The 229,114-nt window shown below is 58.2% G+C and carries 214 protein-coding genes and 13 pseudogenes (1 of these 227 only partly in view); 109 read left to right on the top strand and 118 right to left on the bottom strand.

The features are described from left to right. Positions 1–296 precede the first annotated feature (296 nt). Complete coding sequence (dinB, locus tag ACODR6_RS12195; RefSeq protein WP_203431483.1) at positions 297–1,382, top strand: DNA polymerase IV; 1,086 nt, start codon at positions 297–299, stop codon at positions 1,380–1,382. 39 nt (positions 1,383–1,421) lie between these two features. On the opposite strand, the pseudogene ACODR6_RS12190 reads toward dinB, so the two are convergent. Next, positions 1,422–1,927 (bottom strand): annotated as a pseudogene (locus tag ACODR6_RS12190) (lipocalin family protein). A gap of 821 nt (positions 1,928–2,748) precedes the next feature. Between ACODR6_RS12190 and ACODR6_RS12185 the strand changes: the two are divergent. From ACODR6_RS12185 to ACODR6_RS12175, 3 genes are all read left to right on the top strand, one after another. Further along, positions 2,749–2,925 (top strand): hypothetical protein, encoded by a 177-nt coding sequence (locus tag ACODR6_RS12185; protein ID WP_203431482.1) that lies wholly within the window; start codon positions 2,749–2,751, stop codon positions 2,923–2,925. Positions 2,926–3,113: 188 nt separating this feature from the next. Then, positions 3,114–4,382, top strand: coding sequence for a GGDEF domain-containing protein (locus ACODR6_RS12180; RefSeq protein WP_489022581.1), 1,269 nt, complete (start codon positions 3,114–3,116; stop codon positions 4,380–4,382). A 205-nt stretch (positions 4,383–4,587) separates the two neighbouring features. Beyond that, a complete protein-coding gene (locus tag ACODR6_RS12175; RefSeq protein ID WP_203431480.1) occupies positions 4,588–4,836 on the top strand; it encodes a DUF3253 domain-containing protein in 249 nt (82 codons plus the stop codon). Between the two features lie 1,287 nt (positions 4,837–6,123). On the opposite strand, the gene ACODR6_RS12170 is transcribed toward ACODR6_RS12175, so the two are convergent. Further along, a complete protein-coding gene (locus ACODR6_RS12170) occupies positions 6,124–6,369 on the bottom strand; it encodes a DUF982 domain-containing protein (protein WP_203431479.1) in 246 nt (81 codons plus the stop codon). Between the two features lie 123 nt (positions 6,370–6,492). Here ACODR6_RS12170 and ACODR6_RS12165 point away from each other — a divergent pair. The 3 genes and pseudogenes from ACODR6_RS12165 to ACODR6_RS12155 all read left to right on the top strand — a co-directional run bounded on the left by ACODR6_RS12165 (position 6,493) and on the right by ACODR6_RS12155 (position 9,051). Further along, positions 6,493–7,681, top strand: a pseudogene (locus ACODR6_RS12165) (IS256 family transposase). Between the two features lie 423 nt (positions 7,682–8,104). Next, entirely contained in the window at positions 8,105–8,422 is a 318-nt protein-coding gene (locus tag ACODR6_RS12160) for a PepSY domain-containing protein (RefSeq protein ID WP_203431478.1), read from the top strand. A gap of 29 nt (positions 8,423–8,451) precedes the next feature. Further along, positions 8,452–9,051, top strand: coding sequence for a general stress protein (locus ACODR6_RS12155; protein WP_489022561.1), 600 nt, complete (start codon positions 8,452–8,454; stop codon positions 9,049–9,051). Between the two features lie 573 nt (positions 9,052–9,624). On the opposite strand, the gene ctaD is transcribed toward ACODR6_RS12155, so the two are convergent. Together ctaD and ACODR6_RS12145 are read right to left on the bottom strand one after the other, a co-directional pair. Continuing rightward, the gene (gene ctaD, locus ACODR6_RS12150) at positions 9,625–11,289 is read right to left on the bottom strand and encodes a cytochrome c oxidase subunit I (protein WP_203431477.1); all 1,665 of its coding nucleotides are present in this window, start codon (positions 11,287–11,289) and stop codon (positions 9,625–9,627) included. A 353-nt stretch (positions 11,290–11,642) separates the two neighbouring features. Further along, on the bottom strand, positions 11,643–11,897 hold the full coding sequence (locus ACODR6_RS12145) for a helix-turn-helix domain-containing protein (protein ID WP_246777723.1): 255 nt from the start codon (positions 11,895–11,897) through the stop codon (positions 11,643–11,645). Positions 11,898–12,112: 215 nt separating this feature from the next. Between ACODR6_RS12145 and ACODR6_RS12140 the strand changes: the two genes are divergently transcribed. Further along, entirely contained in the window at positions 12,113–12,805 is a 693-nt protein-coding gene (locus ACODR6_RS12140) for a CBS domain-containing protein (protein ID WP_203431476.1), read from the top strand. 215 nt (positions 12,806–13,020) lie between these two features. On the opposite strand, the gene ACODR6_RS12135 is transcribed toward ACODR6_RS12140, so the two are convergent. Beyond that, entirely contained in the window at positions 13,021–13,326 is a 306-nt protein-coding gene (locus ACODR6_RS12135; protein WP_203431475.1) for a DUF6522 family protein, read from the bottom strand. Positions 13,327–13,658: 332 nt separating this feature from the next. Between ACODR6_RS12135 and ACODR6_RS12130 the strand changes: the two genes are divergently transcribed. Together ACODR6_RS12130 and ACODR6_RS12125 are read left to right on the top strand one after the other, a co-directional pair. Continuing rightward, positions 13,659–14,321 carry a 5-formyltetrahydrofolate cyclo-ligase gene (locus tag ACODR6_RS12130; RefSeq protein ID WP_489022580.1) on the top strand — a complete coding sequence of 221 codons (663 nt, stop codon included), beginning with the start codon at positions 13,659–13,661 and terminating at the stop codon, positions 14,319–14,321. After that, positions 14,318–14,659, top strand: a complete 342-nt coding sequence (locus ACODR6_RS12125; protein WP_203431474.1) for a hypothetical protein — start codon at positions 14,318–14,320, stop codon at positions 14,657–14,659. Before ACODR6_RS12130 ends, ACODR6_RS12125 begins: the two co-directional genes overlap by 4 nt. A gap of 14 nt (positions 14,660–14,673) precedes the next feature. Here ACODR6_RS12125 and ACODR6_RS12120 read toward each other — a convergent pair whose 3' ends face one another. Next, complete coding sequence (locus tag ACODR6_RS12120) at positions 14,674–15,300, bottom strand: Tim44/TimA family putative adaptor protein (protein ID WP_203431473.1); 627 nt, start codon at positions 15,298–15,300, stop codon at positions 14,674–14,676. Between the two features lie 190 nt (positions 15,301–15,490). Here ACODR6_RS12120 and ACODR6_RS12115 point away from each other — a divergent pair, with 190 nt between their 5' ends. From ACODR6_RS12115 to metB, 4 genes are all read left to right on the top strand, one after another. After that, positions 15,491–16,345, top strand: coding sequence for a LysR family transcriptional regulator (locus ACODR6_RS12115; protein WP_203431472.1), 855 nt, complete (start codon positions 15,491–15,493; stop codon positions 16,343–16,345). 110 nt (positions 16,346–16,455) lie between these two features. Further along, positions 16,456–17,757 carry an SAM-dependent methyltransferase gene (locus ACODR6_RS12110; RefSeq protein WP_203431471.1) on the top strand — a complete coding sequence of 434 codons (1,302 nt, stop codon included), beginning with the start codon at positions 16,456–16,458 and terminating at the stop codon, positions 17,755–17,757. Positions 17,758–17,759: 2 nt separating this feature from the next. Further along, positions 17,760–18,386, top strand: a complete 627-nt coding sequence (locus ACODR6_RS12105) for a peroxiredoxin (protein ID WP_203431470.1) — start codon at positions 17,760–17,762, stop codon at positions 18,384–18,386. 29 nt (positions 18,387–18,415) lie between these two features. Beyond that, complete coding sequence (gene metB / locus ACODR6_RS12100; RefSeq protein WP_203431469.1) at positions 18,416–19,570, top strand: cystathionine gamma-synthase; 1,155 nt, start codon at positions 18,416–18,418, stop codon at positions 19,568–19,570. 10 nt (positions 19,571–19,580) lie between these two features. Here the strand turns inward: metB and ACODR6_RS12095 are convergent, their stop codons facing one another. Beyond that, positions 19,581–20,003, bottom strand: coding sequence for a MarR family winged helix-turn-helix transcriptional regulator (locus ACODR6_RS12095; protein ID WP_203431468.1), 423 nt, complete (start codon positions 20,001–20,003; stop codon positions 19,581–19,583). A gap of 38 nt (positions 20,004–20,041) precedes the next feature. Further along, complete coding sequence (locus ACODR6_RS12090) at positions 20,042–20,497, bottom strand: MarR family winged helix-turn-helix transcriptional regulator (protein ID WP_203431467.1); 456 nt, start codon at positions 20,495–20,497, stop codon at positions 20,042–20,044. A gap of 93 nt (positions 20,498–20,590) precedes the next feature. Here ACODR6_RS12090 and ACODR6_RS12085 point away from each other — a divergent pair, with 93 nt between their 5' ends. Together ACODR6_RS12085 and ACODR6_RS12080 are read left to right on the top strand one after the other, a co-directional pair. Then, positions 20,591–22,402, top strand: coding sequence for a chloride channel protein (locus ACODR6_RS12085; RefSeq protein WP_489022579.1), 1,812 nt, complete (start codon positions 20,591–20,593; stop codon positions 22,400–22,402). A 52-nt stretch (positions 22,403–22,454) separates the two neighbouring features. Then, a complete protein-coding gene (locus ACODR6_RS12080; RefSeq protein WP_203431608.1) occupies positions 22,455–23,072 on the top strand; it encodes a carbonic anhydrase in 618 nt (205 codons plus the stop codon). A gap of 22 nt (positions 23,073–23,094) precedes the next feature. Here ACODR6_RS12080 and ACODR6_RS12075 read toward each other — a convergent pair whose 3' ends face one another. The 4 genes and pseudogenes from ACODR6_RS12075 to ACODR6_RS12060 form a co-directional block, all read right to left on the bottom strand. After that, entirely contained in the window at positions 23,095–24,219 is a 1,125-nt protein-coding gene (locus ACODR6_RS12075) for an HPP family protein (protein ID WP_203431466.1), read from the bottom strand. 18 nt (positions 24,220–24,237) lie between these two features. Next, positions 24,238–25,134, bottom strand: a complete 897-nt coding sequence (locus ACODR6_RS12070) for a LysR family transcriptional regulator (protein ID WP_203431465.1) — start codon at positions 25,132–25,134, stop codon at positions 24,238–24,240. A 540-nt stretch (positions 25,135–25,674) separates the two neighbouring features. Beyond that, positions 25,675–26,073, bottom strand: coding sequence for a nucleoside diphosphate kinase regulator (rnk, locus tag ACODR6_RS12065; protein WP_203431464.1), 399 nt, complete (start codon positions 26,071–26,073; stop codon positions 25,675–25,677). 596 nt (positions 26,074–26,669) lie between these two features. Further along, a pseudogene (locus ACODR6_RS12060) lies at positions 26,670–27,685 on the bottom strand (YeiH family protein). A gap of 95 nt (positions 27,686–27,780) precedes the next feature. On the opposite strand from ACODR6_RS12060, the gene ACODR6_RS12055 reads away from it, so the two are divergent. Continuing rightward, positions 27,781–28,662 carry a LysR substrate-binding domain-containing protein gene (locus ACODR6_RS12055; RefSeq protein WP_203431463.1) on the top strand — a complete coding sequence of 294 codons (882 nt, stop codon included), beginning with the start codon at positions 27,781–27,783 and terminating at the stop codon, positions 28,660–28,662. A 169-nt stretch (positions 28,663–28,831) separates the two neighbouring features. Here the strand turns inward: ACODR6_RS12055 and ACODR6_RS12050 are convergent, their stop codons facing one another. Next, entirely contained in the window at positions 28,832–31,033 is a 2,202-nt protein-coding gene (locus tag ACODR6_RS12050; protein ID WP_246777721.1) for a methyl-accepting chemotaxis protein, read from the bottom strand. A gap of 267 nt (positions 31,034–31,300) precedes the next feature. Between ACODR6_RS12050 and ACODR6_RS12045 the strand changes: the two genes are divergently transcribed. Then, positions 31,301–33,400, top strand: a complete 2,100-nt coding sequence (locus ACODR6_RS12045) for an ATP-binding protein (protein ID WP_203431462.1) — start codon at positions 31,301–31,303, stop codon at positions 33,398–33,400. Positions 33,401–33,453: 53 nt separating this feature from the next. Here ACODR6_RS12045 and ACODR6_RS12040 read toward each other — a convergent pair whose 3' ends face one another. Further along, on the bottom strand, positions 33,454–33,867 hold the full coding sequence (locus ACODR6_RS12040; protein WP_203431461.1) for a helix-turn-helix domain-containing protein: 414 nt from the start codon (positions 33,865–33,867) through the stop codon (positions 33,454–33,456). Positions 33,868–34,221: 354 nt separating this feature from the next. Between ACODR6_RS12040 and ACODR6_RS12035 the strand changes: the two genes are divergently transcribed. Continuing rightward, positions 34,222–34,797, top strand: a complete 576-nt coding sequence (locus ACODR6_RS12035; RefSeq protein WP_203431460.1) for a DUF488 domain-containing protein — start codon at positions 34,222–34,224, stop codon at positions 34,795–34,797. Positions 34,798–34,942: 145 nt separating this feature from the next. Further along, positions 34,943–35,698: a ZIP family metal transporter gene (locus ACODR6_RS12030; RefSeq protein ID WP_203431459.1), complete on the top strand. Its 756-nt coding sequence runs from the start codon at positions 34,943–34,945 to the stop codon at positions 35,696–35,698. A gap of 29 nt (positions 35,699–35,727) precedes the next feature. On the opposite strand, the gene ACODR6_RS12025 is transcribed toward ACODR6_RS12030, so the two are convergent. From ACODR6_RS12025 to ACODR6_RS12015, 3 genes are all read right to left on the bottom strand, one after another. Then, positions 35,728–37,569, bottom strand: coding sequence for a glycoside hydrolase family 15 protein (locus ACODR6_RS12025; protein WP_203431458.1), 1,842 nt, complete (start codon positions 37,567–37,569; stop codon positions 35,728–35,730). A 3-nt stretch (positions 37,570–37,572) separates the two neighbouring features. Continuing rightward, complete coding sequence (locus tag ACODR6_RS12020) at positions 37,573–38,355, bottom strand: glucose 1-dehydrogenase (protein ID WP_203431457.1); 783 nt, start codon at positions 38,353–38,355, stop codon at positions 37,573–37,575. Positions 38,356–38,941: 586 nt separating this feature from the next. Next, entirely contained in the window at positions 38,942–39,460 is a 519-nt protein-coding gene (locus ACODR6_RS12015) for a nuclear transport factor 2 family protein (protein ID WP_203431456.1), read from the bottom strand. 166 nt (positions 39,461–39,626) lie between these two features. Between ACODR6_RS12015 and ACODR6_RS12010 the strand changes: the two genes are divergently transcribed. Together ACODR6_RS12010 and ACODR6_RS12005 are read left to right on the top strand one after the other, a co-directional pair. Then, complete coding sequence (locus ACODR6_RS12010; protein ID WP_203431455.1) at positions 39,627–40,541, top strand: LysR family transcriptional regulator; 915 nt, start codon at positions 39,627–39,629, stop codon at positions 40,539–40,541. 358 nt (positions 40,542–40,899) lie between these two features. Next, positions 40,900–41,105: pseudogene (locus ACODR6_RS12005) on the top strand (IS3-like element IS426 family transposase); the annotation flags it as partial. On the opposite strand, the gene ACODR6_RS12000 reads toward ACODR6_RS12005, so the two are convergent. The 3 genes from ACODR6_RS12000 to ACODR6_RS11990 form a co-directional block, all read right to left on the bottom strand. Beyond that, entirely contained in the window at positions 41,071–41,937 is an 867-nt protein-coding gene (locus ACODR6_RS12000; protein ID WP_203431454.1) for an NmrA family NAD(P)-binding protein, read from the bottom strand. The pseudogene ACODR6_RS12005 and the gene ACODR6_RS12000 sit on opposite strands and share 35 nt — an antisense overlap. Before the next feature lie 13 nt (positions 41,938–41,950). Then, positions 41,951–42,499 (bottom strand): O-methyltransferase, encoded by a 549-nt coding sequence (locus ACODR6_RS11995; RefSeq protein WP_203431453.1) that lies wholly within the window; start codon positions 42,497–42,499, stop codon positions 41,951–41,953. Between the two features lie 447 nt (positions 42,500–42,946). After that, positions 42,947–44,026 carry an alpha/beta hydrolase gene (locus tag ACODR6_RS11990; protein ID WP_489022560.1) on the bottom strand — a complete coding sequence of 360 codons (1,080 nt, stop codon included), beginning with the start codon at positions 44,024–44,026 and terminating at the stop codon, positions 42,947–42,949. A gap of 86 nt (positions 44,027–44,112) precedes the next feature. On the opposite strand from ACODR6_RS11990, the gene ACODR6_RS11985 reads away from it, so the two are divergent. Then, positions 44,113–45,033: a LysR family transcriptional regulator gene (locus ACODR6_RS11985; RefSeq protein WP_203431450.1), complete on the top strand. Its 921-nt coding sequence runs from the start codon at positions 44,113–44,115 to the stop codon at positions 45,031–45,033. Between the two features lie 833 nt (positions 45,034–45,866). On the opposite strand, the pseudogene ACODR6_RS11980 reads toward ACODR6_RS11985, so the two are convergent. Then, positions 45,867–46,124 (bottom strand): annotated as a pseudogene (locus ACODR6_RS11980) (integrase core domain-containing protein); the annotation flags it as partial. Positions 46,125–46,825: 701 nt separating this feature from the next. On the opposite strand from ACODR6_RS11980, the gene ACODR6_RS11975 reads away from it, so the two are divergent. The 5 genes from ACODR6_RS11975 to ACODR6_RS11955 all read left to right on the top strand — a co-directional run bounded on the left by ACODR6_RS11975 (position 46,826) and on the right by ACODR6_RS11955 (position 51,480). Further along, entirely contained in the window at positions 46,826–48,598 is a 1,773-nt protein-coding gene (locus tag ACODR6_RS11975; protein ID WP_203431449.1) for a methyl-accepting chemotaxis protein, read from the top strand. Between the two features lie 66 nt (positions 48,599–48,664). Beyond that, positions 48,665–48,919, top strand: a complete 255-nt coding sequence (locus ACODR6_RS11970) for a diguanylate cyclase domain-containing protein (RefSeq protein ID WP_489022559.1) — start codon at positions 48,665–48,667, stop codon at positions 48,917–48,919. A gap of 158 nt (positions 48,920–49,077) precedes the next feature. After that, positions 49,078–49,344 carry a hypothetical protein gene (locus ACODR6_RS11965; RefSeq protein ID WP_203431448.1) on the top strand — a complete coding sequence of 89 codons (267 nt, stop codon included), beginning with the start codon at positions 49,078–49,080 and terminating at the stop codon, positions 49,342–49,344. Between the two features lie 41 nt (positions 49,345–49,385). Continuing rightward, entirely contained in the window at positions 49,386–50,402 is a 1,017-nt protein-coding gene (locus ACODR6_RS11960; RefSeq protein ID WP_203431447.1) for a J domain-containing protein, read from the top strand. Continuing rightward, positions 50,395–51,480 (top strand): hypothetical protein, encoded by a 1,086-nt coding sequence (locus ACODR6_RS11955; RefSeq protein WP_203431446.1) that lies wholly within the window; start codon positions 50,395–50,397, stop codon positions 51,478–51,480. The genes ACODR6_RS11960 and ACODR6_RS11955 overlap by 8 nt, the downstream gene beginning before the upstream one ends. An 87-nt stretch (positions 51,481–51,567) precedes the next feature. Here the strand turns inward: ACODR6_RS11955 and ACODR6_RS11950 are convergent, their stop codons facing one another. Both ACODR6_RS11950 and ACODR6_RS11945 read right to left on the bottom strand, forming a co-directional pair. Beyond that, positions 51,568–52,155, bottom strand: coding sequence for a hypothetical protein (locus ACODR6_RS11950; protein WP_203431445.1), 588 nt, complete (start codon positions 52,153–52,155; stop codon positions 51,568–51,570). A gap of 10 nt (positions 52,156–52,165) precedes the next feature. Then, positions 52,166–52,504, bottom strand: coding sequence for a hypothetical protein (locus tag ACODR6_RS11945; RefSeq protein WP_203431444.1), 339 nt, complete (start codon positions 52,502–52,504; stop codon positions 52,166–52,168). A 395-nt stretch (positions 52,505–52,899) separates the two neighbouring features. On the opposite strand from ACODR6_RS11945, the gene ACODR6_RS11940 reads away from it, so the two are divergent. Continuing rightward, the gene (locus ACODR6_RS11940; RefSeq protein WP_246777720.1) at positions 52,900–55,431 is read left to right on the top strand and encodes an NB-ARC domain-containing protein; all 2,532 of its coding nucleotides are present in this window, start codon (positions 52,900–52,902) and stop codon (positions 55,429–55,431) included. Between the two features lie 58 nt (positions 55,432–55,489). Here ACODR6_RS11940 and ACODR6_RS11935 read toward each other — a convergent pair whose 3' ends face one another. The 4 genes from ACODR6_RS11935 to ACODR6_RS11920 are packed head-to-tail and all read right to left on the bottom strand — an operon-like array spanning position 55,490 to position 62,026. Further along, on the bottom strand, positions 55,490–56,230 hold the full coding sequence (locus tag ACODR6_RS11935; protein ID WP_203431443.1) for a M48 family metallopeptidase: 741 nt from the start codon (positions 56,228–56,230) through the stop codon (positions 55,490–55,492). A 1-nt stretch (position 56,231) separates the two neighbouring features. Further along, positions 56,232–59,246 (bottom strand): type I restriction endonuclease subunit R, encoded by a 3,015-nt coding sequence (locus ACODR6_RS11930; protein ID WP_203431442.1) that lies wholly within the window; start codon positions 59,244–59,246, stop codon positions 56,232–56,234. Between the two features lie 7 nt (positions 59,247–59,253). Then, on the bottom strand, positions 59,254–60,546 hold the full coding sequence (locus ACODR6_RS11925; RefSeq protein WP_203431441.1) for a restriction endonuclease subunit S: 1,293 nt from the start codon (positions 60,544–60,546) through the stop codon (positions 59,254–59,256). Next, positions 60,536–62,026: a type I restriction-modification system subunit M gene (locus ACODR6_RS11920; protein WP_203431440.1), complete on the bottom strand. Its 1,491-nt coding sequence runs from the start codon at positions 62,024–62,026 to the stop codon at positions 60,536–60,538. Before ACODR6_RS11920 ends, ACODR6_RS11925 begins: the two co-directional genes overlap by 11 nt. A 128-nt stretch (positions 62,027–62,154) precedes the next feature. On the opposite strand from ACODR6_RS11920, the gene ACODR6_RS11915 reads away from it, so the two are divergent. Beyond that, positions 62,155–63,114: a DUF5655 domain-containing protein gene (locus tag ACODR6_RS11915; protein WP_203431439.1), complete on the top strand. Its 960-nt coding sequence runs from the start codon at positions 62,155–62,157 to the stop codon at positions 63,112–63,114. Between the two features lie 1,127 nt (positions 63,115–64,241). On the opposite strand, the gene htpG is transcribed toward ACODR6_RS11915, so the two are convergent. The 9 genes from htpG to ACODR6_RS11870 form a co-directional block, all read right to left on the bottom strand. Beyond that, on the bottom strand, positions 64,242–66,128 hold the full coding sequence (htpG, locus tag ACODR6_RS11910; protein ID WP_203431605.1) for a molecular chaperone HtpG: 1,887 nt from the start codon (positions 66,126–66,128) through the stop codon (positions 64,242–64,244). A 369-nt stretch (positions 66,129–66,497) separates the two neighbouring features. Then, complete coding sequence (locus ACODR6_RS11905; RefSeq protein ID WP_203431438.1) at positions 66,498–68,204, bottom strand: dihydroxyacetone kinase family protein; 1,707 nt, start codon at positions 68,202–68,204, stop codon at positions 66,498–66,500. Positions 68,205–68,227: 23 nt separating this feature from the next. After that, positions 68,228–68,956 carry an amino acid ABC transporter permease gene (locus tag ACODR6_RS11900; protein ID WP_246777719.1) on the bottom strand — a complete coding sequence of 243 codons (729 nt, stop codon included), beginning with the start codon at positions 68,954–68,956 and terminating at the stop codon, positions 68,228–68,230. Next, complete coding sequence (locus ACODR6_RS11895) at positions 68,956–69,606, bottom strand: amino acid ABC transporter permease (RefSeq protein ID WP_203431436.1); 651 nt, start codon at positions 69,604–69,606, stop codon at positions 68,956–68,958. Before ACODR6_RS11895 ends, ACODR6_RS11900 begins: the two co-directional genes overlap by 1 nt. Beyond that, positions 69,599–70,378, bottom strand: coding sequence for an amino acid ABC transporter ATP-binding protein (locus ACODR6_RS11890; RefSeq protein ID WP_203431435.1), 780 nt, complete (start codon positions 70,376–70,378; stop codon positions 69,599–69,601). The genes ACODR6_RS11895 and ACODR6_RS11890 overlap by 8 nt, the downstream gene beginning before the upstream one ends. Positions 70,379–70,431: 53 nt before the next feature. Further along, positions 70,432–71,313: a substrate-binding periplasmic protein gene (locus ACODR6_RS11885; RefSeq protein WP_203431434.1), complete on the bottom strand. Its 882-nt coding sequence runs from the start codon at positions 71,311–71,313 to the stop codon at positions 70,432–70,434. 36 nt (positions 71,314–71,349) lie between these two features. Next, positions 71,350–72,480 carry an NAD(P)/FAD-dependent oxidoreductase gene (locus ACODR6_RS11880; RefSeq protein ID WP_203431433.1) on the bottom strand — a complete coding sequence of 377 codons (1,131 nt, stop codon included), beginning with the start codon at positions 72,478–72,480 and terminating at the stop codon, positions 71,350–71,352. Next, complete coding sequence (locus ACODR6_RS11875) at positions 72,477–73,847, bottom strand: FAD/NAD(P)-dependent oxidoreductase (protein ID WP_203431432.1); 1,371 nt, start codon at positions 73,845–73,847, stop codon at positions 72,477–72,479. Before ACODR6_RS11875 ends, ACODR6_RS11880 begins: the two co-directional genes overlap by 4 nt. Next, positions 73,847–74,152 (bottom strand): (2Fe-2S)-binding protein, encoded by a 306-nt coding sequence (locus tag ACODR6_RS11870; protein WP_203431431.1) that lies wholly within the window; start codon positions 74,150–74,152, stop codon positions 73,847–73,849. The genes ACODR6_RS11875 and ACODR6_RS11870 overlap by 1 nt, the downstream gene beginning before the upstream one ends. A 106-nt stretch (positions 74,153–74,258) precedes the next feature. Here ACODR6_RS11870 and ACODR6_RS11865 point away from each other — a divergent pair, with 106 nt between their 5' ends. Continuing rightward, positions 74,259–75,626, top strand: coding sequence for an MmgE/PrpD family protein (locus ACODR6_RS11865; protein WP_489022558.1), 1,368 nt, complete (start codon positions 74,259–74,261; stop codon positions 75,624–75,626). A 61-nt stretch (positions 75,627–75,687) separates the two neighbouring features. Further along, positions 75,688–76,506: an IclR family transcriptional regulator gene (locus tag ACODR6_RS11860; RefSeq protein ID WP_203431430.1), complete on the top strand. Its 819-nt coding sequence runs from the start codon at positions 75,688–75,690 to the stop codon at positions 76,504–76,506. Here ACODR6_RS11860 and ACODR6_RS11855 read toward each other — a convergent pair. From ACODR6_RS11855 to alr, 3 genes are read right to left on the bottom strand one after another with little or no spacing between them, the layout of a single operon-like run. Further along, the gene (locus ACODR6_RS11855; RefSeq protein WP_203431429.1) at positions 76,462–77,340 is read right to left on the bottom strand and encodes a TIGR01459 family HAD-type hydrolase; all 879 of its coding nucleotides are present in this window, start codon (positions 77,338–77,340) and stop codon (positions 76,462–76,464) included. The genes ACODR6_RS11860 and ACODR6_RS11855 overlap by 45 nt on opposite strands. Next, positions 77,318–78,199, bottom strand: coding sequence for a DMT family transporter (locus tag ACODR6_RS11850; RefSeq protein ID WP_203431428.1), 882 nt, complete (start codon positions 78,197–78,199; stop codon positions 77,318–77,320). The genes ACODR6_RS11855 and ACODR6_RS11850 overlap by 23 nt, the downstream gene beginning before the upstream one ends. Then, positions 78,196–79,278, bottom strand: a complete 1,083-nt coding sequence (gene alr, locus ACODR6_RS11845; protein ID WP_203431427.1) for an alanine racemase — start codon at positions 79,276–79,278, stop codon at positions 78,196–78,198. The genes ACODR6_RS11850 and alr overlap by 4 nt, the downstream gene beginning before the upstream one ends. A gap of 128 nt (positions 79,279–79,406) precedes the next feature. Between alr and ACODR6_RS11840 the strand changes: the two genes are divergently transcribed. Continuing rightward, entirely contained in the window at positions 79,407–80,570 is a 1,164-nt protein-coding gene (locus tag ACODR6_RS11840) for a hypothetical protein (protein ID WP_489022557.1), read from the top strand. Between the two features lie 6 nt (positions 80,571–80,576). Here ACODR6_RS11840 and ACODR6_RS11835 read toward each other — a convergent pair whose 3' ends face one another. Next, positions 80,577–81,608, bottom strand: a complete 1,032-nt coding sequence (locus ACODR6_RS11835; protein ID WP_203431426.1) for a C45 family autoproteolytic acyltransferase/hydrolase — start codon at positions 81,606–81,608, stop codon at positions 80,577–80,579. 172 nt (positions 81,609–81,780) lie between these two features. Between ACODR6_RS11835 and ACODR6_RS11830 the strand changes: the two genes are divergently transcribed. The 5 genes from ACODR6_RS11830 (at position 81,781) to ACODR6_RS11810 (ending at position 86,418) form a co-directional block, all read left to right on the top strand. Next, positions 81,781–82,671, top strand: a complete 891-nt coding sequence (locus ACODR6_RS11830) for a HEPN domain-containing protein (protein ID WP_489022556.1) — start codon at positions 81,781–81,783, stop codon at positions 82,669–82,671. Positions 82,672–82,793: 122 nt separating this feature from the next. After that, positions 82,794–83,522 (top strand): helix-turn-helix transcriptional regulator, encoded by a 729-nt coding sequence (locus ACODR6_RS11825; RefSeq protein WP_489022555.1) that lies wholly within the window; start codon positions 82,794–82,796, stop codon positions 83,520–83,522. A gap of 78 nt (positions 83,523–83,600) precedes the next feature. Then, positions 83,601–84,230 carry an acyl-homoserine-lactone synthase gene (locus tag ACODR6_RS11820; protein WP_489022554.1) on the top strand — a complete coding sequence of 210 codons (630 nt, stop codon included), beginning with the start codon at positions 83,601–83,603 and terminating at the stop codon, positions 84,228–84,230. A gap of 518 nt (positions 84,231–84,748) precedes the next feature. Next, a complete protein-coding gene (locus tag ACODR6_RS11815) occupies positions 84,749–85,195 on the top strand; it encodes a helix-turn-helix domain-containing protein (RefSeq protein ID WP_489022553.1) in 447 nt (148 codons plus the stop codon). Between the two features lie 641 nt (positions 85,196–85,836). After that, entirely contained in the window at positions 85,837–86,418 is a 582-nt protein-coding gene (locus ACODR6_RS11810; protein WP_203431423.1) for a hypothetical protein, read from the top strand. Positions 86,419–86,442: 24 nt separating this feature from the next. On the opposite strand, the gene ACODR6_RS11805 is transcribed toward ACODR6_RS11810, so the two are convergent. The 5 genes from ACODR6_RS11805 to ACODR6_RS11785 all read right to left on the bottom strand — a co-directional run bounded on the left by ACODR6_RS11805 (position 86,443) and on the right by ACODR6_RS11785 (position 90,488). Then, positions 86,443–88,458: a relaxase/mobilization nuclease domain-containing protein gene (locus ACODR6_RS11805; protein ID WP_203431603.1), complete on the bottom strand. Its 2,016-nt coding sequence runs from the start codon at positions 88,456–88,458 to the stop codon at positions 86,443–86,445. Further along, complete coding sequence (locus ACODR6_RS11800; RefSeq protein ID WP_203431422.1) at positions 88,424–88,816, bottom strand: hypothetical protein; 393 nt, start codon at positions 88,814–88,816, stop codon at positions 88,424–88,426. The genes ACODR6_RS11805 and ACODR6_RS11800 overlap by 35 nt, the downstream gene beginning before the upstream one ends. A gap of 4 nt (positions 88,817–88,820) precedes the next feature. Continuing rightward, the gene (locus ACODR6_RS11795; RefSeq protein ID WP_203431421.1) at positions 88,821–89,219 is read right to left on the bottom strand and encodes a hypothetical protein; all 399 of its coding nucleotides are present in this window, start codon (positions 89,217–89,219) and stop codon (positions 88,821–88,823) included. Positions 89,220–89,222: 3 nt separating this feature from the next. Continuing rightward, positions 89,223–89,972: a ParA family protein gene (locus ACODR6_RS11790; RefSeq protein ID WP_281438230.1), complete on the bottom strand. Its 750-nt coding sequence runs from the start codon at positions 89,970–89,972 to the stop codon at positions 89,223–89,225. Between the two features lie 117 nt (positions 89,973–90,089). Continuing rightward, positions 90,090–90,488: a hypothetical protein gene (locus tag ACODR6_RS11785; RefSeq protein ID WP_203431420.1), complete on the bottom strand. Its 399-nt coding sequence runs from the start codon at positions 90,486–90,488 to the stop codon at positions 90,090–90,092. A 113-nt stretch (positions 90,489–90,601) separates the two neighbouring features. On the opposite strand from ACODR6_RS11785, the gene ACODR6_RS11780 reads away from it, so the two are divergent. From ACODR6_RS11780 to ACODR6_RS11760, 5 genes are read left to right on the top strand one after another with little or no spacing between them, the layout of a single operon-like run. Next, positions 90,602–91,297, top strand: a complete 696-nt coding sequence (locus ACODR6_RS11780) for a nuclease (RefSeq protein WP_246777714.1) — start codon at positions 90,602–90,604, stop codon at positions 91,295–91,297. A gap of 17 nt (positions 91,298–91,314) precedes the next feature. Beyond that, positions 91,315–91,947 (top strand): thermonuclease family protein, encoded by a 633-nt coding sequence (locus ACODR6_RS11775; RefSeq protein ID WP_203431419.1) that lies wholly within the window; start codon positions 91,315–91,317, stop codon positions 91,945–91,947. Then, complete coding sequence (locus tag ACODR6_RS11770) at positions 91,944–92,567, top strand: thermonuclease family protein (protein ID WP_203431418.1); 624 nt, start codon at positions 91,944–91,946, stop codon at positions 92,565–92,567. Before ACODR6_RS11775 ends, ACODR6_RS11770 begins: the two co-directional genes overlap by 4 nt. Continuing rightward, positions 92,568–92,879: a hypothetical protein gene (locus ACODR6_RS11765; protein WP_203431417.1), complete on the top strand. Its 312-nt coding sequence runs from the start codon at positions 92,568–92,570 to the stop codon at positions 92,877–92,879. 2 nt (positions 92,880–92,881) lie between these two features. Beyond that, positions 92,882–93,499 carry a hypothetical protein gene (locus ACODR6_RS11760; protein WP_203431416.1) on the top strand — a complete coding sequence of 206 codons (618 nt, stop codon included), beginning with the start codon at positions 92,882–92,884 and terminating at the stop codon, positions 93,497–93,499. A 355-nt stretch (positions 93,500–93,854) separates the two neighbouring features. On the opposite strand, the gene ACODR6_RS11755 is transcribed toward ACODR6_RS11760, so the two are convergent. Beyond that, entirely contained in the window at positions 93,855–94,196 is a 342-nt protein-coding gene (locus tag ACODR6_RS11755) for a helix-turn-helix domain-containing protein (RefSeq protein WP_203431415.1), read from the bottom strand. Positions 94,197–94,533: 337 nt separating this feature from the next. Between ACODR6_RS11755 and ACODR6_RS11750 the strand changes: the two genes are divergently transcribed. Continuing rightward, on the top strand, positions 94,534–94,827 hold the full coding sequence (locus ACODR6_RS11750; protein ID WP_148195461.1) for a hypothetical protein: 294 nt from the start codon (positions 94,534–94,536) through the stop codon (positions 94,825–94,827). 9 nt (positions 94,828–94,836) lie between these two features. Further along, positions 94,837–96,183: a DUF8535 domain-containing protein gene (locus ACODR6_RS11745; RefSeq protein ID WP_203431414.1), complete on the top strand. Its 1,347-nt coding sequence runs from the start codon at positions 94,837–94,839 to the stop codon at positions 96,181–96,183. A gap of 72 nt (positions 96,184–96,255) precedes the next feature. On the opposite strand, the gene ACODR6_RS11740 is transcribed toward ACODR6_RS11745, so the two are convergent. From ACODR6_RS11740 to ACODR6_RS11660, 17 genes and pseudogenes are all read right to left on the bottom strand, one after another. Continuing rightward, positions 96,256–96,597, bottom strand: a complete 342-nt coding sequence (locus tag ACODR6_RS11740) for a hypothetical protein (RefSeq protein ID WP_203431413.1) — start codon at positions 96,595–96,597, stop codon at positions 96,256–96,258. Between the two features lie 93 nt (positions 96,598–96,690). Further along, complete coding sequence (locus ACODR6_RS11735) at positions 96,691–99,489, bottom strand: type IV secretory system conjugative DNA transfer family protein (RefSeq protein ID WP_203431412.1); 2,799 nt, start codon at positions 99,487–99,489, stop codon at positions 96,691–96,693. Beyond that, the gene (gene virB11 / locus ACODR6_RS11730; protein WP_203431411.1) at positions 99,458–100,507 is read right to left on the bottom strand and encodes a P-type DNA transfer ATPase VirB11; all 1,050 of its coding nucleotides are present in this window, start codon (positions 100,505–100,507) and stop codon (positions 99,458–99,460) included. The genes ACODR6_RS11735 and virB11 overlap by 32 nt, the downstream gene beginning before the upstream one ends. Next, complete coding sequence (virB10, locus tag ACODR6_RS11725) at positions 100,504–101,841, bottom strand: type IV secretion system protein VirB10 (RefSeq protein ID WP_489022552.1); 1,338 nt, start codon at positions 101,839–101,841, stop codon at positions 100,504–100,506. The genes virB11 and virB10 overlap by 4 nt, the downstream gene beginning before the upstream one ends. Before the next feature lie 9 nt (positions 101,842–101,850). Then, entirely contained in the window at positions 101,851–102,660 is an 810-nt protein-coding gene (locus ACODR6_RS11720; protein ID WP_203431410.1) for a TrbG/VirB9 family P-type conjugative transfer protein, read from the bottom strand. A 20-nt stretch (positions 102,661–102,680) separates the two neighbouring features. After that, on the bottom strand, positions 102,681–103,415 hold the full coding sequence (locus ACODR6_RS11715) for a VirB8 family type IV secretion system protein (RefSeq protein WP_203431409.1): 735 nt from the start codon (positions 103,413–103,415) through the stop codon (positions 102,681–102,683). 55 nt (positions 103,416–103,470) lie between these two features. After that, positions 103,471–104,544, bottom strand: a complete 1,074-nt coding sequence (locus ACODR6_RS11710; protein WP_203431408.1) for a TrbL/VirB6 family protein — start codon at positions 104,542–104,544, stop codon at positions 103,471–103,473. Beyond that, entirely contained in the window at positions 104,520–104,762 is a 243-nt protein-coding gene (locus tag ACODR6_RS11705) for a hypothetical protein (RefSeq protein ID WP_203431407.1), read from the bottom strand. The genes ACODR6_RS11710 and ACODR6_RS11705 overlap by 25 nt, the downstream gene beginning before the upstream one ends. Then, entirely contained in the window at positions 104,759–105,550 is a 792-nt protein-coding gene (locus ACODR6_RS11700; RefSeq protein ID WP_203431406.1) for a conjugal transfer protein, read from the bottom strand. Before ACODR6_RS11700 ends, ACODR6_RS11705 begins: the two co-directional genes overlap by 4 nt. A 20-nt stretch (positions 105,551–105,570) precedes the next feature. Then, positions 105,571–106,743, bottom strand: coding sequence for a lytic transglycosylase domain-containing protein (locus tag ACODR6_RS11695; protein WP_203431405.1), 1,173 nt, complete (start codon positions 106,741–106,743; stop codon positions 105,571–105,573). Beyond that, the gene (locus ACODR6_RS11690; RefSeq protein ID WP_203431404.1) at positions 106,721–109,240 is read right to left on the bottom strand and encodes a VirB4 family type IV secretion/conjugal transfer ATPase; all 2,520 of its coding nucleotides are present in this window, start codon (positions 109,238–109,240) and stop codon (positions 106,721–106,723) included. Before ACODR6_RS11690 ends, ACODR6_RS11695 begins: the two co-directional genes overlap by 23 nt. Positions 109,241–109,243: 3 nt before the next feature. Then, entirely contained in the window at positions 109,244–109,564 is a 321-nt protein-coding gene (locus ACODR6_RS11685; RefSeq protein ID WP_203431403.1) for a VirB3 family type IV secretion system protein, read from the bottom strand. A 2-nt stretch (positions 109,565–109,566) separates the two neighbouring features. Further along, a complete protein-coding gene (locus ACODR6_RS11680) occupies positions 109,567–109,938 on the bottom strand; it encodes a TrbC/VirB2 family protein (protein ID WP_203431402.1) in 372 nt (123 codons plus the stop codon). After that, on the bottom strand, positions 109,935–111,014 hold the full coding sequence (locus tag ACODR6_RS11675) for a lytic transglycosylase domain-containing protein (protein ID WP_246777710.1): 1,080 nt from the start codon (positions 111,012–111,014) through the stop codon (positions 109,935–109,937). The genes ACODR6_RS11680 and ACODR6_RS11675 overlap by 4 nt, the downstream gene beginning before the upstream one ends. 194 nt (positions 111,015–111,208) lie before the next feature. Next, positions 111,209–111,625: a hypothetical protein gene (locus ACODR6_RS11670; protein ID WP_203431400.1), complete on the bottom strand. Its 417-nt coding sequence runs from the start codon at positions 111,623–111,625 to the stop codon at positions 111,209–111,211. A gap of 50 nt (positions 111,626–111,675) precedes the next feature. Continuing rightward, complete coding sequence (locus tag ACODR6_RS11665; RefSeq protein WP_246777709.1) at positions 111,676–112,299, bottom strand: hypothetical protein; 624 nt, start codon at positions 112,297–112,299, stop codon at positions 111,676–111,678. Between the two features lie 1,446 nt (positions 112,300–113,745). Continuing rightward, positions 113,746–114,232: pseudogene (locus ACODR6_RS11660) on the bottom strand (hypothetical protein). A gap of 398 nt (positions 114,233–114,630) precedes the next feature. On the opposite strand from ACODR6_RS11660, the gene ACODR6_RS11655 reads away from it, so the two are divergent. After that, positions 114,631–114,909, top strand: a complete 279-nt coding sequence (locus ACODR6_RS11655; protein WP_203431399.1) for an HU family DNA-binding protein — start codon at positions 114,631–114,633, stop codon at positions 114,907–114,909. A 92-nt stretch (positions 114,910–115,001) separates the two neighbouring features. Here ACODR6_RS11655 and ACODR6_RS11650 read toward each other — a convergent pair whose 3' ends face one another. Both ACODR6_RS11650 and ACODR6_RS11645 read right to left on the bottom strand, forming a co-directional pair. Next, entirely contained in the window at positions 115,002–115,304 is a 303-nt protein-coding gene (locus ACODR6_RS11650; RefSeq protein ID WP_029867688.1) for a hypothetical protein, read from the bottom strand. A gap of 56 nt (positions 115,305–115,360) precedes the next feature. Continuing rightward, entirely contained in the window at positions 115,361–115,684 is a 324-nt protein-coding gene (locus tag ACODR6_RS11645) for a DUF736 domain-containing protein (RefSeq protein WP_037115718.1), read from the bottom strand. A gap of 404 nt (positions 115,685–116,088) precedes the next feature. Here ACODR6_RS11645 and parS point away from each other — a divergent pair, with 404 nt between their 5' ends. Both parS and ACODR6_RS11635 read left to right on the top strand, forming a co-directional pair. Then, entirely contained in the window at positions 116,089–116,574 is a 486-nt protein-coding gene (gene parS / locus ACODR6_RS11640; protein WP_025555388.1) for an Xre family toxin-antitoxin system antitoxin, read from the top strand. Beyond that, positions 116,571–117,077, top strand: a complete 507-nt coding sequence (locus ACODR6_RS11635; protein ID WP_203431398.1) for an RES family NAD+ phosphorylase — start codon at positions 116,571–116,573, stop codon at positions 117,075–117,077. Before parS ends, ACODR6_RS11635 begins: the two co-directional genes overlap by 4 nt. Before the next feature lie 51 nt (positions 117,078–117,128). On the opposite strand, the gene ACODR6_RS11630 is transcribed toward ACODR6_RS11635, so the two are convergent. The 6 genes and pseudogenes from ACODR6_RS11630 to ACODR6_RS11605 all read right to left on the bottom strand — a co-directional run. Next, complete coding sequence (locus ACODR6_RS11630) at positions 117,129–117,302, bottom strand: hypothetical protein (RefSeq protein WP_246777708.1); 174 nt, start codon at positions 117,300–117,302, stop codon at positions 117,129–117,131. Next, positions 117,292–117,551: pseudogene (locus ACODR6_RS11625) on the bottom strand (type II toxin-antitoxin system prevent-host-death family antitoxin). Before ACODR6_RS11625 ends, ACODR6_RS11630 begins: the two are co-directional and overlap by 11 nt. 80 nt (positions 117,552–117,631) lie before the next feature. Continuing rightward, complete coding sequence (locus tag ACODR6_RS11620; protein WP_203431397.1) at positions 117,632–118,573, bottom strand: DUF2493 domain-containing protein; 942 nt, start codon at positions 118,571–118,573, stop codon at positions 117,632–117,634. A 330-nt stretch (positions 118,574–118,903) separates the two neighbouring features. Then, on the bottom strand, positions 118,904–119,938 hold the full coding sequence (locus tag ACODR6_RS11615; RefSeq protein WP_203431396.1) for a DUF7146 domain-containing protein: 1,035 nt from the start codon (positions 119,936–119,938) through the stop codon (positions 118,904–118,906). A 705-nt stretch (positions 119,939–120,643) separates the two neighbouring features. Next, the gene (locus tag ACODR6_RS11610) at positions 120,644–121,834 is read right to left on the bottom strand and encodes a DUF932 domain-containing protein (protein ID WP_203431395.1); all 1,191 of its coding nucleotides are present in this window, start codon (positions 121,832–121,834) and stop codon (positions 120,644–120,646) included. A 343-nt stretch (positions 121,835–122,177) separates the two neighbouring features. Beyond that, positions 122,178–122,627 (bottom strand): annotated as a pseudogene (locus ACODR6_RS11605) (ParB/RepB/Spo0J family partition protein); the annotation flags it as partial. Between the two features lie 802 nt (positions 122,628–123,429). On the opposite strand from ACODR6_RS11605, the gene ACODR6_RS11600 reads away from it, so the two are divergent. Further along, positions 123,430–123,726 (top strand): hypothetical protein, encoded by a 297-nt coding sequence (locus ACODR6_RS11600; RefSeq protein ID WP_203431394.1) that lies wholly within the window; start codon positions 123,430–123,432, stop codon positions 123,724–123,726. Positions 123,727–124,199: 473 nt separating this feature from the next. On the opposite strand, the gene ACODR6_RS11595 is transcribed toward ACODR6_RS11600, so the two are convergent. Continuing rightward, positions 124,200–125,102, bottom strand: a complete 903-nt coding sequence (locus ACODR6_RS11595) for a LysR family transcriptional regulator (RefSeq protein WP_203431393.1) — start codon at positions 125,100–125,102, stop codon at positions 124,200–124,202. Positions 125,103–125,191: 89 nt separating this feature from the next. Between ACODR6_RS11595 and ACODR6_RS11590 the strand changes: the two genes are divergently transcribed. The 3 genes from ACODR6_RS11590 to ACODR6_RS11580 all read left to right on the top strand — a co-directional run bounded on the left by ACODR6_RS11590 (position 125,192) and on the right by ACODR6_RS11580 (position 127,417). Further along, positions 125,192–126,205 carry an NADP-dependent oxidoreductase gene (locus tag ACODR6_RS11590; RefSeq protein ID WP_203431598.1) on the top strand — a complete coding sequence of 338 codons (1,014 nt, stop codon included), beginning with the start codon at positions 125,192–125,194 and terminating at the stop codon, positions 126,203–126,205. A 68-nt stretch (positions 126,206–126,273) separates the two neighbouring features. After that, complete coding sequence (locus ACODR6_RS11585; protein ID WP_203431392.1) at positions 126,274–126,576, top strand: putative quinol monooxygenase; 303 nt, start codon at positions 126,274–126,276, stop codon at positions 126,574–126,576. Between the two features lie 574 nt (positions 126,577–127,150). After that, positions 127,151–127,417, top strand: coding sequence for a hypothetical protein (locus ACODR6_RS11580; RefSeq protein ID WP_203431391.1), 267 nt, complete (start codon positions 127,151–127,153; stop codon positions 127,415–127,417). Positions 127,418–127,897: 480 nt separating this feature from the next. Here the strand turns inward: ACODR6_RS11580 and ACODR6_RS11575 are convergent, their stop codons facing one another. Further along, the gene (locus ACODR6_RS11575) at positions 127,898–128,266 is read right to left on the bottom strand and encodes a response regulator (RefSeq protein WP_203431390.1); all 369 of its coding nucleotides are present in this window, start codon (positions 128,264–128,266) and stop codon (positions 127,898–127,900) included. Then, positions 128,259–131,051, bottom strand: a complete 2,793-nt coding sequence (locus ACODR6_RS11570; protein ID WP_203431389.1) for a PAS domain-containing protein — start codon at positions 131,049–131,051, stop codon at positions 128,259–128,261. Before ACODR6_RS11570 ends, ACODR6_RS11575 begins: the two co-directional genes overlap by 8 nt. Positions 131,052–132,301: 1,250 nt before the next feature. On the opposite strand from ACODR6_RS11570, the gene ACODR6_RS11565 reads away from it, so the two are divergent. The 3 genes from ACODR6_RS11565 (at position 132,302) to ACODR6_RS11555 (ending at position 133,232) form a co-directional block, all read left to right on the top strand. Further along, positions 132,302–132,526: a hypothetical protein gene (locus ACODR6_RS11565; RefSeq protein WP_203431388.1), complete on the top strand. Its 225-nt coding sequence runs from the start codon at positions 132,302–132,304 to the stop codon at positions 132,524–132,526. A 74-nt stretch (positions 132,527–132,600) separates the two neighbouring features. Continuing rightward, positions 132,601–132,861: a DUF2188 domain-containing protein gene (locus ACODR6_RS11560; protein WP_112717245.1), complete on the top strand. Its 261-nt coding sequence runs from the start codon at positions 132,601–132,603 to the stop codon at positions 132,859–132,861. After that, positions 132,858–133,232, top strand: a complete 375-nt coding sequence (locus ACODR6_RS11555; RefSeq protein WP_203431387.1) for a GFA family protein — start codon at positions 132,858–132,860, stop codon at positions 133,230–133,232. The genes ACODR6_RS11560 and ACODR6_RS11555 overlap by 4 nt, the downstream gene beginning before the upstream one ends. Positions 133,233–133,289: 57 nt before the next feature. Here ACODR6_RS11555 and ACODR6_RS11550 read toward each other — a convergent pair whose 3' ends face one another. The 8 genes and pseudogenes from ACODR6_RS11550 to ACODR6_RS11515 all read right to left on the bottom strand — a co-directional run. Then, positions 133,290–133,544 carry a DUF2934 domain-containing protein gene (locus ACODR6_RS11550; protein ID WP_203431386.1) on the bottom strand — a complete coding sequence of 85 codons (255 nt, stop codon included), beginning with the start codon at positions 133,542–133,544 and terminating at the stop codon, positions 133,290–133,292. A gap of 704 nt (positions 133,545–134,248) precedes the next feature. Beyond that, positions 134,249–135,466, bottom strand: coding sequence for a plasmid replication protein RepC (gene repC, locus ACODR6_RS11545; protein WP_203431385.1), 1,218 nt, complete (start codon positions 135,464–135,466; stop codon positions 134,249–134,251). Positions 135,467–135,620: 154 nt separating this feature from the next. Next, positions 135,621–136,622: a plasmid partitioning protein RepB gene (gene repB / locus ACODR6_RS11540; protein ID WP_203431384.1), complete on the bottom strand. Its 1,002-nt coding sequence runs from the start codon at positions 136,620–136,622 to the stop codon at positions 135,621–135,623. A gap of 4 nt (positions 136,623–136,626) precedes the next feature. Beyond that, on the bottom strand, positions 136,627–137,820 hold the full coding sequence (gene repA, locus ACODR6_RS11535; protein WP_112717235.1) for a plasmid partitioning protein RepA: 1,194 nt from the start codon (positions 137,818–137,820) through the stop codon (positions 136,627–136,629). 2,794 nt (positions 137,821–140,614) lie between these two features. Beyond that, complete coding sequence (treZ, locus tag ACODR6_RS11530) at positions 140,615–142,516, bottom strand: malto-oligosyltrehalose trehalohydrolase (protein ID WP_203431383.1); 1,902 nt, start codon at positions 142,514–142,516, stop codon at positions 140,615–140,617. 90 nt (positions 142,517–142,606) lie between these two features. Continuing rightward, positions 142,607–144,265: a glycoside hydrolase family 13 protein gene (locus ACODR6_RS11525; protein ID WP_203431382.1), complete on the bottom strand. Its 1,659-nt coding sequence runs from the start codon at positions 144,263–144,265 to the stop codon at positions 142,607–142,609. A gap of 187 nt (positions 144,266–144,452) precedes the next feature. Then, positions 144,453–144,959, bottom strand: a complete 507-nt coding sequence (locus tag ACODR6_RS11520; RefSeq protein WP_203431381.1) for a helix-turn-helix domain-containing protein — start codon at positions 144,957–144,959, stop codon at positions 144,453–144,455. Next, positions 144,956–145,174: pseudogene (locus ACODR6_RS11515) on the bottom strand (DUF6894 family protein); the annotation flags it as partial. The gene ACODR6_RS11520 and the pseudogene ACODR6_RS11515, both read right to left, overlap by 4 nt. Before the next feature lie 532 nt (positions 145,175–145,706). On the opposite strand from ACODR6_RS11515, the gene ACODR6_RS11510 reads away from it, so the two are divergent. Beyond that, entirely contained in the window at positions 145,707–146,030 is a 324-nt protein-coding gene (locus tag ACODR6_RS11510; protein ID WP_203431380.1) for a type 2 periplasmic-binding domain-containing protein, read from the top strand. A 248-nt stretch (positions 146,031–146,278) separates the two neighbouring features. After that, positions 146,279–148,558, top strand: coding sequence for a cation:proton antiporter domain-containing protein (locus ACODR6_RS11505; RefSeq protein WP_489022551.1), 2,280 nt, complete (start codon positions 146,279–146,281; stop codon positions 148,556–148,558). Positions 148,559–149,323: 765 nt separating this feature from the next. On the opposite strand, the gene ACODR6_RS11500 is transcribed toward ACODR6_RS11505, so the two are convergent. Continuing rightward, positions 149,324–149,488, bottom strand: coding sequence for a hypothetical protein (locus ACODR6_RS11500; protein ID WP_489022550.1), 165 nt, complete (start codon positions 149,486–149,488; stop codon positions 149,324–149,326). Positions 149,489–150,255: 767 nt separating this feature from the next. On the opposite strand from ACODR6_RS11500, the gene ACODR6_RS11495 reads away from it, so the two are divergent. Further along, complete coding sequence (locus tag ACODR6_RS11495; RefSeq protein WP_112717222.1) at positions 150,256–150,741, top strand: invasion associated locus B family protein; 486 nt, start codon at positions 150,256–150,258, stop codon at positions 150,739–150,741. A 321-nt stretch (positions 150,742–151,062) separates the two neighbouring features. On the opposite strand, the gene ACODR6_RS11490 is transcribed toward ACODR6_RS11495, so the two are convergent. Continuing rightward, a complete protein-coding gene (locus ACODR6_RS11490) occupies positions 151,063–151,479 on the bottom strand; it encodes a hypothetical protein (protein WP_112717220.1) in 417 nt (138 codons plus the stop codon). 88 nt (positions 151,480–151,567) lie between these two features. Continuing rightward, positions 151,568–152,008, bottom strand: coding sequence for a MarR family winged helix-turn-helix transcriptional regulator (locus ACODR6_RS11485; protein ID WP_130279790.1), 441 nt, complete (start codon positions 152,006–152,008; stop codon positions 151,568–151,570). Between the two features lie 86 nt (positions 152,009–152,094). On the opposite strand from ACODR6_RS11485, the gene ACODR6_RS11480 reads away from it, so the two are divergent. From ACODR6_RS11480 to ACODR6_RS11470, 3 genes are all read left to right on the top strand, one after another. Then, entirely contained in the window at positions 152,095–152,415 is a 321-nt protein-coding gene (locus ACODR6_RS11480) for a hypothetical protein (RefSeq protein WP_246777705.1), read from the top strand. Positions 152,416–152,513: 98 nt separating this feature from the next. Beyond that, positions 152,514–153,806 carry a DUF2254 domain-containing protein gene (locus tag ACODR6_RS11475; protein WP_203431379.1) on the top strand — a complete coding sequence of 431 codons (1,293 nt, stop codon included), beginning with the start codon at positions 152,514–152,516 and terminating at the stop codon, positions 153,804–153,806. A 201-nt stretch (positions 153,807–154,007) separates the two neighbouring features. Beyond that, positions 154,008–154,493 (top strand): hypothetical protein, encoded by a 486-nt coding sequence (locus tag ACODR6_RS11470; RefSeq protein WP_203431378.1) that lies wholly within the window; start codon positions 154,008–154,010, stop codon positions 154,491–154,493. 244 nt (positions 154,494–154,737) lie between these two features. Here ACODR6_RS11470 and ACODR6_RS11465 read toward each other — a convergent pair whose 3' ends face one another. Genes ACODR6_RS11465 through ACODR6_RS11455 form a run of 3 tightly spaced genes read right to left on the bottom strand, consistent with a single transcriptional unit; the run spans position 154,738 to position 156,619 of the window. Beyond that, positions 154,738–155,013, bottom strand: coding sequence for a GFA family protein (locus tag ACODR6_RS11465; protein WP_449099166.1), 276 nt, complete (start codon positions 155,011–155,013; stop codon positions 154,738–154,740). A gap of 34 nt (positions 155,014–155,047) precedes the next feature. Further along, the gene (locus ACODR6_RS11460; protein WP_203431377.1) at positions 155,048–155,245 is read right to left on the bottom strand and encodes a hypothetical protein; all 198 of its coding nucleotides are present in this window, start codon (positions 155,243–155,245) and stop codon (positions 155,048–155,050) included. A gap of 18 nt (positions 155,246–155,263) precedes the next feature. Next, positions 155,264–156,619: a chloride channel protein gene (locus tag ACODR6_RS11455; protein WP_203431376.1), complete on the bottom strand. Its 1,356-nt coding sequence runs from the start codon at positions 156,617–156,619 to the stop codon at positions 155,264–155,266. Positions 156,620–156,802: 183 nt separating this feature from the next. Between ACODR6_RS11455 and ACODR6_RS11450 the strand changes: the two genes are divergently transcribed. Beyond that, positions 156,803–156,955 carry a hypothetical protein gene (locus tag ACODR6_RS11450; protein ID WP_246777704.1) on the top strand — a complete coding sequence of 51 codons (153 nt, stop codon included), beginning with the start codon at positions 156,803–156,805 and terminating at the stop codon, positions 156,953–156,955. 30 nt (positions 156,956–156,985) lie between these two features. On the opposite strand, the gene nhaA is transcribed toward ACODR6_RS11450, so the two are convergent. The 6 genes from nhaA to ACODR6_RS11420 all read right to left on the bottom strand — a co-directional run bounded on the left by nhaA (position 156,986) and on the right by ACODR6_RS11420 (position 161,989). After that, on the bottom strand, positions 156,986–158,173 hold the full coding sequence (gene nhaA, locus ACODR6_RS11445) for a Na+/H+ antiporter NhaA (RefSeq protein WP_203431375.1): 1,188 nt from the start codon (positions 158,171–158,173) through the stop codon (positions 156,986–156,988). Positions 158,174–158,773: 600 nt separating this feature from the next. After that, a complete protein-coding gene (locus ACODR6_RS11440) occupies positions 158,774–160,054 on the bottom strand; it encodes a cation:proton antiporter (RefSeq protein WP_246777703.1) in 1,281 nt (426 codons plus the stop codon). A gap of 25 nt (positions 160,055–160,079) precedes the next feature. After that, positions 160,080–160,205, bottom strand: coding sequence for a hypothetical protein (locus ACODR6_RS11435; RefSeq protein WP_281438229.1), 126 nt, complete (start codon positions 160,203–160,205; stop codon positions 160,080–160,082). A gap of 249 nt (positions 160,206–160,454) precedes the next feature. Further along, entirely contained in the window at positions 160,455–160,694 is a 240-nt protein-coding gene (locus tag ACODR6_RS11430) for a hypothetical protein (RefSeq protein ID WP_130279783.1), read from the bottom strand. Beyond that, positions 160,691–161,443 (bottom strand): MauE/DoxX family redox-associated membrane protein, encoded by a 753-nt coding sequence (locus ACODR6_RS11425; protein WP_207225169.1) that lies wholly within the window; start codon positions 161,441–161,443, stop codon positions 160,691–160,693. The genes ACODR6_RS11430 and ACODR6_RS11425 overlap by 4 nt, the downstream gene beginning before the upstream one ends. Before the next feature lie 417 nt (positions 161,444–161,860). After that, positions 161,861–161,989, bottom strand: a complete 129-nt coding sequence (locus ACODR6_RS11420) for a hypothetical protein (protein ID WP_281438228.1) — start codon at positions 161,987–161,989, stop codon at positions 161,861–161,863. Positions 161,990–162,052: 63 nt separating this feature from the next. On the opposite strand from ACODR6_RS11420, the gene ACODR6_RS11415 reads away from it, so the two are divergent. Together ACODR6_RS11415 and ACODR6_RS11410 are read left to right on the top strand one after the other, a co-directional pair. Continuing rightward, a complete protein-coding gene (locus tag ACODR6_RS11415; protein ID WP_449099205.1) occupies positions 162,053–162,487 on the top strand; it encodes a response regulator in 435 nt (144 codons plus the stop codon). Between the two features lie 24 nt (positions 162,488–162,511). After that, positions 162,512–162,811, top strand: a complete 300-nt coding sequence (locus ACODR6_RS11410) for a hypothetical protein (RefSeq protein WP_203431373.1) — start codon at positions 162,512–162,514, stop codon at positions 162,809–162,811. A 144-nt stretch (positions 162,812–162,955) separates the two neighbouring features. Here ACODR6_RS11410 and ACODR6_RS11405 read toward each other — a convergent pair whose 3' ends face one another. From ACODR6_RS11405 to ACODR6_RS11380, 6 genes are all read right to left on the bottom strand, one after another. Continuing rightward, the gene (locus ACODR6_RS11405) at positions 162,956–163,321 is read right to left on the bottom strand and encodes a DUF202 domain-containing protein (protein WP_246777702.1); all 366 of its coding nucleotides are present in this window, start codon (positions 163,319–163,321) and stop codon (positions 162,956–162,958) included. A 34-nt stretch (positions 163,322–163,355) separates the two neighbouring features. Next, entirely contained in the window at positions 163,356–165,638 is a 2,283-nt protein-coding gene (locus ACODR6_RS11400) for an FdhF/YdeP family oxidoreductase (protein ID WP_449099163.1), read from the bottom strand. A gap of 314 nt (positions 165,639–165,952) precedes the next feature. Continuing rightward, a complete protein-coding gene (locus tag ACODR6_RS11395) occupies positions 165,953–166,387 on the bottom strand; it encodes a MarR family winged helix-turn-helix transcriptional regulator (RefSeq protein WP_112717566.1) in 435 nt (144 codons plus the stop codon). 279 nt (positions 166,388–166,666) lie between these two features. Further along, positions 166,667–167,494, bottom strand: coding sequence for a class I SAM-dependent methyltransferase (locus ACODR6_RS11390; RefSeq protein ID WP_112717192.1), 828 nt, complete (start codon positions 167,492–167,494; stop codon positions 166,667–166,669). A gap of 15 nt (positions 167,495–167,509) precedes the next feature. Further along, positions 167,510–167,818, bottom strand: coding sequence for a hypothetical protein (locus ACODR6_RS11385; protein WP_148194953.1), 309 nt, complete (start codon positions 167,816–167,818; stop codon positions 167,510–167,512). A gap of 139 nt (positions 167,819–167,957) precedes the next feature. Then, the gene (locus tag ACODR6_RS11380) at positions 167,958–169,487 is read right to left on the bottom strand and encodes a PAS domain-containing sensor histidine kinase (protein ID WP_112717188.1); all 1,530 of its coding nucleotides are present in this window, start codon (positions 169,485–169,487) and stop codon (positions 167,958–167,960) included. A 264-nt stretch (positions 169,488–169,751) separates the two neighbouring features. Between ACODR6_RS11380 and ACODR6_RS11375 the strand changes: the two genes are divergently transcribed. Beyond that, entirely contained in the window at positions 169,752–170,096 is a 345-nt protein-coding gene (locus ACODR6_RS11375; RefSeq protein WP_203431372.1) for a hypothetical protein, read from the top strand. 471 nt (positions 170,097–170,567) lie between these two features. Here the strand turns inward: ACODR6_RS11375 and ACODR6_RS11370 are convergent, their stop codons facing one another. Continuing rightward, positions 170,568–171,035: a GNAT family N-acetyltransferase gene (locus ACODR6_RS11370; protein ID WP_203431371.1), complete on the bottom strand. Its 468-nt coding sequence runs from the start codon at positions 171,033–171,035 to the stop codon at positions 170,568–170,570. 20 nt (positions 171,036–171,055) lie between these two features. Next, positions 171,056–171,259, bottom strand: coding sequence for a cold-shock protein (locus ACODR6_RS11365; protein ID WP_112717180.1), 204 nt, complete (start codon positions 171,257–171,259; stop codon positions 171,056–171,058). A 438-nt stretch (positions 171,260–171,697) separates the two neighbouring features. Here ACODR6_RS11365 and ACODR6_RS11360 point away from each other — a divergent pair, with 438 nt between their 5' ends. Genes ACODR6_RS11360 through arsH form a run of 6 tightly spaced genes read left to right on the top strand, consistent with a single transcriptional unit; the run spans position 171,698 to position 175,212 of the window. Next, positions 171,698–172,051: an ArsR/SmtB family transcription factor gene (locus tag ACODR6_RS11360; RefSeq protein ID WP_148194956.1), complete on the top strand. Its 354-nt coding sequence runs from the start codon at positions 171,698–171,700 to the stop codon at positions 172,049–172,051. Further along, positions 172,045–172,497: a GNAT family N-acetyltransferase gene (locus tag ACODR6_RS11355; protein WP_246777701.1), complete on the top strand. Its 453-nt coding sequence runs from the start codon at positions 172,045–172,047 to the stop codon at positions 172,495–172,497. The genes ACODR6_RS11360 and ACODR6_RS11355 overlap by 7 nt, the downstream gene beginning before the upstream one ends. After that, positions 172,494–173,021, top strand: coding sequence for an arsenate reductase ArsC (locus tag ACODR6_RS11350; RefSeq protein WP_203431370.1), 528 nt, complete (start codon positions 172,494–172,496; stop codon positions 173,019–173,021). Before ACODR6_RS11355 ends, ACODR6_RS11350 begins: the two co-directional genes overlap by 4 nt. 1 nt (position 173,022) lies before the next feature. After that, positions 173,023–174,081, top strand: coding sequence for an ACR3 family arsenite efflux transporter (gene arsB / locus ACODR6_RS11345; RefSeq protein ID WP_203431369.1), 1,059 nt, complete (start codon positions 173,023–173,025; stop codon positions 174,079–174,081). Between the two features lie 2 nt (positions 174,082–174,083). Continuing rightward, entirely contained in the window at positions 174,084–174,509 is a 426-nt protein-coding gene (gene arsC / locus ACODR6_RS11340; protein WP_203431368.1) for an arsenate reductase (glutaredoxin), read from the top strand. Continuing rightward, positions 174,502–175,212 carry an arsenical resistance protein ArsH gene (arsH, locus tag ACODR6_RS11335; protein ID WP_162708705.1) on the top strand — a complete coding sequence of 237 codons (711 nt, stop codon included), beginning with the start codon at positions 174,502–174,504 and terminating at the stop codon, positions 175,210–175,212. Before arsC ends, arsH begins: the two co-directional genes overlap by 8 nt. A 4-nt stretch (positions 175,213–175,216) precedes the next feature. On the opposite strand, the pseudogene arsK reads toward arsH, so the two are convergent. After that, a pseudogene (gene arsK / locus ACODR6_RS11330) lies at positions 175,217–176,421 on the bottom strand (arsenite efflux MFS transporter ArsK). Between the two features lie 148 nt (positions 176,422–176,569). Here arsK and ACODR6_RS11325 point away from each other — a divergent pair. The 5 genes and pseudogenes from ACODR6_RS11325 to ACODR6_RS11305 form a co-directional block, all read left to right on the top strand. Beyond that, positions 176,570–176,881 (top strand): annotated as a pseudogene (locus tag ACODR6_RS11325) (SDR family NAD(P)-dependent oxidoreductase); the annotation flags it as partial. A gap of 501 nt (positions 176,882–177,382) precedes the next feature. Continuing rightward, positions 177,383–177,649 (top strand): PepSY domain-containing protein, encoded by a 267-nt coding sequence (locus tag ACODR6_RS11320; RefSeq protein ID WP_112717164.1) that lies wholly within the window; start codon positions 177,383–177,385, stop codon positions 177,647–177,649. Between the two features lie 3 nt (positions 177,650–177,652). Further along, positions 177,653–178,219, top strand: a complete 567-nt coding sequence (locus tag ACODR6_RS11315) for a cytochrome b/b6 domain-containing protein (protein ID WP_203431367.1) — start codon at positions 177,653–177,655, stop codon at positions 178,217–178,219. Next, a complete protein-coding gene (locus ACODR6_RS11310) occupies positions 178,216–178,893 on the top strand; it encodes a response regulator (RefSeq protein WP_130279764.1) in 678 nt (225 codons plus the stop codon). The genes ACODR6_RS11315 and ACODR6_RS11310 overlap by 4 nt, the downstream gene beginning before the upstream one ends. Further along, positions 178,890–180,206, top strand: a complete 1,317-nt coding sequence (locus ACODR6_RS11305; protein ID WP_203431366.1) for a sensor histidine kinase — start codon at positions 178,890–178,892, stop codon at positions 180,204–180,206. The genes ACODR6_RS11310 and ACODR6_RS11305 overlap by 4 nt, the downstream gene beginning before the upstream one ends. A gap of 48 nt (positions 180,207–180,254) precedes the next feature. Here ACODR6_RS11305 and ACODR6_RS11300 read toward each other — a convergent pair whose 3' ends face one another. Beyond that, on the bottom strand, positions 180,255–181,778 hold the full coding sequence (locus tag ACODR6_RS11300; protein ID WP_203431365.1) for a cryptochrome/photolyase family protein: 1,524 nt from the start codon (positions 181,776–181,778) through the stop codon (positions 180,255–180,257). Positions 181,779–181,834: 56 nt separating this feature from the next. Then, positions 181,835–182,527 (bottom strand): VIT1/CCC1 transporter family protein, encoded by a 693-nt coding sequence (locus ACODR6_RS11295; RefSeq protein ID WP_148194963.1) that lies wholly within the window; start codon positions 182,525–182,527, stop codon positions 181,835–181,837. Positions 182,528–183,347: 820 nt separating this feature from the next. Between ACODR6_RS11295 and ACODR6_RS11290 the strand changes: the two genes are divergently transcribed. Beyond that, positions 183,348–184,637, top strand: a complete 1,290-nt coding sequence (locus ACODR6_RS11290) for a diguanylate cyclase domain-containing protein (RefSeq protein WP_489022549.1) — start codon at positions 183,348–183,350, stop codon at positions 184,635–184,637. Further along, complete coding sequence (locus tag ACODR6_RS11285; protein WP_489022548.1) at positions 184,592–185,491, top strand: putative bifunctional diguanylate cyclase/phosphodiesterase; 900 nt, start codon at positions 184,592–184,594, stop codon at positions 185,489–185,491. Before ACODR6_RS11290 ends, ACODR6_RS11285 begins: the two co-directional genes overlap by 46 nt. A gap of 171 nt (positions 185,492–185,662) precedes the next feature. On the opposite strand, the gene ACODR6_RS11280 is transcribed toward ACODR6_RS11285, so the two are convergent. Genes ACODR6_RS11280 through ACODR6_RS11270 form a run of 3 tightly spaced genes read right to left on the bottom strand, consistent with a single transcriptional unit; the run spans position 185,663 to position 189,901 of the window. Further along, positions 185,663–185,929 (bottom strand): hypothetical protein, encoded by a 267-nt coding sequence (locus ACODR6_RS11280; protein WP_130279758.1) that lies wholly within the window; start codon positions 185,927–185,929, stop codon positions 185,663–185,665. A 22-nt stretch (positions 185,930–185,951) separates the two neighbouring features. Further along, complete coding sequence (locus ACODR6_RS11275) at positions 185,952–188,339, bottom strand: YbcC family protein (RefSeq protein WP_203431362.1); 2,388 nt, start codon at positions 188,337–188,339, stop codon at positions 185,952–185,954. Between the two features lie 2 nt (positions 188,340–188,341). Continuing rightward, positions 188,342–189,901, bottom strand: a complete 1,560-nt coding sequence (locus tag ACODR6_RS11270; protein ID WP_203431361.1) for a proton-conducting transporter transmembrane domain-containing protein — start codon at positions 189,899–189,901, stop codon at positions 188,342–188,344. A 94-nt stretch (positions 189,902–189,995) separates the two neighbouring features. On the opposite strand from ACODR6_RS11270, the gene ACODR6_RS11265 reads away from it, so the two are divergent. Beyond that, entirely contained in the window at positions 189,996–190,874 is an 879-nt protein-coding gene (locus ACODR6_RS11265; protein ID WP_112717145.1) for a LysR family transcriptional regulator, read from the top strand. 261 nt (positions 190,875–191,135) lie between these two features. Here the strand turns inward: ACODR6_RS11265 and ACODR6_RS11260 are convergent, their stop codons facing one another. Beyond that, entirely contained in the window at positions 191,136–192,032 is an 897-nt protein-coding gene (locus ACODR6_RS11260; RefSeq protein ID WP_112717143.1) for a helix-turn-helix domain-containing protein, read from the bottom strand. 146 nt (positions 192,033–192,178) lie between these two features. Here ACODR6_RS11260 and ACODR6_RS11255 point away from each other — a divergent pair, with 146 nt between their 5' ends. From ACODR6_RS11255 to ACODR6_RS11230, 6 genes are all read left to right on the top strand, one after another. Next, complete coding sequence (locus tag ACODR6_RS11255; RefSeq protein WP_203431360.1) at positions 192,179–193,411, top strand: ABC transporter substrate-binding protein; 1,233 nt, start codon at positions 192,179–192,181, stop codon at positions 193,409–193,411. Positions 193,412–193,575: 164 nt separating this feature from the next. Then, positions 193,576–194,394, top strand: a complete 819-nt coding sequence (locus tag ACODR6_RS11250) for a carbohydrate ABC transporter permease (protein ID WP_449099159.1) — start codon at positions 193,576–193,578, stop codon at positions 194,392–194,394. Continuing rightward, positions 194,394–195,245 (top strand): carbohydrate ABC transporter permease, encoded by an 852-nt coding sequence (locus ACODR6_RS11245; protein WP_112717139.1) that lies wholly within the window; start codon positions 194,394–194,396, stop codon positions 195,243–195,245. Before ACODR6_RS11250 ends, ACODR6_RS11245 begins: the two co-directional genes overlap by 1 nt. Then, positions 195,242–197,332, top strand: coding sequence for an alpha-galactosidase (locus ACODR6_RS11240; protein WP_203431359.1), 2,091 nt, complete (start codon positions 195,242–195,244; stop codon positions 197,330–197,332). The genes ACODR6_RS11245 and ACODR6_RS11240 overlap by 4 nt, the downstream gene beginning before the upstream one ends. Continuing rightward, a complete protein-coding gene (locus ACODR6_RS11235; protein ID WP_203431358.1) occupies positions 197,333–198,424 on the top strand; it encodes an ABC transporter ATP-binding protein in 1,092 nt (363 codons plus the stop codon). Continuing rightward, positions 198,424–200,394 carry a beta-galactosidase gene (locus tag ACODR6_RS11230; RefSeq protein ID WP_203431357.1) on the top strand — a complete coding sequence of 657 codons (1,971 nt, stop codon included), beginning with the start codon at positions 198,424–198,426 and terminating at the stop codon, positions 200,392–200,394. Before ACODR6_RS11235 ends, ACODR6_RS11230 begins: the two co-directional genes overlap by 1 nt. 32 nt (positions 200,395–200,426) lie before the next feature. On the opposite strand, the gene ACODR6_RS11225 is transcribed toward ACODR6_RS11230, so the two are convergent. Beyond that, positions 200,427–201,386: a LysR substrate-binding domain-containing protein gene (locus ACODR6_RS11225; RefSeq protein WP_246777699.1), complete on the bottom strand. Its 960-nt coding sequence runs from the start codon at positions 201,384–201,386 to the stop codon at positions 200,427–200,429. Between the two features lie 59 nt (positions 201,387–201,445). On the opposite strand from ACODR6_RS11225, the gene ACODR6_RS11220 reads away from it, so the two are divergent. After that, positions 201,446–201,670 (top strand): hypothetical protein, encoded by a 225-nt coding sequence (locus ACODR6_RS11220; protein WP_148194973.1) that lies wholly within the window; start codon positions 201,446–201,448, stop codon positions 201,668–201,670. Between the two features lie 165 nt (positions 201,671–201,835). Beyond that, a pseudogene (locus tag ACODR6_RS11215) lies at positions 201,836–202,854 on the top strand (TerC family protein). A 489-nt stretch (positions 202,855–203,343) separates the two neighbouring features. On the opposite strand, the gene trpB reads toward ACODR6_RS11215, so the two are convergent. The 3 genes from trpB to folE all read right to left on the bottom strand — a co-directional run bounded on the left by trpB (position 203,344) and on the right by folE (position 206,783). After that, positions 203,344–204,549 carry a tryptophan synthase subunit beta gene (trpB, locus tag ACODR6_RS11210; RefSeq protein WP_449099155.1) on the bottom strand — a complete coding sequence of 402 codons (1,206 nt, stop codon included), beginning with the start codon at positions 204,547–204,549 and terminating at the stop codon, positions 203,344–203,346. A 74-nt stretch (positions 204,550–204,623) separates the two neighbouring features. Next, on the bottom strand, positions 204,624–205,949 hold the full coding sequence (locus ACODR6_RS11205) for an ABC1 kinase family protein (RefSeq protein WP_203431356.1): 1,326 nt from the start codon (positions 205,947–205,949) through the stop codon (positions 204,624–204,626). Positions 205,950–206,171: 222 nt separating this feature from the next. Further along, positions 206,172–206,783 carry a GTP cyclohydrolase I FolE gene (gene folE / locus ACODR6_RS11200; RefSeq protein ID WP_199628433.1) on the bottom strand — a complete coding sequence of 204 codons (612 nt, stop codon included), beginning with the start codon at positions 206,781–206,783 and terminating at the stop codon, positions 206,172–206,174. 143 nt (positions 206,784–206,926) lie between these two features. Between folE and ACODR6_RS11195 the strand changes: the two genes are divergently transcribed. The 4 genes from ACODR6_RS11195 to ACODR6_RS11180 all read left to right on the top strand — a co-directional run bounded on the left by ACODR6_RS11195 (position 206,927) and on the right by ACODR6_RS11180 (position 209,350). Beyond that, positions 206,927–207,922 carry an NAD(P)/FAD-dependent oxidoreductase gene (locus tag ACODR6_RS11195; protein WP_148195529.1) on the top strand — a complete coding sequence of 332 codons (996 nt, stop codon included), beginning with the start codon at positions 206,927–206,929 and terminating at the stop codon, positions 207,920–207,922. Next, entirely contained in the window at positions 207,919–208,356 is a 438-nt protein-coding gene (locus ACODR6_RS11190; RefSeq protein WP_203431355.1) for a DUF3429 domain-containing protein, read from the top strand. The genes ACODR6_RS11195 and ACODR6_RS11190 overlap by 4 nt, the downstream gene beginning before the upstream one ends. Before the next feature lie 169 nt (positions 208,357–208,525). Continuing rightward, positions 208,526–209,026: a fasciclin domain-containing protein gene (locus tag ACODR6_RS11185; protein ID WP_413709037.1), complete on the top strand. Its 501-nt coding sequence runs from the start codon at positions 208,526–208,528 to the stop codon at positions 209,024–209,026. A gap of 96 nt (positions 209,027–209,122) precedes the next feature. Then, positions 209,123–209,350 (top strand): hypothetical protein, encoded by a 228-nt coding sequence (locus ACODR6_RS11180; protein ID WP_165402660.1) that lies wholly within the window; start codon positions 209,123–209,125, stop codon positions 209,348–209,350. 264 nt (positions 209,351–209,614) lie between these two features. Here the strand turns inward: ACODR6_RS11180 and ACODR6_RS11175 are convergent, their stop codons facing one another. After that, positions 209,615–210,907, bottom strand: coding sequence for a TadE/TadG family type IV pilus assembly protein (locus ACODR6_RS11175; RefSeq protein WP_112717556.1), 1,293 nt, complete (start codon positions 210,905–210,907; stop codon positions 209,615–209,617). A 370-nt stretch (positions 210,908–211,277) separates the two neighbouring features. Here ACODR6_RS11175 and ACODR6_RS11170 point away from each other — a divergent pair, with 370 nt between their 5' ends. The 10 genes from ACODR6_RS11170 to ACODR6_RS11125 are packed head-to-tail and all read left to right on the top strand — an operon-like array spanning position 211,278 to position 219,998. Beyond that, on the top strand, positions 211,278–211,940 hold the full coding sequence (locus ACODR6_RS11170) for a response regulator transcription factor (protein ID WP_203431354.1): 663 nt from the start codon (positions 211,278–211,280) through the stop codon (positions 211,938–211,940). After that, complete coding sequence (locus ACODR6_RS11165) at positions 211,937–213,304, top strand: ATP-binding protein (protein ID WP_203431353.1); 1,368 nt, start codon at positions 211,937–211,939, stop codon at positions 213,302–213,304. Before ACODR6_RS11170 ends, ACODR6_RS11165 begins: the two co-directional genes overlap by 4 nt. Beyond that, positions 213,291–214,079 (top strand): MtnX-like HAD-IB family phosphatase, encoded by a 789-nt coding sequence (locus ACODR6_RS11160; protein ID WP_449099153.1) that lies wholly within the window; start codon positions 213,291–213,293, stop codon positions 214,077–214,079. Before ACODR6_RS11165 ends, ACODR6_RS11160 begins: the two co-directional genes overlap by 14 nt. A 12-nt stretch (positions 214,080–214,091) precedes the next feature. Beyond that, positions 214,092–215,504 (top strand): aspartate aminotransferase family protein, encoded by a 1,413-nt coding sequence (locus ACODR6_RS11155; RefSeq protein ID WP_203431352.1) that lies wholly within the window; start codon positions 214,092–214,094, stop codon positions 215,502–215,504. A 4-nt stretch (positions 215,505–215,508) separates the two neighbouring features. Next, positions 215,509–216,462 (top strand): arginase family protein, encoded by a 954-nt coding sequence (locus ACODR6_RS11150; protein WP_203431648.1) that lies wholly within the window; start codon positions 215,509–215,511, stop codon positions 216,460–216,462. After that, positions 216,459–216,809 carry a DMT family transporter gene (locus ACODR6_RS11145; RefSeq protein ID WP_203431351.1) on the top strand — a complete coding sequence of 117 codons (351 nt, stop codon included), beginning with the start codon at positions 216,459–216,461 and terminating at the stop codon, positions 216,807–216,809. Before ACODR6_RS11150 ends, ACODR6_RS11145 begins: the two co-directional genes overlap by 4 nt. After that, a complete protein-coding gene (locus tag ACODR6_RS11140; RefSeq protein WP_203431350.1) occupies positions 216,806–217,681 on the top strand; it encodes a fatty acid desaturase family protein in 876 nt (291 codons plus the stop codon). Before ACODR6_RS11145 ends, ACODR6_RS11140 begins: the two co-directional genes overlap by 4 nt. Continuing rightward, a complete protein-coding gene (locus ACODR6_RS11135) occupies positions 217,671–218,486 on the top strand; it encodes an alpha/beta hydrolase (RefSeq protein WP_148195376.1) in 816 nt (271 codons plus the stop codon). The genes ACODR6_RS11140 and ACODR6_RS11135 overlap by 11 nt, the downstream gene beginning before the upstream one ends. Then, positions 218,467–219,639 carry a GNAT family N-acetyltransferase gene (locus ACODR6_RS11130; RefSeq protein WP_203431349.1) on the top strand — a complete coding sequence of 391 codons (1,173 nt, stop codon included), beginning with the start codon at positions 218,467–218,469 and terminating at the stop codon, positions 219,637–219,639. The genes ACODR6_RS11135 and ACODR6_RS11130 overlap by 20 nt, the downstream gene beginning before the upstream one ends. Before the next feature lie 26 nt (positions 219,640–219,665). Beyond that, positions 219,666–219,998, top strand: a complete 333-nt coding sequence (locus tag ACODR6_RS11125) for an EamA family transporter (protein ID WP_246777697.1) — start codon at positions 219,666–219,668, stop codon at positions 219,996–219,998. A 17-nt stretch (positions 219,999–220,015) separates the two neighbouring features. Here the strand turns inward: ACODR6_RS11125 and ACODR6_RS11120 are convergent, their stop codons facing one another. Beyond that, positions 220,016–220,723 (bottom strand): MipA/OmpV family protein, encoded by a 708-nt coding sequence (locus ACODR6_RS11120; RefSeq protein WP_246777696.1) that lies wholly within the window; start codon positions 220,721–220,723, stop codon positions 220,016–220,018. A 372-nt stretch (positions 220,724–221,095) separates the two neighbouring features. Continuing rightward, positions 221,096–221,824, bottom strand: a complete 729-nt coding sequence (locus tag ACODR6_RS11115) for an SDR family NAD(P)-dependent oxidoreductase (RefSeq protein WP_203431347.1) — start codon at positions 221,822–221,824, stop codon at positions 221,096–221,098. A gap of 95 nt (positions 221,825–221,919) precedes the next feature. Between ACODR6_RS11115 and ACODR6_RS11110 the strand changes: the two genes are divergently transcribed. Then, positions 221,920–222,342, top strand: coding sequence for a winged helix-turn-helix transcriptional regulator (locus tag ACODR6_RS11110; protein ID WP_203431346.1), 423 nt, complete (start codon positions 221,920–221,922; stop codon positions 222,340–222,342). 332 nt (positions 222,343–222,674) lie between these two features. On the opposite strand, the gene ACODR6_RS11105 is transcribed toward ACODR6_RS11110, so the two are convergent. Beyond that, complete coding sequence (locus ACODR6_RS11105; protein ID WP_246777695.1) at positions 222,675–222,815, bottom strand: hypothetical protein; 141 nt, start codon at positions 222,813–222,815, stop codon at positions 222,675–222,677. Between the two features lie 28 nt (positions 222,816–222,843). On the opposite strand from ACODR6_RS11105, the gene ACODR6_RS11100 reads away from it, so the two are divergent. From ACODR6_RS11100 to ACODR6_RS11090, 3 genes and pseudogenes are all read left to right on the top strand, one after another. After that, on the top strand, positions 222,844–223,680 hold the full coding sequence (locus tag ACODR6_RS11100) for an alpha/beta fold hydrolase (RefSeq protein ID WP_246777694.1): 837 nt from the start codon (positions 222,844–222,846) through the stop codon (positions 223,678–223,680). 95 nt (positions 223,681–223,775) lie between these two features. Further along, positions 223,776–224,224: pseudogene (locus ACODR6_RS11095) on the top strand (Rid family hydrolase). A gap of 73 nt (positions 224,225–224,297) precedes the next feature. Further along, entirely contained in the window at positions 224,298–225,029 is a 732-nt protein-coding gene (locus ACODR6_RS11090) for a gamma-glutamylcyclotransferase (protein ID WP_203431646.1), read from the top strand. On the opposite strand, the gene ACODR6_RS11085 is transcribed toward ACODR6_RS11090, so the two are convergent. Further along, positions 225,016–225,915: a LysR family transcriptional regulator gene (locus tag ACODR6_RS11085; RefSeq protein WP_130279729.1), complete on the bottom strand. Its 900-nt coding sequence runs from the start codon at positions 225,913–225,915 to the stop codon at positions 225,016–225,018. The genes ACODR6_RS11090 and ACODR6_RS11085 overlap by 14 nt on opposite strands. 117 nt (positions 225,916–226,032) lie before the next feature. On the opposite strand from ACODR6_RS11085, the gene ACODR6_RS11080 reads away from it, so the two are divergent. The 4 genes from ACODR6_RS11080 to ACODR6_RS11065 all read left to right on the top strand — a co-directional run. Further along, positions 226,033–226,968 (top strand): VOC family protein, encoded by a 936-nt coding sequence (locus ACODR6_RS11080; RefSeq protein WP_203431344.1) that lies wholly within the window; start codon positions 226,033–226,035, stop codon positions 226,966–226,968. Positions 226,969–227,240: 272 nt separating this feature from the next. After that, complete coding sequence (locus ACODR6_RS11075) at positions 227,241–227,930, top strand: hydrolase (RefSeq protein WP_112717085.1); 690 nt, start codon at positions 227,241–227,243, stop codon at positions 227,928–227,930. 77 nt (positions 227,931–228,007) lie between these two features. After that, positions 228,008–228,295 (top strand): XapX domain-containing protein, encoded by a 288-nt coding sequence (locus tag ACODR6_RS11070; RefSeq protein ID WP_112717083.1) that lies wholly within the window; start codon positions 228,008–228,010, stop codon positions 228,293–228,295. Positions 228,296–228,393: 98 nt separating this feature from the next. Next, a protein-coding gene (locus ACODR6_RS11065) for an amidohydrolase (protein ID WP_203431342.1) crosses the window boundary here: on the top strand, positions 228,394–229,114 show its start. 1,157 nt of this gene lie beyond the right edge of the window; the window shows 721 of its 1,878 coding nt (coding positions 1–721); it begins with the start codon at positions 228,394–228,396; its stop codon lies off the right edge, out of view.

The following is a 229,114-nucleotide window of genomic DNA, read 5'->3' as shown; positions in this document are numbered from 1 at the left end:
TCGCTCAATCGCCGCCTGCGCGATCAGCGCAGGTTGTCCATCGCAGGTCAGGTGCCCCGCTCGTCCTGGCCTGCAGGGATGCTCGGCAGCAGTCGCGGCAGTCCGGCCGTCCCGCACTCCGGGAGGTGTCTTCAGAAAAAATGAACACAGGATGGGCTGGCAGGGCGCTAGCCGAGGCAACGGATCGCCACAGCTATTTGACTCCAGCTAAAAAAGTTCTTACTTTGTTCTATTCATTTAGATAGATGAAATAGACATGAACCGGCACACTTCGAACTTCACCTGAGGCCGCACCAATGGATGTGACGGCAGCTTCGACGATTAGAAAGATCATCCATGTCGACATGGATGCGTTTTACGCGTCAGTGGAACAGCGCGATAATCCGGAACTGCGTGGCAAGCCGCTCGCCGTCGGTGGTGCAGCCGCCCGAGGCGTGGTTGCGGCTGCTAGCTATGAAGCACGAAAATTCGGTGTCCACTCGGCGATGCCTTCGGTCACGGCCGCTCGCAAATGCCCTGACCTGATTTTTGTGACGCCCCGCTTCGAGGTCTATCGCGCCGTCTCGCAGCAGATCCGCGAGATCTTTGCCGAATACACGCCGCTGATCGAGCCTCTGTCGCTCGACGAGGCCTATCTCGATGTGACCGAAAACCTCAAGGATATGCCGATCGCGACCGAGATCGCGCTGGAGATCCGCGCAAGGATCAAGGCCGTTACCGGGCTGAATGCTTCAGCCGGAATCTCCTACAACAAGTTTCTCGCCAAAATGGCCTCCGACCTCAACAAGCCGAACGGGCAGGCCGTCATCACGCCGAAGAACGGCCCTGCCTTTGTCGAAGGGCTGGCCGTGAAGAAATTCCACGGCGTCGGGCCGGCGACCGCCGAGAAGATGCACCGCCTCGGAATCCAGACCGGCGCCGACCTCAAGGCGCAGTCGCTGCAGTTCCTGACCGATCATTTCGGGAAAGCTGGTCCATACTTTTACGGCATTGCCCGCGGCATCGATGAGCGCCGCGTCAAGCCGGACAGGATCCGCAAATCGGTCGGCGCCGAGGATACTTTCGCGCAGGACATTCACAGCTATGACCCGGCGCTCGAGGGCGTGCGCCCGCTCATCGCCAAGGTCTGGCGCTATTGCGAGACCAACTCGATCAGGGCAAAAACCGTGACGCTGAAGGTGAAATATGCTGACTTCACGCAGATCACGCGCGCAAGGACAGTCGAGCGGTCTTTCCTGTCTGCCGGCGAAATCGACGAGGCCGTCGCCTCGCTCTTGAAGTCAATCTTTCCGCTGCCGCAAGGCATACGATTGCTGGGGGTGACGCTATCCTCTCTCGAAAGGGCAGATGACCTCCGGACGGATCAGTTGCAGCTAGTTTAGATGACGCGCCCCTCAGAGCGGCGAGCATCCACAATGCTTCTAATGCTGCGTCCACCGCAGCATGTCGACATCGTAGCCGAGCGCTTTGGCCTTTTCGACAAGCATGTTACGGGTCTTTTTTGTCGGGTCGGGTCTCCGAGTCAGGAACCATAAATATCGACCCGAAGGTTCGCCAATTATCGACCAAGAATAATCCGCGGCGCGATCAAGGATCCAGTAATCCCCGTAAAACGGGCCGAAGAACGATACTTTGAGCTTGGCGTTGCCGCTATCCGGGACAGTTTTTGCCCTGCCTTCGGATTCTTTGCGCCTACCGTCTATTCCGCCTTCCCGGCAGTGTTGAGCACGCGGACCATACCATCTTCACCAAGCGAGTAGTCGGCAGTAACGGCCTCGCAACCGCGCTCAAACTGATTTCCGTAGCGCGCCATCTCGAACCAATGGCCTAGGTATTGCTCGATTTCGACAGGCTTGGCTGGCTGAGGTACGGACGAGTTGCCAGAAGGTCCAGCCGGGCTGCACGCAGCCAACACGGCGCCCGCCATTGATATGATTGCGATATTGATTCTCATGCCGTCAGAATACATAGGTGACCGATAGTTCCAGTTGCTCGTTCGCGATGGCGCGTGCGACCGTGCCCGGCTAGCCGTGGGATTCGTGCGACCGGAGCCGATCAGTTATCAGTGCCGCCATTCGTTGGAGTTTCGCAAGGGTCACGCAGACACCGTGCCGATGAAGAAGAAAAACGCGGTCGTGGCTCCCGCAGCCGCGCCCCCGTCGGGTCGGAGCGGACAGCTCGTTCGGTTGCTTTGTCTGCGCAACATCCGCTCCGTTGCGAGAATGGGTCATGCAGTAAGGTTGTCTGGCAAATTGCACGACCTTTCCGTCAGGACGCTGGGCACAGGGCTGACGAGGATCGAGGCGGTTCGAGAACCCGCAAACACATAGAGGTCGAATAGTACCTTAGAAGAAGCGCCTTCAGAGCCCGAGATCGTGTGAAAGAAGAAGTCAAGCGCCCGCCCAGATGACTTCGCCACTCGACCGCCGCCTCCACAGCGTCCGGGACGGCCGGTCGATGTTGATCCATGTGCCGGACGACATCAAGGTCGGGGCGCAGGGCACTTTTTACTGATACCAGACGGCACCCACGTTCGGCGCGATCGAAGGGGCCTCTCCAAGCCGCATTTCATCTTCCGAGTCGTCGGCCAGGGTGATGGCGCCGATTTTTGACTTGACCTTTTCCAACCTTTCGGATGGACAAGCCAGAGTACGTTAGCGTACTATCGGATATCGGCAGCAGAAATGACGAGGCTCGTTGCCGCTGTGAGATTGGCACCTTGCGCCCCGAGACGCGGAGGACGCAACGATGGAGCTGAACTCTGTCAATGTTGATTTCAAAGACAATAAATGGTGGGTACGTGTCGTTGAGAACGGTGCTGTGACCGAACGAGACTTCGTACTTGAAAGCCACGCCCGCAGCTGGGCAAGCGGCCAGAAAGCTCGGTTGAGCCAGTCTGGCAATCGCACCGAGGCAGCAGAGTAACGACCTGCCGAGCCCTTCACAGCTTCAATCAACACCCGCCTAGTCGGATCTATAGTAACCGTGCTTGCGGTCGGAACTATCAGAAATCTACCCGAACCGCCGTACCCACACTTTCACGACTTGGCTCCAGTCGGGATGACCGGTGGCCTTGCTCATCCTTTGTCGCGACCTAACTCACAACCATGGGTATGGAAAGAGTCCGCACTGGCGCCCAGCCGTCGCCGCCGAGAGAAACTCCCGTTGTTACCGAAGGGGGCTGGGCCGAGGTCCAACGGTTGCTAGACGGCCGGACGCGGCACATACGCCTCGAAGGAGAACTGGCCCAGCTTTTCCGTGAACGTTCGGCCACGCAGGCAGCGAAGATCATCCGTGCATGGATGGTGTGGGTTGTTCTGCTGGATGTCGTCACTCTCACGCTAAATCTGCTCCTCCTTCCGTCGCAAACAGCTACAGCAATGTTCTTGCCGGCATCACTGCTTCTTCCCGCCGCAATATCGACCGCCATTTTTTTCTCGAAGCCGCGTGGGCCACGGCAACAATTCTCAGTATTGCTCGGTGGCATCCTGGTCATCTTGCTGTCAGTCGCCCTGGTTGGGGTAGCTTCCGGGGGCGAATTCTATGAGCGGCATCTAACGATCATGTTGTTCGTGGCTGTGACTGCGATAGTGATATTCCCGGTGCCGCTCACCCTTGCAACTATGGTGGGCGTGGGAGCGATCTTTATTTACCTGATATTCCAGCTCCGAAATCCGATGATAGGACCGGGGAGCGCGATCGCGGGCTCGCTGTTTTTTGCGGCTGGCATAATGGCAACCCTGGTAGCGCGCCGGACCGCAATTATTCTGGCGCAGAAAACTTTTCTTCTGGAGCTACGCGATCGCAAACGCCTTGCAGATCTGAAAGATGCTAACGGCCGTCTGGAACGACTGGCCCGCACCGATCCCCTGACAGGTGTTGCAAACAGAAGATCAATGATGGCAACGCTTGAAGCTTATTGGAAGAATGGACCTGGCGGCCTGGAAGCTGCGATGTTGATGTGTGATGTCGACGACTTCAAGCGCCTCAATGATAGTCTCGGCCACGCCGAAGGTGATCGCTGCCTCGTCAAGGTGGCCGGTATCATCGAGAGCAGCTTGAGGAACGACAACGACCAGGTCGCGCGCTTTGGTGGGGAGGAGTTCCTGATTTTTCTTCCTGGTTGCGATGCAAAGACGGCCCTCAGCTTGGCCGAGACGATCCGACAGCGCGTCGAGGCTGCCTCATTTCCCAACCCCGCATCGAGGGCGGCGCCAGTAGTAACGCTCAGCATCGGCGTCGCTACCCTCCCCCTGGACCGTGCGCCAAAGAGCGTGGACGACCTTCAGCGGGAAGCCGATGCAGCACTTTATGCGGCAAAGAGAGAGGGCCGCAATCGGACCAGGGTATGCACTCACGGCAGTTCAGCCAATCAAACGTAAACCTGAGTCCAAACGCTGGCCTTGAAGGATGTTGACCGGCGGCCCGCAACCAATCGATACGAAAATTGAAAACTTAGCCTCCTGGTTTGTCAGGGGCTAACTGCAACCTGAGAAAAACAGCGGCTTATGAACAGTTTGCCCATCGTCAGCCGCTAGCGCTATCCCATATAGAGTCACTCAGGGTTCGAGAGAATGAAGTCGCGCGATGACCAAAGATGCTGAATCGACGATCTCAAGTTTCGTGGCAAGCCGACCTGCTGGCACAACCTGTCCGAGCGAAGTGGCGCGCAGTCTTGCGCGGGATCACAACGATCCGCTGGACTGGCGCAAATTCATGCCGGTCGTCCATGAAGCGGTAGATGTGTTGCTGGCGCGCGGCGAAATTACCCTGACCTGGAAATCTGTCGTAACGAGCGAGCGAGCCGGCCCCTACCGAATAAGCGGTCCCAGCTGAAAGGCTCACTATAATACAGTCAGGATTAGGCAACCGTCATCACCGAGGCGATAGAGGTCGGGGCGTTTTCCGGGAAGCGCAGAAACAGCTGGTTTACGAGCACCGCGCGCTCCCACTTGAAAATGCGTAGCGAACTTCGCACTAAGGTATAGCTTCACCGAAACGCCGGGAAGAGCAACAGGAACCATCGGCGATCTGAGGTCATCCCTCTACATCACCGAGGTTCCTTTGCATGAAGATCGCCGCATAGGACGTGAAGGGCTTCGACGGCGTCGGCGCCGCCCGTTCATTCATGCACTCTGCAAACCTCGCTCTCCAACCTTCCCGAATATCTTCAAATCTTCGCTTGCTCGGCGGAGCTAAAACGCAGTGCTCGGTCGTTTGCCGGAACGATCGCATCCCTCTCCTCTGCGAGAGCATCGCTGGCGGATTTGCTGGGCGCGTAACCAGAGCCAGCCATGACGAAAACTGTTGCCCGTTCCGCCACCAACGAGTTTTATGATCCGGCCGCTGCCCTGGGCCAGCATCATAGGGCCGGCCAGGCGGCAGGTGTTAACGTGCCACGCAGATTGATCTCTACATCCGGCTACCAAATAAGGGGATCGCAGTCCCAAATAGGACTAAAGCCAGGAAACGAGCTGTGGTTGTTGATGAGGACGTCGATTAGGCCCAATTCGCTCGCGACGCGAACAAAGGCATGTTCAAAGGCGGTAAGGTCATCAGGTCGGCCGCAAGGGCGATCGCTTCTTTGCCCGCTTCCTCAATGAGAGAGGCTGTTTCCTTAACTCGGTGGCCTCCGCGCAACACGACAACTTTTGCCCCATCCCTACCCTGCTGTGGAGCGAACTCTTAGACCTATCCTCAACCGCCGCCAGTTACGATGGCGACCATGTTTGAAAGGAAGGCCATGGTTACTCCTATGGTGTTTTGAGAATCGATCTGGATACACAAAATATGCGTGTTTCGGCGATCGATGGCAATGACGGAGGCTCGACTTCGATCGGTCACGGCTAATTCCAAAGCATCGTACCAGGAACCGCTGGACGAGGCACTGGCGCTGGGACGCCCAGTCGACCTAGAAGTCCCCTCAGATCCTGCGTCCATGCCAACGCCGAAAAGCAACAGGGGGGCTTCAGCTCCCGATGCTGATTGACAGTTCCAAACCGGCATGCGGCATTCATGCGCCGACCGGTTGTGGGAGCGTTATATCGCCATAGTCCGGTTATACGTCGACAGAGCTCCCAATGTTGTTTACTTGCGACACGATCGAAACGTCTTGGCACCGGTTTACTGCCGTAGCAGGCCGGCTTCCAAGGCCGCGTTCTTGAACGCTTCCGCTGCTACCGACGGGTCCACACGACCGTCCACAGCGCCGATACAGGCCCGCCGGGCGGCGGCAAAAGCTTTGCCGCCGCGGCTGGGCCAACAGGTCATCAGGCACGCAAGCGCTTCTCGGCTGTTGCTCACGCTCTTAAAATGATCACCGCCGTCGATCGCCACCTCGATTGTTGATTGCCATAGTTCGATCGACATTTCTTTCCCTGCCTCTGTTTTCCATTTTGATCGTGTCCCGCCGCGTGGTGTAGCTGACAGGGTGGTCACCGGCGTTTTCCGCTAGGGTCGGGTTGCTTAGAGCCAACCTGAGGGACACCACCGATGACCGACGACATGATGAACCTGCGCTCGCTTGTTGAGAAGAGCGCTGATGCCGATTTGCTGCGCGAGATGATCGGCTTTGCTGCCGAGAAGCTGATGGCGCTGGAGGTCGCGACGAAGACCGGCGCGGGCTATGGCGAGAAGAACGGCTTCCGACTTGCCCAGCGCAACGGCTATCGCGACCGGGATTGGGAAACACGAGCTGGCACAGTCGAGCTTCGCATTCCCAAGCTTCGCACAGGCAGCTACTTTCCGAGCTTTCTCGAACCACGCCGAATGGCCGAGAAGGCCCTGACGGCAGTCATCCAAGAGGCCTATATCCAGGGCGTTTCGACCCGATCCGTCGACGACCTCGTCAAGGCGATGGGCATGTCGGGCATCTCCAAGAGCCAGGTGTCCCGCCTGTGCGAAGAGATCGACGAGAAAGTGAAGGTCTTCCTCGACCGTCCCACCGAGGGCGAGTGGCCATACCTCTGGATCGATGCCACCTACCTGAAGGTTCGTCGTGGCGGTCGTATCGTCTCGGTCGCGGTCATCATCGCCGTGGGCGTCAACACTGATGGTCGGCGCGAGGTGCTCGGCATGGAGATTGGCACTTCCGAGGCCGAGGCGATCTGGACCGAGTTTCTGCGAAAGCTGACCAGGCGGGGTCTGCGTGGCGTCAAGCTCGCCGTTTCCGATGCGCATGAGGGCATCAAAGCCGCAGTATCGAAGGTGCTCTGCGCCACTTGGCAGCGCTGCAGAGTCCACTTCATGCGCAGCCCATGCTGGTAAGAGCGGACGGCGGGTCGTCTCCGCCTTCATCGCCACCGCCTTCGCACAGGACACCCCGGACGCGGCAAGCACCCAATGGCGCAATGTAGCAGACCAGATCAGGCCGAAGGTGCCGAAACTCGCCACGCTGATGGATAGTGCCGAACAGGATGTGCTCGCATACATGACCTTTCCCAAGCAGCACTGGGCAAAGCTTCACAGCACAAATCCAATCGAACGCCTTAACGGCGAGATCAAGCGACGCACTGAAGTCGTCGGCATTTTCCCCAACGACGATGCCATCGTCAGGTTGGTCGGAGCATTGCTGCTCGAGCAGAATGACGAGTGGGCCGTTCAACGATCTCGCTACATGACACTGGAAACTATCGCCACGATGAGCGATGATCCACTCATCAGCCTGCCAGCAGCAAGCTGACACTCATCCGGCCCTTTGGGATGAGCCGTGGTCGTCTAAGCTACACCACGCCCTGGGACATGATCTCCATTTTGTCTTGAACGCGCCTTCAACGCGTGCTGTTCCGCGATCGGACTTAAGTCCAGGTCATCACCATGGCGGAAGTTGGAACCATTCCAGAACCGTCAGCAGCAGGCTTCGTGCTGGCCTGGAAGGACGGTTTCACGGGCGCTGCGGCAGCTCGTTGTCGCTTCCCGGCGCAGGCTTCGATTTGTTATCCGCTGGGCCATTGCGCGGTATCGGGTTCAGGGCCCGTCCAGGCGTTCCTGTCGCTGTCCAACGGTACTTCAGCCTATCGGACTAAGGTCCGATGCTGGAACCAATGCAATGTCAGAGGGTTGGTTGGGTAGATTCAATATGACGATCTAAACTAGAGAGGAAACCATGAAGAAAATCGTTCTCGCAGCCGCATTCGTCTCCGTCTCGTCTCTTTCAGCACTGGCTCAGACCGCGCCAGCCGCCAACAGCAACGGCGACACGCCGGCAGTTGCTACCCCCGACACCAAAAATCCGACGGCTCCGGTGGAAGGCGCAAACAGCTTTACTGAGGACCAGGCTAAGGATCGGATTGAAAAAGCAGGTTACACGCAGGTGAAAGATCTCAGCAAAGACGACAAAGGCGTTTGGAACGCCAAAGGCATGAAGGACGGCAAAGCCGTTTCGATCGCCCTCGATTATCAGGGCAATATTGTTGCCAAGTGAGTGCGAAACGCAAGCGCAAGGAGGTTATCATGAAAACTGTTACCGGACTTTTTGACGACTATACGGACGCCAGCTCCGCTGTCAGTGAACTCGAAGCTGTTGGTGTTCCATCTACTGATATCAGCATTGTATCCAACAATGGTGATCGACGGCACGGCGAGTCGAATGCCGCCGAAGGGGCCGGAACTGGCGCCGGGATCGGTGCTGTTGTCGGCGGGGCAGGCGGTTTGCTCACTGGTCTCGGCTTAATGGCGATTCCGGGTGTTGGCCCGGTTGTCGCCGCCGGTTGGCTTGCTGCCACCGCAGCGGGGGCCGCAGCTGGTGCGGTGGCAGGTGGGGCCGCTGGTGGAATTATCGGCGCACTGACGAGCTCCGGCGTACCAGAACGAGATGCTCATTTCTACGCCGAAGGTGTGCGCCGAGGTGGAACCCTCGTCACCGCCAAGGTGGATGAGGCACTGGCGCCAGAGGCTGAAGCTATTCTGAAGCGCTCGAATTGGGTTGATCCGACAGAACGGCGCACCGCCTACGAGAAGCAAGGATGGACCCGTTTCGACGATACACTCGCGCCCTACAATGCCGAACAAATTGAACAGGAGCGGCTTCGTTATCGCCGGAATGGGATGTGAATTTTGTATGAAGGGCGCCCCGAGGCGCCCTTCATTATACTCACGGCTTGTGGCATAATGCTATTTTATGGAACTTATGGGCGGTTTTGCGCGAACCTTATGGAACTCGACCTGGCTCCGCTGTGCCCGGCTGCGAGCGCAGCGCAGACGTCAACGGAAGCTTCTCTCGGGACAGGGTCAGGACAGTCGGATGCAAACAGTATGGGACAGACGCAAAATCAACACTCCCGCCGCACTATGGTCGTGTGCCTTTGAGCATATGACGGTCCGCATGCTCGCTATCAATCGAGAAAGCACAGTTGCCGTCGGTAGGGATCGCAGTCGCTCGCTGCGTTCAGCTACCGAATTGACGTACCTATCCCGCAGGAAGATAAGATGTTGGCGACCAATGGATTCGGCTTCCAGCAGTTGCTATTGCCTGGGGCAAACGGTCACCAAATTCACGGTTCTATCGTAACGTGCTACATTCTCCCGAGGTTCGCCTGATAAAAATCGCGGGCCGCACCGTAAAAAGTCCAGTTCGACATTAGGGCGATGAGTGCGCCGTTTTTGCAGTCGGCCGATGAAATACCCTCAACGAATCCTTGGGAGCCTCTCCCACTGGTGATACGGCGGCGGCGAAGGCAGCTGCCATTCCAATGTTGTTGCCCCGCCCCCCCAAGCATTGTCTCCAGCGAAACGCTTTTTTGCGAAGGCTTCGAAGACACCGTAGAGGAAGATCAGCACCGCGAAGGCCGAGATGTAGGAGCCGATCGAGGAAACGTAGTTCCAGCCGGCAAATGCATCCGGATAGTCGATGTAACGACGCGGCATGCCTGCGAGACCGAGGAAGTGCTGCGGGAAGAACACCAGGTTGACGCCGATGAACATGACCCAGAAGTGCAGCTTGCCGAGGAACTCGTTGTACATGTAGCCGCTCATCTTCGGGAACCAGTAGTACCAGGCAGCGAAGATGGCGAAGACGGCGCCGAGCGACAGAACGTAGTGGAAGTGAGCCACGACGTAGTAGGTGTCATGCAGCGAGCGGTCGAGACCAGCATTTGCCAGCTGAACGCCGGTGACGCCACCGACCGTGAACAGGAAGATGAAGCCGATCGCCCAGACCATCGGCGTGCGGAACTCGATCGAGCCACCCCACATCGTTGCGATCCAGGAGAAGATCTTCACGCCCGTCGGAACGGCGATGACCATCGTCGCGAAGACGAAGTAGCGCTGTGCGTCGAGCGACAGGCCGACCGTGTACATGTGGTGAGCCCAGACGACGAAGCCGACGGCACCGATGGCGACCATGGCGTAGGCCATGCCGAGGTAACCGAAGATCGGCTTGCGCGAGAAGGTCGAGATGATGTGACTGACGATGCCGAAGCCCGGCAGGATCAGGATGTAGACTTCCGGGTGACCGAAGAACCAGAACAGGTGCTGGTAGAGGATCGGGTCACCGCCGCCTTCCGGCGCGAAGAAGGTCGTGCCGAAGTTACGGTCGGTCAGCACCATGGTGATGGCGCCAGCCAGAACCGGCAGCGAGAGAAGCAGCAGGAAGGCCGTGATCAGAACAGCCCAGGCGAAGAGCGGCATCTTGTGCAGCGTCATGCCCGGTGCGCGCATGTTCAGGATCGTGGTGATGAAGTTGATCGCGCCGAGGATCGACGAGGCACCCGAAATATGTACAGCGAAGATTATCAAATCTACCGCGGGCCCAGGGTGTCCAACACTCGACAAAGGAGGGTAAAGCGTCCACCCGGTACCCGACCCGTAGGCTCCTGCCGGGCCTTCGACGAACATCGACAGCACGAGCAGCAGGAAGGCCGGAACGATCAGCCAGAAGGAGATGTTGTTCAGACGCGGGAACGCCATATCCGGGGCACCGATCATGATCGGAACCATCCAGTTGGCGAAGCCGCCGATCATCGCCGGCATGACCATGAAGAAGATCATGATGAGGGCGTGAGCGGTGGTGAAGACGTTGAACATGTGTTTGCCACCGTCGATCGCGGCGTCACCTTCGAAGCCGTAAACCATCGAGGCCAGACCGTTGAAGATTTGGATGCCGGGCTCCTGGAGTTCCATTCTAATGGCGATCGAGAGAGCGCCTCCGACGATACCAGCAACGATAGCGAAGATCAGGTATAGAGTTCCGATGTCTTTGTGGTTCGTCGAGAAAAACCACCGATTGACGAAGGAGGGCTTGTGCGGATGCTCATGAACTCCGTTTGGGACGCTTGCGTCGGAATGAGACATCTCTAATCTCCAGAAAAGTACCGGGTGCGAACCTAACTATGGGGAGCTTGTCACTCGACCGCACCTGCAGATATAGGAAAATTATCGCATACCGATAGTTTTCCGTAAAGCCATATTCCGGGTGACTGCGGTAAACCTAAATCCCGATCGCTCTGGAGGTTGCTACCAAAAACCCCTCTCCATTTTTTCTCGGTCAATCTGACGTCTCTTCGTGCTCTTCCCCCGTAATGACCTTAAGTAAAGCAAGGAACCGTTTCCGAAGACATCCGGGGGTTTCTCTAAACGCTCTCAATAATCGTACCTCCCGACTACTGGTCACAGCCATCGCCTTTGCACCAAGCCTGACGTCCACCTCAGATGGCACTGGTTGGTCGAAAAAGTACTGGAGCGGGACTTTGAAAAACTTGGAAACCGAGAACAACATCGCCGCGCACTCGGTTTGTGCCGTTCTCGTACTTCTGCACTTGCTGAAATGTGATCCCAAGTTCTTGGGCTAAGTCACTTTGAGACCAACCAAGACTCAACCTCGCTGATTTAACGCGAGCGCCAATGAACTTGTCGATGTCTGTAAGTCGGCGAGTTCGCGCAGCTTTTTCGGAGACGATCACAGGCGTCCCCCCAATACATTATGCGTGCGTCACCCTAATCGCATCGTCACGGGCTGTGTGCAAGCAAATGTCGGTACGGGTTCGATCCGGACCGTTACGTGGACGAATGCGTTCAAGCGATTTTTTTGCACTTAACCGACAATTATCCTCGGTTGTCTTTCGCCAAACGAGCGAGCAAAGTCGTTTTAAAACAGGCCGTTCCGAAGGAGCTAGCCATGTATGCGCAAGACGTAATGACCACCCGCATTATCTCCGTGAGACCAAAAACGACCATTCGGGAAGTGGCGAACCTGCTGGTGTTACACAAGATCAGTGCCGTCCCCGTGATTTCATTCGGGCGGCTGCTGGGTGCGGTCGGAGAGAACGATCTTCTGCACCGTGTTGAAATCTCAACAGAGAACCACATTCGGACTTGGTGGCGCGATCTATTTACAACATCAACGGCCATCGCAAGAGACTACGTAAAATGTCATTCCTCCTACGTGGAAGACGTGATGAACATCAATGTGACGACGGTGTCCTCCACGACCACCCTCGCAGACATTGCTGATCTTCTGGAAGCGGGACGAGTGAAATGGTTGCCCGTCCTCGAAAACAACCGCGTTACAGGCATCGTCACGAGAAGCGATCTGGTGCGCGCGCTTGCTTCCAAGCCGGTGCTGAATCGTTCATTCATGCGCGCTGACTCGACGATCCAAGACGATGTCATCAGCTCCCTGCGAGATGCAAACTGGACGATTTCCGGAAGCACTCGGGTCAAGGTCAGCGATGGCATTGTGTTGCTCGAGGGCACATATCGTTGCGAAGCGGAACGCAAGGCCAGCGCAATATTGGCGGAAAACATTCGGGGGGTTCGGCATGTCGACGATCGCCGCGAATTCCTGGACCTCAGTTTCGCGGCCTTTTGATGAAAGGGCAATAAAATGGAAACTTTAAACATCGACGTCTTCTTCGATTTCCGTTCCCATCGTGCACGGGCTTGTTGGAGCAGCCAGGAAAGGGTTCTGCCCGGCGAATACCGAGATCACGAGGCAGCTAGGCGGGCGGCCCTCAAGCTCGTAAGGAAGACGCTTGCACGCGATCGAAAACGCATTGGGAGTCCCGAGATCAGGGTGTGGTTGCGTTAGCCTTTATCGGAGCGAAGGTTTTGCATTCGATGGAGCGCGATAGGTGAAGGCCTACGGAAGGTCATGATCTCGTGAAGGATGGCATTCTCATTCGTGATAACCGCCTGCCATTGACGGTTTCCGAACACGAAAGAGATACGACGAGTGCCTTCATCGTCGCCCACACCATTCTCCACACGGCCCACTATAAAGCCCTCGCGCATATAGCGGCGAAATTCACCTTCCGAAATTCCAAACCGGTCGGAAACAACGTTTCCGTCTATAATCGGGTCGTCGGCTTTATGGTACTTTCCCTCGACCATTCTGAACGCGGACCTCCTCTTACGACGAGCGACAAACATAAGATCACATTCTTTCTGCGAGAACAATATGACGGGTTTGTTCTGTCGACAAGATGGTAGGTTGAGGCTATGCATGGAAGTCACGGACTGATTGACAAGCTTTATCGCCGGCGTGAGAGCCTCCAAGCCGCGCTTGATTGGCGCGAATCCCTTCACTCGTCCAGCGACGAGGATGCAGGAGACGGTACCGAGACGGAATTACGCGATGAGATAAAAGACATCCAACTGGAGATCGCAACTATCGAACGCCGACTAGCACATAGACATTAGTGGAGGACGTCATCTTGGCTTCAGTGATAAATGATTCCGAGCCAAACGAGTTCTCGTCTCCAGCTTGCTCGCTCCACGAGGTGAGTTCGTCCTACATGGGATCGGATAAGAACGGCGATGCTATCACCGATGTCGCTGTATGGCGAAAGGCGGAGCGGGTTCGACTGATAGAGGCGAGGAAAAGCCTTTCGCGAGAGGACCGAGAGCGTTGCACGTTTGCCATTGCGACCGCGCTAGACGAGATTTTTCCCGAGATCGATGGTAGGATTGTCAGCTTATACTGGCCGTTCCGGGGCGAACCGGATTTAAGAGCATGGATGGCAGCCGCAGTCCTACGCGGCGCGACCTGTGCCTTGCCTATTGTCGTCGGAAAGGAAAAGGCGCTTGCCTTCCGGACGTGGAACACCGGAGAGGCTCTGACGAGAGGCGTTTGGGATATTCCTATCCCCACCGGGGGAAAGGAAGTTCGTCCAGACCTCATCATAGCGCCCTTAGTCGGCTTCGACACATCCTGCTATCGACTTGGATACGGGGGTGGCTATTATGACAGAACGCTGGCGGGTATCACCCGACCCATGGCTGTGGGCGTCGGCTTTGAACATCAAAAACTTAAAACGATCCATCCATTGAAGCACGACATTCCGATGGACATGATAGTGACCGACGTAGGGGTCCGCGTCCGGTGATGGAGGCTCTGGGACCGCATTTGCTGTCAACCGGCCCGATGTTTCTGATGCCCGCACTACTGTTGGCAAGCATCGCTCTCAGTTGGAACGCCTTTCTCTTGATGTTCGAACCCGTGAAGGCTGGACACCAGGCTAGGATTGTCATCATCAACTTCGCAGCATCGATCGCGGTCAGCGCGAGCGGATTACTATTTGTGAACTGCGGCGTCTGGTTGGGGAGCGGATTGTTTGTTACCGCCCTTGGCCTGGCCAACTCGCTCCGACGATATCGAGAGCGGGGCTCGCTGGTTTCCGTTTCCGCGATATTCTTTTGTCTGTATCTGATCACCGCGAACTGACTGCTTCCTATTTGCTAGGCCGCTTTGGTCGTTGTGGATGCCTTAGGCCGTTCGGGGACTTCGTCGATTCCCACGGTATCAATCACCGCTGCACACCAATTTTGACCGCGATCGTTTTGCTCCCTTCGAAAGATCCAGCGGTCCAGTCGTTTATCCGACGACCAGCTATGTTCGGTGCCGTCGGGTCTATGCACCGTCTCAGTCTTAACGCCAACGAAAATGACGGTGATTTCAGAGCAATCGGCAAGGTTTCTTGCATCGGTGATGCAGGCGCTTGTAGTCTCGCTCAAAGCGATATCCAACGTTTCTTGCCGCAAATTTCTTTCGTCAATGGCTTTGCAGAAAGCGTCGAAGACTTCTGATGTCATCAAAGGGCGCAATCCGTCCTTGTCGCCTCGGGCGAAATCTTGGAGTATGAGGCTGCGTGCCTCACGTGCGCCATACAGAAAATCACTCTCCGAAAAGTGTTCGCCGCGCTTCTCAAGCATATCGCGGGTAAACGCTTTGAGTTTACAATCCGCGTCTGGCGGCTCGCTCTCGTCGCCTCTATGACTAAAGGCGGGAGCGGCAAGATTGAAAATCATCCAGTAGAAGACGAGAGTTGCTACGAGAGTTATACTGTCGCTGGGAGTGTTGTGCATGGTGGCCTCCTTCGTTGCTGGCAGGCCATTGGTTTTTTTGTGCTACGATGCCAAGGAAACAGTTTCCAGGTTCCGCTTCATAAACTCGCGGACCATGACCTTGAGAAGAACCTCTCCCCTATTTGATGATTGAGCAAACTGATTTAAATGCTAGTCTCAAGCAAAATTATTGCTTGAAAGGAATACGGCAATGGACGTCGACCGGGCGCGAACCTTCCTTGAGATCATCAATACCGGAAGTTTCTGGAAAGCTGCTGAACGGTTGAACGTCACGCAGACCACCGTCAGTGCCCGCATCAAGACACTTGAGGAAACCCTTGGGCGGCAGTTGTTCACGCGAAATCGAAATGGTGCCCAACTCACCCCTGCGGGGCGCGAATTCGAGAAATATGCAGCCTCGTTCCTTCAGGTCTGGGAGCGCGCCCGTCATCAGCTTTCTCTTCCTGAAGGCCAGACCAGCTTGGTAGCGCTCGGTGGAGAGCTAAGTCTGTGGGACCCTTTGCTCCTGGATTGGTTGATCCAAATGAAACATATGGCACCCCACGTCTCCCTTCAGGCACACGTCGGAGTACCTGAGCACCTGATGGAGCAACTGCGCACTGGGACACTCGACATTGCCGTCCTGTACGCTCCCAGACTTCTTCCCGGATACAAAGTCGAGCTCGTCGAGGAGGAACACTTGGTTCTTGTACGAAGCACGGTCGACAAGGCAGCGACAACCGGTGTCGCCGAGTTTGTTCACGTGGATTGGGGGCCAATGTTTTCATCCCACCTGGAAGCGGTCTCAGGTAGCCGGGGAGACCCCGGCTTGATGGTCGGCCTCGGCCCGCTCGGCCTGAATTACATCCTTCGGGTCGGCGGCACAGGCTATTTCAGAAAGGGCGCGGTGGCCCGGCTCATTGAGCAGGGCAGATTGGAGCAGATTGAAGGAGCTCCGGAATTTTCATATCCTGCTTACGCGGTCTACCCGGAAGCATCTGAAGACAACGTCGATATACAAACCGCTATCATGGCTCTTAAAGGCGTGTCGGATCTTGCCGGCTGACATCGCGCCTCCCACTTCATGTTCCCTTTTACCGAATTAACGTCTCTTGTCATTCATTTTTCAAGAACTATAGTGCCTGTGATGCGAGCAGTCGCAGCTTGTTATGAGGCATGCCAAAAGTGTTATTCGAAGCCCTCCTTTCCAATCTTATTCAGATCGGAACTCTTGATGTCACCCTTCCCAACGGCACCCGCAAGCAATTTGGTTCCGGGCGCGAGCCGAGAGCATCACTCGTCATTAGGACCCGGCGCGCAATGCGACGGCTTACCTTCAATCCAGCGCTAGCCCTTGGCGAAACGTACATGGACGGCGATATAACGCCCGGATCGGGAACACTGTTCGAAGTACTGGATATTCTAACCCTCAACTGGATGGAGGGAGGGCAACATTTCTTCGACAAGGCGTTCGAGAAATTTCGCTGGGTAAGGCGCTGGATCGACCAGCTCAATTCGATAAGCGCCTCACGACGAAACGTAGCTCATCACTACGATCTCGATGGCCGCGTCTATTCACTGATGCTGGATGAGGACATGCAGTATTCGTGTGCCTATTTTCCGAGAGGAGACGAAACGCTTGAGGAAGCGCAACTCAAGAAAAAGATTCACATAGCCGCAAAGCTGAAACTTGATCAGCCCGGCCTGGAGGTTGTCGATGTCGGATGCGGTTGGGGAGGCATGGCGCTGTTCCTCGCGCGGGAATACGGTGCTCGTGTTACTGGTTTGACGTTGTCGACCGAGCAATTGAATGTTGCGAGAAAGCGAGCACATGAAGCCGGCCTCGCCGATAGAGTAACATTTCAGCTTCTTGATTACCGGAACTGGACGGGTCAGGTTGACCGCGTCGTTTCCGTGGGAATGTTCGAGCACGTAGGCATTGATCACTACCGAACTTTCTTTGACAAAATTTACTCTATGCTGAGGCCTAACGGCGTTGCCTTAATTCACGCGATCGGGCGCGCAGACGGCCCTGGCAGTACAAATCCATGGATCGCTAAATACATTTTCCCGGGTGGTTATTCGCCGGCAATCTCGGAGGTCCTATCCGTCGTCGAAAAATCGGGCCTATGGGCAACGGATGTCGAGATATTGCGCCTTCATTACGCAAAAACGCTCGCGCTATGGAGGGAAAAATTCGAACAAAATCGGGCGGCACTAGCCAATATCTATGACGAACGGTTTTGCAGGATGTTCGAGTTTTATCTGGTAGCCTCAGAGCTCGCATTCCGTCGGGCCGGGCATATGAATTGGCAGGTGCAGCTGACACGTGACATCGCGACATTGCCGCTTTCCCGCGATTACATCTTCGAAGAAGAGAAACGGATTTCCATGCCGCTTCCGCACCAGCTCGGACAGCCCATGGTATCAAACCAGAACATGCCAGCCGACGAGCGCGTCGGCAACACAGGAGCTTGAAAATGACTCTTCGACTTGGACAGACAGCGCCGGACTTTCAACAGGACAGCACCCAAGGTATGATTAACTTCCATGAGTGGCTGAGAGGCTCATGGGGCATCCTATTTAGCCACCCCAAAAACTTTACGCCCGTTTGCACAACCGAACTGGCGGAAGTCGCGCGGCTCAAGCCGGAGTGGGACAAACGGGGGGTTAAGCCTATCGGGTTGTCGGTAGATGATTTGGATGCTCACGAGAGCTGGGAGCGCGACATCGCCGAGACGCAGGGTCACGCGCTCAACTTCCCTATGATCGCCGACGTCGATAAAAAAGTCGCGGAACTTTACGGCATGATCCATCTGGAGACCGATCCGACTGTGACCGTACGAGCGGTTTATGTCATCGATCCTCAAAAGAAAGTCCGCTTGACTTTAACCTACCCGCCGAGCGCCGGACGAAATTTTGTCGAAATCCTTCGTGCCATCGACAGCCTCCAACTCACCGACGCCCAGAAGGTCTCGACGCCTGTCAACTGGGAGCCCGGTCAGGAGGTGATTATTTCGCCATTACTGACCAAAGAGCAGGCCGAAAGTCTCTTTCCTCAAGGCTGGCGTGAGCTGCGTCCGTATTTGCGCATGGTAAAACTCTAAGAATCCGAGGGAGCCGGACGGTTCGTATCATGCCGGAAAACAAGGACAACAAGACCGTAGCCGTCTCCAACGGTATCGCCGCCGACACCGTCTTCGGCGCGGTAACACCGCCACTCTATCTCTCGAGCAATTACGCTTTCCAGCAATTCGAAGCCGCCCAGCAATATGAGTATTCGAGGACTTCTAACCCGACGCGTGAACTCTTGGCGGACACCGTCGCAAAACTTGAGGGCGGCGTCGCCGCGGTCGTCACAGCTTCCGGCATGGCGGCACTGCATCTGGTTCTCAGCTCTCTGGCAGTCGGCGATCGCGTCCTGGCTCCCCATGATTGCTATGGCGGCACTCACCGTTTGCTGACATCTCTACGAGACAAGGGACAGCTCGCCCCAGACTTCGTCGACCAAAGCGATCCAGCAGCTCTTGGTTCAGCCTTCTATAAAAAACCGGCATTGGTACTCGTGGAGACGCCGAGCAATCCACTGATGCGCGTCGTCGACATTCGCACGATAGCGCGCCTTGCAAAGGAAGCCGGAGCGAAACTCGCGGTGGACAACACCTTTCTTTCGCCCGCACTACAGCAACCGATCGAGCTCGGCGCAGATATGGTCATCCACTCGACCACCAAATATCTCAACGGGCACTCGGATGTTGTCGGAGGTATAGTGGTTTCCGCATCACCGGATGACGACGAGAAACTCAAATCCTGGGCAAACCTTATCGGTGTTACGGGTTCGCCCTTCGACGCTTACCAAAGACTGCGCGGTGTAAGGACGCTCTTCGCGAGGATAGAGAGGCAGCAACGAACGGCCGGCCTGATCGCAACAATGCTAAGCCGCCGGAAAGAAGTTAGCCGCGTCTATTATCCCGGACTGCCTTCGGACCCAGGGCACGCGCTTGCGTCGAAACAGCAAAAGGGTTTCGGCGCAATGCTGAGCTTCGAACTCGACGGCGGCATAGGAGCAGTGCGAAATTTCGTGCGGGGCCTCAAGATTATTACTCTGGCGGAATCACTCGGCGGTGTGGAAAGCTTGATCGCACATCCGTCCACTATGACCCATGCCGGAATGGGCAACGAGGCGCGCCAAGTCGCCGGAATACGAGACGGTCTTCTCAGGATGTCTGTTGGGCTTGAAGCCGAGATGGATTTGCTTGGTGAGCTTTCCGATTGCCTTGACAATCTTTGAAAGAGGTATTTCAGCAGTCCTGCAGATGTTGCAGGAGCAGGATCAACTCAGGGGCCATCTCCTTGATTTCCGTCATATGCGTTGCGCTCAGCCTAAGCATGATCTCCTGTGATTTGTCGGTCAGCTCGAGGTATTGCCGCCTCTTGTCCACGGGATCTACCTTGCGATCCACGAGGCCGTTTTTGGCCAGACGGTTGACGAGTTCGGTCGCAGTATGAGGCGCGATCAGCAATCGTCCCGCCAAAAGGCCGATTGTCATCGGCTCCGGGCCTGGATGCCCCTTTATAGCAAGCAAAGCCTGATGTTGCTGCGAAGGAAGCCCCTCCTCCTGCGCGGCCGAGGCGCTGAATTCCGAAAATTTGCGCAATGCGAACCGGAGCGTCGCCAGCGTCTGATAATCGGCGGCGCTCAATGTTTTTTTACCGCGGGTCATCCGTCCTCGTGTTGCCTTGTCTCGTTATGAACGGACGATTACGCCATCCAGGCGATCTTTTCCAGCTTTCGGCGGTCCTGCAGGGCTCGAAGCGCAAGCATGAGCTTTGGTGCCATCTCACGAATTTCGTGAAGGTGCACGCCGCTCAAGCCTTCGAGAATTTTCTCCGCTTTCGCAGTCAGCGCCAAAGTCTGCTTCCGGCCATCAGACTTCACTGCCTGCCGCTCCACCAGACCCTCTTCCTCCAATCGATCGACCAGGCCAGTCGCTGTCTGTGGTGCCACCAACAGACGATCGGCGAGCATTCCAATCGACATCCGTTGAGATCCGGAAAGGCCTTTGATCGCAAGGAGCGCCTGATGCTGCTGTGGCGTCAAACTGAGTTTTTGGACCTCATAGGAACTGAAATCGGTGAACCGTCGAAGCTCGTAACGCAGGTTTGCCAACGCCTCGTAGTCTCCGGGTGAAAGGAGCTCTGTATCGTGTTGCGTCATTTTGCACTCCACTCTGAATTCCAATTGCTTTGTATCGTAACACGATATATGTGCGTGCCAAGAACGAACTTCATTCTGGAGAAAGAATTGCCAATACCCCCTCCCCCACGAAATTATCCGCAGCACGATTTTACCGGCGGCCTCGCACGACGCGAAGCTGGCGACTTCACGACCGATCGGCGCGTTCTGCTACTCATCGGCATGGCTGTGATCGTGGGTTCCGGCGGCGCTATGGCGGCATGGGTTCTCGTGAGCCTTATATCTCTGGTGACGAACCTGGTCTGGTTCGGACAATGGAGCATTACACCGTCGTCTCTTGCGGCGGCGGCGCGCTCGCCTTGGATGGTCGCTGCGCCAGTCCTCGGTGGGTTGGCCATAGGTCTGATGGCGCGCTTCGGATCGGAAAAAATCAGGGGTCACGGGATTCCGGAAGCAATCGAAGCGATCCTCATTGGCGGCAGCCGCATGTCGCCGAAGGTCGCTCTCCTGAAACCGCTGTCCTCCGCCATCTCCATTGGCACAGGCGGACCATTTGGTGCGGAAGGCCCGATCATCATGACCGGCGGGGCAATTGGTTCGCTGTTTGCCCAGTTCTTTCACATGAGTGCGGCAGAGCGTAAAACGTTGCTGGTCGCTGGCGCGGCAGCGGGAATGACCGCGATATTCGGCTCGCCGATCGCGGCGGTCATGCTCGCGGTCGAACTGCTGCTATTCGAGTGGAAGCCCCGCAGTTTCATCCCCGTCGCAGTTGCCGCCGCCGTTTCTGTGTGCTGGCGTCCGTTCATCTTCGCCGACGGCCCACTGTTTCCCACGCAGTTCCATGTTCATCTCGCATGGTGGGGTATCCTGCTCTGTGTCGTGATGGGAATTGTATCGGGCCTTCAGTCCGGCCTGCTGACCACCCTGCTATACAAGATCGAAGACGCGTTCGAAAAACTTCCGTTTCACTGGATGTGGTGGCCGGCCGTTGGCGGTCTCGTCGTCGGGTTGGGCGGACTGATCGAGCCAAGAGCACTCGGTGTCGGCTACGACATCATTTCCGATCTTCTCAGCAATCACATCGTGGCCAAGGCCGTTATAGCCATTCTCCTGGTTAAGGCAGGCATTTGGCTAGTGGCGTTGTCCTCCGGAACGTCTGGCGGCGTTCTAGCGCCCCTTTTGATCCTGGGCGGTGCGCTGGGGTGGATCGTCGGACTTGCTTTTCCAGGCGAGCCCGGTTTCTGGGCTCTACTCGGCATGGCGGCGATGATGGGCGGAACGATGCGCGCGCCCCTGACCGGAGCGTTCTTCGCTTTTGAGATCACTGGCGACGCAAGTGTCATGGTGCCACTTCTTGTTGCGACGGTATCTGCCTACGCGGTCACCGTTCTGTTGTTGCGCCGCTCGATCCTCACCGAGAAGATCGCGCGCCGCGGTCAGCACATCACGCGGGAATACGGCATCGATCCATTTGAGCTGACCCGTGCAGCCGAAATCATGATCGAGCGTGTCGACACCTTCTCAGCCAAGATGACGGTGGCGGAAGCCTGCGTGTTTTTCGCCGGACAGGAAAAGACGCATCGCGTCTATCCTGTGACGACTGACGACGGGCGGTTCGAAGGCGTGGTTACCCGTGGAGACGTTCTCGGCTGGCAAAGCAACCCTGAGCTCGGCAGCCAAACGCTCGGTGAGCGGGTATCAGACGCCTCGCTTCCTGTTGGACATCCCGATGACACAGTCGGCTTCATCGCCGACCTAATGCTCTCAACTGATAGTGCGCGGATACCGATAGTCCATCCTGAGAGCGGGAAGCTTCTTGGCCTCATCGCCAGAAAGGATCTCCTGCGATTGAGAAGCTCGCTGAGGACGAGCGAGCTTGAACGCCGGCCATATCTTGGAGCCAGGAATCAAGAGCCCGCGCGATAGCGTCCAGAAAGGGCTGCGCGACGCATCATGCGCCGCGCAGCCAAGCAGCGTGATGGAGATCTCAGTGCTAGACCATTTGTTTCAAAAAAACCGACTTTGGGCGCAGGGCAGACTGGAACAGGACCCCGCGTACTTCAAAAAGCTCGCTGCGATACAAAGACCTCAATATCTTTGGATCGGCTGTTCAGACAGTCGAGTTCCCGCCAATGTCATCACCGGACTGGAGCCGGGCGAGGTATTCGTGCACCGCAACGTCGCAAACCTCGTTCACCCGAGTGACCTGAATCTACTTTCGGTGCTGGAATTCGCGATCGAGACGCTGAAGATCGAGCATATCATCGTGTGCGGGCATCATGGGTGTGGCGGCATCAGGGGCGCAGTCGACGGCAGGTCACATGGCATCATCGACCACTGGCTGCAACCCATCCGTGACGTCGCAAGCAGGACATTCGAATGCAAAGATTGTCTCATTGAAGACGACGAGGGGCTCAACAAGCTCTGCGAGGCGTCGGTGATTGATCAGGTCGCAAAGCTTGCGCGGACCCCGATAATCCGCAAAGCTTGGGATCACGGAGCGCGGCTTCGCATCCACGGATGGGTTTACAGCCTGAGCGATGGTATTCTGACGGATCTCGACTCCAGTCAGGGTACGACACGTCATAGAAAATAACATCAAGCGAAGGACTTCGCTATCACGCCGCCTTTTGTTGTGTGGTCTTGTCTGTGGGCAGCAAACGGGCAACCGCGCTCAACAGGTCTGTCTGCGAAATCAGTCCTATAACGTGACGCTCTTCGTCGACCACAATAACGGCATGGCTCTCGCCATCGGTTAGTGTTGGTAGAACGGACATCGCGGGGTCGCGCTCGTTTGCGGTCGCAGCCACACGTACCTTGGTGATCGCATGGCCGTCCTCAAGCAACTCCCGCAGTCCCACGGTGCCGACCAGCTTGTCGAGCTCGTCCTTCACCGGGAGGGTTCGAATGTTATGCTTCAGAAGGAGGCCACGCGCGGCCGATGGGTCAGCGTTAAGATCGATCGAGATTACATCGCGGGACATAATGTCTCCGCAGCTTATCTCACCATGCGACCTTATAGCGGCCTGGAACTCGACTTGACGCAACAGCCGCGAAAGGTCGTCGCGATCAATGTCGAACGTTTCTTCAAGCGTGTCTAAGGCCGCATCAAGGTCCTCTTCGCGGAATCCCACGCGAAGCGAGGACGGGCGGTCCCGCGTGTTGTGAAGGTTTTCCGCCGCATTTTGCGCTACATGCGGATAGTTACGGCGCGATAGTTTGTGAAAAACCAGTCCGAGGCCGACGAGAATGCACGAGTTTAAGGCCACAGGGATGAACGGGAAAAGGAAGCCCCATCCAGCAACAACCGGTCCACCAAGCACGGCGGTCAAGGCGGCCGCCCCGCCCGGCGGGTGAAGGCTTTTGGTGAAAGACATGGCTGCGATCGCCAGCGCGACGCCGACGCCCGTGGCGATGATGGGGTCGCTGATGAAATAAGCTGCGGCCATCCCCATAAACGCCGAGATTGTGTTGCCGCCAATGATCGACCAGGGTTGTGCAAGCGGACTTGATGGCACCGCGAAAAGCAGTACAGCCGAAGCCCCCATGGGGGCAACGATGAACGGCAAATGAGGACCCGCTCCGAAAAAGTAGCCACTGACCAGGCCCGTCAATCCAATGCAGATAAGTGCTCCCAAGCATCCGACCATTCGTTCGCGAAGCGTCGCGCCAGCGAGGATTGGCTGAAAGATCCTGTAACGCGGGCGAAGTTCGCCGCCACTGTGCAGTGGTGTTTGGGGCATAGGGTGTCTCTCGGGAGGTTAGGTGCTATGATGTCTATTGATGTCTCGGGTGCTCGAAAGCACCTTTTCAAAGGCAGCCAGCGATTGGGGCTGATGATCTTTGCGCGAAACCAGGATGGTTTCGATCGCGCCTAGGGAGATCGGCATCGTGCTGGCAGCATGAGGCATGAGATCGTAGACGGATCGTGGCATCACGCCGGCTATGTCCCCTGTCGAGATGCTGGCCATTATTGCGTGGTAGGAGCCGTGCTCGATGGTGCGAACACTGGAGTGTTCAAGCCACCGTTCGGCAGCCCGGCGATAGGTACATCCGGGCTCCAGTGCTGCAACGCCTGATACACGCAGGTCACTCGCGTTTTTTATCGGCTTATGTCCAAGAGGCAGCACTACCAGCAGATCTTCCGAGAAAACGGATCTCGCGTCCAGCTTCGAAACATCCTTTTCGAAAGCAATTGCATCCGCGACCTGCTTGGGCGGCCGCGCTACTAAAGCGCAATCGAGCGTCCCCCGGACAACTTCAGACAGCAACTCTTGGGACGCGCCAAGCTTCAGCTGGAGGGAAACTTCCGGCCACATCCGATTGAACTCGGCAAGCGCAGTGGGGAGCCGACTCGCCGCGGTGCTTTCCATCGTACCCACTCGCAATTCTCCGCTCGGAGCAAAAGGCCCAACGGCCTGTCTGGCTTCGAGCGCGAGAGCGAGGAGGCGAGTGGCGTACTTTGAGAACACCTCGCCCTTCGCCGTTAGCGTCATCTTCTTACCGTCACGGCTGAAAAGAGAAGCGCCGAGGTCTTCTTCGAGTTGCTGGACACGCGTGGTGACGTTCGAGGGAACACGACCGAGCTCTGCCGCAGCCCTGGTGACGCTCGACTCTCGTGCCACGGCGAGAAAGATTTCGATTGACGAGAGGTCCAAATATTTGATCTCTATCTCGGAACGGTTCCAATGGATGGTTCTCCATTACAGAAAGAACCAGGGTTGCTCAAGGGCTTTTTTGGAGGGGCCGCCATGGATGTGAGATCGGAAAGGGATGCTTGGCGATTATGGTATGCATGGTATCCAGTGAGACCTCAGGACGACGGGGTACATTGGCTTGAGGTTATTTGGCGGCGTCGACTAAGTCGATGGCCGATCCCCTATGAGTTTCGGACATTCAGAAGGTCTGTAGACAAGGCGCGCGAGGCGGCAAGGCGTGAAATTTGAAATTCCGGACGATGCAAACCCGTGGCGATCAATGTCAGTCGCCATTCCTGGCCCGCTGCCATCTCCCTCTAGGCGGCGGGCCATTTCCTAATCGAAAACACGCATGCCGAGACAATACATCGCGTTTGACATGATATCACCGGTGCTGCGCATGGATCAGTTACCGGCAAATTCCTTGACAGTCAAATGTCGAAACCGATCGTTGGACGCAGTTCTGACATCGTCACGCTTGAGATTTCCATCCAGCGATCATCACTTTCCAACCGACACAACCTTCAAGGTATGCGTCGTTCCGTCGCGAGCTACCCAGCTTATGGATTGTGCTTTCGATAGTCCAAGCAACGCTACCCCGATTGGCGTCAGGATTGAAATTCGGTTTTCCTCAATATTGGCTTCGCCCGGATATACGAGCGTCACATTCCGAGGTTCGCTCGTCCCGGTCCGGTATGTGGCTGTTGATCCCATCTGGATCGTCCGCTGAGCCGCCGCATCATCGACTACGACAGTTGCTCTCTCGAGTTCAGCCATGAGTTCATCTCCGACGGCCATATCTTTGTCCATCGAAGCCTGCGCCAGAGCCGTAAGGCGTCCATAGTCGGCTTGTCTGACGAGAATAACTGGCTTGTTCGAAGTTAGCGTGCTTTTAGTCACGAGCGCCTCCATTTTCACGGTTCTACAACCGCGGCAGAAAAATTGGAAAGGTGGAAGTCGCGCAAGAACGTGAAACAGACCCGTCGCCCGGGGCGCGACGGCAACCGGGAGCGGGCTACGATCCTGCGATCGGGCACAAGCGGAAGGGCACGGACTGTTCCAACTTTGACATCTCAGCAGCATCGCTTCGCCTACCAGCGATGTCAAGCACTCAAGGTTCCCGAGAACCGCAAATGTACCGAACCGACCGCGATCATGAGACGCCTAAAATCATCTGCGCCGCTCCGGGATATGACTACAATCGGGCTCCGCCTTCACTCCGTCACACCCCGGCGCGAGTCTCATCCTGATTGACGCTGAATCTCACCTAGATTGCCGCTGTGCAGACGTGATCACCTGAATTGGATGCTTCGTCATATGACTACTCTTAGTGTTACCATTAGGACTGGCAGTCAGCAGGACGTCAGCGCAAGACGGCCTTCACCGTGGGCTTACGACACTCGCTACAACGAGCTTTTCTGAAATTACCTGACTGCTGTCAAACCCGAAGCGGCGAGAAATCTGCAAACAGAGTCATGGTTCAACAGCCGAGCATACTAAGCAATTGGCTGAGGCAAAAAATGGGTAGTGGCAAGCGCTAGGCAGAGCAGCATTGCGATTGATACGCAGCCGGCAATGAGCACACGTCCACCGGACGCCATCACACTGCGCAAGTCGACCGAAAGCCCAAGGGCAGCCATCGATACAGTTGTGAGAGCTGTAGAAGCTGTTCTGAAGGAGCTAACTGCCACATCCGGGATGAGGCCGATGGAACGGCAAGCAATCATGGCAACAAAGCCAACGATAAACCACGGCACTAAATGTCCCATCTTCATTCGAACTGATCCGCGGCGGCCCGACTTCAGACCAAGCAAAACAATAACCGTCCAAGCATAAGAACGCGGACCAATTTTACCAGTGTACCGATTTGAGTGCTCACCGTTCCGACAGGGACTGTCGCGGCGAGGACTTGTGGGACCGCATAAACTGTTAGCCCAGCGATGACTCCATATTGCCACTGTGTCACGCCTAGGATTTTGAATGCGGCCGGCAGCAGTAAAACCACCGCAACACCTAACACCGCAGTGAAGGCGATAGAGGATGCGACATCTTCCGAAGAGGCGTCGATTACCGGAGCTGCAGCGACAATCGCGGAATTGCCGCAGATCGAATTGCCGCATGATACAAGCGTCGCAAGCCTGTCATCCAGTCCAAAGGCGCGCCCGATAGCATAACTCAGGCCCAAGGACGCCACAACAACCGCAACAATCGATCCAAACAACAGAGGACCCGCCGCAGATATCGCTGACGCGCCTATAGTTCCGCCCAACAGCACGATGGCGACCTCAAGCAGGATCTTTGACGAAAATCCGATGCCGAGCATATATTGCTTCGGCAGTGCGAAGGTTGTGCGCAGCAGCGTGCCGAGTACAATCGCGAGAACCAACCCATCGACCCAGGTCTCCCCGAACAACCACATCTCCAACCGCTCCCCGCCGTAGGCGGCAATCGATATTGCCGCGGCGAGTGTGATCCCGGGAATGACTTCCAAAACTTCTGTGTCACGCGACATTTATGTGCTCCACATTGGCGGAAAGAGAGAATACTTCTCCTAATCTTTGATATCCATCTGATGTTTGTTGGTGCTTCATTCGGAAAGTTTGAACGATGACCCTAGAACAGCTTAGAGTGTTCATCGCAGTTGCGGAGCGACAGCATCTTACGAAGGCTGCCGAGGCCATTAACCTCACCCCATCAGCGGTGAGCGCGTCGATTAAAAGCCTCGAAGATTCAAGCGGCGTGCAGCTCTTCGACAGGGTTGGCCGAGGAATCCAACTCACGGCAAACGGCCGGGCGTTCCTCAAAGAGGCGCGAGAAACAGTATCGCGAGCATCCGCCGCAGCGCGCTTTCTTTCGGATCTAGCCGGACTTCACCGCGGCCACCTCGAGATCCAGGCCAGCCAAACCATTGTGAACTACTGGCTTCCACAAAGAGTGATGCGCTTCCGCGAGAGGTACCCCGCCATCACCGTCGGTGTTGAGATGGGAAACACGGTTAGTGTAGCAGAGGCTGTTATTTCCGGAGACGCGGAACTCGGTTTTATCGAAGGCGAATTCGAGCATCCGCTGCTCTCGTCCAAAGTAATCGCAGAAGACCAGATGCTGGTCTTCACTATGTCGGGTTGGATAGATTCCACGATAAGGGCAGAAGATATTAATCGATACCCGTGGGTTACCCGAGAGCGAGGATCCGGCACGCGCTCCTTTTTCGAGACATCTATACAGCACCTAGGCTTCGCCGCCGAAAGTTTAAATGTCGTCTTGACGCATCCGTCCAATGAGGCCGTTTTGAGCGCTGTCAGGGGCGGCGGGTGCGTAGCGTGCTTGTCTCAGGCTGTGGTGGAGCCGTTCTTAGCAAGCGGCGAGATGATAAGGCTCCCTCTTGACCTTCCTCCACGGTGCTTTTCCATCTTACGGCACAGGGACAGAGCATTGTCCGCAGCGGCCGCAGAATTCAATGCCTCATGTCATGCCGAGACAGATGGATGACACACCCCCACGTCATAGTAGGAGGAGATTGCAGCGAGTTCCGACGACTTGATGGTTCGTTTTTCGAGCGCCGCGTGGGAGTAAGGGCAGCCGGGTTTTGAAGGCTCGGGCTTGGCTCCGAGCTCGGCTTTGCTTTTAGCAACGCAACTATCTCGCGGGGGGCGCTGGCTCATGAACGTGCAGCAGAGCTCAGACGCCCACCGGGGCCGGTGAAGGCGCTTGCAAGTTTGGCAATAGCTTGCCGAGCAGCGGATGGAACAGGGATTTGCGCGGGTGCGATCGCCGGGTGGGGGTACGAAGCTTCCCCCTCCGCGGACCCTAGTTGGAACTGCCCAACGACCTGCCGCAGCATCCCGGCTTCAGCTGCAAGTGTCGCGCCGGCTGCACTTGCCTCTTCCACCATAGCGGCGTTCTTCTGAGTAACCTGATCCATTTGATTAACGGCCGTGTTGACTTCACTCAGTCCTATGGATTGCTCGCGAGCGGATGTGGCGATCGAAGCCATGTGGGTGTTGATCGCCACAATGAATGTCTCGATCTGCCTCAGCGCCTCGCCGGTTTCGCTGACAAGCTTGACCCCTGTTTTTACCTCAGCTGCCGACTGCTCTATCAATCCTTTGATTTCTCGTGCGGCGTTGGCGGACCGCTGGGCAAGCTCCCTCACCTCCTGAGCGACAACGGCAAAGCCTTTGCCTGCGTCACCTGCACGAGCCGCTTCTACACCAGCGTTCAGGGCGAGCAAATTAGTCTGGAACGCTATGTCATCGATAACGCCGATAATGTTTGCTATTTGGCCGGAGGAGTTCTCGATCCGTCCCATTGCTGTCACTGCACTGGCAACAATGCCTCCCGATCGACGAGCGCTTTCATTTGCCTCACTCGCCAAGCCGCGAGCTTCTTCTGCCCGCTTGGTTGAGTTAGCAACATTAGTGGTAATCTGATCCAGGGCAGCGGCGGTTTCCTCAAGCGAGGCAGCTTGTTGTTCCGTTCGTCTTGAAAGGTCCTCGGCGCTGGTGCTGATCTCTCGCGATCCACCATCGATGGCATTGGTAGAACGAGCAACCGTCGAGAGCGTCGCGCGAAGCTGGCTCATAGCACTGTTGAAGTCGGTTCGCAGCCCCTCGAAATCAGCCGCGAAAGCCGTATCTAGCTCGAACGTCAGATTGCCTGCGGCCAGCTGACGAAGGCCTTCTGCTAGGCCCTGCGTGGCCTGCAACATCTCCATGGCACGCACACGGTCTTGCTCTGCCAAGTTTCGACGCTGTTCTTCACTGTGATTGCGCTGGTTCGTGGCCTCTTGCTCAAGCCTGCCATTTTCAATCGCATTCTTGCGGAAGACGTCCACTGCTCCAGCCATTGCGCCAATCTCCGTATGGAGCCCTAGCCCGGGTATCTGCGTGTCAAGCCGCCCTTCCGCCAAACCACGCATCGCGCTTGCCATGTCCAGAACCTGACGGGAGATCGACCGGCCAATCGATGTCGAGAGAAACAGGAGTAGAAGTATCATTGCGCTAACGGTGATACCGGCAAGCCAAAGCGCTTCCTTGGCACTTGCGGCCCCGGCCGCTTCTTGAGCGATCTTCACTGCCGCGGCGCGATCGTGGAACTGCTGCACAAGAGGTTCGACAACCGCGAACGCCTCCGAAACGCTCTTTCTTGCGACCGTTTCATCGCTGGCCGCCGCAACATAATCGTGAAAAGATGTCCTGTATGAGCTCAAGGTCCGCAGAGCTTCGTCCTTCGCAGATTGCCCGCCAAAGGCCTGCGGCGCGAGCGACGCCAGGTGCTGGGCTTCAGCATCGTGGGCCGCAGCGTATTTCGGATCGCGACGCATGATGAAATCTTTTTCGTGGCGCCGCAGCATAAGCATCGAGATCTGCGTATCGGCATCTCCACCCGCTTGAAGCTTTGTCTCCAGTTTATGGACGGCTTCCCGCATGGCGCCCTCCAACCCCAGGGACGGGTCCAGACCGAGCCTGATGTTCGTCGCGACAAGCGTCTTGAAGCGATTGTTGTATTCAGCATAAGTGCCCGCCACCTTGTCGAGAAGTTCACGAAGGTCGCGGTCGTCTACCGACTTCTGGAGAGACTGGATTGTATTCAACAACTCGGCCGAAGCAGCGTCGTGCTTTTGTATCGAGAGTTGATCCTTTCGCAGAAGGAAGTCCTTTTCGTGCCGGCGAACCTGCAAGAACATCCCGTCTAGTTCGGACATCGTAAGATTGAGCGCGTCGATCCGCGTCGTCTTGTCCTCGTAAAAATGCTCAGTCGACCGCTCGGTTATGAATATCGCGCAAACTGATAGAAGCGACACGACGGCAAGAAGTGTTAAGAACACAGTCCTGTGGGCTATCTTAATCCTGCCAAGCATCGCGAGCTCCCTATCGGCATAATTGCAGCGATGAGGCTAGATGACGATGACTTAAACTGGTCTTAAAACTCCTTGGAAAAGCCCCGGGTCAGACTTTGGTCCGATGCTTTCAAGTAGTAAAGGTAGGTTATTCTCTCCCACGCGCAACGAATGCGCGAGTACCCAGGTATTTTTTCGGACAGTTTCCACCAGGCCGGCTGACTTCAGCCCGCGCTTCAGCCCATTTTTAGTTCGCAACCGACTATTGCCGTGCCGCGGATAGGCGTTATGTCGGCTCAACAAATTGCTCACATTCTCGGTTTTTCGATGCGAAAAAAAATACGTTGGCTCGCGCTTTTGATCTTAGCCGGAACGATTCCTGTGCTTATCGCTGCCGCTATCATGGCGCATTTCTACATCAGCGAGAAGAAAGTTAGTTTTGATGACGAGTTGAAGGAAAGTGCGAAGTCGCTGTCAGTGGCGATCGCCCGTGAGCTTGAATCCCAAAAGGCGTTGCTCTCGATTATTTCGGATACGCCTCGTCTTGATCCGCCGATACAGCCGGGAAACTTCGAAGAATTGGCTCGCCGGTTCCGCATGCGATTGCCGCTTTGGGAAATGTTGCACGTCGCTGATTTGCAGGGAAATATTGTCCTGTCCGAGCCCGCGTCAAATTTGGACCCGCCCAGAACCACGGTCCGCGATATTGATAGCCTCCAACTCGCGTTCAAAAGCGGCGCGCCTGTGGTCGGCAATGTGTTCCGTACCAGCAAAGAAATGGCCGCTTTTCCGATACGCATACTGGTAAAGCGAAAGAAGGCAGTGTTCGTGCTCAGTGCGCTGGTGCGTGCGGATGCCATCGGCGCCGTCGTCTATCAAAACATCGACCCGGCGCTATCGAGTGTCTGGGTTACAGACGAGAAGGGCGGGCTTGTTGCGGCGACCCGTGCCTCGCCGTCTGCGGTCGGTGACCCGGCAAAGGATTTCGCAGCATTGAAGACGACTGCGAACGGAGAGGCAACCGATCAGTCTTTGGCAGATGGCGAAGAAGTCCGCATAGCTGCTCTTCCAATTTCAGGGACGGGCTGGAAAGTCCACGTCGCAATCCCGATCGCCGTTTACCAACGGGTCGTTCGTGAGGGCTATGAACTTGTTGCGGCGGCGGTGGCAGCCATTACCGCCCTGTGTATCGCGGCAGGAATCCTGCTCCAGCGAGAGCTCGAAGCCCGTCGTCGTCAAGAGGCTTCGATGGCCATCATGCAGCGCATGGACGCGCTGGGGAAATTGACGGGCGGCGTGGCACACGACTTCAACAACCTGCTGATGGTGTTCCAGGCCGGGATCAACGGACTGCAAAGAAGGCGGCTCGACGAGACCAAGTTCGCGACCACGATCGATCTCATGGCCGATGGCGTTGCACGCGGAAAGGCCATTACCGAGAGATTGCTCTCGTTTACGCGTCGTTCGACGCAGCAGGCTGAGACCCTGTACATTCAGCATCGTGTTTCTGAGCTTGAGGAACTTGTCCGCCAGGCTGTCAATGACAGGATAATTGTGGAAATTGACCTAGATCCTGACCTATGGCCGATCACGGTCGATCGCCAGGGCCTGGAGGTCGCTATCGTCAATATCGCCACAAACGCAAAAGAAGCGATGCCAGACGGAGGAAAACTGGTCATTCGCGGACGAAATATACCGCAACCCTCGGGAATGGCCCGATCGATGCGTGAGGGTGCGGTTTCGTTAAGCCTTATAGACAACGGTCAGGGCATTCCGGCTGACCGCATTGATCGGGTCTTTGAGCCGTTCTACACGACGAAGGGTCCGAAATCGAACGGTCTAGGACTCAGCCAGGTTTATGGCTTTGCCCAGAGAACCGGTGCAGACGTCCGTGTGAATAGCGTGGAGGGTCATGGTGCCGAGGTGATGCTCGTCTTTCCCCGCGCCAAAGCCCTGGCTGATGTCTCTCTGGAGATATCGCATCGGCCTTCTCTTCCGCGTCGCGTGTTGGTAGTTGACGATACCGCAGCTTCGCTTGACGCCTGCAAGTTGGCACTAGAGGTGGAAGGCGTTCAAGTGGTGACCGCAACTGGTGGCGCCGAGGCGTTGGTTATATTGCGTCAAAACCCCAATCTGAAGCATGTTCTTTCCGATGTCATGATGCCCCAGATGTCCGGGCTTCAACTTGCAGACCATCTCAAAGCCGATCATCCCGATGTCTCTATCGTCCTGATGACTGGCTACAGTGACGCCCTGGAGGGTGGCTTGCAGACGGAAACACCTGTTGTGAGAAAGCCATTTGCGGTAGAGGAGCTTGGCCCCGCCTTTGCTGCAGCAGACAAGCTGAACGAGAGTGCGAAGAAGATCATCCCGCTGCATCCGAGTTAAGAACGTGTCGCATGGCAGAGGCTGCGCCAAACGGGATTAAGTGCTGTAGCATTCTACTGATCGTCAGGCTGTAGGCCTGCGGCGGCCTCCATGAGAGCGATGAACCGTGCCTGGAGGGATGGCGGGCAGTTTCTGAATGCGCTGAGCAGCCGGAACTCTAGCCTGCTCGCGGGCATTGCCTTAGCCTCAGGATCTTTTCCATTTGCTACTGCTTCCTGCTCGCCAAGAAAATAGCTTAGAGGGAGCTCAAACAGTCCCGCTATCGTCACCATGGCGGCCGCGCTTATCCTGTTCGAGCCCTTCTCGTATTTCTGGACCTGCTGAAATGAAACACCAAGTCGCTCTGCCAAAGCGGTCTGCGACCAGCCCTGGTTCATCCTTGCTGCTTTGACACGCGCTCCGACGAACCGGTCGACATCCGTGGTCTTCCGATTGCTTCGAGCGCTCTCCAATTCTCTTATTGTCAACTTTTTCCTCCAACTGCAGGTGCCTCGCGCCCCTGCCGCACGATCATGCAGCAAAGTCTCACCGTATGCTCAGCAGTGCAAGTAGCAGACCATCAAGGATCGGAATTCCGCACCATGTTTCAAGAGGGTGGGTTGGAAGAAGTTCACTTACAATCCTGCAGGAGTCTTCCGGCATACCTCTGCGGCGCCCGGGCAAGCATTTTTCCACACCATTGCCGCGGCAGAGTGAAGCGTTGAACCACAGTTGCTCACTCAGCGTTAGGTGATGGAGAGCCTTTGTGAACTACCGAAGCCGACTGAGAAAGAACCTGAGGAAAGCGGACAAAGCAGCGCGAAACGACCGCGAGGTACACCATGACTGCCCTAACGCCTGGACGCCTGCCAATCTACACGATCGGACACTCAAACCGATCCCTGCAGGAGTTCATGGATCTTCTGCGCGCGCCGCAGGTGGAATGCGTCGTTGATGTTCGGAAGATGCCGATGTCGCGGACGAACCCTCAGTTCAATTCAGATGTTTTATCGGATGCACTACTGCATCACCACATAGCATATCGCCGATTGGACGCACTGGGCGGTCTCCGATCGAAGGCACGTACGATACCTTTCGAGCTGAACGCCTTCTGGAAAAATAGAAGCTTCCACAACTACGCTGACTATGCACTTTCCGATACATTCCATGAAGGCCTGAGTGACCTTGTCCAGCGCGGGCAAAGTTGCGTATGTGCTATTATGTGCTCGGAGGCCGTGTGGTGGCGCTGCCATCGCCGCTTGATCGCGGATAATCTTCTCGCACGGGATGAAACCGTATTCCACATAATGGGACAATCCCGCATCGATCGTGCAAGCTTAACTCCCGGGGCGCTGGTGAATCGCGACTACAGGGTCACATATCCGGTTGTTAAAGACTTGGTTTGTCCTCATAGCTAGCGCGAGCTATCTCGATGCTGCTCCTGGGACCCGCTTACCATTCGCGCGAAAGTTCCCGGTTTGCGGCTTTTGCATGATCGAAAGCGCGGAACTAGTCTTCCTTCGGGTTGTCCGTTTCGTTTACGTAGGGGAGTTAGGGGTGCCAATGTATCTACAAGCCGGCCTGTGGGGCCTCGTGGGCGGATCGGCCCTTATCATAGGAGCGGTTATACCGTTTCTTGCTAACCTGCCCCAGCGCATAATTGCCGCAGTCATGGCAATCGGCTCAGGAGTATTGATCTCTGCTGTTGCCTTCGAGTTGATGGACGAGGCATTTGCTCGCGGAGGGTTCGATTCGACGGCACTCGGTTTCCTGCTCGGCGCGGCGATCTACACAGCGGCGAACGTCTTTTTGAACCGACGTGGTGCCCGTCACCGAAAGCGCTCCGGGCATCACCAAGAGCAGAAGCAGCAGAATGCCGCGGATGGTTCCGGCTTGGCGATCGCGATTGGCGCTCTCCTCGACGGCATCCCGGAGTCGGTGGTGATCGGTGTGAGCCTACTTGGTGGTTCCGGCGTGAGTTTGGTGACAGTCGCCGCAATCTTCCTGTCGAATGTCCCGGAAGGTCTGGCGAGTTCCGCTGGCATGCGCCATGCCGGCAGATCTGCGAGCTACATCTTCTGTGTCTGGGGATGTATAGCTCTTGCCTCTGGATTGGCGGCCTTGGTCGGGAACGTTGCTCTCGCGGGAGCAAGCCCAGACATCATCGCTGGAACGACAGCTTTGGCCGCTGGCGCTATACTCGCTATGATAGCAGACACAATGATCCCGGAGGCGTTTGCAGAGACGCACGAGTATGCAGGATTGATCACCGTCGTCGGCTTTCTGTGCGCCTTCGTGCTTTCAAAACTGGGAGGATGACGTACGCCTTATCTGGGCGACCGTCGAAATTATTCTTTCTGCAGGCCTTTCCGCCCGTTTGGCGCGGTTTTATTTATCCGCTGCTTTGCCGGGCCTTCGATGCTCGCCAGGTTATGAGCAGTGTTCACCAGGCCTATATGAGAAAAAGCCTGGGGGAAGTTTCCGAGGAGGCGGCCACTGCTAACGTCATATTCTTCGGCGAGAAGTCCAAGATCGTTGCGCAGCCCAAGCAGGCGGTCAAACATTTCGCGCGCATCCTTATGGCGCTCGCCAAGAACATAAGCGTCGGCGAGCCAGAAACTGCATGCCAAGAACGCCCCTTCCCTGCCGCCGACACCGTCATCCGTTTCGCCGGTCGAGTAACGCGCGACCAGTCCCCCGTGCAAAAGCTCCCGCTCTACAGCTTGAAGAGTGCCTACTATGCGCGGGTCGTCGGCGGGAAGAAATCCAAGCTGCGGCATGAGAAGAAGGCTAGCGTCAAGCGTTTCGCCTCCAAAATACTGAACAAAACTGTTTTTCCTCGCGTGGAAGCCGTTATTGCAAATGTCGTCGTGAATACGGCGCCGCAGCTCGCGCCAGCTCGACACTGGCCCTTCAAGCTGGTATTTATCATGGCTAATGATCGCGCGGTCAAAGGCAGCCCAGGCCATGGTTCTGGAGTGAGTGAACAGGCGTGGCGGACCTCGAACCTCCCAAATCCCCCTGTCTGGTTCTCGCCATGTCGCGCCAAGGTGGCCAAGCAGGACCTTCTGGAGTCGCCATGCCTCTTCCTGAGGCTGCAACTCTGCCTCACGCGCAGCGTGAAGAGTTTCAACCAGCTCACCAAAGACGTCTGTCTGCACTTGGCCAGCGGCCTCATTGCCTATTCTGACTGGCTTGCTGCCCTCATAACCAGAAAGCCAGGGCACCTCAAACTCAGGAAGCCAACGCTCTCCGGCAATCCCGTACATGATCTGCAATTGTTGGGGTGAACCCGCGACCGCACGCAGCAACCATTGGCGCCAGTCTCGCGCCTCTTCGCGATAGCCGGAATTCAGCAGGGCATAAAGGGTCAGAGCGGAGTCCCGTAACCAGCAGTAGCGGTAGTCCCAGTTGCGTTGCCCACCGATTGCCTCCGGCAGGGAGGTCGTCGGCGCCGCTACGATACCGCCCGTCGGCCCGTAGATCAGCATTTTCAGCGTGATGAGAGAGCGAACAACCGCTTCACGCAGGCTCTCCGGCAGTTCATGAGCAGTTCCACGTTTGACCCATTCGCGCCACCAGCTTTTGGTCTGATCGAGAAGTTCTCGGCGATCGGCGATAAAATGAGGCTGCTCATTCGAAGGATGATACGACAGGGTCATAGGTATGCTGTCGCCAGCTTTTACCCGGAAAACCGCTGTGGTCTTGAGGTCCTGCCCCTTCAAGGGCAGATCAGTAATCAGTTCGACGGCATGTGGCCCAACGATGGCGCTTAGCCCGTAGTCCTTTCGCCTCACCCAAGGGACAGCCTGACCATTCTCAAACCGCAGCGTGATTTCCATCTCCATTTCGATCATGCCGGAGACGCCAGTGACGATCCTGATGACATCGGGCGAGCGATCAAGAGAAGGAACAGGCATGAAATCTGTGACTGTGACTACGCCCGTCTCTGTTTCAAACCGGCTTTCCAATACGCCGGTATCCGTGAGATAGCGGCGACTGCAGCCCGACGACGCTTGGCGCGGCGCCACCTTCCATCGCCCATTGTCTGGCGTCCCAAGCAAAGCGGCAAAGCAAGCCGGGGAGTCGAAGCGCGGCAGGCATAACCAATCGATCGATCCATCGCGTCCAACCAAAGCTGCGGAAAGCATGTTTCCGATCAGGCCATAATCTTCTATGCGGAGCGCCACTGTTCACCCACCGTGTGAAAACGAGGGATAGTCCGTCATGCCGCCATCTACGAATATCGTCGTCCCAGTGATGTATCCGGCGACGTCAGAGGCGAGTATGACGGCCATGTTCGCGATATCTTGAGGTTCCCCGATGCGGCCGAGCGGAATCTTCGTCAGCAGATCCTTGCACTTCGTTTCGTCCTGCCATACCGACCGATTGATCGGCGTGCGGATTGCACCGGGGGCGATGCAGAGTACACGGACGCCAAAAGGAGCTGCTTCCTGGGCAAGGGATTTCGATAACATTGAAACGCCAGCTTTACTGGCCGTATAGGCGCTATAGCCTGTCCAGGCTATAGCCTCGTGAACGCTGGAGACGTTGAGTACCACGCCAGACTTTTGCTCAATCATCCGCTTCAATGCCGCTCTCGAGCATCGGTATGTGCCTTTCAGGTTGATGTCCATGACATGGTCCCAATCCGCCAAGTCGGTTTCCCATCCAAGGGAATAGCTTCCGTCGATGCCCGCGTTGTTGACCAAGATGTCGATGCCGCCCCACTCATCATCCAGCGTCGAGAAAATCCGCTCGACGTCTTCAGAGCGGCTGATGTCACCCTTCAATGCCAGAGCCGCAGCGCCGTCCGTCGAGAGCTCTACCGCCATCCGCCGCGCTTCATCAGAATCAACTAGATAATTGATCGCTACCTTTGCACCATTTTCCGCAAAGCCGCGCGCGATCGCTGCCCCTATTCCAGAGTTGCCTCCCGTTACAAGGACGCGCTTGTTCGCTAAATCAATTTTCATGCGCCGGACTTCTAGGTTTTGGTGACGTTGCTGGAAAAACGCGGGCACGCAAATCATGTTCCTGCGACAGAACGTACATCTTTTCACTGGCTCGGAGACCGCGTCCTCCCAACCCTTGAGGCCCCGAACACGTGGCGGCAGATAATGACCCTGTTTTGCCTACTCGTTGCTTCTTAGAGTTACTTCCCAGCGGCGAAATGGATCGTCGCCCGCATCGCTGCTTCCCATCCCTTAATGAGATCGCGGCTCCACGCAGGAACGATAGAGCGCACAAATATCTCGCCTACCGCGCATTGCGCGGCCAACGGACCTGGTTCCGGCCAGCAACCTGTCCCAGAGCCGGCCAGCAGGTCTCAAGTGCCCGCTGACCGAAACGCGGCGAGTTTGACATGAAGCATGTCCGCCCCGCAACCATGCGCGTCACAAGATGCCCCAGATCTACTTCCGATAGAGTGCGGAACTTCGGCCGTCTGAAAGAAGATACGACGTCCGTGTCCCAACCCCTCATCGGTTGACGCGATCCGTGCTGTGGTTCTTGGAGAGGCAGCGACACGGCCGATGTCTCGATATCGTTGCAGCGACAGGCCTACTTCGTCGTGCCAAGCTGCTTGATGATAGGATCAACGTTTGGATCAGCCTTCAAGATGCGTCGAGCAAACCTCCAACCTTCAGGAGTGTGGATCAATTCATCCGTAAAAGTTGCCGTGCCTGTCACAGCGAGGCCGACGCGGTCGAAGACGGTAAGGTAGCAATACATGCTGGCTCGATCACCATTGATCGAGATTTCGTGATTGGTAACGACGTGCCGTTTGTTCTTAGAAAAAGTCGACACCATGAACGTATGGGCCTGCCGCAGTTCCTCGGTACCCTTTGCTGTACCCCAAAAGCCTACGAGTTCACCTTCTGTCGCAAAAGTTGCCACGAATCTAGCAGCGTCTTCTGAGTCCAAAGAGTTGTCGAAACGGGCACTCAACTCTGCGATCTCGGCACGGTCAGCGGCTTCCAAGGCTCGTGCCATATTTCTTTCGGATACTTGGGCGAAGGCTGGTGTAGCCGCATGTGCCGCTAAGCTCATTAATACTGCTGATAGGAGATTTCGAACCATTATAACCCTCCACTTGCCATTCAAGGCGTTGCGACGGATTCCAGACCCAGGTCCGGAGATATTGAATGTTTCCGCGCACTGTTTCATGGAAGACTTTGTATAATCGTTGATTACCCTATTCAAATTTATTGTTCGAAGCCCTATGCTTCATACTATGAATATATCGATGTTTGACCTCAATCGCATAAAAGCTCTTCATTTCCTGCTGGAAGAAGCCCATGTCGGGCGAGCCGCGGCACGATTGAACATCACTCCCGCCGCGACAAGTAACGCACTTCGTCGACTACGCGAAGATCTTGGAGATCCACTTCTCGTGAAGCGAGGCCGCGGCCTGGTCAGAACCCGGATCGCAGAGGATTTACGAGCTCCGGCACGTGATGTTGTCGCCTGCGCAGAGCTTTTGCTGAGAACTGCTCGGCCTTTTGAAGCGCGCGGGTTCGCTGGTGAACTTCCCGTCTCGCTGTCCGAACACGTTGCCGCAATCTTGCTTCCACACCTAGACCGCCTCGTTCGCGAACGGGCGCCGCTGGCTAAGTTAACCGTCGCAGCTATTCCGCTCGATGTAGCTGACTGGTTGAAGAAGTCGGGGGGCATTTTGGTCGGGCCGTCGGGGCCATTTGCAGCAACAATGGAAGGGGATAATCTGCTTTCTGAGGATTATTATCTGGACCGCTACGTCTGCGTCGCGCGGCGCGACCACCGTCTCGTCAAAATGCGCTGGAGCCCGCGTGCTTACGCGGACCAAAGCCACGTACTTGTCGTTCCCCGCGGGCGTTCAACGCGGAGCGACGTCGATGACGCTCTCATCGAACATGGTCTGTTCAGGCAAATCGCTCGAACTGTGCCCAGTTTCCAAATGGCGATCCAAATCATTAGCCAATCTGACTTAGTGACGACAATGCCAGAACGAAACACGTTCTTACTGCCGGCCGAATTGATCACAAGGAAGATGCCTTTTGATACGCCGCCCCTGCCAATGCGGTTGATTTTCCACCCAGCTTACCGCGAGGATGGACGTACCACATTCATCAAGACCTTGCTTCGCGATGCGTTAGCACTTTTCGATGCTGCTGCTGCTTGAGTAATCGCGGAGCTCCCAGAGACACAGCCCTTTGCGCAACTAATCCTGACTTCGTGTCCAAGCAAGAAGGCTCAGATAACCTATATCGAAGGTGTTTCGATAGGTTGATCTAATACTGGACAACGGAACGCAAACTGCAGATTATCGAGGAAAGAAGCCGCCGATGACACCGTTTCCTCTGCGGCGCGGCGACGTGGAGTTGCGCCAAGCCCTTTTATCGCTGGGGAATCTCTGCCCTTTCAGCAGGCAGCGGCGAGCTGCCTATATGCCCGTCGTCAATCGCAAACGGGTTTATCCCACCAAGGCCACCCACGCTATGATCCTCGAGAAACACACGGCGGTGCGGACAGGCCGTGTGCACGAGGGCAAGGTCATGGTGATGCGGTCTAATCTCCGCTGGTGCTCGGACGGCTTGAGTTCACTTGCTGGAATGGCGAGGTGGTTCGTCTCGCGTTCATTATCGATGCGTTTGACCTAGAAATTATCTCAGGGAGAGCCGTCGCCAATGCCGGGATATCCGGCTCCGACATTAACGGTCTACGATTAGGCGTAGGGCGTCAGAGAGTGTCGTTTCGCCGCGCATCGTGACGCCTCGGCCCTCAAACGCTGTGTGACCATTGTTGAACCCTCGATAAAGCTCGCAGAATGCCTTGATAGCGTTCGTGGAGAACCCTGCCTTGGCGAATACCTCATTCCAGCAAGCAGGCGGCAATAAAACAGCTTCAACTGGACGACCAAGTATTTCGCTCAGAGCGCTAGCGGCATCGTTTGGCGAATAATCTTTCGGTCCATGAAGTTCAATCAGCGAGGGTGCGGCGGTGCCCGCCAATAGCTGCTCGCCCACCACTCTGCCAACGTCCATTACCGAGACCATGGGAAGACGCCTGGAAAGCGGTGAGAACATCGAAAGCAGCACACCATCTGAGTTAACTCGTTCAAGCGACCAACTCCAATTTTCCATGAAGTTCGCAGCGCGCACTATCGTCGCTGGAACTTTCGATACGGTCAGCCGACGCTCCAAATCGTGGGTTGTCTTGATATTGCCAGTGCCATCGGTGTGCTGAGCGCCGACCGACGACAGAGCAACCACATGAGAAAGAGCGGCGGCCTCTGCCGCGGCTATCAGCGATGCGTGAACCGCCGCAGAGTGACCAAAAATGTCAGGGTCGGCATAAGCGGGTGGATTCATAAGATAGGCGCCACGCGCGCCCCGGAATGCATTGATCAGCGCATCTGTATCGAGCAGATCAACGACCGCCACCTCCGCGCCGGCTTCAATCCAAAGCTGGCCTTGTTCCATTTTGCGTAAGATCGCCTTAACGGGAACGTTTTTTTTGAGAAGGTAGCGCATTGCAGCCGAACCAGTCTGTCCGTTAGCACCCGTTATTGCATACATATCTAGTCTCCTCTCAAGCCTTGAGCTTGACACTGACGGCGGTCCGTCCGCCTTCTGCCATCATGCTGGTCATCCACGTTGCTGGATTGGCGAGCATCTCACGGTATTGGGCAGTCTCACGACCACCGAGCCCGAGATTGGTGCTGATCAACATTCCTCCAACGCGCAGCGACGACGCCAGCAAGTTCAAATCCTGAAGCGATGGCGCGAAACCGTCAAAGAACGCTATGTCGTACCCGGACGTGAGCCTCGGGAGGATCTCATGGAAAGTCCCGTGGTGGACAGTGATTCGATCATTGAAGCCGGCTTCTGCGATATTCTCGCGTGCCAACAGTACATGCTGCTCGTCGAAATCGATCGTGTCGATTGACGCCACGGTGCTACCTCTCGCGAACCAGCACGCGGTGTATCCGAGCGCCGTCCCGCATTCAACGATCCGGCGCGCGCCAGCGGCAGCTGCCAGTACGCCTAACGATACGCCGTCACCGAATGGATACGCTTTGCAACGATGCTGACTTCGATGTCGCGTCGTCGCATCAAGAATATTTTGATAGTAGTCCATAAGCTCGCCCTTCGTCCGCCCACAAAATATCGGTGGCTTTGCTCGGAGTTGAAAGAGAACGGTCAGCCAATCCTCTAGGTGCCAAATTCACAAGTTGCCCGTTGCAAATTTCATGATTGTCGATCACCACGATTCGAACGCGCCTCCGTAGCGGCGATGCCTGCAGAAGCGCCGCGCTGCGGTGCGGTGATAGTCGAAGCGGACGACAACCCTGTTCCCGTCAGCGCACATCCATTCGCGGCCCGGCTCCCAACTCGACGTCTGCGGTACATCCACCCAATCATCCGTGAGCACGTTGTCGAGTTGCGGTCTCGGGGAGATGATAAAAAATTTTGAAACTCCGTCACCAATTGACGTTACCGGATGGCGTTCCACGATTTGAAGACGGCCGCTTGAGTAGGCGCAACGGCGACAGCGCAAAGGGAGAAACGAGGATAGTTTTTCGAATCACTTAACGTTGTCTTTGAACCATTTGGCGACCTCCGTTGCCGTGGGTTCGATTACGAGAGGATCGTCGTAGAATCTCGTATGAAACACCCCATCGACGATGATGAGCTTTTTGTTTTGCGCGGGTACCTTACGGAATACGTGCTGCGCGGCCGCTTCGAAGCCGTCGGATCGCTCACCGTGAATGATCAGCGTCGGACACTGCAGCTTTGCAGCATAGTCATCGACGTTGAACGTCCAAACCTCGGCGTCGCTCATGGTTGTGTAGCGATTCTCCCAGCGACTGGGCTCACCCCATTTTGATGTGGTCCAGGGGTGATACCAGTCGTAGATCTCTGGCCAAGGTAGACCAACGTTCTTATCATCCGAACTCACCACGGGCGTGTAATCGACCTCGCCGCTCGTATCAAACTTAGCCCTAGCTGCCTGACCACGAGCGATGCGCGCTTCCAATCCGAGACCGCCGCCTCCAAAAAATCCTTCTAGATTTTCCTTGAAAAGATATTGGCCCGAAACTGTCGCGAGGGCTTTAATTCTGGCGTCGGCCGACGCTGCTGCGATCATTTCCGAGGACCCTTGGCATATTCCGAGCGCAAACATACCTTCGTTGCTGATGTCTGCCCGAGCTTCAAGAAAGGAGATGGCGGCATTGATGTCGGCAATTTTAGCGTGAGGACTCTCATAGCGCCGGGGCTCTCCACTGCTTTCGCCGCTGAAACGCGGATCAAAAATCAACGCAGCGAAGCCATCGCGTGCGAGCCTCGTCGCGTATTCCATCGGAGATTGTTCTTTTACAAATCCAAATGGACCAACGATGACGGCGCCTGGGAATGGGGGTTGTGCAGCCGTCGGCTTAAACAGGAGACCGACGAGCGATGCCCCGTGGCTTTCGAAACTTACTCGCTCGGATTGATAGGCGCCCGCGTTCAGTGCCATTGAAGAAATACTTGTCATGCTCGGAGATCCTTTTGCTCTTGCTTGCGCGTTAAAAGAAAAGGACCCCAAGGCTGCGACTGGCATCGTAGCCATCGCTTGCAATATTTGTCGCCGCACGCTGCTATGGGCGCGATCATTTTGCATGGAGGCCTCCTCTTTCCATTAATATTATTCGACAGACAATGGAGAAGGCGTCATGATGTGTCTAATGCATGATCCGGATATCTACTATGCCGCTTAACGAATTACGACGCCTTGACCTCAATCTGCTCGTTGTTCTCAGGGCGGTCCTTCAGACGCGGAACGTCACTGTCGCCGCACAAAAGCTCAACATGAGCCAGCCTGCAGTCAGCAGGGCGATAGGGCGTCTTCGCCATGTTTTTGCCGATCAGTTGTTTATCAAAGGCGCAAGAGGTGTCGTTGCGACGCCGCGGGCGGAGGCTTTAGCGGACTCGATTTCCAAGTTACTGCATGACCTCGATGACTTGCTTGGCTCGCAAGAATTTTCGCCCAGTACGAGCAACCGCATCTTTCGCATCGCTACGACTGATTATGGCGCTATAGCAGTCTTGCCGTCGCTCGCTGCTGTCTTCGCCGCAGAAGCCCCCAATGCCGGAATTGAAGTGCTACCATTTTCGCAAGATACATTTCGCCGCGCCTCCAACGGCGATGTGGATGTCGTCCTTTACAGCGATGACCCAGTGCCAGACGATTTGCAGCGTACCATCCTCTTCAATGAAACCTATCTTTCGTTTGTGCGAGCAGATCATCCGCTTGCAAGTCGCCTTAACAACGGCCAGCCGCACCTCGACGATTTTCTAGATCCTCCGCACATACTCGTTAGTATTTTCGGGGGCCGGACAAGCGAACTGGACGACCGACTTGCTGCACTCGGTCGATCCCGAAGGATCGCAATGTGGTTGCCCTATTTTGCAACCGCAGCAGTGATCGCGTCCAAAACAGACTTCATCCTGACCATCCCAGAACGGGTGGCTAGCGAGTTGGCTTCACCACACGGGCTGATTAGCTTCCGGACACCAGTCGAACTTGAAGGCTTTGGCTACCAAATGCTTTGGCATGCTCGCACCCAAAGTGATGCGGGGTCGCTTTGGCTTCGTCGGCAGATCATTTCGGTCTCACGTGCGCAATGAATTATGGCTGGTTAAAGCCAACAATATGCTATGCGGAAATCCGGTTACGATAACCGGCTCGACGCCGATCAAGAGTCCCTGCTAAGTACGCAGAGAGGAGCGGTGACCGATTGATTTGCTCTTGGATGTTGCTAGAACGCTCATGTCTTGCGTCGAGTTCTAAATCACCCCGCACTTTGAATTCAAGGGACGCTGCTTGAAACTGTTCTCGAGGACCTACATTTCGTCAATGGAAGATCGTGGAGTGTGCAGTGCGAAATCAGCAAACTGTCGAAGACTACCCTAGCGTGGTCGAGATCTTGAGCGAGCTCGAAGAAGAACTGCCGATAAATTCCGAGGATGAATGGCATCACTTGCGAGCGCTTCTCATTGATTTCTACGAACACGGAATTCGCGGACACGCCCGCTTGAGGCACCTTGCGCTCTCGGCGACGATTAATCGCCGAGTGACCGTGAGCAGCCACTCGTCATCGGCTAGACCTTCGTATTATGCCTGGGGGTCTGGTAAAATGCTGAAAATCATAGACCGGGCTAACCGGCCACTCCAGTTTTCTCACTCTGAGAAAGCCAACGCCTGAACGCACACTCCCGATAGGCGGTTCGTCGTCCTCGGATTCGTCGCCACGACGGACGCAAGCCAAGGGGTCGGCCGCGCTCCTCGGCTTCAATGCCGATTGTCGCGATCTCCGACTAATACTGTTCAACCTTGCGCGACATCATGTTGGCAATCTTTTAGCTGACGGCCTCGGCTGTTGAAAATCGCGGTCAGCAAAGGGAGTAGAAGGGCGGGCGACTGTTCGTCAGAGGGACTGCTATTGACCTTGCCCCAAGTTTTATCCAGTTTTGAGTTCACTCCAACGGTTTTGGGTTGCTGTATTCGGGGCGGTAGCGGCGGGTTGCGGTGCGAAGCCATTTCGGCTGCACAGCCTCGCGTCACGTCGCGGGTTGATGTCTGAGCGAACTCGGCAGGTGTCATCCAGCCGGAGGCCGGAGTGCGGTCGGTGATCGTTGTAATCGCTGCGCCAGTTTGAAAGCGCTGATCGAGCTTGGGTCAGTGTCGAGAAGAGCGTTTCATTCAAGAACTCGTCTCGCGCCCCATACCAGGGAGCGTAATATTATCTTAACAAGACAGGATACGTTGATTACCGTACATTGTGCCGATGGATACTGTAAAATAGTTCAGGCATATTCAAAACGGGCAAGATATTTTCAGAACAGCGCTCCCAGTTCCGAAGCGACTGGTCGAAGCGGTTGCGCACCCCGTGCGCTGAATGAGAGTGCCAGGGAACTGGCGGCCACAAATAGTGAAAAGGCGAGCAGAACGCGTAGCTTTGTCATATCTGACCCTCATAAAACTCACAAAATCGCATCCGGAGATAGTTGACCAAGCATCGATGTCCATCTCGCGGTTGATTTTTTTGCAGCTGAAAGCTGATCAAAGGCATTCTCTGGTAGGACGGCGTTCGGTGCGTGGTCCCTCAACCCTGCTCGTTCCGCACTGCGCCGACGGCACGGTTCAAGCCCCATCAAACTAGGGCCGGCGTGCAACCAGCGACCTTATTGGAGTCGATCAAAAGGACGTTTCATTAATTTGCTCAGCACAAAAAGCATCACCTGGGCATGACTGGCAGGTTTAAGCCAATGTCCACGATGAGTGATCGCTTGCGACCCGATCACTGGCCTGTACGTCGGAAACCGCGTTACGCGCTTAGTTGCTAATTGGGCCCACCGCCCATTCTTCATTAACCAACTGAGCGCAAAGTGTCCCAAATTCAAAATGGAGTTCAGGACGATGCTGGGTGCGATTGACGCGCAGAGGGCGCTCGAAGCTATTGCAGCTTCGCAGGCCGTCATAGAGTTCGACCTGCAAGGTAAAGTTCTTTCAGCGAATGCAAATTTCTGCGCGGTCCTTGGCTATCAACTTAGCGAGATTGTCGGCAAGCACCACAGCATGTTCTGCGAAGCCAGTCATTCCGGTTCGCCCGAGTATCGGGACTTCTGGAGCAGACTTGGTTCGGGGACGTTCGCCTCCGGGACCTATAAGCGCATCGCCAAAGGAGGCACGGAACTTTGGGTCCAAGCGACCTATAATCCTGTGAAAAAGGGTGGGAAGCCCTACAAGATCGTCAAGATCGCATCGGACGTGACAGCGGCCAAGCGCCAGGCTCTCGAGGATGCTGCAAAACTTGAAGCAATCTCCCGCTCCCAGTTCGTTATCGAATTCACTTCGGACGGACAAATCATCGCTGCGAACGAGAACTTTTGCAGGACGATGGGCTACGCCCTCACCGAGATAGTAGGCAAACATCACACCCTGTTCTGTCGCAAGGACTACATCGCCACGGCCGAATATGGGCAGTTTTGGAAACGTCTTGCAGCCGGCGAGTTTTTCTCCGACGAGTTTGTCCGCGTCAGCAAAAGCGGCAAGGAGGTCTGGATCCAGGCGGCTTACAACCCGATTATCAACAGCTCGGGCGAGGTCATCAAGGTCGTGAAGTTCGCTACCGACGTAACGGCTCGGATATCGGCAATCGAACATGTGAATTCAGCGCTGTCGGCTCTTTCTCAGGGAGACCTGACAACCTCTCTTGACCTAGTGTTTGTGCCGTCGATGGAGGAGCTGCGGGCCAATTTTAATAGCTCGGTGCTCAGGCTGCGACAGACCATGGAGACGATTGGTATGAATGGCGGCGAGATTGCCGCAGCCGCTTATGAGATTAGCAACGCGGCAGATAGCTTTTCCAAACGAACGGAGACGCAGGCTGCCTCACTTGAGGAAACCGCCGCGGCTCTCGAGCAGATTACCACCACCGTTGCCGATTCCAGCCGCCGAGCGCACGACGCTGGGCTTCTCGTTGCCCGTACGAAGCAGGGCGCGGAAGCGTCCGGAGAAATCGTTCGCAGCGCTGTCGGCGCGATGGGCGAAATAGAGCGATCCTCCAACGGCATTACGAACATCATCGGCGTCATCGACGATATCGCATTCCAAACGAACCTGCTCGCCTTGAATGCCGGCGTGGAGGCAGCACGTGCTGGTGAGGCTGGGAAGGGCTTCGCGGTGGTGGCGCAGGAAGTGCGTGAGCTGGCGCAACGGTCCGCCGCAGCCGCCAACGAAATCAAGTCGCTAATTTCGACGTCGGGGCAACACGTCAGAAGAGGTGTCGATCTCGTGAGCAAAACGGGAGAGGCTTTGGCCGAAATAGTCGAGCGGGTCGGCGAGATCAATGACAACGTCGCGGCTATCGTTGAGGCGGCGCGAGAGCAGTCCGTGGGTCTCAAAGAGATTAATGTGGCTGTAAATTCAATGGACCAAGCCACTCAACAAAATGCAGCTATGGCAGAGGAAAGCACTGCCGCGAGCTCCGGTCTAGCCGAACAGGCCGCCGCCTTGCGTCAACTTCTCGCTCAGTTCAAAGTTGACTCCGCCCTAAACGCCCCCTCGGCTCGCGGTTTCGTTCCAACTGAACGTCAGTCGACGCAGAATGCCCGCCGGCACGCTAGAGCGTCTGTCTTGGTCAACCGTTCGGCGGCAGTCGCGTATCAGGAAAGCTGGCAAGATTTTTGACTACCGCCCCGACGTCAGGTCGCGCGTTTCGGTGGGGAGAGTGCCTGATTTTCCTTCCTGGTTGCTATGCAAAGACGGCCCTTAGCCTTGCCGAAACGATCGGCAGTGCGTCGAGGCTGCCTCATTTCCCAGCCCCGGGCGGCGCCAGTGGTAACGCTCAGCATCGGCGTCGCCACCCTCCCCCGGACTGTACGCCAAAGAGCGTGGACGCTTCGGCGGGAAGCCGATGCAGCACTTTATGCGGCAAAGAGAGAGGACCGCAATCGGTGCACTCACGGCAGTTCAGCCGACGAAACGAAAATGTTCAGACCCTCGCCTTGAACGGATACGAACGCACGACCCTCATACCGTGTGGGCAACATCGAAAGCTCAGTTAAGCGCGACTACCGCAACCGCGGTTTGGATAATCGCTAAGGCTTTCTATCCAACAACACCTTCCATCGAGGAGACCTGCCCCCCGTTGAAACTATCGAAAGATCATGTACTTTCGCGACTGTATTGGCATGGGGGTCGCGTTGCGCTGGGATCGAGAAAATCTTCCGGAAATCAGAATAGATCGCTGGTGGAAATGGCTGCTGCTTCCGGGCGCGGTCATTCTCTGGTTCGGGTATATGTTTCCGAACCCGGGTGTTCGAGGCGCGGTCTTAAGCGCGAGGCATGCCCGCAGTCCAATCATGACTGTTTACTACAGCCTCGTTTTTTACGGCGGACTGCTGTTCGTGCTTTTTCTGATGGTCGGCAGGTAATGGCGAGCAGGCGTAAGCAGAGCGGGGGTTTTACGGGCAGCATGTTGTACGTCGGCATGTTCATAATTTTCGCCCTGCTGGTGCTCTTGACGGCCGGCTTCTACTTCTATCCGGTTCTCTGCCTCGGCCTGATGGTCTCGTCGGCCCTCATGGGCGCGAAGCCGCCGCCGCTCCCTGACCCTGACAAACTGGTGAGTGTCGAGGGAGACCGGGAAATTGAAGGCCAGCTCCGCAAACTCGGGGCAGTCCGTGAGGAATTTCGGCGCCTTCATATGAGGGCGAGTGCGCTCGGCATTGACTCGACCTCGTCGAGCGCCGGCATGCGCTATGACCGCCGCAAGCGAGACGGAAAGTTGATTAATGCGGAACTCGACGACGTCGAGCTGCGTATGAAGGATGTGATGCACCAGATCAAGGCGACCAGGACACAGCTCCTCGGGGCGATCCCGAACTGGCGAGGTCCATTCGAGAGATGGGTTGGACGCAGGGCGTGGTCACTTGCAGCAAGGCTCTCCCTCTTGGTCGCACTCTTGTCGATCGCTGGAATGATGATCGCTTCGCGCGACTATCCCGGAGAGATTGCCTGGCTCGCGAGCATCGGCAATTTCGCCTCCGGCCAGCTTTTGTGGCGTCCGCTGCGACCGGATATGCTCGCTGTCATGATGACCGGGGTGCTCGCCGGGTACGCCTCCCTCTTTGTTTCGCAGCCGTTTTTCCGGAGCCGCCTGAAGCGGTCGGGCGACGTCGGGACTATGCTGAGGCTTGCAGCGCTCGAGGAACGGCTGAATCCAGACCAGATCTACGAATACGACCCGGACGGTGCATTCGAAGAGCCTGAGGAAGAAAGATCGCGGAGCGAGCCATGGTGGACGGTGCTGGGCGTTGCAGCCGACGCGGCCGTCGAGGAGATCAAGACCGCCTACCGCAACGCGATCCGAGGATATCACTCCGACAAGGTTGCGCATCTGGGCGACAAGCTCAAGGTTGTCGCCGAGTTTGAGAGCCGGCGCCTTAACAAGGCTTACGAGACCGCGAAGGTGGAGCGCGGGTTTGTCTAGAATACCGCCCCTTCTCTTTTTGCCGTTCCGCGCTGTAAGGTACATCGCCTTCGCATCGCTCGTCATGTCGGCATGGGCCTTTACACCATACTTTATTGATGCCGTCCGACTCTTCGGCATACGCGACGACCCCACGGCGATGCTTGAAAGAGCGGCCGAATCGCGCTCGCCAGACGAAATCCGGAGGCTGGCCGAACAGGCGCTCGCGGAAAACGATCCGGAGTTGGCCGAGAGCCTGTCGGTCGTCGCCGCAGACAATGGCGAGCCGCTCCCGTCAGAACTGCTCGCGAAAATCGAGGAGAGCAACAAGTTCAGCCTCGCTCGCTCCGCGTTTGAGGTGTGGACAGGCATATCGACCGGGAGAGGCGACACGCCGACCGCTTTCGTTGCAGCTGCAGCGACGGATGCTTTGATCGTCGGCGATCTGAGGGATCTAGCGACGGAGGCGGCTAAATATCCGGACTATGACAGGCTGACTGTTTTTCTTGCAGGGATCGGTGTCGCGGCCTCGGCCAGCAACTATGTGAGCTTGGGTGCAGCTGCGCCGCTTAGGGGCGGCCTGTCGATCCTGAAGAAGCTGAAGAAGCTCAACAAGCTGCCGGAACCGTTGGAGAAGGACGTTGTGGCGCTCGCGAGTCGCTCGATCGACGACGGCGTGATCCGGGCGATGAAGCATCGGGCGAGCGACCTCGACCTGAACGGCGCCCTTCAGGAAGGCCGCAAGCTGATCAAGCCGGAGGCCGTCAAGATGGTCTCAGACGCCGCCAGGGCGACATTCACTGTTTCAAGCAAACAGGGTTATCGCGCAACGGTTCAGACGGTCGAAAACGCGGGGGAGCTCGCGGATTTGAAGAGGTTAGCGGCCGTCGCCGAAAAAACGGGACAAAAATACCGCGGCGTGCTCGCGCTCCGCAAAGGGGCGAAGATCGTCTTCACGATCGTTGAGTACCTGGCCGAGGTAGTCTGGATCTTGATCGGAGTAGTCGTCTGGATCCTGCTGGCGCTCTGGACGCTTCTGAGGTTTGTCCGAAGCGTCGCAAACATCCCTATGTGGTTTTCTCGCAGATCGGCGCTCTAAACCGAAGTGTGCCGGATACATCGCCTGCACAAATGCCCGCCATGTCGCCCTTGGCTTCGGCTCAAACGTGGCTGAAAATGACGGCCCTCAGGCGGACTTGCTCCGGGAGAGACGTATTCCGCGGTTCCCTTCGATGGTCTCGGAAACGTCATAGCGATGGTAGAAGTGGTGTAGCTCGCGCAGGGCGTCCAGAAACCTCCTTACATGTGATTCAATGAGTGGAAAGTCCTTGGTGGCATCCAGCATACCGACCGCGATCTCTACGCCAGCATAGCCCTTGGCCCTGGTGGTGCGCCATCCATCAGGCAGCAGCGAATTCAGGGAGCGCTCGGCTCCAATCGGATCCCGCGTTTCGACGCGCAATTCTGCGGTTCCCATCTTCATTTTCATCAAAAGTGAATCGCCCCTCGCAGGCAACGCATATGGTAGATGAATTATCGAGGAGTCATAGCCAGCCTGTTCGAGCCACGCCATCCTCAGCTGGGGATACTCGTTGGTGGCAATGCCGTGAACGGACTGGTGAAAATGCGTCATTCGGGTGTCGAGGCGTTTCACGTATCCTATACGCGCATCGTCTATCGCCTCGGTCAGCATGTGTACCTTAAAGGCATTGAGGGCGGGGGCGTCCCTGGTGAGCCAATCCCTGGTCCACTCATAGGTGAGAAATCCATCCACGAAGGCCGCTTCATCTACTGTAATGTATGACCGGTAACCCTCCGGGGAAAACTGCGACGTAATAGCGTTCCCACAATTCCCTCTTTTGACCATCTTCCCCTCGTCTGCGATAACGCCCGAGTTGTTCTGGCATCAGAAGGGCACGCACCTTGTTTTCGATAAGGAAACCTACACGCTCTCGCCCGACCTCGACCACAGCCTCGATGTCGGTTTCGCCAAGTAACGTCTTGTGAACGCTCCGCCGGACGCTGATCACCTTTCCGGCGTCACCAAGGCCAAGATGCGCGAACACGTCGAGGACAAATTGCGGCCTGGTGCCTAACAGCTCGCAGAGCAAGAGATCAGTCATGAGCTCTTCGACTCGTCGAAGAGTGCGGCCTTTTTCGTGACGCCTTGTGTCAAATCCATCCCCATTCGGTGGCGCGGCCGACAAGATAGTATCCGATGAACTGATACAAGTTGCCCTTCTGTCGAAAGGTAGCTGTAGGCCGCGTAGCAGCAAGCTGCGAGTGGACGCGACTCATGAACGAATGCGTGTTCAACTCTTGCGGAAGACAAATATGCGTTTGAGAACAACAACGATCCGCGATTGATTATGTTCAAGGCTGGACCGTAGCCCCCATTGTGAAGCCCTATCCGCGTCGACTGTATCCTGTGCATTACTCGAGCACAGATTGATTCCGGACTAAACTTTGCTCAACCAAACAGGTAAATTATACTTTCTAGACGTTTCGGAGAATCACTTTGGCGAGCTATCAGCGAGTAGCCCTTTTCATCTTTTTCGATTCGATAGAAAAGGATCTGGTCACGCACATTCGCTCCGCCTCGGGTCGTATAACAACCGGATTTCTGAGTACGCAAGAACGCGAAAAAGCTACTCAACGTGCTGAGAAGTCTGATGAGCCATATACAACCGCAAAGGACGATTTCGAACTTCTCTATCAGCTCGATCTTGGCGACAAAGTAGCAATTGCTCAACGTCTCAAGCAGCATTTCAGTGATGCACTCCGGAAGCATTTTTCCGCGAAAGCAGCATCGCTAATGGCGGCGGTGCCGGTACGCAACTCAGTAATGCACGGTCGGCCTCTGACTGTTGAAGAACACGCAACGGCGTTTGCGTTGGCCAATGACTTGGTTAAGAGCAATGGTTTTTGGCCTGTTCTTCACAAAGCTCTTGTTGATTATAACACTGATCCAGAAGCTATCACCCGGCGAGCAGTCACCTTTCTTGAACAGCCCACTGAAAGCGGTATTTTCCATAACCTGCCTCTTCCCGACTACGACGATACCGGGTTTGTCCCTAGGCCACAGCTCGAACAAGAACTGAAAAAGAAAATTTTAAGTCGGCATCCAGTCGTTACCGTGTTGGGCGATGGCGGAAATGGTAAAACGGCCCTCACGGTGCAGGCACTTTATAGCTTGGTTAATTCCGGCGATCATGACTTTGACGCGATCGTCTGGGTCTCAGCAAAAACGTCCAAATTAACGGTTGGTGAAATCCAGAGAATTGAACACGCAATAACGACTTCAATGGGCCTCTTTGAAGAGGTAGTAGGCATCTTTGAGGACGATAAATCGAATCCTATGTCCCGTGTTCGGCAGCTTCTAGAGAACAACAAAATACTTCTTGCAATAGACAATCTTGAAACGGTCCTTGACGACACCATTCGGGATTTCGTGTCGGACATCCCCGGCCAGAGTAAGGTTGTGTTGACGTCTCGTATTCCCGTCGGAGGCGATTTGACGGTGGACGTCAAACCGCTGACCGATAACGAGGGAGAGATTTATCTTCGTGCGCTCATAAAATCCTATAGCATAAAAACGCTGTCATCATTGAAACCGGACGAGTTGCGGCATTTTGCTAGCCGTCTGGAGCGAAGGCCACTTCTGTTAAAGTGGTTTTGCATGGGCGTGATTGCTGGGCTGCCTGCCAGCAAAATCGTGAGCAATCCTGAAATGGCGCTTAGGTTTTGTCTCGAAAACGTCTTTGACGCACTGAGTATCGATGCAAGAATGACTTTGTCGCTAATGTCGATCCTGCCACGCGCTGTTTCGTTAGGTGTCTTGCACCATGTCTCGTCTGTTGACGTTCGTAAGTTGGAGGCTGGCGTAGCCGAGCTCTTGAAGTTTTCGATTTTGGAGATCGAGAACCAAAGCGGCTATGAGTTGAACTATCGAATCAAGCCTTTTGCTCGCGCCTACATTGCGCGCATTCTGCGTTTGACGCCTGAAGCCCAGGAGGCTGTGATCCGGAAATTCCGTGGCCTTAGCTTCGCTTATCAAGCAGAACGAGGGGCTGAAGGCCAGGAAAAATACAACTTCAGAAACTTTACGGTTCGCTCCATGTCTCAAGCTCTTGCCGCTGGGAAACTACGCGAGGCTGTTAAACTCGCGTACAACGATGAGTTCCTTCCAGCAAACATGATTATCGAGACGCTCAAAGTCTCCAATCACGATTATTTCGAAGTCTTTCGAGCAGATGCTTTTATTCGATTCCGCCAACATGACTTCGCCGGCGCGACCGACTCATATCGCTCGGCTATCGAGTTATCGCCGGAGACGCCACAGCTGTACTTCTTCTTCGGTGGGTTCTTGCTACGTGGGTACGGAGATTGTCCCGCGGCTATCGGACAGTTGGAAGAAGCCTTGAAAAGAGACCCAGATTCTGTCGATATAAAGCGAGAACTGGCAAGAGCAAAGATGTACGACTTCGATTTCGAAGGGGCTATGGACATCCTTTCGTCGGAGACAGCGGCGCCACTTTCAAACATGCGAACCAAATTGATTTTTGCGGATCTCCAAACACAGAATTTTCAACGCATGATCGCTCATAAGGCTGCCGTTGGCATAGATGCAGACCTTGAAGCTCCTTTTGCAGCTTTCGCAGATTTTCTCTCTTCCCTTGACCCTAGGATAATCGACGCCAAGATGACGGGGCACCTAAGAAAAGCGCGATCATCGGTTGTTCAGGCTCTGCAAACCAAGAATGTCCGTACCGGGAATGAGATTGTCGCCTTGTTGGACAAGCTGATCGGAGAACTAGAAGCTACCGACCACAGGACATCAATATCGGGTCTCATTGGCAGTCTCAAAGAGAAGGGCCGAAAACCTAATTTCGGTTTTCTCGTCGATCCATCTAACCGTGAATATTTCCTTGCGCGTGCAATAGTGTCAGACCTGATTTGGGCCGGGCTACAATCTGGCAAAATGGCAACTTTTGATGTGGATCTCGATAACCAAGGTCGCCAGCGCGCTACAAATGTTCATTTGATTTGAGTGTGACAGTAGCCTCGCCGAGGTCCTCACTCCGCCCCGCCAAAGCAAAGGGATTACCTTAAGACACCTTCAGCGTCTCCCAACCGAGGAAATTCTCGTTGTTGTCGAGCCATTGCTTTCGCGCTTCCCAGTCTGGCAAGACACGACCCACTAGATCCCAGAATCTGGGCTCATGGTTGCGGTACTTTAGATGACACATCTCGTGGACAACGGCATATTCGAGTACGGGGACCGGGGCGAAAACTAGATGCCAGTTCAGGTTGATCCGGCGGTCTTTGCCACAACTGCCCCATAAGTGCTTTTGGTCCTTGATCTGCACGCTACGCGGCTTCAGCCCATGCCGCTCGCCGTGCCGATCGATAAAGGCACGGGCGTCGTCTCGCACGCGGCGTTTCAGCCAGAGACGGAGTGCGCTCTCGATGATGGTGTCGGATGACTCCGGCGACAGGTCGGCGGGCTTGCGTATTTGGAAGCCGTTACGGAAGCTGACCTCGACGAGGGAGCCATCGAAGGGCTCGATGGTGAGCCTCGTCATCCGGCCGCGATAGGGGATCTTGGCACCGGTCACGAACTGGTAGACGCGCGTCTGCGCCCTGGCGCGTTCTGCCATATGTTGCACGGTCTCGATGATCCAGGCGCGCCGGCGGTCCAGCACGGCGCTGATCTGTTCATCGGTGGCTGCTTCAGGCACCAGGAGCTCGAAGGATTTTGGGGTGACGCTTAGGCTCGCCTTGCGCGCCCTCAGCGAGCGCCGCAGGGTGTATTCGATGTCTTGGCTACCTATGCGATAGACGGCCATGTCACTGCCCAGCAAAATGCTTGAGCGCGTAAGCCTCGACCTCTTCCGGGATCTCCCTGAGCTGCGTCAGGCCGGCCAGATGCGCCATAGACCGTACCTGCTGGCGCAGGCTCTTGCGCAGACCATCCTTTTCCCACCAACCGAAAGGCGCGGTGACGGGGTCGGTGTAGAGCCCCTCCAGGCGGAGCGCCAGGGCCTCGCCCTCCGGTCCCGAGGTGAAGCCGTTGAGGATCTGCAGGAGGCCGTAGGCGCCGGAGGAGAGACCCGCTTCGACATGGGCCGCATCCTCGGCAGTGATGTCCTTCGCCAGCTCTTCCGCCGCCTTGAGCTTTTCTGACCAGGAAAGCTGCGCGCTTTCCAGCTTTTCCAGAAGTTGCCGCAGGCGCTCGGAAAACTTGCCATATTGATGCGGGCCGTCGTCGATCCGCTCGGTCACGGTCTTACGCAGCTCCGTTGTTTTGCGGATCGCCGCGGTCATCAGGTCTTCCTCGGTTTTGCCATCAGGATCGAAATCCTCCCAGAACTCCGGATCGGTGATGTGACGCAACTTGACGGTGACGCTCAGACCCGTCGCCTCCAGGTGCTTCTCCAGCATCTCGCGGATCTTTTCGCTGTAGTTCATCTGGTCGAAGGCCTGGCGCTTTTCGAAGTGCTGCGTGCCATAGAGCAGGAAGTTAGCCACCCACTTCAGATCGACGGTGAACTCCAGCACGCTCGGGTCCGGGCTCAGCGTTTCATAAAGCGCGATGAAACTGCGGGCCTTCGCCTTGAAGTCGAACCACTTGTCCTCGGTGCCCAGCAGCTTCACGAAGGCGTCGTATTTCGCCTTTAGCGCATCCTTGTCGCTCGCCTTGCGCTTCAGCGGCTTCATCGGCGCGGCTACGGCGGAATGCGCAGCCCGTAGCTGATTGCGCAGATCGTCCAAGTCGCGCATGGCGTTCTTCACATCATCGGCGCGGTAAGAGGACAGCGCCTCCTCCAGATGGCCGGAGACGCCGATGTAATCGACGATCAGCCCGTTGCGCTTCCTGGCGTCGGAAACGCGGTTGGTGCGGGCAATCGCCTGCAGCAATCCGTGCTCTTTCAGCGGCTTGTCGAGATACATCACGCTTTCGATCGGGCAGTCGAAACCTGTCAGCAGCTTGTCGCAGACGATGAGGAACTGCGGGTCGTCGCCCTTGCGGCCAAAAGCCTTCTTCGCCAGCTTCTCCGCCTCGGGATCGAGATACTGCGCCTTCAGCTCGGTGCGGATCGCCTGTTTGTGCGGATCCTCGCTTGGCTTGCTGTCTTCCTGGTTGATCGAATAGACGCAGGCCGACATGGCATCGGCGCGGGCGAGCGCCTCAGTGGGCTCCATGCCCTCGGCCTTTAGATCCTCGGCAATGACCTTGGTCAGTGCCTGCTTGTAGAGGATCACCGCCTCGCGATCGATGGCGACGATCTGCGCCTTGAAACCATCAGGCCGGGCATACTGCTTGAAATGCGTCCAGATATCATAGGCGATCAGCTCGATGCGGCGCGGATGCTTGACCAGATCCTCGATCTGCAGGCCGCGCTTCTTGATCTCGTTCAGCTTGTCGTCGTCCAGCTCGGAAAACCAGGTGTCGAACAGAATGTCGATCTTCGCCTCGTCAATATGCCAGTCGGTCTTGCGGCCGGTATAGTAGATCGGCACGGTCGCACCATCGGCCACGGCGTCGTCGATGCCGTATTTGTCGAGATAGCCTTCTCCCGGCACGCCAAAATTCTCGTAAGTGTTCTTGTCGTCTTTCTTCACCGGCGTGCCGGTAAAGCCGAAGAAGCGGGCGTTGGGCAGCGTCGCGCGCAGATAGGCGCCGAGATCCTTTTCCTGGGTGCGGTGGGCCTCGTCCACCATCACGATCCAGTTTTCGGAATTGGCCATCGCCTCTTTCGAGCCCTGGAACTTGAAGATGGTGGAAAGCGCCGTGTGCCCGTCCTTACCGCTGCAGATCAGCGCATGCAGGTCCTTGATGCTCTCGATCGTCGTCGGGTTCGGCAGGCCGCAGGCGACGAAGGTTCCGCTGATCTGCGAATGCAGGTCCACGCGGTCGGTCAGCACCAGAATGTTCGGGTTGGTGAGCCGCTCGGATTGGATAGTCCGGTGCGTCTTCAGCTTCAGAGCGGCAAAGACCATGGTCAGCGATTTGCCGCTGCCCTGCGTGTGCCAGATCAGCCCCTGCCGGTGCTTGCCCCCAATGACGCGCTCAACGATGCGATTGACGGCGCGGAACTGCTGGTAGCGGCATATCTTCTTGATCGTGCCCGTCTCGGTCTTTTCGAAGACGACGTAATGCGCGATCAGATCCAGCAGCCGGCTTGGCTCCAGCAGGCACCAGAGGCCCTTGGAGAGTGTATCGGGAAAATCAGCCTCCAGCTTCGGCCAGGGGTCACGCCACTCCGCGAAGTATTTGGAGCCGGCGCCGGTCGCGCCATAGAGCACCAGCGCGCCGTCGGTGACGATGTTGAAGACATTGGAGAAGAACAGGCGCGGAATGTCCCGCTCATATTGCCGGATCTGTTCAAAGGCCTCGCCGGTCTTGTCCTTCACATTCAACGGGCTTTTCGCCTCTATCACAACAAGCGGGATGCCGTTCACATAGACCACGACATCCGGCTTGCGTGTATTCTCAGCCTTCACCCTGAGCTGATGCGTCACGGAAAACAGGTTGTTGCCGGGGTCGAGAAAATCGATCACCCGCAGCGTCTGACGCGTTTCCTGGCCGGTCACCTTGCGGGCATAATCGCCGCGCAGCACCTTCAGCCAGGCCTCGTTGTCGCTGATCGCCGCCAGTTCCCCATAGGCAGCCTCGGCAGAGGCGCGGTCGATCCCATTGATGCGTATCAGCGCGTCGATGAGATGCGGCCGAAAGAGAACCTGGTTTTCGCCCTCGCGTAAACCAGCGTGTTCCGCCTGCGCCACGAAGCCATAACCCATGGCCTGGAGACGCTCGATCGTAGGGCGCTCGGCAAAATGCCATTCGGGGCCGTGGCTCATGGGGCCCTTACTCCGCAGCCATGGGCAGGGCGTCGGTGACGCGCTTGCGGCCGGTGAGGAGGTCGGACATCAGGGCGGCTTTGAACCCAATCTGCTGTTGCAGCGTTTGCTCAAGCACAGCCTCGGTGTTCGCAAATTCCTGAATATGCGCTACGATCTCATGTTGTTCGCTTAGCGGTGGCAGCGGCAATTTCATCTGCTTCATTGCCCCCACATTGAAGTGCTTCTGCGCCAAGCCCCCTTCTGCTTTCAGGACTTGGGTTTTCCCGCTTGCACTGTTGATGAAAGTTGAAAGAAAGTAGGGGGCGACCAGTTCGATCTTCGGTCGCGCGAAGATGATATCGATGCAGTTGGCTCCATCATATTTCGGCGGCACCACACAAGAGGTTCCTGGATAACCCGTTCGGACAACAAGAACGTCTCCGGTCCGGAGGACTGATTTCCGGTTTACGCGATTGCCCTCGTCACTGATGTAAACCCAGTCTGCATCCTCCACGAAGCCTTCACGGACATTGGCAGAACGGAAGCAGCGAACCCCGCTCTCGACATAATATTGAGACGGCTTGATAACGATCCCGACACTGACTTGTGTGCAGACACTGTCGGCGCTGGTTAGCGGCCACTCCTCCGGGATCTCCCCGATTTCAGTTTGCTTAAAGCGTGTGTGGCCGATGCCTTTGGTGAGTAGGCGTTCCAACACGGCCTGCTTGACCTTTCTGCTCTGCACAATCACAGCCCGCGTTGCCGCAATGGCCTCATCAACGCTGGACAGGATTTCGGCGATCTGACGCTGTTCGTGGAGCGGCGGGAGCGGGAACTCAAAGTCGAGCCAGTCGGTCGCGCGAAAGACCATCTTTTCGATAACAACGCCCACGCTGGCCAATTCGCAAGACTTATGGAAAGCGTTCGCATGCGACAAATACCACAAGTATTTGGGATCAAGCTCTTTCTGGATTTCGAAAGCATAGTAGCTGCCGGATGCAAGAGCTTTGTCCAACTCACATGGCACAAGCCCGTAAGAGCGATGCAAAATCTGGACTTTGGACATCAGCCAATCGCCAGCACGAATCAAAAATTGCGCCTTGGTCTTGATTGATGCTCCCAATTGTCTTTCGCGGATGTCTATCCCGCCGTGTCCTCGTCGGATTACGGGTTGCACATACTCGACATGATCCTGGACTTCGATTGGTCGTCGCTTGATTTGAAGGACGTCACCGAAACGAGAAAATCGCCAATCGGATGGCAATTCGCTCAACCATTGATTTTTCAACCCCTCGATGACTTCCGCACTAAGCGACATAACCAAGCTCCCGCAGAAAGCTCATCATCCGCGCTTCCGCTGTATCCCGCTCAGCCTGAAGCTCGATCAGTTTCTCCACCTCCACGGCGACATCCACTTCTACCGTCTCGTTGCCCAGATGCACATAGCGGCTTATATTAAGGTTGAAATCATTCGCCTCGATCTCGCTTGATGGCACCACCCGCGCCAGCCGCTCGGCATCGGCAAAATCCCCAAAGGCTTTTGCCAGCGCGGAGACATTGGCTTCCGACAGATGGTTCTGGTTCTTGCCATCCACTACCTGTTCGGCGCCGTTGATGATCAAGATCTGGCCCTTGTGCCCGAGAGGCTTCTGTTTGCGCAAGATGAGGATACAGGCCGGAATGCCCGCACCGTAAAACAGATTGGGCGCCAGGCCGATCACGGCCTCGATCAAATCATCACGAATCAACCCCTCGCGGATCTTGCCCTCGGCGCCGCCGCGGAACAGCACGCCATGCGGCAGCACTACGCCGCAGACACCGTCTTCCTTCAGGCTCGCCACCATATGCTGCACGAAAGCGAGATCGCCATATGATTTCGGCGGGCAGCCATAGCGGTCGCGGCCATAGGCATCGCCCTTCGACCAGACATCATGGCCCCAGCTTTTCAGCGAAAAGGGCGGGTTGGCCAGCACGCGGTCGAAGGTGCGGATGGCCTTAACGCTATCGCCCGTCAGATGTTTCGGCTCCAGCAGCGTATCGCCGCGCGCCACAGCAGCGTCGTCGATATCATGCAGGAACAGGTTCATCTGGCAGATGGCCCAGGTGTTGAGGTTTCGCTCCTGGCCGAACAGCGACAGGCTTCTGGGGTTCTTTCCCTGCCGTTCCAGATGATGCACCGCCTCCAGAAGCATGCCGCCCGAGCCGCAGGTGGGGTCATAGATGGACATGCCTTCTTCCGGCTTCAGGCATTCGACGATCAGCCGAACGACCATCTTTGGAGTATAGAACTCGCCCCCCTTCTTGCCGGCATCATCGGCAAACTGCGCAATCAGATATTCATAGGCCTGGCCCAGAACATCCGGCTCGACATCGGAGTTTCTCAGGCGGTAGGTTTCGAAATGCTGCAGCAGCTTTTCCAGCATAGCATCCGGAAAACGCTCCTTGTTGTTGAAATCGACATCCTGGAAGACGCCGCGCAGCTTCATGTTCGCGTCTTCAATGGCGCGGAAGGCGGCGTTCAGATGCGTGCCGATGTCGGTTGTATGCTTGCGCACATCCTTCCAGAAATGACCTTTTGGAATATCGAAACGGTGCTCATCCGGATCGGCGGCGAGCTCAGCATCGTGATAGCGCGCCAGCCGCTCGTCATACTCTTGCTCCCAGACATCGGAGAGGCGCTTGAAGAACAGAAGACCGAAAATGTAGTGCTTGTAATCCCCGGAATCGATCGATCCGCGCAGAATGTCTGCCGCCCGCCAGAGATGGTTTTCCAGCTGCGACAATTTAAGAGTTGTCACCTTATGCTATCCCCATGTGATTTGCGGCCGATCCTATCAGATCGATATGCTCTGGCAATTTATCTGGACAACGCCGAACGGGCGAATAAAACTTTCTATGCAATTTATGAGCCTATTCGGAGTTAGTATTGAGCGATATAAAGCTGTTTCATTTCGATGGGCACCAGGTGACAGAACTCGCCGGAGCGGCCGTGCAGGTCGAGAAGTCGCTTCAAAACCTGTTCGAGGCAAATCTGGAAGCGCTGCTCGGGATCCGCTTTCTGGCCAGTGAGCATTCAACTGGTCCGGTGCATGGCGGTAGGATCGATACGCTCGGTCTAGATGAGGATAACTCGCCAGTCATTATCGAGTACAAGCGCTCAGTAAACGAGAATGTAATCAACCAGGGCCTCTTCTACCTCGACTGGCTGCTCGATCATCGAAAGGAGTTCCAATGGCTTGTGATGGAACGCCTCGGGCCCGGGGCCGCGAAGACAGTGGACTGGACCGCGCCTCGGTTGCTCTGCATCGCCGGTGATTTCACCCGATATGACGAACATGCCGTTAAGCAGATCGTACGCAACATCGAGCTCATTCGTTATCGCCGTTTCGGTGAAAATCTCCTGATGATGGAACTTGTTCACGCGCCCAAGACAGCACGTCTTGGTGCCACTAAGATGTCGACGGAGCCGAAACCTGTTAGCGGTGCGAATCAACCTGCCGAGATTAGCCAGGATAACGACCCCTATCTGAGCCAACGGATGAGCTACCGGCTCTCTCAGTCACCGTCGGATCTGCGCGACATATACGACGTGGTCTACCAGTTCCTTATTGGCCTTGGGGACGACGTTCAGGTCAAGGAACTCAAGCTCTACACCGCATTTAAGCGGCTGAAAAATTTCGTGTGCATGGAAATCTATCCGCAGGCGCGAACGGTGACACTTTTCCTCAAGTTGAACCCCGGAGTAATGGACCTGGAAGAGGGCTTCACCCGTGATGTTCGTAACGTCGGGCATTTCGGCACCGGCGATCTGCAGGTGACGGTCAAATCGATGGCGGATTTCGAGAGAGCGCAATCCCTCCTCCGACAGGCTTACGAAGGGGGATAAGCATCCCGTCACCTCCGTCGTCGAGCGGCTAGCGCATATCAACGTTAAACCGTGGCCGGATCTCTACCCGCGGCGGGCATGACCGGACGCATCGATTTCCTCCGATTGAGGCTGCAGCGAATGTGACGGTAATCCTCCACAGCGAGGGTTTTTTCCTGGATCAGCAAGGCCGATCGGATTTTGGCGCGATCTTCAACAATCGTTGGGCGGCCTCTGCGCGAAGCGAACGTCCGGCGAGCGATCTTCACAGCCTTCGACTTTATCGGCGTAACCACAGGTCGGGCCGTTAGCGATGAGCGCGAGGACATCGTCGGCCGTCTGCCCGACCTTCTCGAAGGCTGGCATTTATCGTATCGGCTTAAAACGCTTTTGCGATCGTGCCTTCGGTACGATCGGCGTGTCTTGCCACCGGTCCGAAGCGGCAGACTGAATGGGCTCGACAGCAGACGAACCAGCGCGGCTCCAGCCGATCTGTCCCGGCCCTTGCCTGCATCGGCGAACCAACCGGACGCGGTTGGCGTCACTGCGGGGAGTTCGCGTCATCGCAGCGCTGCGTTCTCGCCCCGTCCTTGAGCCTACTCCTTCAAGAAATTTGCTCTATACCCCGCGAAACGATATCACTGCTGACTAGTCTTCCTCCTCGACGTCTGCAGCTTATCGACGATCAACGAGCTGTCCGTCGCGGCGCCATTTTTGGCGTTCTTCCGCGGATGCGGCCGACGTGGCAACTTATTGAAAGTATAATTAACACGCAATTAAACAGAAGCAAAATCGTCACTCACTTCCGTCATGCCTGCGAATTTCCCGGGGACATCCTAACCATCGATAATGACCGGTTATCGATAGTAGTTGATTTCAGGGCCCAACAACGCAAGTTACTAGAGGCTTTCGCGAGCCAAGAACCTCAGCACTGTGCCAGCGTTGTACCGCCCGACGGGCCCCTTAAGTTCCGAGAGCGTTGCCCTATAGGTGTGCAACGCTCTCGTTTTTCTATTCAAGACGCCACTACTGAGCGCAGCAGCCAGTCATTGTGCATCACCAAGGCGATGTGAGGACGCTGGTATCGCATCAAGGTCCCGCTCTAGCTGTTCGTCGATGCGGGGCACCTCTATAATCACGCCCGATGATCAGCGCTGGCTGATTGCCCGGCTGAATAGACGCGCCTGCCGACCGGCGAAAGCGCGGGGATCTACGGGTTTGTCACCATCGAGAATTCGGGCCTCATCCAGTAAGAGGCGAACGGCGTCCTCTCGGAACGCGTGATCAGCGACTGAGGCAATATTCTGCACAAGTTCACTCTGCGCGTTTATCTCGAGAATCGGTTTCGACGCGGCCTGCAGCCGCCCGGCCCCCTGAAGTATCTTTTCCAACTGTCGGTCCAGCCCATCATCCGGCGCGACCAAGCAAACCGAACTTTCGGTTAGCCGTTGAGAAACACGCACGTCGGCCACTTCCTCGCCAAGCACTCCACGAGCGAACTCGATGAACGCGGTCACATCCGATGATATCGAAGGCTTCTTGTCATCGGAATCCATATTACTCGGTATCGCATCTAGATCGGATTGACCCTGCCTAACTGATCTGAACGGCTTTCCATCGAAGTCACGAGCATTGGTCGGCCAGAAGCTGTCGACCTGGTCCGTGAGCAGAAGAACTTCAATGCCTTTGGCGCGGAAACCTTCGAGATGCGGAGAAGAGTTGAGTTGTTCGATACTGGAGCCGGTTATATAATAGATTGCCGACTGCCCTTCCTTCATCGCGCCAACGTACTCGGCAAGGGTCCGGATCGCTTCGTTGGACGCGGTCGTGCGGAATCGCGCCAGTTTCAGTAGCTGTTCTCGGCGTTCGTAATCCTCGTAGATGCCTTCCTTGACGATCGTGCCGAACAGATCCCAGAATTTCGTAAAGGTTTCGGGTTGCCCTTCCGCCATCTTTTCGAGCGCCGAAAGTATACGGCTGGCTACACCCTTACGGATCGACGAAAGAACCGGGCTCTCCTGGATCATCTCGCGCGAGATGTTCAGCGGCAGGTCCGGCGTATCGACGACACCGCGTACGAATCTCAGATAGCGCGGTAGCAATTCGGCGTCGTCGGTGATGAAGACGCGCTTAACGTAGAGCTTCATACGACCCTGTCGGTCCGGATCAAACAGATCGAAGGGCTGAGAACCAGGAATGAACGCGAGCGTCGTGTATTCGTGGCGACCCTCGGCGTGAAAGTGAACGTTGGTCAATGGCTCGTCGTACTGACCGGAGACATTATGATAGAAATCGTCATAATCCTGTTTCGAAACCTCGCCCTTCGGCTTCGTCCAGAGTGCGGCGCCGTCTGTAATTTGAGTCGGCTCGGCGCCGAGCTTCTCGATCAGCTTGATCGGCACGGGCACATGCCCGGACTGATCGCGAATGATCTTTTCCACGGCCCACTTGGTCGTGTACTTCTTGGCGTCCTCCAAAAGATGCAGGACGACGCGAGTTCCTCTAGTCGGAGCATCTGCGAGATCGATAGCCACCACGTCGTAGCTTCCCTTGCCATCTGAAGACCACTTCCAGGCATCCTCGCTTCCGGCCAGCCGGGAGATCACGTCGACCTTGCCTGCGACCATGAAGGATGAATAGAAGCCGACGCCGAACTGGCCGATCAGCTCAGCTCTCTCGCCGCCCTTTGCGGCCTCGATACGCTCCATGAAAGCCCTTGTGCCTGATCGAGCGATCGTACCGAGCGCGTCGATCAGATCGTCATGGCTCATGCCAATTCCGTTGTCCTCGACGACGAGGAGGGGCGCCTCTTCGTCGAGCGTCACCAGAATCTGAGGGTTCCATCCGCTGCCTGCGAGTTCCGGCCGGGCGATCGCCTCATAACGGAGTTTTTCGCAAGCATCGGCTGCGTTGGAAATCAGCTCTCTGAGAAAGACATCTTTATCCGAGTAGACCGAATGCACCATCATGTGCAACAGTCGGCTGACGTCGGCTTCGAATGCATGCTGTACTGGCTGTCTCTGTGTTGTTGTCATCGGCAATCCCCACTGCAAATAATCCGCGCGTGAGATGGATTTTTCGATGAGAATTTTCAAGCCCTCGCACGACGATACATATGGCGCTTCCTGGAGCATGTAGGCTTATGCAGGTTGCTGTCGGCTTCAAACGTCAGTACGGGCCGGGGAGCTCACACCAACGTGTTGTGCGAGAAAAAATCGGCGATGCGGAGCATGACTGTCAGCTCACTATCGGTCTAGCGGCCGATTCAGAAACCTTTTCTTGGTGTACCGCTGCAGTCGAGGAGCTCACATCGCGACGTTTCTACCTCATGTTTAATCTTCGATTAGTGCCGCCAAAATAAGTGGTTTTGGTTATGGCCGCGAGCCGGTGCCCGCAGCCTGGCTTTACTCTGGGCGAGCATCATGATCGAGAGCACTGAGCCACACGGTCACGGCGGCCGCACCGGCGTCCGGGCTTCCAATCGCTCGCGTGCCTAGGTAGCTGGCTCGGCCTAGTTTTGGATGCATCGAGCTCGTCATCTCAGTCCCCTTTCTCGCTGCATTGATTGCGTCCCGCAAGGCGATCTCAGGCGGCTTCCCACCGGCGATTGCATCGTGTAACGCGCGGGCGGCTGGCTCCAAAGCATCAATCATCGTACGATCGCCCGGCTTTGCGCCACCTAGGTCCATGATCGCTTGAACCGCATCCGAAAACGCGGCGGCTATGTCACTGGCGGAGGGAGACGGGTGCTCGGATAGCCGGCGTCCCGCTCGCAGGAATGCAGTTGCGTAGAACGGTCCAGAGCTTCCAGCAATCGCCCTCCTGATCCGATCTCCAGCCATTATGAGAGCGTTACCCGGCGTGACAAATGCGGCCTCAGGAAGCGAGAGAAGCACTTCCGCGCCTCGCCGCATACTGGCACCGAGGTCGCCGTCTCCCGAGATACCATCAAGACGCGCTAGCTCGCCCTCTGCAAGAATGAGAGCCTTGGCTGCGCGCTCAAAGAGGTGCCGCAACTTCTCCCCACTCTCGCCAATGGAGACCGCGTCTTCCTCTGCAGGCGCCGCGTGGGGCGCAGGGTTGGCCGTTAATGTTTTTCCGCCAATCACGCCACCGCCCGGCCAGGCGAGTGCTGTCGTCGGTTGGTCGAGAAGCTCTAAGTGATTTGACGATACCGGCAAAACAGACAGAGAGAACCCCGGCATGTCGAGCGCCGATAGAAAGGTACCGGCCCAGGCCCGAACGACCTCAACGCCTTCACGTGACAGACGGTGCAGTGCCGAGCGCGCCAAGATCGCAAGTTCAAGAGGTGGAGTTGCGCCGAGGCCGTTGACGAGGAGGGCGATGCGATCGCCTTTCTTCATCCTTCCATCTGCGAGGAGAGCGTCGAGGATCATCTCTACAAGATCATCGGCCGGAACAAGCTGCATTTTGCGGATGCCGTGCTCACCATGGATACCAAGACCGATTTCGATTTCGTCGACGCCAAGTTCGAAATTTGGTCTGCCTACAGATGGAAGTGTGCATGGACCAAGGGACACACCCATACTTCCGACAGACGCAGCCGCCTCCCTGGCGATGGCCGCCACCTCTTCAAGAGACAGCCCCTTCGCGGCCGCTGCGCCCGCTATCTTATGCACCAGAATAGTACCTGCGATGCCGCGGCGCCGATCTGCTGAAACGGTTTCCCGAAGCGCAACATCGTCCGCAACGACAACGATCTCGACAGGATATCCTTCCGCTCGGGCCATTTCGGCAGCCAGGCCGAAATTCAGTCGATCCCCGGTGTAACTCTTGATTATCAACAGGGCACCAGCGGGGCCACTTGCCGCTCGAATACCAGCAAGAACGGCATCAGCGCTCGGAGACGTAAAGACGTCGCCAGCGATTGCTGCGGTCAGCATTCCAGCGCCGACATAGCCTGCATGGGCAGGTTCATGCCCGCTCCCGCCGCCTGAGATCACGGCGACTTTGCGTTGCGAGGGAGCCGGCAGGTCGGCTTCGACAACAACGTTTTCATCACTGAGAAGGCTGGCAGCGGCGCTGAGAAGAACGGTGCCCTCCAACATTTCCCTGACCACGCTGTCGGGATGATTGATAAGTTTTTTCATGAAAACTCCAGGGTTATGTAGTTCTAAGCCTGCGAAACGCCAGAACGCGCGCTGTTGCTCGTGAAGTTTGCTGCAGCTGCGGGAAGTCGCTCGCCAGGCGCGTGCAGGCGCTCTTCAACATACCGGGCGAGGACAGACGCCGGCCACGCCAGTGCGAAGTAGAGCGCTGCCGTGAGGGCGAACACATGCAGGGGCAAGAAGCTTTCCGCCATGAGTTCCCGAGACGCCAGCGTTAGCTCGGGCACCGCGATGAGGGCACATATCGAACTGTCCTTCAAGAGCGAAACCAGGTTGACAAGCAGCGGCGAGATGGTGTGTTTGATGGCCTGCGGCAGGAGTATGAGCCTGAAAGTCTGGATCGGGGTTAAGCCACTCGCGACGGCCGCTTCTCGGTGTCCCGGCGGTATCGCACCTAGCCCCGCCCTGAACACCTCCGCCAAATATGCAGCGTAGACAAGCGCCAGTCCGGTGGCACCACCGACAAATGACGGAAGTATGATACCGACACCCGGGAGAGCAAAATACAAAAGATACAGGATGACAAGGATCGGCACGCCGCGGGCTACAGTGATGTAGAGGTTGGCAATGATGCGGATAGGGCCATGGGGACGAGATCGGAAGTATTCGACGGCCAGGCCAAGAACAAAAGCCGCGCTAAACCCGGCGAGTGTGAGAATGAGGGTCAGCCGTAGTCCGGCTAGAAGTCTTGGACCCCAATCCGTTAGATTGTCGGCTATAGTATCCAGAAACATCAACGTAACTCCAGGCATCTCTCGACCAGCAGGACCGTCTGCGCCACGGCGGTCGTCAAAACGAGGTAGACGACAGCCGCACAGCCATAAATGAGGGCGGTTTGGAATGTCTCATTCACGAGTTGGCGGGCGTTGAACATCACCTCGGGCGCGGCGATAGCGGCGACCAGTGATGTGTCCTTGATCAAGGATATCGCGTAATTGCCGATCGATGGCAGTGCCAGCCGCAGCCCCTGGGGCAGGACGATCAACCGAAAGGCCATCACCGGAGACAAACCTACAGAGGCAGCGGCTTCGCACTGGCCGTCGGGAACAGAGCGGAAGCCTGAGCGAAAGATGTCGACACAGACGGCTCCGCCGATCAGCCCCAGGCCAGCGAGCGCCGCCGCCGTCGACGACAATTTGACGCCGACCGCAGCCAAGCCGAAATAGAGGAGGAACAGGAACGTCAGGCTCGGGACGTTACGAAGCGCTTCGACGTAGAGCCGGATCAATCCGTGCGCGAACCGGTTACGCGTCAGGAAAAGAATCGCTGCGAGTGCCAGACCAAGGGCCATCGCGATGGCTAACGAGCCAGCAGCAACCTTGACGGTCACCAAAGCTCCAGCCAGTAGAGCCTGACTGAGCAGGGCTGGAAATGTCTCACCCATGAGCGTTTTCCCCAAGCGTCAAGCTGGCGAGGAATTGTCTCAGGCGCGGAGAGGTCGGATGATCGAGAACTGTGTTCGCATCTCCTTCCTCGATGATCCTGCCGCCGTCCATAAAGATGATGCGGTCCGCCACTTCGCGCGCGAATGCAATCTCGTGGGTTACGAGGACCATCGCCCGGCCCTCTGCCGCCAGCTCCTTGATGACGTTGAGGACCTCACCGACTAGTTCGGGATCGAGCGCAGAGGTCGGCTCATCGAAAAGAAGGACCTTCGGCTGTTGGGCAAGCGCGCGCGCTATCGCCACGCGTTGTTGCTGGCCTCCGGACAGGCGTTGAGGCGCTTCATCGGCTTTATGGGCGAGATGAACCTTGGAGAGCAGCGTCAGCGCAAGCTTGTTCGCATCAGCATCGTTCAGACCACGAACTTTGCGCGGCTGCAGGGCGACATTGTCTCGGACGGTCAGATGCGGCCACAGATGGAAATGCTGGAAGACCATGCCAAATTCGGCACGCTGCGGTGCCATCTCACGATCGCTCATCTGTTTGCCGTCACTGCGTCGGCCGATGACTTTCCCGTCGAGACGGATCTCGCCTTCGCTGGGCGGTTCGAGATAGTTTATCGCACGTAGGCATGTCGACTTGCCCGAGCCGCTCGGGCCGATCAGGGCGAGACGCTCCCCGCGGCGCAAGCTGAAGGAAACGCTGTCGAGGACCTTGAGGCTTCCGAAGGATTTGCTCAGGTTTTCGACTTCAAGAAGAATATCGTTTGACATTTTCGGCCTCGCTCTCGATGGAGGTGGCGGCCGGTTGCCCGGCCGCTATGGTGTCACTTCATGCAGGTTGGTGGCGTCCAGTCAGCAGGGCGATCGACACCGGCGCGAAAGTTGTCGCTGCCGGGTGTGAAGTTGGCCTGGCTGGTGTTGCCGTAACGTGCGCCGATTTTCTTCACCTCACACGATGTCCATAGCGCTCGGATCTGTGCGCTTAGATCAGCGGAGAGATCGGCGTTCTCTTTCGAGAGACCAAACACGTATTGTCGGCCGAGATTGGTGAGAAGCGGAAAGTCGGGACTGTTGTCTGTGAAGGCGAGATTGACGAGGTCCCAATCCGGGTTTTTCGAAATCGCGTAGTCGATGACGGGCGGGTCGCCCACCAATGCATCGATCCGGCCGGCCAGGAGGTCGCGCAGTGCAGCGTCCGTGCTGTCGTAAAGGGAGAGCTCCAAGCCGGGAATTTTGTGCAACTCCGGAAGGAAAGAAAATCCGGTCATCGACCCGACCTTTCGATTTTCCAGGTCTTTAAGGGTGTGCCAGCCCGATTCCCGCTTTGATGTAATCCCGTTTTGAAAATAGCCTGTCGGGTCACTCATCGACAACGTCTCGGCACGCTGCTTGGTCCAGGCGACGTTGCCTCCGATGATATCGACACGGCCAGTCTGTACAGCAGCGATAGCGCCTGACCATTCCATTGGCACCGGTTTGATAGTCAGCCCGAGCTTTTCTGCGGCCTCCTGAAGGATGTCGCCGTCGTACCCCGTCAGCTTGCCGTTGCGGGCGACGAGGCCTGGCATGTCACCAGTGATGGCAACAGAGAGAGTGTTCGGTTCGACGAGATGATATTTCTGGTCCGCTGCATTCGTCACTGCGGGCACGAGGCCAGCCGTCCAAGCGAGAATGCCGGCCAGCAGTTGATGTCTGATGCGATGCATATCTGTTCCCTTTCGTGTTTGTTGTGATGGTCAGTTTCAAGGCGCAGGCACCGCGAAGGGCGCGAAGCGATCCATCGCGAGACCCGATATCGATGTCCGCGTGTCACCGTCGAGACTGAGTTCGGCGAGCACCGCGCCAACCGCAGGTCCAAGCTGAAAGCCGTGACCGGAAAATCCGAAGGCATGAAAAAGGCCTTCAACAGTGGGGCTTGCCCCGAGAACTGGCAGGCCATCGGGCATTCGGCCCTCGATCCCCGTCCAACTGCGCAGCAGTAGGACGTTTCTGAGATGTGGGACCATTTCGACAGCAGCAGCAGCCGCTTCGAGGGTGACCTCTGCCAATGGTCGCGCGCGCAGAGCCTGTGCGTCGGCGACGCCGAGCCCAGCGCCGAAAATCACGCTGCCGTGGGCTGCCTGGCGAATGTAGATGCTGCCACCGCAGATCCCGAGGTTCGGTCCGATCAACGGTGGAATAGGTTCAGTGACACACATGTTAGGAGCCATCACTGTTTCCTTCACAAGGTCCCCGAACATGGCGGCAACCTCGGCGCCCCATGCGCCCGCGGTATTAATGAGACGGCGCACGGAGATTGCAGGACTACCGTCCGCCGGTCGTATGACGAAACCACTTTCCGCTCGCTCGGCCACGGCAATCTTGCAGTTTTCTCTGATTACGACGCCCAGGGCCCGAGCCGCTTTGGCAAAAGCTGGTGCGACAAGCCGGGGATTGGCCTGGCCATCCTCGCCGCAGTAGGAGCCTCCAGCGTACCTTCCGGACAGGTAAGGAAAACGACGGGTGAGATCCCGAGCTTCCAGAATGTCGGCGTGAATTCCATGTTCTCCAAGCAATGCCTGGTGCGCGATGAGGTCTTCCATATCGACATCAGTGCGAGCTAGTTTGAGGTGACCAGTGGCCGCGAACTCGCAGTCAGTGCCGATCAACTGCTGCAGGCTTCCCCAGATCGTCCGGCTTCGCCGCGACAAGCTGAGTTCTGCCGGATGCCGGCCCTGTTGACGCACACCACCATAATTCACGCCGCTTGCCTGGCCGCCGCAGCGCCCACGCTCGAACAGGATGACCGAGGCTCCTTTGAGACGGGCGTGCAATGCCGTCGAGCAGCCGGCCAGACCGCCGCCGATGATCGCGATGTCGAACGTAGCGCTCATGGCCGGCTCCGTACGAGCTCGGCCAGCGGGATCGGCTTGATCGGCGCCTGACCCCGCATTCGTCCAACCGATTCAATGGTGGTGCCCGAGGCAGCCGCTACAATCTCCGCGGCCGCCGCGCCGCACAGGCGACCTTGGCAGCGTCCCATTCCAACCCGGCAAAACGCCTTTACTCTGTTGATGTCGGCTTCGCCGCACCGTTCGACCGTTTGGCGGATCGCTCCGGCTGACAGTCCTTCGCAGCGACAAACGACGACGTCATCTGGAAGAGCTGCCACCTCCTCGTGGGGGTAAGCGAACGCGTGTTCGAGCGCTTCTCTGAAACGGGCTGCGCTCCTCATTGTACGGCGATCCCGCTCAACCTTCGAGGGTGCGGGCAGGCCAATGTCGTGAAGCAATGCCGAAGCGGCGAGACGGCCGCTGGCCTCGGCGATTTCGCTGCCGCGAACGGACAGTCCGTCACCCGCTAAATAAATATTGGAAGCGGTTGAGCGTCCATCCTGATCGGTTTTCGGCAGCCACTGCCGTTGGACCGCGTCGAAGCTGAATTCGATATCCAGGAGGTCGGCAAGCTGCGTTTCGGACCTCAGTCCGTGACCGAGCGCCACGGCATCGCAGCTTTCGACCTGTTCCATGCCGCGATGCCGGAATGACAGCGCGGTAACGCGGTCGTCAGAATCGCGAATGACTTCCTGCAGCCTCACGCCTGTCAGGATCGGGATGCCTCGCTTTCGCAGTGCAGCCATGTAGAACAGGCCCCTGGCGAAGAGGCGGCCGCCGGAAAGCAACGCCGGCAATCTGGCGATCTGTGCGAACGGGTGCCCCGTTTCCAGGACGGCTGCGACATCGACACCGGCCTCGGCATATTGGTAGGCGACGAGATAGAGCAATGGGCCTGAACCCGCGAAAATGACACGACGGCCGATGACGGCGGCCTCAGCTTTCAAGGCGATTTGAGCACCGCCCAGACTGTAGAGGCCTGCTGCTGTCCAACCTCTGACGGGTGCAATCCTGTCCATCGCCCCAGGCGCGACGATCAGATGCGTCCATGCCTGAACGCTTGAGCCGCTGTCATCAATGAGATGAAGGATTTCATTCCCGGCCGCCCACACCTGCGTCCCAGGCCGGTAGTCGATCTTTGAGCGCAGACTGGCAAAAGTCGCGTTAACGCGTCTGGCTCGCGCTGCATCGAAGCCATAGAGCTTCTCAAGTGGCCGCTGAAGCTGGGCTTGAGGCTTTCGGAAAATCTGGCCGCCTGGCTGGTCCCCCTCGTCTAGGATAGTGGGATGCAGGCCGGCATGTACCAAGATCTCGGCGGCTGCCATGCCGGCGGGGCCAGCTCCGATGATCACTGCCGTCGTGCTCATCAGCAATGCTCCGGGGGAAGGGTCACAAGCGTCATGCCGTCTTCTGCACGCGTCGTGCAGGCCCGCAGCCGTCGTCCATCCTGATGCCACAGCCAGCAATCCTGGCAGGCGCTCATTAGACAAAAACCTGCTCGTTTTTCCGGGGAAAACTCAAACCAGCGTACATGACCGGTCGCCATCCGCAACGTAGTCAAGACGGTCTCTCCCAGTCGCGCCTGGTACGAAATCTCGTCGACGGTGATCCCGATGATCTCGTCATGGGCGACCGCCAACCTTCTGCTCTTGCTTAGGTCTTTATCGAGCATTTCTCCAACCCCTCCCGAGTTTGATATTGACACGCTACACATCCACATTATGGATGTCAATGACGGTTTGAATCCGATTGCTCAAGTTCAATGGAGGGATGTTTGAATGTTCAATACCACCTGGGAGAGTATGCGTGCAGGGTCACAGACTGTCCCGGCCATCACAGGCCTCGCGGTATGCTGCAGTGACGTTGGACGGGCACCGGAGCGAACCCATTCGGCAGTCAGGCGCACCTTGCTCGACACATTGGGCGTGGCCGCAGCAGGTGCTGGAACCGATGCTGGTCAGGCCTCTGCACGATCGGCTCGCGAGATATTCGGATGTGGCGATAGAGTGGTGTGGTTTTCGAAAAGCAGGCTGACGCCGGCCGGCGCAGCCTTCGTCAATGCGACCTACGCTGCAGCGCTTGATCTCGACGACGGGCATCGGCAAGCCTCGGGCCATCCGGCCGCAGCAATCGTACCGGCCGTCCTGGCTGCGGCCGAGCGTCACGCTTGCAGCGCTGACAGTCTCCTGACCGCCATCGCACTGGGATATGAAGTTGCAGTGCGAATCTCGGCAGCGCGCGACATAAGCGCCCTGCGCACCACCGATACCGGTTTATGGTGCGGGCCGGGCGTCGCCGCGGCGGTCGGATGGCTGACGGGGCAGGCGCCGATGATTGTTGCACACGGCATGGCTATCGCTGCACAAACGGCAACCTCGCAAGCAGCCACCGGCTGGACGGTTTATGGGCACACGGTCAAGGAGGGCATCCCTTGGGCGACCGCCAATGGTGTTGCGGCGATATCGCTTGCCAAGGCAGGACATCGCGGCCCTCTTGATGCGCTGGATGACCCTTCTGCTTATTCGCGCAAACGCCTTCTTGATGATTTCGGCCGCAACTGGGCCATCGAAGGCGCCTATTTCAAGCTCTACAGTTGTTGCCGGTGGGCGCATGCAGCAATCGATGGAGCTCTCGCCCTACAAGAAAGCACAGGCATCTCGCACGACGCAATCGAGCACCTCGAAATCGAAACATTCGAGCGCGCCCTAAGTCTTCCTAACCAAGCTGAACCGCAATCCCCCGAAGCGGCGCAATACAGCATCCCCTTCTGCGTCGCCTTGGCGCTGGTGCACGGGGCAAGCGCTCTTCTTCCGATGGACAACAAATTCTTGGCGGATACCAGAGTGACGACGCTCGCCAAGCGTATAAAGCTTTCCAGTGGCAGTGGCTATGCAAGCGCGTTTCCCGCCTCAACGCCAGCGCGCGTGACGATCAGTGCCGGCAATATTGTCCAGTCGATTGAGATCCGCTTTCCAAGGGGCGAACCGCAAAATCCCCTGACTGCCAGCGAACTACAGCACAAATTCGAAAGGCTGTCCCTCAATCTCGAAGATGAGACCGCGCTATCAATCAGCCGTACTGTGAGCGGCTTGGGCATACATCAGCATCCCTCGGCGTTGTTTGCAGCGCTTGGTGGCCCTGGCTAGGCGTTTACAACGGCGGCTAGATGTATAAGGAGTCTCCTGGCGATTAATCCAGGGGATAGGCATGGCGAAGGACGAGACCGCCGCAACCGGTACACAACTTCTTGATAGAGCGGTCGCCATCCTGAAATACCTTGGCGAGGCTGGCCAAGGTGGAACATCGATGGCAGCGATCGGTGACGAGCTGGAGCTCAAGCAGCCCACAGTCCACCGGATCGTAACTGCGCTTGAACGCCATGGGCTTGTTGACCGTGAGCAAGAGACGAAGAAATACCGGTTGGGACTCGCATTGTTCGCCTTGGGTGCCAAGGCTGCCGACGGTACCGGGCTTCGACAGCTGGCTCGGCCAGCCTTGTTGCGACTGGCCGCTACGACGAGCGATTCCGTCTTCCTGATGGCACGCGCTGGCCTCACAACGGTTTGTGTAGACCGCCAGCAGGGCAGCTATGTGATTGACAGCCTGACCGGACATGTCGGCGGTCAGATCCCGATGGGCATTGGACCGGCCAGCCAAGCGATTTTGGCTTATCTACCTGCTGCGGAAATAGACGTTGTCATCAGCGCCAACACACCACTCTATAAGAAATTCGGCGGCTTTACGGCGCGCAAGATTAGGGAAACATTGGAACAGATCCGCGCAAATGGATACGCCCTGGATGAAGGAGAGCTTGTTGCAGGAATCTCATCGGTCGCCGTTCCGATCTTGCCGCCGGGGCGCGACGCCATCGCGTCGATTGCTCTCAACCTGACAAGCGCTCGACTGACGCCGGGGCGCTTGCCCGAGCTGGTCTCACTTCTCACCAAGGAAGTTCGTGACATCGAAACGCAACTCAACCCGCTAAGCGATGGGTTGGAATCCCTGATCCCAGGAAAACTGCTCTAGGAGGTAATCCGGTGCAGCGGCGTGAGCTTCGAAGAGGTCATGCAGCTCATTCCTCGCTGCCGATCGGTGGAGGTCGATTTGATCTCGATGGACCCCCGATAGCACCAGGGCGGATGCCAAACCGGCGCTGTTGGCGCCCGCGATGTCTGTCGCCAGGCTATCGCCGATCATGATGACCTGTGCTCGCGGCAGGTCCAGAACCTGTAGCGCAGCAACGAAGGCTTCCACACCCGGCTTGCCGACGCGGTGGACGTGACCGCCCTGCCCTTCGTAGCGCCTGGCGAGGGAGCCTGCGCAAGCAACGCGGCGTCCGGCAATGATGACGTCGAGATCGGGGTTGGCGCAGATCATCGGCAAGTTGCGCGCCAACGCAATCGAAATCCAGGCCGCATCGTGCGCGACGTCCCCGGTCGCCAGGATGAAATCGGCCTCGGCCGGCGAGCTGGCCGGTTGATGCGGCAAGCCCTCAAGCAGCCCGCAAAGCTCCGGCGGCCCAGCATGTAGATATCGCCCACCGGCTGGCATGCCATCGAGATGCACCGCTCCCGACATAGCTGCATAAACAAGCTCACCAGACGAGACCAAGCCATCGTAAAGATTTTGATAGAGGCCCATGTCGGAGAGACGCAAGGTGATGCTTGCCGCCCGTCTCGGCGAGTTCGATAGAAGGCAGACCCGCGCGCCCTGCGCGCGCAGCGCCGTCAGTGTCGTCAGAACGGCTGGGTTAAGCACGACCCCGTCATGCAGGACGCCGAAGATATCGATAATGAATCCCCGGTAGAACCGCGCAAGCTCTCTGACAGACGCGTGTTCAGCGGCCGGGGGTATCGCCATTGACTTCAACCTCGTTGGAAGATCGTCGTGTTTCTGGTGCATTCAATTTTATTATAACGGCCGTCAGAATGACCGCTGCTCCGACAAGAGTCAGCGGCGGGGGGCTGTCGCCGAACGCAGCCCAGACCCAAAAAGCCGACATTGGCATCTCGGCGAGGGTCAGAAGAGCGGTCTCGGCTGGCGGCAGCAGCCGCGAGCCTGCCGTATAGCAGAGAAGTCCGAGCGTCATCTGCACCAGGGCAAAGCCGGCAAGCATGCCGAGTTCGCCGATGTCGACTGCCAGCGATGGCGAACAAACGGCACCGACTAGGGCAGCGAGGCCATTTGATGAGGCGACGATCACTAACGCCGAGGACCGGGCATTTCGCATCGCTATCGTCATCAGCGCCATGAGGACGGTCATCGACAGAGCCAGGCCGTCACCAGCGAGCCCTAACCCTGAAGAGGTTGAGCCCCAAAATATAACCAGAGCTCCAAACGCCGCCTGCAAGCACAAAAACGCTGTTGAGCGCGAAATTCGTTCTCCGACGATCAACCAGGCGATCATCGCTGTCATGAGAGGCAGAGTTCCGTAGATGACAGCGACGTTCGCAACCGATGTGAGTCTAAGCGCAGCTACGAAGACGAGCATACCGCTTGCTGAGAAAAAAACGGCAAGAAGACTGGAACGATCCGGCTTGGTCAAATGTCTCGTCGGCGCTAGGATCATCAGCGCGCTCGTAAAAGCGAGAGAAAACAGGCTGCGCCAAAAGATGATCGACCACAGATCGGTTTTGATCAATCCAACGAACACGCCGGCCGTGCTGAAAAACGTTGCCGCAAGCAGGACCTGCGCCTGCGCTGATCGTCGACGGTTCATTGGAGCGAACCCTTCGTACCGATGTAACTGCGCCGACAGGATGCCCCTGCCCGAACAAGAATCTCTTGGGCGACCGTCCCCGCGGCATGCGCGATCTCTTCGGCATGATGGGTTGAGCTGATGAAATCGACCCGGGCGCCGGCACGCAGGAGCGAAGCCGGAAGCTCCGTAAGGTCGATTGCGCAATGTTCCATCGAGATGCGTCCCACGAGGGGTACAGCATAGCCGCCCAACTCGGCGCAAAACCGGTTATGAGCCGACCACGCCAACCCGTGCTTATAGCCAATTCCGACGACTCCAAGGCGGGTTCTGCGGTCTGTTCGAAACGTTCCCATATAGCCGATCCCCTCTCCGCGTGGGACCTGGATTACGGCGAGAAGACGGGCGCTAAGACGGACTACGGGTAGAAACGGGTTGGGACCGAGGGCAGGGTTGTGGAGGCCGTAGAGCGCGGATCCGACGCGCACCCGATCGAAGCGGTAGGATGCTTCAAGCGATAAGCCGGATGATGCAGCCAGGCTGCGCGGTGCCGTTAAGCCGAGGATTGAAGTCAATGTGACGAAGCGGTTGAGCTGCAGGACGTTCTGTGGGTTTGACGGTTCATCGGCACACGCAAGATGACTCATCATCAGGACAGGCGTTGCCGGTGCTGAGTGCGCCAGCGACTGTGCCTCGCCGAGACGCAGGCCAAGCCGGCCGAAACCAGTGTCAAGATTCAGAGCGAAGGGGATGCGAGCAGCAGCAGCGATCGCGACCTGCGCAAGCGAATGACAGACGGCAGTGAATTTACCGCTGCGATAGACGTCGCGCTCACCTGAGCTAATGCCTGACAGGACGATAATATCGGCGTCATCCAGCATTCTACGTACACATTGCGCTTCGTGAACATCGGCTACGAAGAAGCTTGTGCAGCCAGCCTCATGCAACGCCGCTGAGAGTTGGGTTGAACCAAGTCCATACGCATCGCTCTTGACGACGGCGCTGACCGAGACGGATCTGCCGACCATCTTTTCCACTGTTCGATAGTTCTCCTGAACCGCTCTCAAATCGATGGAAAGCACGGGCTGGTCAGTCGGCACCTTCTCTACTCCAACTAGCACCCAAATTCTTAAACACGTTTCGATTGCAATCTACAACGCCTTCATGCATGATGCAATCAGCAATTGCTCGTGCGGTTGTTAGACTTTTTACGAGTGAGGAGATAGTTATGAAAAAACCCACGCGTGCGAAAAGAATCTTGATCATCGGCCATGGCGTGCTCGGTGGCGACGTTCTTGATTTCCTGCTGCAGAGCGGCATGGATCTCGACGTCATCGTAGCAGGTCGCAATTCCGAGATGGTGCTTCATCGGGTCAACCTGGCGCGCTACACCGCCATGAACCTCGGGTTTTGCCCGGCAGTTGAAATTGTCCCGATGAATTTGATGAACGTGGAGGCGACGGCAGAAAGGCTGACGCAAATAGCCCCTGACATCATCTTCAATGCCACCACGCTTCACAGCTGGTGGGTTATAACAAAACTTCCGGGCGACGCCTTCAAGCGTATAGACGAGGCGCGCGGCGGCATCTGGACGCCTATGCATCAAGTTCTTATTCGGCGTCTCATGAAGGCCGTGCGGCTCGCCAACTCACCTGCCGTCGTTGTCAACGCGTCCTATCCCGATGTCGTGAATGCCTCGCTTGCTGCGGAGGGACTGGCGCCGGCTGTGGGAATAGGGAACATCGCCAACGCCGTGCCGGGCGTCCGACTTGCAGCCGCTCACATGCTATCGATGCCCCCTTCGTCCATAGATGTCCGCTTCTTCGCCCACCATTATGTCAGCTACAGAATGCCCAGCACCGGCGGAACGGACGGCGCGCCCTATCATCTGACGATCTATGCCAATGGTCTGGAAGTCCCGCACCAAGACGTTGATCATGCGAAACTGTTCTCGCTGGTGGCCGGTCGGTTCCGGCGCGTCAAGGGTCTTGCTGGTCAATCTGTGACGGCGTCGTCTGCGACGGCCATGCTGCTGGCGATAGCGCGAGGTACCGGTGACGTCGTCCACGCACCAGGCCCGATCGGCCTCGTGGGTGGTTATCCCGTCAGAGTCTCCCAACACGGGTTGCTGGTGGATCTTCCTGCCAAGCTGTCACTCGACCAGGCGATTTCGGTGAACAGGGAGAGCCAGCGGTTCGATGGCATCGAGAGCGTCGATGATGATGGGACGGTGCGGTTCACCGACACGTCCGCCGGCGTCCTGCGCGACGTGCTGGGTTATGATCTCCAATCCTATCGACCTGAAGAATGCGAAGCACGAGCCGAAGAACTTGCTGCTCATTTCTCCCAGTTCGCGCGCGACAATGGTCTGCAAGACTTCCGCACACCTTGACCGGGACTAGACACTGGCATGTTGGAGGAGTGAAATCCGCCGGTATGACGACAAGTCGGGACGACCTGTGGCAATCAGAGCCTCCCGACGTCCGCAATCGAAGATGACTGAAAAAGCTGTTCCCGTTGGCTCGCGGCGTGAGGGTGACTTTGAAATCGCGTCTGGCGCGTCGGAGCGGTCACACAATAGGGAGTGTATGTCGTCCACGCTGTTCAAGGAATGCGCTCGGGCGGCACGCAGCCGGGAGCGGCTGGATGGGTAAACACGTGCCACTGCTTCGATGTCTTCCCACATTGCAGGCTTGGCAAAAATCGGGTGATTCGTATGCACAGCAAACCGTAGCGCTCGATCAGTGACCCCCGAGGAAGGTCCGACCTCTACAAGACGCAGCCGCCCCTGCGCATCTCCAAGCGTGAAGCATCTTCCTGATAGATGTTTGTGGGATCGCAAAACGGAGTTTGCAGCATCGACATTGCGTTCTGCGAGCATGAGCCTACGGATGACCAAGCTCGGCAGGCCATTTTCCGCCTCATCCAGGATGAGATCGTTGTTCACGAAAGCCAGACCATGACCATTCATGCCAACCCAGCCGAGGGTGCCGGCAGACGCAATACATATGAACCGCTCGTCTGCTCCCTCGTGGACAAAGACGACAAGATGTTGATCTGTGCTTGCTGGAGCGTCCCAGTTTTGCGCGACCACAGCTCCCGCCGGACGCGACAGGGCTGCCGATGTACAGCCACGCGTATGCCCGCCAAGGAATTCGAAGGCGGAAAGCAGCAAAACATCGTGTACGTGTAGATTTGTAGCGTCTGCAATGCCGCGAAGCTCGGCGACGATGGAGGGCGCCAGTGCCTCAAGTTTTTGAAGGCAAGCGGCCGAACGGGTGCGACCCGAATCCCATTGCTTGTCGCTGAAGGAATTCCGCAACGAGGTCAGCGACGTTAAAATGCACGCGCGCAACGCCGCACCATGCTGGCGTCCTCGTTCAGCCGGTGTCCCATGCAGGACGATGAAGGGTATTTCTTTAGGAGCCATGCCAGATCCGAAATTTACTGTGCAGAGCATCCATAATGTGGATATTCCGCTTGATCTAGTAGCTACTCGTGTGGATTGTACGAAAGTTGAGCACAGCGTCACGTCGACTTCCAAAAGGCTTATGTGCCAGAGTGGTCGGCAAGAAATACGCAGGCGGCGACGGGAAGGACCGATGGAAGGAATTGATCATCTGCCTCAGCGCAAGCAGGAGGAACTGGCCGAAGTGGCACGAATTCTCTTCGAGGAATTCGAAGAGGCCCGTCGCTCGAAGTTGAAGGACGAATTCAAGAACGCAAAAATTTTGAAGATCATTCTGTTCGGCTCATACGCCCGGGGCGGTTGGGTTGAGGACCGCAAGAGCGGATATCGCTCGGATTATGATTTGCTCGTCGTCGTCAATTCCCACGCAGTCGCGGAAACGTCAGGCTATTGGGAAACCGCGTCCGAGCGGTTCGTTCGTGAATTGACGATTACGAGGCAGCTGGAAACTCCGGTCAACTTCATCGTACACAGTCTACATGAACTAAACGACCAGCTCGCACGGGGCCGACCATTCTTCATTGATATCGCGCGTGATGGCATCTCACTTTATGAGGTCCCAGGCCATCCTCTTGTTTCACCGCGTCAGCTCACCGCCGACGAGGCCAGGGAAGAAGCTCAACGCAACTTCGATCAGTGGTATCCCGGTGCGCTTCATCGCTTCGAGTTAGCAAAAGAAGCGATCATGCGCGGGTATCATAAAGAGGCGGCATTCGATCTCCACCAAGTGACTGAACGGCTATACCATTGTGTCCTTCAGGTCGTCACGCTGTACAGCCCCAAGTCGCATCGACTTTCCGTTTTACGGTCTCACGCCGAGCGAGTTGATCAGCGCCTGGTAACCGCATGGCCTCGGGATACAAAATTTAGTCGACGCTGTTTCAACAATATCGATCGAGCCTATGTAGAAGCGCGATACTCCGCGAAGTATGCAATATCCGAAGAGGAACTAGCTTGGGTGGTCCATCACGTGACGCTTTTGCAAACGATTGTCAGGGCAATTTGCTTGGAGCGGTTACAATAATATCAGCTGCTCATTTCACGCATTTGTGTACCAAAATACGCCTGCGCAGAATACGCGCCGACTATAAACTCTGAGTAGTGTTAGCTAAGGGGCGATGTGACGCAGCCAAAGGCGATGACTCTATGGACATGTTCACTTTAAGCGTGTTAGGCGAATTTCTGGAGGCCTGTGAGGGCCAGCCGGACCAGGGGCGTCTCATGAACGCTCTGCTTGGCGTGACGGGCCGGCTTGGAATCGACTTCTTTGCGGCGGCATTTGTGCCCCTGCCACATGAGCGGCTCGATCCGTACTTTATCTGGGATCATTGGCCGCCGGGGTGGTTCGCGCGTTATCTGAAGCTTAATTATTTCCATATCGATCCTGTTGTCAGAGTCCTACGCCGCACGGGTCGCTCCGTGTTGTGGTCACAATCGCTGCAGACGCACACACTTCCAGCCAAAGCGCGGCGAGTCATGGACGAGGCCAAAGATTACGGTCTCATCGATGGTCTAACCATCCCCCTATTTTCGAGAAGCGGAATGGCGGGGATCTTTTCGCTAGGGGGACGCCGCATCAAACTGACGTCCGCGGAAATTGCGTTGCTAGAGATTGTTGCAACGCGCGCACACGGACATCTTCTTGACGCCCGGGGCTCCGACGACTCTCTGGAGGCAGAACCTTATGTCACCAAGACCGAAAGTCTCTGTCTAACCTGGTGCTCAGAGGGAAAGACAGATCGAGAAATAGCGCAAATTACAGGTCGATCTCCGCGGACGGTCCAGGCACACATCCGTAACCTGCAGCTGAAGTTGGGGGTTCATAACAGAGCCCAGCTCGTCGCCGAAGCGTTTCGCCGAGGTCTTCAGAGGTAAAAAAATACGACATTTTACGAATAGATTTTCCATATCCCAGGTTGCATCATTTTCCAATACTCGTGGAGAACGACGCAAATGCTGAAGATAATTCGTGAAGCTGATGACCCTGCGCTCATGGAGTTGGTGTGGTCGTTCCGACACCAGCGTTTCGTGGCCGATATAGGTTGGGAAGAGCTTCGGCGCCCGGACCACAGGGAGCGCGACGAGTTCGATACCTCTCAGACCATTCACGCAATTTTGGTCAACAATGGAGAGGTCCTTGGCTATTCGAGACTACTCCCCACAACACTCCCCCATCTCACACGAGACTTCTGCCAACGATCGGGTGTCGCCACACCTGCGGGCAAATCGATCTACGAATGGAGCCGTTGCGCCGTTGCAGTTGATGTTCCAGATATCCACGGCTATCGCGCCTCCGACCTTTTGATGACCGGAGTACTTGAGTGTCTCGTGGAGCTTGGGGCAGAGACAGTCATCTTTCTCACTTATCACCCGATTATTAGAATGATGCGTCGAAGAGGTTACCCGGTGCGGAAGCTATGCTCTCTCGCATTGTCAAACGGGGACAGGATTGAGGCTGTATCATCCGCCCTTTCCATGAACTTGCTTTTTCAGCACCGGCACAGACACAATATAAGCAGGTCATTGCTTGAGTGGGGTCCGTCGATTACGGCGAGGCGGATCGAACCGCCGGCGGCAGCGTAATCGGAGCGAGGCCGGTGCCTCGCCGCAAGAAGTCTGCGCTGGATCCGGCGGAGGCCCACCTCTTCGCCATGCAAACGGCTCATGAGGAAGTTTCCAAGTTACTGCTTATCATTGAGGAAATCTGCCTTCGATTTCCTCCTAGCGACGAACTGATCTTCGTACGCTATCTGTTGCGTATGGTTGAACTTGAGACCAGGTCGTCGATGACCACCGATAGCTGATGCGTCAGGCTCGTTCGTCGATCAAAAATGTTAAGACACCGTCTTAAAGCTCTTTGCAAACAAAATACGACAGATATAATGCAACCTAGGCGATCTCGTGCCTTGGGGCGTCGAAACCCCATTCCGACAGTTGCTCATTTTGATGAGTGTATGACTTTCGCGACCTCATTGGTCGGGGAACTTGTGGTGTATAAAAGAGGTGCTCGCACCGAAGACCATGAGGCCGCCCTGTCGGCGGTTTCGAATTCCCCGGCTTCTGGTTGCCAGCCCGCGCTGGCTTGCGGGAGCACGATCAAGATGCAGAAGACCACCTACCGGAAAGCATCAAACCAAGACAGCGTCAGCGATGAGACGAGCGGCGATAATTTAATCGACGTCGCCGTCGGCAAGCGCATTAAGAAGCGTCGCCTGCAACTCCATATCTCGCAGACAGCGCTCGGAGCCGCCATAGGCGTTTCGTTTCAGCAGGTACAGAAATACGAGCGAGGCGCTAACCGCGTAAGCGCAGCAGCAATATACGAAATCGCTCATGTTCTTGACGTTCCTATCGCGTTCTTCTTCGAGGAGCTCTCAGAACGATCGCGAACACAATATCGCGAGCTTACCGAAAAGGCTCGGGCCCGCGAGGAGTTTGTGGCTACGAACGAAGGCCAGCGCCTGGTCGATGCTTTCATGGTTGCGCCCAAAAAAATGCGCTCGAAGTTCATAACGCTTATAGCAACATTTACATCGGCTGATCTTTGACCGCGCCTCATCGAGGCGGGCTGACAAACGTCGCGCCAAGGGAGCATCCGGTGGTTGAACGACGCGGGCAACCCTGCGTTCCAGCATGCCGGTGTAGCCGCTCAACTCTCCAGAGCGGAAGTGATCGTTGTTCGAGATGCCCACGCGCGTAAAGATGCCGAGCAACTCGCAGATGCGCGTTCGCTTGGTAATCTCCAATTGGTCCATCTCCGGCAATAAGCCGGACACGCGCGGCTCCTTTTTAAGCGCAAATAATCTTCTCCCCACCATACCGATGCGCACGGGCTAACGTCGGAAACCGCCACCGGTTGCCGACGGTCTGGCGTGTAAGAGCATACAGTAGATCAGGGCGAGCCGCACGAACTGGTCTCGAGACACGAAGTCCTCGTTGCCTATTTGATCAAGAGTATCAACTGACAGACATGGGGCCGAAGGATCAGGCTAACGACCGAGTAGAAGCGCAGTTTCATTTTCGCCATGATTTGCCTCCCCAAACTCAACGGCGACAAGCATCGTATCACCACATAGCAAATTCCAGCGCCGCGCGACCACTGGAGGCAGAAGCTCAGCGCTCATTCTGAACGGACACACACCGCAATTTGAAGCGCACAGGGGAAGCTATGTCAACTTTGAGAGCAGCTATGGATTCTAACGTATTCGATGTGCATTGCATCCGCAGGCGAGTGGGTTCAACTGGCTTGGTCATTTTTGAGCGTGACGACATCCTCTTGAGGCACAGGCCACAATTCGAAGACCAGACACTCGGCGACATCGATGCTGATTTCGTCGCGATGCTACAAGATATTCGTAACCTCGATGTTCGTTTCGGATTTATTTCACATCATCCACCTGCGTTATATGAGTCGCGTGTCCGTATCGATAGCGCGACGCTGACACGGCTGCTCGACGATCTACTGAAGGTATCGGGCGCCCCACCCGATTTCTGGATACACACAGCCTGTATGTCCGCCCTGAGACCGCGCCAGGGTTCGCACAGAGATGAAAACGACCTGATAGGGAGACTGACGGACGGCTACGGAGCTGATCTTAACAGGACGGTCGTGGTTCGGAAGGCAGAAGCCCTGCGAGTCAACGCTCACCCGTCGGGTCTCACGGAAATATTTTATCCGGGACTAAGCGCCCGCGCGGCGTCGAACATCAGCCGGCCAGCGACGGTGGGTTGGCTTAAGACGATGATCAAGCATGTCTTGGATCTGGAGTAGGCGGTTCCGTTCCACCTCTTTCCATTACCGACCGTGGTCCCGGTCTTTTTCCTCCGGCGGGCGCAGCTTAATCGATTTCGGTATCTCGCGATCGCGCTGTTGGTTTCTTTGGTGGTCTGGCCGACCTTTCTCAGGGATATCATGCTCGGCGTTCGAACGGGCTATACGCAACTGATCAACAGCACGGTTGCTCGAACTCTTGTTACCGACGCCCTGCTCCGCAACGTGGTCGCGCCCGGTCGCCGACTTCGTCGCAAGGCTGTCCGACGTGCGCTTATCCTTGCCAATCTCCGCCCGATCCCGATTTTTCGCGACGCGGGAATCGAGTTGCAGCCCTACCACCTTGCCGATGATCCTTGCCGCTTGCTCAAAAATCAACCGATCAGATGGATTGGCGATCTTGGTGGCAACGCTCAAAGCTGCATTCGCCAGTGTTTCCTTCGCCGCTCTTGCCTGCGCGGAACTGATGGGGGCGGATCGCAGCATATGCTCTTCGCCTTTCTCTCCTGTGGGATCGCGACCCTCGCGAATCGCCGTTTCAAGCCGTTGGTATTCGCGACGAAGCCCTACGGACAGATCGTGACTAAGATCGCGCGCGGTGCTGGGGGCCGATCGATCTCTTGCGACTTTCTCCAACATCTCGATGACATGTCCGACGGACCGTTGACCCCTCTTGAGCCGCATCCGAGCATCCTGGCGCTTTGGTGCGGTCGGAGTGTCACGCATTCTTGCCAAGACCTTATCAACGACGTTGCCAGGCGCCGTTGCGCCCATCCGCCGGAACATCTCCCATTCCCATCGTTTCACCGGCGGTGGTCCGGCGCGCTCGATGCGCTTCTGACGATCGATCGGGATACCACGCTCTCGCGCCTTTTCGGCAAAGCGAACGCGCCATTCAGTGAAGTCGCGGATGTTGGGGCTGAGCGTCCTCCCACTGGCATTGCGCAGTGCGACGATCACATGCAGGTGCGGGTGCTTTTCACGGTCGTGACGATTGTGGACAGCATAGGCAAAACGATGCCCCGCGAACTGATCCCGCAGGAAATCTCGGCCAGCGAGGATGAACTGGTCACGATCCACATTGGCTGGTCCTGAGAGCAAGAGGTGCATAAAATCCCGCGGTTGGCGGGTTTGCATGAGGACCCCAACCGTTCTGCCTTCCGCGGTCAGTTCCTTGTGGTCCCTGGTCGTGACTTCGCGCCGCGCCTCGCCGAGTTCATAACGGCCACTCCTGCCAAGCCGCTCCTCGATGCGTGCCTTTGTGGAAATCGTGACCTCCGCTCCTGCCCGTTGCATCGCATGCAAGGTTGCCGTCAGGCCTTTGGGTCCGGAGGAAAACTCCGCCGGATAGCGCGAAACCGGAGTGATCCTGGCGTTACGCAGAGCCGTGTCCAGTCGATCGTCAATCGCCCGAACATTCTCTATGTCCGCAGGTACCCGGTTCGCGCTGCTTCGATCCGACCTGTCTTTCTTTTCGTGAGCGATGATGAGCGCAAACTGCAGACGAGTTCTTCCCTTCACGCCTTCGCTGACACTGAACGCGTAGGTTCGATCTGTGTCGCCATGCAGGCGGAAACCATCTTTTGCCAGAGAAGCAAGAGCACGAGCGATATCGTCGCGATTGGCATTCTCCAGTTCGTAGGTCAGGCGAAGAATATCCTGACTGCCTTTTCGGTTGTCAAACTCGCGCTCCCAGGAGCGGACAGCCTCTCGCAGATCAGTAACCTCACGGCCATCCTGGTCTTGCGCTTTCTCTTCCTTGCTCTGATAGGCGAGCACGTTGCGCGCTGACGCCGCGCCCGCCCCATAAGACAGGACTTTAACGACAACCGCATCGTTGCCAGAAGCACGACTGAAAGCCGAGGCAGCGCCGGGATGTTTGCCCTTGGGAAATCCAGCCTTTGCCAACGGTGGACGTGTTCTAGCCGCACCGCCGCCTCCGCCTCGGCGCCGGAGCTCGTCTTCGATAAGCTCGAAGTAGCTCGGCAGCCGGCGGCCTTCGGACCTAGACGCGAAGCGACTTTTGGACATGTCGTTCATCATGGTTCCTGATCAAGTCCGTGATATAGGTGGAGGGCCGGACATAGGCGGCGTCTCTGATAGCGTCGAGCGCGTCCATCACGTCCTCGAGTTGCTGCACGATCGCTCTGGCGGTTGGAGCATCCACGCTTTCTTCGGTGAGGAACTCCTCATTTCGAAAGGCAATTTCTCGCAGGAACTGGTGGATGTTTGCCAGTTGGCGATCATGTTCCTTGAGCATCGCGGGGATCTGCATGACCTCTCTAGTAACGATCAGCTTGGCGACGATGTTGACCGAGACATCCAGCCTGCGGGCAAGGGCTTCGAGATTGCTTAAAATGTGGGCCGGGAGGCGGAACATCACAGCTGGCTCGCGCATCTGATCACAATCCCCTTGCCTTCAGCGCCTCGACGATCAGCCGGTGGGTCGCCGAGGAGAGCTGTTCATGCTGTTCCAACGACACACGGAATATCTTGGTCAGCACGTCGTCATCGAGGTAGAGAGAGATACGCTTCCGCTTTGTTTCAGTGCCCGTCGAGGTACCTTGTGACGGCAATCGTCCGTGGCGGCGGTTCTTGGCTGGAATCCCCAGTTGCTGGGGCTCAACGCTCGCGATGGCTCTGTCGTCTTGTGCCTCGGGAGCCTCATCCGGCATCAACGTCTCAAGATCGATGTCCGTCGGCATGTAGGACGTGGCACTCTCTTCCACCTCCTTCGCCTGGTCCTCCCTGGACCGGGCAAGGGCAAGAATATTGCCGGCGGGCGTCCGTTCTCTCGACATGCGTTAGGCCGCTTCCGCCTGCAGTAGGCCGATGAATTCGTTGTTGATCTTCTTCACGAGATCAATCGCGTCGAGCACGCTCTCGGATGCTCGCCGCTTTGCCGATGGGGTGAGCGAGGAACTGTTCTCGATACTTGCCAGCTTGGAATAGAGCGAGCCGAAACCGGCTCCGACATCGCTGAAATGGTTGCTTTTCCGGATGACCGTCTCCACCATTGGAATCCGGCCGCTCGTCAGGATCGCATGAACCTCGGGAAGTGACCTGTTGTGCTTGAGCGCGATCATGTCGACGTAATTCCAGATGGCCGCATAGGGGATCGGCCCTGCAGCGCGCTTTTTGGATATTTCCTTCAGGATCGTCGCCACCTTGATTGCAGACGTGGCAGCGGTCGGCTCGGGGATGATCGGAATGAGGACGGCATCGCACTCGTGATAGACCTCGATAGCCCGTTGATGCACGTAGCCGCCGACGTCATAGATACGGATATCCGCTTCAGGTGCATCGGCCAGGCGGTCGCGAAACCTGTCGCCAGGTGCGACTCGCAGATGCAGCAACGTGCCGTCCGTCGGGAGCAGCCCGCGCTTCATTGAGACATTGTACCAGCGCGTCGATGACTCCTGCTCGTCGCAATCAATCAGGAGCGTTCGATGTCCCTGCTGCGCGAACTCGGCTGCGAGATTGACGTTCAGGGTTGACTTGCCGGCACCGCCCTTGAACGTCGAGATCGCTAGGGAAAGGGGTTTAACTGCCATAGAATTCTTCACCATCTTGTGTCGACTATTACTGATGGGCGGAAGGGAGTTGCATGTGCTGCGAACGATTGCAGAGATCCCCGCCGCCACGCTCTGGACGAACCAGCTCTTCTCTCGTCATGCCCGAAGTTGGGCTCGTAGCTCGCGCTGCCGCCGAGCGGCGATCAGATCCTCGTTCAGCCGTACCATTTGGCGTTCACGAGTTGTATCCGCAACCGGATCCCTTCGCGGCCAAAAGCGAAGGATTGGTAAAAACAGCAGCGCGGAGAATGTAATCGTAGCCGCTTTGAACCAAAACGAATGAGCGTAGAGACCAGTCGCCGACAGCCACAGCGCTTGCGTCCATTCTGCGGGGAGAAAGGCGTATGAGAATATCAACGCGACAACGTATGCGACGAACGACGCAAAAATCAGTCCCGCGGCCGACACTATGATAAAATTGGCGATCAGCACGACGAACCAGGCCGCCCGAAACGGGAAGACAACGACCTTAAGTGACTGCCTGAAGGCTGACATGTGCTTTTCTCCACGAGCGATTTTCAGTGCCTGGACAAAGGTACTCCAATCCTCACACCTTTTCTAGACTTGCACTGCAGTATAATTTTGTGCATCATCGCTGGAGCCAATTGATGAGGGACGAAAGCATGAATCCCGGCGCACGACGGCTCGTTCAAATCCTCTTCTGCACCATTGCATGCGCGACAAACGGAGTGGCGCTTGCGGCCGAAGAGGATGCCATCTCAAGATTTGTCGATTACTATCAAAAGGCCTACGCGGAGGGGCGCGATCTGGTCCCTGCCCCGCAAAAGCCCCTCGATATCCCCTCAATGGCCGACCGGCTCGACCTCCAATCTATCACGCCTGAAGGCGCACTGAGCGGAAGCGCGTTCCTCGCCGCCGACGGTACCGTCATTAAATTGGCAGGCGTCCAAGGCTGCCTCTCGACCGAGAAGATGGAATTTGCCGGCCTGCAGACCTTATGCTCTATGGTCTCGCTCGCCGGTCTAACTGCCATGCTCGAGGAGGCTGAGGCTGGCGCCGGCAACGCTTTCCCGTGCCATTTCCTCGGTCAGAATGCCGGCTCGCCGACCGTCCTTTTTGCCGAATGCTTCTTCATGAAGGACGGTGAAACACAATCGCTGTCCCAAGTGCTCATCAGCACCGGAGTAGCGTTCGCGGCACGCGATCGTTCGGGCCCGCCACTGTTTCCGGAATATGCACAGGCAGAGGAAGTCGCGCAGAAGGCAAGAGCCGGAATATGGGCGAGACCGCATTTCCTACATCCTTACGGTGAGCGCTACCGCGCCAATCCCTTGATGAACTGATGCGGATGAGGTTCCTGATGTTGATGTCGGCGCTCGCAGCCTCTGGCCTTTTTGCAGGCATGTCCATCACACCCATGCTCGCCGGCTCGAACCTCGCAGAACTTCCTCGCTCCCAAGCTCCGATTATCCCGGTCCAGGCGATTGAGAACAAAGCGGCCGCCGCGGATAGCCACGAAAGCGATGGGACCGAATTCGCGCCTTTTCCAGGACAGGCGCAGTTCGAAACCGGCGACACCTGGATTTCCGGCGGGCGGCGATATCGTCTCTATGGTCTGCAGGCGTGTTTGCGCGGAACCTCCATCACAATATCTCCTGGCGTTGTCAGGGATTGCGGCGAGCTCAACCTGATCATGGTCCAGGCGTTGATTAATGATACGAAGCCCGTCTGCACAACCATCAAGGATATAGATCAGAACAATGCCGTCGTCGGCTGCCAGACGACAACAGGCAAACGGCGCTATGACCTGGCAACGTACATGATCGCTGAGGGATGGGGATTCGCCGCCGTCGATACCGCCGGGCAATTAATCGTTCCCGGATACAGGGTAGCGGAAGAGAGCGCACGATCGGCGCGCGCCGGCCTGTGGGGCTATTCGGATATGCCTCACCCAGTCGCTATCCTCGCAGGTCGAGGGAGCGAAAAACGATGAAACTTGTTTCGCTGTCGATCTTGTTTTTGACGATGACAGTGGCGGCCACGACGGCACAAGTCCGGCCAGCTGAGATCCCGCGCCAGATTTATGGAAAAGTCCAGGTCGTCGATGCGACCACCCTCGAATTCAGAAAGGGCGCGGAGACCGTCCGGCTTGCGGGATACGAAGCACCTCGCCTCGAACAGACAGCAACGAGCGACGGCGTCGACTGGCCGGCCGGTCAGGTCTCGCGGGCCTGGATGATCCTTCGTACGCTTGGGCAAGACGTCAACTGCGCACCGATTGCTCGCGACGCCAACGGCGTGATCCTCGCACACTGCTTTGTCGGAGAGACAAACCTCGCCGCCACGGCGATCGCAGAAGGGATCGGCTATGCATTCAATTACCGTGGCGAACCTCAGGTTCCCGCCTATTTCGATATCGAGAGGAAGGCGCGCGGCCTCGGATACGGCGTCTGGTCATCGCCAGATCTCCTTCCGCCCTGGCTATATACCGCGTCGACAGCGAATGGGGAGAAAGCCAGGGCTTCCACATCGGAACCCGACACCAGCTTGCCCCTGCCTTTGCCTGTTATCCCGACCAAGTCACCCAATACCCACGACGTGCATGGAGGTTGAATGAGCCGTATTGCTGCAGCCGCTGTAGTAGTCATATTGCTGTCGGGGTCCGCTTCGGTAGCGATCGCCGAGGACAGCGCGACCCAGAAGCAGATAGACCAGCGCGATCCGGAGTTTTGCGGAGCCGGAGGCGCTGGCTGCGATCCCGCCGAGGTGCAACGTTGGAAAGTCGTTGGCAACAGGCTTGCCGATCTCTCGTCAGCCGATCTCAGCCAGTACGCTTACGCATGCGCCAAGCATCCAGATTGGAAACAAGACTGCGAAACAAGTCCTGTCGCTATCCTGAAACGGCTCGGGATCGAGGGATACTGAAGATGGCGCTGAACGAGCCTTCCGGAGGTGCTGTCTTGGCAGTCGTGGCCGCCTTCCTGGTCGGCACGGCTGGCGGCTCTGCGATCAATGCAGTCATCCGGAGCGACCGCGAGACCGATCTGGAACAAGCGGTCGCCCGACTGAAAAACGAAGCGTCACAAAAGACGATAACTGAGGTCCCAAGTGACGCGGAGGCAAGCGCTACGCTCACGAAATCCGGACGGTCGATGCGCGTTTCGGAATGCAAACCGCGCCAGGCAGCGCCGGGTGTGACGTGCTCAGGCATCATCACGACGACCGCTGGATCTTTTGCCGGGGCAAGCCAACCGGGTGTGCTCTCCTTCGCGAAAATCGACGGGGGTCTGGCGGAATCCAATGATAACGTCGAAGGAGCGGACGATGAGACAGAGACTACTATTGGCTGCAATCATCGCCGGATCGGCATTTACGCCATCGGCGGCGCCCGTAAAGGCCGAGGACGCGTCCTGGGGATGCCAGGTTCTGCTTTGCGCCGCGTCACAGAATCCGTCCTGGCAGGGCGTATCCTACTGCGTTCCGCCCATGACAAAGCTCATCGCGGCCATGAAGGAGCCGGGATTTTCGTGGCCTATTTGCCATGAGGCCAATGCCGGCAAACCGGGGCGAGAGACCTACGAAGACTGCCCGTCGGGCACCACGGTTGGCAGCAGTTCGCAGACTGGCAATGGCTGGAGTAGTAAGCCTGACCAATGTATCAGAACTGTTGATGTTTGCCGATCTCCAGGGCTGCGCGCTTCCGATGGCAATCAGAGCAATGTCGTGAGACGGCGGAGCTTCGGCGATCAAGGCGATAACTGCATTCAGCAGATCGCGACGCCGCGGCCGCGCCGTCCGGATCCCTATTACTTCGATATCCCGAACGAACAAGGCGTGAAGCAGAGGTTCTGGTTCAACCTGAACCATTAATCCACGTCGAACCAGTGTCACCGGAAGACCTTACGTCGGCTCGTCGGAGGTTTTCTTTTTCGTCCGACGGGTTCGCCACGCGGCGATCCGAGCAAGATCACTTTCCGAGATTCTGAACAACTCCTCGATCGTCACATTCCACTCGCGCTGCATCTTGTCGAGGGTCGACAGCTTGACATCCCGCATGCCGCGGGTGACTTGCGACATGTATGCTTCCGACACGCCAAGTTGGTCGGCCAGATCCTTGTTTGTCAACCGACGTTGAGCCTTCAACCGCATCAGGCCGATGGCGAGCCGTTCCTGGAAGGAGAGAGACGTCAGATCAATCCCATTCGAAACTTGATCGGTGTGATCGTCCTTCAACCGCGACATCGAACGACACCCTTACCCGGAGGTTCCAAAAACGCGTTCCCAAGCGATGAGGGCCTGTCACCAGCCGAATGGGCGCGCCGACAGTCGCGTGGATGCCGCAAAGTTCTACCGCTCATCCGATCCATAAGGCTGTCCAGAGACCAAAAAAGTTAAGCATCAACGCTCTATTCTTCATCTTCGTGTGCGACTTCAATACACCGCAGCAGGCAGGCTGTGCAAGCGACCCCAGGAACCCCTCGAAATGCATGTCATAGTCACCTTGTAGACAAATCTCCGATTGCTCATAACTTTAACTGCAGTTAAATTTTTGATCTGTTTCTTGTAGTGGAGAGCACGGATGGTATGGCTCGAACGGTTAGGCTATCGGATCAACCTGCAGCGATTAGCGATAGCGATCCTATTTCTGGCGATCGCGTTCGTCGCTGCGCGGATGGCCTTTAGGGACAGTCTAACCCTTGGCTACGCGATGGTCATCCCGTCCTATGTCTTCCTGGCGGTCGTGATTGAAGGCGCTCGGACCGTGAGCGGAAGCTTCTGGGACATTCGCGGCTGGGCGGAGACGGTCGTGGCTGTCGCTGGTGCCGCGGGCATCGGGTATCTCGGCTTCAGTCTTTGGCTGATGGGGTACTAACGGCGAGCCATGCGTATCGTGGTCCGCAATAGCCCTGCCCATGTGTTGGCTGATTTGGACGATGGCGACGCCTTTGCGTTACGGGCCTGGTACGGCAACGCGAGCTCCGGCGATGATGAGGCAATTGCGCTTTCTGTTATCCGACGCGTCAAGGTCATGAATGGCTGGATCGAATGCGACTGCCTGGAGGCACAGCATCAGCCGTTGCTTGCACCGATCCAACAGGAACGCACCTTCACGCTGCGGCGGTTGACGCCGAAGGACAATGACCCTGGTCGGCATGAGGAGCGGCCGAACCACGCCCTTGCCTGCCCGTTTCACGTTGACAAGGACGCCAGCCCCGCTCTCATTGACCGCGGCTATCATCTTCGCCCCCCGCCCAAATCCGACCGCTCGTATATCGATGCCCTTCCCGCCATTCCTGATCGCCTGGCCGATGTCTCAGGTCAGGATCCCGCGCGACCGAGCGAACGAAACGACCGGCCGTCCAGACTGAGTGGCGTGCTATGGCGGATGCTTGATAGGGCGGGTGCGAACGTAATACCGCCGTTGCAAGATGGTGTTGATTTCACACTCGCCAATCAGTTGTCACGGTTGCGTTCCGCATCCCGTGAGCTCAGAGTGCTCAGGACCTGGACGCTGAACGCGCTACTATCGACTTGGGGCCCCGACTACTGGAATCCGGAGAGTCGTTGGCAGCAGCTGCTTGCGACCTCGCGGGCCGACTGGCCCGTTGGCCTTCGCCGCACCGGCTTCATGCTGTTGTTTTCGACAAGTGTTTCCACGCAATCCGTCATGCCGGCATCCACCTCGCGAACAATCGACATTCTCTCCAAGGTGCGCCAGCCGCTTCGGGGGGATCCGGCAACCCGAAGACCGTTCCTGACGCTGCTGAACGTGGATTTTCAGGACGACGATGAAGGCCCGGTTCGGGCTGTGCAAGCCTACGCCCAACCGGTCTACAATGGCGATACGCTCTTTCCCGTCGAGTCCGGGTTTGAGCGCGACGTTTCCCATCTGCTGCTTTGGCTTCAGCAATCGCTGTTCGATGCTGCTCCAGAACTCCGGATCTCCATTATCAAGCCCCTCTTCGCCATGAAAACGCCCATGGGCCTGTGCAGGCCAGACTTTGTTTTAGAAACTGCTTATAGAGATCAGCCACCGCGAAGACTGCTCGTCGAAGCCTTTGGGATGGAGATCGAGGAATATCGGAACGCCAAGGAAAAAACGATCCCCCGAATGAAACATCTCGGACCGATCTTTGCTGTTTCTCCCGAGGATCTTACCGAGGCGAATTCTGAACGGACCGGGCGCCGGCTGCAGGCGTGGGTCATAGACAAAATTGGCAATGGCTGAGACTGCGCCGGTACAGATGGACGATGATCGGCGCAACAAGATGGTTAAGCGGATAAATTCTCGCGCCTTTTGCTATGGCTGTAGCGAACCGCCATCAAGCTCGGATTCGGCTGCCTCGAGCAGAGCGGTCTGAACACGAGAGCCGATCTCCGGCAGGCAATTCCTGAACATGGTGGACACAAGCTCGTCTGCGAGTTCGGCAATCGTTGGCTTCAGGCCTGTCGGAAAGAGCCGATCCAGGTCTTTTGCATCCGCCCCTAGGCGTTCGAGTTCGGCATTGATGGCACGCTTTTCCACCGCACGCTCCTTGACCATCAGCCAGAGACCAGCGTTAGCCTTGGCCGCGGCAACAATTCTCTGGATACTCTCGTCTTTCAAAAGACCTCGATTTGGGAGGTATCGGATTTCGCCCACGGTATTTCCTCCTTCCGTCAGCTCCAATTGAAACTGGTCAATGCCGCTTCCCAACCCCGAGTGATATGCCGCGCTTCAGGCCATGCTGTCCGCCTACGCAAACGGGTCTTCTGCCTCGTCGTGTTGCGGACCCTCTTCGCGCAGCGGATCGCGAGCGCGGTCGACAAATTCGCGCACAAATGCTTTCGAGCTATCTTCCGTGAGGCGCTCGGAGAGGGTTCCGATCAAGAGCTCGACATCTGCATTCAACTCTATCGGGTCGAACGAGCCTGCATCCGTCTGCTCAAAGATTGCGTCGTTCAGGGCCTTGCTGTCCGTACCGAATGCGCCACGCACATCTTGTCGCCGTAGAATAGCTGAGGTGGGGAGATCTCCAGCCTCATCCTGAACATCCGAACTCCGTTGAGCTCGATTCCGTGATCCTCGTGGAGAGCCAGAATACACACTGCGGTCCAACTTTGCCTGATCCAGCTCGATATGGGCGTCGTCGACCCGGATGGTGTCGGAACCGCGCGCTGCGCCGCGGTCTCCTTCGCGGCCGCCTGTTGCAGAGTGTTGCTTTTTCTGCGCCGCAGTCTGCTCTGCGTCTCGCAGTTGTTCCTCTGTGCGGCCGGCCTCGCGCGTTTCGTCGAGATCCAGACGCTGACGCAGTTCGTCGAGCGACGAGATATAGACGTGTCGCACACCCTCTTTGACAATAAACCGAATGTGCTGTGGCCGGTTCGGCCGATTGACCGCGCCCAGATCGATGTCCATCCCAACGACCGGCAACCGGCTCTGCGTTCTACCTGATGGAGCGGATTCAGGCTGCGGCGCCGCGAAGGATTCGCTGTCGGCCATCGTCCATTCGACCGGCTGGATGCAGGGTCTGGTCACCGGCTTGAACTTCCGCACCTTCGAGAACATCCGCTCGCCGCCCGAGTCCAGTTTCATGATGCGCATGAGCGGCATGCCGGTGACCTGGAGGATCGCCTCCTCCGGCTTCATCATCATCAGCGTGTTGACGGGGAGAAGGTCGACGGACACTGGCACCTTCGAGATGGATCGTTGTCTGCGACCATGGCGATGGGAGTAAGAGGACTGCTCGACCCACTCGGTCGTCCTGCCGGCTGCGGCAGAGACGGCGGCGGCGTCTTCCTGGTTCTGGAAGTTCATGAACAGCTTGATCGTGGACGCGCCCATCAGGATCTTCTGCCCTGACCGCTGATACAGCCGTTCGAGCTGCGCACCGTCTTGCAGGATAAAGACGAAGCGAACGCCGTTCTTGCGGATCAACGGCGCAAGCGTGAGCACGGTGTCTATGCGCCCGCCATTACCGAACTCGTCGAGCATCATCAGCACTTCGTGCTCTCCGTTGCGCAACGGTCCCATGTGCACAAGCTTATCGGCCATTTGCTGGATGAACATCGAAATCAGCCGCTCGTAGATCTGCATCGCATTCCAGTCGGCCTGGATGAAGATTACCAATTTGCGCTTTCTGATCGTGTCGATCGGGATCGTGGTGATAGAGGTCAGGGCCTCGACCAAGGGGTTCTGGAGAAAATTGAGCTTGGCGACGATCTCCGCCGCGATTCCCTCTCCAAGCTTTTCATGCCGGCCCGCGAACTTGGTGAGCTGCATGCGAGTCTGATCGGAAAGAACGGCCTCGTAATTTTCGAGGAGCTGGATGATCGCCTTGCGTTCGTCCGACATCGAATTGAGGATGCGGTAGAGCTCGCTCAGCGATTTTCGGGTATCGGGGCATTCGAGCACGAAGCCGAGCATCGCCGTCAGCAGGATCCTGGCGCTCTCTTCCCAGAAGTCGGAGGAATCGGAGCGCAGACGCCCGGGCAGCAACATCTGCGTCAGCTTCTGCAGGTCAGTGATCCGCTGATTTGGGTCGGCGCTGATCAGATCGAGCGGGTTATAGCCGTCCGTAAACTTGGAGCCCGGGGCCAGCAGAAAAATCTCGTAGCCCTGATCCTTGAGATAGCCCGACGTCTCCTCGAAAAGCTCACCGCTCATGTCGAGGACCATCTGCGATCCCTTGAAACTCATCATCGTCGGGATGACGAAGCCGCGTGACTTCCCCTGTCCCGGCGAACCGATGACCATCACATGCTGATCGCCGTCATTACGCAGAAGGAGGCCTTGCTTGAGACCGAGAACGATGCCGTGCTTGTCACGCAGCCGGAAATCAGCGGCATCTTTCAGGGTCGCCAGCCGTGCCTTGCCCATGACCATGCGCTGGCGCTTCTGGATCGCTGCCCCGATTGGAAATCCGACCAGGGCGCCGGCCGCCGCCAGACCGGCGAGAGCGGCGAACACAGTCTGCCGTGAGGGCCGCTGAAACGTCCCGGCCGCGTCGGTGGCTCCGAAGGGTGCCTGATACATGGCCGCAAGGTGGGCGCCATAATAGTCCGCTACGCTGGTTAACCCGCCGGCTTTGCTTGCAACGAGATAAAAAGCCGTGCCGTACACAATAACAGCGGCATAGGCCGCAGCGAATATCAGTGCCGTATGGGCAATCAGGGTGAACATCGACCTCACGTGCAAGAGGTAGAGGATCTTGCGCGACAGCCCCCTGCCCGCTTTCAGCATCCAGAGGCTCAACAGGAAAAAGAGAAACGGCGAAGCCAGAACGAGCGCCAGGATTGAGAGCCCGATGGTGTTTTGCGTGCGAATGATCGACCATGTGTAGGCCATGCCATCTGGAATGGGCGCCTGCCCGACATAGTCGTAATAGGAGGTCGACCCGAAGGATGTGACATAGGCGTCGTATATCAGCGTGAAGAACATCAGCCAGACCAGCACGGCGCCTAGAACGGCGACCGGAAAGGTGAAGGCCGAGACCTCTTGAAGCCTCGTCCACTTCGGGCGTTCAGCCTCTGCGTCCGTGGATACGCTTGCCATCTTCGTCCACCTCGTCGGCAAAATAGATCTCGCTGACACCGCGGCCGCCGGCGGCATCGCTCTTCTTCAACTGCACCACGATCGGTATGATCGAGCGGATGTAGCGGATGATATCGTCGCGCTCCATGCGGACGTTGCTGTTCAGCACCAGCGTCGATAGCCGGTTGAACGCGTGATGCGGCGAGTTCGCATGAATGGTCGACATCGATCCCGGATGGCCGGTGTTGATCGCATTCAGGAAGTCGAATGCCTCGTCGCCACGAAGCTCGCCCATGAAGATCCGGTCTGGCCTGAGACGAAGTGCGGAGGCCAAAAGGTCGGTCATCGTCACTCGCGCCTCGCCCTGGGCGCCCTTCGAGACCAGCAGCGAGACGACGTTTTCCTGGCGCGGTTCCAGCTCCGCCGTATCCTGCATGAGAATGAAGCGCTCGTGGTCTGGGATCGCCGTCAGCATTGTATTAAGGAAGGTCGTCTTGCCGGTCGAGGTGCCACCGGAGATCAGCATGCTGCGATGGTTGATCGCCGCGAGCTGCAGAAAGGCGCGCGCCTGTCCCGCCCGCAGCAGGCGTGACAACTCAATATCGACGTCGTCGATATAGTCGTCACCCGTAACCTTCGTGAAGCGGAAGGCGCCTGCTTTCTCATAGTCGTCGAGATCGAATCGCCGGATGAATTGTTTGCGGATGGAAAAAACATGTCCGGTGGCAGATGTCGGATTGAGCACGAACTGGACGCGCTCACCGTTGGTGAGCGTTGCCGACAGCAGTGGATTCTCAGCATTGATGGTCTGTTTCGTGAACGAGGCCGCGCGCGACGCCATATGGCGGATCGCCTCCTGATCGAGCCCTTCGACCTCTTGCCTGACCATGCTGAGCTGGCCGATCCGCTCGAGCCAGATCTCATTGCTGCGCTGGCAGGAAATCTCGACCACCGCGGGATCGTCGAGAAACTGCCTGATGGGTTCGAGCGCCTCGGAGAGAAAGTGCTGCTCGGCGGAGATCGATGGGTGCGCGTTCATTTGCCGGCCCTCTTTCGGCGCAGGCGGTCGAATTCCTCACGCACCGGGTCTGGATAAAGATCCGAGAAATCAAGGTCCCTGGTGACGAAAACAGTGATATCGGAGCCTTGGGCGATGTGGATCGTCGGCCGGATGTTGCGGGAGTCCTGGAAAGCTTCGGTTGCAAGTTGTTGAATGCCCGATGCGATCGTCTCTGCGGCGATCTCGCGCGCCCGATCCTGCGAGGTCGTGCCGTTATCCTGGGGGATGCTGGTCACGGTTCCGTCCGTGTTGACGACCGTGATATTTCGATCCTGTTTCTGACCAAGCTGGGCAATGTATTGCGTTACCCCGCCGATCATCGTCATCAGCGCCGGCGGGCCGAACCGTTCCCAATATTTCCGGTCGACGACACCCGTCATGCCGGAGCGGCCGAGACGATCCGTGCCGTAAGAGCCGAGTTGGACCGAAACACCGTCGCCACGGATCATCCGCGTCCAGACGATGAACAGGCGCTCCTGCCCGCGTTCGACACCGGATTTATAATCGCCGATCAGCGAGGAGCCGGCGGGTATCAGGATGCGCCGGCCGTCGAAGGAGTAGACATCCTCCCGGACAATCGCTTTCACCATGCCGGCGAGGTCGGAGTTGATCGCCGTCTCCAATGTGCCACGGATCATCGTGCCCTGCGGGATCCAGGCATCGATACGGCGGTTCTCAGCGGCTACCGACACCTGTACCCCCTGCCCTCCCATGGCCTTCAGGAAGGCACGATCGCCATCGACAGCACCGCCCGCGTCCGACGGTGCGCCAGCGGGCGTGGCCGTTGAGCCGTTCGCGCCGAACAAGCCGGCTCCCGTCGCGTCTGACGAAGCGGTTGCCGCCCCGCCTGCGCGTTCCGATTGATCGAAAACGACAGCGGTGGAGCGCACGCGCTCGAGCAGCTTAGCCTGCCGCGCAAGCTCGATGCATTTGGGATCGTCAGGATTTTTCCCTCTCGAGCAGTCGACATCGGCCGGCGGCGCCACCTGGGCCGGCGCCGGGATGACGGGCGCCGGTGGCGGGGGTGGCGGAGGGGGTGGCGCCTCGGGCACCTGCACCGTCGGCAAAGGCGGCGGCGCTGGCGGGTTGAAGCCCTCGTTTCTAGGCGCTTGCACGGGGCGGAACTCTTCGTGCGGCGTATTGTCGATCCCCGGTTCCCGCTCGCCACCGGAAAGAAGGAAATAGAGGACGACACCAACGCCGGCGATTGCCGCCACCACGGCGATCGGCCGCATCAGCCCAACCCCGGAGCGCCTCACCTGACCTCCGATCGCGGTGTCGTTGTCTATCGAATGATAGTTCGGATCAGACATCGTGCCTCCCTATCGTGATTTTGATGGTGAGCCAGCACCTGACGAGCCGAGCCGCTTCGGCGTCACGGCCCCCTCGATCGGCGCCGGCACATCGGCTGGAGCGGTCCTGAGATTGAACAGGCAGGTCTCGTTCTCGGTGCCGTAACGAAGCGTCCACTGCCGCGAGACCGTGTCGATGACGATGTAGTCGGCCTCACGGCGATAATTGACGAGGCTCTCTCGCCGCTTGTTATCGACAATGAAGATCGCTGGCACGTCGCCGGTGAACTTCATGAAGGTCTTCAAACCGTCATCGAACACCCACACGGGCTTGGCGGCATCGCTTCCTTTGAAGCCATAGTCATAGTTGACCTTGTCGCGGCGGATATTCTTGATGTTTGGATTGCGCTCTGCATCCTGCGCCTGCTTCCACATTTCGGCCGTGCCCTTCAGCCCGGCGTCTTCCGGATAAATGAAGCGCAGCTTGAAGGTCTGGTTCTGGATGGACTTGCTGTCGTTGACCTCAAGGTCGAACGAATAGGTTCGTTTCGTCGTCACCACGGAGAGGTTTGTCGGCGCGTCTTTCTCCATCGGCTTGAGGGTGAGTGAGCGCCTGTCCGCCGACGTCAGGATCTGCCAGGAAACCGTGTCACCCGCGACCACCTGGGTAACCTCTTCGTCAGCACCGAAGAGGATCGTCGTTACCATCCCGTAGGTCCCGGTGACGACGAAGACCTGTTCAGCCGAATAGGGCAAGGTCCGCACGCGCGGATCGAGCCTGCCGGGCCGGGCAGTCAATTCCGCATGAACCGAAGTGGCTGTCAGCAGCAGTGACAGCATTATTCCGACCCTCACCCGCCTCATGGGGTGAGCCCCGAAGGCATGGTCTCGGGAACCTTGACGTATTCGGTGACGACAAAGCCGAGGGGGTTATAAAGCCGGACCCGGTTGCTGGCGGTAAGATTGATCTGGCGGTAGCGGATCGTCGCCGACCAGCGATTGACCACATCGCCGCCGCGGCGCCGTTCCCGGGTCTCGAAGCGCACCGACATTGTGGTGGTATTGAGCGGATTGACGGACAGGATTTCGGGTCGGATCTCGCCCGTCGTTCCCATGGTCTTGACCGGACCTCGTGGATTGGAAGGGTTCATCCACTCCGAATAGTCCTTGAAGGCCGGGGAATCCGGCTCCGACCAAAGAGCGATCATGTCGAAGTTTTCCGACAGATAGCGGGGGTCATAGGTCTCGCGACGTATGACGTAATTGCCGACGAACGAAGCGCGGACGGCCTGGATTTCTGACACGTTCGACCGGTCCTTGTCGAGCGTGGTCACCGTCTCCATGTAGCCCGTGTTCTTGTCCACGATGAGCGGCACGACCTCGGTGCGCACCAGTGGAAAGAGCTGCGCGACAGAGAGGGATAGAACGCCGGCCACGAACCAACCCGCCACCGCGAAAACCAACAGGATGAGACCGATCAGAGTGCGCAGTGACCGATTCTTCTCGCCCCAGGAGAGGTGCTGATCGTAGATCTCTTGTGGTCCTGGCGCACGATCGACCGGAGCGGCTTTCAATTGCCTTTTGAACAATGCCAAGTTTCGAACCTCGAATTCGCAATGAGTGAAATCGCTAATCCTTGCCGCCTCCGCGTCATTCGCTGTTGCGCCGACGATTGGTGAGCATTCGACCAAGCGCACCGACGCCAGCGACACTGCTGCGGCCCGCAAGCGCTGCAGCCGTGACGGCGCCCCTCGGTCCGGCCAGCGTACTGAGTGCTATGGCCGCGGCCTGCCCGGCGCGGGAATTGCTCGAAGAGAGGCGCCGGCGTGTGGTGGCGTAGGCGGTATCCACGCCACCTCCGCCCGGGACGCCAGAGAGGGCCGCCCCATAGGCGAAGGTCCGCGCGAAATCCGGCACCTGGAAAATGAAATAGGAGATCAGCGCGAGGTAGAGCACCATGGCGAGTACGATCGCCAGCGCGTTCTCTTTGGTGGCCATATCGCCGTTGATCGTGTCCATCATGCCGATCAGAAAGCCGAACGACAGGCCGGCCATGACATAGGTGAAGAGCAGCATGAACATGCCGTAGGCGACGCCCCTCACCCAGGCGTCGAAGACAAAGCGACTGATGCCGAAGAAATAGCAGAGGATGGCGATCGGCCCGATCGCCAGCATCACCGCGGTGATCATCTTGGCAAAGAGCGTGACGCCTGTGAGGATCAGCAGCATCGGCAGGAGGCCGAAGACCAGCACGATAAAGACGACGACGGCGCCGGTCACATTCGGCAGCCATCCGGATTCGTAGGAATTGAAGAGCTGCATGGCAAAGTCGTAGACCTTGCGCGCCATGCTGGCGACTTGCTGGGCGATGTCCGCGCCGGCCGATTGACCGCCCATCGCCGAGGATATGGCCGATCCAAGATCCTGCGGCGCCGACAGCACGAACTGTCCGATATTGTCGTAGAACAGCGCCCAGGACATGACGAGAGTATAGGCGAGGGTGAGCTTGAAGGCGGTGATCGCCATGTCCTGAAGGGAAACACTCGAAAGCCCGAGTGCGCCCCAGAGGAAATACAGGATCAGGAAGATCGCCAGGATGCCGGAAACAAGGTTTCTGTTCTCGGCAAATAGCCCCCAGGCCCGTTCCAATGAGGCCTCGTTGATCCTGTCGAAATAACGAAGCGCATCGCCATAGAAGTTTATCGCGTAGCTGACGGGATCCATGTCTCATCCTGAAAATTACTGACCGGTCGCATCGGGCCACAATCGTCCTTGATGGCGCCCGCGAGCGCATTGCCACCTGCCGTGATCGCGGGCTCGGATACGAAGCCGAGGGCCGGGACCGGATTGTCGTCGGCCGAGCATTTGGCAAGCTGCTCATATTTTCCGGCGCAACCGACGAGCACCGCACCGATCAGCCCCAACACAAGAACTGCCCTCACTGGTTCTGATCCTCGAATGCCTTCAGCTGATCGCGAACAGACGTCCCCTGCGGCTGAGTACCGCCGTCACGCATGACACTGTCGGGAAGCGGCGCGAAGGTCTTGAGGTTCTGCGACGAGGTTGCTAGGGCGGCCTTATACTGCTGGTTCAGCAGCATGACCTGGTTGTTGAGCGAGCCGACGGCTTCGTTGGCGGTCTGATTTCCCTGCAGCACCATCTGGGTATTTTGCTCGAGCGCCCCCTTCAGATCCTGAGCCGTTCCAATTTGCTGGGTGGCCTGCATGAACGAGTTCTGCCGGTCCTTGGTGGCGCTGTTCATCGCGTCGGTCAGCGCCGTCAGCGTTGTCAACGCGTTGATCCCTTGCGAATAGGCTTGGTTGGCGCCTGAGAGTTCACCGCCTTTTACGGTATCGACCACCATCTTCACGAGGTTGAGGCCGTTGATCAGCTTGGCCGCCGTATTCTGGAATTGACCGCCAATCCCTCCAAACACGGCTGCGTTGCTCGACAACACCGTGTTGAAATCCGGCGCCTGTCCCATGGTGAAGCCATTGCCGGTCGCGAGCTTGGCAAACTGGCTCGCATCCTGCGTTCGGTCGCCAGTGATCGCCGCCAGGGTCTTCGTGGTGTTGTCCTTGACGACTGACGTGTCCTGCTGGATCTCTGACGAAAGCCGTTTGATCTCTTCGCTGATCGAGATGTTTTCCGAGTCCTTGACGGGTACTTGTGCATAGGCCTGAGGGACGGAAACGATGGCGAGCGCCGCTGCGATCACTGCTGTCTTCATGTGTCTAACCTCTCCTGTTCTCAGTTTGACGTCGGCCTGGAATCGACGACCGTGACGAGGCCGAGTGTCGGGTCCTGCAACGCCGTGAAGGTCGCGACCGCGCCATTTGCACGTGCCTCATCCTGCAGGTCGGAAAGCCAGTGCTGTATCTGTTCGGTGGTGGCGTTGGGCGGAACGGCGAAGCAACGCGTGCCGCCGGTGTTGATGATATTGGTCGGGCACCGGATCTCGGCCATGACAAGTGAGCCGTCATGGTCTTTGGAATTTCCGCCACCACTGCCACGAAGGCTTGCCGACGAGGATTGCAGGCCAGACTGAAGGCGCTGCAGATATTGCTGGTTCGCAGCGAGGGACTTTCCAAGCAGCTCATTCCAAACCGAGCCTCGTTCGATCTGCGCTTGAGTGTTTCGGTCGACCGCCTTCTTCAGCTGCTCGCCGCAGCCGTTTGCATAGCTCGCAGTTTCCGGCTCGGCAGTACCCTCCGACGGGGTATTATCACCGTTATGGGCCTTGTTACGGGCATAGTAGGCGGAGACCTTTTTGACGTAGTCCTGCGTCTCCGGAATGTTGGGAATCTGACCGTTCTGCAGCGACTGCCGATACGGCCCGGCGTTGTAGCCAGCGGCGATCAGATCATAGCGGTCACCGAACATCCCCTGGAGCTGCTTGATGTATTTGACGCCGCCCCGAATATTGTCGCGCGTGTCGTAGGGGTTGACTCCGAGCTGCGCGGCGGTCCCCGGCATCAGCTGCATGACACCGGTGGCGCCGACCGCAGAGCGCGCCGACTGGCGGAAACGCGACTCCTGCTCGGCGATCGCCATCGCGAAATTCGGATCGACGCCCTGCCGGATTGCCTCCTGTCGCACCATGCTGGCGACTTCCTGCTGGCTCGGTGTCCGTAACGATGGCGCTGCGGGCGCAGTGTCTCCCGCCAGGCCGTCGGCCGAGCAATCGGTCGGCGCGCCCGAACCCTGACCAGGTGCCACGCTATCGGTCGTTCCGCCCGAGGCGCCTTTGACTTTGCGCGTATCGGCCTGATAGGACTGATACCAGTTCTCGGTCGCCTGCTGGATCTTCTGGCGCGCCTGGTCGATGACCGGCGCCTGGGCATGACCTGTGCCGACTGGGAGGATGAGAACAAGGGCCAGTGCCCCGGCCGCGGCTCCCTCAAGGTGCTTTGCGTGCTTCATCGACCGTCACCCCATCCCAGTCGCAGAATTTCGAGAGCCAGTTCTTTGGATCGTCGCCGTACTCGTCGAGCAACATCTCGACTTCGCGCACGGTCTCTTCCCTCCCCGAGAGCACCTTGATGAACTCCGGCATGTGGGACATGTCGACGCGAGCGATCACGCTGCTCTTTGCCTGCTTGATCAGCATGAAGCGCGAACTCGGATCACCGTTCTTGACCCAATCGAATTCCGCTCGCGAGAGACCGAAATGCTCCATGTAGGAGTTTTCGTCAGCCTTCGGATTGGCAAAGAAGATATTGGTCGACGTCTGTTCGATGATCGTGCGGCTGACGGTGGAACGCACTACGTCGTCGGCCGACTGCGTCCCGAAAATGACGAGACCATTCCTTTTTCGGATGGTCTTGAAATAGTCCTTCATGGTCCGCTTGAACTCGTCGTCATCGAGCAGCTTCCAGGCTTCGTCCATCAGGTTGATGATCGGCGCCTTGCCGTCGTAGATCGCGTCCAGCCGGTGGAACATGTAGAGAAGGGCTGCCGTGCGTACCGTCGGATCGTCAAGGATCGATGTCATGTCGAAGCCGATCATCGGTCGGGAGATATCGAGATCGTCGGCAGCGTTGTCGAAGAGCCAGGCGTAGGGTCCCTTGTCGACCCATTTGTCGAGCCGGGCGATCAGGCTGCCCTCGGTCCGCTCGCTGCCAGCAAGCAGCGCCCGCAGTGAAGAAAGACGCCGATACGACCTATCCTTCGTCTTGAGGACCGACTTGATCGCGTTGCGAATGATCGCTTCTTCCTGCGGCGTCAGGCTTTCGCCCTCTTTGGAAGGTTTCAGCATGAAGCTCAGGAGCCCATAGAGGAAAACACGGTTCTCCTCGGTGTCATCAAGCAGTAGCGGGTTCCATCCCGACGGCTGGCCGGGCTCCAGCGACATGTAGGTTCCGCCTGCTGCGCGGACCATGATGTCGAGACCACGGTCCTTGTCGAAGACAATCGTCTTCAGCCGCGGGCTGACGCGATAGGACTGCAGGATCAGGAAGGCCATGATGACGGTCTTGCCCGAACCGGTCGGGCCGAAGACTGTCGTGTGCCCAACGTCGCCCTGGTGGAAGTTGAAGAAGAAGGGCGTGCCCGACGTCGTCTCGAAGATCGTGATCGCCGGCCCCCAGTGGTTGCCGTCAGGCTTGCCGTATGGATAGGCGTGAAAGCTGCTCAAGCCGGCGCAGTTCAGCGTGGAGATGAGGGCTCGCCGGGCGATATAGGCCTGATTGCCAGGAAGCTGCGCCCAGTAGGCGGGCTCCGCATTCAGGTCCTCGCGGACGTAGGAGGCGCCGAGCGCGCCAAGTTCGTTGCCGATCAAGGCCACGGCATCGTCAAGCTGGGTGGTGGTCTTGGCGACCGGCATCACCGTGAGATGATGTTCGGTGAAAGCAACCCGCTTGCGGGCCAGTTCGTCCCGGGCAATATCGAGATTGGCCTGGACACTCGAGCCACCTTCGTCTGCCTTCGACATCTGCCGGTCCAGTCGTTCGATCCGGCTGCGCGCCGCCATATCATCGACAAAAGACATCGACTGGGTCAGCACCAGCTCGAATGGCAGCTTGAGGATATAGTCGAGCATGCCGGCGCCGGTCTCTGGCGGATATTCCTTGAGCGAGACCATCGCCGCGTAGCGATCGTCGTCCAGTACGTCGCCCTGTAGGTGGATGATGCGGTTACCGATCGACGTTCGGCGCGCCGGCAGCATCTCATCGATCGGGATGTTGCCCAGCCGGATCGGCCGGACGCGTCCGCCATTCAGCAGTGTGTAGAAAAATTCGCATTGTTCGGAGAACCAAATTTTCCGCGCGGCTTCGTCGACGACCATATCTTCAGAGACATCGCGGAAGACTTTCCTGTTCTCGCCGAGGTCAGCTTGTACGCGTTGCACGTCGCGAAGAACCTTCGGTCCGTAGACGGAAAGCGACTTCTCCAGCGCTCGTGTTGCCTCGACCAGCTTGTCGCGCATCGCGCGGAACTGTTCCTTGCGCACGATCGTGCCGCCTGCGCCCATGAGGCGTGAGAGCGCGGATCCCTTCCGGAACATGGGGCGCACGACCAGCGAGACATAAGTGTCGTTCACGAACATCTCGTTCTTCGAGATGCTCGACTGATAGACGTGATCGAGGCGCTCCATAAAGGGATCGGCGAAGGCCGACGGCAACGACGGCGCAACCTTGCGTCTGATCACGTGGGTATAAAGTGCGAAGCTGCCGATCGAGGAGATCGCACGGAAGGCGGCATTGCGCTGCCGCTGCAGCATATTGATCGTTTCGATATCCGCCGTCTCGAAGGAGAAGCCGGTGAGCTTCAGCGTCGAGACGAGGCAGTCGTTCTTCAGGCGGATGATGCCGTTTTCGATCGGGACGTAGAAAGGAACATGCGTCGCCACATTGCGGTCTGCAAAGATCTCCCAACCCTTCGACAGACTGCCTCTCAGCGATCTCGCCATCGTGTTCATCGCTTACACTCCGTAGGTTCTGACGCCGCCACCGAGCTTCCGGCCAAGAGGGTTGATACCGCACATGCTGAGGCGCCCGACGATCTCGAAAAACCAGAGATCGAGCTTGACGGTGAGCACGTAGAGAATGCTGTGGAGGACCATGAAGGAGACCGGGAACCACAGGATGGATCCCAGGATCATGAACACCATCAGCGAAACAAAACATTCCGCCAGGAAGTAGGTGTAGGGAATTCCCATCACTGTCGGCGGTCGTGTGAGAGCCAATATGACGGGATGGGATTCGATATAGTCGTCGCCACCATCGGAGATGTTCCCGGCCATGGCTAAGACCCGCTGCCAGCGAGGAAGTCGACGAGCTCGGCAGCGGCAAACATGCCGGCAAGGCTTCCTCCAACCCGAAGCAGCGCTCCCCAGGACCAGTAACCGAAGGCTGCGGCCAGAAACATGCCGATGAAGGCGATCGCTCCGACCGAACGACCGAACGGGCCAGTAAAGAATTGCACGAGGCGGTCGGCGGCATTTTGCAGCGCGTCGAGGTTCTGCGCCGCGGCCGGCTCGTACTGGCTGACGAGCAGGATCAGGCTCGCGGCAAGCACGATCGCGGCGTTGCCAACCCATTTCCGCCTGACCATCGAGGACCAGGCAACGCTGCCATAGAGAACGGCCGTCTGGACTGCCAACACGATGGGATTCATTGAGACACCTCTTCCTTGACAATTTTGACCGGCCCGCCAGCATCATTCTGAGCCTCATCACGCTGAGGACGGACGTCTGACGGGGACGGAGTTGCAACAGAGAACACAAGCATGGGGGATTTGGCCCGGTCGGCACGCCCGGTGCTGCGGGGCGCCGAAGTTAGACCTTTGGGCCGGAGAACCGGGGTGGCCGCTGTGCCGGTATAGTATCCGACGACACGGGTGACGTAGTCGGCGGTCTCTCGGATCAATGGCAGGGAATGGCGAAGGTCGACATTCGGCTCGCCAGCATTATAAGCGGCGGCGACCAATACAGGATTTCTGTACTTGGCGATCAAGACGCGGAGAAATCGCGTGCCGGCCCGGATGTTCTGCTCCGGATCCGATAGATCGGTTGCACCGAAGGCTTCGCCGAACTGTGGCATGACCTGCATCAAACCGATGGCGCCCGCGGAGCTCACCAGGTCTGGATCGAACGCGGCATTTTCTGCCCGCATCACAGAAAGCACCCAATTCGGATCAACCTGCTCCTCACTGGCAACCTTCAATGCAAGGCCGGTATAGTCCGTGGGGACACCGGATAAAAGATCCGGTCGGGCCTGTACTGGTGGCTCGCTGACATTGATATGAGGTGCGGTTGCCGGCTCGGCGAGCTCGGGAACGGCTGTTGCCTGGTCAAACGAATAGACGCTGACCATCGAATGCACAGCACGTTCCCGTCGGTCATTCGTGCTGCCAGCCGCTGATCCTGTTGATCGCCCAGCATGGTCACTGAACCCTCCAATGGAATCCAGCGGGCGAGCGCTGGCGCGGAGCGCATTTTCAGTGGACGACCCGCTAAATCGCTCGCTAAAGGTGGCAGAATCGATCGTTGGGATGTCCTGCGTCGAAACAGCAGAGGCGGAGGGCTCCGGATTTGGCGGCAGGGCGTCGACCTCGACCGCCTTAAACTCCATCCGGTTGGCAGGGTGCCGTAGGTGCGTCGACTTTCCCGACACGATTTGACCGCTGCTGTCATCGGGGCCGGAGGCGAAACCGGTGAGCAGAAAAGCCGACGTTCCGGCGAGCCAAAGCACGCTCCGCGAGGATATCTTGTGCGGTCTGTTCACAGGCGAAAGCGGAGCGCTATCCATGGCTGAACCAATGCAAATTATACTGCGGTATAAGATTTTGAACCGCATTCAGCCGTAGAAATCAACCCCAAAGTTTAACTGGAGTATAATTATTGTCTCGCCGCGCTACCTCACGAGAAGAGCTTCATTAAGAAAAATCAGTCCCTTAGCCGTGACCATTTATCCGGAGTCCAGCGATACCGAAGCTGTTCGCGGTCTCCCAAAATACGAGCAAGACGGACGGCGGTCCCGCCCTTTATCAGTACCGAACCAGCGTCGGTGCCCGAAGTCGCGACAGAGATTCGGCACACAAAATTCGGCAACTCTCTTTGTATCCTGTCCACCGGATAACAGGACTCGACCTGGTAGCGCCCACCATCAAGTCCGATCGACAAACCCCTGTTTTGGACTGGGCCAAGACGGTGGCGTCCGAAGTGGTTTCCATATTCAAGCTGGCATTCGACGATGTTGCTGGAGTAGGCTTTACAGGCTGCCAGGGTGAGATAGGCAAAAGGTGCCGGCGGCAGCGGGCGCGGCTGTTCAACTTGATGACCACATCCTGCGAGCAGGGTCATTGCCGCCAGAGATCCTAAGAGCTTCCTGAAAAGACGCATTGTATCGCTTTCTAGCTTGCCTGCCGATAACCGGCATGTTCGAGGGCTTCGAGAAAAAGATCGCGGGCGAGCGCGCAATAGGGTGACGAGGCCTGAGCCAGGTGAAGCTGGGTGAGCACCAGACCGAGATCGGAAACGGTAGTCACGACCTCCTTCAGGTCACTGTTGAACGCGTCTCGCAACACCTCGCGGCCATCGTGGCCTTTGACCACGATCGCGTAGTCGTCACGCGCGATGCTGTGCCACAACTCGATCATGCCGGTTTCGCCGACTGCGCTTTCCGTGTCGCAGATGAGCAGAAGCGCGTAATCCGGATCGCGCATCGCGCTTTCCTCTATAGAGGTGTCCCCACGAAATTCCGTCAGCACCACCTCAGAGGCAAAGAGCATCAAGCGCTCGTTCACCAGAAGGCGCTTCTGCCCGAGCCGTACAAAGGCGTTCATGACGGCGGAGCGGATTGCTGCGGGTGGAAGATTTTCCCCGCAGTGTTCGCAGATCGATGTCAGTTGGCCGTCCAGAAATGCGAAGGTGGTATGGAAGCGGTTGATGACGGATCGCTCGATATGTTCGGTCTGACCGCCCAGCGCCTCAACGAATGCGAACCCATCAAGTCTTCTTCGCGGTTTCGCGAGCATATAGCTTTCCGGCTCAGACCCTGCGTCCCCCACCAGGCTTGAAGGGCCAACGACAACAGCTGCGGACCGTGTCTGTGCACCACAGTCAGGGCAGTCCGCAGTGAACGGCACCATGTACCATTCCTTCGTCACGAGGGATCGATTGTGTATCAGAGTCAAACCTTATTCTTGAAAGACAGAGTACCGGCCCGCCCCGCAGCCTATACCAAATTACCAAATTATACTCCGGTATAATTTATCAGCAGAAATTGGCTTGCTCAAGCGGGAAAAAACGAGGGACCGGGACACGTTGGATTTCCCAGGTTTTAGAGGATCCGGTGATCACGCTGCTCCGCTGACGCGACATTCACCGATGCGCCGGATCGCTCAATAGCCCGTTCCCGAAATGACCTGTTCGCTGATCCGCCCAGTCGCGCGTGCACGCAAACACCCGTTGGGCGATTTGCGCAATCACCGATACACCGACGAGCGGGATCGCCTGAACTCCCATTCGCCATATCGGTGTCGCACCGTCTCCCTTATTTGCTGGCTGACCGATCTGCCGCTTCACCCAACTGCTCAATCACTGGTTCACTCATTCGCCGAAAGGCAGATGCGCTCAAACGGCGATTCACCTTCTTGCGTATAGGCGCAGTTGCCTATTCGCACATTCGCATGTCTGTCGAACCGACCATCCACCTATTGGCGGATTCGCCCCATTCGCTGATGAGCGAAAACGCCTGACCGCCGAGATGCCGCTGCATTTCACGGCGGCCGAAAGCTGTCTGCCCAAAGAGTCCGCTCCGGAGCCTCCCATTCTGCCGACCCGACCTCACTCCCCCACGGCCTTGTTACGTCTGAAAAATGAAAGACCGGGAAACCCTTGCTCCGCCTCTGAAGCGACTCGCCCCTCGGGCGAAAACGGCTATTGGTATACCAATAGCCTATCCTGCCATCTCTCACCAAACCGGTCTGGCCGCCGTGCCCGAAGCGCCCATGCTGTTGCGGGTCATCAGACAAAGCAACAGCGATCACAGGCTCAGGCCTGTGATCCGCGCCGGAGGAATAGCGCGGTGGCCAGACCGGTTTGGTGAGAGATGCTGAAGCGAGCCGTTGTCGCGAGGCGCCGGGATGGCCGTGACCGAAGAGAACGGACGTCGATGGCGCACGAGCGATGAGACGGCGAGCGCACGGCAGGAGAGGAGGATCACCTGCAGCGAATGCCTGAAGACATTAGGGCGCAGCGTAAGGTGATCCTCCTCTCCGTGTTGTTTGGGGAAGTCGCGGCAGCGTCCGTTTAGCGGCCCGAAAGGCCGGGCGGGTCTCGACCCGCACCGTAAGGAGAGGGGTGTTTGAGGGGAGAGGCGGCAAGTCTCTCCCCTCAAGACCGCGTGCAGGCTCGATGCCGGCAAGCGGTCAAGCCCGCAGAAGAGACGAGAGACGGCGAGAGCCGCCTCTCGTCTCGCGTCAATAGTAGACGATGCGTGCGATGCTAATGGCGATACCCGCCTCATTGCGAATGGAGCGGACGATTGGGGCGAGAGTGCCCAGCTCCTCATCGGTGAGGTCAACGAGCCTCGGATAGTTGCTCTCGACGCCGCCGCAATCGGCCGACAGCGCATAGTGCCATTCGCCGCCGTTCACGCGGTACTCGTGGGTGTCGTAGTCGATTTCGAGATCATCGAGCGGCGTAATCCGGAAACGGGCAAAGCATCCCTCTTCGCCATGAAGCTGCAAGGCGACGAGACCTTCATCGTCGGGCGCGGTGGCAAGCTGACGCTCCAGCGCAATGAGGGCTCGCAGCCGCGCAATTGCAGCTGCCAGCCCCTCGGCGAGTTCCGTCATGTAGTTTGAGCAAGAAGTCGTCCTCGCAACCGACGCGACTTGCAAGGATAATAAGCCTGAAGCCCGCAAGCACTGCGAGCTGATGAACGTTGTACCAGTCATCGGACATATCAGTGTCTCCTCTCCGTCTCTGACGAAAGGAGGCTGCGCCGTAGCCGCGAGGGGTCAGGGATCGCGGAACGCGACCGCCAAAGGCGGCAAGCGGAGGAACCGATTTTCTGTCGATGGCCCGAAGGGACTGCGGCGGAAAATTGGAGGGGCCGCGCAGTCCTTGAGGCCGTCATGCGCCCATGACACCCTCGGACGGACTGAGCTGACATTTCCTCTCCGTATCGCACCCGAACACGAGGACGGGCTCGATGCCCGTCTTCGGGTTACTGCTACGTGATCAGGTGAATAACTGTGGAGATCCCTGGCTTTGCGAACGAATTGCCGCAGAGTGTCGATGACAGTGGCGGTCGACGATGTCAGGGATTCTGCATCTCAAACGATGCGGAGCACACAGTTATGACGACAACTAACGAAATCGCCGACAAAATCGCGGCAGAGCACAACCTCACCAAAGTACAGAGCAAGGCTATCGTGGAAGCCGTGATTGCGTCGATCACAGCAGCTGCGGTTGCCGGCAACGAAACGAGCCTCCCCGGCTTCGGTAAGTTCAAAGTAAGGGAAACGCCGGAGCGCGAGGCCCGCAATCCTGCGACCGGCGCGACGATTAAGGTTGCCGCCGCGAAAAAACTGGCGTTCACGTCAGCCAAGGCCTTGAAGGATGCGCTGAACAAGTAGACTTGTTCGCCAGGCAAAAAAGTAGTCCGGCCCGGCCCGGGCTATTTCGTTGTGAGTTTGCATCAGCGGGCGGATGTCCCATTGCGAATATCCTAGATGAGCGTGTCGCTGACCGCGTGATGCGCTTCACGGGCATGGTCATCCAGCAGCTTGTGAAGAACACCTGATGCCAGGGGTATGAAGTCGAAACCGCGTGCGATTGCCGCGGTCCTCAGTCGCGACAGTGTTTCGAACTCCAGGAGGTCGGCGCCCAGCCAGAGCTCAAGATCCTCGCCTTCGGCATGCGGGAATGCCTGGAGGAAGAACGTCTGAAGCGGGCGGTCATAGCCGATGATGGCATCCGGGTCGGTGTGGCGGGATGCGGTTCGGGTGACAGTAATCGTGTAGCGGCTCATGGCGGCCTCCTTTGGAATGGGGAGGCCGGCCCCGATTGCGGGGCCGGCCGTCCGGTTCAGGCCGGGCTGTTCCAGAGGATGACCTTCTTGCCGGGCTCGCCGCCGGGCGCCGGGGCGACGTTGCCGAAGATCACGCCGATCTCGGGTGCTTCGAGCTTCGTGGAGATGTATTCCTCGCCTGTCTGGCGGGAGATGCGGTTCCAGCCTGCGCCGATCTCGAAGCCGGTCTTGCGGTGGATGATGCGATAGTCCGGGGCTTCTTCGCTCGCCTTGCTGGCGTTCGGGATGAGGGCGATCGGGGCGTTGACCCGGATGGTGGCGAAGACGCCTTCGAGAGTGCCGTCGGTCTTTTCGGTCAGGGTTGCGATGGTAGTAGCCATGGGATTGTCTCCTTCGTTGAATCGGGACCATTCCCGATGGCGCCCGAATAATGGGCCGCGCCGCAGGCGTCACCGCAGCGTAGCGAAGGGGAACCCCCTTGCGGGGTTGACGCTGATTGCGGCCGGTCCCTTAGAAAGGCGACATGAAGAACGGGAATGGTACTTGATTGCGACGGCGGCGGGGAGACCTCGCCTTGTCTGCCTTTTGCAGACCCGCCGAGTGCCGCGCTCGTGCATGCGTGAGTGGCATTAGGATCAACGGACCCCTGCCACCAGCCAAGCCGAGGGGACGCAAGTGATCGGCAACGTCCTGAGCCCGGTGCGGCTGGGCCGAATGCGCCCCTCCTTGAAATATGCCACGACAGATGACATATTGTACGCGACACTTGACGCGGAGAACGATGATGGCCCTCGCAGCTAAAGCCCCTTCCACAACGGTCGCCGGTGGGGAATTGCAGAAGATCGAAGCCCTACTTGGCGGTTCGCGGGTGCTCGCGCGCCGGCTGACCAGTGCGCTTGATGCGCATGAGCTGCTATTGCACGGCCTGCCGGCCTTAGCGCTCGATCACCTTGTCGGCAATCTTGTCGTCATAGGCAAGAACGAATCGCTGGAAAAAGCGGTCGGCATGAGCCTGCGCACCTGGCAGCGTCGGAAGGACGCGCTGTCCAAACCGCTCAGCCAGGAACAGAGCGGCCGGGCCTGGAAGTTCGCCGAGATCCTTGCCAAGGCGACAGATGTCTTTGGCTCACAGGCGGAGGCCGAGCAATGGCTGGAACGCCCAGCGATCGGGCTTGATCAGCGCCGGCCGATTGATCTTCTCGGCACGCCCGCCGGCGTCGAATTGGTCGAGGATCATCTCGATCGCCTTGAATACGGCGTCTATGCATGACCCTTCTACCGATTTCGCTCGGCGGAACCGAGCTTGTGGCATGGCGGCTCGATCAAGCCATCCATGCGGCGACATGGGATAGTGGCGAAGGCGCCTATCGGGTTGGCGGACGCTGGAACAGTAAGGGCGTGCGGGCGGTCTACTGCTCGCTCGATCCAGCGACGGCGATCCTTGAGGTGGCGGTGCACAAGGGATTCCGGGCACTCGATACGGTCGCCCATACGATAACGGCAGCCGTCGTTGCCGACCCCGCCCATGTCCACGTCGTTGATCCGGCGACCGTACCCAATCCCAACTGGCTGCGACCGGGCATTCCCGGGGCGGGACAACAGGCCTTCGGAGACACGCTGCTGCGCCGACACCGGTTCGTCGCGATCCCCAGTGCGGTCTCGACGCACAGCTGGAACCTGATCTTTCTAGCGGGCGGTGGGGCAGGTGCCTACGCGCTCAAATTCCAGGAGTCGTTCGCGCTCGACACGCGGCTGCACCCACCCGGATCCTAGACGGTCGGGAATTGGATGGAGCCTGCTCTGCAGGCGGCGGCGCGACGGATATCAGTCCAGGCGGCTGACGTGCCACCCCTGAAGGAAGGCAGCCACAATCTTGATCATGAAGGCCTTGCTGAAGCGACCGAGGATCGGACCGCCTTCCGTTTCACCGCGCTCATCCTGCCATTCCCAAAGACAGGGATAACCGGTCACCTGGCTGAGGCGGAGTTCACGGCTCATCGTCGTAGCCTTCGCCGCGCGCCAGCCGATCGAGCGCCTCGTCGAACAGTGCCGCATGCTCGGCGGGCATCTCCGAGATAGAATGCGCTCGGCGCGGGTCGCCGCCCGTGCAATACGCTCATAGTGCTCGTAGCTCATCAACACGAAGCGCGGCTTCTTGTGCCGCGTCAGCATGACCGGCTCGCGGCTTGCCGCGTCGGTGATATCTCCGATTTGCTTGTTCAAATCGGCGGTCGAGAACCGCTTCATGTATATGGTCTCCGCGATTCTCCATATAATTCAATTTCTCCATATTTTCCATTTTTTACATTTTTCTAGAGGAACGGCGCTCACGCGCCGTCTCCCGAGGCCTGCCAGACCGGGATACCAAGGCGACGTGCCTTGTCGGTGAGATTGCCGGTGATGCCGTTTCCGGGAAAGACGATCAATCCGGCGGGCATGACTGAGAGCATCTCGTCATTGCGCCGGAAGGGCGCGGCCTTCGCATGCTTGGTCCAGTTGGGCTTGAAGGCGATCTGCGTGACCTTGCGCGCTTCCGCCCAGCAGGCGGCGATCCGTTCAGCACCTTTCGGCGAACCGCCGTGCAGCAGAACCATGTCGGGATGCTTGGCATAAGCCTGGTCAAGCTTCGCCCAGATCCGCTCATGATCGTTATAGTCCATGCCGCCGGCGAACGCGATCTTGGTGCCGGCAGGGATCAGCACCTCGGTTTCGGCGCGTCGGCGAGCTGAGAGGAAGTCCCGGCTATCGATCATCGCCGCGGTCATGTTGGCGTGGTTGACCTTGGAGCCGGCACGTGGCCGCCAGGATGAACCGGTCTGCGCCTCGAACAGGTCGGCCGCATAGTCGCGCATGAACTCGAAGGCGTTGCGGCGCTCCAGGAGCGTGATGCCCTCGGAGATGAGGCGTTCAAGCTCGACACTCTTCACCTCCGAGCCGTCCTGCTCGCGCTGGCCGGTGCGCTGCGCTTCCTCGTTGCGATCGAGTTCGCGCTGGATGCGCTCGCCAGCGCGATGGAAGAGATTGGGGATCGACCAGAACAGATCTTCGAGATCAGGCTCCAGCCGGGTGTCGCCGAGCATGTCGGCGAAGGCATCGAAGATCGCAGTGATTGATGACTGGACCTGCGGTTCCTCCGGCAACGGCCGGGGATCCGGCTCGTCCTGCAAGGGGCGATAGCCCAGGACCTGCATCTCGTAGATGAAGCGGTCGGTCGGGGAGGAAGAATGGTTGGGCTCGAAGCTGTCGTCGGCGTGAAGGATCGGGTCCATGATGATCTCCGTTATTTTGGGCCGCGCCTCTCGCGGCCTGACGGCGAACCCGGTCATGCGGATCGAGACCGGAACCGCAAGCGGAGCGCGGGCGGCCCAGCGAAGCGCCGGGCGGCGGAGGGAGGGTTTCTTGACCGGAGAGGAATGACAGGTCGCGCCCGCGGACTGTCAGGGGAAGAAACCCGACCGACCCGCTGAAGGTCGAGCTCCGCGTGATACCGGTCGCCTCTCGGCAGGCCCGCAGGCGCGCCAAGGGAAACCGGAGACCAGCCGATCCTTCCGCCCACGCCGCCTGCGACGCAACCTGCGGCTCCATCCCACCACCCGGCGTCAGGCCATGAAGGTCATCGCGTCTTCCGGCGTGAGTTGCGACATCAGGCTTGCGGCCATCCGATCGGGTCCCAGCCAGCGCAGATCTTCGTTGAAATCGCTGAGCTCGGGCGACAGCACCAGCGGCAGAATCCCGCAGATCTGCGCGCGCCGGCTCAATCGCTCGACGGCGTGGCGGCCGGCGGCATCCGCGTCGGCGGCAATATAGATGCGCTGGCATCCGGGCGGGAAGCGGAAGGCAGCAAGGTGACTGGCCGAGAGAGCCGCGACCAAAGGCATGCCGGGCATCACCTGTGAGAGGGACAGCACGGTTTCGAGACCTTCGCCCGCGGCCACGACCGGGATCGGTGCGTCGAGCGGGAAGCAGAAGCGGACGCCATTGCCGAGCAACGCTCCAAGCGCTCGGCGAGGATTATCGACCCTCGCCTTGCCCCCGCCGGCCGGATCGAGAAAGCAGCGGTGTATCCCGGTGATCTCGCCCCCAGGGCCTGTCACAGCGGCAATCAGCGCCGGATAGCTGCTCGTCTGGCCGGTGACGAGATCGCGGTAGTAGCAGGCCGCATGGAAACGCAGTACCGCGTGGTCAGGACCGCGCAGGATACCGCGCCCCCTGAGATAGGCGTCGGCAAGTGTGCCGGCGAGGGGCTGCGTCGTCCGAAACAGACGCCTGGCACGCTCAGAAGCCGGCGGGGCGACTACCGCGGGATCTTGACTGCCGCTTCGAGAGGGCGATAGCGGCTCCGGCCTGGGGAGGCTGAGGAACCGGCGGGCCTCGAAGGCAACGTCCCGGAAATCGATGAGACCGCAGGTCTCGCGTATGAGATCGAGGAGATCGCCAAACTGGCCGGTCGCTGCATCTGTCCATCGGCCGGCGCGCGGACCGGCGAGATGCACGTAGAGCGAAGCGCCCCTGGTGTTGTCGACATCGCCGACCAGCCAGTAGTGACCGGCCCGGCGGCCGGCCGAGAGATAGTGGCGGCAGACGGCCTCCGCGTCTTGCGCGAGACGCTCCGCCAGTTCGCCTGGGGAGAGCATGGCACGCCCTTCTCATAACCAGCACGCGACATTGACCGGCCAGCCCCGGAAGGTCCGGATCACGGCCAACACAGCGGTCACGATCGCGCCAAGGCTGTCTCCAGCAACGACGCGACTCCGCTGCAGAAACGACCTGGTTTCTTGCGCCGCGAGAGGCGCGTGAAGGCCAGTCCTGACAACACTCGGAACGGCGGAAACGGGGTGTGGCTGCGAGATGATTGTCATCGAAGTATCTCCAGAAGCGAGAAAGAGCGACCTGGCTCGGCGCCCGGCCGGATGGGCTGGACAAGCGTCACCAGGCAGCCAAGGAGGGATCGGCGATCGCCAGCAAGGAGCGCCGATGATCACCGGCGCTTAGCGTGTCTGGCTGCCCATAAAGCCGATGGGATCATCGGCGTCGGGCGGTGGAGGTCAGAGGGGTGGGCATCGGGAAGATCGCCAAGACGCAAAGACGTGTTTGCCGTAACTGCGGCCGACGCCGCAAAGCACGTAAGGCGTGTCGACGCATCGAGGCATTCCAGCAGATCGAGATTCCCACCAGCTGCGAAGCGCGCAGCGGGTGCCGAAGATTGCGCCGGCATGATCGGGGATAGCCCATCACGCACAGGGTGGCCCAGACATAAAGAGGCCCGGCGCCTGACCGGGCTCTAAGATGACGAGGGGTTGGCAGTCGCGCCGGATCTGTGGGCCAGGCGCGCCAACCTATCAGGCAGCGCTTTCGAGCAGCTTCCTGGCCTTGCCTTCGAGTTCGAGACGCGTGTCCTGATTGGTCCTGGTGCGAGCAAGCGCGGTGATGCCCTGGACGAAATCGAAGATCGATTCCGGTGGCCTGCCCTCCTCAGACAGCACCATTTCGATCACCTTGCCGGACTCGGCTTTGGAAAAGCCGCGGCGGCGCAGGAAGGTCTCGCGATCCTCGTCCTTGCGCGCGACGATCCGCTCGCGGGCTGACTTGATGCCGGCGATGAAGGGCGCCGGCGAGGAGTTCGCGAAGCTCGTCAACGCAGGTGCCGCCTCATGGGCAAAGCGCTGGGCGGCAAACTTCGAATGGCGAATGGTGATCTCTTCAAAATTCTCGGTTCCCCAGAGGTTGCGGTTGGCGCAGACAGCGCGGAGGTAAAATGAAGCAATGCCGAGCGTCTTCGATCCAACCTCGGAGTTCCAGGCGTAGAAGCCGCGGAAGTAGAGATCCGGCTCGCCGTTCGCCAACCGCCCGGCTTCGATCGGATGGGTGTCGTCCACCAGAAACAGGAAGACGTCACGGTCGCTGGCATAGAGCGTCGTCGTATCGGTGGTGATATCGACGAAGGGATTGTGGGTCATCGTCGCCCAATCCAGGACGCCCGGCACTTTCCATATCGTGTCGCCGGTCCCATTGCCGGCGATCTCCATTACCGCCGACACCAGCTCATGGTCCCAGATGCGGCCATAGTCGGGTCCGGTCACCGCTCGCAGTTCCAGGCGGCCATCGTCCATCTCCAAAGTCTTGACGAGCTCGGCGCGGTGATTGAGCAGGCCATGCTGCAGATTGATCGCCGCAAGCGGCGCCGGAAGCTGGCGCATATAGGTGGCGGGCGCGCCAACCAGGCTGCAGAGCTGGCCGAAGCTCCAGTGGGTCGGCGCGATCGGCTGGCGCTGGCCGGGAACAAGAAGCGCAAGCCGCTCAGCATTGTCGCGGGTTGCTTCGACCCGGATCGCAGCGCTTTCGATCCTCCGGGCATGGGCGTGCTCAGCGCGGGATCGAACGGTGTCATAGAGATCGCTCAGCGACAGGAAGCGTTCGTCGTCGGGCCGTGAGAACCATTCCGACGAAACGCGGCCGATCCGCATGCCGCGGGAGATATCGACCTTGAAGGCGGAAGAGGCGGTTTGGATGTTGGAAGGCAGGATGTGCATCGATTTGTCTCCATAAACGTAAAACCCGGCGCGATGGCCGGGCGAGGTCGAGGGGTTTTTTCGAAAAAAGCTTAGCCATGTGCCGGCCGGCGATGCGGCAAGCCGGATCGCCAAAAGCCGCGGCGAATTTTGCGCTGGCGATCATGCTGGAAAACCATCGCTGAGAAGACCCGACCGCACCGCGATCGGGTCAGGCTTTTGTGATGCTGGTGAACCGACTGGGCGGCCGTGAGATTCGCTTTCAAACTCACGTCCCGTATCGCCGGGGTCATCGCTTGATGCTTGCGGCTCGTCTTGGAGGTCGGCCGGCTGGTCGGGGATCCCGAAACTGACCCGCCTCGTTCACGCCAATGTAGTCATGGTCGGCGCTCTCCTCCTCGCTTAGACCCTGCGCGCGCAGGGCCAGGAAGGCGCGAAACTGATCGAGCGGATGCAAGGGGACGCGCTGGAGGCCTTCAGCAAGCGGGTCCTCGACCTACTGGGTGTCGTCTCTGCTGACAATGCCGGGACTGCTGGCGGTTCTGGTCAGTCGCTTCTGTGCCACAAGCGTTCGAGAGCGCGATAGCGCGCCCACCGTTGGGAATGCGGCAGATGCCGGTCTCGTTGCCATCGCCGTCGAGTTCAGGCCGGACGTTGAGGCTGGTGAGCAATCCGCGATCGCGATGTCTTGCGCCAAGTCCTCGATCGACAGGCTCGCCCTGAGCTTGCGGACGGTCTGCTGGTTGAGCACCAGCTTGTCGAGGGGAATATTTCGGGCTGCACTGAGGGTGAACTTCTCGATCGCCTTACCCATGCCGTTTCTCCGTAGCGAGCCGGCCAGAAACTCTCTCCAGCCTCCCAACCCGCTACAAAACCCCTTCCCTCCTCTCCCTCTGTCACGCGCCGCTTCGAGCACCTTTCACCGCACAACCTGACCGACCCAGTTATTGAGCGGCACCGTTCTCTAATTCGCGCTCCATTCAGGCGTGGCTCGCCCGTTGTTGAAAAGGCTGAGTCCTGGCTTCTCTGCCTGTTGCGGAACGCCGCAGAGGGCAGATGTCGAGCTGGAGTTCAGGGCGTTCGCAAAGGACCGTTTCCTTCGGTAAAGAAGCCGCAGCCCCGAAGATGAACTTTGCGGGAACACGTTTTCGATCTGCCGCAAGAAAGACCTCGACCAGGACCCTGACTGGATGCTGTCGGACGCGTTCGGATGATGGTTGCGGGAAACGCATCGTGGGCAACCTGTCCCTGCACGCGACGTGCCTCTGTCGCAAGCGTCCGTGAAGATGGGTCAGCGACCGGCGCTGGGGGCGCGGTCTTCTAGCCTTCGGCAAGGTCTCGATCGCGGAGTTCCGTCATGGGCTCAGAGGCTTTCAAGCTTTTACGCCGATGCGCTCGACGTCCGTTTGACCAGTTCGGATGTGCGATCCCTCATTATCAGAACCCATAGTGTGAATACCCACCTTAGCGTGACGCTCGCCCTTTCTGACACATCGCGCCGCCTCTTACCGCTATTGACCCAGCGGGACGAGCTCGTGATGATGGCGGCCGAAGCACATCACGGCATGTCGAGGGTTGATGATGAAAGACGAGTGGCTGATGGAGGACCATCCGCGGTGACGCTGACAACGCAGATGATTTCGGATTTCGTGCGCGCCGCAAATACCGTCCAGGCCCTGACGCTTGCCGAGCGCAAACGGCTTCTTGAACGCGGCATGACGACGTCAGGAGCGCTGCGCGGCTTATTGCTGAAGACCGGCAAGCCTGCTCCGTCGGACGAGCCGACCGGGCGGGTCATCGAAGACATCGCCCAGCATATCGAGGAGATGTCGGACGAGACTGTGGCGAAGGCGCTTCTCGCCCTGGCAAGCCAGATCCGGACGTTGCGAATCCTGAACCAGGAGCGCGCCTGAGAGCAAGACGGCCCGCTCAAGCTTTATGGTCAAGCTTCCCTTGAACCAGCACCTGCTTCGAACGCGCCACGGATGGCCGTGGCAGGGGGGCGTCGGTGCAGTCGCGTTCAATGAGGGTGCGTCATTCCCCGGTCCCGGCATTACCACTCGGATCAGCAAGATGCGCCCTTGTGTCCGAAAGCGGAGCGGTGTCTTACCTCGGCTCGGGCGGGTAAATGACCGGGTTTCGAATAGCGGCCGGCTCGCTCGGCGAGCCCGCGACAAACATGAAGCGTATCGGAGCTTTCAGCATCGCGCCGTGCCTCCGGCGCGGGAAAGCGGGAATTCGCGACGCAGGTCGGGCGCGTCGGGGCAGCCGTAGGAGCTTCAGCATAGCGGTCCGCAGGAGAAGCGGGACCGACTGCCCGCGTCCGGCATGCTCCTTGACGGCCTTGTGCCGGCTTGCACCAGATGCAGGCCGCCACTTTTTGGCGTCACGACAGCTCCGCAAGAGTGTCGAGGAAGGCGCGCACTGCCGGGTTGGACCGGCGGCTTTCTGGCCACAGCGCTGTGATATTGTGCCGTTCCACCGCGTGGTCAGCCAGGACAGGGACAAGCGCCCCGCGGCTGACCCAGGCGCCGGCCATGAAGCTGGTTGCCATTCCGATGCCGGCACCGGCCGCGATCGCCGCAAGCACAGCTTCGCTCGCATCGACGATAATGCCGGAGGGCGGCAGGATCTCCACGTCCCTGCCCCCGACGAGAAATGGCCAACGGAACAACTGGCCGCTGTTCTGGTAGCGAAGGTTGACAGTTTCATGTTCTTCCAACTGGTCGGGACGGGTCGGTGGACTGCGCCCCGCCAGGTAGTGTGGCGAGGCATAGCAGCACAGCCTGTATGGCAGGAGCCGGCGTGAAAGCAGGCTGGAATCTGGAAGATCGCCGATGCGGACCGCCAGGTCGAAGCCGCCTTCGACGAGATCGACCGTATGATCGCTCAAACGCAAATCGATGGTCACCTTTGGATGGAGCCTGCGAAATTCAGGCAGGGCCGGTGCGATGATGTGCAAGCCGATCGGCAACGAGGCCGCGATCCGCAAGGTCCCGGTAGGCTCGGTTCGTGCTGCTCTTACCGCCTGCTCGATCTCGTCTGCGTCGTGCAAGAGCTTGAGCGCGCGCTCATGCAGGTCGCGCCCTTCGGCCGTCAGGGTGAGAGAACGGGTGGTGCGCATAAACAGCGAAATGCCGAACTGCTTTTCCAGCCGCTGGATGCTCTTGCTGACCGCCGAGGGTGAGACCGACAGGGAGCGGGCGGCGGCGGTGTAGCTTCCAAGCGATCCGGCGCGCGCGAAAGCGATTAATCCGGTCAGCCTGTCAATTCCGATTTGTTCCCTCATGGCATGATTAAAGCGAATAGCGCCGCCATTATCAACTCACAAAGATGCTCGTATTTTCTTCTGCGGAAACAAGCACCAGTGAGGCGATGATGACTAAAATGATGAAAGCCGTGCGCATCCACGAATTCGGTGGACCGGATGTCCTTCTCCATGAGGATGCGCCCCGACCGGCAATCTCAGCGGACGACGTACTCGTTCGCGTCCATGCCGCAAGCATCAACCCGCCGGATCTCTACCTGCGCGACGGCTATCGCGCCCTGCCGCCGCAATGGCGTCCCAGCCCGGCTTTTCCGCTGATCCTGGGCACGGACGTTTCCGGCGTGGTCGCGGCTGTCGGCGAAAACGTGTCGCAGTTCCACGCGGGCGACGCTGTCTACGCGATGGTCCGGTTCCCGCACGACTTGATGACCGGAAGCAGCGCCTACGCAGACTATGTTCGCGTTCCGGCATCGGACCTGGCGCTGAAACCATCCGGGATCGACCATATCCAGGCGGCTGCTGCGCCGATGTCGCTGCTGACAGCCTGGCAGTTTCTGGTCGAGCTTGGTCATGATGCGCCGAACCCTTTTCAGTCCTTCCCCCATGCCCCGGTGCCGCTCGCCGGCAAGACAGTGCTGGTGAACGGCGCCGGAGGCGGCGTCGGTCATCTCGCGGTGCAGCTCGCGAAATGGCAAGGGGCAAAGGTGATCGCCGTTGCTTCCGGCAAACATGAAGCGATGCTGACAGACCTCGGCGCGGACGGTTTCATCGACTACACGAAGGTGGCCGCCGAAAGGGTAGTGGCGAATGCGGATCTGGTGCTTGATGCCGTCGGCGGCGCGAAGATGGAACGCTTCCTTTCCAGCATCAAGCCGGGTGGCGCCCTCTTCCTCGTCAACCCGCTTGGCTTTTCCAGCCATGAGGAAGCTGACCGGCGCAAGATCACCGTCTCGACGACGCAGGTGCGCTCGAACGGCAAGCAACTGGCCGACGCTGGCCGTCTGCTTGATAGCTCCGTTCGGGTGGTGATCGACAGCACCTATGCCCTGGCCGAGGCACCGGCAGCCCACCGCCGTGCGTCTGCAGGAAGCATCCAGGGCAAGATCGTGCTGGTTGCCACGTGATCATCGCTTGACCAAACACCTGGCCGCCGCGGGCGGCCGGTCGGGTCTTCTTGATGGAGAAAGTTCTCATGCTGATCATTACGGGTTACGTGCATGTCGATCCAGCCGACCTGGCGCAATTCATGGCGGAACTGAATGTACTGGCATCCACCACTCGCGGGCGTCCCGGATGCATCAGCTATGATGCTGCCGTGGTCGGTTCGCGCACTGGGCGACTGCTAATATCGGAACGGTGGGTCGACCAGAATGCGTTGACCGCTCATCTGCTGGCAGCTGATACCATTGCGTTTATCGGCCGGTGGAGCGGCAGGATGCGGGGCGAACTGCAAAAATATGATGGGTGTAACGCACGCGACGTCATGGATTGCTGATGCCGTTCCGGTCCAAAGTCCTGTCTGCTTCACCGAGAGGCAGACGCACGCCACGCCGCCGTCCGCTTTACATCGATAGAACGTAAAGCCTCGCCGCAATTTTCCGATTGTCTCCGACAAGCATCATCTGGCGAGACATCTGCATTGTGGGGGCCGGCGCCTGAAGTTGCACTCAGTTTCGATGGGTATCGAATGGTACGCTCGCCATAGATCTACGAGGACAACACCGGCTTCTTCAAAATCTTGGGTATTGCGGGCTGCAACCGCGAGCGCCTCACAACTGACATGGTGGTTAAACTCACGGCTCGTCAAGCGGGTGGTGCCCATAGCTGCCTCCATGCAGAAACATACCCACATGAACATACCAGTAAGCGTCCGGACGTTTCTAACGCCATGGAATTCGGATGTAATGCTCTGCGGCAGGGATGAGATGTCGCAGCCGCGAACCGATTTATATGGGATACGCCGGCGCCTGTCGCTGCGCGTCGAAGAGCTCTACGAACGCAGGCAATAGCGTCTTGTCGTGATAGGACGTCTGCCTATCTCCCTGGAGACAGATCATCGGGAGGAGGTCATGGTGAATATCATAGACTGGCTTGACGACCGCGTTCAGGAGATTGTCGATCTGTCAGGCCACCACGCAGAAAAATCCGACTTCTGGGACCAGGCGAAAGCTCTGGTCGAAGCGGGCGTGGCCGAAGGTTTCAGCATAGCCGAGATAAAGGACGCCTGCGCGGGCGATGTCGAGCGCTATCTGCTTGATCATCAAAACGCCATGTCAGACGTATTGGCGCAGCAACGGGGCGACGGCAGTGCGGGGCGAGGTCATGGCTCGCACTGAACCAGATCGTCCGCGGCAGTGGGCTGTGGCTTGCGCGTGATCCTGACGTCGCATTTGTCAATCCGGCGCTGCTGTGACCGCTGACGATAGGGGAAACCTGGCGTCAAGTGGCCATACGTCTGATTGTAAGATCCGTATGATGGCGGCCATTGAGCGCGCAGAACATCGGTGCCGACGCCGTAAAACGCCAGCTCCGTCAATCTTGTCAGGAACAGACGGACCGCGACTGTGGAACCCAAATGGTCATCACGGACGCGAAATGGTTTGTCGGCAAAAGGTCGATTTCGCCGAATCGGCACCGAATAAGTCCGGAGTCCGTGCGAGGTTCATCATCGCCCACGGCTGTCAGGGCGCAGGCGCCGGACCGCCTCAGGCACCCCTAACGACGGTTCCAGGCATGAACATAGCGATGATCTCGCAGGAGCGGTGGCTTGAATACAAAGGTGGAAGGCAGGTTTAGACCCTGCTCCTTTGCAATCATCAGGCTCCTGCCCGCCCCAAGGCACGGATCGCTTCTGCCATGTTTACCGGCTTCATGATACACGGCACGGCGGCATACTCTTGCGGGAGCGCGGACGTCTCGTATCCGGTGACAAAGACGAACGGAATTCCGCTCCGCGCGAGCAGATCCGCGACGGGGTACACCAGCTCGCCACCAAGATTGACGTCCAGGATTGCTCCATCGATAGCGCCACTCTCCTGGATCAGAGCGGTTGCTTGCTCGACGGTCGGAACAGGCCCAATGACGACCGCACCTGTGCCCGAAAGCTCGCTGCTCATTTCCGTGGCAAGCATGTACTCGTCCTCAACGATGAGTATCCGGCTGGTTGGCACGCCAAGATCAATCATGGGGATCCTCCAAGCGGTTGGACACCGGAATTGATATGGTGCAGCGGATACCACCGGCGCCGAGACTGTAGGCCGTCCGCGCACCAAGTTGATAGGGCAGCGCCTTTTCGATCAATTCACGGCCTTGACCTGTCCCCCGCGGCACGCTGCCTGCCGCAGACATGTCTACACCGCTCTCCGCCCAATTGATGTGGAGCCACCGCCTTCCATGATCTTCGTCGGGATCGAGCGACCACGTGACTGACAATCTCCCGCTGGGCCGCCCGAGAGCACCATACTTGACCGCATTGGTGGCCAGCTCGTGGATGGCCATGGCGAGCGTCTGAACCGTCGAGGATCGAAGCCTTACTCCAGCTGGCCCTTCTACGGTTGTGCGCTCGGAACTTGCGCCGACTGCCGAAAGTTCCATATGGATCAGATCATCGAACGTGACGCGATCGACGTCGTCCTTCAGCCGGGATAGAAGACCTTGCACGCGCGCCAAGGCGTCAAGACGGTCGCGATAGCGGACACGGAAGTCAGCCAGATCGATGCTGGATCGGGCTGTATTCTCCGCCACCGAGCGGACGACGGCGATGAGATTTCGCGTCCGGTGCTGCAGTTCGGCGACAAGCACCTTCTGGCGTTCCTCCCAGGCGCGTCGCTCAGTGGTCTCGACCATTGCGCCGACCATGCGCAGCGGCCGGCGGGCGTCGTCGTAGAAGAACTTTCCGCGTCCGGACAGCCAGTGGACGGAACCGTCAGGATGAACGGTTCGAAACTCATGGGCGAATTCCTCCCGGCCCTCCATCGACCTTCGGATGGCTTCCTCCGCCGCAGACCTGTCATCCGGATGTATGCGCGACACCCACGCATCGTAGCTGGGCGTGATTTCACCTACCTCGTATCCTTCCATGCGGAAGTGCTCGTCCGACCAGTGAATGGCACCGGTTTGGACGTCCCAGTCCCAGAGGCCGAGCTTTCCGACCTCGACAGCGCTGCTGAGCCTCTCCTCGCTTTGGACGAGCCGCACTTCGGCAAGCTTGGATTGGGTGACGTCACGCCGGATACCGCCGATCCTCTGCACTCGCCCGTCCGAACTTCGGATCGGAAAGCTGGCGTCGCGCAGCCAGCGTATTTCGCCGTCCGGCCTCCGGATTCTGAAGTCGACGCTTCGTTCATCGCCTGCGCGAACCCGATCGAGATGATCGATGACGCGTTCGCGGTCGCTCTCAACAATCATCTCACGCCAGGTGTCGATGTTGTCGGCTGTGAGCGCCTTCTCGACGGCAATGCCGTACACCGTCTCGAAAGCCGGGCTTAGATACTCCCATTGCAGGGTATCAGCGTCGCGTATCCATATGACGTCCGACGACGCTTCACCGAACTGACGCAGACGAGCCTCGCTTTCCCGACGCCCGCCTTCCGCCCTCGCCCGATCTATGGCGACGCGGAGGCGTTCGCCGACCTCGCGGATGATGAATTGATCAAGACTACTCCAAGTTCTCGGCGATGCGCTCTGCACACCGAGAAAGTTCACGATCGAACCATCGTCGAAAATGACGAGATCGGCGAACGCCGCGACCTGTCTGTTCAGGAGGCTGTCCTTGCCCGCAGCGTTGATACCGGCTTCCGCGGCGACGTCATTGGACGTCACAAGGTTACCCGCCTTGTATCGGCCAAGGAATTCCGCACCCAAAGAAGTCAGGTGGTGACGGCCGAGGAGCGATCGGACACCGGCAGTATATTCGGCCGAAACGTTCATTTCGCTATCCTTAATGGCACCGTAGATAACGCGATGCGCGTTCAAGACGGCGCCGAGGCGCTGCGCCGCTTCAAGCGCGATTTCCTCGACCGTTGAAAGCGACCGAAGCGAATCCGACAGCTCCAGGAGGAACGCCTGTTGATCTTCATTGCGCTTTCGCTCTGTCTGATCCTGACCGATCTTGTAGTAGCCTTTAAGCGTATCACTCGCGTCGCGAAGAGCGATGGTCTGGCCCTCCAGAAAGACTTTCGAGCCGTCCTTGCGAAGATGCCAGCGGATGTCGGCGGAGTGCCCGCATTCGCGTGCGTTGGCGAGTTCGCGTTCGGGAACCCCGTTGGCCCGGTCGTCCTCCGTGAAGATCATGTCGGCACCCTGCCCCACGGCTTCTGCGGCTGTCCAACCAAGAATTTGCTCGGAGCCACCCAGCCAGTCGGTAATCTTATCATCGGCGTCGCTAACAATGAGGACGTATGCACGTGCGTTGTCCACAACGAGGCGAAGACGCTTGTCGGTGGCCCTGAGCTCTGCCACGGTCTGGAGACGGTCGATCACCGGTCCGAGCACCATCGCATATGTCTTCAGGAACTCGATGTCGGCTCTATCGAAGCTGCGGGGATGGCGGGCATCCACCTGCAGGATGCCGAAAGGCTTGCGGCCGGGGAGGATAATCGGAACGTTGACCAGCGCCACGACCCCGTGATCACGCAGAAATCTCGTGAACACGAAGCGACCTTCGTCAGAGATGTCGTTGGTGATCACCGGTTCAGATTTCTCGATGGCGTAGGCCTCCGAGGACCGATCGTTAAGGTCTACCCGTGCTCTCCCAATGACGCCGTCGTGCCACCCGACGCCGGCACGCACGATCGCAGTGTTGCTTCCTCGCTCGATCTCCATGATTTTTGCGAGATCTGCTCCAAGCGCCGCGGCGACGAGCCTGCATCCCTCGGTCAGTATCTCGTCGAGATCGTCGTGATCGAGCACAAAGTCTCCGAAGTCGGCAAGCGCCCGCTGGCGGTCATTGCGGTCCGAGTGATCGCCCATCGCGCGTCTCCTCCTTGCTTAGCGAACCTCCGTCCTGCCCCGAGGTCAAAGGCCGGCGGGCTGCTGACGGCCCGACTACGTCGTGGCAGAGGCCATGTGGAGGATTGAATTCCAACGCATGCATTTGTTCAGCTTGAACAGGTAGGGCACGGCTGCCTCGCGGCAATTGCAATAGGCCGCCTCAAAAAGTCCTGAAAATTTGCCACGGTATCCGGGGGCAACGGGCACCACCTTGGACGCCAGTTCGGTCGCAAGAGGCGCTGCCTCTACAGGAGCGCTTCTATTTAAGACGCGGGCAAGGTCTTCCCCATCGTCGTCGATCGAATTCGGGAATAATCCGGATACACTCGCCGACGAATTGAAGGTGATGCTAGGACACCCCCGCGGAAAGATAATCTGAGATATCATATTACTTTTCAAACGCAGTGCACGGTGCGTGTTCTGTGGATATTTACGGTTCGTGCACCGGCTGTTCGCTCGTATTTTGAAAAAGTATTGTTTAGCACAAGCTTGTTGCTGATGTTCTTATATCGTTCCACAGAAATCGATGGCATCGCGCTTGCGATGCGTTCGCTATCGTTTCTCGCCGCACCGATGATAAACTCTTGTCGTGCTGCTCGATCAGCATGACATCTGCCCGCTTTTCTCTTTTCTCAGGACCTCCCGGCAGCAGCACTGTTCCGGCTTGGCTAACTTGCACGCGGGTAATGGCGACGCAGGCCTCATTTAGGAGGAGGTCATCGTTTTTTCCCTGCAGTCCGGCGATGACCTCACCTAAGTTTGCGACGTGGCGATTGCAGCCCCGTTATCGCGTGGGGGTGCTCGTTTGACCTAACCCTCGCCGGGCAGTTCTCACGTATAAAAAAGCCACCGTGGCGGGCGATGCGACGGTGGCCTTTTTGGCTAATTGCAGTCAGCCTTGAACGTGCGTGCTGGGTCAAAGCGATGACGTTCACGGCACAAACGAGTTGGGCCTTGTCAGGTTCCATCAAGACGAAAAATTAGCGCCAGTGTTTCCACCCGCGCTAAATTGGAACATCCATTGGCAGTGCCACCCGACAGGATGCGGGATAAAAATGGCGGTCAGCCATACGCGCGACGAGAGAACCTGCGAGGGGCCTTGCTTTCGTAGAGGGATTGCCCGAGTAGGAGCTGTCTTGACGTCATCAGGCCGTCCAACTGTCGTGCTCGACCAGACTCCGAGCCACTTTAGACGCCGCTGAGGACGACCTGGGAGGATAAAACGGACGATGGCTCGCATTAAGCTCATCGCCGATATGGCTGAAGCGGAACTGGGGGTTATCGGCCGCGTTTCTTGCATCATAGTGAGCACAGAGTGGATCGGACGTGCACCAAAATTCCGGACGCGAGGTGCAGAAGCGCGATTTGATGGAGGCCTTCGAAGCTGCCTTGGGAAGAAGCAAAGCGTCGAAGACCTGGCAACTGCCACCGCAGCCTTGATTGCGCCGATCTAAGGCGGCCCAACTGACTAGGCTCGTTCTGCTGAGCAAACCGCGCGCTTTCTTTGATAGTCTCAAGAGGATGACACATGAGCAAGATCACCTATCATGTCGCAGAGCACGACGGAGGTTTCGCGTATCGACTAGGCGAGGTGTGGTCCGAGTCCTTTGCCGACCATGACGCGGCGCTTGCCGCGGCAAGATCTGCTGCAGAGCGACAGCACCTGGAAGGCCGCGACGCCGAGATTTCATATCAGCTTGCGGACGGACGCTGGCAGACCGAGCATGCATCTGGCGGAGACCGTCCGGAGACCGACGTCGTCGATGATGCAGCGGAGAAGTCGGCATGAGAACGCTGGTCGGTTCCTGCTCTTGTGGCGATGTGAAGGTTGCTGTGCGCGGCGAACCCCTGCGCACCGGCATCTGTCATTGCACCGACTGTCGTCAAGAAAGCGGATCGGCGTTCACGTTCTTCGGCGTCTGGCCCGCGAGCGGGTTCGAATTGAAAGGCGAAACACGTGAGTTTCGCGGTCGATCATTTTGCCCAAAATGCGGGTCGCGGCTGTTCTCGGCCAACGAACGGGAGGCCGAGGTCAAGCTCGGCGTTCTGTCCGACGCGCCGACGCCGCTAAGGCCTACATACGAACTTTGGGTAAAGCGCCGGGAACCCTGGCTAGCGCCGATCGCGGGGGCAGAGCAATATGACGAAGATCGACCATAACCGGTAGTGTGCGTAGGACAAGGATCGATCATCGTGGCTTCCAGTTGCTGGACAAGATCACTTGTTTTCGGAAGCGAGTTCGCCCGGCTTGAAGCTTCCCGGCTCGTTTGAACGGATTGCGTCCGAGGAAGTCTCGCTTCCGTCCGGCGGTACGACCCCGCCACCATGGTCCGAAGACCACGTCTGTGGTGTCCCGCTCGATTTCGACCGGTGGGCCTCTTCGGCCTCGCGCCAATGTCGCTCGTGCTGGCCTTCAGGGCGACCTTCGTCCTCCCACCGCTTGTATGCGTCCTTTCGAATGTCGTCGTCCATGATTGCCTCCTGTGGCTTATGATTGGCGGCCTGCTCCTGCGCCTTCAGGCGAGCCTTTTCGAACGTTCCCTCATCTCGTGGCGCCGTCGACGCTCTTCGGCCAGCGCTTCACGGCGGGTGAATTCGTACACTCGCTCGCAGCGAGCCGATTGGCCGCGTCGTGGCATTCCTGCTTTTGCTAATTCCGTCCGTCATGGTTGCGTTCTCCGGGAGAGTAACGCGCCAACGAGCGGATCGATCAGTCCGATCGCGTTCTGAGCTCGCCTTCTTGCCGAGTTGGATCGATTTTTCTACGGGAATCGCCGGTCCAACCAACAGACAGCTTCACGGCGTTTTTCTCTTCGCGTTGTAGCGCGCTTCGTGATCCTGTCCGCCGGCTACCTGGGCGCGGCCTCTCCGATGTCTTTCCATGGTCGTCCTCATTACCGCCCAAAAACGGCGTCGATTGAAATTCCCGTTTGTGGCCAGCAATCGTGCCCTAGCGCCGTTGGGCCCGTGGAAGCATCATCGCGTTGATTATCAGGTTAAGGAACGCTTCAGAAATATCTGCAGTGTAGGGGTAGCCCTCTGAAAACAAAACATATCTTTGCGTGAGAAGAAGTGAAATGGATCTTAGTTTCCGTCATCCCTTTCCTCAAGGTGTAGGACTGCTTTTTAGTTTGCATGGGCTTTCATCATCGGGCCTTACGGTTTGCATGCGACTTTCAACTGTTCTGACGGCTACCTCGCAACAGTGCCTGGAGCATGGGGCCTGGCTGGAAGGAGCGATGCCGCGCTCGAAGGGTGAGGCTGCGCAGGTATCCACCCGGCGAGTTTATCCGCTCTGCGCCTTCAAGAATGCACGCCGTGACGATTGCCGCCCCTTCGGCACCCATAGCGAGGACCGCATCCTGATAGGCCGAACGACTGATGCCAAGCATGGTGCGCACGATCTCTGTTGCAGCAGCGAGATCCTGCCAGTTTCGGACGGCTCCGTTCGGGCCGTAGGAGTTCACTTGCGGGCATGCCTTCAAGACAGCGCCGAGATTGACCGCTGACGTTGTATATTCTCCGCCTCCCATCTGAGTGACGAAGGTCTCCGGACCTGACTGCTGGATTTCTTCGTGGTGATTTGCGGCTTCAATTTCAAAAAGGGATTCTGGATCTGAATCCTGTATGTGGCGCTCACCCTGCGATTCATTGGCGCCTGTATTTTGTGCTTTTACATGAGTTTCCAATTGGTTGACGACACCGGAGCGAATATCTTCGAGCTGACGCAATGCAGTTTCGACCTCCAGGAGAGTGGCCTGGCGAGGCAATCCATCGACAACGCGGCGGAACGCCCCAAAAAGCGATGTCCAGTCACCGGGGACTTCCTCGAGCGTAGCTGCAGCAATCAGTTTGCCGATATCACGGCGGCAGATTGAAAGACGTTCCTTGGCAAGGCGAAGGTGTTCCCGCTCGAGGCGCAGACGTTCGGCGACAGCTTCGATCTCATCGGCGCGGGCAAGCAGCGGGGCCAGGTTGAACCCGAAGGCCTCATCGATTTCCCCACCCTTTCCCCGCCGGGCATAGCGCTTTCCATTGGGACTGTCCTTGCGGGCAATCAATCCGGCGTCAACGAGCATAGCCAGATGCCGGCGTAGGGTCGCTGGCGTCATGCCCCGGGCCCGGATTGAGAGCTGAACATTCGACGGAAACACAACGAGGGAGGCACTGCCGGACAGGTCATCATCAGGCAAAAACGTCAGCAAGGCATCAAGAACCGTCAGCGCCCGGTCGCTCACGCAGAGATCACGGCGTGCCTCGCAGACCGATCTGAAGAGCTTCCACTTGTTGCGCCGGTGGTCCTTTGGCAAGGTACCGGCCTTGTGCTGTGCCAACATCATGGCAAGCGTCATCGGCCGCCGCCCAACAGGCGTCGTCACATATGTCGTATCCATTTTTCTTTCACCTACGTTGAGGCAAAAGAAATCCGCTCACCAAAATGGCGCCAAGACTCTTGACTGTGATTCGGGGAAATGCGATTCTTGATTTGCTTAAGATCGAGAAGGGCTTCCACGACGGCGACGTTTGGGGGCCTTTTTCTTTTGCGCGTTACGCTCCTTGTTGCTGTTGGTATTCGGCGAAGAGCTGCGAAAGCCTCTCCTGCACAAATCGGTCGAATCCAGGTGCGGCCTTGTTGTTGAAGACAAAGGTGGCACTCTTTGCTGACGTCTTCAGGGTGACGGGCAGGCCTGGAATTTCTGCCTTGGTAGCGGCCGAAACAGTACGCTGCTCCTTGTTTTGTGCAATTTCGAGAGCTCTTTGGAACCGTTCCGGACTGCTCAAGGCACGCCAGTTGTCCGCGGACAACTCGGTCGCAATGGTCTCGCAATTGCTTGGGGTCAGTCTTTCTGCCAGCTCTGCCCAGCGTCGCCGGCCGACATCTGGAGCAGCGCCGATTGCCGTAAGGACGGCCATCGGAACCTGAGAAATGACCGACATCATCTTGGACAGCGCAGCCTTGTCGACGCCGAGAGACGCCATGATTACGTCGCGACCGAAGCCGCGTTCCTCCAGGCGTGCAGCAAACAATGCCCGCTCGATGAATGACAGGTTGGTGCGGGCGCTGTTTTCCTGTCCTTGGCTGACCACCAGCTGTTCGTCGGTCAGTTCGCGAATGACGGCACGGACCTTGATGCCGAGCATCCGCGTTGCCGCCAAACGACGATGACCATAGGCAACCTGGTATCTCGATCTGGCCCCGGGATGCGGCCTGAGCAGAACCGGAACCTGCTGCCCGTGTTCGCGAATCTGCTCGACGAGTTGTGCAAGTTCAACGGGATCGATTTCAAGTCGATCGGCAACGAATGAGGCGTCAACGAGAGCCGGATCAATCTCGACGATTGTCTGTCCCTGTGCCAGCTGCCTTTCAAGGTCGGTGGCGCGCTCCATCTTCTCGGTTATGTTTCCGAGGGTTTTTGTAATGCCCCCGACAGGTGAGCCTGAGCGGACCGTCGGAGCAAGGCCGGCCAATGGCCGGCTGTCACGATGAGGTGCCGGTTCGGGGCGTTCCCCGTTCGGGCTCGAAATCTCAAGCAGGTTCTTTCTCGACATTCACTTACCTCCTTCCCCAGGTCGACCGGATGTGGGCCTCGATTTCGCTATTGACGAGATTGAGGGAATCCAGTGCGCGATCGTAGGTCCCGCGGGTAAATTGCGCGCGGTCCACCTCATAGAGTGTCTGCTTCGTTACGCCGGCATCGGAGACAGCCGTCGATTTGAGCATCGCATTGTGAAGCATGCGATTGCCGAAGATCGCGCGCATGAAACCGGTCATCTGGCTCTGCGGTCCATCATTGGGCTCGAAGCGGGTCACGAGATACCGCATCCAGTCGTAGCTTGTGCGGCCCCCTGCCCTTTCGACCACGGACATCAACTCGCTGGTCATCGTCAGGAACTGCGACATCGACATGACGTCGAGCATCTGGGGGTGAACGGTGATCAATACCGATGTCGCCGCGCAAAGGGCAGACATCGTCAAAAATCCGAGTTGCGGCGGGCAATCGATAATCACCAGATCATAGTGGCTTTCGATGTCCGTCAGTGCTTCGCCGATACGGGCAAAGAACATCGTCTCGGCGTTGCCCGATGCCATAGCGCGCGGCGTCTCGTGCTCGAATTCCATCAGTTCGAGATTGCCCGGAATAAGATGGAGGTTCGGCGTATAGGTCGCGCGCACGATTTCGGCGATTGGCCGCGGATCCTCGTAGCGGATAGCGCCATGGAGGGTTTCCCCCTCGCCGACATCCAACTCAGGCTGATGACCAAACAGCGCCGACATCGACGCTTGCGGGTCGAGGTCGATCGCCAGAACACGGTAACCTCTCAGTGCCAGATATTGCGCCAGATGCGCGGCGGTGGTTGTCTTGCCCGATCCGCCCTTGAAGTTCATGACCGAAACGACCTGGAGTTTTTCGGAGGCCTTGCGGGCAGGAATATATTTGGTGTTGCCGTTGCGCTGGTCGAGCGCATGGCGAATACGATCCATGTCCTCGGCGCTGTAGAGGCGGCGGCCATTGGCCAGGGGATCGGGGCCGTGGCCCTCGGCTGCAATCTGGCGCAGGTAGCCCTCGCCGATGCCGATGAAGCTTGCCGCTTCGGCCGGCGAGAATGTCCGCAGGGTCTTGCGTGCCAGCGGCGAAAAGATCTTCGCCTGGTGCTGCTGAAGCTGGTATGAGAGTTCCTGCGCATCTGTTGCCAGAAGCGAGGGGAGGTGCTCTTGATCATCCTGAAGGGCGAGACTCGGCTGCATAGTGTTTTTCCAATCAACTGCGCAAATGTTCGAATAGGGTGGAAAACTGCGCAGTTAGAGTATGCTCCGATTCGTTACCAATTTACAAACGCTTAACCATGACCTGTGGAGAGCCGATTTGATGGGCCTTTCGGGCCAAGAAACGGTGTTCGCCACGCCCTGATTTGCGAGTTGTCCGCGGACAACTCGGCGGGTTGTCCGCGGCCCCCGTGAAGCGGAAACTCTGCGACAGGTCCGTTCCAGCCGGCGCCAGCGGCGATGCACCCCGTTCATCAATGTTGCGGTGGGCCGCGAGACCCCTGTCCAGTCGCCTTGCAGAAAGGGCCGGTCCCACACGGGCGGCGAACGCTGGTGCCAGGCATGGCGAGCATGCCAGTCAGGATCAACGATTTTGCCGCTGAGCTTGTAGTCAGTTCTGCCCGGCGGTCGGCAGGAACTTTTCAACTGCATTGGGTTGGTCCTGTCGTGGCCGATGTGTGGCGCTGAGTGCTGTGCGTCGCGACGTCGGCGCGGCGGTGCGGCTCTCACCCGCGGCCTTGTCCCACGAAATTGATAGGCGGCGACAGCACATCGCATCATTCGAACCTGGAGCCTTACAGCTTCAAACGGGCACCGCTCTCGCCGCTCCGTCAATGTTCCGGATTGTGGTGCGCAGTCCAATTTGAGATGCGTCCCAGAAGGGCTTCCAGTCAGACAGTATGACAATGGTTGGTGGCGGCGCCTTGCGTGGGGTAGCCACCTAAAGATGGTGAAGATAAGCCGCGCCAACGATCTCCATCACGCGCTGGATGCCGCAGCGGTCCGTGTCAATCGCCAGCAAGGGATTGGGAGCGACGCATCCCAGCGTCAGGCGATTGCGAACGCGCGACCTTAATGAGACGACGGTTCGCGTTGGGAGTTTTGTATCGAGGCGGATAGGTGATTGCGCGGCTTGTTTTCTACCAGCCGGCCAACCCGCCCCTGTGGCAAACCTCGGCTAGCGCTCTGAGCTTGCTGTAAGAAGGTCACGCTCGAAACGGTCCCGGCACCTTGCGAAGCCGACATGTCGGGAAGATTGCTCACTCGTTCCCACGCTTTCGAGCGCTGGTGGACCGTCAGCGCCGATGCCCACCCGCCAAGATGTAAAGCAGCACAACAGTTGTCCGCGGACAACTCCGGTGCCCCAATGCTTGCGCTCATCTTGCCGATGCGACACCCACAAAAGGCCGTACACATCGGCGCCACTCAGGATGCGATCTCTTCGCGCCGGCGCTTGTCAGGGTCCAGTTGCGATCGCCATGCGCGCCGAAGCTTCTTCCTGTCTCAGTCGCGTCGCCAGAGGCCGTTGACGATCGCGACGCAGCTTTTGCGACTTTCCTGCGTCGCGCCGGAAAACAAAGGGGACGTGAGACCGGCGAGGGGGCTCCCCTGGCATCGACGCGAGGATCGGTTCGCATCAGACCAGACCGATGCTCGCAGCTGGATAGCAGATCCAGAGCCTTCCGGCGGATGCCAATGCCCGCTCGGGGTTGACGAGCTGCGCTGGACGAACATTCAGGGGAGGGGATTTGCTGCGCGGGGCGTCCGGCCTTGGAATAAGCCGCGATAGGAGATCCTGCGGCGCATCAATCCGTGATGCGATCACGGCGTGCAGCGCGGGGGCTGAGGCAGGGTCCCGCGCGTAACGTCCCGCCACGGCCCGTAAGGGGTGCCTCGGCACGGGGGGCTGCGGCTTGATTCATGCTGCTCCGAAGCATCACGTCAATCTGCTGGTGCCCGGCAGGCCGCCCCGTCGCCCTTATCCCTGCCCGGTCGGTTCGAATGCCAAGGACATGCCGCTTGTCATTGACAATTCCGAGGTCACTTAACTCCTGGCGGCACTGCCTCACGGGTTGCCCGCGGGAAACATCTGTCGGACGCTCGATTTTCTGCTTGGAAGGCCTCCGCCTTGGTTCGTCGATGACACTAATATCTGCCTTCTTGATCGCAACGCCGGCCGGCACCGGCCCTGTTGCTTCCCCCTGTTGATCTGCGCGCAAAGCCAATTTGGGCTAGGACTTTGCCCGGGATCTCGAACCCATTCCTCCACAGGTCTTCATTGCAGACGCCCGCGGCGAGGTCGCCATAGTCGCGTTGCGTGCCGTCCGAAGACGTCGCCCATCTTTCGCGACCGGCACCGCAATTCTGCTGACGCCATTGGGTCGGGGGCTATCCTTGGCAACGCGTGGATCGGAAATTGCGAACATTGGCCCTATGTTAGAGGCGGTTCGGCTTGATAAATCCGTCGCCAACGGGTATGTTTGCCAGGTGCCAGACTGGTTGGCCACGTGCGCCGGATGCCATGCACAGTACTCTCCAGCGATCGACTTCCAGGGCCCGGAAATAGTGGCTTCGTAGGCTGTACGGGCAGCGGAAGAAAAGGCCGATATTGCTTCCGGCACGGAAAATAATGTCATTTCTTCAGATGGTTAACAGTAGAATAATCTAGGCAGCGCAGGATCGAAATCCAGCGGTCGTGCAGGCGTGAGCTGAGAACAGCAGATGGGGATTATGCGGAGCACATTGCACTTTCGCAAAAGACCCCGGACGGTAAATAGTGGCAAGCGAGTGATGCAAACTTCCCCTGTTCCGGCTGGTTTTTTCCACCCCCTCTCGGAGCTTGCCCGTGCGCTGACGATCGAGTGGACAGAGGCGAAGTAGGGCCGTCAGCCGAGACTTCAGTCACAGGGTGAGGAGGGGGCGCCCGCACATGCGGTTTTCGCGGGCTCCCTCCGGCGAGGGGCATGCCACTCGGCTGATAGTACTGTCGGCTGTCTTATCGTGGCGCCGCCGCGACAGGGCGAAACAACACGGCGCTGTCTGCGCATAAGGTCGAGCGATGCAGCAGGTCGATCGGCCTTCTGCCGGATCCGCCGTAGACAAACTCTTCGCTCGCCCACTCCACTGACCATCGTGTTCCCGAAGGCGCCGCCAAAAGCGGATCTGCACGGCTCATGACCGGGAGATCCCGGCCCAAGTTAACGATCAGCAGTCTCTCGTCCAACGGGTCCGGGGAAAAAAACCGCAACTGGAAAGCCGACTGAGCAAGAACGCTTCCATCAACGTCGCCGTTGCCGGCTATTGCTGGCGTCTGCTGACGCAGAGCAATGAGATCCCTGTGCAACGCTATGACATGCCCGCTCGCTTCGGTCTCCGACCAGTTGAGTTTCGAGCGTTCAAAAGTGCTCGGTTGAGCCGGATCGGGCATCCGTTCGACGAAGCTATCGTCCTGCAAGCTCGGAAACTGTTTGAGGAAGTCGATCCGCCCGTTGCGCACAAGGTTCGCGAGTTCGCCCGACTGATCGGCGAAGTAAAAGAACGGACTTGAGGAGCCGAACTCCTGGCCCTGAAACAGCATCGGCGTCTGCGGACCTAAAAGGAGCAGCGCCGTCATCGCCCGGACCCTTGCGGGTGACGCAAGCTTGTCCATACGGAGGCCCACGCCGGAATTGGCGATCTGGTCGTGGTTTTGCAGAAAATGGACAAAAGCGCTGGGACGCAGGTCGAAGCCCGGCTGCCCTCGCGGCGCGTCCTGCCAATCATATCGTTGACCCTGGAAGAGATAGCCGTACTTCGCAGCAGAAACGAATTCTTGTGCGCAGCCCAGATGGTCGTGGTAATAGGCTTCATTGCGTCCGGTCAGCGCGACGGTCGCGGAGTGGTGGAAATCGTCATTCCAAAGCGCATCGAGACCGTAACCGCCCTGTTCCAGGCTGCGCACCAGACGGGTCTGCTGAGGCTCGTTCTCCGCCACGAGGTATATCGACTTGCCTTCGCCGGCTCGGCGCGCCTCCCGGGCAATCACCTCCAATATATGCTCGTCGCCTTCATCGAAGAGCGCCTGTGTCGCATCCAATCGCAAACCATCGAAATGAAATTCATCGATCCAATAGGCAGCATTTTTCGCGAAATATTCGCGCGCACCGGCACTGTTGGGACCGTCGAAATTGATCGAGCTGCCCCACTCGTTGGCGTAGCGATCCGTGAAGTAGTCCGGCGAAAAATCCTTAAACCGGTCGCCGGCACCAAAATGGTTATAGACGACATCCAGAATAACCCCAATTCCGTGTTTGTGGGCCGTCTCGACGAAGAAGCGCAAGTCATCGGGCGATCCGTATAGGCGTGTCGGGGCATAGGCCAGAACGCCGTCATAGCCCCATCCGAACGATCCGCAAAATTCATTGACCGGCATCAGCTCCAGGCAGGTGATGCCGAGTTCTTTGAGGAAGGGAAGCTTCTCGGCCGCTGCCCGATAGCTTCCCTCAGCCGTGAACGTTCCAATATGCATTTCATAGAGCACCTGACCGCCTGGGCTGAGGCCCGTCCATTCGTGATCATGCCAGTCAAAGTCTCCCGGATCGACGACCATCGATGGACCGGTGGGCCCGTCGGGTTGAAACCGCGACGCCGGATCTGGGGCAAGTTGGTCACAGCTTCCCAGCTTGAAGCGGTAAAGGGCGCCCGGCCTGAGGTTATCGACTTCGATTTGGAAGTAACCGTCATGCTGACGACGCATGTCGAACGTCTGTCCCTCGTCAAGCACAATTGTCATGCTGTCCTGTGCCGGTGCCCATACGCGAAAGGACACGCACGCGCCGATCGGTTCAGCGCCGATCGGATATCGCCGGTTTTCCCCGATCTTTTCGTTACCTGCCAAGACGTCTTGATTGGCGCTCATGTTTCACCCTCCAACAATGGACCACGAGCATCAGACAGCCATGCGCGGGCGTTGGTCGTAACCATGTTGCCCGGTCATTGTTCCATTCGCCTAGGTTCGCATGACAAGAATGGCAAAAGCCTCATATGGCTGGAGTTCGACGACACCGGCTAACCGTGTGACGGGCGCATAATTGCTGATCAGGCATTGACCGGAGACGAGCAGCTCTTCCGGCAGTTCGACGGTTATGATGCGGGCGGAAAAACTGGCGACCACCACCATGAACTCGTCGCCGAGCCTGCGCGAATAGACGAATACATCAGGGTGATGGTCCAAGTAGGACTGGTAGCGCCCGTGTACGACGATGGGACTGTTTTTCCTAAGCGCGATCAGCTTGCGATAGTGGTTCCAGATGGAGTGTTCATCAGAAATAGCCTGTTCCGCGTTGATCACCGTGTAGTTCTCATTGATTTCAATCCAGGGGATGCCAGTGGTGAAGCCGGCATTGGCCTCAGGCGCCCACTGCATCGGCGTGCGGGCATTGTCCCGGCCATTTTCGTTGGCACCCTTGATGAAGTCTTCGGGCGAAAGGCCGGCTTCCAGGTGCAGACGGTGCATGTTGAGGGTTTCGATGTCCCGATACTGCTCGATCTTGGAAAACGGCACGTTGGTCATGCCGATTTCCTCGCCCTGGTAGATAAAGGGCGTTCCTTTCATCAGATGCAGAACCGTTGCCAGCATCTTGGCCGACTCGACCGGATAGCCTTTGACGTCTCCATACTTCGACACAGCCCGCGGCAGATCGTGATTGCCCCAGAAAAGGGAATTCCAACCGTCGTCGGCTAGCGCATATTGCCATTTGTTCAAAACGGATTTCAGCCTGATCAGATCGAACGGCCGCGAGCGCCACTTGCCGTAGACTTCATCCCATTGCTGCGTCACATGCTCGAACTGGAAAACCATCGAAAGTTCATTGCGGTTCCGGCCGGAGTAAAGAAGTGCGGAGCCGGGTGTTGCGCTCCATGCTTCGCCCACAGTCAATATATCGCGATCCGCAAAGGTCTGGCGGCGCATTTCCTGCAGATAGGTGTGCAAATGCGGTCCGTCTGTGATGACTTCGCGATCCACCTGCTTGCCGATATAATCGATGACGTCCATGCGGAAGCCCGCAATGCCGCGGTCAAGCCACCAGTTCATCATCTTGTAGATCTCGTTACGGACTTGCGGATTTTCCCAGTTCAGGTCGGGCTGCCGCCGTGAGAAGAGATGAAGATAGTATTCGCCGGTTGCGGGATCGAGTGTCCAGGCGGGGCCCCCAAAGGACGAGGTCAGGGAATTCGGGGCAGTCCCATCGGGGCGGGGCTTTCTCCAGATGTAGAAATCACGGAAGCGATTATCGACCGATTTTCTCGCTTCAACAAACCATGGGTGTTCATCAGAGGTGTGGTTGACGACCAGATCCAGTACGATGCCGATGCCGCGTCGCCGCGCCTCACTGACGAGACGGTCGAAATCTGCGAGCGTGCCATATTCCGGGGCGATGTCGGTGTAGTTGGAGATGTCATAGCCGTTGTCGTCCATCGGCGACGTGTAGATCGGGGAAAGCCATATGATCTCGATACCCAGTGTCTTGAGATATTCGAGCTTGGAAATGATGCCGCCGAGATCGCCGACGCCGTCACCATTGCTATCGGCAAAGCTGCGTGGATAAATCTGGTAGATTGTCTTGCGTTCCCACCACCTGTCGGTCCGTTTGCTGTCGTCGGCCATGGAAGATCCCCGCGGTGTCAGAGTGATTGCTGAACAAAGATCAGACGCGAAGAAGGTTCCGGCTATTCCGGCAAAACCTTGCCCACCGCTTTGCCGCCAGCATTCTTTATGCGCGATCGCATAAACGGGTCTATCTCAAGAACCGACGAAGGTCCCACCTTGCATCTGCGGTCAAAAAGGAACGTCTCTAACGATGCCGGGCGGCGATCTCACGGTTGGCCACGTCGGCATGGCCCAGCGATTTAGCTCCCCCTGTTTCTTCGAGCAGCAGGCGAAGCTCGCAAGCGCGAGTTGGAAAAACTCCCGAGGCGAGCTCCGGCCGCTGCGTCAAATATTCCACGAACTCGATAACGAGTGACCGAAGTGAAGCGTCGGCGATGGAGGTGAAGGCAGACAACAAGTCTTCTGAGGAATGAAAAGCGTCGGAGAACCGTGAAACTGATGCGTCACCGAGGGCGCCTACGAACATTGCATCGCCAAAAAGCCATTCGGGAGCCACCGCTAGGCACCTGGCGATCTGGAGGAGCCGTACCGGGCTCAGTTTGTTGCGTCCCGTCTCATACTTTTGAATTTGCTGATAGGTGATGCCAATGCAGTTGCCGAGCTGCGTCTGCGACAGACCTAGACGCCGTCGCTGCGCGCGCATCCGCGATCCAATGACCGCGTCAAATTCTTCCGGTTTGCTTTTCGTCAATTTCGCTCCGGTTGCTTCGGGTGGTTGACGGTACTTGGTAGGAGCGACTTGTAAAACCTCTCCGGCGAGGCGGCAACGACCATACCGTCAGCATCGGCAATTTCGATACGATGGCCATTAACCTTCTGGCCTCCGCGAATTTTCTCCGCCATCAGATCCCTAGCGCTCGCCCTTGCTTCTTCGAAGGCAAGTTCGACAGTTTCGAATTCGGTACCGTCTGGGTCGACCGCAGCTCATCGCCATTCGATGTTCAGAAAAACCGCAAGCCTGCGTCTTAATCGCATCAGGCCCACGGCGATGGGGGGCCTGGAACCTAATGGCTGTTCTTGTGGCTCTGCTGGCCCGGCTTGACGTGTTGCTCATGCGAGCCACCCTGCTTGTCAGCCGATTTGCCTTCGGAAGGCGATGACTTCGTCGTCGAAGCCTGCTTTGAACTCGACTTGCTCTGAGCAGCCCTTACGTGCTGTTCGTGCGATCCGCCTTGATTTGCCATGGTGTTCCGCAGGTCGATCGAGCACCGTACCTCAGCGCCACTTCGGGTTCTGAGATCGGTGTCTGGCCGCGCTGTCGGTGAAGTGCTCCTGCAGTCGATCGGTGGACCAACGAATTCAATGCCTTTCCGCTTGCAGAGCGCCGCAAGCTTCTGCTGGTCGTCCGGGGTGAATGGCACCTGCGGCGGAATTTCCGCTCGCTCAGTGGACACAGAGGCCGCACGGCGCGTCCCTGTCGTGCCGCTATTAGAGTGCAATGACGGACGAAGTTTGCTGGCTGCAGCACTTTCCGCAATGGGCATCGCATTGCAGTCAGCATTTGGTCGTTGGACCGGCGATCCGGACAGGGCAACTCGTTCCGGTCCTGAGCGACTGGGACATCGCGACGCTGGTCCATGCAGTCTATCCTGCCAATCGTCACATCGCCGTCAAGGTCAGGATGTTCGTGTCCTTCCTCGTCAATCATCTCTCCGGTGATCCGGACCTGCGACGAGAAAAAGCTAGGCCCGGCCAGCTCAAGTGCCGACCTCAATCTCGCTGCGGCTTTGCTAGAACCGCCCGCTGGCCGTCCACTCGTTAAACAGGACGGCCTCGACAAAAACCAACGCGCGATGGGATGAGGCTGAGTGGTCTATTTCCAATCGTCAAGAAGGTCGTTCGGGAAGCGGATCTGTGGCGGTTTTGTTGAGGCGCGTTTACACCTCTTGCTCCGGCGCTATCCGCGCTTCGTTTCAACATCGACGCGCAATCTTGCTTGGCTCGATGCCCCCTGGCGGAACTGGACCGCGATTGAACCGTTTCTCCGCAAGAGAGTGCGGGGGCGTCAAATTGACATTCAGCAATATAAGTTTTGGGAAGCCCTCACGTTCAGTGTGGCCGATCGCTTTCTTATGCTTCATGTCATCTTGCGGCGCCGCGGCAGCGGCGGAAGGAAACGGCACCGGGGCGTCCGAAGCCTTGTTTTTGGTTCAGATCATGATCCTCGTCGTGGTCGGCAGACTCCTGGGCGAGGTGATGGTGCGATTGGGGCAACCCTCGATCATGGGTCAGATCATCGGAGGAATTCTCCTTGGTCCTTCCATCTTCGCGGTGATTGCACCGGGCGCACACACGGCACTCTTTCCGGATGGTGAAGCGCAGAAGGCGATGGCTGATGCTGTTGCCCAGCTTGGCATCCTATTTTTGTTGCTGCTCGCGGGCATGGAAACCGACCTTGGCCTAGCCCTAAAGCTTCGTCGCGCGGCTGCAGGCGTCTCGCTCACAGGCATCGTTTTGCCGTTCGCATTGGGCTTTGCTCTTGGTGAGCTCGTGCCAGCTACGCTGCTCCCTGATCCTGACGCGCGTCTTGTCACCTCGCTGTTTCTCGGTACTGCCTTGTCTATCTCATCGGTGAAGATCGTTGCATCAGTTGTCCGAGAGATGGATTTCATGCGCCGCAACGTCGGCCAACTGATCGTGGCGTCTGCCATCATCGACGATACGGTTGGTTGGGTCATCATCGCAGTGACATTCAGTATCGCGCAAAGCGGGCACGTTGACCTCACAACATTGGCGAAGAGTGTGGTCGGTACCGTCGCTTTTATGGCTTTGAGCTTCACAGTCGGCCGACGCATCGTTTTTGAAATCATTCGCTGGACGAACGACAAATTCAAAAGCGATCTGCCGGTCTTAAGCGCCATTATTGCGATTATGGGCACAATGGCGATCATCACCAATGCCATAGGCGTTCACACCGTGCTCGGGGCGTTTGTCGCGGGCATTCTGGTAGGGCAATCTCCTATCCTCACCAAGCAGATCGAAGGTCAGTTACGGGGGTTGACGACGGCACTGTTCATGCCGGTCTTCTTCGGACTGACGGGCCTCAGCACGGATCTCAGCGTGCTTGGAGAGCCCTCGATCGCTCTCCTCGCTGCCGGCCTGATCGTCATCGCAAGTGTCGGGAAGTTTGCGGGTGCATTCGCGGGCGCTAAGGTCAGCGGCTTCACTAACGCGGAGGCAATTGCACTCGGATGTGGCATGAACGCACGCGGATCGACAGAGGTGATCGTCGCCTCGATTGGCCTTTCTGTTGGCGTGCTGGACGAGCGGTTGTTCTCGGTGATTGTTGCCATGGCGGTTGTCACAACGATGGCCATGCCACCGACATTACGCTGGGCGCTAAAGAGACTGCCGATGCGGGACGACGAGAGAAACCGGCTGGAGCTTGAATCTTTCGAAGACACCAGCTTCCTATCGGATTTCGAGCGCGTTCTGCTTGTCACCGATGAGTCATCCAGCAGCGATCTGGCTTCCCGGGTGGCAGGGCATTTCGCGGCGGTCAGGAATATGCCTGTCACCGTTCTGGCGGTCGATGCGCCAGATGCCGACGCCGCCAAGGCAGAGCAATCGTCGAAGGCTGGCGATCGCGCAAAACTCGTCAGCGATCGCGTTCGCCAAATCGCCGGCGGCGCTGTGGAAGCCGCCTCTGAAGAAGGAGCTGAGGTCAGATCCGACATCCACGTGTCGATCAGAGAGCGGGATGGCAAGTTGGAAGATGTCCTCGCTGACACGGCAGAGAAGGGCCATGACATGATGTTCGTCGGCATCGAGCCGACGACGTCAGAAGGTGGCGGCTACAGCGAGTATCTTTCGACCATGATTGAAGCATTCGAAGGTACGACCGCTCTCGTCGCATCAAGAGGAAGAGTTCCAGCGGAGGATACCGAGCTCAGAATTCTTGTTCCCGTCAGCGGAACAGAGCGCTCCATGAAGTCTGCCGAGTTCGCATGCGTCATAGCAAAGGCGAGTGGTGCCGCGATATCCGCTGTCTATTTCCAGGAGCCTGGGCAAGCGGCGTCGCCGTCCAGGGTAAGCGACACCGGCAATATTCACCACTCTGCTTTCCAGCGCATCGATCAGATTGCGGGCTTCTACGATGTCGATGTGGAGAAAGTGGTTTCGCATGGTTCCTCCCCTGAGCTGGCGATCCTTGCTCATGCGAGAAAGGGCCGGTTCAATCTAATTGTTCTAGGGGTAAGCAAGCGTGCAGGCTCAATTCTTTCTTACGGAACAATAGCAGACACTTTGCTGGAGACCGCCGATCGATCCTTTGTATTCATAGAGACATAAGGGAAGGGCGCTCCATTGGCGTTTTAGAAAAGCCAGCCGAGGTCATTCGATAGTTCTAAAAGTAAGAAGGGTCGCGGAAACCCGACGCTTCGACCGAAACTTGAGCCGATCTTAATGATTTCCTTCTCCGCAGGCCTGATCCCGTGGCGTGGCATCGCCCTTACCGGCATGGGTCCGAGGTGCGCCCTTGGCATTTGACCTATCCTTGCACTTCCTTATGTCGGTGCCGGTCGTGCTGTTTGTCATGTATCCGTTGGTTGCCACCGGCCTCATGGTCTTGGCGGCGGTTGCTGCCAATCGATCAAGAGGCCCAGGTTTGACCGGACGAAATTCGCAGCGTTCGGTCGCTCATTCACGCGAGCGCGTCTCCGCCGGGAGGTCCCAGTTCGGACGATACGGTTCGTTCCACATCCAAATGACGAAGCAGATGCCACAAACCAGCACGCTTCCGATGACCGCCGCCACAACAATGCGGGTATCTCTCTGCACGCTTGAGTCCCTAGAAATATCATGTCGTGATGTATTCGAGGGTCGAGTATCGGTCAAGTTCTAATATCCGCCAACTTTTCAGGTGTCCCCTTAACCGTTGCGTGGCACGTCGGCGCCCGGCAAACGAAGGTTTCAATAATCGATTTGGCCGTCAAGAGTCCACAAGTTCCCTCGGGCGGACCGCCATGCCGGAGTGTCCCTAGCGAGCCTTGTCAAGGCGGGCGCTTTGGAGACAATCGCCGCTCCTGAGGCTGCAATCACGAGGTCGAAAGTCGCCTAGCCGCTTGCTGCATGCCGCTCCAGCGCGTGGCTTGCCATACGCCCCAGCGTAAGCCCCTGAACCAATATCGAGAAGACGACCACGCAGTCTGTCGTTGAGAGGAGGAGCGGCTTCCATTCGGTGTCTGGAAGCGACAGCGCCAGCGCGATCGTTATACCCACGCGCCGGCTATCGCAGGCCAGCACCACGGTCGTACTACGCTGGAAGCTATACCGACGCTTGACTGTCGCAACGGCAGATGCAGTGGCGACGAAGCGCGCGCCGACGGCAACCGGGATCGCAAGGAGCGAGACCGGAAGCTAAGCCGGGTCGAAGGCGAAGCACGGCAACTTCGATGCCGATCAACAGGGAGAGGATTGAATTGAGTATCTGATCGACCAGCGTCCAGGGGCCGAAAAGATGGCGCTGGGTCACGTCACTCAGCGCATCCTTTGGACCGCGGTTCCCTACGAGAATGTCGGCGAACACAGCGGCGAGCCAGGAGACGAAAAGCACAGCGGTTCATTGCGTAACGACCACATGTGACACGCCTGCGAAGTTCACTTGAAAAAGGGGTTGAACCGCTGGCGCTCATTGATTTATATCACGACATGATATTGCTATGACCGGAGCGTGACGTCGAGGTGTCAGATCCAATCAAACCCCGGCATCTGCCGAATGACGAGATCCTGGCGGATCGCCTGGGCCTCTCCACCAAGGAGTTCAAGCGATATCGCCTGCAGAACCTCGTTTCAGTTTCCACAGCGGACGCGGTCGGGAGCGACGGGTTTGTGGTCACCTGCCAGCTCGGTAACAGGATCTGGGAAGGGGTTATCCTAGATGGGACCGTCATCTCTGAAGAGGTCCGGTTTCTGCGCGGAAAGCGCGCCGGCAACCCGCCACCGATGGTTCGCCGCGGATCCTGATTCGACGTAAAGAAAGGAAAACAATGAAGAAGCTCGCCGGCCTCTTTGTCGCAATCTCGATCCCTCTGTCCGCCCACGCTGCGGCCAGAATGGTCTCTCAGACCGGCGACTGGGGCGTCTACTCCTTCGAAAGAGATGGAAAGCTTGTTTGCTACGCGCTTTCGGTGCCCAAGGAAGCCAGACCCTCGGAGGTCGATCACGGGAAGAACTACTTCCTGGTCGCGCCAGCGGAAAACGGCGGCAGCAACGAGCCAGAGGCCGTCCTCGGCTACGCAGTGCAGCCCGGTTCGGTACGGGTTTCCGTTGGCGAGAAGACGTTCAAGATGTTCGTAAAGGACAATACCGCCTGGGTCGCTGACGCCGCGCAGGAACCCGGACTCATCAACGCGCTTCGCTCCGGCAGTCGCATGACCTTGCAGGCGACGTCTGCACGAGGAACGCGTACTAGCTACGATTATTCTCTGTCAGGCATCACGGCTGCTTTGGAGCGGGTCGCGAGATGCAGGTGAAGCCGGGCTTAACCAATTCGAAACGAACGTGTAAGCGGGCGCCGCGAGTTCGCCAGGGAGGCGCAACGGCGGTTTACCTTTGCCCGAAAGTAGCGGTCCAATTCGTGCTTCGAGCTTTCGAACTTATGCCAAGGCGCTCTGCGTCGTGTTGGCCGACACTGTGGCGTAACCTCAAAATCCTCACATCGTATCCGCATTGAAGATACTGTTCAGGGTCCACAGTCGCCAAAATGTCGGCGCCACTTTCAAAAGTGGCCCGCCCGAAATCATTTCGGACGGGCCACGCGCGGACCGGACATCTCATCACGTCCGACCTGAACTCTAGCTGTCGGTGACTGGCGCGTCTCCTCCCGATCGCGGCAGTTCCTTCATTTTTACGAGCTGGTCGGCGCAGGCGTCGGCCGCGTTCGTGACGGTTCCGTCGATCCCCGCGATCTTCGCCCACCCACCTTCGGTGATGAAGTCGTCGCGCTGCCATGAGGACTTTGCCTGCAGCGCTTTGAGATTGTGCTCGGCGTCGTTCGCGGTAACAAAGTTATGAACGCAAATGCTTGCGACCAGATCCGCCTTGGCGTTACGGACGGCAATCTCGGTCATGACGTTCGCCCTGCCTGATGTCGTCCAGCCGCCCCAGGTGAAGCCGAGCACCATCGTCAATGCCGAGGCGCCGACGATCGACCAACCCCAAAGGGTCTTGGAAGGCCGGTATCGCGACCAGCCACTGTCGCCATTTTCCATAGCTGTTCTCCTCCATTTTATATCATGTCATGATACAAAATTGAGAGCGGAGGTCAATCACGCAATGATCAAAAAACGGTGACGCCGGTCAAGCGAGCTCGGTCACCTGTCGCAGTCGCGAGAGGGATTCGGCCAACAGCGGTTCGTTTTCGAGCATACCGTCGACATGAACCCTCGCCAGACCCTCAAGCACCTTTTCGCCCTTGTTGGTCATGCCGATCAGCACACTCCGCTTGTCGTCCTCAGCGGGTATCCGCTCCGCAAGATCAGCCGAACATATGCGGTCAACGAGCTGTACCGCGCCATGGTGATGCATCAGCATCTGTTCTGCGAGATCGCGAAGCTTGATCTGGCGGCCAGGCGCCGTGCGGACGACGAGAAGAACCTGATACTGCTGGGAGGTCACGCCAGCCTCGGCGAGCGCCGCCTCGCTGAAGGACAGGAATCGGCGCATGGCAAGCCGGAAGCCAGCAAGTCCATCATAGACTTCGTCAGCCGGGCCGGAAATCCGGCGTCCCGATCGAGGCATTCATTAGTCCTTCCAAAATGTCATGATGTGATATAAACGTCGAACCACGCCAGGAGAATGGATCGCGTGTGCGAGATGCGGAGACGGTGCAAACCACCGGCGTCGACCGATCACTCGCGGACCATATTCTTCTGATGCTGGCAAAAAGACTGTGCCTATTTCGTGACGTCGAGAAAACATTCATCATGGTTGGCAAGAGCAGGTCAGGAACGCAGCCATTTGAGACCGATCGTTTCGGCGTCCGGATCGAAGGGGATGGTACCTGGACGGTGTTCGACATCTTCACCGGCTGGCCGGCAGATTATGTCGGACGGTTTCTCGATGGATTGGACAAGGGCGTCGCCGACAGCCTTTGCGCCGTCGTAAACGCCTTGGACAAGCGCCACCGCGTGACGCCGCGCCGCTGAAACGGCTCTTTCCAGATCGATTTCAGGCCGGAAATATCCGAGCGATTGCATTTCCATCTCCTAATGCTATCTGAACCTGTCTCGAGGAAGGGGATGCCATGAGCTCGCGCTTGATTTGGTCGATATCGGTTCTGGCGCGGCGGATCTGGTTCAGGGCGACCCTGTTCTCAATCGCGGCAGTTGCCACCGCCCTGCTGGCGATCGTCGTCACGCCCTACATCCCGGCGGACTTGTCGACGAAGATCGGCGCCGACTCCGTCGATAATATCCTGGGTATCATCGCTTCGAGCATGCTCACCGTCACGACCTTCTCGCTCAGCACAATGGTCTCGGCTTACTCTGCGGCAACGAGCAACGTAACGCCGCGTGCGACCCGTCTCGTCATGGAGGACAGCACGACACAAAACGTGCTGGCGACTTTCGTCGGCTCGTTTCTGTTCAGTCTTGTCGGCATCGTCGCCCTGACGACGGGCGCATATGGCGAGCAGGGGCGGCTGGTTCTCTTCGTCGTCACGATCGGCGTCATTGTGCTCATCGTGGTGACGCTTTTGAGATGGATCGACCACCTGTCCCGGCTAGGAAGGGTGACAGAGACGACACGCCGTGTGGAGGAGGCGACGCTCGACGCCGTAAAGGCCTGGCGGAAATCCCCGAACCTCGGGGGGAAAGCCCTCGACGCAGACAGTCTCGAGCCCAGGGCCGGTGACACACCGTTTTTCACGGACGAGATCGGCTACGTGCAGCATGTTGATGCAGCGGCGCTGGCGAAAATCGCCGACGAGATAGAGTGCGACGTGGTGATCTTGGCGTTACCTGGCAAGCTTGCCTCGCCCGCCCGGCCGCTTGGATGGCTGCGTGGAGCTTTGGGCGAGGATGTTTTGGATCGGGCCGCGGCCTGCTTTTCGATCGGCGACGTCCGATCCTTCGATCAGGACCCGCGGTTCGGAGCGTCGGTACTAACTGAGATCGCGTCGCGCGCCTTGTCTCCTGCTGTCAATGATCCGGGGACCGCCATCGACGTCATCTCCCGCGCGATGCGAATCCTTTACTCCTGGCACGAAGCAATCGGCGAGGCGCCGGAGGAGGCTGTCTATCGCCGGCTCAATGTCGCGACACTGACGGCAGCCGACTTGTTCGACGACCTGTTCACGCCGATCGCCCGCGACGGCGCCGGCCTTGTCGAAGTCGGACTTCGACTTCAGAAGACCCTCGCAGCTCTTTCTAAGCTCGGCCCGCAATTCCATTCAAACGCCGTGCGCCATTCGAAGGAGGCACTCGATCGAGCGGCCGCGGTGATACACATTGACGCCGACATGGAGAGGTTGCGGGCCGCTGCTGCACCCATCATTGCTGACGGTAAACATATTTGGGCGCCGGGCGCAGAGGATTGATGGGACACGACATCAAGGTTGCCGAGCGCCGTTCAATGATTTCGCTTCTACGCAATCGATCACGACGGCAGCGTCGTCCCCGGCGACGGCTCACTGACGGCGCCGTTTCGCAGACCGGTTCGTCGATCGGCACGGTCTACCTCGCTAAGGCGTCCAGGGAACAAGTTCTCCGAGCCTAGAGGGCCACAGTCCGAGATCGTCTTGCACCGCAACTGGCAACGCGTCCCTCTGCCGCACCAGCAAGGCGTGATGGATTGCGGCTTCGAGTGGTTCCGCTTCGCCTTGATGCGGTTGGCCTCTGATTGCGAGCTCGCCGGTTGTCCTTACGTCGTCGCCTGCGACGATGATAACATGCCCCGGATAAGACGATGCGGTTCCGCTATCCACCAGGTCGAATCTTCGCATTCATTCCCCCTTGTCACTGCTTTCGGCGCCTCTCGGAGCATCCGAAGCTATTTCGGACCACACCTCTTCAATGGTCTTGCCGGCCTTTCGGAGCGCCACGATCCTGGCAATTGTGGCATAGGCCACTGGATCGCTTCGGTTGACCGCCGTTTGCCTGCACCACTGGTCGAGAAGAAGGCTCACAGCCACAAGCTCACGGGCGTCCGTCCTTTGAGCGTGCGGTTGACGATGAAGGGCAGGGCTTACGAATCCAATGACCTTAAGACCTACCGCTGCGGCTGAAAATATCATGTTGTGATACTAATTCACTTTTGGACGTGAAGGAAATGACAATACCGCGAGCGGTGTCTGCTGCTGGGAAGGCGCAAGCATTGGTAGGGCTCGGTGGAGTGTCAGTCTCCGCCGGGCAGGTCGAGCCCCACCCATCTCAGGCGACTTTGCTCGTAGACGCTTAGTGTCGGAACCAGGGAGGACGGATCGTGGAAACATCCCAGGGCGAGCGCGACGAGATCCTCCCGAAAGTCCGTCATCCAAAAAACGTCGACCCGCAGTCAAGACAGAACTTGAACTCGATCGATCTCCCGCTGTCTTGCGCCCTCGTGTAACGTCGCGAGGCTCCTGAAGCCGCCACCTCTTCCCGGTCGAAGAAGACCGCTACCCCGAATGCACTGCCAGTGCGGCGCTTGCACTCCTGGCAGTGGCATGCGGAGATCTTTACGGGGGCCGCGTTAGCCCTGATGGTAAGCTGGCCGCAGGAGCAACTGGCTTCTCGCGTCACTGTCGCTTTGGTCTGATCCTCCATATGGCCTGCGTCTTTCCCAAATCCACAGCGAGCACTATGTCGAGGTCTGTCGCCGCCGTTGCTTGTCGAGTGCATTCATGACGATGCATAGGGACTTCGATCCGCCTTCGTCCATCAGTGTTGTTGTGCGTCCGTAGTACTCCGCGGCGAGCCCGGTGAACAGATCGAAGATTGTCCAGGAGCCGTCATGTTCGCGGCGAATAGAATACCGGTCAGTGAGATAGTCGCGCATGGTCGTCGGCCGAGTGTGTTAGGTTCGATTTGATCCCGGTTCCTTCTCCGCAGCGCGTCGCGCCCGGATTGCGGCGGCGATAAAGACCCGCGACAGACCGTGGTAAAGCGGTTCACGTGAAAGCAAGCGCGAGGTCACGTAACCGATCATCGACACCGCCATGATCGGGATGACGGCCTGGTGGTCGCCGGTCATCTCCAGGATAATGACGAAGGCCGTCATTGGCGCTTGTACGACGCCTGCGAAGTAACCCGCCATCCCGAGGATTGCTGCAAGGGCGATGCTGGTGCCGAGCAGGGAGCCGACGGTGCTGCCAAGACCGGCGCCGACGGCGAGCGACGGCGCGAAGATGCCGCCGGGTATGCCTGACAGCATCGATAGGAAGCTGGCTGCAAGTTTCTCGACACAGAAGAGCAGGGGCAAGGCATTGCCCTCGACCGCGCCACGCGCCTGCTCGTAGCCGGTGCCGAAGGTGGTGCCGCCGGATGCGATACCGATGACAGCGATTCCCAGTCCGCAGGCTCCCGCAAGTGCCAGCGTGCGCTTCAGCGGTCTCGGTTGCGCCCAGCGGCGGATCTTCTGGCCGAAATGCAAGGCAAAACCGCTAAATGCGGCACCAAGGGCGCCGCCACCCACACCGCAGATCAAAACCAGTCCCCAGTCACGAAGGTCGGTCGGCGCCGCCGAGGCCATACCGAAATAATTGTAGCTGCCCGAAAGCCCGAGTGCGGCCAGACCGGAGAGGATGACGGCGGTCAGCACCAGCCCGTTGGCTCGCGATTCATACGTACGGCTCATCTCTTCGATGGCAAAGACGATACCGGCGAGCGGCGTGTTGAAGGCAGCGGCGATACCTGCTGCCGAACCCGCCAGGATCAGCCCGCGTGCCTGCGCCATGCCGCCAAAGCGGGCGACGGCGAGCATGATCGAAGCGCCCACCTGTACCGTTGGCCCTTCGCGGCCGATCGAGGCGCCGCAGAACAATCCAAGCACTGTCAGTACGATCTTGCCGAAGGCAATCTTCAGCGACAGCAGCCGTGCCCTGTCTTCTGCGTGATGTAAGTGTCGCGCTGCAATTGCCTGCGGAATGCCGCTGCCGCCTGAATTCGGAAACAACGTCGACGCCAGATAGGCCGACAGGATGAAGCCCGCCGGCGTCAGCAACAGCGGCAGCAGGAAGCTTCCTTCAGCGACAGAGTTGAGAGATAGGAATGCGTTTTGCGCCAGATCCGCGAGCTTGGCGAAACCGACGCTTATTACACCGATCGCGAAGGCCCCGCACCAGAACACCAGTCTTGGCTTCCAGAGAGAAAACGAACCCCAAATCACGCGGGAGCGGCGAAGAAGCTTGGAAGGGCGGTAACGGCTTGGCATGGCGGACTCGGTACGTGACGCAGGCAAGAAATCTTCTAACGCCAAAGGCGCCCGGAGATCACCCCCCAAGAATTGAAAATGCGCCGGATCGGGGTTTGTTGCTCCGTGCCGAACCACCGAGCACGTTATACTCAGCGCCTTCGGAAGGGGATCGCCATCCCTCGGCCAGACGACGTTTCCACGATGCAGGCTCTGGTGAAAGACCATTGCCTGACGAAGGCAATCAATCCGGACAGCGAGGAAGGGCGGGACCTCGCGCGCGAGTTGCTGAAGTGCTTTCAGATCGGCGTGACCAATAAAAGCAGACCAATTGAACCGCTCGCGTCCCGCATCTGACGCCGATCGAAGCTTGTGATGTATACGCGTCTACGTCGGTTGCTTCCTATGGCCCGACGCCCTCAGGACGACGGCCCCGGCCACGCCCGATGCAAGCGAGCCCGCAAGGATCCCGATCTTCACGTGATCTTGAGACGACGCATCCGGGAAGGCCAGCAGTCCGATGAACAGGCTCATCGTGAAGCCGATGCCGCAAAGCAGAGACACGCCCGTCATCTGCGACCAGGTCGCCCGCGCCGGAAGCTGCGCCAACCCGGACTTGACCAGAAGCGCCACCGTTCCAAGCACGCCTGCAAGCTTCCCCAGGAAGAGGCCGGCGGCGACGCCGATGGTCACCGGCTCCGCAAGGACGTTTGCCGACGCGCCTGCGAAGGAGACGCCGGCATTGGCGAAGCCGAATATTGGCACGATGAAGAAAGCCACCGGCTTCTGGAGTGCGTGCTCCAGTTTATGGAGCGGTGAGTCCGCGTCCGAGGCTTCGGGCGCGCCGGGGGTGACCTTCAGCGGAATGGCAAGCGCCAGGACGACTCCCGCGAGCGTGGCGTGAATCCCTGACAGGAAGACGGCGATCCATAGGAGAACTCCCAGCGCCAGATAGGCCCAGATGTTCTTCACGCCGGACCGGTTCAGGATCACCAAGTTTCCGATCAAGACGGCTGCGACGGCAAGTGCAAGAACGTTGATGTCTGCCGTATAGAAAATGGCGATGACGATCACCGCGCCGAGGTCGTCGATGATCGCCAGCGCCGCCAGGAAGATCTTCAGCGAGGCGGGCACCCTATCCCCGAGAAGGGAAAGGACGCCGAGTGCGAAGGCGATGTCGGTCGCGGTTGGAATCGCCCATCCTCTCAAGGTCGACGTGTCTGAAAGATTGAAGGCGATGTAGATCAGTGCGGGCAGCACCATTCCGCCCGCTGCAGCGGCGCCTGGAAGAATTCGTCTGCTCCAGCTCGACAGTTGTCCGTCCAGCATTTCCCGCTTGATCTCAAGGCCTACCAGCAGGAAGAAGGCGCTCATGAGGGCGTCGTTGATCCAGTGCTGTAGACTGAGCGGGCCGAGGTAGACATGCAGGGCGTGGAAGTAGACGTCTGCGGCGGGAGAGTTTGCGACGACGATCGCCAGCACGGCCACCGCCATCAGGATCAGGCCGCCCGACGCCTCGCTATCGAGAAACTGACGCAGCGTGGACTTGATGCGGCCTTGGATCGTTTTCGACACGGGTTCGCTTCTCCGATGAAGGTTGATCTCAGTCTCCGTCAATAAGGGGAATCCCCGGCGCACGCAGCACACGCGTGTCTCATAAGTAAGGACTGGATATGGGTTTGCCTAGTGAAATCGACAGGCGCGCCCGTTCTGACAAAGGCTTGAACGGCACGTCAGGCGCCTTACTTGTCGATCAGCAGCCTGAACCGGGCCGTGCATTCCGTCTCTTCCCATAGGAGGTCGCTAATGCGTCCCTCTCAAACGATATTGCTTGCCGTCACAGCAGTCGCGATCGCCGGACTGCTATACTTGGCTTTCTCCGTCGGCCATACCGTCGCCCCGCCACCCGTCTAGGAAGCGAGATGGAATGAGGCTCAAAGCCGAACCACCCAGCGACGCCGGCGGCGCCGACCGCAATTTGCCCCAGTGCAAGGAGGACCAGAGCGCGATCACTTATAGACGCCACTTATTTCTGACATGCATGCGTCTTCCACTCAAAATTGCGTTTCCCTTCCTTAGCGTGAAGCGTTAGACGCCTGCAAAGCGCGTGTGGCGGCTTCCCCGGCGCCGGCCCCTGTGCGGGAATGCTTGAAGGACGTCTCCGGCGGTCGGCTGTTAGTGGGAGGTCTTTTCAGCTGCTGGAGGCTTATCTGTAAGTATGGTTCGCCGGGCGAGTGCACCCAAGGTGAGACCCTGGACGATGATGCTGAACAACACCACCGCATAGGTGGAGGAGAGAATGGCGAGCTTGGCCGGGCTCTCCGGAACAGACAGGGCCAGCGCAATGGAGATGCCACCACGGATGCCCGCCCAGGTGAGGAATGGCACGTTCCTGGTCGACATCATATCGCTCGACCAAGCAGCCATGGCGGGCGCGCCGACGGCGATCAACCGAGCAAACAGAACAAGGGGGATGGCGACGGCCGCTATCTCCAGGGATCGTGTGTCGAATTTCAGGACGAGTACTTCGAGCCCGATCAGCAGGAAGAGAACCGAGTTGAGGATCTCGTCGATCAGCGTCCACAACCCGAACAGATAGGTCTGGGTGCGATCACTCATGGCCTTGCGCGGTCCGTGGTAGCCAATCAGCAGGCCCGCAGCGACCACGGATAACGGTCCGCTGACGTGAAGGCGATCGGCGATCGCGTAAGTGGCTGTGACAAGGGCAAGCGAGATCAGGACCTCGACCGAATAGTCGTCGATCAGGCGCATAGCCCAGTAAGCAATACCCCCGGTAACGATGCCAAGCAGGAGACCGCCGCCGCCTTCCACGAGAAGGAGTTTGATAATCGACCCGGCGGTGATGGTGCTGTCATGACCCTGCGTCGCAAACAGCAGCATCACGGTGAACAGAACAATCCCGATACCGTCATTGAAGAGTGATTCGCCCTGCATTTCGACCTCAAGATTGGCAGGCACCTTGACGTTCTTGAGGGTTGCCAGAACCGCCACGGGATCCGTAGGGCTGATGAGGGCGCCGAATACCATCGACCAGGCCAGCGGCATCTCGAGTCCGAACAGTTTTGCGATGAGCCAGAAACCGACGCCAACAATAGCGGTGGACACGATCGTTCCGAACAGGGCGAGGATAGCCACAGGCGCAGCGCGGTCGCGCATCCTGCCCAGATCGACATGCAGCGAGCCGGCAAACAGCAGAAATGCGAGCATCCCGTTCATCACCACTTCGGTAAAGTCGATCCGAAGCAAGGCCTGGGTCAGCGGCTCGAAGAGGTGCCGCTTGGGATAAGCGGCGTCGACGGCGACAAGGATCAACGACGCCCCCACACTCATCACCAGAAGGCCGATCGTGTTCGGCAGCGGCAGGTACTTGTGGTTGATCCAGCCGAGGGCGGCCGATAGAGTCAAGAGAATGGCGGAGAGTTCAAAGATCGACACATCTACCCCGAGTGATCTGTGGTTTCTATCCGGAAGCGCGGATTGGCCGGAGACCGAACGCGCTTTTGCCGATCGAGAGCACGTTCGTCGCCGAGGATGGCACAACGTACAGCTTAAAGGCATTGGCGAACGGCAGACCGATGCCGCTCATTCCGGTTCTCCATCGGAATATACGTGGCATTCGTATTGAATTGATCGATTTTTCTGATAGGTGAGCGGTGTCCCTGCTGCAGTCATTGCGGAAATGCTTGGGCTGGTCCATCCGGTTTTGAACGAAACCGCGGTCCGGGCGAACTGGGGTTCTGCAGGCGGTCTTGGCGCGCCAAACCCTGAAGCGCTCTGCCGAGTCTCACGATGGAACTTCGATGCCCTAAGACAGGGTTTCGCATTGAAACGCGCACTACCCAATACCAAACGCGGCGTCACTCTCGGGTGTAGCGACCTCACGCCGTCGATGGAGGGCCGTCCGACCGCGGCCTGCGAGGAGCAGATCCAGTTCATCCCTCGAATTGCCGAAGCGCTCGATAAGCCGGCGGGCCTCGTGCCTGCTGACGCCGTACTGCCGGCGGAGCGACGCGATGTTGTGGATCGCTTCCGGCTCATTTTGACCGTCTGTGGTTTCGTCCTGGGGCTCGCTCATGTCAAAACTGCCTTTATTATCATCCAGACGGCCATCGCGACCATCATGAGGTTTTCGGTCAGGGATATGAATCCCAAGGGAACGTTGCTGTCGCCACCAAGGCACGCGCACTTCAACTCGCGCTTCTCGACGTAGACCGCCTTGAATACTGAACAGGCGCCGATCGTACCGATGGCCAGTGCGACCGGCGAGGCGATCAGGGCCAACATCCCGCCTGCGATCATCAGCACGCCCGCGAAGGCTTCGGCGAATGGATAGATATAGGCGTAGCGAACCCAGCGCCGAGCCAGGAGATCGTAGCCGAGGAACATGTTCGTGAAACTCTCCAGGTCGCGCAGCTTTAGGATCGCCAGCTCGCACATGCTGAAGGCGGCAAACCACTCGACCGTGCGAAGCGATGCCAGAGTCCCGGCAGCACAGCCAGCTGCAATCGCCATCGATGCGGTCATCGCAAATACTGCCACGACCGGCACGTAGGAAGTGGCGTCCGGATCCTTTAGAGGATCGCCAAAGAAATTGCGAAGGTCGTCGTACCCACCGACGGGTCTGCCGTCGATGAAAATCTGCGGTGTGGTGCCAACGTCCTGGTCAGCCTTGAAGCGATCCGTTTCTTCACGGGTCCTGAGCCAGTGGTCCTCGACCCGATATCCTTCGCGTTGCAGCAGGTCGAGCGACTTGAGACCGAACGGACAGATGTGGTCCTTCATGACCATGCGGTAGATGACGGCCTTCTTGACCGGCGTCGCCATGAGCATCACGATGCTCCCGCACCGCGGGTTGACGTACGGTGGATCAGAAGGTCCGCGTCTTCGTAGGCCCACCGCGCGAACGCGTCCAACGTTTCCGACCGGGTAAAGGAAACGCCGAAGACGCTCACGCTGTAGTCGACGACGCCGCAGTCGATCCTCGCGACATATCTGCGATTGCGGCCGCCACGCGCGACGTAAGAATGGTTCGGCCTGATGAGGGTAGGCTGCATCTGCGTACTCCCTTTATCAAAAGATAATGGAGAGGCGCCCTTGCGGTTCCGCGATCCGCAAAATTTATATCACGTCATGATGAAGGTGCTTCAAAGATAGAACAGGACATAAACAGATCCGCCATAGATGCTCGCGCACATGATGGCTGCTCCGGCGAGAAAAAGCTTCACGTCCATCCCGTCAACCTCAGTTGACCGCCTGCTGGGTCTGCATTTGCGACACGACTTGGGGCGCTTCTGCGGGGATCGACGCGACAGCGAACATGACGGCGACATAGGCTGCGAATACCGTTGAAATGAAAGCCGTCTTCGTCATCGTATCATCCTTTATATCATGTGATGACATTCTTTAACGCTTCGACCATATTGTCAATCCTGAATACAGGCTGAACAAAACTGGGAGGAGGGGGCGATGACGGCCGAGAAAATATTGATTGTGGAGGACGACGCCATCCTGGCCGCCGATCTTCGCGACATAGTGACAAGCTTCGGCTACGAGACGTCCGGCGTCGCCGATAGTTTCGAGACCGCTCAAGCGCTCGCTCCGTTCAGCGATATCGCGCTTGTCGATGTCAAACTTCGAGACGGTGCAACGGGTCCCAGGGTTGGACATTATCTGGCAAGCGAGTTCGGGTTGGCAGTCGTGATGGTGACTGGCAATCCCGAGGCCATTCAAACCGGACTTCTGGGCGTCGTGGGCGTGATATCCAAGCCAGTTCATCCGCCGATGATAGGCAAGGTCCTGACCTATCTGCAGGACATCCGAAAAGGCGGCCGTGGCATTCCCCCGGGGGGATTACGACTATTAGACTGAGCTGGCAAGGGCAGGGGTATAGCGATGAAAGACATGCGCGCCGAACTCGGCCTTTGGGTCGGTCGGATCGAAACCATACTCATCGATCGGGGAGTGCTCGATGAAAAAGGACAGCTTGCCGTCGGGATAGGGCGTTCTTTCCCGCAGGAGGTAGAGGAGATTCTCGACGGCTTCATAGAGAATCCAATCGAGTTGATTGGTTTCCTGAGGATTTCGCGCGATGCGCGCGATGGAATGCCGCTGTCGCCGGCAGTCCTGACGGCGGCACATCTCATGGCGAAGGAGGTCTTGAACGTGTTGCAGCGCTCGGAATTCGATCGATAGACAGGAGCCCGGCTCGTTCAAAAAGTCATTGCCACGATCCATACGAGGACACCTATCCCGAGGATCGCGCCAATGCCGACCGTGCCATAGTTGGGTTCGTGATCCATGCCTCGTCCAGCTCACTGGCCAAGCGTGCCTGAGCGATCAAACCATACGCCGAGGAGAGTAACGAAAGACACGATCGCCAGAAAACCGGCTCACGGCGAGCAGCAGGACGCTCGGTATCTTCTTGATATCCGGCTCCGGCGGCGGCGGCCCAGGATTGAACTCCCTGATAACGGCGACGACGAAACAGAAAGCGCTGAAGACGACCAGAATCGTCCCCGTCGTGACAATGAGGATTTCCGGAACGACGTCCGCCAAGAGTGCTTTCGCTCCTATCCCGCTGGCAAGCGCCGTTAAGCCCGTTCGCATCCAGGCAGCATAGGTGCGTTCGGCGGCATAGATCGTGCGGTCGGCGGCAAGCACTGTGCGCCGGTCTGGTCCGGCCTCATCGCTGCGCTGGCTCATGCTGCCAAGCCTCCTGTCCCCCGCCGGGCGCCCATCATGGCTCGGCCTCTATCCTGACGGGTATCGATTTAGAGGCCGGCGTCTTCGAAAGCTCGTCGTGATGATCGATCGCATTAAGAACGTTGCACTCCGGATAGTAGGAACAGATCGTCCCCTTCGGCAGGGCGTGCTGTGTTACGACTAGACCGCCGAGCTCTCGCCGCCTGCCGTCCTCGAAGTCGCTGACGAGCCGCACTGTCTGTCCGGGCGCGAGGCCGGCTTCGGCGATGTCTTCGGCGCACATGAGGACGACATCGCGCGTGCCCTCGATCCCGCGGAATCGGTCGGAATATCCATAGATCGTCGTGTTGAACTGGTCGTTCGATCGCATCGTCAACAGTCGGTAACGGCCAGGTCTGTCGGGGAAGGACAGCGAGTTCAGTTGATCGGGCGTTGTGAAGACCGCCTTCTTTTCCGGGGTCTTCCAGATGCGGTCGTGCGCCGCGTTGCCACGATAGAAGCCGCCGGGTTCGTTGAGCCGCTCGTTGTACTTCGCGAAATCTTCCGGGTAGGTCTTCTCGATGAGGTCCCGCACGAGGGAGTAGTCGCCGGTCCAGTCGTCCCATGTCACTTTGGGATTTACGGGAAGGGTCGCCTTGGCGATCCCGGCAATGATGGCGAGTTCACTCTTCAGGTGCTCCGAGGCCGGGCTGCGCTTGCCGATCGAGCCGTGGATGTGGGAGAAGCTGTCCTCGATGGAAATATATTGGTTTCCGGTCGCCTGATCGTCTACCTCCGAGCGCGAGAGACATGGCAGGATATAGGCCGCCTTTGCCGGAAAGAGATGGCTTCGATTGAGCTTGGTCGAGACCATCACGGTCAGTTCCTGCTTCGCCCATGCGACTTCCATGTCCCTCTGGTCGGGGACGGCCCGAAGCAGATTGCCGCCGAGCGATACGAAGCCCTTGACGTGACCGCTCATCAAGCCCTTCACCGCGTCGACCATATGGGTGCCATCCTCCGTCGGCGGATCGAAATCGAAAAGTTCCTTCAGCTTGTCCATCGGAACCAGCTTGGTCTTTTCTGCGATGCCGACCGTACGCTGGCCTTGGACGTTAGAGTGGCCGCGCACGGGACAGACGCCTGCGCCTTCGCGCCCGATGTTGCCCCGCAGCATCAGCAGGTTGGCCAGCATCGCGATGTTGAGCGCGCCCTTCGAATGCTGTGTGAGGCCCATGCCGTATACGCCGATGACCCTCTCGGCCTCGACATATATTTGACCGGCCCGGCGGATGTCGGGCTCGGTTAGACCGCTCTCGCGCTCGATGTCGGACCAGGATGCCGTCCGGACACAGTCGACGAACCGGTCGAAGCCCGTCGTATGCTGCTCGATGAACTCGACGTCGAGGATGCGTTTAAGACCGAGCGTCTTGGCGTCGTCGTCGGCCTCGACCACCACCTTGCAGAGGCCAAGGATTGCCGCGACATCGCCGCCGCTTTGCACCTGCAGATATAGATCGGAAATTACCGTCTCTTCGCCTGTCAGCATTTGGCGCGGGCTCTGCGGATTGACGAAACTGACAAGGCCCTGCTCGATCACCGGATTGAAGGTGACGATCTTCGCCCCACGCTGCTTCGCCTCCTGGAGAGGGTGCAGGAAGCGTGGGCTGTTGCTTCCAGGATTCTGCCCGAAGAAGAACAGGCAGTCGGTCTTTTCCAGATCGTCCCAGACCACGGTACCCACCGGCGAGCCGATCACCTTGGTCAGGCCGACCGACGTCGTCTCGTGACACATGTTGGAGCTTTGCGGGAGGTTGTTGTTGCCGTAGAGACGTGCGAGCAGAGCATAGAGATAGGAGGCTTCGAGACCGGCATGGCCGGAGGAATAGAAGACGACCTCCTTTGGTTCTAGGCGCTTCAGCACGGCGCCGATGCCGGAAAACGCCTCTTCCCAACTGACTTCGACATAGCGATCCGTGTCGGCGTCGTAGCGCATCGGATGCGTAAGGCGTCCGGCCATTTCGAGGTCGTGATCTTTCCAGTCGCGAAGTTCCAGGACCGTGTGGTCGTTCCAAAAGTCGGGCTTGCACCGTGCCGAGGTCGATTCCCACAACGTCGCCTTCGCCCCGTTCTCGCAGAACCCAAAGGGATGGTAGTTTGCCGGCTTCGGCCAGGCGCAGGAAACGCACATGAAGCCGCCAGGCTTGTTCTGCTGCTTCAGGGTTTCGAGGACCGCCGGATTGGAAAGGGTCTCGCCGTAAATGCGCGCGATCGATTTCACCGATCCCCAGCCGCCGGCCGGTCCTTCGGATGCAGGGTCAGTCAGATGCTCGTTCATGAAAACCTCCACGCCGTAGGAAATGCAAACGCGCGGGCGATGCATCGGTTTCCAGGTGGCGAACTTTTAATGCGGGACGCTATCGATGTATGCTTCGATTGTTTGAGCGCCCGTGCAAAGGCGGAAGGCCCGCCCATAATGACGTCAAGGCTGATGCGCCGACGAGCGACCACGCCCAGAGGGTTTTTGAGGGGCGATAGGGTGCCGACCAGCGTTCTGCGTCCGCGATAGCTGTTATCCTGGTTTTATATCATGTCATGATACAAGAACGAAGTTGGAGATCAATCACGACGTGATAAAAAACTTTGACGGCGTCAGGCGAGCTCGGTGACCTGTCGCAGGCGGGAGAGGGATTCCGCCAGCAGCGGCTCGTTTTCGAGCATGCCATCGACGTGGATGCGGGCAAGTGCTTCAAGGACCTCCCGCCCTTTCGAGGTCAGGCTAATCATGACGCTGCGCTTATCGTCCTCCGCCGGGATACGCTCCGCCAAGCCAGCGGAACACATGCGGTCGACGAGCTGGACGGCGCCATGGTGATGCATCAGCAACTGCTCGGCGAGATCTCGAAGCCTGATCTGACGATGAGGGGTGGACCGCACCACGAGGAGGGCCTGATATTGTGGAGACGTGACGCCCGCTTCCGCAAGCGCGGCCTCGCTGAACGCCAGGAAGCGCCGCATTGCGAGCCGGAAGCCGGCCAGACCTTCATAGACTTGATCGCTCAGGGCCGCTGATTTTGAACGGGACATCGAAAAGACCTTATATGTGTCATGGTATGATATAATCGGCATGGCCACGCTGAGATAACGGTTCGCGGGCCGGTGGAGTCTGTGCGGGAGACGCTGCAAAGCAGCGGCATCGAGTCGATGCTCGCGAACCATAATCTCACCAAATACGCGTGACGACTGTGCCAAATTCGTGACGCCCCTGCATTTTGTGCGTGGGGTGGCTCGTCCTGCGATGCCAACGGAAATCAGTGCTCGTGACGGGTCTACTGCCGTTTGCTTGTGACCAAAAGCGCTGCAGCACTAAGCGGCCGTACCGAGCACAAGCAAAGCAGTCATGGCACCCTCTGGTCGGGCGGCGAGATCCGCCCTGATGACCTTTTCTACCGCAGCGACCGTTTCGAACAGAAGGCCCGGGGATCGCTCCTCGATCTCGCTGCGAAGCGGCGTGCCCTCGCAGAATGCCGCCGCGATCGTGCCGGCGTCCGGTGCTGTCGATGTCAGCTCGACGCGATCGCAGGAGACGGCCGAGAATCCTGCCGCCGACATCTGCGCTCGGATGACATCCTGATCGTAGTATGAATACGGCAGCCGGCGCAGGAACGACGGTGGGTCTGCAGGAAACAGCCTCGCCAGTGCCTCGTCCACGGCCCTGGCGAAGTCGTTGTCGTGAAGCCAGTCCCAGGTGCAAAACAGGAACCTGCCGTTCTTGCGCAGAACCCGCGCAGCTTCGCGAAACGCTGCCACCTTGTTCTGATAAAACATGACGCCGAACTGCGAGACGACCAGATCGAACATTTGCGGCCCGAAGGGCAGCTTACCAGCGTCGGCCTCCAACCAGTGGACCTCCAGCCCCTCGGTCGCCCTGCGCCCCTCAGCTGCCATGGCCGGGCTGATATCAGTCGCCACGATTTCAGCGGTTGGCATGCGAGAGCGAAGCGCGCGTGTCAGGACGCCGGTGCCGGCTGCGACTTCGAGGATGTTTGCTGGACGGGATCGGGCGGCATACTCGACCATGTGCACGGCATAGGGATCGAAGAGGATCGGAGAGAGTAACGTTTCGTAGCTGGAAACGAGGCGATCGTTGAACGTCGGATTCAACCAGCCGGAGGTCTGCTGCGTCTCGATCATACCAAACCTCCGCGATCAGTGGAACGTGGGCACTGCGACACGAGAAGCGCTGATTCCGTCGAGAACCGCAATCAGTTTCTCGAACTCGATTAAGATGCCGAGGAGCTCTGCTGTGTCCATTGCTGCAATCTCGTCCAGAGACGTCTTGACGGACGCAATGAGGGTGTCGATCCAGAAGCGTTTGTCCGGCCGCACGCCCTCAAGCGCCGTCGTGCGGTAGGCTTCAAGCTGTCCGAGTATTCGCTCGATCAGGCCCAGGCGGCTCTGACGATCAAGCTGTGGCAGAACAAGGCACGCATCACGGATATCGGTCGCCAGCGTCATTCGGGTCCTCCCCAGGGCAGATCAACAGCTAACACAACCGTCGCGTTTGATCATCCGGACTTTGGTCCGGGATCGCAGCTTGGTCCGCATCCGTACAAAGCGCGGCCGATCAGGTCCCCGAGCCGCAATCGTCTATCAGTCAGAAGCACCGTCCGGCATTACAGGCTTCCGAAAGTGCCCGCGACAACTGGGTCTGACTGAACGGCTTCGACAATCGGACGACATCGCTCAGAAGCTCGGCCCCCTCGGGAAGCTCGGCGTAGCCTGTCGCTAGAATCAATGGAAGGCTCGGATACTGCTGCCTTACGCGCCTGCAGAGCTCTGCGCCGGTCATGTGGGGCATGGCATGGTCCGTGATCACGACAGCAGGGAGCTCACCACTATCCAATATCGTCATGGCCTCCGCCCCGGAGGACGCCTGCATGGTTTCCATGCCGAGATCCTCAAGTAAGAGGACTGTGTTCATGAGCACCAGCGCGTCATCATCGACCACCAGGACCGTCATGGCGGTTGGCGCGGGATCAAACACGGTCTCGGGGGTAGAAGCGGCCAATGTCGACGGCTCCCCTGACACCGGAAGCCAAAGCTCGGCTGTCGTGCCGACACCCGGTTTAGACTTCAGCACCAGTTGTCCGCCGCACTGTGCCATGAGCCCCTGGACCATCGCGAGACCCAATCCTGTGCCCTTGCCGACGCCTTTCGTCGTGAAGAATGGTTGGCTGGCATTTGCGAGTGTCTCTGCATCCATCCCCTCTCCCTGATCGGCAATCGAAAGGCAGACGTAGTCGCCTGTCGCGAGCGAGTTAGCACTGCCTGTTGTCACATACCGCCGCTCCGCCGTGATGGCGATTTCGCCACCATCCGGCATTGCATCGCGCGCATTCACGACGAGGTTGAGGAGCGCACTCTCCAACTGATTGGCGTCGGTAAGCACGGGGGGAAGATCAGCTGGAAACGCGGTGTTGATGACAACCTCCGGGCCGATCGTTCGACGCATCAGGTCTGCCATCCCGCCGACAAGGTCGGGAACGCGTAGCGAGTCGATCTTCAGCTCTTGCCGCCGTGCGAACGCCAGAAGCCGTTGCGTCAACGTTGCGCCGCGCTGGGCGCCCTGAATGGCATTTTCGATGAGGTCTAGGACGTCCGGCCTGACGGCTCGCTTCCTGGCAATCTCGAGGCTGCCCAGGATCGCCGTCAGGAGATTGTTGAAGTCGTGGGCCAAGCCGCCTGTCAGCTGCCCGACCGCCTCCAATTTGTGAGCCTGAACCATGGCCTCCTGAGCCGCGCGCTTTTCGCTGATATCGCGCGTGATCTTGGCGAAGCCGATCAGGTTCCCGTCAGCGTTTCGGATCGGATCGACGATGACGTTCGCCCAAAACTTGGATCCATCCTTGCGCAGCCGCCATCCCTCACGCTCGAAGCGACCGTCGGCTTCAGCGATCCTGAGCGCCTCTTCCGGGAAACCCTTTGCGCGGTCTTCCTCGGTATAGAAGGTCGAGAAGTGGCGACCGATGATCTCGGCCTCGGAATATCCTTTCAGCCGCTCCGCTCCCGGGTTCCAACTCGTGATGTTGCCTGCCGGGTCCAGCATGTAGATTGCATAATCGGTGATTGCTTCGATCAGCAGGCGGTAGCGCTGCTCAATGCTGGGGTTTGGTCCCTGTGTCATTCGACTGCAATCTTCCCGGTAAAAAATCGTGAACTGCAAACCCGTGGTTACCCCACGCTATCTAGTGCGTCTATCAAAATGCGCCACGGACCTTGGTCGAATTGATGCATTTTAATCATTGGAAAGAGACTTCATTTGCCATTGGTTGGCAGGACGCTGGACAAACAGGGAGCAAACACCAGCTTGTAGCTACACGTATCCAAAAAGGGCAAAGATGCCCGTCCAATCCAATAATGACTTAGTTAACACCTGCGACGAAAAGTGATGACGGACCTTCTTGATAAGCTGGAACGCCTCAGGGCTCCCGCACTACTGGTTGGCGCGGACGACCTGATTATCTTCGCGACCGCAAGTGCGCAGGATATTCTTCTCGACGTCGATGTGACGGACATGCCGGCAGCAAGCTTCCTGTGTGACTGGGATCGCTGCCGCGAGCTGCGCGCCAATCCGGAAACGAAGACCGTGGAAGTGTTTCTCCGGAGTGGACAGTACCGGTCGATGTCGGCTGCCGTCTTCAATACGAAGTTTCGCAGGAGACCGGTGTCGGGGGTCGTGCTGTTTCCAGATAGCCAGAACGCCTCGTGCACTCCGTTCCGGAGGCGCTCTTAGCCGCCCAATACGTGTTTGGTCGCACAGCCGACCTGGCGGGCAAGTCCGCCAGATCATCATCATCCGACATCAGCTCGCCCACGAGACGTTTCCGTTCGTCTTCGCGAAGACCCGCCATTCATGGTCGAACGTGAACCTGCCGCACATGCCCTTACGCTCTCCCGCTTCTGAGGCCCGCCAGATCGCGTTCCAGATCACGATTTGCGAGCTCCGAAAGCATGAGGTTGTCCGCCAGCTCCACGAGTGCGGCCCAAACTTCTTCCGGTGTCCAACCCGCGTCAACGCCCGCCAAAGCAACCGCGGCCACGACGTCGTCCTGGCTTCCTGACACCGCAGGAAACGGTCGGGATGCCCGTCGGCGGGAGGGGAAGGGATACGGTCCATGGCGGTGAACTGTCTTGCCCAATCTCGGCGTCAAGGGACCCGTCTTGCGAACGTCGCCGGCATCTTCGTGAGACGATCGCTTTTCCGTCAACTCTCCTGGCGCGTCCAGACCTTGCAGATGGCTGTTTCCGTTTGCCGGTACGTCTTGAAGCCCATGCGCTCGTAGTAAGCCTGGGCGACAGCGTTCGCGTTGCCTATGAAAGCTTCGATTTTCGTCAGTCCCGTACTGATCGCAGCCTGCTCACTCGCCGCAAATAGTCTGGTTCCGACGCCGCCTCGTGCGGCATCCGGTGAAACGTGCGTACCAATGATACCCCAGCCGGCCGGCGTGCCGTACGGATTGCCATCGACGGCGCGGATCAGGGACTGGAACCCGAGGATGATACCGTCGTCGTCTTCGGCAAGAGTGCAGCATATGCTCAGCGGATTGTCGACATAGTGCTCCCGAACGTAGTCGATCTCTGCCGGCATCGTTCGCTTGCCGGCCTCGACCAGATTTTCGAGAAGTTCGCTCATCGCGTCCACGTCGCTGCTGGTCGCTTCCCTGACTTTCATCGACACGCTCCAGCGCTAAGTCAGGCGCCGCGGACGCCCTCGGCCCGTGACTTGCCGGTCCGGCGATCCTGGCCCACCTCGTAGGAAACCCTCTGGCCATCCCGCAGAAGCGTCGAACCCTGCACTGCGCTCACGTGAACGAACACGTCCTGACCGCCTTCGTCCGGTGTGATGAAGCCAAAGCCCTTTTCCTGGTTGAAAAACTTGACCGTGCCGTAAGCCACTAGCGATCCCCCTGATGTCGCGCAGGCATTTCATAGCCTCTCAACAAGTGGGCCGCAACAGGGGTACAGTCGCAACAAGGAGGCGGCCAAGCGATGAACCGGAAGAAAGGCAAAAGCGCGCCCAGGCAAGCAAGGGCACCGACGAGGAGGACAAAGCGAAGCGTCGGAGCGCAGGAAGAACGGCTGCCCGTGCCGAGCGACGATCTCTCACCCCTCGCTCGGCCTATGGCGACAACCGCTTTCGGCCTTGTCGTCGTCACCGAGGTCACCGGCGAACTCGTCGATCCGGAAGAGATCGCCGAATATCAGCCGTGGTGACTTATGGTCACCTCAGGCTCGATGGCCTGGTTTGCAGGGCATCTCCGAGTTCCAGCTGCACATAATCCGCCCCGGCTAAGCGGCGGTTGACTTCTTCCATATATCCATTATTCTGGATATATGGAAAGCAGAAGCGCAATAGCGGCCCTTGCGGCCTTGGCCCAGAACACCCGCCTGGAGACGTTCCGTCTGCTCGTGCGGCACGAACCGGAGGGAATTCCGGCAGGTGAGCTCGCACGGCTCCTCGATGTCCCGCAGAACACAATGTCGGCGCATCTTGCGACGCTTTCCCGTGCAGGGTTGGTGAGGAGCGAGCGCCAGAGCCGATCAATCATCTACCGGGCCGACCTGAACGGCTTGCGCGACCTGACACTATTCCTGCTGAAGGATTGTTGCGGCGGATCGACGGAGCTTTGCGCTCCTTTGATCGCAGAACTGACGCCGTGCTGCGCGCCGGGGGCGACCCCATGCTGAGCGTGATCGCATTGCACGAAGTGGCCGGTAGCGACGCTCGTCTTCGCGAAGCGCTCCGTGCGGCGGATCTCCCAACCGATGACATTGAAGACGATGGCCGCGCATTCTTTGAAGCAGCCTCAGGCGACGGCCAAACGATCGGATATGCCGGCCTCGAACGCTGCGCCGGCGATTGTCTGCTGCGGTCTGTTGTCGTTCTGCCGGCACATCGGGGTCATGGGGTCGGCCGAGCCATCGTCGAGGCAACGCTGCGCGACGTCGATGGCAATGTCTTCCTCGCGACCACTAGCGCCGCCCCGTTCTTCTCCGCCATCGGGTTTTCCGAAGTTCCTCGGGCCGAAGCCGGCTGCGGTGATGGCGACCCGCCAACTATCATCCATTTGCCCATCGTCGGCGACCATCATGAAGCTCAACAGGCCTCCGATGACCACGGACCACGACCATGACTGACAAGACCGATAACGTGCTGTTCCTCTGCACGGGCAATTCCGCTCGCTCTATTCTCGCCGAGTCCATCCTTAACAAGGAGGGTGGCGGCAGGTCTAAAGCCTATTCCGCCGGCAGCCAGCCGAAGGGCGAGGTCAATCCACACGCGCTGAAGGAGTTGGAAACGCTCGGCTACTCATCGACGGGTATCTCGTCGAAGAGTTGGGACGTGTTCGCCGAGACAGGTAGCCCGGAGATTGATTTCATCTTCACCATCTGCGACAGCGCAGCCGGCGAAGCGTACCCGGTATGGATTGGCCATCCGATGACCGCCCATTGGGGCGTCGACGATCCCGCGGCCGTCGTCGGAACTGAAGTTGAGATCCGGCGTGCCTTCGCCCAAGCTGCCCGGTTTCTGAAGAATCGGATCACCGCCTTCCTCAACCTAGCCGTCGCCTCGATCGACCGCCTGCCCCTCGAGCAGCACGTTCGCCAGATCGGTTCATTGGAAGGCGCATCGGTCAAATCCCCGAAGGCCGAGTAAGATGTCGACATTTGGACGATACCTGACTGTTTGGGTCTTCCTCTGCATCGCCGTCGGCGTTGCTCTTGGTCACCTGATGCCCGGCGTCTTCCAGGTCATCGGGGGCGCCGAGATTGCCAAGCTCAACATCCCGGTCGCGGTCCTTATTTGGCTGATGATCATCCCTATGCTGCTGAAGGTCGATTTCCGGTCGTTGGCGCGGGTCGGCTCCTACTGGCGCGGGATCGGCGTCACGCTGATCATCAACTGGGCGATCAAGCCATTCTCCATGGCTTTGCTGGGATGGCTTTTCGTCGGCTGGCTATTCCGACCCTATCTGCCGGCCGACCGGATCGACTCTTATATCGCAGGCCTGATCATCCTTGCCGCAGCACCTTGCACGGCCATGGTCTTCGTCTGGTCGAACCTGACGCGGGGTGAGCCGCTGTTCACCCTCTCGCAAGTGGCCTTGAACGACGCGATCATGGTCGTCGCCTTCGCGCCGATCGTCGGCGTGCTGCTCGGTCTCTCAGCCATCACCGTGCCGTGGGCGACGCTTGCCCTGTCGGTCGCGCTCTACATCGTGGTTCCCGTCATCATCGCCCAGGTGCTGCGGAACTACTTGACAGCCGACGGCGCAACAGGCGCGCTCGATCGCTTGCTTGCGAATCTGCATCCGCTATCGCTCGTGGCGCTGCTCGCCACGCTCGTGCTTCTTTTCGCCTTCCAGGGCGAGCAGATCATCGCTCAGCCGGCCATCATAGCGTTGTTGGCCGTGCCGATCCTGATCCAGGTCTATCTTAACTCCGGACTGGCCTACCTCTTGAACCGCATGGCAGGCGAGCGTCACTGCGTCGCGGGGCCGTCAGCGCTCATCGGTGCCAGCAACTTCTTCGAACTTGCGGTTGCCGCCGCCATTAGCCTCTTCGGGTTTCAGTCGGGCGCGGCACTCGCCACCGTCGTCGGTGTCCTGATCGAGGTGCCCGTAATGCTATCGGTCGTCTGGATCGTGAACCGCTCGAAGGGTTGGTACGAGGCATCGCCCGCCGTTTCCCGCAACACCACCATCGAAAGGCCCTGACCATGGACGCCACCATCTATCACAATCCGGCCTGCGGCACGTCTCGCAACACGCTGGCGCTGATCCGTGCCGCCGGGATCGAACCCACCGTCATCGAGTACCTGCAGAACCCGCCCTCGCGCGAGCAGCTCTCGAAGATGATCGCAGATGCCGGCCTGACGGTCCGCGAAGCGATCCGTGAGAAGGACACGCCCTATGCGGAACTCGGCCTCAACCATCCGGGCCGAACGGATGAGCAGTTGCTGGACGCGATGATTGCCACCCCGATCCTGATCAACCGGCCACTCGTCGTCACGCCGCTGGGCACCCGGCTGGCTCGCCCGTCGGAGATCGTGCTCGACATCCTGCCTGCCGACGCCTTCAAAGGACCGTTCACGAAGGAAGACGGCGAACAGGTCCTCGACCGGGAAGGAAAGCCCATTGTCTGAGACATTTCCCGCTTTGCAGGACGACCATCTTCAGCCCATCGCACCGGAATCTCTGCAGCCGGCATTCTCGACTCACAAGCCGAGAATCCTGATCCTGTATGGATCGCTACGGGAAGTGTCCTATAGCCGCCTCCTTGCATTCGAAGTCCGTCGGCTGCTTGAACGCCTCGGATGCGAGGTTCGGATATTCGATCCGGCGGGATTGCCGCTCCCGGACGAGGCACCCGTCAGCCATCCCAAGGTTCAGGAACTGCGCGACCTTTCCCTATGGTCGGAAGGCCAGGTGTGGATCAGCCCGGAGCGCCACGGCGCGATGACCGGCATCATGAAGGCGCAGATCGACTGGATCCCGCTGTCGCTCGGCTCCGTCCGTCCGACGCAGGGCAAGACGCTGGCGGTGATGGAGGTCTCCGGCGGTAGCCAGTCCTTCAACGCTGTGAACCAGTTGCGCATCCTCGGCCGCTGGATGCGGATGATCACCATTCCCAATCAGAGCAGCGTTGCGAAGGCGTTTCAGGAATTCGACACCGATGGCCGGATGAAACCATCTTCCTACTATGACCGCGTCGTCGATGTCTGCGAGGAACTGGTGAAGTTCACGCTCATGACCCGCGATGCCTCGTCCTACCTCACCGACCGATATAGCGAGCGGAAGGAAGAAGCAGCCGAGCTGGAGAAGCGGGTTTCGCTCAAGTCGATCTGACGCATCAAGCCGTCGCGGTGGCAGGCTGCTGGCAGGACGCTGCCACCGCGACGAATGCCGCGATGCTGATCGCCCCGAGACATGCGTGTGCGACGAGGGCGCCGCTCAGCCCGAGATTCTCCATGGCCGCCGCGAACACGAAGGGCGCGCCGGCGCCGACCGCCAGACGGGCGGCCGCCATCTTACCTGTGATCGCACCATATCCGTCCGATCCGAAGAGATAGAGCGGCAGGCTCCCCTGCGCGATGCTGTTGATGCCGGAACCGAGCCCGAGGCAAATGGCGAAGGCGACCGCACCTGGCAGCCAGTTGCCTGTCATCAGCAGGACCAGGACGCCGAAGACAATCAGCACGGCCGAGAGGACGGCAAGCCCTGGCGGCGACAGGTTCTTCCCAAACACCATGTTGATCAGGCGGCTCAGCACCTGCGCCTGCCCGAACAGCGAACCAATCACGACGGCGGTCGCACCCAGCCCGATCGATCCCAGCATCGGCACCATATGGGCAAGGATCGCGGCAAGCGTGAAGCCGAGGAGCGCGAACGCAAATGAGACCATGACCATGGCGCGGCGGCGTGCATGCGGCGGGATTGCGCCGATGACCGTCTCGCGCTGCCGGATGGATGTTTCGCCTGCCTTCTTTCCGAGGCTTCGGATCCAGAAGTGCAGCAGCATACAGAGAAACAGGTTCAACGCTGCAAAGACGAGGTAGATCTCCCGCCAGGACAGATAGGCGGTGAGCGTGGCCGATATCGGCCGGAAGATCGTCGAGGCAAAGCCGCCGATTAGCGTCAGATAGGTGATGCTGCGTAAGGCTGTGCGGGGATCGCTTTCGACCAGTGCTGCGAATGCCGCTTGATACTGGACCATGCCGGACGAAACCTCGAGTAGGATGATAGCGACGGCGAAGATCGCGACCGAGGGCGACCAGGCGCATAGGGCGAGCGTGACTGCGGCAAGGGCCGAGCCGTTCGTCATGATCGTCGCGGCGCCGATCTTGTCTGCTTGCCGATATAGGTGGCCGACAGGCCACCGATGAACAGTGACACGGAGAAGACGCAAAAAACTTCCGCCAGCGACAAGCCGAGATTGGCCGCCATGCCGGACGCCAGGATGCTGAAGCTGTAATGGGTGCCGTAACCGATGAACTGCGTCACGCCCAGAGCCGAGACGAGCCCGGCCGGAATTTTCGAGCTACGCAACGACGTCATCCTTGCCGGCCGGGATGCAGCAGTCATAGAACCGAGGTACACAGCGATGCTCAAGACAGATAACTCTGCGCTCGCCGGTAAGCGAGCACTCGTGACGGCGGCCGCTCGCGGCATCGGTGCCGCCGTGGCGTTATAGCTTGCCGAAGATGGCGCCGACGTTGCCGTAACTTTCGAGAAGTCCTCCGAATACGCCAGTGCCGTTATCGCGGAGATCCACGCGATGGGCCGCAAGGCTGTTGCCATTCAAGCAGACCCCGCGCTTGCCGAATCTGCGACGGCTGCCGTCGAGCAAGCAGTCGAGGAATTTGGCGGGCTCGACATTCTGGTCAACAACGCCGGAGTCCTATTCGCAGGCTATTTCTCGACGCAGCCGCTGCGAGAGATTGACCTCGTCGGCGGTCTCGCAACGAGCTACAAGTCGACCGACCGGGCGTGCGGATTCCATTGCGACGGACGCTAAGCGCTCATCCAGATGGCTTGTGCGAGCCAGCGTATCACTGCGCTGAGCCACAACGCCTAGCAGCCAATATCAAGCGCGCCTCCGACAGCCTAGGAGTTGCCGATGTTTCTCTAAGGCAATGGCTCCGCCATCTCGTTCAACTGCCGCTGCAGGCGTCCTCTGGCATCGTTGACGGTCTGGCAGGTTATCTCGTCAACTGGCCATTTTGGCGCGGAGAGCAACGGCCGGCTGGTCAACGTCAGATCCCCGCAAGGATTGATCACTGACTGATCTCACACCGTCTCCGTTTCGGCGATCGCGTCCGTCGCGCGCTTTGGGGTGGGCGTGACGAGATCGGCTCAGGTTGCAATCCCGAGAGAGCACAGGTTGGAGCGTTCCCAACGGCCTACATGGTCGATAGCGCTTCTGGGAGTAATGACTTTGTCGGACAGGAGACAGACAGGTTTGCCAGGCCATTAATCCCCTCGTCGCCCCACGAGGGCTTTAATCGGGATTAAAATCATGAAGCTGAAACTCATCGCTGCACTTGCAATGTCTGCTGCAACTCCGGCCGTCGCCTTCGCCAGCCCGAGCTGCACAACGGAACCGAAGTCCAAATGGATGTCCGAGGACGCCATGAAGGCCAAGATCGATGCGCTTGGTTACAAGGTCAAGACGTTTGAGATCACCGGCAGCTGCTACGAGATCTACGGCAAGGACAAGGACGGCAAGCGCGCCGAAGTCTACTTCAACCCGGTGTCCGGCGAGATCGTTCAGAAGGGTGATTAGCCCATGACCACAACTGAGAAGAGAGCGGAGGGCGGATCGCCCTCCAATACCGCACCGCGGATGATCAAGGTCTGGGACCCGATTGTTCGCATTTTCCACTGGACGATCGTCGCCGCCTGTACCCTCAACCTCTTTGTCCTTGAAGAGGGCAAATATTGGCATCGCGTGACCGGATATGTCGTTGCCGCCGCAATTTTCATCCGGATCATATGGGGCTTTGTCGGCACAAAGCACGCTCGCTTCCGTGACTTCCTGCCAACCCCGGCCAAGGTCAGGAAACAGGTCCGCGGGATCATGACGCGCAGCGAGGACCGATATATCGGTCACAACCCGCTCGCTTCCACCATGATGCTTGTGCTGATCGGTTTGCTCGCAGCCACGGCCCTGACCGGCTGGATGACGACGCTTGATGCCTTCTGGGGAGAAAAATGGCTGGAGCAATTGCATGGGACCATTGCCAACAGCATTATGGTGCTTGTTTTCATTCATGCCGGCGCCGCCATCATCGAAAGTTGGAGACACCGGGAGAATTTGGTCTGGTCGATGGTAACGGGTCGCAAGAAACTATGAGGATCCTGCTGATCGAGGATAGCGCCCGGCTTCGCGATCTCGTCAGCGAAGCCGTCAGGGATGCCGGTTGGAAGATCGACGCCTTTGCAACCGCCGAACTTGGTCGCGCAGCTCTGGCCGATCACACGTATGATCTGTTGCTACTCGACCTCGGCCTTCCGGATGAAGACGGCCTGGATGTCCTGAAATCCCTGCGTGAGGAAAAGCTGCAAACTCCGGTGCTTGTCCTGACAGCCCGCGGTGCCATCGATGAGCGTATCGCCGGGCTTGACGCGGGCGCTGACGACTATCTCGCCAAGCCGTTCCACAACGGCGAACTCGTCGCCCGAATTCGGGCCCTCATGCGACGGGCGCCTGTGACGTCCATGCCAGTTCTGGAATACGGCGCTCTGCGGATAGACGTCGCCTCGCGTCGGGTCATGTGTTCGGGGGCGGAAATCACTCTGGCCCCCTCGGAAAAGGGCTTGCTTGAGCTCTTGATGCGAAATGGCGGTAAAGTCGTCGCGAAATCGAAGATCGAGCATGCCTTTTCGGAATTTGGAGACGAAAAAAGCAGCAATGCCGTCGAGCTCGCCGTCTCGCGGCTACGCAAGAAGGTGGAGGGACATAAGACGGGGACCTTGATCGAAACGGTCAGGGGGGTCGGATACATGATGCGCGAGGTGCCTGATTGAGCCGAAACCGCCCGACGCTCGGCACCATAGTGGCCAAGAGAATCGCGTTCTTTGCGGTTCTCGCAATGCTTGTTCAGCTTGCCGTCGTCATCTCCGACTACTACTGGAACACTGGTGAACTGTCTCGCCTCTACGTCGAACAGGAAACCCAACGACTGTCTGAGGGGATTTTCGTCGATCGCGACACCGTTCGCTACCAGCTTCCGCAGACGATCCGGGATCGATATCGACAGGACGGGGCTGGCTATTTGGCAAGGATCCGCAGCGCCAACGGCACACTCCTATTCGAGTCCTGCGATCCGGCCTGCGAAGATCGATTTCTTCCCGTCGATATCGACAGGCCGGATTTCTGGTTACGGTCGCTGAAGTCTGGCAAGCCTCTCACATTGGTCGGGGGGCGGGCATTTTTTATCGCAGGCCAGCGGTTTCTGATCGATGTCGCCACGCTTGGTGATCCACAAGAGGTTGTTTCCGACGTCTTGTGGAACGAGATCATCGAGCACCTTGTCGTGCCAATGAGTATTTTGCTCATTCTCGTGCTTGGGGCCACATTGCTTTCCGTACGACAGGCTCTCGGACCGGTCCGCGCCGCCGCCGAGGCAGCAGACCAGATCGATCCGATGGATGCGCGCTCTCATTTGAAGTTCGACGAGATGCCGCGCGAGGTTGCTCATCTTGCCATTGCCGTTAACAGGGCGTTCGAAAGGGTGGCGGAGCTCATGACGTCGCAAAAGACGCTGACCTCGGGGATCGCGCATGAAATCCGCACGCCGCTAGCAGCAATGAAGCTGGAACTTGGGCATATCGATCATCCGCGCGCGAGGCTGGTCGAGGCCGACCTCGATGATCTCGTGCGCTTCGTGTCCCAGCTAACGTCGCTCGCCCGCCTTGAAAGCTTCGATCACGGCGCTTTTGAAACTGTTGACCTGATCGAGGTGTCAACATCTGCCGTCGAGCAGGTAGCACCCTGGGTATACGAGAACCTGCACTCCGTAGAGCTTATAAAAGACGTCGACAGCGCGCTGGTCAGGGGAGTTCCGTCTCTCTTGCGCGATGCGGTCCGTAATCTGATTGAAAACGCCGTTCGTCATACGCCGGAGCGAACCCATATCGTCGTCCGCGTCGGGTCCCATCTTATAGAGGTTGAAGATCGGCGGATGGCAGCTGTCGACCAAACTGTCAGGGAAGCAGAGACCGACAGCCTTGGGATAGGGTTGAAAATTATCGGCCGAATTGCCGAGATCCATCGCGGCAAGCTAAGGCGCTCGACATCGGCAAGTGGGTCGACCTTCACCTTAACCTTCCGACCATGAGGACCAGGTTGACCCGGGATACAGATGCAGCATGTCGCGTGGGTTGCTTCACTCAAGGCCTGCGAGGAAGCTGGCGGCTTGTCGCCTGGTCTCGTCACGGCTCTCATCACTCATTCTCGACCATGTTGCGTAAGGCTGTACCAAGCGGTGGTTGGAGCTCAGCTTGTCGCGGTTGCGATCGAGGAAGTCCCAGTACAGAGCGTTGAACGGACAAGCCTTGCTTCCCACGCGCTGCTTTGGATCGAAGCGGCAACAGCCGCAATAGTCCGACATCCGGTTGATGTAATTGCCGCTGGCCGCATAGGGTTTGGTGCCGAGGAAGCCACCATCGGCAAACTGGCTCATTCCAATGACGTTCGGAAGCTCGACCCATTCATAGGCATCTGCGTAGACCTCGAGATACCACTGGTGAACTTGCTTGGGATCGATGCCAGCCAGCAGGGCAAAGTTCCCGGTGATCATCAGTCTTTGAATGTGATGGGCATAGGCGTGGTCGATCGTTTCCGTGATCACCGTTGAGAGGCAATTCATATCCGTGTCGCCGGACCAGTAAAACGAGGGCAGCGCGCGGGTGTTGCCGAAATAATTGCTCTCGGCATAGTCAGGCCCGGCGAACCAGTAGATGCCCCTCATATATTCACGCCAGCCAATGATCTGGCGGACGAAACCCTCGACCGCGTTGAGCGGTGCACGACCCTCATGATAGGCCCGTTCAGCCGAAAGGCAGACCTCGAGCGGTTCGAGGAGCCCGACGTTGATGTAAAATGACAGAAGCGAGTGGTTAAGCCAGGGCTCACCCTGCAGCATCGCATCCTGGGTTTCGCCAAACTCTGGCAGAAAATCCTCGATAAATCCGTCGAGCACCTTCAAGGCGTCGGAGCGGGTAACTGCAAAGCCAAAGCCCTCAAGCTTGCCGAAGTGGCCAGGAAACAATTGTCCGACCGAGTTCAGCACCTCGGTAGTGATGGCATCCGGCTCAAACTCCAGGTGTCTTGGTCTGAGGAGACCCGGCTCTGCCGGCTTGCGGTTTTCGGAATCGAAGTTCCATCGTCCGCCAAGTGGCTTGTCGCCTTGCATCAGTAGCCCGGTTTTTCGTCGCATTTCCCGATAGAAAAACTCCATCGTCAGCGACTTGCGGCCCTGCGCCCACTGCCGGAACTCCCGGTGCGAGCAGATAAAGCGGTGATCGCGCCGAAGTTCGACCTCAAGGCCCAGGGTATCCGACCAGCTCCTAATTTCCTTGAGGACGCGCCATTCGCCAGGTTCCGTGATGCATATGGCGGAAGGGCGGAGTTCGGCACTCGCACGCTGGACCTCGCCGGTGAAAGAGCCGGTGTTGGTCGGCTCGTCGATCGTGGTGTAGCGAACTTTGTAACCGGCTCCTCTCAACTCATCAGCAAAATGGCGCATGGCCGAAAAGATGAAGGCGATCTTCTTTTTGTGATGACCGACATAGGTTGCCTCGGCCATAACTTCACACATGAGTACGCTGTCATGGTCTTTGTCGGCGCCATCCAGCGACGAGATACTCCGCGACAACTGGTCTCCAAGGATGACAATCAGCCTCGACACAAAAACTCCCCTATCTGTCTCTGCATATCAGTTGTCCGCCGCTCGACGCGGTTATGTCAGAGTGCCTTGCCGATCAAGGCGCCAACGAGACCGGTGACGACCATGGCCATGGCTCCCCAGAACGCTACCCTGATCGTTGGCTTGATGATACCGGCGCCGCCCGCCCTGGCACTGACAGTGCCGAGCGCTGCGAGGAATATCAGAGATATGACCGGGATTGCGAGTTGAATTGAATGAGGCGGCGCCAAAATTGCGGTGAGGACGGGAACGATTGCGCCGGCTGAGAACGTCAAGGCCGAGGTCAAGGCGGCTTGAACGGGCTGTGCCGTAGACGTCTCAGTGATACCGAGCTCGTCTCGTGCGTGCGCATGCAGGGCGTCATGAGCGGTCAACTGTCGGGCGACCTGAAGCGCCAATTCCTTGGAGACGCCACGCGCTTCGTAAATCTCGGCGAGTTCAACCAGTTCGTGTTCAGGCTGATCGTCGAGCTCACGCCGTTCGCGCGCGAGATCGGCAGCCTCGGTATCAGCCTGGGAGCTGACGGAAACATATTCGCCCGCCGCCATAGCCATAGCGCCAGCGGCGAGCGAGGCGAAGCCGGCAACAAGCACCTGTGAGGTTGAAGTGGATGCCGATGCTACGCCGACCATCAAGCTGGCGGTTGAAATGATGCCGTCATTTGCGCCGAGAACCGCTGCCCGCAGCCAGCCTATCCGCTCGATCGAATGCTTTTCGATATGCCTGTGCATGGCCCACCGTCGCTAAAGGCGGTTGAAACTGCTTCAAATGTTATCTCGGAAGGTCACGCAAAATCCAGTCGCGGACCCGCATAGCTCCGATGCGCGGCTGCCTTGGTCGTGGGAAGATGCTGCGAAGGAAGTCGCGATCCTTGCCGCGCGGCTCATTCTTGGCCAATGCCCTTGCGCCTGCATTCCTTCCTGGTGACCGAGAGACCGGCGCGGACGCATTCCTCACGATATATTGCAGATCTCCGGAAAGATGCCTTCTGAGGTATAGTTTTGCAGATCGCAATCGTGATAAGCGTTGGCGCCCCTCATCACCCGCCGAAGGCTGTCATAGAGATGAAGCGACTTACCCCTGAGCAGTTCTCGAAATGCTCGACGATACAAGCAAGCTCAGACGTCTTCCTGAAACATCGACCAGTCTGGCATCGCTGGAGGAACTTGGTCTCATAGGGCCAGATCTGACCCTCACGGATGCCGGGAAGGCAATCGTGTCGCGCCGGACGAAAGATCGTTTCACGCGCAGCGTCCACTGATCGAGTTTCTTTATCGCAGGTCGCGGCTTGCAAAGCCTCGTTTGAAGAACGCCGGTTCCGCTTTGCATGTTCAGATTGTCAGCTTCGCGTCAGTCGCGAACTCGCCACAGGCGTGCTGAAAGGCACCCTGGCAAGCTGCTTTGCCTTTCCTGGGTTGTGACGTTAACGGGGCCTAAAAGATTCGGTGCGAAAAATCGCAAGCGTGGGAGAGAAGGGTGAGCTTCGCGTGAGGGGCGGGCCGACGACTTTTCTAGCGATGTTATTGAAAGTCATATTTTCGGGAGTTCGAAGTGCTGAGAGTTATGTCATGTATCGCTTACGAGCATAATCTCGCCTATGTTTTAGCCGCGGCCGTTCTTTGCATGTTGATGTGTACGGTCACCGCCAGACTTTTCGATCAGGCCGTTCGTTCTCCCGCCACGTCACGTCTCTCCGGCGCTATTGTCGCGGGCATCTCCGGAGGTCTGTCCATTTGGACGACGCATTTCGTGGCAATGCTAGGGTTCAAAATGCCGACAGAGTTGGCATTTGATCCCTACCTGACTGTCGGGTCGCTCCTTCTTGCGGCACTGTTTTCAGTCGCCGCCTTTACTATCGCGATCAACCTGTCGAGACCCGCGATACCGTGCGTTTCGGGCCTCTGTCTTGCCGGCGCAATCCTTTCCATGCATTTCGTTGGGATGACGGGGCTAAGGAACGCCGACGCGCTTTTCTGGGACCGCCGTATGCTCGTCGCGGCAGCGGCATTGGCGTTTGGCTTCGGGGTCGCGACGATGGTTACCCTGATCCGTCTGCGTTCAAGGATAGGCCTCGGTCTTGGCCTTGTCCTTATGACACTGGCCATCTGCAGTGCTCACTTCACGGCAATGACTGCGGTCACGATCGAACCCGGGCCGTTGCAGGCTGCTGCGAACGGTACGCTATCCAATAGCATGCTGGCGGTTCTGGTGGTCGGCGCCGCGATCATTTTTGCGGGAGCAGTCGTTATTGTAACTGACGCACGCGCGCAACGCGAGCTTCTCGAAGCGTATCGTTTCGCTGCGCACCACGATGCTCTGACAGGCTTGCCAAACCGAGCCCATCTCTATGACGAGCTGACGAGGCTTTTGGATGTGGCGACGTGCCGGCCTGGGCGTCTTGCACTGGCGGTCGTTGATCTCGACCATTTCAAAGAGGTCAACGACGTCAGGGGACATCAAGCCGGTGACGAACTGTTGCAAGATGTCGCTCGGAGCCTGTCGGCTTCGCTTGGACCAAACGAATTCGCGGTTCGCATGGGCGGGGATGAATTCGTCGTGGTCAGGCACAACATCGCAGCGGATCAAGACGTCGAGGAATTTTCGATGCGGGTGCTGCGCGCGATCGTCAGAAGCGACGGCTCGCAGCCTTCGCTTTTGTCTGTCGGTGCAAGCGTTGGCGTGTCGGTTTACCCCACGGATGCTTCGGATGTCGAGGAGCTGATAGCACGGCAGGTTCTGCTATGTACCGCGCAAAGCGCTCCGGCGGCAGCCGATTCTGCAGATACGAATTCTCCATGGACGAAAAGCGACGCGACAGGACGGCGCTTGCTGCGGATCTAAGGGTTGCCTTGGACAGGGACGAATTTGTTTTGCATTTTCAGCCCCAGGTGAACGCAGCTTCCGGAGACATACTGGGTCTGGAAGCGCTCCTGCGCTGGAACCATCCGCAAAGGGGCTTGATCCCGCCTTCGGAGTTTATCCCTATCGCAGAGGAAACCGGGCTGATCGTCCCGATCGGAAGATGGGTTTTGGTCTGTGCCTGCAGTCAGGCGGCATCATGGCCGCTTCCGGTCAGAGTCGCCGTTAACATCGCCTCGGCGCAGCTTGGAGAACCAGGATTTCGGTCGATGCTGGCAGAGATATTGCAAGGCTCGGGGTTGCCTGCGCAGCGGCTAGAGCTTGAGATAACAGAGGCGAGCGTCATCGAGGACCGGGAGCGCGCGCTTGCGGTGATCACTGAGCTGAAGGAACTGGGGGTTCAGATCGCCATGGATGATTTCGGCACGGGATATTCGTCATTGTCTACCTTGCAGATCTTTCCCTTCGACAAGGTCAAGATCGATCGCTCCTTTATAAAGGACATCAATGCGAACACCGTCTCCCAGGCCATCGTCAAGGCAACCCTTCTGCTGGCCGACTGCCTCGACATGAAAGTGATCGCCGAAGGCGTAGAGCGTCCCGAGCAGGCCGCATTTCTGCGCGGCCTCGGTTGCCATGAGCTACAGGGCTATCTTTACGGTCGACCGGTGCCGCATACAGACGTTGCTTTTTCGTTGACGCCGCCTGAACGCACCAACGTGGCAGGGGGTCCACCCCGCTGGCAGATAAGGGCCGACAAGACGCCAAAGGTCGAGGGCGGAGCAATGGTTCCGTCGGGGCGTCGCTCCCCTCTCTGCAATCTCTTATGGATTTGAGCAGCGCATGGCGCTTGTCTTGGCGAAAGGTCATTACCCTCCCGCCGTCGCCAAATCAGATCGTTGCGCGGCTCTAATAAAGCCGCAGTCCACGAGGTTCGTAAGATCACGCACAAGGACCTTTTTATCACGTATTTTCCCGGCTGCGAGGGTTAGGACCCTCTTGCGACCTTAGAGGCCTCGGCCCCACCCGTAGTAGGAGGGGCGGACTTTCAGTAGGCTCGGCTTTTCCCTGATCAATCTGTTGACCGCCTTCGAGAGAGCAAGCCTGCGCAGCGTGGAATGGCTGATTACACCGTGGCCGTGGAAGTCGATCAAAAGTGCTCGCACCGAAATGCGCTCTTCATCCGAGCCGATCCACCCATCCTCGATCAGCTCCTGCAGCACGTTGAGGCATACGGCTGGAGCCTCGTCCGTTGCTGTTTCCTCGGGCTTCATCGGCTTTCTTCCGCAACGCTTTTCATGCAACCTGCGCAAGGCCGGCGTCTTCATTCGGGCCCTCGACCGGCTCCCAGTTGCAGCCGGCACGATAGCGCCAGGCCAGCCGTCCTTCCTCGTTGAGGACAATGAGGTGCATCCATCCGTTGTCGAAGAGCGATTGGACAGATGGGTGCCGGCGCAGAACCACTGCTATCTCTTCCTTGGGCGCCTCCAGCGCCACAGTGAGCCGTTTCGGGTCGTGCATCAAATTCGCACCGTCGTGAACTGATTGCCAGGGCAGCCCCGTCCGCAAGTTTCCGCCGTTTCCCTCCAGAACGCCGATGCCGCCCACCGCGTTGTGCAGCAATTTGTTTCCAGACCCGAACAGCGACGGGGCAACCGCGGAGCCAAAATATTGCAACCCGATCCAACTGGCCACGACGACCGGGGCAGTCAGGATCAGCTCCAGGATTTTGAAGTCGACATCACGGTGCCATTCGTAGTCATGCAGGAAGACCCGTCCGCCGAGAGAACGTCCCCGCGTCCTGGTGCGCGGCGCCGCTATGAAGGCCGAGCAGCCGGCAAGCCCGGCTTCCGGCCGCATCTGGGCCCATTGACGGCCACGTGTGCCGATCGTGTCTGCTGACGATCCGCGCAGGCGACCCGTCCGCTCTGCGCGCGCGAGGTCACCGGCTTGCTGGAGCCACGTTCCTACGGTGGTCAGCGCGGATCTTTCGATGCCTTCTGGAAGGTCGCTTTCAAAAAGCGTCACATCGTCCGACGCAGTGTCATGGAGCGCGCCGACGAAGACAGTGTCGGTCGGAACGTCGATCCCCCTCGCAGCCAGGCCGTTTCTGACATCGACTTCGTTCAGCATCATCGCCAGCAGCCGCGCGCTGACATCGCCTGCATGGCCACCACATGCCCCGCATTGCAGAGCGCTGGCAAAGGGATTGTTGACGACCTTTGAACCGTGTCCGACCAGCAGAACGATGGGCGCGAAATCGGTGATGAGGCCCATCCCGCGCAAAGCACCCTCCGCGACGTCCGTCTTTCTTTCCGCAGTCATTTGATCGGAGAGTTGCAGCGGGTAGACCTTGTTGCCCGCCTTGCCTGTTGCCAAGGTCGATAGAATGAGGGGCAGGGCAGCCAGGGGACCGGCCGCTTCGACAAAGGCAAAGGAGGAGACTGCGGCGACCTTGAATCGGCTCCAAGCACGCTTGGCACGGGCGGTTATCTGCGCACCCCGATCCTTGCTGGCACTGGAAGCTTCGCACGCGAAGACCGAAGGCTCAACCAGCACCGGTAGCCGATTTTCCGAGGTGACAGTGCCCCGGCGCCGGAAACTGGCGCCCACACCGAAAAAGCCGGCAAAACCGCGCGTCTGGATACCAGCGTCGGCGCTTTCGAGCGCTCGCCTGAACGTTTCCGAGCGTACGTCGATGCAGAAGGCTGCCTGAAGGCTCGGTCGTCCCGTCCGCTGGCGACTGTCGCACCTCTCTTCAAGCAAGCTCTTGAGTTCGCGCTGGTAGGCGCGTTCTGTGGCTGTTTGTAGCACCGCATCGATCAGGTCTTCAACGCCTGGCGATATCGGTTGACGATGAGCAGCGAGCGCTTCGGACCAACGCGTCCTGACGTCGGCGGGACTAATCTTGTAGAGCGCCTCTTCGAACACCAGGCGGACGGTGAGTAGCTCGAATAGTGTTGTGTCGCGATTTCCATCTCGTTCAGCGAGCCAGTTCAGGTGCCGGGCGTGCTGGGCCCAGCCGCCCATGCTCACCAGGAGCTGATGAAAATATGTTCCCGGTTCGCCAATCCCGAGCCCTCGGCACGCATTTGAAAATGCGGCATCTGCGGTTGCGGCAGCGTGAGCGACGTGAGACGCAAAACCGCTCAGCCCCGACAACTCCGGCGTCAGGTCATGCATCGCGAAGTGACGCCAGCTTGCAAACAGCCCCTGATCTTGCGGGGCCGCCCATAGAGCTTGCCCGGCGTCGAAATAGCCGCTGGCAAAGCTCGATATGCGATCGCCAATCAATCCCTCCCAGTCCCTCCCGTCAAAGGCCGCGGCGATGCTGGCAAGCGACGGAAGGGGTGCGGAGCTGACAGGCTCGTTCGAAACACCTTGTTTTATCTGCGCAAGATCCAGTTTTGCAAACGATTCACGTGAGGCGATCGCGCCGACAATATCATCATCACGGATGGTCCCATCGCGTAGCTTTTGGACGTAATAGAAACGCGGCGGGGCAAGTCGGATGCCGGCAAGCCTTTGGAACAGCGCCGAGACATTTTCCAGGCTCTCGTTTGCCTGGCCCAGGAAAGGGTTGACGGCAACAGTGGCTTCGAGCGGCCAGGCGGGAGGGATCGCCCGGACTGCAGCTTCTGCGACGAGAAGAAGATCGTGGTTGTGAGCTGTTTGCAGTTGCATGGTCAGTCCTTGGTGATTGTTTGGGCGGCGGAAATCGCGCCGGTGGAGCGCAGGAGTTTGTCGACGATCGGCTGCACGTAAAAGCCGTTTGAGACGTGGACGCGCAAGCCAGCGCAAGCGGGATGATGGGCCCATTTTGGCAGCAGCGCCTGCATAACGGCGACCGCGCCGAACGATAGGAGTGCGAGGACGATCAACGTCCATTCAAGGGGACCGGCCGGCGGAGGGGCAGGAAGGGCGCCCGCTGTCAGCCGCTCCAGTAAATGCTGCAGGGCAAAGTAGGCGACGGCGGTGCAGAGTGAGAACATGGTGGTGCGCAAGGTCAGCGATCTCGGCGCGGTCTCCGCCATTCCCTGTGCGACAAGGTAGGCGATGCCAAAAATGAGGATCGTGCCAAGGGCAATCGCCTGCGGCGGTTTTTCGGTGATGCCGAAGGCGATGCCGATGAACAGGTAAACCCCTATCGCAATGGCGAAAGACTTTCCGACCGCCAACATGCTTGGTGAGGAAACGGGTCCGGGTCGACGCGTTGCAAGAACCTGTTCAACAGCCGAGCCTGACGCCAGAAAAGCGTGAGCCTTATAGAGCGAGTGGGCAATGATATGGAGAAGCGCGAGCGGGAAGAGAGCGAGGCCACACTGCAGAATCATGAAACCCATCTGCGCGACGGTCGACCAGGCCAGTGACGTCTTGATTGCCGGCTGCGTCAGCATGACAACACTGCCGAACAGTGCCGTAAAGCCTCCAAGAATGATCAGGGCTGCAAGGACGGCTGGTGCCTGGACCATGATGTCGGCGAACCGAATGAGCAGAAAACCGCCGCCGTTGACAACGCCCGCATGCAGCAGTGCCGAGACCGGGGTCGGGGTCTCCATGACTTGGGTGAGCCACCCGTGTGTGGGAAACTGTGCCGAGCGCAGGAGCGCTGCAACGGCCAGCAGCCCTGCCGCCCAGTGGATCACGCTGGTTGATTGGGAGACCTGGAGCGATGAGAGCTGAAGGCCGCCATCCGTCCACCAAAGCAAGACAAGCGCCGCGACCATGGCAAGGTCGCTCCCACGGGCAAACAGGAAGGCCTGATGCGCAGCTTTTCTAGCCTGGGGTCTATCAGGATAGAACAAAAGAAGTTTGTTTAGTGCAATGGACGAGCCCACCCATCCTACCAGCAGTCCGGCAAAGGATTCTGATTGGACGGCAAGAAGAACCGCAGCGATCGTTGTCGCCATCCACCCCATGAAGCGCGCCTGCCCATTCTCCGTATCCAGCGCTATCTGAGAATAGCGCACGACCGTCCATGATATGAATGAGACGAGAAGAAGCATTGCCACACTGACGACGTCGATGCGTGAGGCCAGAATATCGAAATGGCCGCCGGCACCGGTGGAGGTGCCGGCACCAAGGCCCAGGAGGATAGCGACACAAAATGCCGACACCAGAAGCGCAGCGATCGCGGCATTCTCAACGATAGTCGCTGCGGTGCGAGGTTTCGCTCGCGGACTAAACGCATAGGCAGCGGCCAGCAGGAATATTGTCGGACAAGCGAGTGGCGTGAGGTAAATCAAAGTCGGCTCCTGTTATGCTCAAGGAGGACCTATCCCACGCCGTGGCTCGTTAAAAATACATTGATTGCGTAATTTCGTTCTTTTAAATAGAACGATGGCAGACCTCAACTATCATCATCTCCGCTACTTCTGGGCCGTTGCACATGAGGCAAACCTCACCCGCGCCGCCTCGCTCCTCAATGTTTCCCAGTCGGCCCTGTCTCTCCAGATCAAGCTTCTGGAGGAGCGATTGGGCCACGCTTTGTTCGAGCGGCGGGGGCGTCAGCTCCACCTCACCGAGGCGGGACGTATCGCACTCGATCATGCAGATACCATCTTTGCGGCAGGCGACGAACTGATCGCCACGCTTCGGGAAAGTGGAGCAACCAGACGCACTGTTCGCATCGGGGCATTGGCGACATTGTCGCGCAATTTTCAGATGGAGTTCCTTCAACCGATCCTGGGTCGTCCGGATGTAGACCTGGTTCTTCGATCTGGCAGCTCGCGCGAGCTGATAGAGGCGTTGCAGACACTGAGCCTCGACATCGTCTTGTTGAACAAGTCTCCCGCGGCTGATCCGATCTCCGGCTTGATCGCCCAGCACGTATACGAGCAACCCGTCAGCCTTGTCGGAAAGCCGTTTCACGCCCGAACCGGCGCATCGGTAAAGGAGCTTCTGGCTGCATATCCATTGATCCTCCCAACACCGGAGAGTGGCGTTCGCTTCCAGTTCGACGCCATCGTCTCCGGCCTGGGCGTCCAGCCGCAAATTGCCGCCGAGGTCGACGATATGGCAATGATGCGTTTGCTGGCGCGGGCAGGGGCCGGACTTGCGGTTCTTCCCCCGATCGTCGTCAAGGGCGAGCTTCAGACCGGTGAGTTGATCCAGTTTGACGTCCTGCCGAGCATCATCGAAACATTCTATGCGGTTACCGTGCGAAGGCGGTTTCCAAACCCGCTGGCAGCGCTGTTGCTAAAGCGAGATCATGATTGACGCCGGGTTACTCGACCCCTTTTCACATACCGCTCATCCGCTGCAGACCGTCCAGTATCGCCCTCCGTTCGCTGAACCTTTCGCAGCCTGACGTCCTGCCGTGACACGGTGGGGTGGGGCAAACGGTCTGCTTTCGATCGGTTTGCAATCCATTCTAGCCTCCGGTCAAGACTTCGGCCAGCAGGCACCAAACGTTGCATTCCTTTCGTGAGCCAGAACTGGACTGAGAAGATGACCTTCTTTCCGGCGTTTTGAAGCTGGTCAGCATCGCAGCGATGAGACAAAACCTTCGCGATACTTCGCTGGCGTCGTTTCGAAGCGGGTCTCGAAGGCATCGTAAAAGCGGGAGAGCGACCCAAAGCCGCTTTCGAACGCAACAGAAGCGATCGGTAGCTCGGAGGAGATCAGAAGGGACTGCGCTGTGTCCAGCCGATGTCGTGTAACAGCCTGATGCATTGTCATGCCGACTGTCTTCTTGAAGACCGTCATGGCGTAGTTTGGATGAAGCCCCGCCGCGGCCCCGACAGCGGCGATGTCGATTGGGCCAAGGGCGTGTTCGGCGATATATCTCAGCATCACCTCGACTTTCGGCAGCCTGTCGGCGTCCATATCACGAGACGATACGAGAGCGGAGCCCTGTTCCCGCAGATCACGCCAGCCATCCCGTCCGATCCGTCGGATGCGCGCCACGAGCTCATCCCTGACGATCTGCTCGACTTCCTGATCGCCCGACAGCAGCTCCTCGCGCCAGCGCAGGAACATGTCCCTGTCAAAGCTTCTGACGCTGATTGCTTCGATCAGCGCGCCCCTGAAGACGGCGTCTCGAAATGGTGCCAGGCCGTGCAAGTTCACAAGAACGCTCATCGGGACGTATAGGCAAACGAAGTTCGTCGGGTCGGTCACCTCAGTGACTTGATGGGGGACCATTCCCCAGAAGAGACAAAGCTGGCCTTCCGAGATCTGAAGGAGTCGTCCATCCAACCAGTAGGTCATACGCCCTTCAAGGACGAGGTTGATCTCGACCTGGCTGTGCATGTGAGGACCGCTCATGCGGCGCACGTCAAGGCGCTCGCCCGCACAGAAGCGATGATCTCCGAATACGACCAGCGGGTGTCTCGTCGCGCCGGAATGCACCGGAATGGATTCGTCCTCGAACATGCCTTCTCCTGTAAAACGCGGACATCTTAGTATCCAGGAAGCGTATGCTTCAAGAGCGGTAGCAGAATTCTGCGCGATGTGATGTGGCTATGGCAAGGGCCGGAGGTACTCGGACGGCCCGCTGTATATCGGTCAGGGAGGAAGAAATGACCTTTAAGAACTATATTTATGCATTCGCGATGAGCACGGCTTTCATGGCGTCCGGCGCCTGGGCCGGCGAGCTCGTTCTCAATTCGGATCAGTCGGATCCCGCCCCGAAAAAGGCAATGGAGGAGCTGATTGCCGATTTCCAGGCCAAAAACCCCGACATCAAGGTCAAGTGGAACAACTTCGACCACGAAGGCTACAAGTCGGCGATCAGGAACTTCCTGACTGCCGATGCGCCTGATGTCGTGGCCTGGTATGCAGGTAACCGCATGGAACCGTTCGTGAAGGCCGGGCTGTTCGATGACGTGACGGACGTCTGGAAATCAAACGGCTTCGACGACCAGTTGAAGTCCGCCGCGGCGTCCATGACCATCGACGGCAAGAAGTGGGGCGTGCCTTATACCTATTACCAATGGGGCATCTACTACCGCGCCGACATCTTCAAGGACAAGGGCATCGAGCCGCCGAAGAGCTGGGATGAATTGATTGCTGCCTGCGCGAAATTGAAAGCCGATGGCATTACCCCATTCGCAATCGGGACCAAGGCGCTCTGGCCGACGGGCGGCTGGTTCGACTACCTCGATCTGCGCGTCAACGGCTACGAATTTCACATGGACCTGACCTCTGGGAAGGTCGCCTACACGGATCCAAAGGTGAAGGCGGTCTTTGACAAGTGGGCGGAGCTTGTAAAGCCGGGCTACTTCATCGAGAACCACGCAGCACTTGACTGGCAGGACGCGATCCCCCAGTTCGTTCAGGGCAAGGCCGCCATGTATCTCATGGGGAATTTTGCGGTCGCGCCGATGAAGGACGGCGGATTGAAGGAAGACCAAATCGGCTTCCTGCAATTCCCGCAGATCACTGCCGGTCTTCCGGTTTCCGAAGAGGCGCCCACCGACACCTTCCACATTCCGGCCGCAGCCAAAAACAAGAAGGACGCCAGGACGTTCCTCGCGTATCTGGGCTCTCCGGAGGCTCAGGCGAAGATGAATGCCACGCTCGGACAGCTTCCGGTCAATAACAAGGCTCCAAAGCCTGAGGACAAGTTCCTGGAAGCAGGCTTCACGATGCTTTCGAGCGCGCACGCACTTGCTCAGTTCTACGATCGTGATGCGCCGGCGGACATGGCAAAAGCCGGCATGGAAGGCTTCCAGCAGTTCATGGTGAAGCCGGACAAGCTCGACGCGATCCTTGAGCGGCTCGATAAGGTTCGCGCCCGCGCCTACAAGTGAAGCAAAGCCTTCTGAACCTACGCTGCCGGATGACTCTCCCCATTCCGGCAGCGCCTTTCGTTGAGGAAATAACAATGGTCGTCCGAAAAGCGACCCCAGCCGGCATGTGGTCAAAAAACCAGCGCCACTGGGCTCCAGTTTTGTTTCTTGCGCCAGGCGCGCTGATGTTTCTTGTCTATGTGATCGCACCTGTAGCGCAGTCGGTGTGGATCAGCTTTCACGACTGGGATGGCCTTGGCGCCATGACATGGATCGGCCTTGGCAACTATGTCGAACTTCTCGGTGACGATGCCTTCTACACTTCGCTCGAGAACAATCTTATCTGGCTGATCCTCTATCTCCTCGCCGTGCCTGCCGGGCTCGCAGCGGCGCTGTTCCTGAACCAGACGGTTGCGGGTATTCGCATCTACAAGTCGCTCTTCTTCTTTCCTTTCGTGATCAGCCAAGTCGTCGTTGGACTTATATTCACCTGGTTCTACGCGCCGAACTTCGGCCTGTTCTCCGCCCTGATACATTCGCTGACGGGCACCGAGGTCGCCATTCTCGCCGACGAGCGTTTCGTGACCTACGGCATCATCGCGGCCGGTCTCTGGCCGCAGATCGCCTATTGCATGATCCTCTACCTAACCGGCCTCAACAACATCAACCCCGAGCAGGTCGAGGCAGGGCGCATGGACAGTGCAAAGGGCTGGAGCCTGTTCTGGCACATCGTTCTGCCCCAGCTTCGGCCGGCGACCTTCATTGCCGTTGTCGTCACCGTTATTGGCGCGCTACGTTCGTTCGATCTCGTTTCGGTGATGACTGCCGGAGGACCGTACGGGTCCAGCCGTGTGCTTTCCTACTACATGTACGAGGAAGCTTTGTCGGAATACGGCTTCCGAATGGGCTACGGTGCGGCGATCGCCGTCGTCCTGTTCGTGATCATGATGGTCTTCATCACCTTCTTCCTCGTTCGCATGATCCGGCAGGAAAGGAACGCGTGATGTTTCCGACACCAGTTCAAAAAGCGTCGCCCTGGATTTCATGGGCCTATCAGATCCTCTTGCCGATACTGCTGGTCATTTGGCTTCTTCCTCTTATCGGGGTCGCACTCACCTCGATCCGCCCATCCGGTGATCTCGCTGCTGGCAACTATTTCGGCATGCCTTCCGGCTTCGCCGGCGTCGAGAACTACACCTCAGTCTTCCGGGATTCTCCGATCGGCTGGTATATCCTTAATTCGTTCAAAATCACCGTTCCAACCGTGATTGGCGCAGTCGGACTGTCGTGCCTATGTGGGTTCGCGCTTGCGGTCTATCGCTTCCGCGGAAGCCTCTTCCTGTTCTTCGTCTTCGTTGCCGGCAACTTTATTCCGTTCCAGATCCTCATGGTTCCAGTCCGCGATCTTACTCTTAAGATGGGTCTTTATGACACCGTGACCGGCCTGGTCCTTTTCCACGTCGCTTTCCAGACGGGTTTCTGCACTTTGTTCATGAGAAACTTCATCAAGGGTCTGCCCTTCGCGCTCATCGAGGCGGCGAGAGTTGAAGGCGTCTCCGAATGGAAGATATTCCGGCACATCGTTCTTCCCCTGATGCGACCGGCCATCGCAGCGCTCTCGGTTCTTATCTTCACCTTCGTCTGGAACGACTATTTCTGGGCAACTGTCCTCGTGCAGGGTCAGGCAGCCATGCCGGTCACGGCCGGACTGAACTCTCTGAACGGTCAGTGGGTCGCTGCCTGGCACCTGGTTTCTGCCGGTTCGATCGTGGCGGCGATGCCCCCGGTCCTGATGTTCTTTTTCATGCAACGGCACTTCATCGCCGGGCTTACTCTTGGAGCAACCAAAGGATGACTGAGATCGTCACAATGACGAGCGGCCCGCTTTCCCTCGTAATTGGTCTACCCACAGCAGGGATGCCGGAAATCATTTCCTTTGGGTTGAAAGCTGCGACGGGCCGGATTTGGCGCGACGATATGCGGTCGAGCCGGGTCAACGGCATGGATGAGGCCGGGCCTTCGGCGGTCCTTCTACCGACAGGAGGCCTCGGTTATTTCGGTTGGCCTGCCATTTCAGGCCATCGTGACGGACGAGACTTCGTTCTACAGTTCCGGGATTGGAAGGCCAGGCACGACGGATCGACGACTACTCTGCACGCCGTAGATCCGGTGGCGGCGATCGAGATCGCAATCAACATCTGTATGAGTAACTCTGGTGTCCTGTCCATGTCGACCTTCCTCACGAACCGCGGCGCAGAATACACGGTGGATCGCTGCATGGCCGCGAGCTTTCTTCTTCCGCAGGGGGAGGCTACGCTGAATTACTTCACGGGCATGTGGGGACGCGAGTTCCAATCGAGGTCGTGTCGCGTCGATCACTCGCTCTGGCTACAGGAAAACAGACGCGGGCGAACGTCCCACGACAAGCCTCCACTTATCTCGGTAGAGGTAGGAACGCAAAACCTCTTGTTCCATCTTGGATGGAGTGGCAATCACGTGATCGCCGTGGATGTTCTCGACGACGGCCGGCGTCTTGTCCACCTTGGCGAGCTTTTCGAGCCGGGCGAGATCAGGCTTAAGAGGGGCGCGACCTATAGCAGCCCAGTCGCGTACGCTTGCAGCGACGACGCCTGCTTCCATGCGTTCGTCCGTGATGAGCTATTGCTCTGGCCCAAGGGGATAATGAAGCCTCGTCCGGTCATGTTGAACACTTGGGAGGGGAACTACTTCGATCACCGTCTGGATTCGCTCAAAGCGCAGGCAGACGCTGCGGCGGCACTCGGGATTGAGCGTTTCGTGCTCGACGACGGCTGGTTTGGCAAGCGGGACGACGACACGACAAGCCTCGGCGACTGGACTGTCGACAGCCGCAAGTATCCCGATGGCCTGACGCCGCTTGTCGATCATGTCATTGGACTGGGGATGGAATTCGGCATCTGGTTCGAACCTGAAATGGTGAGTCCTCAATCCGACCTGTTCAGGGCTCATCCCGAATGGGTTCTTCAGGTTGACGGTCGCCCATTGCTCCTCTCCAGGAACCAGTTGGTTCTCGACCTCAGTAGGCCGGAGGTCGGCGAATACCTTTACGGGGCGATTTCGGCTTTGCTTTCGAAGCACGCCATATCATACGTGAAATGGGACATGAATCGCGACTTGACCCATGTGGGCGGCCGCGACGGCACGGCGCGAACCTCTGCGCAGACGCAAGCGGTGTATACTCTGATGCACCGCATTAGGTCGGCTTTCCCGCATGTGGAGATCGAATCCTGCGCTTCGGGAGGCGGACGGATAGACTTCGGCGTCCTTCGTTACACGCACCGGGTCTGGACATCGGACTGCACTGACGCGCTAGAGCGGTTGGAGATTCAACGCGGTGCGTCGTCTTTGCTACCGCCCGAGATCCTGGGGGCGCATATCGCAGCCTCGCCGAACCACCAGACGGCTCGTCGTTTGTCGCTTTCCTTCAGAGCGATCGTCGCGCTCGCCTACCATCTGGGCGTCGAATTGGATCCGGTCGCTCTCTCCGAGGACGACAGGGTCGAATTGTCGCGCTGGATCAAACTGCACAAGGACTTGCGGCCGCTGCTTCATGCTCCGGACGCACAGTTCCGGATGGCGCCTGAAGATGGCCGCTACGTCTGGGGGGCAGCGGACAACGACCGCATGGCAGTGTTCGTCGCGCAGGGGCCGCAGATGGTCGCAGAGCAGCCTCCGCCGCTGAGGGTGCCGGCGCCTCAACATGACGACCGCTCGTGGAGGGTCAAGGCGATCCACCCTGCAGAACCCGATTTCATCCGAGTGTCGGACATGCAGCGTCGTTTATTGAGGGGCGAGCTTTCGTTCTCGATCCCGGACCTCACCGAGCTGGGACTGCCGCTGCCAATGCTGAGACCGGAGAGCGGCTTGATCCTTGAACTTGAACCCGTAGCAGGAGTGCATTGAATGGGTGCTGTGACGCTGGAAGGCGTGACCAAAAGCTTTGGCTCAGCCGCAGTGATCAAAGGTGTCGACCTTGATATAGCGGACGGAGAGTTTTGCGTTTTTGTCGGACCGTCCGGTTGCGGGAAATCCACGCTCCTGCGCATGATCGCCGGTCTTGAAGACATTTCGTCGGGCAAGCTCGCGATCGACGGCAAGGACATGACACGGGTCGGTACGGTGCAGCGCGGCGTCGCGATGGTCTTTCAGTCCTATGCGCTCTATCCTCACATGACCGTCGCAGAAAATATCGGATTCGGCTTGAAGATGACCGGCCATCCGAAGGCGATGATCACCGAGCGGATACGGCAGGCCGCTGTAATGCTGCAGCTTGAGGCTCTACTCGATCGAAAGCCCTCGCAACTTTCGGGAGGCCAGCGCCAGCGCGTCGCCATTGGTCGTGCGATCGTCCGTAATCCGGAAGTTTTTCTGTTTGACGAACCCCTGTCGAATCTCGACGCCTCGCTGCGTGTTCAGATGCGCACCGAAATCAGCAAGCTGCATCAGGACTTGAAATCCACCATGATCTACGTGACGCACGATCAGGTGGAGGCCATGACGATGGCCGATAAAATCGTTGTGCTTCAGGCTGGCCTGGTCGAGCAAGTCGGGACACCTATGGAACTCTATCACCGTCCCAAGAACATGTTTGTGGCGGGCTTTATCGGCTCCCCGAAAATGAACTTTCTCAAGGCGGTAGCATCGGCGATAGATGGCGGCATACGAGTGACGCTGCCTGGCGGAGCGTCGATCGATGTCGCGGGAAGCGGTGCGGTGCGCTCGGGTCAAGAAGTTACTTTGGGCATCAGGCCGGAACATCTGGAAAGCCAGGAAGGCGACGTGCTGCTCGACGGAACGGTAAGGCTCGCCGAACGGCTGGGATCGGAGACGATGCTTCACATAACGCTTACAGAAAACAGCGGGATAACCGCCAAGGCTGATGGCCTTTCTACAGCACGACCGGGCGACAAAATCGCCGTTGCCATTCCCGCCCGGGCTTGTCACGTCTTCGACGCTAATGGTGTCGCAGTTATCAATGGGGATCTGACGCGCTGATGCTTGGTGTTTGCTATTATCCGGAACACTGGCATGAAAGCCGGTGGAAAGCTGATGCCGAGCGTATGCGGCAGATCGGCATATCATTCGTCAGGATCGGTGAGTTTGCCTGGTCAAGACTGGAGCCCAGGCGTGGCGATTTCCAGTTTAATTGGCTTGATCGTGCGATAGACGTCCTGCATGCCGCAGACCTCAAAATCGTCCTGGGCACACCGACTGCGACGCCGCCTAAATGGCTTATGGACGACCATCCGTCCATAGCACCTGTCGACGAGCATGGTCGAACCCGCGGCTTCGGCTCGCGGCGACACTACACGTTTTCATCAGACGTCTGGTGGGCGCAATCGCGTCGCATCGTAGAGGCCGTCAGCAAACGGTACGGTGAACATCCAGGCGTCGTCGGCTGGCAGACAGACAATGAATACGGCTGCCACGATACGACCCTTTCCTGGGGGGCAGAGGACCTCATTGCCTTCAAGCGCTGGCTGCGATTGCGCTACCAATCGACGGATCAGTTGAACGAGGCCTGGGGCTCGGTATTCTGGTCCATGGAGGTCAACTCATTCGAAGAGGTCTGTCTCCCAAACATGACCGTAACCGAGGCGAACCCGGCGGCAAGGCTCGACTTCTGGCGATTCCATTCCGATCAGGTTGCCGCCTATGACAAAATGCAGTGCGAAATCATTCGACGTAACTCGCCTGGCCGCTGGATCACGCACAACTTCATGGGCTTCGTAAACGACTTCGATCACTGGCAGGTTGCGGAAAATCTCGATCTGGCGTCCTGGGATAGCTATCCCATCGGCTTCGTGGAGAAGTTTCCCTTCAACGAGACGGAGAGAGACCGTTGGGCTGAGACCTCTCATCCTGACATTGCCGCGTTTCATCATGATCTTTATCGGGGCGTGGGCAAAGGCCGCTTCTGGGTCATGGAGCAGCAACCGGGTCCCGTCAACTGGGCGCCCTGGAACCCGGTGCCCAAGCCAGGCATGGTCCGCCTCTGGACGTGGGAAGCGCTAGCCCACGGCGCTGAAGTCGTCAGCTACTTTCGCTGGCGGCAGGCGCCTTTCGCTCAAGAGCAGATGCATGCCGGCCTCAATCTGGCTGGGCTCGACGAACTCTCTGTCGGCGGAGAAGAGGCAAAAATCGTAGGGCGCGAGCTGCAAGAGATCGGCGCTCTGCCGCAAACAGGGCAGGCTTCCGTCGCTCTCGTCTATGACTATGAGACATACTGGGCCACCATGATCCAGCCGCAGGGCAAAGATTTCAGGTACGACGAACTTGCCTTCCGCTGGTACGAGGGCGTTCGGCGTCTGGGGCTTGACGTCGATTTCGTGAGGCCAGGCGCCTCTCTCGAGGGCTATGCCGTTGTACTCGTACCATGCCTCATGCACGTATCTGACGAGGCATACCGGGCGCTTTTGCGAGCGACGGGCAAGGTGTTATACGGCCCCCGTACAGGTTCGCGCGACCGCAATTTCAAAATTCCTCAAAACCTCGCGCCCGGTCCGCTCGCCGATCTGACCGGGGTCCGGGTCACGCAAGTCGGCTCGATGCGCCCCGGTCTCTCCCGCTCCATCGATGGGCGGGTTTCCGGGCTTGGAACCAGGTGGGAGGAGCATCTTCAGACAGGGGCCAATGTGCTCGCACGCTTCGATGATGGAAGGCCTGCGCTGACGCAGAACAACAATCACTTCTACCTTTCTGTTTGGGCCAGCGAAAATCTTCTGCGATCGACACTCACGCAATTGTGCGACGAGGCTGGATTGAAGCCTCAGGCCCTACCTGAGCATGTGCGCATGCGGCGCATCGGAAATATCCAATTTGCATTCAATTACGGGCCGCAGCCACACCTTTTGGATCATGAATTTGAGTTTATCATTGGCGCAAGTAAGATCGAGGGTGGCGACCTGGCGGCGTGGCGGACACCAGATGATACATCGCAGACCGCATCGCAATCGAGGCCGTGACAGCACTGTTCAGTTTTTCCTCTCACTGAGGCTCAGGCCTCAAGCAGCCCGAGCGCTCGCGCAGCATTCTTCCCATGCCGTGCGAGCGCCTCGAAGTGGCTTTTTCGGCCGCTGCCATCACGGAAGTAGAACCCGATGGTCCGCGTCTCCTGCCAGTCTACGAATGGGAGCAGCAGAACGTCTTCAGATTGACGAAACTCTGATCGAGCGTAGAGCTCGGGAAAGAGCGAGCAGCCCATGCCGATCGACATCATGTGCCGAATAGCGTCAAGGCTCGTTCCCTCATAGTCGTCGACGATTTGGGCGCCGGAGGCGTCAGCAAGATGTCTGACATTTTCGAAAAGCCTGTTACCGCTGCCCAGAGCGAGCAATGTCTCTCCTCGAAGGTCCGCCACCCGGGCGACCCGCGCCCCCGCAAGCCGATGCTCCCGGGGTATTCCCAGATAAAGCTTTTCCCGCCCGATCGGAATGAATGTCAGCGTGTTGTCGGTCAGAGCCGGTCCTATCCCGCAATCGAGGATACCCTCGACCACCGCGCTCTCGATCGCTGCCGGGCGATCCTCCGTGATGTATATCCTGAGCTCCGGAAATTCCGCATGGATCGTGGGAAGAAAGGTCGGCAAAAAATAAGGACCAAAGCTCGGGGAGGTTCCAAGCTTGATCAGACCCCCGAGGGTTTTGGCGCTTTGGCCAACGGCGTCAAGGAGATCGTTGATTGCGGCGAGGGTGATACGGGCGCCATGCACGAATTGTTCACCGGTTTTCGTCGTGATTACGCCGCTGGATGTCCGCTCGAATAGCTGGATCCCCAGGCCGTCTTCCACCGCGCTCACCTGTACCGAGAGCGTCGGCTGGGAAACATGACACCGACGCGCAGCCGCACCGAAATGCCGAGCTTCAGCTACCGCAATCACATATTCCAACTGGCGAAAGGACGGACGAAAAGGCATTGCGCGATAGAAGCATGCTATCGCAATGATTACAACAATCAATTGGCGCTATCATGAACTGCTCTCCACCTCTGTCCTGAAAAAAGTGTCAGGAGGCGAAGATGAACGATAACGTTACATTCCACGACAACAGCCCGTCGCGCCGGGAGGCTCAGCGCAAGCTCATCTCAACTGGGATCCAGCGTTCGAACGGGAAGAGGTCGCGCGTGCGCAAGCGTGACCGTGTCGACTATATCGAGCGGCGCAACCGAGATGGACATTCAGTGACCGTTCCGGTCGTCCGCCGCCGCAGCATGTCCCGAGTTCTTCTGCTCGAGGATATGTAACGGACCGGCGACCTGGTCAGAAACGCGTTAGCGCTGGGCGTGAACCGAGTTGAGACGGCTCGCTAAACCAAGTCGCCAAACAGACGTGCCTTATCCGGCACATCCCCACGAGCCCTGCAGTCCGGGCCCCTCTGGCGAGAGAAGCCGGTCCTCTCGCGATGTCGGATGTCGTATTCAGTATCGAACGACCGGTCGGAGAGAAATGTGGATTACGGCTTCCTTCTTGTCGATTGGCTCGGCAAGCCACTTTGGATGTGGCTGACGTTCCTATCTATTGTCTTGGCGCTTCTCGTATTCGACTTGGGCGTTCTGCATCGCCACGACCGGGAGATTTCGGTACGCGAAAGCTTTATCCTGTCGTCGATGTATATCGGGCTGGGACTCACTTTTGGAGGGTGGGTCTGGTGGCAGCTCGGCGCCGAACCGGGGATCAATTATCTGACTGGCTTCGTCGTCGAAAAGACGCTGGCGCTCGACAACGTGTTCGTTATCGCCTTGATTTTTTCATTTTTCGCCGTCCCCCGGATCTATCAGCATCGAGTGCTCTTCTGGGGCGTCCTCGGCGTTATAGTCCTTCGCGCGATCATGATCGGCCTCGGTGCGACGCTTGTATCGCAATTTTCCTGGCTACTCTATGCATTCGCGGCTTTTTTGATCGTCACTGGCGTCAAGATGCTGTGGGTGGGCGATAGTCTACCCGAGATGGGCGACAACCGGTGGTCAAGCTCCTTCGTCGCCGCTTTAACGTCACAGATGAGCACCATGGCCAAAACTTCTTTGTCAGAAAGCCCGATCCGAAAACGGGCAGGCTGGTCTGGTTCATGACGCCACTATTCATGGCGCTCGTCATGGTGGAACTGGCCGACATAATTTTTGCGGTCGACTCGGTGCCGGCGATCTTCGCGATCACGACAGATCCGTTTATCGTCTACACGTCGAATATATTTGCCATTCTCGGCCTTCGCGCCCTGTACTTCGCGCTGGCTGCCATGATCCATCGGTTCAAGTACCTCAAGCCGGCTCTTGCGATCGTGTTGATATTCATCGGGTCGAAGGTCTTCGTGGCCGATCTGCTCGGTCTGGAAAAATTTCCCGCAGCAGTATCGCTTGGGATCACGTTCCTGATCATCGGAACAGGCATCGTCTGGAGCTTGCTGCGGACGAAGACCGCGCACAGGACATAGCCGAACCCGACGGAGCAGCTATAGTTTTGTATACGCGCCGGGAGGTGTCCGGCGCGGTCGTCCGCAAATCGCCTGGGCTGACGCAGGACGAATACGTCTGGCACTGCCCACGGGGCGTCGAGGTCCTCTCCGGCTGTAGTCTGCTATATCGACAGAAGAGACAACGCTTTCGCAAGGGGCCTGGTGGCCCACGCCTTTATTCTGCTGGAAGAATGAGAATCAAGCTGGCGGTCGCCCCTCAGTCAGCATGGCACCGCCATCTGCACTTGCACTTGCGGCGCCAGGACCGTTGCTATTCCGGTCCCGCCAACGTTTGATCGGAGAAGCGTGCTTGCTGACCGCATCATGTGATTGCCGGATAGACGTTGCGAGGGTCGATTAAAAAACTCAACCTTGCCAGTCCGGACTGCCGGCCAAGGACGGAAGAGTTTTTGCAGTCCCAATATGAGGTTTCGGGACGGGGCAGATCGTTCTTACCATCGATAGCTGCTATTCCAGCTTCAGAAGGCCCGACACAGTAAAAATATCCTTATCGCCGCGGCCGCAAAGGTTGACGATTATGATCTCGTCGCGCTCCATGCGCGGCGCGATCTTCATCACCTCTGCAATTGCGTGCGAAGGCTCCAGGGCCGGAATGATCCCCTCGATCGTAGACAGGAATTGAAAGGCATTCAAAGCCTCAGCGTCTGTCGCGGAGCTGTAGAAAACGCGCCCTGTGTCTTTCAGCCACGAGTGCTCTGGGCCGACCCCGGGGTAGTCCAGCCCAGCGGAGATCGAGTGTCCTTCATTTATTTGACCCTCTTCGTCCTGCAAGAGGTAAGTGCGGTTGCCATGCAAAACTCCAGGACTTCCCCGTGTCAGTGAGGCGCAGTGTTGCGACGTGTCCAAACCTTTTCCGGCGGGCTCGACGCCAAGCATCGCCACATCGCGGTCGGCTAGGAAGGGATGGAACAAGCCGATGGCATTGGAGCCACCACCGACAGCGGCCACCAATAGATCGGGAAGCCGTTTTTCAAGTTCTACGATCTGCTCGCGTGCCTCCCGCCCGATGACGGATTGCAAGGTTCGGACCATCTCTGGATAGGGATGGGGACCGGCGGCTGTGCCGATGAGATAGTAGGTGTCATCGATGTTTGAGACCCAGTCGCGGAGCGCCTCGTTCATAGCGTCCTTCAGGGTCCCGTTTCCAGAGCGGACCGGGCGTACATCGGCTCCCAGCAGCTTCATCCGAAACACATTGGGAGCCTGCCGTTCGACATCAGTTTCGCCCATGTAGATCACGCATTCGAGACCGAACCGCGCGGCCATCGTCGCAGTGGCCACGCCATGCTGGCCTGCACCGGTCTCCGCAATGATCCTGGTCTTGCCCATGCGTTGGGCAACCAGGATCTGGCCGAGACAGTTGTTGATTTTGTGCGAACCGGTGTGGTTCAACTCGTCTCGCTTCAGATAGATACGAGGCCCTCCCAGTCGGCCTGTCAGTCTTTCCGCATAGTAGAGTGGGCTCGGTCTTCCAGCATAATGTCGAGACAACATGTCGAGCTGTTGCCAGAATGATGCATCTGTTTTCGCTTTCTGCCACTCTTCGCTCAGGGCGATCAGGAGGGGCATCAGCGTTTCGGGCACAAAGCGTCCCCCGAATCTTCCAAAAAATCCGTCATCATCCGGTAGCGCGTTGTGTGTGAGCATTTGCATCATGATCTCCTTGATGCTCTTACGCCACTGGCTGCATTTGGATGGTGCCGACTGACTGTTTTATGCTTTAGATCTCAGCCATTCATCGGATTGTAGCGGTCAAGCATCACCTCGAGTGGCACTTTGGCCTGCAGGGTTACCGCCAGCAGAACCGTGCCGCTTATCTTGCGCTGTACGAACAGCTTGTCTGGTGGCGGCACGCGCCACGTATTTCGATCTGCAATGATCGGTTCCGCCTTTTCCCGAATGGCTTTGACGAAGGCTCGATCTGAAAAATCGAACTGGTAACGGTCGTGTCTTGCCAATTGCCGAAGGACGATATCGATTATTTCATTGAGCGCGGCGCTGTGGTTCGCAATCTGCGCAGAAGAAACAAACTCCATGGTCAACAGGGCCTGTCGGATTTTGGTGCGATCGCGAGCAAGGCCGGCACCAAGCAAAGCCTGGTATTGCTCGGCGGTATCAGGTGCAAGCTGCCGCGTTGCGCCAAAGTCGAGTAGGACAATCTTGCCTGTATTGGCCTGAAACCGATAGTTGGCGAAATTGGGATCAGTCTGCATGAGTTTGAACTCGAACAGTTCCTTAAGAACAAGATCAAGAAGCGCAGTTACAGCGAGATTGCGGTGTTGCTGCGGGGCATCGGTCAAGGTCTCGATCTTTGAACCGGCCATGTAGTCCATCGGCAAGACAGTCTCATGAAGCAGGTCATCGACCGGAGCCGGTACCAGAAATCGTGGGTCGTCTTCGAGCAGCGCCCTGTAGTGTTTCATCTGCTCCGCCTCGCGCAAATAATTGGCCTCCTCCCGCAGCTGACGTTTTGCCTCCGCGAGCAGGGGGCCGAGATCCAGATTTGCCGGAACAAGGCCGGACATGCGCAGGATCGCAGCAACGTTATCAATATCGGAATCGATACTCTTAGCGACGCCGGGATACTGAACCTTGACAGCGAGCTCGCGACCTGTCGCAAGCCGGGCGCGGTGAACCTGACCGATCGAGGCAGCCGCGATCGGGGCCATATCGAAGCGAGCAAACCTGGATCGCCAGTTGCTTCCCCAGGCATTCCTGAGCACGCCCTCGAGTTGACGCAGCGGCATCGTGTGAGCATTTTCACGAAGTTGAGCAAGGATTGCGGTAAGTCCCCGGGGCAGGATGTCGCCGGGGTCAAGCGACAACATCTGGCCTAGCTTCATTGCTGCACCTCGCAGTCGCGATAGTTGCTCTGCTGCACGCAAGGCGTTTGATGGTGTCAGAACAAGGTCTGAAAGATGCGGCCGTTCACCCCGCGCCAGACGCCCCAGCCCCTCTCCCACAGCTCCGGCGGCAACGCCGCCGGCGAGCTTTCCCAAAGCAGCAAGTCGGCTAAGACGGCTTTGAGGTACCGGGCGAGTTCGGTCGGTCATTGGACGATCCTTTGCAAGGCGACGTTCGAAACATGAGCCGGTTGGAGGCCACAGGTTTCGCAACGCGGCCCGCATGCCGGTGGTGAGGCCGGTGAGGTGCAGGAGTGCCATAAAACCGTCAAATGCACCGGCATCCTGATCACGATTTCCAGCTGCGCTACCGCTTGGAGCAGGGCTAGTCGCTGCGCATGCTGCAATGTTACGTGCGCCCCAAGACCCCCTCTATCGCTGGCGCGCCAGCTGCATGAAGCGCGCCTGATCTGACGCAAACATTTGGAACTGGCCGGTGAAGAACGTGGTTATGGTCCTGGCGCCGTTTTTCTGGATCCCGCGCATTGCCATGCACATGTGCTCAGCTTCAAGCATCACGGCGACACCTTTGGGTCTTAAGCTCTCGTCCAGGGCTTGCGCAATCTGAGCCGTCATCGTCTCCTGCGTCTGAAGCCTGCGGGCGTAGAGATCGACCAGCCTTGCAATTTTTGACAGTCCAAGAACTCCATGATCGGGAATATAAGCAACATGGGCAACCCCATGAAACGGGACCATATGGTGCTCGCAGTGCGAATGAAACTCTATATCCCTGACGAGGACCATGTCACTGTACCCACCGACCTCTGAGAATGTCTTGGCCAGAATGTCTTCAGGTTCAACATCGTACCCCGAGAAGAGCTCGCGATAAGCCTTTGCCACGCGTCTTGGTGTTTCCATTAGCCCTTCGCGTGACGGATCATCGCCAGCCCAACGGATCAACGTACGCACGGCCGCTTCTACTTCCAATTGGGTCGGCCGTTCCGGATCTGGCGTAAGCTCGCTTTTGGTCACCACCGCGTCCATTTCACTTTCTCCTCAATCTGTCAGGCTGGTGTTACGCTGACCAAGCACAGGTGGATCAAACAGGCGTTGAGCTGAACAGTGGTTTCTGATCTGTTTCGGCGCAGAACCGTACAGTGAACCGTCATTGATCACGGCGAACGAATATGGTCGCGATGCAACGCGTTGGTATTATTGGTGCGGGAATGGCCGGTCTTGCTGCTGCCCGATCGCTGTCGAAGTCCGCGAACGTAACGGTTTTCGAAAAGGAAAGAGGCGTCGGCGGCCGGATGGCGACACGTCGGGTCGATAACAGCTCGTTCGACTATGGCGCACAGTATTTCACAGTGCGTGATGCAAGTTTTTCCAGGCAGGTGAAGGCAGCTTGTGAGGCCGGCCTGGTCGCTGTTTGGACCTGCGCTCCCATGACCTTACCGGACAATGGTTTACCGAAGACGGCTGCCTTGGACCCCACACGGTACGTCGCTATTCCAGAGATGGACGCTCTCGCAAAATCAATGTCGGTCGGTCTTGATCTCCGGCTGCATACGTCTGCGGGCAAAATTACAGGCAAACCCGGTAGCTGGTATGTCAACGCTGGTCATGCCTCGCATGGGCCATTTGATTGGGTGGTCGTAGCAGCGCCTGCCCGACAGGCGGCCATGCTGATGCCTGAGCTGTTCTCGCACCATCGAACATTGACGGGGGTCACAATGAGTGGCTGTTTCACGTTGATGATGAGAATGCTGGACGATGCCAGATTGCCATTCAAGGCTGCCTGGCTGTCGGATCCTGTCATCGGCTGGATCGCTCGTAATCACACTAAGCCAGGTCGCGCATCGTCCCCGACCCTGGTCGTCAACGCAACGGCGTCATGGGCGGACGCCAACATCGATGTATCGCTCGATATCGTGCGCCGGACGATGGTTGAGGCTTTAAAGCGTCATATGCCCCTGAAGCCGGCCGAAACTCGAACAGTTGTCATTCACCGCTGGCGCGATGCCGACGTCATAGAGGCTGCCGGCCAGCCTTTTCTCCTCGATGAAGGCAATCAGCTTGGCGCTTGTGGCGACTGGTGTATTGGAGGTCGTGTCGAGGCAGCATTCATGAGCGGCTCGAAGCTTGCGGATGCCATCCTCGCAGCGATTGGAGAACAGGAATGAAAGCGACGGTACGCGGCGTTTCGACGGTCCTCACCTATCTGGGTGCGCTGCCATTCTGGTTGCTCGTACTGCCAGTAATCCTTCAAGTCGGCGCGGCCTCGCAACTTTTTGCTGCTTACGGGTCCATTATTGCAGCGTTCATGGCCGGAGCGTTGTGGGGCGGCGCGCAGGCTTCGGCGTCTGGTCTCGGTATCATTGTGCTGAGTAACGTGTTGGCGTTGGCTTCCTTTGCAAGCGTTTTGATCGGATCACCCGCGCTCGGTCTTTCGATCCAGATGGCGCTCTACCTCGTGCTTCTCGCTTGCGATTTCTCGCTTTTGTCTGATCGTGCAGATCTCCGCTGGTATCTACGGCTGCGCTCAAGAGTCACGGCACTCGTTGTTCTGTCCTATGTTGTCGTGCTGATACACGCGGGTTTCAACATATCGAGGTGATCGCATCGCTTTATGTGGCGACCGGGACGCGTCTTGAAAAAAATCAAACCGAAATCGTGAGGATGCGTAGACAGGCGACCGGGCAAGAGACCGGCAACGAGAGGAGACCATCATGAACAGGCTTTTGGTAACTTCGGCTGTCGCACTATCAATCGGTTTGGCGGGAGTTATGGGTGCTAACGCTGCCAATCCTAAAGTCGGCGGTGCGGCGATGTATGAAGACAAGAATATCGTCCAGAACGCTTCCAATTCGAAAGACCACACGACCCTGGTCGCTGCGGTCAAAGCGGCCGGGCTGGTAAAGACGCTGGAAGGGAAGGGGCCCTTCACGGTGTTCGCGCCGACCAACGAAGCTTTCGACGCCCTTCCGAAGGGTACTGTCGAGACGCTGTTGAAGCCCGAAAACAAGGAAAAGCTGGCAAAGGTCCTCACTTGTCATGTGGTTGCTGCCGAAGCAATGGCAAGCACGGTCGCGAAGATGATCAAGGACGATGGCGGCGAGCATGACATCAAGACGGTCGGAGGTTGTGTGATCAAGGCCAAGGAAAACATGGGAAAGATCACCCTCACCGATGAGACCGGTGGCACTGCGACCGTGACCATCGCAGACGTGAAACAGTCAAATGGCGTCATCCACGTTATTGATAAAGTTCTGCTTCCGAAATCCTGATGTGAATTGCCGGGCTGCGTGTCGCAGCCCGGCTACCGTCCCTGTCGATGTCCGCGACGGTCTGCAAACGGCCGCCTTATGCCCGAGGAGAAGGGATTGCTCATGGGAGATGGCGACGATCGCAACCGGACCAATCATTGGATAATGTACGGCCTGCCGGCCGCCACCGTTGTCGCAATTTTGGTGTTCCTGGGAGGGACAGTGTTTCTGGGAGCCGATGACGAGACGTCAGTTTCGAGCGACGGGTTGTGGCAGCTGGCATCGCTCTCCTTGATGCCGATTGTCGTTTTTACCTTCTGGCTACTCGGCCGACACCGGCTTTGAGCGCCAAACTCGAAGGCGGCTTACGATCTCGGCTACACCCGGCAAAAGTTCGATCGCATACTCAAGAACACGGTCGGGCTTCATCGTCGATAGCAGGGAAGGTCTAAAGGTTCTTCCTATGCCCAAGCCTCGAAATACGCGCCACTAACAGTCGTGCTGTCTCTCGTGACCTTGGCGACTGACATGCGCACTACAAGGCGCCTTTGATCGAGCAAGCTGCACGGCAAAGCCGACTTAAGGGGATCGACCATCAGACCGCAATCACTAGGACGTTAAGCGCGGCTGCCTGATAACCCTGAGGAACAAAGCTTTCATTGCATCCGCGATGCCGTCGGTCGGTGTCACTTCGAAATAGAGGCCAGGGGACGCACATTCCGCCATTTTAGCAGGAATCTGGCTCTGGAACGGCGAGATCCAGGTATTGTACCAACTGTTCTTCGGAAGCGGTAAATAGGTCGTGTAGAGGACAGCAATCTTGACGCCGCGCGCTTTTAAAGGAGCGCAGAAACTCGTGTCGATCGGCTCCTGGCAGCGACCGCCGGTGGTTTTCTTGGTACAAGTGGATGGCTTGTAGCTGTCGCCGACGCCGTCCGCCACGAAGAACAGGATCTTCTGCGGGTCAGCGGACGTGTTGCCGCTGCCCGGCGTGGTGATGATGGTGTTCATCTGCGTCAGAGCACTGTCAAAGCTTGTTGTCTGATCACTGTTGTATCCCTGACTTGGAATGGTCATGAGATCGACGGCATCTGTGTATGATCGAACTTGATCCAGATCGTAGGTGGGATCTGAAATGGTGGTGAGCTTCGCATCCTCGGCCTTGGTGCCAAAGGTGTAAACTCCCATTCTGAACTGGTTGCTCGTGACGCGCGTGCTCTTTGCCGTCGTCGTTAACTGCTGGGTCGCCTGGCGGACCGTGTCGATACGCATGGTCACTCCGAGCGACTTTGCCAGATTGTAGTAGCTCTTGTTGCCGCTTGCGATATCGTGGCAGGCAAAGGCGCAACTGTCGGATGTGTTGGCTTGCATCTTGGTGACATCAGCTGCCGTAGCGCCGACACCCATTGAAGGTGTGTTGTCGATGAGGATATAGAAATCCATGAAGGACGCGGTTTGATATTCGGCGCTGGCGGTACCCGACACCTCAATACTGGTTTTACCAAATATCGCCATGAAGGTCGTCGGGATTGATGTCTTGAAGGCGATGTTGGAGGTGACCTTGTTCAAGTTGCGCGTTACTGTCACTGACAGGTCGATCGGTAGCGACGCGGCTTCTCCCGACATCTGTCCCGTGAACAGTTTGCGCGCTTCACTCTCGCCGACAGATATGGAGCCGTCAGCCGGCATTGCCATGGCCTGAGTAACGGCCGAAGACTTTTCCGCGACTGCCCCGACCGCTGCAGCGTCGGCAGCGTCAAAGAGTTGGGTGCGAATCTCCAGCGCGTGCGAAAAATCGATAGCCATGCCGGCGGCCCCGACCAGGGGCGTAATCAGGATTGCCGTCAATAACCCGAAATTTCCCGAACGGCATGCGAAGATGCGCCTAACTGTCTTTATCATGCACAAAGGTACCAAAGAGGACATGTGCGACTTCTAGCACCCTGCCTTTAAGGTCCCGCTAACCGGCTTGGTAAAGCAATTTCAAATGCTTACATCTCATACGCGAAAGCCGGAGGCGTCGCAGCCCGCGATGGTCGTGTGGCCGCCGTTACGCGGCAGACCCACAAGCACATGTCGACACGATATCATGCGCGCCAAAGCGTTCTGGAACGAAAGGCCGGTTAGCTCCCACGAGGCAGTCGGTGCAGTCCGGCCGACAGGGCCCGACCCCTGCGCCAAACAGATCCGCTCGCGCCAATCTCAGGCCGGATTTCAGCCTCATTTCGAGAGAACATAAGCCGATCTGACAGGGAGCAGCAAGGACGTTCCATTGCGTATACTGGTGGTCGAGGACGACGACATTCTTGGGTCGGCCCTGAAAAAGGCACTTGAGAAGCATGCTTATGGCGTGGACTGGTTCCGTGATGCCGAAACGGCGCTCCATGTCCTCAAATACAATGACTACGGCGCGCTGGTCCTGGATGTTAACTTGCCGAAGGCAAGTGGCTTTGATGTGCTGCGGGCTCTTCGCCAGAGTGGCAATGGCATCCCCGTTCTCATGCTGACCGCGCTCGACAGTGTGCGCGACCGGGTTGCCGGCCTGGACGAGGGAGCCGACGATTATCTGACGAAGCCGTTTGATCTGGATGAGCTTTTGGCGCGCATCCGCGCGCTGTTGCGCCGCAGGCAGGGGCGCAACGAAACGGTCATCCGTTGCGCAAACGTCGAGATTGACCCGGCCGCGATGGTTGCGCGTCGCGATGGGGTTCAACTTCACCTGCCCGCAAAGGAGTTCCATCTTCTGCGCCTGTTGATGGAGCGCAGCGGCCGCTACGTCACGAAAAGCGACATCGAATATGCCCTCTACGATTCTGAGGTGTCCGTGGAGAGCAACACGATCGAAGTGACGGTCTATAATTTGCGCAAGAAACTTGGCCCTGATTTCATACAGTCGATCCGTGGTGTCGGCTACATGGTCGAGCGCCGGCAGTGACCCTTACCCAACGGCTCTTTGCCCGTATCCTGCCGACCCTGATCGTCGCGATCGCTGTCGTCGGCTTTTTTGCCTATCGCAGCGCGACACGAGAAATAGACAACATCTACGACGCCCAGTTGATCAACGACGCGAACGTCCTGTGGTCCCTGATGCAGCATCCGCTCACCCGGCCCGATAACCGGCCAACGATCCAGGTACCCGACCTGGATTTCAATATGGATAATCAGCTGGCTCTGAACGAGGACGCTGACGATTATGCGGACGCGCACTCGTTCCGTGCCTGGAAGGGCGATACGCTCGCCTTTGCCAGCAGCAATGCCTTTCCAGCCGGGCTCAGCCGCTTCAAGGCCGGGTTTTCAGAGACCGTTAATAACGGCGCACGATGGCGGATCTATTCCCTGCCGATCCCTGATACAGATATTTCCATCGAGGTTGCGGAAGAAATCAATCTTCGCGAGGGCCTGGTCGAGAACATTCTTCTCAACCTGGCTTTCCCGCTTGTCGTGCTGATCCCTGTGATCGCCGTCATCATCTGGATGGCGATCACCAACGGGCTCAGCAATATGAAGGAGCTGGTATCGCAAATCCGGACGCGTACGCCCGATGACCTGTCGGTGATCGCAACGACCGGTCTGCCGAGGGACCTTGCGCCGCTTGTCCATTCGCTTAACAACCTCCTGCGCCGGCTTGGCCGGTCGCTGACGATGGAACGGCGCTTTTCCGATCTTGCAGCCCATCAGCTGCGCACGCCACAGGCCGGCATCAAGCTTTTGCTGCAGCTCTTCGACCGGGCCGATTCAGAGGATGAGCGGCGAGCGCTTTTGAAGGATCTGGTGGTCAGCAACGAGCGTGCCATGCACTTGATTGAACAGCTCCTGCGCCTGGCGCGGGTCAGTCACCAGCCGCTGCAGCTCGGCTCCGTGTCGCTGCGTGACATCGCTTCCGCCTCGCTTGCCGATTTTGCCGTACTGCTGAATGCACGCCACTTCGATGTCAGCCTTAGAGGTGCGCCGGAGGCCTTGGTCCAGACAGACAGGGCCCTCCTTCGGATCATGATCGATAACCTCCTCGACAACGCGATCAAGTATTCGGGCGATGCCGGAAAGATCGAGGTGCGGATCGAGCCCGGCGAGCGCGGCTGGCGGCTTTCCATCATGGACAGCGGTCCTGGCATTCCGCCAGACCAAAGAGAGGCGGCGTTTCAACGCTTCAACCGCCTCGATACGGGCGCCGGCGATGGCGCCGGACTGGGATTGCCTATCGTTGCCGATATCGCCAATCGGCTGGAGATCGCCCTCAGCCTCGGGACCTCGGAATGGGGACGGGGCCTAAGGGTCGATCTGGACATTGTCGGCGCGTGAGGCGCCGAATTCAGTTTCATTTCATCTTCGCCTCATCTTGCTTTCAGTTCGCCGCTCTAGACGTGTCCTCAGACGTTTGACGGAGCACGCGATGCAGGTGTTTTGCGATTTTGACGGAACGATATCGAAGGAGGACGTGACCGACCTCGTGCTCCAGCGCTATGCGCGCCCGGAATGGCGCGCGATCGAGGATCAATGGGTCAGCGGCAAGATCACGTCGGCGATATGCATGCAGCGCCAGATCAGGCTGATCGAGGCAACGCGCGCCGAGCTGAACGCCTTTCTCGACACTGTCGAGATCGACAGCGATTTTATTGCCTTCAAGCGGTTCTGCGACAACGCCGGGCTCGGCTTGAGCGTGGTTAGCGACGGCGTTGACTATTTCATCCGTCGCGTCCTTCGCCGCCATCAGATCACCTCCATACCCGTGATTGCAAACAGGCTCCGAGAGGGCGACGAGCTTTCGAAATCGGCATACGATCTCGATTTTCCCGCGATCAGCAGCGGCTGCAACGCTGGCTCCGGCGTCTGCAAATGCGCGGTCGTCAGCCCCTCGGTCGATTACATCTATGTTGGCGATGGACGCAGCGACTTTTGTGTCTCGAACGAGGCACCGGTTGTCTTCGCCAAGTCAAACTTGGCTGACCATTGCCGCTCCCGGGGCATCGAATTCTTCCCTTACGACAGTTTCGCCGATGTTCAGCGGTCTCTCGCAAGCATTCTTTCAATCCCTTCGCGCCGGCGCCCCGCACTGCCGGTGAAGAAATCAGCGTAACAAGAGGACCTCATGCGTTCCAACCTGAAACTTGCTCCCACCCGCGCGCCGGTCATTGGCGAAGACGAACTTCGTCTGCTCGAAGAGACCTACTGCTCGCACGGCGATACAGTGCATTATACAGAGAAGCCGAAATTCTTCGAAACCTGCGAGGGCTCCTTCGTCTATGATGCGGCCGAAACGCCATTTCTGGATCTGCAGATGTGGTACTCGGCTGTCAATTTCGGTTACCGAAACGAGCGCCTGAACCAGGTTGCGCATCGCCAGCTTGATCGCTTGCCACAGGTCGCGTCGCAATATCTACATCGCGAGAAGGTCGAACTCGCCGCACTGATCGCCCGAGATATGGAAGAAAAGTTCGGTTCAAAGGGCCGCGTGCATTTCAACGTCGGCGGTTCGCAGGCGGTGGAGGATTCGCTCAAAATCGTCCGCAATTTCACTGGCGGCAAAAGCCTGATGTTTGCCTTCGAAGGCGGCTACCACGGCCGAACGCTTGGTGCGACTTCGATCACCTCCAGCTATCGCTACCGTCGCCGTTACGGCCATTTCGGCGAGCGGGCGCAGTTCATAGAATTTCCCTATCACTTTCGCGGCCCGAAGGGCATGTCGAAGGAAGAGTACGGTCACGATTGCGTCCAGAAGTTTGCCCGTCTGTTCGAAAGCGAATATAATGGCGTCTGGGATCCAAAGGCGGGAAAGTCGGAATATGCCGCCTTCTACGTCGAACCGATTCAGGGCACGGGTGGTTATGTCATCCCACCGATGAACTTCTTCGTCGAGCTGAAGAAGGTCCTCGACGATCACGGCATTCTGCTGGTCGTCGACGAGATCCAGATGGGCGTCTATCGCACAGGCAAGTTGTGGTCGATCGAGCACTTCGGTGTTTCGCCCGATGTTCTTGTGTTCGGCAAGGCCATTACCAACGGGCTCAATCCCCTTTCTGGCATATGGGCCAAGGAGGAGATGATCAATCCCACCATTTTCCCGCCTGGTTCCACCCATTCGACGTTTGCAAGCAACCCAATGGGCACGTCCGTCGCGTTGGAGACGCTGAAGATGGTGTCGGAGAATGACTTCGGCGCCAGCGTCATGGAGAAGGGTGCGCATTTCCTCGAGGGTCTCAAGGACTTGCAGTCGCAACATGCGATCGTCGGCGAGGTGGACGGCTTAGGCCTGGCCTTGCGGATGGAAATCTGCAGGGACGATGCTTTCACGCCTGACAAGGCGACGCTCGACTGGATGTGCGACGAAGGCATGAAGGGCGATCTCGTCGTCGACGGTCGCAGATATGGGTTGGTGCTCGATGTCGGCGGCTACCACAAGAACGTCATCACCTTTGCACCAAGCCTGATGATCAGCCATGACGAGATCGAGCTTGCAATTTCACTGCTCGACCAACTCCTCACTCGCGCGGAACGGAGATAGTCCGGTGCAACTGCTTCTCCTTCATCTGGATGATGCGTTGGAGTTGCAGCCCGACTTTGTGCAGTCTTGCATAATGGCAGGCGCGCACGAAGTCAGCGACAAGGAATGCGGGCGCGCAGTCAGGCTCTGGGGCCGGCGCCGCGCGCTCGATGCCCTTAGGAGACGCCTGGCACGGATAGGGTCGCCGTCGGGCGATCAATCGCGGCTCTGCTTCATGGGTTCTGGCGATTTCCATCACGTGACGGCGCTGTTGCTGTCGCTGGCGCTTGAGCGTGCCCGCCGGCCCGTAACTGTGATCCATATCGACAATCACCCCGACTGGGTACATTTCGGCGATGGCATGCATTGCGGCTCCTGGGTTAACAAGGCGCTGGAGCAGCCGCTCGTCGAAAAGGTGATTACCCTCGGCGTCTGCAGTCATGATCTGAAGTCGCCCGAGAAAAAGGGCGCCAATCTTGTACCGTTGACCGATGGACGGCTGGAACTCTACCCTTATGACCATCCACCGAGCAGGGTGACATCAAGCTATGGGTCTGGAGCGAGCTTCAGCCAGATCGACGGTGCGCTGCACTGGCAGTCGATATCAGAACTCGGCGAGGCCAATTTCCTCGACCGGTTGCTCGGCCGTATCAAGACCGAGGCGGTTTACATTACCATCGACAAGGACGTGCTGACGAATGCCGATGCGGTGACAAACTGGGATCAGGGCCATATGCGGCTTCCCTACGTGCTTTGGCTCTTGAGCGAGATCGGTGAAAAATATCGCGTCATCGGCGCCGATGTTACCGGTGACTACTCAACTCCGCATTACAGCGGCAATCTCTATACCCGTGCAATGAAGACGGCCGAAGTGCTGATCGATCAGCCGTTGCGGCGACGCGACAAGGCGGCGGTGCGCAACATCAACAGTGCCGCCAACCATGCGCTGCTGGAGGTGTTGTCGGAGCTGATGCCATGATTGGGGGTCTTTCGGAATGGACGACCGGGGTCATCGTCTTCTGCATCCTGGCCGAAACCGGCCGGGAGATCTGCTTCAAGCGCGGCGCCACCGGTGCGCTGTTTGCGGACCTGCGCAACAAGGTAATCTGGCTCGGCATCCTCCTTTGGGCCGTCGAACTGGTAATGTGGACGCGCGTGCTTGAGGAAGTGGCGCTGTCGGTCGCCTTTCCGCTGATGGCGCTGAGCTATGCGGCGATCGCGCTCGCGGGCGGGATCATCTTCAAGGAAACTATCAATCGTCGCCATGTCCTGGGCATCGCCCTGGTGACCTTTGGCGTGGTCTGTGTTGGAGCGACGGGACTATGACAATCTTCGCCTATTCGAAATGGGATATCGTTCCGGTGCTGGCCGCAACGGCGCATCTGGCCTTCAACATCGACCTGATTGCCGGATTTGAGAGCCGACCGCTCTGGCTATCGGCGGCGCTTGGGTCACTCTATGCTCTATCGATATCCTGGAACATCAACAGTATCTCGCATAATTTCATTCACACGCCCTATTTCAGATCGAGATGGATGAACCGTCTCTTCAGCCTTTTGGAATCGGTGACGATCGGCTTTTCGCAGACCTACTATCACTTCGTGCACATGCGCCATCACTCCGGCAATAGCGACCGGCCCAACGACAGGGGCGAGACGATCGACATGCTGTCGATCTACAAGCATGGCAAGAACGGCGAGCCGGAGAACGTCCTTTCCTACACGTTTCTGAGCTTCTTTCGCGACGACATCGGTGACATTCACCGCGCGATCGCCAGCAAACGGCCGGCCGAAGCAAGATGGGGGCGTTTCGAGCTGGTTTGCGTTGGCGCCTTCGTGCTTCTGGCGTTGGTCTACGACTGGAAGGCTGCCTTGTTCTTTCTACCGTTCTATTATCTTGGAAATTGCCTCTCGTCACTGAATGGCTATTACGAGCATCTGCACGGCGACCCTGACGAACCGATCGCCTGGGGCGTCAGCAGCCACAACAGGCTCTACAACTGGCTCTGGTTCGCCAATGGATATCACGCCGAACATCATTATCGTCCGAAAACCCACTGGACCAAGCTGAAGAATTTCCACGAGCAGATCAAGCAGGACCAGGCTGCGGCCGGCACGCATGTGATCAGCACCTGCCATGCGCTCGGCTTCATGGCGAAGGAAAACCGGCAGCCGGGGGAATTTCCCGATGCCGGCTGAGGGACTTTCCTTCTATCTCGAGGGCACGAATGGCAGGGGCATTGTCCTTGTCCACGGCCTGACGGGGGCCCCTGCCGAGATGCGGCTGGTCGCCCGGCAACTCCATCGCCGCGGCTTCAGCGTCTATGCGCCGCTCTTGGCCGGTCATGGCGAGAACGAGGCGGTGCTGCGCAAGTCGCGCTGGGAGAACTGGCTCGACAGTGTCGAGGCCGCCAGTGACCTCATGGGCGAGCGGTGCGACGCAGTCTTTGCCGCCGGCATCTGCGTTGGCGGAAAGCTCGCGATGATGGCGGCAGAGCGCAATCCGATGTCGATCCGCGCCGTTGCCGTTTATTCTCCCTGTTTTCATTACGACGGCTGGGATGTGCCCCGGTACTACGCGCTGTTTTCGCCGCATATCCGCTGGATATCGTTTATCCCCTTTATCGGCCGCTTGAACTTTCGCGAAACACCTTCGCTCGGCATCAAGGATGAGCGAATGCGTCGCATGGTGGCAGGCATGAACGGCGAGGGCATGCTCGAGACCTTCCCTGGGCGCGGTCTCATCGAGATGCATGAACTTGGAAGAGCACTCAAGGCAAGGCTTCCTGACATGCGAACGCCGACGCTGATCGTTCATTCACGTGAAGACGACCTTAGCGGTCCGTCGCACGCCCAGTACATCGCAGCCAATATCGGCGGGCGTCGCGAGCTTCGCTGGCTGGATGACAGCTATCACATGATCCATGTCGATCGCCAGCACAGGCATGTGGCCGACATGACAGCCGAATTCTTCGAGGCGGAACATGCAGCAGCAAGCGCTTGAGATTGGCACAGCCGAGCATGCCGGATCCGGCGGACCTTCACCAGTCGCATCACTGCTTTCGAGCATCCGTATGCTGGACAGGCACGCCTGGAACATCTGCTTTTCGAAAGAGATCGAGACCTATGACTATCTGCTGGTGGTGGAGGAGGCCGGCATTGCCGGTTTCGACTTTCGCTATGTCGTATTGCGCGAAGACGATGAGATCGTTGCCGCGATGCCCGCCTTTTTGTGCCGCTACGCGCTCGAAACGACATTGCAGCCCGGCCGCATCAGACGTTCGGTGGGCAGGATCCGTTGCCTTTTCCCCGAATTTCTGACGCTGCGCCTGGCCTGCCTTGGTTCGCCCTGCACGGAAACCGGCATGATCGGCTTTCATCCGCGGATCTCCGAGAGTCGCCGGCCACAGCTCTTTGCGCAGCTTCTCGCCGCTTTCGAAGCGCATGCGCAGGCCGAGGGCTGTTCGCTGATCGCGATGAAGGATCTGGCGCTACCGCTGCCGTTGGGTGTGACGCGCGTTTTGTCTGACGGCGGGTATGCTGAGATCGTCAGCATGCCGACAGCGTTCCTTGATATCGACTTCGATACGCTCGATGACTACCTTTCGAGGTTGTCGGCGGGGACCCGCAAGGATATGCGGCGCAAGCTCCGGGGCCGCGGCACCGTGCGCATCGAATATCGCAGCGATTTCGGCGAATGGCTGCCTCGCGTGATGCAACTCTATCTGGAGACGCGAGAACGCAGCGAATGGCAGTTTGAAGAGCTGACGCCTGCCTATTTCCAGGGTCTGCTGAAGGGGATGCCCGGCCGGTCCTTCTGCACGATGTATTTCGTCGAAGACGAATTGCTGGCAGCCAATGTCATGGTTTGTGACGGGTCCAGGCTCATCGACAAGTTCTTTTGCATGGATGCCCCTAGGGGCAGGGCCCACAACCTTTATTATCTCAGCTGGTTCACCAACCTCGAATATTGCCTCAGGCACCGTATCGGTCGCTACCAGAGCGGTCAGGCCTACTATCGCAACAAGGTCCGGCTCGGTAGCAGCCTGACGGCCAATGCGATGTATTTTCGCCATCGCAATGCGGTCCTTCAGCTTGTTTTGAAGACCGTATCGCCCTTCTTCAGTGGCGATGACGGTGCCGAGGTGATGACGTGAATGCGATCCGGCCGATATGGTTGGCAGTGCCGCTATTGAACACAGCCCAGCAGCTGCTGTTGAAACGCAGCGCCGAAGAGGCGGCTCGTACCCACGGCGAGTGGCTGTTTCAGATCCTGTCGTCTCCCTGGTTTTTCGCGGCGATCGCTGCTGAGATCGCCTGTTTTGCTATCTGGATGACAGTTCTGTCACAGCTCGATATCAGCAAGGCCTTCCCGCTTTCGGCCATCAGCTATGTCTTCGTGATGGCCGTCGCCTGGCTTGCGTTCGGCGAGCCGGTGAGCGTGCTCCAGCTCGCAGGCAGCGGTCTGATCCTGATCGGCATCTGGTGCATCGCAACGGCCGTGCCATCGCATTGAAAATCGAAGGTGTCGGGTCAGAAGCCGACGCTGAAGGCCTTGTTCAATGAAATGCCGATGATGTTCTGGTTCGCGTCGCCGAGCTTCGAGGTGATCGGGCTGTCGGCGCCGTCGCCCGTCAGTCTGTCGAGCCGGTCATAGAGCTGCAGCGACAGGGTCGGCGTCACGTCATAAGACGCCGAAACGGTAAGTCCGACCGATTTCAGGCCGCCGGTGGCATCGAAAGCGGGCAAAACCCCGTTCTGGGCTGCTTCGCTTGACGAAATAGAGAAGTATTTGCGCATGTAGGCGCCGTCGGCGAATGATGCGCGCGGTCCGATCGAAAGCAGCCACTTGTCGCCAAACGACTGGAACCAGTCGATGCCGAGATCGGCGACCAGACCGCTGCCATTCGACAGCGCCTGGCGGATTTCGGTGCGGATACGCAGCTCGTCTGGTATTGCCCAATATTGCGCAAAGACGCCGGCGTCCACGTCCCAATGAACCGCATGAAGACCGGCGAGCCTCTGGTCGTCGGAACGGGACCGGGAATCGCGAAAACCGAGCACTGGCCCAGCTTCGAAGCCGCCAAGACCAATAAGGCCATAGTCGATGCTGTCGTCGGGAGCACCCGGCTCATCGGGTTCGTCAAAGCGCCTGATATCGAACGACGGGATGGCGCTGAAACCGTCATGCCTCGATCCGGGAAATTTTGGGCCATATTCGATGCTGGCGCCGAGCGTCACGACCCAGCTGTCCGGTGATACAACGGCTGCTTTATCTCCAGCAAATGCCCTTCCCGTGGCAGCCGGAAGAAGGAGTGTGACAACAAGACTTGTTTGAACCAATCGACTGATGCCGGTCATGCCTGTACCAGATACTGACGCACGCACTCGATAGTGCCTTCCTGCTTGCAGGAGTCAAGCAGCAGGCGGGCGGTCGAACCCAAGGCCTGTCTGTGTTTGGGCTTGTCCCGCAGGAAAAAGCCACTGCAGACAGCGCCTCACCTGGGCCTTGCTTCCAGTGATGATGCACCCATCATCACTGGAAGAGGTCCTTTGATGGCTCGCGCGCTTTTTAGCGCCGAGTTTGTCTCCGGCGGATAACAGGGATGGGCATCAGACCTGTGCCATGCCTCCGTCTACGGCTATTTCCGCGCCTGTCGTAAAGCTGCTTTCGTCGCTGGCCAGAAACAGGGCCGCGGCCGCCACCTCCTCAGGTTTGCCCATCCGCCCAAGCGGTATCATCCTGGACAGTGCGTCTCGAATTTCCTGCGAGGCTGCAGCCATCATCGCGGTATCGGTTGGGCCAGGACTTACGACGTTGACACGTATCCCCTTGGGAGCGAGTTCGTTGGCCCATGTGCGTGTGAGCGAACGGACTGCAGCTTTCGTGGCGCCATAGACCCCATAGCCCTTGGTGCCGATATCGCCGGCAATCGAGCCAATCAGCACGATCGTTGCCCCGGGCTGCATCAAGGTAATGGCACCTTGCGCCGCAAACAGCAGAGACCGGACATTCAGGCCGAACGTTCGATCGTAGTGATCCTCGGAAATTGCTCCGAGAGGCGCGTGTTCAGAAAGCCCGGCGTTGACGACAAGCACGTCGATATGGCCCTGCTCCGATCGGATCTGCTCGAAGACGCGCTGGAGATCTGCATTGTTTCCGGCATCGGCCTTTATGGTGCGGATGGTGCCAGTGCCACCCGGCTGCCTCTGTGTCTCTGCGCCCTTGCGGCTCGTTGCGTAAACCGTTGCGCCCTCGCTGGCAAAGCGATGCGATATGGCCCCGCCGATACCGCCAACGCCGCCGATTACGAGGGAAATCTTGTTTGCTAATCTCATCACATCAACTCCATCAATAGTGATGGGCAGAAGATATAAACTCTATACCTACGGTCAATTACGTACTATATGTAAAGCAGATATCATGGAGTATATCGATGCGAAGGACCGACGTAGGTTTTCCGGTTAAGCCTTGTTCTGCTGAAAGACACAAAGCTGCCGCAGCCGAGGCACTATTGAACGTAGAAAAGGCGCGCCCGGTGCTGGAGCAGATCGCCAACAAATGGTCGGTGCTGATCCTGACGGTTCTTTGCTCAAGGCCGTCGCGGTTCAACGAGATCATGCGGCGTCTGGACGGGATCACGCACAAGGCGCTCGCCGAGGCGTTGAAGCGCCTGGAGCGCAACGGTCTGATCCGTCGTGAAGTGCTGACCACGACGACACCGGTCGGGGTGGAGTATACCATCACTTCGCTTGGCCGTTCGCTTCAGCAACCGTTCGAAGCCCTTTACACATGGTCCATGACCTACGGTCCCGAGCTGGAGCAAGCGCAGCACGACTACGATAACGGCAAACGTTGATCGCTTGGCGCTTTGCATCGTCGACATGCCTTTTGTGGCTGGCAGGGCCTTGAGGGACGCAGCGCTTTCACAACCTGCCTCGCGTGAGCAACGAAGCCAAGCCCAGCTGCCTGTGTCGTTACGACGGTGCGCGCTCGCGTCCGGCCGGTGCATCGCAGATTCATGGGTCAGCGGTGACGTTCCTGAAGTCGGGTCTTCCACGCATGATCTGGCCGAGGCTGCGGATTGTTTCGCCAGACGCAACAAACTCAACACTATTCAATCAATTGTTGATCCGCGGTTCTGGCGGCAATATCGCACCTGTCAGACGAAGACGTCTTCGCCTGAGAGTTTCAAAAAAAAATCGCAGGACGCACGATGACGAAAGCTTTTACATCGATCACACGCCGGAACGTGTTGATGAGCGCAGGCGCCGCAGTCACGCTCGCAACCATGTCACGCGCTTCCGGCCTTGCAGCCACCATCGATCCCACCACAGTCTCCAGCAAAGGACACGAGTTCATGAGCACTATAACCACCAAAGACGGCGTCGAAATCTTCTACAAGGACTGGGGAGCGAAGGATGCCCAGCCGATCATGTTCCACCATGGCTGGCCGCTTTCATCCGACGACTGGGACGCGCAGATGCTGTTCTTCCTCTCGAAGGGCTTTCGCGTCGTCGCCCATGACCGCCGCGGCCATGGCCGCTCGGCCCAGGTGTCGGACGGCCACGACATGGATCATTATGCGTCCGACGCCTTCGCAGTCGTCGAGGCGCTGGACCTGAAAAATGCCGTCCATATCGGTCACTCCACCGGCGGCGGTGAGGTTGCCCGCTACGTCGCAAAGCATGGCGAACCTTCTGGTCGTGTTGCCAAAGCAGTTCTCGTTTCTGCTGTCCCGCCGATCATGGTCAAGACCGAGGCCAATCCCGAAGGCTTGCCGATGGAGGTGTTCGACGGCTTTCGCTCGGCGCTTGCGGCAAACCGTGCGCAGTTCTTCCGCGATGTGCCGGCTGGTCCATTCTACGGTTTCAACCGCGATGGCGCGACTGTGCATGAAGGCGTGATCCAGAACTGGTGGCGTCAGGGAATGATGGGCGGCGCAAAAGCGCATTACGACGGCATCAAGGCATTCTCGGAAACCGACCAGACCGAAGACCTGAAGAATATCAGCGTTCCGACGTTGGTTCTGCACGGCGAAGACGACCAGATCGTCCCGATCGCAGATTCCGCCCACAAATCCGTCAAGCTCCTGAAAAACGGCACGCTGAAGACCTACCCGGGCTTCTCTCACGGAATGCTGACTGTCAACGCCGACGTTCTCAACGCTGATCTGTTGGCTTTCATCCGGGCCTGATCGGCATTGACGGCGGGTGCGGGCTCCCTCGCATCCGCCGTCTTCGGATTGCTGGTCCACACGCGCGAGCGCGCTGCATATCGATAGGAAACGTAATGACGACGACAAAGACAATCGCAAACCTTGGCGTTGCCTGGGAGCAAACCTTCGGCTACGCGCAGGCTGTCCAGGTCAAGGATACGATCTACATTTCTGGACAGTTAAGCCAAGACGGCGACGGCAAGATGGTCGCGCCAGCCACCCTTGACGCGCAAGGCCGTCCTGTCGACTTCGAGCCAATGGAGGCGCAGATACGTCAGAGCTATGTGAACGCCAAGAGCTTCTTTCTGAGTTCGGTGCCACTCTCGACGACGTTGTCGAAGAGACGCTTTTTGTCCTCGACGTCGCGAGTGCATTCGCAGCCGGATCAAAGGTCCGCAAGGAGATGTACGGCACGGACACTCCGTCCGTCGCAAGCAACCTGATCGGAGTGAGTGCGCTCGCCTTCCCCGAACAGATCGTCGAGATCACGTTCCGCGCGGTGCTCGACGCCACGGTCGCCTGATTAGACAACAGTCGCTCGAAGCGTTGCCGGGGTGATGCACTGCCGCGGCGAACCTTTCCTGATGGGTTTCCCGATGCCAAGACCATATTCAGCGACGATGAGATCGCCATCCGCCTTGCATCTCACCACGGATCTCGTTGCCAGGACCTTGAGGACTGTTACGGACGAAGGTCCGGAGCCTAACTGGACGCCCATCTCGTCCAACCAGCTCGAGGAGCTCGTCCAGAGGGTCGATGAGGAAGCGCGCGATCAAGAGATTTGGGTGTTTGCCTATGGCTCGCTGATGTGGAACCCCGGGTTCGACGTGGCGGGCTTCGAAAGAGCCGTCGCGTTCGGATGGCACCGTGCGTTCGCATTGAGGATCGAACGGCTGCGGGCGACCTCGGATGCGCCGGGTCTTATGCTTGCCCTTCAGCCGGGAGGAAGCTGCACCGGCCTGATCCTCAAGCTTGCCTGCGCGTCGAAGAAGGAAGATCTACGTAGGCTCCTGGCCCGCGAAATCCGCTATGTCGAAGTTTGCGATATGGTCCGTTGGGTCAGGGTCCGGACACCGGCAGGACCCCGTCGCGCATTGACATTCTGGGCAAGCCCGACGCGGTCAGCACTGACCCAAAAGGTACCTCTCGAACAGGCGGCGGCGCTGATTGCCCAGGCCTGCGGACCGGCCGGGTCTTGTGCGGAATACCTGCATCGCACCGTCGTTGATCTTGCAGAACGCCAAATCTTCGACCGGAACCTATGGCAGTTACAGGAACTTGTGGCAACGAAGCTTCAGGCTCTCCCGCTACCTGTCAATCCAGCATGACCATATGCGCCGCCACCTGCTCTTCGAAGAATTTCGAAAAGGAGGCAATACGCGGCGGCAGAGCCTGGTAGGGCGGATAGTAAAGGGTGAGCCACAGATCTGGCGGCGCCCATCCCTTGAACACATGCACGAGCCGTCCACTGCGGATGTGCTCGGCGATGTTGAACCCCGGAAGCAGGGCGACACCTGCCCCGTCTGCGGCCATTTCCGCGAGCACCTCGCCGCTATTGGCGCTGAACGCTCGCCCCGCCGATATTGCGATGCTTGAGCCACCATCCGACAGAACCCAGTTCTCCCGCCGGCTTTCTCCACTATAGGCAAGGCAATCGTCCGGCGTCAGTTCGTTGGGATGCGACATGGTGACGAAGCGGCTGCCGGGCGCGGCAACAAGGATGCGCGGCACGACGCGGATCTTCCTCCAGATCGTGAACTTGTCGGAGGGCTGCGAGGAGATGCGGATCGCCAGGTCGTAATCGTCGTCGACGATGTTGATCAGGCCGTCAGACAGGGAGATCTCGAAGCTGATCTTCGGATAGCGCTCCTTGAATCCGGAAAGGATCGTCGGCAGCACGACCTTCCCGAACCAGGTCGGTGCGCTGATCCTGAGGCGTCCTTCCTCGGCTTTGTGGGCGTTCATCACTTCGCGTCGGGCATCCTCCAGCGTCTTTACCGCGGGTTGGATCTGCGCAGCAAAGATCGCGCCGTCGGTGGTGAGGGACACTTGGCGCGTGGTGCGCACGAAGAGCTGAACGCCGAGCTCTGCCTCCAGGGCGGCGATGGCTCGCGTTACGGCAGCGGGCGTCATGTCGAGTTCGCGGGCCACCTGGGCGAAGTTCCGCTTCTCAGCGGCGAGGAGGAAGGTGCGGAGTGCCTTGTAGTCGTTCATATCATTATTTCAAAAATCGCAATTCGTTCAAAACAAGTATTGCAATTCCGCCTGGTCATCAACGGGCCTAGATTGCCTTCACACAACAATCATCCGTGCTGAGAGAAAGGCATCGACATGATCAAGGACATCAAGGGACTGCATCACGTAACGTCTATGGCGTCGGACGCACGCCAGAATAACCACTTCTTCACAAATACGCTCGGCCTGCGCCGCGTCAAGCAGACGGTGAACTTCGACGATCCCAGCGTCTATCACCTTTATTACGGCGACGAGACCGGTAGCGCCGGGACGGTGATGACCTACTTTCCCTTTCAGAACATGATGCTTGGCCGCCCCGGGGTCGGCGAGGTCGGCGAGACGCAATTTTCCGTGCCGAAAGGTTCGCTGAAATTCTGGCGCGACCGCCTGGCCTCGCAAGGCGTCGATGGGCTGGAAGCAGACACAATCTTCGGAGCCAGGCGGCTTCGCTTCATGGGCCCGGACGGCGACAGCCTGGCGCTGATCGAAGCGGCCGACGACCGCCGCTCGTCCCCCTGGCTTGGTCGCGGTATCCCGGACGATGCTGCTATCCGCGGTTTTGCCGGCGCTCGCTTCCGCCTGCACGATACGGCTGCGACGGAAGAACTGCTCGGGTTCATGGGCTACCAGCGCGCTGAAAAGGAAGGCGACGTCACGCGCTTCATCATTCCGGGCGGAAACGGCGCCGACACGATCGACCTTCAGCTCCTGCCAACGACGCCCTTTGCCCGGCAGGGCGCCGGATCCGTTCACCACATCGCCTTCGCCGTCGACAACCGTGAACAGCAGCTCGAAGTGCGCAAGGCTCTGATGGATACCGGTTACCAGGTCACGCCGGTCATAGACCGGGATTATTTCTGGGCCATCTATTTCCGCACGCCCGGTGGCGTTCTGTTCGAGATCGCAACGAACGAACCGGGCTTCAATCGAGACGAGGACACCGCCCATCTCGGAGAGGTGCTCAAGCTGCCCAGCCGTTATGAGGCAATGCGCGCTGAAATAGAATCCAACCTCGTGCCCCTGGCTGCGTAGGAGCATACCAGACATCTGACGACAACGAGGGCTGCGATCGGCAAGGATCGCGGCCCTTCGTGCACATCCAGACCCATGCATCCTCAAGGGTTATTTCATTTTTCGCAATTCATTCAATAGAATTATTGCAATTCTGCAGCGCGGCGTCGAACGCTAGGTTTGATTTCAGCAGCCAGGACGGCGAGCGAAACGGCCTGCGGGCCAGGAAGCTCCCGCCCGCCGCTATCGATTTTCAGGCACCCCATGCGGGCCGCAACCACGAGGAAAGTACCATGTCCAAGCTCCAAGTCCTGACCCCGGCAAACAGCCAGCTCATCTTCATCGACCAGCAGCCGCAGATGGCCTTCGGCGTCCAGTCGATCGACCGGCAGACATTGAAAAACAACGTCGTCGGTCTCGCCAAGGCCGCCAGGATTTTCGACATCCCGACCACGATCACCACGGTCGAGACGGAAAGCTTCTCCGGCAACACCTTCCCGGAACTGCTCGGCGTCTTCCCCGAGAACGACATTCTGGAGCGCACGTCGATGAACTCCTGGGACGACCAGAACGTTCGTGACGCCCTTGCCAAGAATGCCGCCGGCGGCGCTAAGAAGATCGTCGTCTCCGGTCTCTGGACGGAAGTGTGCAACACGACGTTCGCGCTTTCCGCTCTCAACGACGTCCCGGACTACGAGATCTACATGGTCGCCGACGCCTCCGGCGGCACCTCGCTGGAAGCCCACAATCGCGCTATGGACCGCATGGTGCAGGCGGGCGTAATTCCGGTGACCTGGCAGCAGGTCCTGCTTGAGTGGCAGCGCGACTGGGCACGCAAGGAGACGTATAACGCGGTCACGTCGCTGGTGAAGGAACATTCCGGCGCCTACGGCATGGGCATCGACTACGCGGTCACGCATGTCCACGGCGGCGCCGAGCGCGTCAGCCACGGCAAGCGCATCGGCCCGAACCCAGCCAAGTAATCACCCATCACCGCCGCTTCCGCAGGATCGCACGTCCGGATGCGGAGGCGGCTTCATTCACAGTCGAGGATGCCCCCATGAAACTCTACATTCTTTCCATCGGCGCCGGTCTTCTGGTCGGTATCGTCTACAGCCTGCTCAATGTTCGCTCTCCCGCGCCGCCGATCGTGGCCCTTGTCGGCCTGCTTGGCATTCTGGTTGGCGAACAGCTCATTCCTTTCGCCAAGACGCTGATCGCCAGGGAGCCCGCAGCCGTCTCCTGGATCAACCAGATCAAGCCGCACATGTTCGGCCATATGCCGAAGGGCGAGAGCCGCAACGACGTTGTCCTGTCTCGCCACGATCAGCACAAGTCCGATAGCTGACACCGCAAGAGGAGATTCGCTTGCGGTGGGCCCCAGCCCGTCGATCCCGGCGCAAGGCGTTGAAATCAATCTTAATAATAAAGCCAGGAGCATTTCCCATGTTCGCCGACCTCATCCTCCACCACGGTCTGATCACCACGCTCGATCGCACCAATCCAACTGCCAGCGCAGTCGCTATCAAGGACGGGACCTTTCTTGAAGTCGGCACCGACGCCGAGATCATGGCGCTCGCTGGCCCCGACACCAAGATCGTCGACCTCAAGGGCAAGCGCGTCCTACCCGGCCTGATCGACAACCACACCCACGTCGTGCGCGGTGGTCTGAACTACAACATGGAACTGCGCTGGGACGGCGTTCGTTCGCTGGCTGACGCGATGGACATGCTCAAGCGTCAGGTAGCGATCACGCCGGCCCCGCAATGGGTTCGCGTCGTCGGCGGCTTCACCGAACACCAGTTCGCCGAAAAGCGCCTGCCGACGATCGAGGAGATCAATGCGGTTGCGCCCGATACGCCGGTCTTCCTGCTGCATCTCTATGACCGCGCGCTTTTGAACGGTGCTGCGCTCCGCGCCGTCGGCTATACCCGCGACACACCGAACCCGCCCGGCGGGGAGATCACGCGCGACGCCAACGGCAACCCGACCGGCATGCTGCTTGCCAAGCCGAACGCCGGCATTCTCTATTCGACGCTGGCAAAAGGCCCCAAGCTGCCCTTCGACTACCAGGTCAATTCCACCCGACATTTCATGCGCGAGCTCAATCGTCTCGGCGTTACCGGTGTGATCGACGCCGGTGGCGGCAATCAGAACTATCCCGATG

Source organism: Rhizobium sp. FG96 (assembly GCF_057808655.1).
Note: the sequence above shows the minus strand (reverse complement) of the source record. Positions and strands in the feature narration are given on the sequence as shown.

Bases quoted from the DNA above. Each gene is read 5' to 3' on its own strand.
- ACODR6_RS11815 (WP_489022553.1), top strand. From the start codon at position 84,749: ATGCAGAAGACCACCTACCGGAAAGCATCAAACCAAGACAGCGTCAGC.
- virB11 (WP_203431411.1), bottom strand. From the start codon at position 100,507: ATGAACGCGCACCCATCGATCTCCGCCGAGCAGCACTTTCTCTCCGAG.
- ACODR6_RS11985 (WP_203431450.1), top strand. From the start codon at position 44,113: ATGCCGCTTAACGAATTACGACGCCTTGACCTCAATCTGCTCGTTGTT.
- ACODR6_RS11400 (WP_449099163.1), bottom strand. From the start codon at position 165,638: ATGAACGAGCATCTGACTGACCCTGCATCCGAAGGACCGGCCGGCGGC.
- ACODR6_RS11420 (WP_281438228.1), bottom strand. From the start codon at position 161,989: ATGACGAAGACGGCTTTCATTTCAACGGTATTCGCAGCCTATGTCGCC.
- ACODR6_RS11485 (WP_130279790.1), bottom strand. From the start codon at position 152,008: ATGCCTCGATCGGGACGCCGGATTTCCGGCCCGGCTGACGAAGTCTAT.
- ACODR6_RS11255 (WP_203431360.1), top strand. From the start codon at position 192,179: ATGACCTTTAAGAACTATATTTATGCATTCGCGATGAGCACGGCTTTC.
- trpB (WP_449099155.1), bottom strand. From the start codon at position 204,549: ATGCAAATGCTCACACACAACGCGCTACCGGATGATGACGGATTTTTT.
- ACODR6_RS11085 (WP_130279729.1), bottom strand. From the start codon at position 225,915: ATGAACGACTACAAGGCACTCCGCACCTTCCTCCTCGCCGCTGAGAAG.
- ACODR6_RS12160 (WP_203431478.1), top strand. From the start codon at position 8,105: ATGAAGAAAATCGTTCTCGCAGCCGCATTCGTCTCCGTCTCGTCTCTT.
- ACODR6_RS11965 (WP_203431448.1), top strand. From the start codon at position 49,078: ATGTACTTTCGCGACTGTATTGGCATGGGGGTCGCGTTGCGCTGGGAT.
- ACODR6_RS12045 (WP_203431462.1), top strand. From the start codon at position 31,301: ATGTCGGCTCAACAAATTGCTCACATTCTCGGTTTTTCGATGCGAAAA.
- ACODR6_RS11245 (WP_112717139.1), top strand. From the start codon at position 194,394: ATGTTTCCGACACCAGTTCAAAAAGCGTCGCCCTGGATTTCATGGGCC.
- ACODR6_RS11930 (WP_203431442.1), bottom strand. From the start codon at position 59,246: ATGAGCCACGGCCCCGAATGGCATTTTGCCGAGCGCCCTACGATCGAG.
- ACODR6_RS11765 (WP_203431417.1), top strand. From the start codon at position 92,568: ATGAGCCGTATTGCTGCAGCCGCTGTAGTAGTCATATTGCTGTCGGGG.
- ACODR6_RS11355 (WP_246777701.1), top strand. From the start codon at position 172,045: ATGCTGAGCGTGATCGCATTGCACGAAGTGGCCGGTAGCGACGCTCGT.
- ACODR6_RS11800 (WP_203431422.1), bottom strand. From the start codon at position 88,816: ATGCGCGAGCCAGCTGTGATGTTCCGCCTCCCGGCCCACATTTTAAGC.
- ctaD (WP_203431477.1), bottom strand. From the start codon at position 11,289: ATGTCTCATTCCGACGCAAGCGTCCCAAACGGAGTTCATGAGCATCCG.
- ACODR6_RS12090 (WP_203431467.1), bottom strand. From the start codon at position 20,497: ATGACGCAACACGATACAGAGCTCCTTTCACCCGGAGACTACGAGGCG.
- ACODR6_RS11275 (WP_203431362.1), bottom strand. From the start codon at position 188,339: ATGCAACTGCAAACAGCTCACAACCACGATCTTCTTCTCGTCGCAGAA.
- ACODR6_RS12075 (WP_203431466.1), bottom strand. From the start codon at position 24,219: ATGCCCCAAACACCACTGCACAGTGGCGGCGAACTTCGCCCGCGTTAC.
- ACODR6_RS11795 (WP_203431421.1), bottom strand. From the start codon at position 89,219: ATGTCGAGAGAACGGACGCCCGCCGGCAATATTCTTGCCCTTGCCCGG.
- ACODR6_RS11310 (WP_130279764.1), top strand. From the start codon at position 178,216: ATGAGGATCCTGCTGATCGAGGATAGCGCCCGGCTTCGCGATCTCGTC.
- ACODR6_RS11525 (WP_203431382.1), bottom strand. From the start codon at position 144,265: ATGGCCGACGACAGCAAACGGACCGACAGGTGGTGGGAACGCAAGACA.
- ACODR6_RS11475 (WP_203431379.1), top strand. From the start codon at position 152,514: ATGAGCTCGCGCTTGATTTGGTCGATATCGGTTCTGGCGCGGCGGATC.
- ACODR6_RS11460 (WP_203431377.1), bottom strand. From the start codon at position 155,245: ATGCGCGACTATCTCACTGACCGGTATTCTATTCGCCGCGAACATGAC.
- ACODR6_RS11135 (WP_148195376.1), top strand. From the start codon at position 217,671: ATGCCGGCTGAGGGACTTTCCTTCTATCTCGAGGGCACGAATGGCAGG.
- ACODR6_RS11775 (WP_203431419.1), top strand. From the start codon at position 91,315: ATGTTGATGTCGGCGCTCGCAGCCTCTGGCCTTTTTGCAGGCATGTCC.
- ACODR6_RS11110 (WP_203431346.1), top strand. From the start codon at position 221,920: ATGCGAAGGACCGACGTAGGTTTTCCGGTTAAGCCTTGTTCTGCTGAA.
- ACODR6_RS11680 (WP_203431402.1), bottom strand. From the start codon at position 109,938: ATGAATCCCATCGTGTTGGCAGTCCAGACGGCCGTTCTCTATGGCAGC.
- ACODR6_RS11285 (WP_489022548.1), top strand. From the start codon at position 184,592: ATGGACGAAAAGCGACGCGACAGGACGGCGCTTGCTGCGGATCTAAGG.
- ACODR6_RS11645 (WP_037115718.1), bottom strand. From the start codon at position 115,684: ATGGCTACTACCATCGCAACCCTGACCGAAAAGACCGACGGCACTCTC.
- ACODR6_RS12050 (WP_246777721.1), bottom strand. From the start codon at position 31,033: ATGCTTGGCAGGATTAAGATAGCCCACAGGACTGTGTTCTTAACACTT.
- arsC (WP_203431368.1), top strand. From the start codon at position 174,084: ATGGACGCCACCATCTATCACAATCCGGCCTGCGGCACGTCTCGCAAC.
- ACODR6_RS12055 (WP_203431463.1), top strand. From the start codon at position 27,781: ATGACCCTAGAACAGCTTAGAGTGTTCATCGCAGTTGCGGAGCGACAG.
- ACODR6_RS11760 (WP_203431416.1), top strand. From the start codon at position 92,882: ATGGCGCTGAACGAGCCTTCCGGAGGTGCTGTCTTGGCAGTCGTGGCC.
- ACODR6_RS11495 (WP_112717222.1), top strand. From the start codon at position 150,256: ATGAAGAAGCTCGCCGGCCTCTTTGTCGCAATCTCGATCCCTCTGTCC.
- ACODR6_RS12105 (WP_203431470.1), top strand. From the start codon at position 17,760: ATGACTCTTCGACTTGGACAGACAGCGCCGGACTTTCAACAGGACAGC.
- ACODR6_RS11755 (WP_203431415.1), bottom strand. From the start codon at position 94,196: ATGTCGCGGTTGAAGGACGATCACACCGATCAAGTTTCGAATGGGATT.
- ACODR6_RS11855 (WP_203431429.1), bottom strand. From the start codon at position 77,340: ATGGCGATACCCCCGGCCGCTGAACACGCGTCTGTCAGAGAGCTTGCG.
- ACODR6_RS11090 (WP_203431646.1), top strand. From the start codon at position 224,298: ATGCCAAGACCATATTCAGCGACGATGAGATCGCCATCCGCCTTGCAT.
- ACODR6_RS12135 (WP_203431475.1), bottom strand. From the start codon at position 13,326: ATGGTCGAGGGAAAGTACCATAAAGCCGACGACCCGATTATAGACGGA.
- ACODR6_RS11380 (WP_112717188.1), bottom strand. From the start codon at position 169,487: ATGACACAGGGACCAAACCCCAGCATTGAGCAGCGCTACCGCCTGCTG.
- ACODR6_RS11555 (WP_203431387.1), top strand. From the start codon at position 132,858: ATGAGAACGCTGGTCGGTTCCTGCTCTTGTGGCGATGTGAAGGTTGCT.
- ACODR6_RS11550 (WP_203431386.1), bottom strand. From the start codon at position 133,544: ATGGACGACGACATTCGAAAGGACGCATACAAGCGGTGGGAGGACGAA.
- ACODR6_RS11830 (WP_489022556.1), top strand. From the start codon at position 81,781: ATGGAAGGAATTGATCATCTGCCTCAGCGCAAGCAGGAGGAACTGGCC.
- ACODR6_RS11220 (WP_148194973.1), top strand. From the start codon at position 201,446: ATGAACGATAACGTTACATTCCACGACAACAGCCCGTCGCGCCGGGAG.
- ACODR6_RS11780 (WP_246777714.1), top strand. From the start codon at position 90,602: ATGAGGGACGAAAGCATGAATCCCGGCGCACGACGGCTCGTTCAAATC.
- ACODR6_RS11195 (WP_148195529.1), top strand. From the start codon at position 206,927: ATGGTCGCGATGCAACGCGTTGGTATTATTGGTGCGGGAATGGCCGGT.
- ACODR6_RS11925 (WP_203431441.1), bottom strand. From the start codon at position 60,546: ATGTCGCTTAGTGCGGAAGTCATCGAGGGGTTGAAAAATCAATGGTTG.
- ACODR6_RS11690 (WP_203431404.1), bottom strand. From the start codon at position 109,240: ATGAACACGATGGCGAGATCGCTGAGAGGCAGTCTGTCGAAGGGTTGG.
- ACODR6_RS12095 (WP_203431468.1), bottom strand. From the start codon at position 20,003: ATGACCCGCGGTAAAAAAACATTGAGCGCCGCCGATTATCAGACGCTG.
- ACODR6_RS11315 (WP_203431367.1), top strand. From the start codon at position 177,653: ATGACCACAACTGAGAAGAGAGCGGAGGGCGGATCGCCCTCCAATACC.
- ACODR6_RS11155 (WP_203431352.1), top strand. From the start codon at position 214,092: ATGCGTTCCAACCTGAAACTTGCTCCCACCCGCGCGCCGGTCATTGGC.
- ACODR6_RS11615 (WP_203431396.1), bottom strand. From the start codon at position 119,938: ATGCTCTCCCCAGGCGAACTGGCGGAGCGTCTCGCGCAAGACGCGGAG.
- repA (WP_112717235.1), bottom strand. From the start codon at position 137,820: ATGCAGCCGAGTCTCGCCCTTCAGGATGATCAAGAGCACCTCCCCTCG.
- ACODR6_RS11425 (WP_207225169.1), bottom strand. From the start codon at position 161,443: ATGGCGACGCCGGTCAAGAAGGCCGTCATCTACCGCATGGTCATGAAG.
- ACODR6_RS11405 (WP_246777702.1), bottom strand. From the start codon at position 163,321: ATGAGCCAGCGCAGCGATGAGGCCGGACCAGACCGGCGCACAGTGCTT.
- ACODR6_RS11635 (WP_203431398.1), top strand. From the start codon at position 116,571: ATGACCCTTCTACCGATTTCGCTCGGCGGAACCGAGCTTGTGGCATGG.
- ACODR6_RS11100 (WP_246777694.1), top strand. From the start codon at position 222,844: ATGAGCACTATAACCACCAAAGACGGCGTCGAAATCTTCTACAAGGAC.
- ACODR6_RS11075 (WP_112717085.1), top strand. From the start codon at position 227,241: ATGTCCAAGCTCCAAGTCCTGACCCCGGCAAACAGCCAGCTCATCTTC.
- treZ (WP_203431383.1), bottom strand. From the start codon at position 142,516: ATGAGCGCCAATCAAGACGTCTTGGCAGGTAACGAAAAGATCGGGGAA.
- ACODR6_RS11570 (WP_203431389.1), bottom strand. From the start codon at position 131,051: ATGGGCGATCACTCGGACCGCAATGACCGCCAGCGGGCGCTTGCCGAC.
- ACODR6_RS11260 (WP_112717143.1), bottom strand. From the start codon at position 192,032: ATGTTCGAGGACGAATCCATTCCGGTGCATTCCGGCGCGACGAGACAC.
- ACODR6_RS11350 (WP_203431370.1), top strand. From the start codon at position 172,494: ATGACTGACAAGACCGATAACGTGCTGTTCCTCTGCACGGGCAATTCC.
- ACODR6_RS11205 (WP_203431356.1), bottom strand. From the start codon at position 205,949: ATGACCGACCGAACTCGCCCGGTACCTCAAAGCCGTCTTAGCCGACTT.
- ACODR6_RS11770 (WP_203431418.1), top strand. From the start codon at position 91,944: ATGAAACTTGTTTCGCTGTCGATCTTGTTTTTGACGATGACAGTGGCG.
- ACODR6_RS11840 (WP_489022557.1), top strand. From the start codon at position 79,407: ATGAAAAAACCCACGCGTGCGAAAAGAATCTTGATCATCGGCCATGGC.
- ACODR6_RS11430 (WP_130279783.1), bottom strand. From the start codon at position 160,694: ATGAGCGAGCCCCAGGACGAAACCACAGACGGTCAAAATGAGCCGGAA.
- ACODR6_RS12000 (WP_203431454.1), bottom strand. From the start codon at position 41,937: ATGTATGCAATAACGGGTGCTAACGGACAGACTGGTTCGGCTGCAATG.
- ACODR6_RS11320 (WP_112717164.1), top strand. From the start codon at position 177,383: ATGAAGCTGAAACTCATCGCTGCACTTGCAATGTCTGCTGCAACTCCG.
- ACODR6_RS11410 (WP_203431373.1), top strand. From the start codon at position 162,512: ATGAAAGACATGCGCGCCGAACTCGGCCTTTGGGTCGGTCGGATCGAA.
- ACODR6_RS11710 (WP_203431408.1), bottom strand. From the start codon at position 104,544: ATGGATCCCGTCAGCTACGCGATAAACTTCTATGGCGATGCGCTTCGT.
- ACODR6_RS12035 (WP_203431460.1), top strand. From the start codon at position 34,222: ATGACTGCCCTAACGCCTGGACGCCTGCCAATCTACACGATCGGACAC.
- ACODR6_RS12020 (WP_203431457.1), bottom strand. From the start codon at position 38,355: ATGAAAATTGATTTAGCGAACAAGCGCGTCCTTGTAACGGGAGGCAAC.
- ACODR6_RS11685 (WP_203431403.1), bottom strand. From the start codon at position 109,564: ATGGCCGGGAACATCTCCGATGGTGGCGACGACTATATCGAATCCCAT.
- ACODR6_RS11265 (WP_112717145.1), top strand. From the start codon at position 189,996: ATGGCAGACCTCAACTATCATCATCTCCGCTACTTCTGGGCCGTTGCA.
- ACODR6_RS11185 (WP_413709037.1), top strand. From the start codon at position 208,526: ATGGGTGCTAACGCTGCCAATCCTAAAGTCGGCGGTGCGGCGATGTAT.
- ACODR6_RS11360 (WP_148194956.1), top strand. From the start codon at position 171,698: ATGGAAAGCAGAAGCGCAATAGCGGCCCTTGCGGCCTTGGCCCAGAAC.
- ACODR6_RS12080 (WP_203431608.1), top strand. From the start codon at position 22,455: ATGGAGATCTCAGTGCTAGACCATTTGTTTCAAAAAAACCGACTTTGG.
- ACODR6_RS11455 (WP_203431376.1), bottom strand. From the start codon at position 156,619: ATGCCAAGCCGTTACCGCCCTTCCAAGCTTCTTCGCCGCTCCCGCGTG.
- ACODR6_RS11565 (WP_203431388.1), top strand. From the start codon at position 132,302: ATGGCTCGCATTAAGCTCATCGCCGATATGGCTGAAGCGGAACTGGGG.
- ACODR6_RS11735 (WP_203431412.1), bottom strand. From the start codon at position 99,489: ATGGCAAGCGTATCCACGGACGCAGAGGCTGAACGCCCGAAGTGGACG.
- ACODR6_RS12170 (WP_203431479.1), bottom strand. From the start codon at position 6,369: ATGTCGATCGAACTATGGCAATCAACAATCGAGGTGGCGATCGACGGC.
- ACODR6_RS11970 (WP_489022559.1), top strand. From the start codon at position 48,665: ATGCAAAGACGGCCCTTAGCCTTGCCGAAACGATCGGCAGTGCGTCGA.
- ACODR6_RS11990 (WP_489022560.1), bottom strand. From the start codon at position 44,026: ATGCAAAATGATCGCGCCCATAGCAGCGTGCGGCGACAAATATTGCAA.
- ACODR6_RS11700 (WP_203431406.1), bottom strand. From the start codon at position 105,550: ATGAAGACAGCAGTGATCGCAGCGGCGCTCGCCATCGTTTCCGTCCCT.
- ACODR6_RS11975 (WP_203431449.1), top strand. From the start codon at position 46,826: ATGCTGGGTGCGATTGACGCGCAGAGGGCGCTCGAAGCTATTGCAGCT.
- ACODR6_RS11450 (WP_246777704.1), top strand. From the start codon at position 156,803: ATGCAGGCTCTGGTGAAAGACCATTGCCTGACGAAGGCAATCAATCCG.
- ACODR6_RS11375 (WP_203431372.1), top strand. From the start codon at position 169,752: ATGACGGACCTTCTTGATAAGCTGGAACGCCTCAGGGCTCCCGCACTA.
- ACODR6_RS11695 (WP_203431405.1), bottom strand. From the start codon at position 106,743: ATGAAGCACGCAAAGCACCTTGAGGGAGCCGCGGCCGGGGCACTGGCC.
- ACODR6_RS11785 (WP_203431420.1), bottom strand. From the start codon at position 90,488: ATGTCAGCCTTCAGGCAGTCACTTAAGGTCGTTGTCTTCCCGTTTCGG.
- ACODR6_RS11630 (WP_246777708.1), bottom strand. From the start codon at position 117,302: ATGAGCCGTGAACTCCGCCTCAGCCAGGTGACCGGTTATCCCTGTCTT.
- ACODR6_RS11750 (WP_148195461.1), top strand. From the start codon at position 94,534: ATGGTATGGCTCGAACGGTTAGGCTATCGGATCAACCTGCAGCGATTA.
- ACODR6_RS11580 (WP_203431391.1), top strand. From the start codon at position 127,151: ATGGTGAATATCATAGACTGGCTTGACGACCGCGTTCAGGAGATTGTC.
- ACODR6_RS11145 (WP_203431351.1), top strand. From the start codon at position 216,459: ATGATTGGGGGTCTTTCGGAATGGACGACCGGGGTCATCGTCTTCTGC.
- ACODR6_RS11235 (WP_203431358.1), top strand. From the start codon at position 197,333: ATGGGTGCTGTGACGCTGGAAGGCGTGACCAAAAGCTTTGGCTCAGCC.
- ACODR6_RS11175 (WP_112717556.1), bottom strand. From the start codon at position 210,907: ATGATAAAGACAGTTAGGCGCATCTTCGCATGCCGTTCGGGAAATTTC.
- ACODR6_RS11670 (WP_203431400.1), bottom strand. From the start codon at position 111,625: ATGACCCTGCTCGCAGGATGTGGTCATCAAGTTGAACAGCCGCGCCCG.
- ACODR6_RS11665 (WP_246777709.1), bottom strand. From the start codon at position 112,299: ATGCTCGCGAAACCGCGAAGAAGACTTGATGGGTTCGCATTCGTTGAG.
- ACODR6_RS12180 (WP_489022581.1), top strand. From the start codon at position 3,114: ATGGAAAGAGTCCGCACTGGCGCCCAGCCGTCGCCGCCGAGAGAAACT.
- ACODR6_RS11585 (WP_203431392.1), top strand. From the start codon at position 126,274: ATGCTGATCATTACGGGTTACGTGCATGTCGATCCAGCCGACCTGGCG.
- ACODR6_RS11070 (WP_112717083.1), top strand. From the start codon at position 228,008: ATGAAACTCTACATTCTTTCCATCGGCGCCGGTCTTCTGGTCGGTATC.
- ACODR6_RS12140 (WP_203431476.1), top strand. From the start codon at position 12,113: ATGTATGCGCAAGACGTAATGACCACCCGCATTATCTCCGTGAGACCA.
- htpG (WP_203431605.1), bottom strand. From the start codon at position 66,128: ATGACAACAACACAGAGACAGCCAGTACAGCATGCATTCGAAGCCGAC.
- ACODR6_RS11130 (WP_203431349.1), top strand. From the start codon at position 218,467: ATGCAGCAGCAAGCGCTTGAGATTGGCACAGCCGAGCATGCCGGATCC.
- arsB (WP_203431369.1), top strand. From the start codon at position 173,023: ATGTCGACATTTGGACGATACCTGACTGTTTGGGTCTTCCTCTGCATC.
- ACODR6_RS11190 (WP_203431355.1), top strand. From the start codon at position 207,919: ATGAAAGCGACGGTACGCGGCGTTTCGACGGTCCTCACCTATCTGGGT.
- ACODR6_RS11230 (WP_203431357.1), top strand. From the start codon at position 198,424: ATGCTTGGTGTTTGCTATTATCCGGAACACTGGCATGAAAGCCGGTGG.
- ACODR6_RS11395 (WP_112717566.1), bottom strand. From the start codon at position 166,387: ATGTCCCGTTCAAAATCAGCGGCCCTGAGCGATCAAGTCTATGAAGGT.
- metB (WP_203431469.1), top strand. From the start codon at position 18,416: ATGCCGGAAAACAAGGACAACAAGACCGTAGCCGTCTCCAACGGTATC.
- ACODR6_RS12030 (WP_203431459.1), top strand. From the start codon at position 34,943: ATGTATCTACAAGCCGGCCTGTGGGGCCTCGTGGGCGGATCGGCCCTT.
- ACODR6_RS12175 (WP_203431480.1), top strand. From the start codon at position 4,588: ATGACCAAAGATGCTGAATCGACGATCTCAAGTTTCGTGGCAAGCCGA.
- ACODR6_RS11590 (WP_203431598.1), top strand. From the start codon at position 125,192: ATGACTAAAATGATGAAAGCCGTGCGCATCCACGAATTCGGTGGACCG.
- ACODR6_RS11945 (WP_203431444.1), bottom strand. From the start codon at position 52,504: ATGACTGATCTCTTGCTCTGCGAGCTGTTAGGCACCAGGCCGCAATTT.
- ACODR6_RS12010 (WP_203431455.1), top strand. From the start codon at position 39,627: ATGTTTGACCTCAATCGCATAAAAGCTCTTCATTTCCTGCTGGAAGAA.
- ACODR6_RS11860 (WP_203431430.1), top strand. From the start codon at position 75,688: ATGGCGAAGGACGAGACCGCCGCAACCGGTACACAACTTCTTGATAGA.
- ACODR6_RS11080 (WP_203431344.1), top strand. From the start codon at position 226,033: ATGATCAAGGACATCAAGGGACTGCATCACGTAACGTCTATGGCGTCG.
- repB (WP_203431384.1), bottom strand. From the start codon at position 136,622: ATGTCGAGAAAGAACCTGCTTGAGATTTCGAGCCCGAACGGGGAACGC.
- ACODR6_RS12110 (WP_203431471.1), top strand. From the start codon at position 16,456: ATGCCAAAAGTGTTATTCGAAGCCCTCCTTTCCAATCTTATTCAGATC.
- ACODR6_RS11510 (WP_203431380.1), top strand. From the start codon at position 145,707: ATGACGGACGAAGTTTGCTGGCTGCAGCACTTTCCGCAATGGGCATCG.
- ACODR6_RS11575 (WP_203431390.1), bottom strand. From the start codon at position 128,266: ATGATTGATCTTGGCGTGCCAACCAGCCGGATACTCATCGTTGAGGAC.
- ACODR6_RS11655 (WP_203431399.1), top strand. From the start codon at position 114,631: ATGACGACAACTAACGAAATCGCCGACAAAATCGCGGCAGAGCACAAC.
- virB10 (WP_489022552.1), bottom strand. From the start codon at position 101,841: ATGTCTGATCCGAACTATCATTCGATAGACAACGACACCGCGATCGGA.
- ACODR6_RS11720 (WP_203431410.1), bottom strand. From the start codon at position 102,660: ATGCTGTCACTGCTGCTGACAGCCACTTCGGTTCATGCGGAATTGACT.
- ACODR6_RS11595 (WP_203431393.1), bottom strand. From the start codon at position 125,102: ATGAGGGAACAAATCGGAATTGACAGGCTGACCGGATTAATCGCTTTC.
- ACODR6_RS11280 (WP_130279758.1), bottom strand. From the start codon at position 185,929: ATGAAGCCCGAGGAAACAGCAACGGACGAGGCTCCAGCCGTATGCCTC.
- ACODR6_RS11385 (WP_148194953.1), bottom strand. From the start codon at position 167,818: ATGACGCTGGCGACCGATATCCGTGATGCGTGCCTTGTTCTGCCACAG.
- ACODR6_RS11810 (WP_203431423.1), top strand. From the start codon at position 85,837: ATGGATTCTAACGTATTCGATGTGCATTGCATCCGCAGGCGAGTGGGT.
- ACODR6_RS11935 (WP_203431443.1), bottom strand. From the start codon at position 56,230: ATGGCCGTCTATCGCATAGGTAGCCAAGACATCGAATACACCCTGCGG.
- ACODR6_RS11620 (WP_203431397.1), bottom strand. From the start codon at position 118,573: ATGGACCCGATCCTTCACGCCGACGACAGCTTCGAGCCCAACCATTCT.
- folE (WP_199628433.1), bottom strand. From the start codon at position 206,783: ATGGACGCGGTGGTGACCAAAAGCGAGCTTACGCCAGATCCGGAACGG.
- ACODR6_RS11850 (WP_203431428.1), bottom strand. From the start codon at position 78,199: ATGAACCGTCGACGATCAGCGCAGGCGCAGGTCCTGCTTGCGGCAACG.
- ACODR6_RS11390 (WP_112717192.1), bottom strand. From the start codon at position 167,494: ATGATCGAGACGCAGCAGACCTCCGGCTGGTTGAATCCGACGTTCAAC.
- ACODR6_RS11870 (WP_203431431.1), bottom strand. From the start codon at position 74,152: ATGCTCGATAAAGACCTAAGCAAGAGCAGAAGGTTGGCGGTCGCCCAT.
- ACODR6_RS11825 (WP_489022555.1), top strand. From the start codon at position 82,794: ATGGACATGTTCACTTTAAGCGTGTTAGGCGAATTTCTGGAGGCCTGT.
- ACODR6_RS12155 (WP_489022561.1), top strand. From the start codon at position 8,452: ATGAAAACTGTTACCGGACTTTTTGACGACTATACGGACGCCAGCTCC.
- ACODR6_RS11895 (WP_203431436.1), bottom strand. From the start codon at position 69,606: ATGGGTGAGACATTTCCAGCCCTGCTCAGTCAGGCTCTACTGGCTGGA.
- ACODR6_RS11250 (WP_449099159.1), top strand. From the start codon at position 193,576: ATGTTTCTTGTCTATGTGATCGCACCTGTAGCGCAGTCGGTGTGGATC.
- ACODR6_RS11610 (WP_203431395.1), bottom strand. From the start codon at position 121,834: ATGCACATCCTGCCTTCCAACATCCAAACCGCCTCTTCCGCCTTCAAG.
- ACODR6_RS11745 (WP_203431414.1), top strand. From the start codon at position 94,837: ATGCGTATCGTGGTCCGCAATAGCCCTGCCCATGTGTTGGCTGATTTG.
- ACODR6_RS11560 (WP_112717245.1), top strand. From the start codon at position 132,601: ATGAGCAAGATCACCTATCATGTCGCAGAGCACGACGGAGGTTTCGCG.
- ACODR6_RS11140 (WP_203431350.1), top strand. From the start codon at position 216,806: ATGACAATCTTCGCCTATTCGAAATGGGATATCGTTCCGGTGCTGGCC.
- ACODR6_RS11820 (WP_489022554.1), top strand. From the start codon at position 83,601: ATGCTGAAGATAATTCGTGAAGCTGATGACCCTGCGCTCATGGAGTTG.
- ACODR6_RS11435 (WP_281438229.1), bottom strand. From the start codon at position 160,205: ATGAGCGGCATCGGTCTGCCGTTCGCCAATGCCTTTAAGCTGTACGTT.
- ACODR6_RS11880 (WP_203431433.1), bottom strand. From the start codon at position 72,480: ATGAGCGCTACGTTCGACATCGCGATCATCGGCGGCGGTCTGGCCGGC.
- ACODR6_RS11650 (WP_029867688.1), bottom strand. From the start codon at position 115,304: ATGAGCCGCTACACGATTACTGTCACCCGAACCGCATCCCGCCACACC.
- ACODR6_RS11790 (WP_281438230.1), bottom strand. From the start codon at position 89,972: ATGGCAGTTAAACCCCTTTCCCTAGCGATCTCGACGTTCAAGGGCGGT.
- ACODR6_RS11900 (WP_246777719.1), bottom strand. From the start codon at position 68,956: ATGTTTCTGGATACTATAGCCGACAATCTAACGGATTGGGGTCCAAGA.
- ACODR6_RS11835 (WP_203431426.1), bottom strand. From the start codon at position 81,608: ATGGCTCCTAAAGAAATACCCTTCATCGTCCTGCATGGGACACCGGCT.
- ACODR6_RS12120 (WP_203431473.1), bottom strand. From the start codon at position 15,300: ATGCACAACACTCCCAGCGACAGTATAACTCTCGTAGCAACTCTCGTC.
- ACODR6_RS11905 (WP_203431438.1), bottom strand. From the start codon at position 68,204: ATGAAAAAACTTATCAATCATCCCGACAGCGTGGTCAGGGAAATGTTG.
- ACODR6_RS12015 (WP_203431456.1), bottom strand. From the start codon at position 39,460: ATGGTTCGAAATCTCCTATCAGCAGTATTAATGAGCTTAGCGGCACAT.
- dinB (WP_203431483.1), top strand. From the start codon at position 297: ATGGATGTGACGGCAGCTTCGACGATTAGAAAGATCATCCATGTCGAC.
- ACODR6_RS11370 (WP_203431371.1), bottom strand. From the start codon at position 171,035: ATGAAAGTCAGGGAAGCGACCAGCAGCGACGTGGACGCGATGAGCGAA.
- ACODR6_RS11465 (WP_449099166.1), bottom strand. From the start codon at position 155,013: ATGGAGGATCAGACCAAAGCGACAGTGACGCGAGAAGCCAGTTGCTCC.
- ACODR6_RS11885 (WP_203431434.1), bottom strand. From the start codon at position 71,313: ATGCATCGCATCAGACATCAACTGCTGGCCGGCATTCTCGCTTGGACG.
- ACODR6_RS12115 (WP_203431472.1), top strand. From the start codon at position 15,491: ATGGACGTCGACCGGGCGCGAACCTTCCTTGAGATCATCAATACCGGA.
- ACODR6_RS12185 (WP_203431482.1), top strand. From the start codon at position 2,749: ATGGAGCTGAACTCTGTCAATGTTGATTTCAAAGACAATAAATGGTGG.
- parS (WP_025555388.1), top strand. From the start codon at position 116,089: ATGGCCCTCGCAGCTAAAGCCCCTTCCACAACGGTCGCCGGTGGGGAA.
- ACODR6_RS11875 (WP_203431432.1), bottom strand. From the start codon at position 73,847: ATGAGCACGACGGCAGTGATCATCGGAGCTGGCCCCGCCGGCATGGCA.
- repC (WP_203431385.1), bottom strand. From the start codon at position 135,466: ATGGATACGACATATGTGACGACGCCTGTTGGGCGGCGGCCGATGACG.
- ACODR6_RS11295 (WP_148194963.1), bottom strand. From the start codon at position 182,527: ATGCACAGGCATATCGAAAAGCATTCGATCGAGCGGATAGGCTGGCTG.
- ACODR6_RS11960 (WP_203431447.1), top strand. From the start codon at position 49,386: ATGTTGTACGTCGGCATGTTCATAATTTTCGCCCTGCTGGTGCTCTTG.
- ACODR6_RS11890 (WP_203431435.1), bottom strand. From the start codon at position 70,378: ATGTCAAACGATATTCTTCTTGAAGTCGAAAACCTGAGCAAATCCTTC.
- ACODR6_RS11240 (WP_203431359.1), top strand. From the start codon at position 195,242: ATGACTGAGATCGTCACAATGACGAGCGGCCCGCTTTCCCTCGTAATT.
- ACODR6_RS11805 (WP_203431603.1), bottom strand. From the start codon at position 88,458: ATGAACGACATGTCCAAAAGTCGCTTCGCGTCTAGGTCCGAAGGCCGC.
- ACODR6_RS11995 (WP_203431453.1), bottom strand. From the start codon at position 42,499: ATGGACTACTATCAAAATATTCTTGATGCGACGACGCGACATCGAAGT.
- ACODR6_RS11865 (WP_489022558.1), top strand. From the start codon at position 74,259: ATGTTCAATACCACCTGGGAGAGTATGCGTGCAGGGTCACAGACTGTC.
- ACODR6_RS11490 (WP_112717220.1), bottom strand. From the start codon at position 151,479: ATGGAAAATGGCGACAGTGGCTGGTCGCGATACCGGCCTTCCAAGACC.